This window comes from Verrucomicrobiia bacterium (assembly GCA_035629175.1).
Classification (GTDB): Bacteria; Verrucomicrobiota; Verrucomicrobiia; order Limisphaerales; family DASXHY01; genus DASXHY01.
On record DASPIL010000067.1, the window covers coordinates 57,672 to 246,233 of the forward strand.

Below are 188,562 nucleotides of genomic sequence, written 5' to 3' on the forward strand. Positions count from 1 at the left end.
TCAACTGCGAGCCCGCTGACATTAGTACCCGCGGGGCGCCTGCTGTTGCATTTAGCGCTCACTTCAACAAGGCGCACTCTTGGTTTAGTTGCCGCCAGACCTGACGTCGGTGCTCCAAAGATGGTCTCTTAGTTGTCGAGCGAACGGGAAAGGCATCGTAGGTCCGTCCGTCTAGTTCGCGTCCTGTTTCCGATTTTCTGACACCTCCCCATTGTTTGAAGAAAAAGGCAGTGCCGAACTCCTCGCACTGAGCGCGGATGCTTCGTACCCAGCCCGGTAACATTTGACGAGCGCCCGATCCACTCTCTCCGCCCACGATGACCCACTGAATCCCGCTTAGGTTAATCGATCCGAGGTCCTCCAGCAATGGTTCGACGGACAGAAACCGGACGGGGACCGGTGCTCGCTGGAGCGAGGATATTCTCGGAATCCCGTGCTTTCGGTTCTCAACGCTGACTCCCCACCAGATGTGGGGATAGCGAGACGCAAAATCGAGCTTTGTATTGAGAAGTGACCGGAGCCTGTCTGCTCGTTTCGTCAAGACCTGATACGTATGCCAGTCTGCCGCTACCATGACCCTTGCAACTTTGACGATATATTCGTCGGGCACGTCGTGATGAAAAAGGTCGCTCATGGAATTCACAAAGATCATCCGAGGAGACGCCCAATCTATAGGGTCACAAAGCTTTTCGGGAACTAGTCGGAGGTCGAAACCGAACTCAAAAGGATGGCCAGGAATTCCTCTCCACCGTTCTGCGAACGTCTCCGCGTAGCAGTGAGCACATCCGGGGCTAATCTTGGTGCAACCCCGCACCGGATTCCAAGTTGCGTCCGTCCATTCGATCTTCGATTTCTCGCTCATTTCAAGACAAACTGTGACATCGCCCCTGGGACATCCGCTGTCCTTGGGCGTCCAGACCTAGGTGCGTTTCCAGGGTAGTTGTAGCTGGAATTGAGTGCATGGACTGATGATATCGATCCCAGAAATCTTCTGCGAGCGTTTAAGTCCTCCAGAGGGCCCAGTGATCGTGATTTCGCCCTCCGCCGCGAGCGTGGAGAGTACGTCAGACATCAGCGATTCGTCTGCCATGGTTTGATTGCAGTAAAGTTTGGCAAAATCCCTGAAGGTGGTCCCTTCATGATGGCTGTCTCGGACTACCCGAGCAAAATCAGATGTCAGAGATTTACGAACGTTGCTACGGGTTACGTCATTGAACGTCATTCCGGCGAAGTATTCTGTCGAATTCATATCTGGCTTGTAGGCGAGCATGTTCAGGCCGGTGTTTCCGAAATGACGCACATTGTTCGCATGGCGCCAAAAAATATCCACCATAGCCGATCTTGCTCTCTCATGTGGGGCCAAATGCAACAGCCAATAGCCTCGATGACTGTCGGTTGGCTCAATATAAAAAGGCGAAAAGAAGGGCATCTGAGCCGCCCGGCGGAACGCTGGACCGATCAGGGACTCAATCGCGAACTTCCAGTGGATGCCTTGCGTGTCTTTCGCCCGAATTACTTCCTCCGCTGAGAGGTAATTCCCAAGGCCTAGATTTTGTAAACGTTTGCGGAAAAGCGCGGTATCGCTGACGAAATCCAGAAGCCATTCTATGGCAAAGTTGATAATGTACTCAGCGTGCCTCACTTCTCCCGAAATGCGGCGAATCAGCTGGGGCGTGACTTGGGAATATCCGCATTGATCAAGAAAGAAAATTGCGCGGCCGCCCTCCCTTGGATGCCTTTTCTTGAGTCGGGCAAGGATGTCGTCACATCTCGTTGCGAACGCTCCCGTGTGAAGAAAAATTGACTTCCCGATCTTGTGGCCAAAACCCAAGTTCTCCAAAGCATTCGCCAAGCAAATAATGTGCTCCTTCGCTTCATCAACGAAATGCCATTCGCAATCGATGTTTATTGATTTCGTTCTTCCGTCACAATTAAGTCGCGCTTCCGCCGCTGAGACGGCCCGGAGAAGGGAAAACGGGGAACCCTCTCGATTGTTAGCATAAATGCCGCCGCCACAGAAACCATCGATCAAGGTCACCCGGAACCTGTCGAGCCCGAAGGAGTTGCTGCAAAGGATTGCGATATAGTCCTCGACGTAGTCCTGCAGCACGCGGAGCTTGGCTTCGCTGTGTGGCTCCAGAAGCGGTAACAACCCGTCGTTCGATTCTCTCCAATTAAAAGCGGATGGATCGTCATTCATGGCTTGGTTATTTGGATGATGTTATCTCGGAGTCGCGACGGGTTGCGGGCGACCAGGCCTTTGCTGTTCGTCGGTGTCGTAATACATATATCATGGCCCATGGGCTTTCGGTGAACGGAGGTGAAGTCTCGTGGGCTGCCATGTTGCGGCGAGAGGAGAGAGTTCTGCGTCGGTTCCCGGGTGGGCCCGAAGAACCGTGCTGCTCTTCAGTTCTTCGAAAGTTCATCTGTTGCCCGAATATATCGGGAATCCTCTAGCAAAATCGCAGCTAAATCTGTCCACGTTTGCCCCACACCGTTCGGACATTGCCGCTTAACCTGATTGTATGCACCGTGAAGCGAATAGCCCATGCGGATAGAGATAAACGCTGCGCAGAGCCTAATCGCGAGTTCTTCGTTTGAATTGGGTTTTGTTTTCATAGGGATTAGAGTTCGGCTGGCGCGCGCTTTTCTAGCGTGACCCCGACAGATAGGAACGCTATCAGTCGGGCAGACCTCGCTCACTTCGATGTTCAATGTACCCGAGGACCGCCATCAACAACACACCGAGCAATACGACAGCCCCGAAGAGCGGTGCTGGTTTTCCAAGAGGATTCCCAAACAGGATCGAGCCAGCCGTTAAAATGTAAGCGACTGAAAAGACTAAGACTCCAATGGCAGAAAATTCATTACGACCGCCCTCTTGGTCTTTTTTAGCCAACCAGAGGATCGGACTCAACGCAACTCCGTACGACCAAAGAAGCAGCGGGAGTAAAGTTGACCCCGAGGAGATGCGCACAGCGCAAAGCATAACCGCCATGCACCACACGGAGAATAGTGCAAATGTGTAGGCGAAGCCAACGAAACCGAAGATCAACACGCCTACTTGATTTCCGGATCGTTCGCATTGCTCGGCCGGCCTCATCGCAAAAATCACGGAGGGGATGAGAGCCATTCCAAGCGCCGGCCCTGAGAAAAGAAAGGTAACTGATCCTAAAGCCACCGGCTTCCACTCCCCCAACACAAGCAACCAGATTGCAGAAATCAGGCCCCCGAGCATGTTCAGTATCATCAGGGGTAGCACCAAAATTGCGACAAGACTCCCAACGAACCCGGCGGCAATGGTGACTAACCGTTTCATATGGTGCAAGATGGTTCCAGCATGTTGCCCGAGACGGCGCCCTGGAAGGCAAGAACACCGGCCACTCGGGCCGCTCGCTCGAAGTCCTCCGTCGCGAACGGTGTCGGAATGAATACCACGCCGGTTCCCTCGAAGGCGTCCGAAAGGTTCTTCAATTGTGTAGTGATGAACGGCGTGTCTGGATATTGAGACTTCAGGTGGGATATGTAATCGGCGACCGTAGGTGTTCGAACGAACGAATGCTCAATAGGCTGCCTCGTAAGGAGCTCATCGATGTTGCCCCACCCAATGTCCCATTGCACATTACCAAGGTAGAAGAAGACCAAATCGAACAATTGCTCGTGGATGAACCGTGCCATCTCGCTGGCTTTCTTGAATCGAGTTGTGCGAACCAGCGCCGCCTTACCCAACTTGAACTGAATGAGCAGTTCAACCGAGTCTCCAATGGGGCCGTCGTTTCCGAGCAGCAGATGGAATTCAGGTTTTTCGACCTGCCCAGGCGGAGTTTTGGCGCCGCGAGCATTAGACGCCCACTTTCCATGGACGGGAGAGAAATCAAAGTAGAGTATGATTTCGCGCCCGTCAGAAAGTGTCAGCGCTTGAGATTGAATGGCCGGATGAAAATACAGCCGTTTGCCGGGTATCCAATCGGTTCCCCTGCAACCGAACCGTCTCTGGAGGTAGAGTTCCTTCACAGTCTCCGCCACCAACCCGGGCCGCACTTGTGAGACTTGGCAGCGGTTCGACATCTCTATGTACCGCCTCACCTCCTCGCCAAGGAACTTAGCCGCGCTCCGTTGGAAGGCGTCCAAATTCATGGGATGAATGCGGATGGCAGCCATCAGCGTCTCACCGGTACCTCCTGATATGTGGTCGCGCCCGATTGGGAAAATTGCAAGCTCGTGTGGATCAGCTTCTGACTTGGCCGGTTTAAATGAAACAGTTCTATGTCGAACTACCGATCCCAAAAACACTATCCCAACGGAGACGTCGATGAGGGCCCATGCAGCGCGGTCGAGATGCACCGGTGCCACTGGATTAAAAAGCACGGCAATTACGGAAAAAGCCCAGGTCCAACCCCGCGAGCCAGCCTTCCAGCGCTCGAAAGCGCAATATCCGGCGAGGCAAGCAACCACCCATCGCAATAAGGTGTAGTAACTGTACGGATTCTCGCCTAATGCGCCAAAAAGAAGAGCGGCAGTTGCGCCTTTTGCCGCGACCAATCTCCATGAGTCGATGGCCATAATCGTGGAAAACACCGCCCAGAGCCCGTTTTACTTCGCTTGAAGATCTTTGTAAAGGAGAAGCTATTCACGGCGGCGTCTTGGATCCCTTTTACCAGCAGTGTACAGAAGAGACGAATGTCATGTATACCCCGTTGCTGGCCGTTGGCGCTTAAACTTATTCCACGAGGTCTGTCAGCATCTTGCCCAAAAGACATGTCCGTGCATTCGCGAGGCTGTTTCGGAAAGCCGCGCACTCGGCTTTATACGTCGCCTCAGAGCGTCTGCGGTTCGCGACCAAATCCGCCTGTCGCCCTAAGTGAAAACCGCTCTGAGGGCCGTTCCTGGCGCAATGCTGGGGATCGTAGCGGGGTGGGTGGAATGTGTTTCAAACCGCGCCTACAGCCTTCCTTACTCCTGCCCTCTTGTGCTACCCTGTCTTTAGTGAAAAAACGCCGTAAACCGCTTCCTAGGGTGCCCTACAGGCGGGCGCTTGAGGGCACTGGGGAGAACCTGACCTGTAATGTCTCTGGCCTCGCCGCTCAACGTCTCTCCCGGCTTTGGAAACCGAGCGCGCAAGAGTTGGCTGAGATGCTCGTTAAGATCAAAACCGCCCGGAATCTCTCGACCAGAGGCCTCGGCAGCCTCCTTGGCGTTTCTGGAGACACCGCGCGAAAGTGGTGCAAGCTTCAAAGAACACCGTCGGGATGCGCAGTCCGGATGATTTGGCTCGCCTACTCCTCCCTTTTCCAACCGCAGGTCCTCACCTCGCCTGACGCCTGGCTCCGATACGAACGCCCCGGGATGAAGCCGAATGTCGCTGCATTGCTTCCACGCCGCCTGCGAAAGCGTTTTACGGCTTCTCGGGCAAACAAAGCATCTGTCGAATCCGGTTCGCCTGAAGGTGCGTGATTTCACCCGCTTGCAGCATGCCGAGGACTGCGGTTTCATAGGTGGCCTTCGGATAAAGACCAAGGTCCACAAAGGGAATAGGCACTTGAGGGGCGACATCTTCGTCGCTGTCAGGGATCGGCACGATGACAGTTCTGAGTGTTTTCATATTCGTTCACTGATGTTCAGGGTTTCCACAATAGGGCAGGGGGAATCTTTGAGCTTGGTCAACGCCGGGAATCCCCACCTCCTCATCTTCTTCTCGATTGGCTAATGTCACCTTGCAGGCGTGGATCAACGGCTCAAGGTAATTGGTGGGCACAAAGGGTAGGACCTTTTCGATGAATTCTCGGATGACAGGCTCTAGATCATCCGGGTCGTTGGAGAGCACCGCGGTAATATCCGCTGCGGGCAAGTGGACCGTCAGGGGGCCGTGCTGGTCGAAGAACTCAATCAGCGGCAGTGTTGGTTTTGGTTTCATTGGAAATATCGTGGTAGGTAACCAGAAAACGCCATTCAGAGTTTCGAACCGCCTGAACCCCAAGAACGCGGAATTCGCCGCTTCGGCTGCGCCGAATGACATCGAAGTATTCAGTGGAGCCTCTTGCATCGATCAGCGGAGGCCTTTCGCCCTGTACATTTTGAAAGGTCATTTAGGCGGCATCCTTCCATTGGATCCTGCTCTCTGAGGGAAGAAGCCATAGATATGTTCCGCCTTTTCCCGGAACGCCGCGTTGGCGCCGGATCCCCTTTTGTACGAGCTTAAGAATTTGGCAACCTTCCAATCCCACCATCAGCCGTTGCGCTTGCTGTGAGTGGACTGAAATGCGATCTCCTAGATGTCCAAACGCCATGAAGAACGTCATGGGCTGGCGGTCTTCTCCGGGTTCTACGGGTCTGAGAGCCAGATCACGGCAAATACGAAACGCAGCTTGCTCCGGCGGTTTCAAAGCCGCGTAAATGGCTCTTTCTGTCTCGCCTAGTTTCCCTGGGTACGCCTGAATCACGGAATTGAGCATGGACCGAGTCTCATTCATGTGTTGATCCTTTGAATCATTGAAAAGTGCGCGATTGCAGTCATAGAAATGCTCGACGAGGCGCACAACGAGGGTTTCCGCCACCACATTGAAGAGGAATGGCACTGCCTGCGTAATAAAATGGTTCCGTTTGCTGATTGCCGCCTGAAACCATGGTTCTACAAGGCTTTTATAGAGTGCGACTATGGCCCCGTGATCCCTCTGTAGGGAGTTCTCAGCTTCGTTTCGGGCAATTACATTCTGCAACACATTCTCTGCTCTGATCTGTGATGTAGTAATGTAGTCATGTAGTGATGTAGCATGTAGTAATGCAGACGAATAAGGGGAGCAAGAGGAGACCTCGATTTCACATGCGCTTGGATTCACGACCGCCTGCGGGTCATCAGTAACGAAGCAAAGCCTGCTTACGTCTTTGCATTGGACGTCAACTTTAGCAGCGGCTTCAGGGCCAGCGAGTTCGCCGATGTGGTTGCGAACGGCTTCGAAACTTGCGGCATGACCATCTGCTGATGCCGGAACACGAAAAATTGCCTTGAGCCCCGCTCCGGATGGTGAGGTTGCTACCAACCACAGGTGTTGGCTACGCTTGAGGGACTCTTTGACCGCATGTGGCTGCGCCAATTCATCCAAATCCGCGCACAGGAGCCCAGAGTGCAGCTCGATTCCCGAATTTGACCGCGTGTGGAATTTTCCGCTCCAAGTGACGGCAGGCAGCTGCTTCTTCATCGGTTTAATTGCGTTTTTCTTATCATCGCTGGTTCCGGGCGTGCGCTGATACGTTGCTCGGATGCGTTCAACCTGGGATTTCCACCGGCCTTGTAAAATTGAGGCAGCGACGTCGGCGGCTTCAAGGTGCTTGTCAGGGCTCGGTTGGTTTACGCTTCGGAATTGACTGATGAGCATGGTGCTGTTGTGTTTCTGCTTGCACCGGGAGGCTCGTTCGGGTAAGGTGAATAGGTCTAAGTATTTCACACCCCGCTAGCCCTCGCGCAAGCGGGGTTTTTAGTTTGACCGTTCTAATTCTCGATTTGATTCGTTCTTCTGCATAATACGTTTGGTTTACTGCGTAGCGGGAGGGTGTTAGGGAAGAGCAGGAGGCTCAAGCTGCCCACACACGGCCACGCCGCAACCCGGCTTTTTGTGTGAATGCTTTGAGGTCCCGACCAATGTCGCTGTGAAGCGATCCGATTCCACCATAGAGGAATTCCCGGTCTGTGGGAAGTCATTTCTGGTGAGACTCAGAAACTCAATGCACGCAGCTTCGGCCTCTGTGTGCTTGGACCTCTGAGTGCTGCCAAGCGGCGTTCCGCTGCTTCAAGGGCAGTCCGCCCACTGGAATCCAAAGCGCGAAGAACACGCTTCCTGTCCGTTCCAATAAGGCGCTTACCGAAAACCCGGTTGCTTGGAGCGCGAGCCGCCAGTTGTCGCCTGACTTCGCGCAATGCATCTGTTCGCGATGCTCCTGCGCTCACCTTGGCGGCGACAGCCTTGCCGAGTTCGCGCTGTGCTTCGCTCAGATTTCCAGCAGTTGCCAAAGTCATCGTGCTTCGCAGGTGGCGTGTGCCTGCTTTTGGTTTGGCGCCCGTTCCGGAGAACACCCTAGGTTCAACGCCTTGCGGTGCGGCAGCTCGCAGCGAACGCAACAGATTAGCCTCCTGGTTCATTTCCCGAAAACCCGGCAGGCGATTTCCGATGGCGTTGTAAATGCCTCCATATCGGCTCGTCATGTTGAACGCGGCCTTTGCAAAATCCCCCGTCTTGGCGGCGTTGCCCGCCTCCCGCCAAATGTTCTGAACCAGGTCAATGTGCGGGACGATCGCCGCGATATCTGTTGCAGACCGGGGCGAATTGGAGAATAGCCGGTCGGCGAAAAAGTTCGCGAATGGCATTATGTTTGCCATGGATGCGCCGAGGTACTCCCCTACGCGTCTCTCGTCAGGCTCCTGATTCGCGAGATTTGAAAGCGACGGAAGTCCGGTTGCTTTGTCCATGATCGCCTTATTGAGAAGCAGGCCGAATTCGTGCGACGCAATTCCTCCAGCAGCCAATAAAAGCAGGGCAATGAGCATGGCCGCGATTTCACGCTCACGACCCGATGAAAGGGTGCGCCAGTCCCGCGGGAACAGCTTCATCATCTGATCGGCTGCATTCGCAGCGTATTTTTTGAAGAATCCTAAAACGCTCCACTCGGCGCTAAGTGCAAACGTGGTGGGCGAATTCGTGCGTGCGAGTTTATTGGATCGCTGAGCAAACGAACGAACAACGGCCTCAAGCCTCACCTTTCCCTCCGGTGTAGAGTCATCGATTAACGGAACATCAGCCCGCTCATTCTCCGGCGAGACCGACACTCGCTTGGCATAGGAAAAAAGAATCGATTCCAAAGAACCTGCGGGGGCGAAGTATTCGCGAAGCCAACGCATTTGCTTCGGCGTGACATCGATTTCCTCAGCCGTGATCATTTGGAGAGGATTCGTGGCGTCCAGCTTATCAGCTCCACCTCTTGCCGCGGCAATTCGTTTACCGAAGGACGCAACCCAGCGCATGTAATCAATGGCGTAAGCGAGATTGAGCATGTTCGCGCCCAAGTCGGCGGCACGTGGAGACCAGGAGGAGCCGAGCCAACTCGTGATCCAGCCATTGAAAAACCGTAGCGGTCGCACAAGTGCGTGGTAACCGATATCGGTCGGCGCATTCTCACTGGCGAAGACTTGGCCGCCAAACCCTAAAGGAGCGGCTAGCTCAGCTTGGAATCTGTTTCCCGCGTCAAAACCATTATTGATTCCCATCTCGCGCAGCCGCTTGCCCAACGCAGCCTGCTCCTCCGCGAGTTTGGTAACGAATTCTGCACCTGCTCGGATTAATGGCAGGTTGCCAGTGAAACGCTTCAAGGCCGGAACTGATTGAAATGCCCGAGCGACATTTCCAACGACAGCCTTTGACATTAATACAGGCCAGTGCGCAGCCGTGAACAATGCGCGAACAGCGCCGCGGGTATGCGCGTCGAGCACGACCTGCGCGACGAAGCTGCCGCTAAATAAGTTCCCGAATGTCGTTTTGGGCGGCGAGAGCAGGAATGCCGAAAGCGGCTGGCCGATTTCCGCCAGAACTTGGCGGGCGGTGGACCTCAAGTCTTCCGCTCCGCGATCCGCAGCTCGCTCGGCCTTCCGAATTTCTGTCTCGAAAACCTCGATGCGAGAGTCGATCTCGGACATATCGTATCGAATGTTTCCGAGCTTTCGCATCGTTGACTGCCGCTTCAGTGCTTCCTGTTGGTTTTCGGGCGACCGTCCAGCTTGGTCCAATTCTGCTTGCAGTTCGCGGCGAAGTGCCTTCAACGCGTCGCGGGCGCTCATCATGGAATCGATGGACCGCACTGAGGCAGCGTTTGTCAGGTTCGCCCGAAGGGATTTGCGCTCCGTAGTATCGATACGGCTGAACTTGAAAAATGAAGACGGCGCGATCAGGTTGCCGCGGGCTTTGACGAAAGAGCCATCCACCTCAAGGCTTACAACCAGGAACTTTCGAATCGACTCAAGATTGGACTCGGCCAATTGCCCTACCACATGCTTCGAGAATCGGTTCATGAACGCCGCGATCTCTAGTTTCAGAACACGTAAAAGGTCCGCCTTTAGACGATCAAAATCGGTGTTGGTGGCGCCGTACAATGACTGAGCCAATTCGTCGAGCGACTGTATGACAACCTCGCCCCGCCGAACATGCTCCGCAGTTTCCAACAAACGGGGCTGAAGGTCCGCTGCGAAGTGGAAAGAGGGATCTGGCTCAAAGCATGCCGAGAGCACGATTCGTTTGAACAGCACCGGGTCGATGAAGAATTGATTAAGCAACGACTCTCGCTGCTCGTTCGTCGCAGCCGACCACTGATGCGCAAGGTCAATTGACCATCGCATCAATCCCCGTGGAACCGTTTTCGGCCCTGTGGGTACGGCCTTTCGAGCAATCTTCTTTCCCTGAATCGTCTCGTGGATAAGGATCGGCTCCGCACCTGCCTGGGGAGACTCGCCGATGTCGCGAAGGCTTTCATCATGTCTGAATTGCGCATCCATCACCGCAATATCTTCCGCCAAAACCCGTTCCCCGCTGTTAGGGATGATGTCGCCGACGCGGTATTGAGCGCCTGCGAAGTCTTGGTGCGAGGCAAGGACTGGGTTCGCTATGTTTTCGCGGTAGAACGATACATCTGATGGCTTTGTGGATAGCCCGTGCGCCTTCAATGCGGAAATGACAAGCGTGGTGAAGCGAAAGTCTCCGGCTTCTGGATCAAGTGACAGCTTCGTGACTTTGTCGGAGATTGCGTCGAGTGCCAGAGCATCGATTTGCGCTTTTCTTACGGGCCTTCCGCCCACGGATTCGAGCAATTGCTGCCGTGTGCGGAGCCAACCCAGAGCGTTTTTAGGGTCAAAGTTTTCGAATGATGTGTGTTTCGGCCCTAGCGCCGGGTCCATCCAGTGGGCGGCTATGAATTCGGCTGCGTATTCGAACGAGGCCCTATCCCCCGGCGGAGTCTCCGGATTCTGAATCGCGGAATGGAACTCCTGAAGCAGCGATGCTGCCTGCTGGAAGTTCTCCGCTTCCGTTTTCTGAGTGGGAGTGAGAAAGATCCTGTATTCGGTGCCCGTCACCGGGCCAACAACGCGGTAGAAGTGTCCCCCAGCGTCGTCAATCAGGAGTTGGTGAACGCCGGTTTCCGCCAGCGCGGACGCAAGTGCTCGTCGGTAGTGCTCTGAGTTGATCAGGGCTTCAGTCATCTGTATTGCTTTCACGGCACCAAGCAATCGCTGGTGTGCATTGTCGAGCTTGGAATCAATTTCCTGCGCAATGTCGCTGGCGCGTTTGGCCTCCGTCGTGAGCTTGTGATAGCGAACTGACCATTCGCGTACAGAGACCTTGCCGTTCTTCCCGAACCAGTCCTGAAATTTTCTCATTTGCGATTCGGCGGCGGCTTGGTCGGCGTGGATGCTTCGCAGCGATTCCACGGCGCGGGGAAGGTTTCGAAACCGATGCAACAATGGTGCGAGGCCGTCAATACCGAGCCCAGTCATAGGATCGCCCAGGAGAACCGCTAAATATCCCTGTTGCGCCGTTGGAAGTTCGATTCGCTCCGAGGTTCTGGCCTGATCGACGATCTCTTTGGCTGTTTTACCTTCAATGACAATGCTGTGGTCATTGGAGATTTGTTCAATGACGTTCCTCGTCACACCGGGTGGCACCAAGTGGCCATCGAGTTTGAGAGCGCCACTGTTTAGTATTTTGGCTGCAACCTCTCCAAGCGACGTCCCGCTCTTGGATAGATTGCGGATATAGCCGGTGAACTGCTTTGATCCAAACTCGGCAACAGCTGACAAGAGTTTAGAAGCCGCTTCGGCAGCAGTCATGGTCGGAAGTTCCTTGGCGATTTTGGAAACCTCGCCCTGCCGTTTTTCTACCTCTGCCCACATTGCTGCAAGGCGCTCCCCGATCTGACCGTCCTGGTAAATGAGCTGCATGGCCGCGGTCCGGCGGAGAGTTTGATCGGTGATCGTGCCCTGATGTATCGGCGCTTGAGAGACGTTCAACAAATGCGCGATGGGGCGCATCCAACGCTGTTGCACCGCCGTTGAGAGGTTTTCTGGAACAACGGCCATCAGTTGGCGCACCGGGGTAGCCGTTTCCGGAGCAAAAGCCCCGGCTTGAGCGGCTGCGAGATGGTCAATAGCTTTCGTTTGATCCTCACTTAAGCCTGGCCGCGATTTCCTTTGAGCAACAGAGTCGGAAGTCGGAAAATGTTTTAGCGCAAACCGCTCGCCCGAAGATGCGGTGGGAAGGTTCCTAAGGGCTGTCTTGGTGATCCAAAGCGCTGCTGATGATTCGCTTAGCGACATGCCAAAAAGACGGTTCAGGAACAGGCGAATGTGATTCAGCGCCCGACGAAAAAAGCCAGACTCGGAGTGCCTTTGATAGAGGTCTCGGACGAGCTCATTCGCAGCCTCCTCTGGGGCGATGTTTGGATTGTAACCTTCGTTGAGTTGCCGCTGCGTCCTCGCGTCAGACACTAGCGATTCAATCGTGGATCGAGCTTCCCGAATTTCCGACATGTCCCAAACGCCGTGAATCAATTCTTCGTGCAATGTGTCCGCAAGCTGCAAAGCAGAACTATGACGAGCGAGGTTCAACTGAATTGAAGGCAAGGAGCCAGCCACCATTGCGACGCGTCCTGCTGGAGCGGCGGGGTCGTTGATGAACGAGATATTTGGCGGCACGCTCCCAAGCACACCGGCAACTGCCTTATGTGCATCGGGAAGAGGCATCGAGGTTGCCAGAGGTTCACCAATCGAGAAGCGGGTTGGATTGGATGGCGGCATCGGTGGACGCACACCGCGAGATTCGGTGCGGTGAAATCTCGATACCCGCACTTCTGGCTGTTCACTGGACGGTAATCGAATGGATCGAAGCTTTAGCTGCCGCGGCTCTGGAAAGGGTTCATCCAAGTCGGTCCACGCTGCATCCCTCCACACCCGCGCCTGTTCGCGGCTGAGATTTGCCTGCGGAAAGAGCTGTTGAATCTGCGCGATGGTCTTCGCGCCAGCTCTGCGGATTTCTTCCACGCCAGATACGCGCTCGGCGTCTCCGCTTATCGGAACGCTTGGTCTGCCAGCTCGGCGCCTTTCGCGGTTCAACTGCATTTCGCGCAACCGCTCAACCCGCTGATTCTGTTCAGCTATTAAGGCGTCGATTGGCGTCGTCTCGCCTGTGGTGCCTGGTTCTTCGGCGATCTGCTGGTTGTTAATCGAGTCGTAGTAGGCACGCGCCTTTTGATTGGCAAAGAACTGGTCTATCGGCGTGACTCCCTCAGATTCAACCGGAGCCTCAATCGTTTCGCGGTTGACGCTGTCTACGAACTCGACGGAATCGCGAGGCTGTTGGCCGAACTGAATGGGGGCATCCGGGTCGATAAACGGTTGCCGCGTGGTGTAGTCAAAGAGCTGGCCGACGGCCCGCAGGTTGCGCTTCCTTGCCTTTGCGGGCGTGTCTTGCGTGAGCTTGCCCACGCCAAAGGCTGCTCCGCCAACAACTGGGCCCAGCACGGCTCCCGCGGCCATAGCCGTAGGCACACCTTCGAGAGTCTCGCGATCTGGGGCAAAGGTTTGTTGTGCGACCAAATTATTCAGAGTGGTTTCCACCCCCTCCTGCGCGCTTTCCCTTGCCGCTGCCCCACCAAGCACCTTCAACCACTCGCGACCAGCGGTCTTGGGATCAACTCCCGCGGCACGAACGCGGCGAACATAGCTCAACAACCTGGCGGGAACGCCTAACGCGAACTCGCTGACGCCACCGATCGCCATGTTCGCCAAGAACACTTTGTCTGCGTCTTCCACGTCACCCACTGCAATGGCCTCCTCTGCGCCAGAATCGCCCGCAGACAGGCCGTATTGAGCGGCGGCTAGTGCAGGGTTAGCCATGCCTGCCGCGATTGTGGGGAGCATTGCGCCAGCAGCAGAAGGGATTACGTCAGACCAGAACTCGCCAGCGAACTGGGGATTTGGAACATGGGCGTCTTTGGCGCCTTGAGAGATGGCTTCGCCAGCCTTGTAGAGCGGGGATTGTTCTAGGAATTCCTGGGCTTGCTCGGGCGTTCGGGATGCCTGCTCCCGACTGGCCTCTCGCAATCGCTTCCGCTCCTCTGGTGGCATGAACCGCATCTCTCCAACATCAGAGACGGGCGGCGTCATGGCCGCAAGTCGCGCAGCGCCCTTGATGGTTCCGCCAACTCCAGTGCCATACCCACGCATGGCGCTTTGGCCAGCACTCGCGAGGCGACCCTGCTCCGCGGCCTGCGGATTCTCCGAAATGCGAAAGGCTTCTTCTACTACATCGAGCGGCGGTTGCTGGTCTCCTTCAAAGCGTAGCTTCCGGCCATCAGGCGAGGTGACTATCCAGCCGCGAATAGGCGAAGTAGACCTAGGACCCAGGCGTTCTGGCAATGCTGTGGATGAGTTGGGCATATGGAATTGCTACGATTGAGTGGGGTTGATTGCGGCAGTGGACAGCAAAACAAATCTGATCTGAGATTGTCATCGAAACGCTCCATCTTTGTGCCACTTTGACTATTGTGCCGCTAGAGTGTCGATTTCGTCCTGCGTGAGCACGCGATTGTAAATGCGAATATCGTCAACCGATCCTCGGAAATACCTCAGGTCATTCGTATTAACATGCCCAATTCGAAACGGGATGCTCATCGAGGTTTTTAGATTTCCCGTCAGCACGCCTTTGACCGTTTGTTGCCCGCCGTCGACGTAGAGCAGCAAATTCGTTCCATTATAAGCCGCCGCGACGTGGTGCCATGCGTTATCGCTGATGGCTGCATTGCTCTCGGCTGGGCTAATGTTGGTGTTCGCGGTGTTCCAGCAGTAGAAGGCAAGCTTTGAGTTTGACGCTGTATGCTGAAGGAGAAAAACGCGGCTCCCTGTGGTTATTGAATCCCTGCTCGCCACAGCGTCCGAGAAGCCATCAGAGACAGCCCCGGGTGTTTTGATCCAAAGAGCCAGCGTGATAGCTGCCCCAGATAAATCGAACGCATCGGCCCTCGGAATGTTCACGTATTGGTTTGTGCCGCTCAGTTGAATGGCGGACGCACCGACTCTTCCCGCCGTCCAGGTCGGTGAGCCGAGAAGGGTTCCGGTATTAGTCGTTCCGGTTGAGTCGATAACTGATGTCCCCGATCCATCGTCAAGCTTCCACCAGCCCACAAGGCCATTAGTAACAAATGGGTCCGGCGTCGGCGCCTGCATCTGCATTTGGCGCTTTTTGGCTTGGACCCCTTGAAGCCAAAGCATTTGAGCGAGCGCATAAAACGGCACGAGAACGCACACGATCAAAACCAACACGTATTTGAATTTCATGCTTCTGATCTTCACAATAACCGGTTTATGATTGCCTCGAAAAAGGTGTTTTTATGATCCATGCGTCGGCTCGACGGAGCTCAAAATCAGGTTCCGGACACTCTCCATGTGGAACAGGCGAACCCCCGATTTTTGACCGCGAACACGCAAGAGAATGCCCTTTACTCGCCCGTCTTGCAGGAGGTTGTAAAGTGTCCCTCGCTTAATGCCGAAGTACCGCTGCACATCAGCGGCGCGGCCAAACTCGGGTAATACGTTGGAGAAATCCCCGGGTCGCGGGGTGGTTACGGTCAGGTCTTGGTTCATAATGTTGAACCATTATGTCAGATATGAAGATCTTGGGAAGACCCTGCCCGTCGAGTTATGTTAACAATTTAGCGTAAAACTCCGATGAGCATTGAGAAAAGCGGCCTAGACGATTGTTCCAGTTTTTTTGTTTGCGACACTCTTGTGCCGCTGTGAGCCTATTTTGATTCGACTTTGGTTACGTCCGGCAAGTTTTGAATCGCTGCAACAGTGTCTGCCGCGGATAGGTGGGTATAGCGATTGCTCACCGCGGCAGAGTCATGGCCTACGATCAACTGCGCCAAAGCGTTGCTGGCGCCTGATGCCTTTAGCATCGTCACAAGGCTATGGCGAAGGCTGTGGAAGGTAATTTCGTTCACCTGACGCTTCGCTTTTCGGCCTTTGCCGGAGGACGCGTGGTGCTTGGGTCGCGGCAACATCAGGCCAGCCGGGATGAGAATCTCCTCCGCGAAAGCTTTGCTTAATTTAGCTGTGTTCTCTTCCGCCATTTCAGCGAACCGCGGGAATACGTACGTGCGAGAATCGTCTGATGAGGGCAGGCGGCTTAGGTAATCGGCTAAGGGTTCTGCCAAATGCATCGAGAGGCGTTTACCAGTCTTCTTCGTGACAAACCAAATTGACTTTTCGGATAAATCAACCTGTTGCCAGGTGAGCCGGGCGCAATCGCCGAGCCGCTGCCCGGTATAAAGACCTGTCAGAACAAGGCCCCGCCAAAGTGAGTCTTCACAGGTCAACAGAACCTTGCGAATCTCCGGAAGGGTCATTTCCCGCCGGTTGGTGCCCGCTTCTTTCAGTGGTTTGATCGGAGCTGCGGGATTTCTGCTGATGTATCCATGTTGGACCGCGCCGTTTAAGCAGGCGCGAACGATTCGAAGGTTGGTATTCGCAGTGCCAACAGAGACCGATTCAGCACACGCGTCACGAAACCGCAAGATCGCGTCTGAGTTGAGGCTTTCGATGTTTTTTTCGGCTGCGGTTCCGATGTGATCCAGGAAGGCCTGAATGCCGTAACAGTACCGCGTGTGGCTCCCCGCTTCTGTCTCAAGCTCCTTTGTGGCCAGCCATCGTTTGCACCAGCCATTGATGGTCTCTTGGGGCAGCGTTTTGCCGGAAACCAACATAATTGAAGCGACACCGTCGGCGATAATTTCCCGAGCTCGATCGGAGTTGAGCTGATCCCCGTGGAGGGCTGCCTTTGCCCACGCACGACAAATCTGCTCGGCTTCCTTTTTGTTTTCCGTTCTAGTGGATTTGAAGTGTCTCACGCCGTCCGGGGTGATGAAGGCGCAAAACCAATTCGGCTTCCCGGGTTGTTTGTGAACGCTTGCCATACGAACCTCAGTTTTCTCTCCGCAACGCGATCCTCTCGTCGAAAGAGTTCTCGCATACCATGGCATAACGTAGGGGAGAGTCAAACCTGTTTATAAGGTCCTTGTTTATGCGTGTTTGGTCCGAATCTCAATGCGGAAGTGACGTACAGGTTCAAGTCCTGTCGCGGGCACCAACAACGACAGGCCTTTGCAAAATTCAGAGGCGATTCCCCTAACACAAAACCTGACGCGGGAGCTCCTGCAGGCGCTTGCCGAGGCCGGCCGAATTGCATCGATGATGCTCGGAACTTCGGCCCCACCGATTCAAACCCGTTCGGATTTTTCCCTGACCGTTGCCGAGGCCGTAAACGAATTTCTTCGCGCGAAGGCGCGGGCCGGCCGCTCCGATCGTTACCTGCGAACGCTTCGCGTGACTCTCAAAAGTTTCGCAAAAGGCCGATTCTCAAAACCGCTTAGCGAAGTCACCGTCAGCGACGTCGAGGCCTGGCTTGAATCACAGAACTGGTCTGCTCGGACACAGAAGGGATACCTGTCAGACGTTCGCACGCTCTTCAATTTTGCGATCAAGCGAGGCTTGGTGAATCAGAATCCGGCTGCCGCGGTGGAATTGCCCGACTGGGAGGAAGCGCCGAAGTCGTTGCATTTGCCTGGCCAGGTCAAAACGGTTTTGGAATTTTCCAGGTCGTACGATCCAAACATCTGCAGGTCGCTTGCAGTCCGCTACTTCTCAGGCCTGCGATCGGCCGAGATCGAGCGCATCGAGGAGGAAGACATCAAGGCGGAGTTCATCGAGGTTACGGCCGCGAAAAGCAAAACGCGGCGCCGTAGATTAGTTCCGATCCAGCCGAATCTGAAAGCGTGGCTGCAGCTCGGGGGCGAATTGCCGTTGCACGACGTGAACAATCGCATGCGATGGTTCACTGCGGCGTTGAAGAAAAGGCATGGCATCGACTGGCCGCACAACGTTACCCGCCATTCCTGGTGCAGCTATCACCTGGCGCATTTCCGGAACGCGGCCGAAACCGCTCTGCAGGCCGGCCACACGGAACAAATGCTCTTCCAGCATTACCGCGAGTTGGTGACGCCTGACCAGGCGAAGGAGTTCTGGGCGATCGCGCCAGGCTAACCGAAGAGAGTCTTGAGGCCGACGCGAACGCGATCGCGTTTGAACGCGGTGCATTTTTTCCGGCGAACGAAGCGGCCGGTTTTGCGGGATCTGCAGACGGTGCGTTTTGTTTTCCAGGTCTTCACTTGTTCACTGTGATTGTTCCATCGGGCGAAACCGTGACGCTGTTCGTCTGTCCACCTACTCGCGTAAATTTCACGGTGCCGTAAACGCTTGAGATTTGCGCTGAGACGATCGCGGGATCGTCCTTGAGGTGTTCAGCCAGGCTGACCAGGCCGGCGCTCCTGCAGCCCGTGGAAAGCGTCAGCATCGAAGCCAACGCGATCATTGAAAGGATCCTCCGGATCGGTACGTCGGCGGCAGATTGCTTGGTCTTGTTAACCCCGGCCCGAATGAATCCCAGGGCGAGAGCAAAGAGTGCTGCGTAGATTTCGTCCGGAACTTTCCACCAGCCCTGCCAGGATCCAAAGAGGAGACCGAACACGGCCGCGACCGTTCCATATGTCTTTTTACCGTTGAGCAATGTGATCAGGTTTTGCATAGAGGTTGGGGGATTTTTGTTCCGAAAGAATTTCTAGCTTGGTCTCGATGCGAGCCAGGCGCGTGTTGAATCCGGAAAGGATTGTGACCAGGCCAATGATCCCGGCCGCCGTCACTGTTGCGAGAACCGTCGTAATGAATTTCAACAAACGATCATGGCGAGCGTCCGGAATCGGCGATGGAAGAAAGTTCATCATGCTCGAGCAAGCCACCGCTGCAGGAATCGGATCCCGCCCAGATAGATGAACGCACCGACAACGATAACCACCCAGAGCTGCCATGGAATGAATTTCAGGATCCCGGAGATCATCGCGCCGATGCCGTTGCGCACGTTGTCGCGCCCTTCCGCAAGGCCTTCGACAAACCCGGAACGATAACCGGCTCCGACGCTTTCCAGCTTACCGCTGGCGGCCGCCATGTCTCGTGCGTAGCGGTCCTGGGAAATCGTGCCCTCCTGCAGACGGCGATTGGCCTGGTCATCAAGGGCTTCCTGCAGCCGCGCATGACTGTCGGTGGCTTCGTGCTCGGTCTGAACGTTTCCGGCAAGCCAGTCGTAAAGGCTCATAGCGGGTTTATTTTGAGGTTCCGGAACGCAAATGCCGAATTTGATGAGCCGCTTAAATTAACCGTTCCGACAAACCCCGCGGTATACAGCGCGTTCGACGCGGTGACTGTCGCACCATTGACAGTCCACGAAAGGTTTGACCCGGTGAGACTGAATGAAAAAGGATACCACTGCCCTGCTGTGAGATTTACCGGCTCACTGGAATTTAAAACGGTTGGAGACTCAGGCGGACCCGCCCATATTCGGCAGAGTTGGTTTGTGTGATCGTAGGCCGCAAAATAACTCTGCGAAGCGTTGGTGTTTGCCCTTGCGATGATTCCCCCCAACCGAGAGGAAATGCGCATCAGCTCACCTGTAATGACGGCATCTGATATTGCCTTGTTTGACAGCAAACTTCGCCAGGCAAACCCCGCACTTGGAACCGTCAGGACCCCTCCAGAAAGCGTTGGCGGGTTGGTGTGCATGAAGTCGCTGACGTCTGCCCAGTCGTCAGAATCCGCCAACACGTTTCCGGACGCGTCCGTCCAGCGCATTTCCCGAAACGCGGCAGACACGCCGTAAACATGAATCGTCGGGTGACCATCGGCAGGAACGCCTCCGTTTATTGTGTGCAAAATGTTCGTGATGAGAACGCCGGTTGTGTGATCCCAAAGGTAAACGTTGCCGCTTGCTCCATTCGTGTTTTCCACCCTCAAACGGTAAGGTTTCAGAAGGTCTATTCCCTGAGGAATGGGATACAGCCTAACGATTTCCACGCCGTTGCTTCTGTCAACGATTTGCAAGTCATCAGACTTCTCGCCGAGCATTGCCATCAGCGCGAAGTTGTTGCCCGCACGTCTATAACGCAGGCCTATCCCGCCATGCCACGATCCACCACCTGGAAAATCTGAAGCAGCTTCAAAAACGCCGTTCGTTTCCAAAGCCAAAAGTGTTATTACGGCTTCAAACGACGAGTTCGCCACGGTGTTGGTGCCAATCATCCCATAGACCGAACCCGTGTTGAAATTGCTTGTTCCGTGCAGTACAACGCCGTTTGTCGATTGATAGAGAAGTTGCGAAGAGTTCGTTTCCGTGACGTTGGAATGTGGAGCCACAAGAAAACTTCCCGTGTTGAAATTCAATTCCTCAGCACGAACTGCCGTGATGAGATCCCCAGGCGACATCCTATCCCCGACGACAAAGCGAGTGAACGTTGCCGCTTCTGCGGAAAGGCAAAGCAACAGAATAGAGAGGATGCGATTCACGGAGCGTTTGTGCTGAGTAGTAGGTAGTTGGTGGTTCCGCCGTGAACGAAAATCGGAATGCGTGCATGCACGACGTTGGTCCATAGCCCGGTTTGAATTCCGTTCGTGGAAAACGCCGACGAAAGAAGAAGGTTCGTCATCCCTGAGCCATTCCCCGAGATCGTCCCTTTAGCGGAGAAATTGCCGTTCGAAGACACCGTCACAGGATTTATTCCGTAACCGATCTGGACGCTCCCAGGCGTGGTGTTTGTCAGTCTATGCCCGAGCGTGACGGCTAACGGGGCATCGCGTATGACGTTTCCAATGCCGCCAGGGATGATTCCGGATTCCGAATTGGTAACCGTATTTGCGATGCCGCCGCCGATCGTGCCGGACGTCTGATTTTCGTAATCTGGGCCGTGGACGCGGTTGCCGGTGCCGCCGGCGATTGTCGAGTTCCCCGCGTTGGTGACGGTGTTGCCGGTGCCGCCGCCGATAGTCGCGCTCTCCGCGTCAACAATGGCGTTACCCGTGCCGCCTGAGATCGTGGAATCGACAGATTCAAAAATCGCGTCGATGTGGTTGAACGCTCCGCCGCCGATCGTGGATGAGGTGCTATCGCCGAGAATTGAGTTTCTCACCCCCCCGGAGATGGTGGTCCAGTCGGCGGCCGCACTATTCGACAATGAGCCACTACGGCCGCCCAGGACGACGACGCCCACCTTTCCGCTCGCTATGAATTGGTATCCGTTGGTTCCGCCGACGAAATTGTCCTCAGCGCGTACGATCGCGCTCAGATCAGCAGAACCGCCCTCACTGACTCCACCGCTCACGGACACGGGCATTGAATCGGGAATCGTGAACCCCCCAAGCGGCATTGTGTCCGAACCGTCTTCCGGATCCGCACTCTCGATTAAGTTTGTCCCACCGTGAAACCTGAAGATGATTCCAGACGAATAGGAAATATCGGCATACCACCGTCTGCCGATGATCGATGCCCCGAAATTGTCCTGCACCGTAAATGCCAGAACATCGCCACCTTTTAGGGGCGTGCCGTTTGTCGCTGCCATAAACAGCAAATCTGTGAACGCAGGAAAACTTACGGCGGAGGCATTGGGATCATCGAAAAGATTGGTGCCGTTGACCGTGATGATCAGCGAGTCGTCCAAATAGTTCGTGCTGTTATCCAGATCGATGCGAAGCCAAACCGCTTCAAGCGTGCCGAGGTTTGTTCCGGATCCGTCTGCGAGGATTCCTTCGAGGTCCTCCGGAGTCAGGTAGGCGTTAACGTCGGCTCGCGCCGCAACTTCCTCGTCCGTGGCGGCTCGGATTACTCGTTGCTGAGCGTGCGCCGCGATCACGCCCAGGATGCATGCCAGAATAAAGAGGAGCAGAATCTTTTTCATGCTGGGGTGTAGATGACGACAACGCCGTCGCCTGCGGTCTGGGGATCGAGGTACCAGTTAATGAAGTCCCACTTCTTCCCAAACGGAGCTTCAAGAACGATTTCGCCGCCTGGCTCAATCACGTAAGGCTGCTGGCCGGCTGAGGCGGAAGGTCCGATCTTAACGGGGTTTGCGTTGTTCGTTCCAGCCAAGGCCTTCTTCCCCAGGATCGTGGCCTTTTGAAATTTAGCGGTGGCTGCCGTGAGGGAAACCGGCGTTCCCGGGTTGTTGTTCGTTTTGACGAACAGGGCAGGGGTGGCAGCCTCCGGAACAATCACGGCGTTTGTCAGACCGTCATCGTTGACGGCGACCCCGAGATCGATGTCATCAGAGCCGGCGTAAAAGGTGATGGTGTTTGCGGATCCAGAAGTTTCAATAATTTTGATCCGCTTGAAACCCGCGGTGACAATCTTGCGCCCTGACGCCATGGTGCGCGTGCCTTCACGCTCAAGCTCAACGTCAAAGGGTGCCGTAGAGGAAAGCACCGCAAATACGCGTCCCTTTACCTTCTCCACGTAGGGTTGCCCTGCTGCCAATGTGATCGTGCGTTGCATGGTGGTTTAGCGAGAGTTGCCGCAACCGTCCCGGCCGCAGCTGCAGGACTTGTGTCCGATCGCCAATGCACGGCACTGCGCAGGCTCCGTTTTCTTTACTGCAGTAGCCGCAGTTGCGGTTTTCGGAGCGGGAGGGGGATTCTTTGATGATGTTTTCATTCAACGTTTTCGGAAGACTACGAACGCCAGTGCTGCCAGCGCCGCGACTGCGACCCAGGCGAGCGTTTTCGGATTGCCTGAAACGGTTTCGGTTTTCTGCGAGAGCAGCTCGGCGAGTTTGGAGAATTGTGAGGATTGCGCCTCGTTCGAAGCGCTGTTGGATCCGGCCAGCTGGGCAACTTGGGCGCTCGTCTGTTGGCCGATGGTGCCAACCAAATCGGAAAGCATGTCAGCGCCGATCCCAGTATTGACCGTGATGCTGGCGTTTTTCCCCAGCTTCGTTTTCTTCAGATCAATTCCGAAGTTGTTGCCCTTGCCGAAATCGACTGCGCCGGCTTCCTGGAACTTAGCGCCTTTGCCCTGGGCAGCCTTGCCCTGGCCTTGGACGACTTTCGAACTCTTGCCGATCAGCTGAGCCTGGTCGCTGACCGTCGTAGTGATTTTCTTGGACGATGAGGTTGAGGAGAACGGACCTACCGGACACCGCCTTTCAGATTGGTTGCGGGCCGTGGATTCGAACCACGCAAGCCGAGAGGGTAAATCTCAGCCGTTCCCAGAACTGCCCGCTTTAAAAAATGGTCCATGTTACTTCCGGAACAGAAGCCACATGACGAAAGAAGCTGCCGCCAGGGCGCCGATCAAAATCGGCGTGCTGATCGATAGCCCGCCGGGGATCGCGCCGAACACGACAGATCCGGCGCCGTAAGGCGTGCTGCCGTAAGCGCCTCCGCCTGAAATATCCTGTGCGCCGCTGTTGCTCGCAGCCGAGCTGGAGCTGCCTGAGAGACTCGCGCCGATGTCGTAGCCGCCCATTATGCCTTTCGCTTGATGATGAAGATCACCAGGACGATGGCCGCGATCGCGGCGATCCAAATCCCCGGTGAATTCTTCGTGATGTTTCCGCCGCCGGCGTTGTTGATGCCGGACGACGCTGACGAACTGGCTGAAGCTTGGCCCATGCTATTTTCGGATGGCGAAGATTGCGACGACCGCGAACACCCCCACGACGACGACGGCTAGAATCGGCCCCAGGCCGGCGAGTCCCGACGCGGATCCGAAGGAGTTGCCGGAGACGGCGGAGCTGGAAGGCCCGATGCCTGCAGCCCCGCCGCCACCACCACCGCCCATGAGGGATGAGAAGTTCACGGGTTATTTGCCCTTGAACATGAGGACCAGGACAACGAGCACTCCCACGACAGCCCCGCCGATGATCAGCAACCGCTGAGTGTTGCTGCTATTGGTTTGAGCTGTGGCCGCCGCTGCTTTGGCATTGGATCGTGCCGCCGCCGCCTCGGCCTTCGCAGTTTGAGACTGCAGGAGGCCGCCGAAGATCGGCCCGGTCGCGTTGAGGAAGGAGTCAAACAACGAACGGGTGGAACTTGTGTTATCGGCTGCCATAGCTCAGCTCGGGTTTTGCTCGAGGCGAACCAGCAGGATGTCGCACGTGCCCGACATGGCGGCCGCCGCGCCTACTTTGATCTTGATGCGTCCCCAGGACGCGATATCGATCCCACGCACGAGGGCGTCAGACTTCACGAACACAGCGTCAAAAATGTTTGCTGTGCGACCTGTTGGGGCCGGGGTCATTCCGAAGCGAGCAAGCGCCTCGTCATTCTGTGCGCTGGTGACATCGTCGATGGCGACGACGTCATCGGTTCCGAGGAACACTGACACCGGAGTGATTTCCCGGTTGTTGGTGCTGTCGGGATAGATGGACGCCTGGAGAAGGCGGCCCTTCACGTCGATTTCATCATCGACGACGAAGTTCGTTCCGCCGGCGATCGGGTTGATGACTTCCAGCGTCAGGATGCCAGCGCTCGGAGCGTCGAGATCATCGCTGATGCGTTCGAAGACGGTCGCGTTCATCGCGGCCGAACAGTCAACTTCGACTGTGATCGCGTCGCCGAGCCGGCGAGGATTCCAGGCGAGCGCATCGGCTACGTTGTCCAGGAACCATTCAGGCGCAAAGGGCAGCGTGATCTGGCAGCCGGTGCTCGGCGTGCCGTCAAAGTCGTAAGTGGTCCCACGCAACAGGCAAAAGTCGCGGAGTTTCGTTCCGGTTAATTTCCATTTTTCAGTGGTGCCCACCAGAACGCGGATTGTGAGAGCAGCGCAGAGCGCCGCCAGGGTGTCAGTGCCCAGGGTGACGATCAGCTGCAGCTGCATGCCATGCACCCGCTTGCCTTCGCTTGGGCGAATTTTCAGCGAGGTCGTGCCGTTGCCAGCGATGGCCTTAATTTTTCGCGTGTAGATTTCAGACAGCATAAAGAGGAAGTGAGAGAAGAAACGACCGGCCGGAGCTTAAGCGCCGACGTTGGTCAGTCTCTGAACAGCGGTGACTTTGTTCTCGATGTTGCGCATCACTACGAAGTAGAGAGCGAACAGGGCGAACCCGATGAGGTACTTTTTCATTCTTGGTTTTAACAGTTGGTTTATTTGCGTGGTTGCATTTCGCCGTGACTGTTGCCCAGAACGCTGGTTGCCGAATAGGCCTAGGAAATCAGAGCTTTCGAATGCTTTTCAGATGTCGATCGATGAAAAACTTTTGAGCACGCGGCACTCGACGCAATGGTCCGACAAGAACGTCCAGGAGCGATCGTCGATTCTGCAAAATGATTTCAACGCACGCTCGGCCGTGGTCGGGAAGCAAATGCGGAAAGAACTCCCGGGCGCAGTAGTCAATTGCTTCAGGGGTCATAACTTTCATCCACAGATTTCGCGGCTGCGGTTGTTCCTGCAGATGAACCGATGGGGTCCGAGCTTCCGGATTGCCGCCACGTCGAATCCGAAGGCGGCCGGGAATTCCAAGGCTCGATCGTCCGTCAGCTGAAAGCAGACGACCTCGGAGAGCTGCACGCGGATTGTGTTGTGAATCGTATTCGGCTGTTGCGCGATGAAGACGCCATCGACGCCGTAGCGCCGGCCGGTTTGGACCAACGTCTTTAGCGATCGCGGGATGGCGCTTCCAGTGACGTACTGACCGAGCTCGTCTACGACGAAGAATTTTCTTCCCGGCAGCCGGGAGGACGCTGCCAATGTCAGCGTCGCGTAATAATCGATCGCGCCTTCCAGGTCGCCCGGGAACATGATGTGAGGGTCGAAACAGACGAGCCCCTTCCGGATCGCTTCATCCAACTCGAACACAGTTCGCGCCGGCGGGATCTTCATGCGCTCGCTGAATTCTCCCTCTGCATCGAACAGGAACACGCAGCGAGACTTTGCGTTCGCGACAAAGCGAAGGCCGTATTCCGTTTTGCCGGTTCCGCTGCCACCGAAAATCCCGAGATGAAACCGAGGGTGATTCAGTTGCATCGGTGAAGGCTGGAAGCCGGCCGGCCGCACTTGGGGCACAGCGTTGATACGAGGCGCCTGGCATAAACGATGAGGCAGGCCCGTGAACAGACGTGCTTGCAGCCGGTCGGGCCGCCGACAAAAAACCAGGTGTCTTCCGTGACGATGTTCCGCTGAGCCCCGCAGACGGTGCAAATGGGGAGGAGGTGATCGCTCATGGGTTCCCGGATCCTTTTCCGGAATTTCCATCGGCTATTTCCCGCTTCTGCCGGTCCTCTGCGAGCTTTGCCAGCGTAAGGTAGGCGGTCAGCGCACCAAATCCCCAGGGCACCAAAAGCACCCCAATAGCGGCCGTGGGGCTCATCTCGGCATCGAGTCCCCACTCCTGCAGCGCCATCGGCATGAGCTTGGCCACGAGCTCCTTCCGGCTGGATCCAATTTCAGCCTGGCGCAGCTGGGGATTGATTTCGCCCTGGCTGAGGCCGGCGAGTTTCGCCACGCCTTCGATGCGCGATTGCGCAAAGGATTCCCCAAACGTCAGACCTTCCTGGATAACCTGGCTGAGCAGGTCCGGAGGAATAACAACGCGCAGTTCAGTCCCAGGCGCCACTTCAGACGTTGGTAACGGCTCGGCCCCAGGCACCGGGACAGGATTTTTCCCATCAGATCCGGCAGCCTTGCTATAGCGGCCGTGAACTGGAGGCCTGCCCGGCCGTCGCGGTCCGCCTGCAGGGCCGTCCGAACCTGGATCAGCTCCGATCTGCGCTCCGTGCTGAGCCGCGAGAGTAGCAGCGAGTCCGTCAGTCCTCGCACCAGGCTGGCTTTCCGCGCCTGGCTCCGAAGTTTCTGCCGACAGTGGCGTTTCCATTGCCAGTCCTGGAATTTCCGGAGGAGTTTCCGGAGCGGCTTCACCAGCCGAAGATGCTGAAGACATTCGCATCGGGATTTTCCGGTGGAGTTTCCGGACTGGTTTCCGGAGAGGTTTTTGCCGCGGCTGATTTATTTTCCAGACGGGTTTCCGGAGCGGCTTCGGCCATGGATGGTTTGGCTTTCGCCACCGTGGAGGTGGCCTTTTTCACCACGGCGGGGCTCTTTGGAGCCTCAGCGCCGCTTTCGGCGGTTTTGTCGTCGTTCATGCCCCAATGACATAGCAGGAGGAGCGGGATCTCCGGGAGGGGCTACGTTTTCCGAGTTTCCGGCAGCCGCCGCCAAGAGCTTTAAAACGTCGGCTGGGCGGCCGGCGCTGACCTCCAGGGTGTCGCACTGGTGTTTGAGCTGTGCACGCATGACGACAACGAATTTTTCCAGCACCGGGCCGCCGAGTTTGAGAGCCAGGCACATGGCTGCATTGCGCGAAATGCCCAGGGTCGAGGCGTGACGGTCAAAAAAGTCGCGCCAGGGCTCCGGAATGGACAGCGGAAGGTTGCAATACGGGGTTTTGAGGAGTGGCTTCATGGTGTGGCGCGTTTTCCGGAAATAATTTCCGGAAGTCCGGAAATGGGGGCAGGAACCGGGCCACGGCCGAAATGGGAAATTATTGTCCCGGCGAAGGACGCGCAGGCCTGCCCTGGCCGCGTTTATTTCGCCGCGGGACGTTCCAGAGCCGGGATCCGCACCAAGGACAACGGCGGGGAGCCCCAGCGTCGCCCCGGAACGAATGTCGGCCCATCCACAAGTAGTTGCAGCGCAAGCAGTGGTGATAGGTCCGCCGTCTGTTGGAGGTTTCCGGAAACCATTCCGGTGCTGCAAACGGAGCTATGTGCTTCAATGCTCGCCTCCGGTGGGATTCTGAAGCTGCTGCTTGAACCGTCGTCGGAAATCCGCTGCTTCGTAGCCGTTCATCGGGGCGAGTTGCAGGACTTTCATGAGCGCTGGCAGCAACAGGCAAAGAGCTTCGTGATCATCGCGATCGCGACAAAGCTTCGCCTGGTCATCCAGGAAGCGGATCGCTTCAGCCGGATCAATCCGATCGCCACCATCCTGGCAGCTGATGGCGATCGGGAATCCGTGGTCATAAGCGGGCTGCGACTTCATGCGACCGTGACGGGCATGTCTGGAACCGAGACCTTTACGTCGGTTCCGCCGGCTCCCGCGGAATAGGAGCTCATCAACTGCATCGTGAATATCGTCAGCTCCAAGGCGAAGAATTTAGTATCCGCACCGGGCGCGAAAACGATGCCATCTGGCAGGGTAATTGAAACGGTGAATTCAAGCTTGTTGGGGGTGCTCATTTTGCGTTGGGTTCTTTTCGCTGACACACAAATAAGATTACGGATTTCATCGTGACTCCTCCGCTACGACCACACGCGCCAATCTCACCTCACGGCGGCGTAGGTGTTTCTCCGCTGTTTTCGGATCAATCCAGACAGCCCTATATTTTCCCTTCGCTTCCGTCCTGGTGCGGCTCAGTGTTGTCCAGTTGATCCAAGTTGACCGCTTTTGCACCACAACCACAGCCCACATGTGGATGGGTTTCGGTAACCGTTTAGGCGCATCGGTCTTGCTCATCGGATTCGCTCCTTCAGGACAGGCTCACTCAGAAATTCGAATTTTTTCCAAACGAGGCTGAGTGCTGCTGTCATGCGTTCCTTGGCTTGGTCGGCTGTCTTTGCCGGTGATTCGATCGTGCGGCGCATGGATACGGTTCCCTGTCGCACTTCCACCCGTGCGCACCAGTACGGTTCGATGTCGATCGAGAGGTCGATTTCGTTGTTCATCGGATTCTCAAGAAGTGCTTCGCGTCTTTCTCCGATCGCAGGAAAAGCTCGCAATCGATCAGCCGGTAAGCGTTGTTGTTGAAGTGGAGAAAATAACCGTCTTCCTGGAGCGCCATCGATCGCCCTGGCGTGAAATAATCGAGCTTGAAAAACTGGGGCTTGGATTCCGGATCCGTGGGATCCGTCAGACCCTGATGATAGTATTTCGAGGATTTCTTAATCCGGACGAAAATTTGAATCTTCCGGATCGCTGGAATTTCCTCCAACTCTGGCTTTGCGATCAATTCGCTCATGCTGCTTCCTTTCCGTCGTTGAAGTCCGCCGGCTGGATCACTTTTCCGTCATCGATGAGGCCGGTCCAGATCGGCGGGTTCCATTCGATGTAGGCCGATCCGCAGCGATCGCACGTGGCCGGCTGGCCCTGGTCGCTTTCGATCCGCTCGCAGGTTCCTTCGTGCGCTCGGCAATACCAGAAACCATTGGTGAAAATTTCATGGAGCCTGGCTTTGACTTCCCGGAGTGCCTGTTCATCACGGCATCGTTTGCGCGTTGCTGCTGGCAGGACGCTTGTGTACGTTTTCATCAGTGTTCCGATCGTTCTGAGCCCCGGCCTGGCAGCCGGGGCGTTTTGTTTATGGTTCATGCGAGTTCACCGACACGACGCAACGCCTCTCGCTGGGCGTTGGTCAAATGGTTGGTTTTTCCGGAGCTGACGAGGTAGCGAGCTCCTTCCAGGATCTCTTCCTCCGTTGGCTGGCGTTCCTGGATGGCTCTGGCTGCCGATCGGGCTGGGCCTGCTTTGGGTTTGGCAGGCTGATCCTGGACTGGGCCGCCTACCAGGGCGTCTCGGACCGCCTGCAGGCGTCTTTTCCATTCGAAGCGGGCTTCCTCGCTCTGTGCGCGTTCCAGCTTGGCCTTCAGATCCTTCTCGGTGCGCAGGATTTTGCTGCGAAATTCCCCTTCCAGGCTTTTTACGAAGCTTTGAAACTGCAAATCCTGGGGGGAGGGCGCCCCCTTTACTCCTTCAGGGACTGAATCTCTTAACTGAGACTCTATATGTCGGACGCCTGCGTCCTCCCTCAGCGGACAATTTTGACCGCTGTCAGCGGACAATTTTGACCGCTGTGAGAGGACGTAGGCGTCCTCTGTGAGCGGACAATTTTGACCGCTGCCAGAGGACGCTAGTGTCCGGTGTGAGCGGTCAGATTTGTCCGCTGAGACCGGACTTTCCTGTCCTCTGGCAGGCGTATTTTCGAACAAATTGAAGGAAATCTGGTTTCCGAACTGGTCCAGGAGCCGGGACCCCATCCGGCGCTGGTGTCCGGTAGCCTCTTTTCCGGTCTTGGCAAATCCGTGATCGAATCTGCGCTTTCCATTCCCCCAAAGTCCTTCCCCAGGCATGTCTTGTTCGACCTGGCGTTTCGGTTGGAGCTTTGAAATGTGATAGCAGCGAATCGGCTTGGTGTTCTGTCGGCCGATTAGAGTCGTCCAAACGTAATTCGCCCGGATCAATTCATCCGTGCGTCTTCGAACTGATCGCTCGTCGCAATGGATCATCGATCCGAGCTTTTGCTGTGAGATGATGATCTGTCCTCGCTGGCCGTTGTTGAGAAACGGATTCAGTGCCAGGTCGAGCAGCCGGACAAACAAGCGCACAGCTCCATCGCTTATGGTTGGATCGTCGCAAACTTCCTCGCGTGCTCGGATCGCGAGCAACTGGTTTGGATCCTCTTTGCGTTCGAGTTTGAAAACGCCGGCATCGCTTGTTCCGTCACTCACCGTTTACCTCCTTTGCGCGAATCTCTCAGTTGCGTGACAGGCTGTCGCGTTTGAGCGCGGCGCCGCACGTCGCGCAGTTCGGCCATGGAAACAATTTTCAATCCGAGCTTTGCGAGAATGCGATCGGCTGCGTCATCTGGATATTGCTGCGGACGTTGACGCATTCCCACGGGCTGAATCTCACACGGTTTAAAGTACCGGCGGAGTTGTCGTTTGCTGACGGGCTTTCGCTCCGTCACCCTCTCGAAGATTTGTTGAAAGGTCATACAATGACACTTAGTGACATGACTAGCGATTGCAGTCAATGACAAATAGTGACACTCCGACTTAACCTCCGCGAATGACGAAAGACGGCACGAAGCCGAAGCAGGTCCGAGTTTATCTAAATGCGGAGAACGAAAGCTTGCTTCGCGAGCTCTCAGCGCACGTTTCCGAATTGTCCGAATCTCAAATCGTGACTGTTCTGATCACAGCCGCATTAAGGGCGTGCGTTGCTTCCGGAAATAGGATCCCGCTCCCGTTGAAGTTCACGGTGTCGGAAGGCCTAGAAGACTATCGAACACCCGAAAAGGGCGTTCCGAAAGCGAGGCGATGATGAACGAACCGGAGCAAACGGCGTCGATGCAACACCAGCCGGAACTTAATCTGAACCCAAGGTCATCGCCCGCCAAACGCGCTAGGCCACTGCTATGGATAATCGGATCTTTTATCATTGCGGTGGCTTTATTGCTGATCTGTTACCCCTCTTTTCCCTTAGCCCAGTCGCTTCTTGCTGTGATCATTGGCTATGTTGGAATCCACATGTCAGCTCATCCGATTTCGCCGGATGATCTGCCGTCCAAAGCCACCAACTACAAGCTGATGTTTGGTGTTCTAAGTGTGGGAGTCATTCTCCTCACTTGGTTTCAAGACAACAGCGCAAGGACGTCTGCAGCACGGGAAAAGAGTGAAGCGGATGAACGGTTCGAGCGACTGAACGGCAAGTTCCAAGAGGTTCAGCAGACGCAAATAGCAGCGCTTGCAGAGGCAAGGACGCTTACAGAAACCATCTCGACCAATACCGCAATCAAGCCCGAAGTTCGGGAACGTGTGATCGCAAATGCACGGCAATTCGAGCAGATAGATACTCAACTCGATTCCGCAGCATGGGAGGAGAGTTTAAACACCAGGATCCGGCGAAGGAGAGCATTGCAGGCGATCGAGAATGAGAAGCGCGCTCGCGAACTCGAAGCGAAGGACGTGGTTGAACAAACCGAATATGATGGAAATCATTTTTACTACGATTTCACGGTGCGACGCTTGATGGCTTTTTTAGAAAAGGAAGCCGCTTCTCGAAATGACCAAGCCGACTCGAACTTTCGAGAGGTGCCCCGTGAGCTTGGCCGACACATCGGCAGGACGAACATCGCTGTAATTCGGTTCCGTGCGAACACGAACTACGTTTTCAACGTGGAACTGGAAAGTCGAGAGGGGCAATTCGGGCGACGAGCAATGGTCGTAGAATGCAAAGGGGGAGACGTGACTTTATGGCCTTCGGTGGGACCGAACAATCGTCCCAACATGATCACCACCCGTGCCCGGTTGCGAATTTCTGGTGAGGAGTTCAACGACTCAATTCCATTGGAGAACTATAAAGACGCGATCGAGGGTGCTCTGGGATTGTTGATAGCGGAGCAACGGAAAGCATTTCGGCCCCACGAGTGACTTGGAAGAATATTATGGAAAGGTACAGCCCGAAAGCGATAGAAGCTCAGATTGCGATGCCCGAACTCCTTTCAGGAGCCGCCACGTTTCGAGCGATGAAAGATGCGCTGGAAAAGCTTGTGCAGTCGGCTCCCGAATCTCACGACGTTTTGATCGTCGCGTTCGGCGTCAGAGTCAACCAGGTCCGCTTCATCGAGCCGCACACCTTTGAGTTCATCGGATCCACTCTTGAGGAGGACAACCCGACCGCGGTTGTTTGTCACTACTCCCAAGTCATCGCCCGCGTCGTCTTTCTCCCAAAACGGACGGCCGCTCCCAGGATCATTACTGGCTTCGCCAGTGTCCGTTCTCCAGAGTGATCGGAGCGATTTTACGCCCCGATCTTACCCTAAAACCGTGTGTCGAACGACGGCAAAAAATGCCCCCCTTCAAGTCCTGTCGCGGGCACCATCCTCAACAATTTTCAAGCTCGCTCTTAAAGTTTCAGGCATTGAGTTGCTTGAATGGAGGGACACCGGGAATGTCCATGTATCAGACGCAGGTCCGACGGAGTGTGGTGAGTTTTGGGACGAAGAGACGACAACCGGTGGTGGATTGCCACGCGTTAAAGAAACGCCCGTTGCTTTATCAGCGTGCGAAACTCGCTTTGGCGGAAACGTGTTCCTGCTGGATGAATGGATTCTCCGCGGAAGGTCGATGGTTCTTGCATCCCTGGAAAAGCAAAGCGAGGCATAACGTGACCAGGGTTCCGACAACTGCATACACAGATACCTTCACTTTTTCCCGATTCGTGTTCGGAGAGGTTTGCGTTGATGCAGTCTGCTCAGTCGGTGCTGCGAAAGGATTGGTGCCCATAGGTTCTTTCATGTCGGTCGGCCGAAGCCCATCTCTCCTTTAGCAGTGAAAGTGCCATCCACGCTGCCGGTTCAAGGTGCGCTGGGGTGCGGCGCCGTCCCCGGGGTCGCAATCAAGCGAGAATATCGAAGGTGTGTGCAGCCGTTCTACGCTCGCGCGCCCGTTGAGGAATTAGCCACCGCGAGGCGGGAATACGAATCCGGCCGTGTGCCCGCTTCAGCTTTTCGCCGCGGTCGTTCCGGCTGTGCGATGCTGATCCAGAGCGTCGCGAACTGTCCGGGCAAGCCGCCGTGGACCATACGGTTTTTGGAGAAAATTGATGCCGTCGCGCAGTTCGAGTTCCTTGCCAATGATGTCGACACTGTAGCCGCTCGTGAACACAGCAGGCAGGGCGGGGAACTGCGCGTGCAGTTGCTTGATCAAGTCCAAACCTGTCATTCCGCCGGGCATGACAATGTCCGTCAGCACGAGATCGACCTTGCCGTAGGTTCCCCAGTTTTTCAGCGCCTCGACCGCTGAACTGGCTTCAATCACCGTGTAGCCTTTTCGTTCCAGCACATTTTTCGCGAGGGCACGCACAGCGTCTTCGTCTTCGACCAGAAGAATGGTTTCCTTTCCACCGGGAACCGCCTGTTCACGCGCGCTGTCGATTGGCCGGCGTTCGGCGACCTTGAGAACAGGAAAGTACACCCGGAACGTAGTGCCGCCGCCCACTTCACTTGAAACCTCCACCCAGCCACGATGCTGATGCACGATTCCATGTACGGTTGCGAGGCCGAGACCGGTTCCCTGTCCGACCGGCTTCGTGGTAAAGAAAGGTTCGAAGATCCGCGGCAAAACGTCGGGAGCGATGCCGCTCCCTGAGTCAGCGACTTGCAGCCGCACGAATTCTCCCGTGGAAGCCTCTGCGCACGTCTGCACGTATTCGGGTCCCACGGATTCGTGACTCGTGAAAATCCCGAGTTCCCCTCCCTGGGGCATGGCGTCCCGCGCATTCACGGCGAGGTTCATCAGGACCTGTTCGAGCATTCCCGCGTCGGCATGGATCAACGGCAGCTTGTTGCCATAGCTGACCTGAAGCGAAACGTCCTCGCGCAGAATTCGCTTCAACATCTTGATTACGTTGCTCACCACTTCATTCAAATCGAGCGCCCGCGGCTGCATCACTTGTTTGCGGCTGAAAGTCAGCAACTGGCGCGTCAGCGTCGCAGCGCGTTCACTGGCGAGGGAGATCTGTTGGGCCGACTCGAGCGTGGACTCACCCAGCGAACGATTCGACAGCAGCAACGATGCGTGGCCCTGGATGACGGTCAAAATGTTATTGAAATCATGAGCCACGCCACCCGCGAGCTGGCCTATGGATTCGAGCTTCTGGGCCTGGCGGAGCTGGGCTTCGAGTTGCTTGCGATCAGTGATGTCGGTCCAGACACCAACCACTTCAAAAGGTTGTCCGGCAGTTTCTCGAATGATCCGCTTCTCATCGGAAACCCAGCGGTATGTTCCGTCGCTGTGTTTGAGGCGGTATTCATGAATGCAATGGCCGGTGCTTTGAAATCGCGGGTCCTCCTTGGTCAGCATGTGGCGATCTTCTGGATGGAGGTGATCGCCCCACCAGTTCAGCAGCGAAGCGGAATCGGCATCGTAACCGAAGAGCTGCTGGACATTTTCGCTCACCCAGACGGGGGTGAGAACGCCCGCAACATTACGCAGCGAGTAAATCACCGCCGGGCTGTGCGCGAGCACCCGCTTCAGCATTTCCTGGGCGGATTGCAGTGCAATTTCGGCGTTCCGGTGCGGCGTTACATCCTGGCGGACAGCAATGAAATGCGTGATCGCTTCGCCTGTGGCGCGGACCGGAGTGATCGTGATTTCTTCGTAACAGAGTTGTCCTGTTGGACCGCGCCGCGTCATGCCTCCCTGCCACACGCGCCCTGCCAGCAGGCTTTGTCTCAGATAATCGAAGAATGCGGCTCCTTTTGCGTCGGGCCCGGATGCTGCCTGGTCCAATGCCTCCTCAAGGGTGCATCCGCTGCAACTATTGAACGCCGCGTTTGCCCAAAGCACCTGCCCGCCGCGGTCGGCAATCAGAATGCCGTTGGCAGCTGCTTCCAGGGCGAGGGTGCGGATTTGCACTTGTTGTTCGGCCTGCCTGCGCTCGGCCCGTTCCCGCGCTTCCCGCACTGCCCGCCGCACTACGAGCGAGAGACGGTCGAGGCGATCCTTGGAAACGTAATCGACTGCGCCTGATTTCAAGGTTTCAACCACCTGCTCCTCGCCGATGGTTCCGGAAACGATGATGCAGGGGAGTTCGAGCGCGCGCTCGCGAAGCAGCTGGAGGACACGGAACGCCGACAGGTGCGGCATCGAGAAGTCCGAAAAAACGAGGTCGAAGCTCTCTTGGAGAGCCGCCCGGACACCGGCTTCCGTTTCCACCCGCTGCCATTCGGGATCAAAACCCGCCGCCCGCAATGCGATGACCAGCAATTCTGCGTCGATGGCGGAATCCTCGACAATGAGAGTTTTAAGCGGAGCAGACATACAATGTATCCCGGTAGATTGACCTTGCGGCGAGAGGATAGGGAAAGATTGACTCCATAAGCGAGAGGTTCTGCGCTGTGCACTGCGGGACGTTTGTGCCTGGAAGAACCTTCTGAAGAAAAACACCTCCCCCAACCCGCAAAGGCGGGCGCAGCTCATCCGCGGCAGCGCGAAAATTCAGGCACCCACTGCCGGCCCCGGTTTCAACAACGCCCATTGAAGACACAACCCAGGAGTTACTTCACTCAACGTGCGGAAGTCCACAGGCTTCACAATGTACCCGTCGGCTCCCAGCCGTTCACTCGCTTCCACATCACGGTCAGATTTCGACGCGGTCAGAACAATCACCGCAATCGACCGCGTCCGCGCATCACTCCGAATCCGCCGCAGGACATCCAGCCCGGACACCTTGGGCAGATTCAGGTCCAACAACACCACCTGCGGGCCTTGGTCGAGCGAGCGCTCACTATACCGTCCGAGACAGAACAGAAAATCCAATGCCTCTGCGCCATCACGAACCAGGTGAATGCGGTTCGTGATTTTTGCATGCTTCAGCGCCGCCAGGGCCAGGTCCGCATCTGCTGGATTGTCCTCCACATATAGGATATCCACAAGTTCCGGCACGGGCTGATTTGAGGAAGCCGCTTCCAATTCGGGGACGGCAGCGAACGTGAACAACGTGGAAAGTGGAACCTCCAGAGCGGTCGCAAGCTTCTCGATGCTTTTTAATGATACATTCCGGGCGCCCCGCTCAATGTCACAAACGTAGGTGCGGTGCAGGCCGGCGCGTTCCGCCAATTCTTCCTGGCTGATGCCCAAACGGCCTCTCCAAACTCGCACCGAGCCGCCGAACTCTTTTTGAATATCAACTTTTACCACAAGGGCTTACGGGTTTACGGTCGAATCATACTAAGCACCACAACAGACGATGAGTGACGCTAAACTCACTCGTAATCTTCATCACTATTGATTAGGTGCAAACATTTAGCCGCTGGTTTTTTGATCCATTCGCAAGTCTCGCGCCACGCGTCGAAAAGCGGGGGTTTTTACTTGAGGGTGGCCAGATATTCGACCAAGTCGCGGAGGTCCTGCCCGCTCAGGACGGTGTCTAGACGTTCGGGCATGGGCGAAAGCCCGCGCTGGCGCAGTTGCACCGCCGCCTTCGGAATGACGAGTTTTCCATCTTCAGGGGTCAGGACGGTTAATGAAGAATCCGTTTCCTCCTTGAGGAACCCCGCGACTCCGGTGCTGTTTGTCAGGAGAAGGACGACGCTTTCGTACCCCGCTGCATATTCGGCATTCGGCTTGAGCAGCGATTTCAGCAACATATCCCGAGTCAGGCGCGACGCGACGCCCTCCAGCGAAGGTCCGTGGTCACCGCCTGGGCCGGTCACCTGATGGCATTTCGCGCAATTTGCCTCCGGTTTCTCAAAGAAGATCCTTTTTCCGTTCGCAGCGTTGCCGCCGCGCAACAGGGTTCCGTCCGATGCCGAGTTCGTCTGCATCGAACCCTCAAACAGGCGCCGCGTGCTTCGAATGCGCTCCACGGCTGCTGCCATCCAGATCACGGCAAGGATCACCGCTAGAACTGCCGCGGCGGCTGCGAACTTCGGCCAGCGAAGGACCAGCTTTTCACCATTGGAGGATTCATCCATTTCGATCATGATCATCGGGGATTTCGACCGAAGACAAATTATTTCGAGGGCCGAAAAATCCTCGCGCGCATTGCAGCTGCGCCTCATCTTTCAGGCCGTGCACGTGGCCAGCTTACGCCTTCGAGACTTTCGCAATTATGCAAAGTTGGACGTGAGCCTGTCGCCCGGGTTTCACCTGCTCCTGGGGAACAACGCGCAGGGCAAAACCAATATCCTGGAAGCCATTTATCTAATGGCGACTCTGCGCAGCTTCCGCGGGGTGGGCAGTTCGCAAATGGTGCGGCATGGGCAGAAGGGCTATTTTGCCGGATGCAAGGTGGTGGGCCAGGGTGAGCACGATATCAAAATGTACTGGTCCGCAGCAGAGCGCAGCCTCAGTGTCGACGGCCGGCCGGTTCGCAAAATTTCCGAGTATCTTGGCACGCTGCGGACTGTTGTGTTCTGCACGGAGGATCTCCAACTGGTGAAGGGACCGGGCCGGGCTCGGCGGCGTTTCCTCGACCTGCTGCTGTCGCAGACGCAGCCGGGCTATCTCCCGTTGCTGCAGCGCTACGCTCACGCGGTCCGATCGCGGAACGCCTTGCTGAAACGTGCGATTGTTGACGAGGCCGCGCTCGACAGCTTCACGCGCGAACTGATAGCCGCGGGCGACGAGATTATCCGGCTGCGGCGTGAACTGGTTCCAAGGTTTTCACCTGTGGCGCGGCTGGCTTATAGACGCATTTCGAACGACGCTGAGGAGCTGCGCATGGAGTACTTGCCGAGCATTAAAACCGATTTCGCAGTTGAACTCGCGAACTCCCGGCGCCGCGAACGCTCCACGCGCACCACGGTTGTCGGTCCGCATCGGGATGAGGTGCAGCTGTTGCTCAACGATCGTTCGGCGGCGCAATTCGGGAGCGAAGGACAGAAGCGCACATTGGTCATCGCCTTGAAAATGGCACAAGCCGAATACCTGACGGGGCGCCATGGGTCACCACCCGTCCTGTTGATTGACGATATCATGGGCGAGTTGGATGTGACGCGCCGCGCGGGTTTGATTCCACTGCTGGAGCGTTCGCAGCAGGCGCGAGGGCAGGTCTTCATGACGGCAACGGAGGAGAACTGGCCGAGCGAATTGAGCCGTGAGCTGAAGAAGTGGCGCGTCGTTTCGGGATCGATAATTCCCGACGCGTGAGGTATTTAAGAACACCACCTTGCGGGTTCTGTCCCATGGGCATCTTCGTAAATCACCTGTTCAGGTGATGGAAGCATCTGGCCGATGTTGTGTTATCTTTTTTACGTGAAAAACAGATGTAACAGAATGTCCAGGAGCCTGAACGCGTCATCTCGCGGCTTTACCTTGATTGAACTCCTTGTCGTCATCGCCATCATCGCGATCCTCGCCGCCATGCTGCTGCCGGCGCTTTCGAAGGCCAAGGAGAAAGCTATTCGAACACAGTGCCTCAACAATCTGAAGCAGTTCGGACTATCGACGATGATCTATGCGAATGATAATCGCGAACGGCTGCCGGTCATCAACGGCGCCTGGGCATGGGATCTTCCAAAAACTGCTGGCGAACACATGCTCAACAGCGGAATGGCCAAGAAAACCTTCTATTGTCCTGGCACAGCGGCTCGAGGTTTTAGCGATGCCGTGAATTTCGGGAATCCAGCGCCGCACAGCCAATGGAACTTCAACCCGAACTACCACGTGGTCGGTTACGTTATGGCGTTTACCGGACCCAACGGGAATGAGGAGCAATTGCAGCTGATCATGACGAATCAGAACAAGGTGATCACGGATGAGGCTCCCCGCATCACCAAAAATGGATCGTCGAAACTCCCCGTTCCGCCGATTTCAGATCGCCCGCTGCTGGCGGATGCAACCATCAGTGAAAGCGTGAATGGGAATCCTCGCAACGCAGGAAGCTTCATCAGGGTGGAAGGCGACTTCACGGAACGCCCTGGAGTGAAGAAGCCTCACGCAAGTCCGCACACTCGCGGGAACTTCCCAATCGGTGGCAATATTACATTCAAGGACGGTCACGTTGAATGGCGCAAGTTCGAGAGCATGTTTCAACGGGCCACAGGTGCCCGCGGCTTTTGGTGGTAGGCTTCCAATCTGGCTTCAATCCCGGCTTCTTTTCATGAAGCCGGGATTTTCATTCTTTTCCCGCGATTGCCGCCGCTGCTAGCTTCCGCGCATGCGAATTCTTTCAGGCATCCAGCCCTCGGGCGCCCTGCACATCGGGAACTATTTTGGAATGATGCGCCCCGCCATCGAGCTTCAGGAGAAGGGCGACGCCTATTATTTCATCGCGGACTACCATTCCATGACGTCGCTGTTCGATCCCGCGCAACGACGCCGGAACACGCTGGATGTCGCCCTGGATTTCCTTGCATGCGGACTGGATCCAAAAAGATCGGTCTTTTTCCGGCAATCCGATGTGCCCGAAGTTTGTGAGCTTTCCTGGATCCTGACGACGCTGACGCCGATGGGATTGCTGGAGCGGGCAACCAGCTACAAGGACAAGGTGGCCAAGGGTATTTCGGCGAATCATGGCCTGTTCGCGTATCCCGTTCTCATGGCGGCCGATATTCTCATCTACGATTCCAACGTTGTTCCAGTGGGCCGTGACCAGAAGCAGCATGTTGAAATGACGCGCGATATTGCGAGCAAGTTTAACGAACAGTATGGCGAAACATTCGTCCTTCCGCAGCCGCAAATCCGCGATGAAGTGGCCGTGGTTCCGGGAACAGACGGCCAGAAAATGAGCAAGAGCTATGGCAACACCATTGAAATATTTGGGGAGGAGAAGGCACTTCGAAAGAAGGTGATGTCGATCCTGATGGACAGTCGCGCGCCTGGGGATCCGAAGCCTGATGCTGACAAAAACAATGCGATCCAATTGCTCAGGCTGGTCGCTCCTCTTGAAGTTGCTCAAGAGCAGGAGGAACGTTTGCGTGCGGGAGGGTACGGTTACGGCGATTTAAAGAAGACGCTTTTCGACCAATATTGGAACTACTTCGCGAATGCCCGGGCCCGGCGGGCAGAATTGGCGGCCAATCTTGACTACGTGCAACAGGTGCTTGGAGAAGGTGCGGCGAAAGCACGGATCAAAGCGCGCGATGTGCTTAAGCGCGCGCGCCGGGCGAGCGGCTTGGAATAACTGCGACCGCGGTGTGCACGCCGCGGTCAACAAGCCCAGACTACTGCGGTTTGGTTCGTGGCCCCAGCAGGCGGAGCACTTCGTTGAGCGGCGAAACATTTGTCGCGGGTGCCGCGTTTGTTGTTAGAGACTGTGCTGCGGTGCTGCCTGCAGCCGGAGCCGAGATGGTCCCTGGCGGCGCGTTGGTGGGAGATGCGGCAGGACGGCCGCCGAGAATGCTCCCCAACCCCTGCAGAACATTTCCAACCGCCGAGTTGGTTGCCGTAGCGCCCGGAACCAGACTGCCCAATTGCTGCAGGAGAGATCCCGCCAGCACCTTCTTGTCGATTTGCGCCTTGGGATTGCCGATCGTTCCGCCTTCAGAAAAAAAGTCAGGCAGTTTCACGTAGGCTGCGTTGGTGGGGGTGTCTGATGAAACCATTTTGAGGCGCTCTGCAAGCGGGCGCGCAAGGGCGATTGAGACGGGAAAATGGATTTCGGAATTTGTGAGCACTGGCGCGAGCGTCACCGTTCCTCGAGCGTCGGCCCGGAATACAGTGCTTCGCACGGTTGCCTGCTCGAGCTCGATCTTGCCGTCTGCCGCAGATCCGCGAGCGGCGATGACGTCGATGGGCGAATTGGTGATGTCGCCACTAAAGCTTCCAGCCAGGCCGCGGGTCAACGTGCTGCCCAGTCCGCTGACAAGGCTGCCCAACGCGGCTTCGGGATTTTGGGCCAGTTGCGGCACCATTGCGATGACGCCGACCAGCAGCTTGAGCATGGGTTGTCGCACATTGGCGGCCGAGAGGTTCAGGTTCGTTGTTCCGACGTCAAAGCGACCCGCCAGGGTTTTCTGCAGGCTCGCACCCGTGGTCCCCGTTCCGCGAAGGTTCACGTCTGCGGTAAGCGTTCCGCCGAGCTCACCTTTGCGGTCAGGTTGAAATGTGTTGACGAGCGGAGCGAACGGAACCTGGCTCGCACTGAACGTGAGAGCGTATTGATAACCGGGAACGCTCAAATCCAAGCCCACTCCCGCCTTCATCGGCGCGCCGTTTAGATATACATCGAAAGGTCCGACCTCCACTTTTCCGCCATCCAGTTGTACCCGCGCGGTAAAATTGGATGCGACGATCTCGCGGAGGAAGAACTGTCCGATAGTAGCTTCAGCTGTGAAATCCTTGAAGGGCAGGGAGGAGGGCAATGAATCTGAAGGCGTGTCTGTCTCCACCGGCGGGGTCTCAGTCGTGCCTGTTGTTGTGGACCCGGGCCCGTTGGTGCCGCCCGCAAACAGGTCATAATACGTGGTGAGATCGAGCGCCTCTGCCGTGAGTTTCAAATCACCTCGGATCGCGTTCGTATCCGTGAGATCGACGCGTCCCTGCAACTGAAGCTCGTTCCGCGCGCGCTCTGTTGGCGTCAATGCGACCTGAAAGCGGCGCAACTCGATCACATCGCCCGCAATTGTGGTATCAAAGTCAAATCGTGCATCAAGAGGCTTGGCAGGGATGGCGCCACTCGGGTCGAGCACGACGACATTGCTGAGGCTCATGCTGCCTTGAAATGCTTTTTGCGCCTCAGCCATCTGGACGCCGACTTCCCCGAGCAACACCGCAGAACGCAACGTCATGCCACCATTGATCGGCCCAACGTTGGCGATCTGGCTCTGCGCCGCGATCTGGAAAAAATTGCCGCTGTTTCGTGAATTCACCGTCACCCGCGCGCTGATGTTGCCCGATGGAATGTCGCCTAAAAATGCCTTCCACTCTTGGAGGTTCAATCCGGTCAGGGCGAGGTTCAGCGTGGAATCGCCAAATGCTTCATTGCTGCCTCCAAGCGAAAGCGTCATGGGACTGCTCAGACCGCCCTGGAAGAGCGGCTGGCTGTTTTGCGTCCCCGTCAGCTCGAACGCGCGCAGTACCACATTGCCCGACGCAAGGTTCAAAGTCGCCGCATAACGGGATTCAATGTTGAGTGTCGGGGTGGATAGATTGGTGCGAATCAATTGCATGCGGTCCACCGCCAGGCGCCCTGCGATCGATATCATCGAACCACGCTGCGTCAATTCAACCTGGTTGGTGGAATTGATGGCGGTGGTTCCGAAGTCCAAACCCATTGAGGCTCCAATGAGATTCAAGACGCGGCGGTCGATGGCGAGCACCTCAACATTGAGCCGTCCTTCGCTTGTTTCTGCATTGAACGGGCCGCTTACCCGAACCTGTCCGAGCCTGTCCTGCGCCTTCGTGAATTGAAGCGCGACCTCGGTGATCTCCGTTGGTGCCACATCCGCAGCCATTACCGCGCTGAATCCTGAAAAGTCGGAGAAGGTTCCTTCGGCAGATGTGACATTGAAAGCTGCCTCGCCCTTTACCGAGAGCGGCTTGAAATCCGCCGACAGCGCAAACACATATTCACCGTTAAGGGCGGCGTGCAGGGCTCCGCGTGCATCAGGCGACGGCGGCTGGAGGTTCGCTGACAACGCGGCGCCGATGGTCACCTTGCCGCTGTCGCCGTTCTTCAAATTCGTCAGCAGGATGTTGGCATTCGTAATTTCCACGATGCTGCGCTGGTTCTCGCCGTGCTGCGTTTCGTGGCGGAGAAGCGCATTGGAAATCGAGAGTTTACGCAGGTCAACCCGCGGCGGCTCTGAATCGCCGGATTCCTTTTCATCATCGTTGTCATTGTCGGCGACGTCCACGTTCTCCAGCAAGGGATCCAGATTGCTCGTGCCATCAGCCCGCTGGACCAGGTGTATGACGGGGCCAGTCAGGGTGACGTTTTCCACGACAATGTTCCCGCGCAGGATACTCCACAAATCATAGCGAGCGTTCACCTCGGCCGCCGTGAGGAGCGTCTCACGTCCGCGCGGCGTCACCTTGAGATCGCGCAAAGAGACCGAGCTGAACGGGTGAATGGTTGCGTCGGAAACAGTGATATCGGCATTGATCTCATTCCCGACGCGCGGCAGTACGGTGCCCTTGAGAAATGCGGCACTGGTCAGATAGAAGAAGCCTGCGATGAGCAGGATGGCGAACACGCCCACCACCCACAGCAGGATTCGCAACACGCCGCGCTTCTTCCTGGGCATCGGCCTTGATGTCTCGTCATTCATAGTTCGCTATTCGCTTACGCAGACGGCAGGCGCGTCGCAAGCCGTTTTGCGTTGTGCGAAACTGTCGAACGCGTGTGGGTGGAAGCAAGTCGGGAAGATCCTGGTTAGTTCGCCGCCTTTACGCGCAAGAACGATTGCTGCTCATGCTTCCGAAAGGTTAACGCGTTGCAGGCGTTACAGCGCGGCGGGGTTCCCGGGTTTCGCGGGGCTTGGCTGTTTGCGCCCACAGGCGGCGGAGAACGTCGCGGCTGTATGACAGGTAGTGTTTGTCGGGCGTGAACACTTCGAGGGTGATCGTGCCATCGTACCCGGCCGCCTGCAGCGCCCGCACATAATATTCCGTGTCGATGGTTCCTGTTCCAAGAGGCAGGTGCAGGTCGGCGCTTCCGCCCTTGTTGTCATGCATGTGGACGTGCTTCAACCGTGATCCATATGCCTTCAGAATCTCGTCGGTCGTGTTGTATTCCGTCAGGAGGTTGGAATGGCCAATGTCCAGGTGCAGGCCCAGTTCAGGCATGGGATCGAGCAGTTCTGAAAGCTGCTGCACGGTGTTAAAGCTGCCGGGAAGATTTTCAATCATCAAGCCGACCCCCACTTGATCCGCAACGACTGACAGCTCCCGCAGACTTTGCAGGTTGCGATCGATGATGAATGCGCGGTCATGCATCGGTGCTTGCCGGTCGGGATGAATATTCATCCACTTCGCACCCACTTCACCAAATGCAGCGACGCATTCCTTCAGTTCCTCGACACACGCCTTGCGGATCGACTCAAACGGACTGCACATCGGCAGGTAATAGGCCGTGTGACCTATAACCTGAAGGTTCGCTTGACGCAGGAAATCGCGGACGGCCGCGATATCGACGCGTGATACGAGTGCCTGCGGAGGCTCAAATGTGAGGTCGACGAATTCGAAACCCATTTCCGCGATCCACTGAAGTTCCTTCAGCACGTCGCGGCCAGGATGGTTCATCGTTCCAATGATCATGGCTGTCCTTTACACCGCCAGGGGTTGATCGGGCGCCAGCAGCGCGGCAAACCAATCGCGACTATCCAGCAGTCGTATGCGGTCGAACCGCCGTTTCTGCTGAGGCGCGGGGCGGTCGACCTGCAATCGCTGGCGCAGCGACTCTGGAAGCAGCGCGGCCCGGCGCGGACACAGCCATCCATAGAGCGTCAGCAGTGCCTTCAGGAGCGGCCAATCCTCGTCCAGGCGATCCAGCAGGTGATCCCAGTTGATTCGGGGTCCCACTGCAAAGAGAACATTAAGGATATCGGTCCAATCACAGTGGTCCCGCTGAAGGATGTACAGTTTGCACCAGATGAATTCCTCAACGGGAACCACCTTCAGGCTTTCGCCGCGGATCTCGATCAACGGGGCGTTCTCGAACCATTGCCGGTCGACCTGCGCCCGTTGATTCGCCATTGCCCAGATGATATCCACAATCACACCATCCCGGGTGCTGCGATAAATCCATTTGCGGTCGTAGGCGAGCGTATCGAAGTAGTCGGTGAATCCTGCCTTGGACAGCGCTGCGACCGCACGCTCGCACTCGCTCTGCTCGATGTAAAAGTCAATGTCCTTGGTGTTTCGCCAGCGCCCCGTGTAACTCGCCATCGCAAACCCGCCGCCGAGCATGAACGTCACGCCTGCGGCTCGAAGGCTGTTTATGGCATCGAGATAGACAGTCCATTGTTCATCCGAGATGGCCTTCGTCCACTTGAACTGGAGCCGCGGCCTGCGTCCGAGCGTTTCCCGTACTGGCCGCCGCGTTCGCGCCATGCGGGTAGAACGCGGTAATTCAGAATGGTTATTTCTGCCGCGCGAGGAAGCTTTTAGTTTAGCCATTGATGACTTCGCCGCCGTTGGGGTGAAGGACCTGGCCCGTCATAAATGATGAATCGGCCGATGCGAGATACACGAACGCGGGCGCCACTTCCATTGGCTGCCCGGGACGTTTCAGTGGCACATCGGAACCGAACTTCTCCACTTTCTCGGCGGGAAAAGTCGACGGAATCAGGGGCGTCCAAATGGGACCTGGCGCGACGGCGTTCACGCGAATCCCTTTTTCCGCAAGCGCCTCCGACAGCGATCGCGTGAAACTCACAATAGCGCCCTTGGTGGATGAATAATCCAGCAGATGGCTGCTGCCGCGATACGCGGTGACCGACGTGGTGTTGATGATCGCGGAGCCTGGCTTGAGATGTTTGAGGGCCGCTTTCACCATGAAGAACATCGCGAAGATGTTCGTCCGGAATGTCCGCTCCAATTGTTCGCGGCTGATGTCCTCGATACTCTTCTGCGGATGCTGTTCAGCGGCGTTGTTTACCAGAATGTTCAGTCCCCCGAGGGTTGCGACAGTCTCATCGACCATCTTCTGGCACGTGGATTCCCACCCAATGTCCCCAGCGATCAAGTGACATTTCTTCCCTTCCGCTTCGACGAGGCGCTTGGTCTCGCGCGCGTCCTCGTGTTCGTTCAGGTACGTGACACAAACGTCAGCTCCCTCGCGCGCAAACAGTACGGAAACGGCGCGCCCGATGCCGCTGTCACCTCCTGTGATAAGAGCAACCTTGCCCTTGAGCTTGCCCGCTCCGCGATAGTCAGGAGGCGTCACCTTCGGCCGCGGGGACATTTCTGTCTCGCGCCCTGGCCTGCGAGATTGCGTCTGCGGTGGAAGCGTCTGTTCCTTCGGCCCTGTTTTTTTCGCCATAGGTTCTGGATCAAGCCCGATCGTGGATTGCCATCACTCCTTCATGATGGGCACAGCTGGCGCAGCAGAAGAAACTGCCCCCTGCCTCGGTCCCATGGCCAATGATACGGCACCCGCAATGGGAACACGCAGGCGCCAAGGCATGAATGGCGCACTCGAAGCAATCGAAATAATGGGAGATGCCATTGACGATAATTTCCAGCGGCTTGTCGTAATCGTTGCCACAAACTTCACAATGCATAAAACCGATCCTTTAATCCCCGCGCTGGTCACGCTTCAGGCTTTCGCGGGTTGCCTGAACTTGTTGGTCGTGCTCGGCATCAGCGACGCCCTCCTCGACCAATTTTTCTGCAAAGGTCTGTTCATCTGGGGCGGGCACGTTCTCAACCTTCTTGCCAGTGGATCCCCCAGCCAGCTGCCACCGGCTGCCTTCTGGCAGGGACTCGGCAGCGGTCGCCGGCGGGTTGAGGCGTTCTTCGCCCAACAACTCCCGCCGAGCTTCCGCGAGGTCGGAATCGAGAACGTTATTTTTTCCGCGGCCATTCACCACCGCGATTTCACTGGCGCGCTCGCGCACCATGTCTTCCGTAACCGTCCCCAGGCCGCGGCCGCTAATAGAGAAGCGGCCCTCTTCAATGCGTCTTTGTTTCATGGCGAGTGGTCCTTTGTTTTCAGGGAGGAGGAACAACAGGGCCCGGGCGGCGGTCCAGCCGCGCACCCCAACCGACGCCGACATCCGCATCCATGGCGCTGCGGTTGAGATTATCCTGCTCGGCGGACCATTCAGACTCGAAGTCTGCTTCAGAACCGCCCCGATAGGTTGTGCAACCGGCGAGCAACAGCGCGCCGACCAAAGTGCTGAGAAGGGTAAGTTTTTTCATGAAGCAACCTCGGACTTTCTCTGTGTCACACAACCGAGGTAATAACCCCAACCGACCGGTTAAAACTGCCCAACCGAGGCGAGCGTCTGAGCTCGCGGTCCGTCAGCTGTCCAGACCAGCGGCTCGATGAACATGCGCCGCGCCGTCATCCCGGAATCCCACGCGTGATAGACAAGAAAGTCAGTTTTTCCATCGGGTCCCGTGATCACGGAATTGTGCCCGGGGCCCAGCAGGCCGCCGGGAATAGTCCGCAGCACTCGCGGACGGGCCTCGCCACCCGCGTCGGAATACGGGCCGAGAACGTGGTCGGCGACCGCGTAATCAACACCGTAGCTTTCGTTTTCCCAACGACCGCCGCTGTAGAAGCAGTAATAGCGGCCGCCATGTTTGCGAAGGAACGGACCTTCAAGCGTGTGCCAGTCCCAGCGGCCGCCGTACATGGGTCGATCCCTCTCAAATCGCTGCCAGTCATGACGCGCACGAAGCACCACCTGGCCCTCGTTCTCAATCTCCGTCATTGATTTCATCCGCGCGGCCATCAGCGCAGTGCCAGGGCGCTGGTCGCCCGAACATTGCAGAAAGTCACGGGCATAGAACAGATACCATTGTCCGTCGTCATCACGGAAGGCGTGCGCATCGATTGCAAACGAGCAGGCATTCGGATCAACGAGCGCATGGCCCAAGTCATGAAACGGACCGTGTGCGTGATCGCTGGCGGCGACCCGCAATTGGTGGCCTTTGTCCCCGAAGCCTGCTGAGTAATACAGGTAAAACCGGTGCTCGTGCTCGACGACCTCTGGCGCCCAAAAATGTGTGCCGACGAGGCTCGCTGGTGGAACAAGTGCGTGGTCGATGAACTTCCAGTGTTGAAGATCGCTGGATTGCAGAAGCGGAAAAACCCGGGCGCCTATTCCGCCGCTTGCCTCGTGCTCGCCCGTGCCGATCGCAAAATAATTTTTGCCCGCGCGCCAGACATAGGGATCCGCAAAATATTCCGGATAGACTGGAGTATGCGTTGTTGAAGCCGATGCCATGCGGCAACGTCCGTCACGAGCCGCAAAGATCAAGGTTCAAAGTGCCGATCAACGAAAGAAGGCCCGGCTCAGCCAGCGTTTTGCTCGGCGTAGTAGCGATAGCGATTGACGCGGTAAACCCATGCGAGCACTTCAGCAACCGCCGCGTATAAGTCGGCAGGAACTTCGCCACCCACCTTTGCGTGTTTGAACAGCATGCGGGCGAGGGGCTTGTTCTCGATGATGGGAATTTGATGCTGCCGTGCGATGTCGCGGATTTCCTTCGCGTTGAGGCGGATTCCCTTGGCAATGACTTTGGGGGCGCGCATTGTTTTGCGATCGTAGCGGAGCGCCACCGCGATTCGGGTGGGGTTCGTCACGACCACATCCGCCTTGGCGACATCGGCCAGCATCTGCCGTTTGTTGATGGCTTTCCGCCGGCGGCGCGCAGCCTTGATCTGCGGATTCCCTTCCGAGTTCTTCATTTCGTCCTTCACCTCCTGCTTCGTCATCATCATATCGCGGTGATTGCGCCACCATTGATATCCGTAATCGGCGGCTGCGATCACGAGGAGCGCGAGGCTGACGCGCAGGAAGATGCGCAGGCTCGTCTCGGCAAGGAACTGGGCGATGCGCGCGACGTTGACTGAGGTTGAGAAGATCGGGTCGAGAAGGACGTTATGAATCTCGCGATATGTGAGGGCGACAATGATGCTGAACTTCACCACTGACAGCAGGGTGGGAACCGCCGATCGAACCGAGACCAGCCGTTGAATGCCTGCCACGGGATTAAGTCGCGCCCAGTTGGGTTGCAACGCTTCTGAGGCGGTGTTGAACCGATTTTGAATCGTGCCGGCGAGCAGGCCGCAGATCATTGTGGCAAGCAAGACGGGGCCAACACACTGGAGCAGCAGCAGGATTCCCGTGATGCCATAACCCTGGAGCGCATTGATGCTAAGCGGCGTGTCGTGGAGATGGCCGAGCGAGCTGACGGTCGCCCAAACAAGCTTTTTCCAGATGTCCTGTCCCGCAAAGGTCAGAGCCGCAAGGCCGCCCAGCAAAACGAACGCCGTCTGCACTTCTGGACTGCGGGCGATCTGGCCGCGCTTCAGTGCCTCCTCGAGCTTCTTCTGCGTCGGTTGCTCTGTCTTCTCCCCGCGATCTTCACTCATGGAGACCCCCCATCCTGCGGGCCCCACCCGAGCCTGGGCGGCGGGCCATGGAGAAATGTGCGTGCATCATCAGCCTCCGATCAAACGGCCCACATGTATGAGATCTTCTGGAAGGCGATGAAGGTAATTGAGGACGTGTTGCGCAGTCAGGTGCAGGGTGAAGCCGAAGACGGCGAGGCCACCTGCAATGCGGAATGGGAAACTAAGAATGAAGACGTTGATTTGCGGCACCGCGCGGCTGAGCACCGCGAACACGATTGTCACAACGAACGAGACCGCCATCACAGGCGCGGAAATTTGAAGAGCCACAACGAAGATCTTGCCGGTGTGCTTCACCACAGTCTCGAACAAGGCTCCATTCAAGTGCGCGCCGCCAATGGGTAGAACCTGATAGGTCTGCTGGAATCCAACCAAAATCCAATGATGCAGGTCCATGGTGAGCATCACAATTGCCGCCAGGAAGAAGAGAATGGAACTCGGAACGGGGGAGGACTGGCCCGTGGCGGGATTGACGACCGCACCCATGTTCAGACCCATTTCCGTCGCGATGATGTTGCCCGCCAGATCAGCGGCATAGAAGACCATGCGCGCGATGAATCCGAGCAGCAACCCGATCGCGATTTCTTGAACGAACAAACCGACGAGGTCGTAAATGGTCATGCCCGCGAGCGAAACTGGGGGCAGCATTGGAGCCATCAGCGCAGCGGTCAGGGCTCCGAGCGCCACGCGCATCATGCGGGGGAAGTTCGTCGCCGAAAAAAACGGCAGCAGCATCATGAACGCCGTCATCCGCACGAACACCATCATCCAATTGTAGTAATCCAGGTTCATGCGTGCCGCCCGTCACTGGGTCATCTGCGGAATCTTCTGGATGATCGCGGTCGTGAACTCGACCATCGAGCGCACCATCCACGGGAGCATGAGAAGCATGACTCCGACAACTGCCAGCGCTTTTGGCACGAAGGTCAGCGTCTGCTCGTGAATCGATGTGACTGCCTGGAAGAGGCTGACCGCGAGGCCGACCACCATGGCGGTGACCAGGAAGGGCGCCGAGAGGGTGAGCGCCTGAAACATCATTGCCTTCAGCAACTCAATCGCAAATTCAGAATTCATTTTGAATGATGGAGGTTCGGCGCGCGCTCACATTCCGAAACTTCGAACGAGCGAACGGATGACGAGTTCCCAGCCATCGACGAGGACGAACAGCAACAGCTTGAGCGGAAGTGAGAACGTCATGGGCGGCATCATCATCATGCCCATGCTCATGAGCACGGTCGCCACAACAAGGTCGATGAGGATGAACGGCACAAAGATGAGGAAGCCCATCTGAAATGCGGTGCGGAGTTCGCTGATAATGAAGCCGGGGATCACGACCCGCAGCGGCAAATCCTCGGGCGCAGTCGGCCCGATCTTCGCCATTGAGGCAAACAGTTCCACGTCCTTGGGACGCGCCTGCTTCAGCATGAAAGTGCGGATGTGTCCGCTCGCATGGCCAAGCGCTTCGGTGCTGCTGATCTGGTTCGCGCGATACGGCACAAGCGCGTCGCGGTTGATGTTCTCCCAGACGGGTGCCATGACGAAATAGGTCATGAACAGCGCAAGCCCGATGATGATCTGGTTGGCCGGCGTTCCCTGCAACTGCAGGGCGGTGCGAATGAAGGAGAGGACGATCACGATGCGCGTGAAGCAGGTCATCAACAGCAGAATCGCGGGCGCGAGCGACAGCATCGTGATGACGAAGAGCAGTTGCAGCGCGGTATCGACATTGCCAAGCCCCTGCTGGCCTCCGACCGAAATTTGAACCGGAACGAGTCCGCCCTGGTTGGTGGCCTGCCCAAAAGCCGAACCCGTGCTCATCGCGAGAAGAAGGACGAGCGGAAGCCAAACTCTCGTTGCACGAAGCTGAAACACGCGTTTGATGAATTGAAAAATCATGGCCGTGATTTTCCTTTCAGCATCTGCGCGAGTGTCTCGGCGAAGGCTGGCGTTTTGGGGAGCGCGGCTTCCTCTGGGCCCATCGGTTCCTCCTGGGCGGAGGGAAGATGAGTCAGGAGATTGACTCCTGCAGGGGACGACGCAACGAGGAAACGTTCCTGTTGATACCCGACAACGAGGATGGCGTGACGCCCGCCAAGTGAACGGCTCTCCAGGATGTTGAGTTTCGGCGATTGACCCCGCGGCATTGTAAAACGCTGCCAGTTGCGAAACAGCCAGACTCCGCCGAGGAAGAGGGCAAGCACCACCGCAAGCATGCCCATGACGCGCAGCAATGAGCCTGCAACATTTGGCATGGCGTTCCCCGGAGTCGCAGAGTCTGCAAGGCTGGCGATCTGGTTTGTGCCGGGAGAATTTGCCGGGGCAACGACCGTCGCCATTGGCTCGCCCGGCCCGGGACTCTCCGCTTGCGAAACAGAATTCGTAGTTTCAGAAACGGCGATTGCAGGGACTTGCTCCTCCGGGAGGACCACGGCCTCAGCCGCGATGCCCCGCATTGGAAAGGCCAGAAAGATAGCCCAGCAGAAAAACAGGGAGACCCTGGATGACAGGAATGCGCTCATGGGCGGACTCCTGATTACGCTGCGACGGAATTGCCGATCACCTCGGTAATTTTTACCCCAAAGCGATCTTCGATCACCACTACTTCGCCGCGGGCAATAAGCTTGCCGTTGACGCTGAGTTCCACGGGGGCGTCGGCGGGCTTGTCGAGTTGCACCACGGAGCCGACGTTGAGCTGCAGCACGTCCTTCATGGGCAGCTGGCAGCTTCCCAGTTCAATGGTGAGGCTTACCGGCACGTCGAGGACGAGGTTAAGATTGCTCGGGATTTCAGCGGTCGCGTTCATGTTCAGCTTAAGTCGTTATTGGCGCGGTCAATTGGACCGCCCATTTGCCTGCTGCTGTTCCCGGACGCCCGGTAAACTTTGGCAGGTGACTGAAGCGTAGCTGGACTTGTGCCGCGCATCCCGGATCGAGCATAAGAACGTCGCCCGGCTTGAGCTGGGTGATTTCCTTTGCGGAAAGTTTGAGCCCCTGCCATTCGGCAACCACCGCGACGGGAACCTCGTTCAACTCGGCATTCCACCGCGGTTTCACTGCCCGGTTTGCTGGGTTTTCCGCGGACGAGATCCCCGGGGGCGAGAGAAGCCTGACGAGCGGTTCAACCATCGCGTAAGGAAACGCGATGTGGATCGGCTCCACCTGGTCGCCAAACCCGGCGTTCAGGGTCAACAAGAGCATTGCGGTGTCGCCCGTGGCGGTTTGGAGAAATTTCGGGTTATTTTCGTGACCCAGCAGGGCAGGGCGCAGGTCGCGCATTTCAGGCCACTGGGCGCACCATTCCGTCAGGAGCAGCGTGGCGACCTGGTCAATCAGCGCAATTTCGATCTCGCTCAAATCGCGGTTCCCTTCGGCCATCTGCCCTGGGCCGCCCAGCAGGCGATCCACGAGCGAAAGTCCGATCCGCGGCGGAATGACAAGCAATCCCGTTCCTTTGAGAGGATCGGTTTTGAACAATGTGATGTGGTTCGGGCTCGGGAGGTTCTCGATGAATTTCTGGTAGCCGACGATCTGGAGCTTGCCGAGCTGAACCGTGTATTCCACGCGAAGGAAGATCGCCAGGCGGGAGGCCAGGCCGCGGACGAATTGTTCGTGTCGAACCCGGATTCGCCGCAGTTCGCTGGGCGCAAGGAAACCCGATTGCCGAAAGTCGTAGCTGCGAATGGCGTCGGACGACTTGGCTTCCCGCCCGCCTTTCGTGCTGAGCACCGAAACCATTGTGGCCGGCGCGGGTGCTGAACCTTCGGGTGGGGCAGGGGGAGCCATATCGGATTTGATGACAGGAAAGCTGGCGGCCGCCGGCTACTGAATGGCGAACTCGGTGAGGTAAATTTCCTGGACCATGGGTGCGCCCAGGATGGTGTTGAAGCCTGAGATCAGCTCGGAACGCACGAGATTGCGCGCACCTGGCTTTTCAAGGTCTGCAAGGGTTTTCGTGGCAAGCGTGCCGCACGCCATGTCGCGCAGTTGCGGATCCGATTCCTGCATTTTGGCGCGGAAAGCGGGATCCGCTCCCACCACGGAAAGGCTGACGAGCAGGTAGCGCTGCCCCATGGTACCCGCAACGTTGACGAGCAGCTTGTTTACAGTGACGGATTCCTTCTTCGCGTTCGCTGCGGCTTTTTTTGGGTCGCCGTCGTGAGCCGCGGCGGCTTCGGGCGTTATGCCCAGCCCGCTCTGAAGGCGCGGGAGCAGGACGAATGTCGTCATGCCCCACGCGAGCGCCGGCATTAGGACGATGGTGATGATCAGCGGCAGCCATGCTTTCATACCGCCGCCGGCGGACGGTTTGACCGCTTCCGGCGCGGCGGAAGCCGCTTCGGCGCCGGGCTCTATGCGATTGGCAGCCATGTTGGATTAGCGCTTGAGGTTGACCAGTTCCTGCAGGATCTCGTCGCTCGTCGTGATGATCCGGGCGCTGGCCTGGAACGCGCGCTGCGTCGTGATCAGGGAGGAGAACTCGTTGGCAAGGTCGACGTTCGACATTTCCAGGGAGCCGGATTTGACGGAGCCCAGCCCGTTTGTTCCAGGGGCTGAGATGTCAGCAAGCGGACCCGCACTCGTCATTCCGGAGAAGAGATTGCTGCCTTCTTTCGTCAACGCCTGAGGGTTCTGGAAATTCTGCAGCAGCACCTGGCCGCGCACATATTCCGTCCCGTCATTGAGCCGGACGTTGATCTTGCCTTCAGAGTTGATGCTGAAGGAAGCCATTTTCAAATTCTGCGCGGTGGTCAGTTCCGCCTCAGCTGTTGCAAGGCTCTCCTGCAGGGTGGTGTTCGTTGGATCGCCCGCCAGCGCTGCTGCAGCGGCATCGCGGGCCGTCGTGGCCGCAGCCACGCGGGTGGCCTGCATGTCGGTCGCGTCAATTACGATGTCGCCGCGCGTGGTCAGCTGTGAATCGGAATAGCCCTGCACGCGAAAACCATCGGCTGTGACGAGATGCCCGGAGTTATCCAGGTGAAAACTTCCGTCGCGGGTCACGTAATCCGCGTCCGTCAGGTTGTCGCGCACGGCGAAGAATCCGTTGCCGGAAACCGCGAGATCCGTTGTAACGCCTGTGCTGGTGACGGCGCCCTGCCGGAATTGGTTCGAGACGGCATTGGTGCCGACGCCTGTGCCGATCTGCATGGATCCGCTGGCCGAACCGCTGCCGACCGTCTGGCTGAATGCGTCAGCGAAATCGATGCGGGCGCCTTTGAAGCCTGTGGTGTTGACGTTGGCGATGTTGTTGCCGATGACGTCCATGCGTTGCTGGAACTGTTGCATGGCACTGACGCCGGAATTAAGGGAACGAAGCATATTGTTTGTTTGAGGTGAGGGTTGTTAAGCGAACGATGGTGGAAGAACCGTAAGGATCTGGTTCATGTCATATCGATGTCCATTCACTACGATCTTCGGCTTCCCTGCCTCAGTTGTGACGCCGGTGACAATGCCGTGCAGGACCTTTCGGGATCCTGTGAGCAGGTCGACGGCTTTTCCTATCATGTGTTGTGCGATTCCTGTGCGGACTGCTGTGAGTCCGCCATCGAGGATATTCTGACTGGGTTTTCTTTTGAGTGGTGTGGGCATGCGCATTGAGTGGTTATGCGAGCATTGTGGGAGAAATCGAGGTGACCTGGCTGAGATCGTAGGCGACCCCATCCACGAGCAGCTTCGGAACGCCTTCTGCAATCACGACGGCTTCGACTGTGCCTTCTAGCGTTGCGTCGCCGGATTGCAATGTGACGTCGCGGCCGATGAGCGTGTTGGCCTGCAGCACCTGCTGTTCGGTTCGGAGGAGCGCGATGTTCTGCTCCAGGGTGCGGGTTTGTTCCAGCGTGCTGAATTGCGCCATCTGGCCCATGAACTCGGCGTTCGAAACGGGATTCATGGGGTCCTGCGAAGTCATTTGAGCCATGAGCAGCTTGAAGAAATCCTGCTGGTTCAGCGTTTTCTCAGGGAGAACGGAGGCTTCGTAGCCGTTGCCGGACGTGTTGGTGACTGAAGGTACGGTGGACATGATTCAGGCCCAGGATTCCCATCCGCGGGCGATTGCGAGTTTCGCGGCTTTTCTCGGCACGAGGACGTTCTGCAGCGCGAACTCAGCGAAAGCACCTGTGCGGGTCGGTTCCTCGTCAGTATGGCGCTGCTTGGATTGCTGGGAGAAACCGCTGTTGTTTGCTGTGCCAGAGGATGAATTGGAGTCGCCCGGCGTAAGCGCTGCCAGGCGAACGCCACGGGATTCGAGCTGCTGTTGCAGTTCGCTCCAGTAACGGTTTAAAAGTTCATGATCGCCGCGTTGCAATTGCGCGGTGACTTCGATCGCCCCGTCGCGCATCTGCACATTCAACGCGAGATGGAGGTTGGGATCGGGCTTGATGACAACCTGGAGCGATTCGCGGCCGGAATCGCGTAAACGGAATCCGTGCAGTGCGATAAGGTCCTGAGTGCGATCCACCGTGCGAAGCGGGAGGGTTGCGGCTGAAGTGGAGAATTCTGATTCTGGCGCAGCTTTCACAAATTGTCCGTTGGCGTCGGTGGAGGTCATTGCCGCCACCTTTTCGTTGTCGACGCGCGCCGTGGCAACCACCGAGCTTCCGGCTCGAGCTGCAACCGCGGCCCTGGCAGGCAGCTGGCCCGGCAGGTTTTGCTCGGCAGACCCGGTAAGTTCTGTCGTTTGTTCAGGGTTTTGCATCGACAACGCCTGTTTAGCACTGGATGTGCCATGGCTTTCTGGCAGCGGAGCCGCTGTCGGGAGCGGGGTCATTGCCACGGTTTTTGCATGGATCGGCCCTCGCGCTGGCTGAGATGGTGTGAAAGGCCTTGATTCTTCCGGGGCGAGCGGCAGTTCCTGCCCGGCAGCCTTGGCCGGTAATGGCTTTGCCGGCGGGTTCGCAGCCGGAGTCGATGCCGAAGGTGCGGCGTCACCTGGAACGCTGGTGCTGACTGTGGGCTTCGGCTCCCCGCTGCTTTGCAGGGCGATCGTCGCCTGCGCGGGCGTGTGGGCTTCAAGGGGAGCGGCTTGCGCGTGAGTCGACGTTGGAAGCGACGTTGGAACCGGCGTTGGAACCGGCGTTGGGACAGCAGAGATATTCGAGTTCGAAACGCTGGATTGGGGTGCAGCTGGAACGGGCGCAGCTGACCTCGTGGGCGGCTGCTCGGCGGGGAGGGGCCGTTGCGATTGCACAATGTGAACTTCAGGCGGAAGACTGGGTGGCCGAAGGTTCTGCGACGAAGGCGTTTCCCTCGTTGATGATAGATTGTTGCCTGTTTCAACCGCCACTGCGGATGGAGCGGAAGCTTCAGGACGCGGTGAGTTCGGTTGCGAAACCATTGGCTCGCGGGCGTTGCCCACCGCTGTCGGAACCGATCCCTGATGTTGGATTTCGACCGTCGGCGTAACGATCGGCGCCGCCGGATCTTGTTTGATCGACACGCCACCGAGGGAGGGCGCGGCTTTGGAAGACTGCGGGCTTTCTTCAACGTTGGCACCCGCGCTGGGAAAGTGAATTGCTTTCGGCTCGGTTGCTGGCAGGGGCTGTTCCGTGTTCTCAGGGCTCGCGACTGGAGCAATCGATGGAAAACTCTTTGAAGCCGCGATGTTCGACTCAGCAGGAACTGCAGCCTGAACCGGCTTCGAAACGGCGGCAGGAATGGGAACCTCTGGCGAATTTAAAACTGGCTGCGGAACCGAGACCGAAGGAGGAGCGGGGACCGCCGCACCAGCCGGGATTGAAGCAGGAACAGGGCTTTCGGAGGCCGCTGCTGTCTCCACACGAGCGTCGCGTGCAGTCGTGATCTCTGGGGGCGTCGTTTGTTCCACGCGAGATGGAACGCAAAAAATCAGGGGCAGCACCCACGCGGCGGGTGACGGAAGGGCCGGATGATCCTGCGTTTCTGCGTCGCTAGTGGATTCTTGTGATGCAGGAGCTGTCGGCGCCTTTTCTTCATCGGCTTGTGCGGGCGGCTCACCTGGGGAGGGGGCAGACGCTTCGTCAAACAGCTGCGCGAACGCATTCGGCTGGCCGTCGAGAGGGAGGGATTCTGGCGTGCTGATTTCCGGCAGTGCGCTGACGGTGCTGGTGGCAGCGGGAAGGGAGACGGATTTCATTAAGAGGATCGGGACTTGGCTTTTGGTTCAGGCGGAAGCGCGCGGCGCAGCCGTTCAGTAATGCTCGCCGCTTTCTTTGCTTCGGCTTTGCCCATGCCGCCGAGCAGGTCCAGCAATGCGCTGACATCGTCGTTTTTCATGACGTGCAATATCTTGACGGCTTCGTCCTCCTGCATGCCGGCCAGCAGCGCGGCGACGGCGTCCTGGCTCATGTTGGCAAACACGCGAGCCTGCCGCTTGAGGTTGGTGATTTCCTGCTCATTGAAGCGGATAACGTTCCGATCAAACTCCGCTTGCAGTTGGTATACGGTCTGGGTGATGGCCGTGAGTTCGGAGCGTTCGGCTTCGAGCCGAAGGGCGAGCTCCTGAAGTTGCTGCTCGCGCAGCTGGAGTGCTTCGCGTTCACGCTTCAACTCCGCCAGCCATTGTTCCATCTCGGGGTTTTTGAATTTCCACGACGGATCATTTTCGGGTGTTTTGACCTGCTCCTCCTGTGCGTTCGCAGCGCGGGCACCCTTGAAGTGTGAGGGGCTCAACAACAGGAACGTCACTCCCAGATAGAGCACTCCGCCAACGACGGCGGTGAACCATGAGGATTGAACTATACGTGCCATAAAGGTCAGCGGCGCATCGCGGAAAGCGCGGAAGCCGGCGCGCGGCGGATTCCCAGCTCATCGAGAATCTTTTGTTCCTCCCGTTGCGCCGCCAGGTTGTAGGTGTCGCGGCATCTCTCGTGATACTGGTCGATTGCCTTGCGATCGCGCGTGGCCACGAGCATCTCGCGCATTGCGGCATCCATGGCGCGGCGTGCGCGCTGGGCGGCTTCGGCGCATTCTTTTTGCCGCAACTCCAGCGAGTTGCACCAAGTGCGGGTGCGGCTGAGTTGCGCGGCATTGACACCTGCCGAGGTTTCGCGGCACAGCGCATTCCAGGCGGCGAGCAATTCGTCGCTGGCGACTTTCAGTTGCAATGCCGCCTGCTCGTGAAGACGCATCGCGCGGCTGAAGGCCTGTTGCGATTTCTGTTCCTTTTGCTCGCGGAGAACACGGATCGGTTGCAGGGAAAAACGAAAGGCTTTCATGTCAGCGGGGCTGCGGGACGACAGCGTGTTTGGAGGGATGGGCCGGTTGCAGCAGCAGCGTCCAGCTTTGCGCAAAGAGTGTTTCTGAAGTCGAATCCGGCGCGCCTGCATGGGCGCGATGATGAGAACGGGATCGGGCAATGACCCGCCGCCACGCCGCGTCCACATTGAGCCGCGCCTTCTCAAGCAACGCCGTCCTTTCGCGCAGCCGCAATTCGAGAACATTGCACCACGCGCGGCGGCGCAGCAGGTCGGTGGGAGACGCCCCGTTGGAAATTTCGATCGTGAGCGCGCTCCAGCAGGCCGCGAGTTCATCCGCGGCTGCCTTCACCTGTGCGGCGGTAAACTCACAGTTGCGCAGGACTTCGTCGAGCGGCGTTCGCGTCATTTCCCGGCGCTTGCGGTCGGGACGTTCTGAGTGAGCGGACTTCATGGATTTATCGGTGCGGCTGCGGCTTGGGAGCAGGAGCGGCGGGTCGTGGGGTTGCGAGTGTTTGGGTCAGCATTTCCCAGCTGCGGCTTGCTGGAAATCCGTCGGTGACGCCCTGTCGCAGGAATTTATTAAGCGGATCGTGCAAAGCAATGGCGTGGTCGATCGGCGCGCTGCTGCCCGCGGGATAGGCCCCGATGTTGATCAGGTCCTGGTTCTTGCGATATGTCGCCATGTGCTCGCGGGCCGCTGCAGCCATGTTGAGCTGCGGCGTTGCCAGCAAATCGCGCGTGAGCCGGCTGACGCTCTCCAGCACATCGATTGCAGGATAATGATTCTGCGTCGCGAGTTCGCGGGTGAGGACGATGTGGCCATCCAGAATCGAGCGCACGGAATCCGCGATCGGATCGTTCATGTCGTCGGCCTCCACCAGAACCGTGAACAAGCCTGTGATGGCGCCTTGTTCGCCTGTGCCTGCGCGCTCGAGCAATTGCGGGAGCAGGGAAAAAACCGAGGGCGTGTAGCCGCGCGTGGCCGGCGGTTCGCCCACTGCAAGGCCGATCTCGCGTTGCGCCATGGCAAAGCGCGTGACCGAATCCATCATCAACAAAACGCTCTGGCCCCTGTCGCGGAAGTATTCGGCGATCGCCATGGCCAGGAATGCTCCTTTTACGCGGTGGAGGGCGGGTTCGTTGGACGTCGCGACGATCACGACAGACTTTTTCCGTCCGGCTTCGTCAAGGTCGCGCTCGAGGAATTCGCGCACCTCGCGTCCGCGTTCACCGATCAGGGCGATGACATTGACGTCGGCTTCGGCATGGGATGCCATCATTCCAAGCAATGTGGATTTGCCGACGCCGCTGCCCGCGAAGATTCCCATGCGTTGTCCGCGTCCGCACGGAGTAAAGGTGTCGATGGCCTTGATCCCGGTTTGGAAAACATCCTTGATGCGCTGGCGCTTCAAGGGATGCGGCGGGAGAAGATTGAGTCCGACCGTTTCGTCAGCGACCACAGGGCCAAGGCTGTCGAGAGGTTTTCCGAGGCCATCGAGAATCCGGCCTTTCAATGCATTTCCGACCGGCACGCGCATGGCGCTTCCGGTTGCGAAGACTTCGCTTCCAGGGTGGATGCCGTGCAATTCGCCCAACGGCATGAGCAGGAGATTGTGATTTCGAAAGCCGACGACTTCCGCAAGCGTGAAGCCGTCGTGCCGGGCGGATTCAATGCGCACGACTTCGCCGACGGCGGCGAGTGGTCCCTCGGATTCAATGACGAGCCCGATGACCTGGACGACACGTCCGCAGGTCTCGGTCACGCGAGCTTCCCGAACGCGGTGCAGCGCGGACGTGAGGCGGGAAGAGCAGGAAAGAGCGTTCATGCGAGAGACTTTCTGAGCTGCTCAATCTTGGTTTCACGCCGGGCATCGAGCACACCAAACCGGGTGAGGATGACACAGCCGCCACGGCTTACTTCCGGGACACTGACCAGCTTGAGCTTGTCCGCGCCAGGAAGCGAATCCAGGACGGGTGAGTTGTGTTTGTGCAGCAGCGCGAGGTCTTCGGGATTCAGTTGAACCGTGAGATCGCTTTTGTGTTCAAGCTGGCTGAGTGCGTCCTGGATCGTGGTTTCAATGGTTTCGGCCGAAATGGGAAGGCCCGCGACGATTTTCTGCGCGACTTCGAAGGCGAGTTCGATGACGGCTTTTTCCGTTTCGGCAATGACCTGGGGAATTGAGCGGCTCAATGAGCTAAACACACCCTGCTGCAGTTCAAGCAGTTCGGCTCGCTGCTGGATGAGTTGCGTGCTCAATGCCTTCTCGGCGTCGCGCGTTCCGCGCTCATAGGCAGCCTTCTCGGCTTCGCGCACGCGAGCCTCGATGTCCACCCGCGCATCGGCGGATGCGAGCCGCACATCCCTGATCGGGGCAGAGAGCGTGATGGTCTTATACAATTTCATACTCAGCCGAGGCGCGGGATTCATCGAGGTCAATTTCCCCTTCGCCTTCAAGCTTGCGGACGGCATCGATGATCCTGAATTGCGCAGCTTCGACATCGCGAAGTTTCACGTGTCCCAGCATGTCCATTTCCTCCTGCACGGCTTCGGCTGCGCGGCGTGAGATGTTTGCCAGCATGAGCTTCTTGAGCGGCTCGGTTGCTTTCTTGAGCGCCATCGAGAGATCGCGCATGTCGATTTCGCGCATGATGCGCTGGATGGTTTGCGCGTTGAGAAGCAGCAGGTCCTCGAACGTGAACATCTTCTTGCGGATGGACTGGCAAAGATCCGGATTGCGTTCCTCAATGCTCGTGAGAAGCGAGCGGCTGACGGTCTTGTCAATCGCGTTCAACAGGTCTGCCGCAGCTGTGACCCCGCCTGTCTGAGAAAATGCACGGGTCTGCTTGATTCCCAATTTCGCGTTCAGCACATCGACAACCTTCTCTGCAACTTCAATGGGAGTCGGGGCGAGTGTTGCCAGGCGCTCGACTATGAGGTCGCGTTGCTCCGGGCGGACGAGGGCGAAAACCTGCGACGCTTTTTCGGGCGGCAGGTAACTCATGATGAACGCCATGGTCTGCGGCTGCTCATCGCGAATCAGATTAAAAATGTGGCGCGGATCCATGTCGGCGATCGTCTGCATGCCGCCGACGGGGGTTTTCGTGGGCGTTACGCGGCCGAGAATGTCGCTCGCCTTGAAACTGCCGAGCGCCTTCTCGAGCGTGTTTCGCGTGACTTCCACCCCAGCCGAGAGAGAGGTGCTGGCGGCGATAGCCACGTCCGAAAATTCGGCGAGGATTTCCTCCTGTTGATCGAGCGTGATCAGGTTGAAGCGCGCCATTTCGCGGGAGATGGCCTCGATTTCCCGTGGCGTAAATTGTTTGAGAATCTGGCTCGCGCCATCGGGCCCGAGCATCACCAGCAGCGCCGCGAGCTTTTGAACTTTGGTCAACGGCCCGTTCTCGGCGGTGGAGTTTTCCGTCAGGGTATCAGCAGGAGCAGCCATGGGATTATGGGTTTTCCGCGGTGCGGCCCTTGTTCATCCATTCGCGGATGGCCTGGGTCATGTTCGCTGGGTTTTCCTTCACAAGCCGGTTCAAGACGTCAACAGTGACGATGCCGGGCTGCGGCTCCCCGTTTCCGTGGCCATGCCCGTTGCCGTTTCCGTTTCCATTTCCATTTGCGTGTCCATTAGACCGCTGGCCGACAATGCGGCCGACGGGAACACCGATGGGAATCTCCTGGATTGGCGTGCGCTTGAAGAGCATCAGGAGCACCGCGAGGGCGGCCAATCCAAGCGCGGGATACGCGGCGTTGCCAGCGAGCTGCCACCAGAACTGCCGCTTTTGCTGCTGATTCAGCTCCTGCGTCAGCGTGGCTGCGAACTGGTCGTTGAAGGGAAGTTCCTCGAGTGCGATCTGGTCGCCGCGTTCATTGTCGGTCCCAACTGCGTTTTGCACAACGCGGCGAAGCTTTTCCAATTCATCATTGGTTCGGGGCAACGCTTTGCGCTCAGCACCCTCGCCTTCAAAGCGGGAAGCGATGGTCACTGCGGTGGACAGGCGTTTGATCCCGCCTGCGCTTTGAATGACGCTGCTCGTGCTTTTGCCAATCTCGTATTCGATCGTGGACACCGTCTTGCGATTCTTGCTGTTGTTGACGGGACCCGACGCCACTGCGGGGGAATTGGTCTCCGTATTGGTGTTGGCGGAGATTCCAACGGAAGAAGAGGAACCGCTCGATGTGCTGGAATCGGTGTTCTCGTCATTCTTCGTCTGGCTGCGGACAACCTGGCCATCCGGATCAAACTTCTCTTCTGTCCGGGTGACGGTATCGAAATTGATTTCTGCTGAAACGCGCACGATCGCCTGGCCGGGGCCGAGGACCTTTTCGAGGACGTCCTGCGCTTTGCGGGCAAGATACTGTTCGAGGTTTCGACGGGCTGCGAGTTGTGTCGTGGTCATTCCCGTAAGCGAATCATTGTCACTGTTTTCGGAAAGGACGTTGCCGAGATTGTCGACAATGGACACGTTGTTCGGCTTGAGGCCTTCGACGGAATTGGCGACGAGGAAACGGATCGAATTGATGGCGGAGGTTTGCAGTTGAGTATTGCCACGCACCCGCACGAACACCGATGCCGTGGGTTGCTTGTCCTTGTCGAGCAGGAGGCGGTTTTCCGGCAGCACGATCATGACGCGTGCAGAATCAATTTCGTCCAGCTGGCTGATCGTGCGGCTGAGTTCCCCCTGCACAGCGCGGGTGTAATTGGCGCGCTGCACGAAATCAGAAATTCCAAAGTTCGGCTTGTCAAAGATTTCGAAACCGACGCCTTCACCCTGCGGAACGCCGCGGCTGGCAAGCTGCATGCGAATTTGGTGGACCTTGTCGGCAGGGATGAGAATCGAGCCGCCGCCCGAACCGATCTTGTAAGGGATCTTCGCCTCGTCGAGCGCCGCGATCACCTTTGCGGATTCGGTGTCAGAAAGCTTGCCGTAGAGCAGGCCGTAGTCGGTGCGCGAAGACCAGAAAGCGACGGAGATGAGGCCGCCAAGGACGACGATCGTCGCGGCAAGCACGCTAATCCGCTGGCTGGCGCCGAGCTGTTTCCAGATCTCGACGAGTTGGGTTCCGAGTTTAGAGAGGTTGTTCATTGCGGCGGAGCGTGACTGGCCCGATTACATCTGCATGCGCATGACTTCCTGGTAGGCTTCCAGGAGTTTGTTGCGGACTTCGACCATCAGTTGGAAAGAGACACTCGCTTCCTCCATGGCAATCACGGCCTGGTGCAGCGAAACGTTGCCACCCGATTGCAGTGACTGCACTGCTTCGGCGGAGGCATTTTGCTTTGCGTTGACGTCCTCGACCAACCGCCCGAACAGGCTGCCAAAGGAGTTGTCGCCATCGGCGGTTTGGATCGGGTCGGAAATCCGCCCGATCGAGCTCGCGGCATCGGCACCCGGAAGGCGTCCAGCTTCGGCGGCCTCCTGCATCTGGCGCAGCGCCTGAATGGGCAGCGCTGACGGGATGTTGGAGATTGGAAGCATGGCGGGAGCTTATGGGGGATTAGCGTTTTCCGATTGCGAGCGTTTGAAGCGCAATGGACTTCGCGTTCTTGGTCACGGCCAGGTTTGCTTCAAAGGCGCGGGAGGCGGCAATCAGATCAGCCATCTCCTCATGCACATTGATGTTGGGCATCGCGACCATGTCATTCGCGTCGGCATCGGGATGGCCTGGGTTGTAAAGCAGTTGCGCAGGACGATTGTCCTTTTCAACGCGGGCACCCGTGAGGGTCGGGACGGGGCTGGAATTGCCCATGGCCTGCTGCAGCGCGGTTTCGAACACGACGACTTTGCGCTGATAAGGTTTTCCATCGACGCCGCGGGTGGTGTGTGCGTTTGCGATGTTTTCGGAAATGACATCCATGCGGGTCCGCTCCGCATTGAGCGCGGCGGAGGTGCTTTGGATCGAGGGCAGAATGTTGATCATGATTCAGTTCAGGATTTGCCGGTGATTGCGAGTTTCAGGCGAAGAAGGCGGCCTGTGATCAATTGCGCCTGCAGCGCGTGCTCAACGGTGTTCTGGTTCATCTGGAGCAGTTCGTTTTCGAAATTGACGGTGTTGCCATCCTTGCTGTTGGGAACCGCAGTTTCGTCCGGGGCCAGCGATGGCTTCAATGCGGACATCTGCTCGGAACTGCCCGCCGCGCATGCCTTGGCCAGTTCGGCTTTGAACGACGGCGCGAGGTCAACGCGGCGGTATCCTGGGGTTTCCAGGTTGGCGATGTTGTTGGCGATCGCCTCCTGGCGCAGCGCCACTGCGTCGAGCGATTTCTTCGCTGCGACGTATCCGGAGCCATTGAATAAGGCGTCAATCATGCAAACTTTTCCGAGTGTGCTGAGCAACGGCAGTGCCATGCGGAAAAAAGGGCCCGAAACGCAGGGTTTCGAGCCGGTTTGAGGGAAAACACGGCAATTGTTTCCCGGCGGGGAGGAACCACTAGGCAGAATCCGCGCTGGAATGTGAACTCCCGGCGATGCTCCGGGGCAAACGAAGAGACTTACCCGCTGCCAAACGACAGCAGGGAACCGCGGTTAGAATCGGGGCAGCGGGGGGGGGATCCCGATACTTCAGCTTTCTTCGACGGAATCCTCTTCACCCGCGCCCGCACTCTTCCCCTGGTAGTCGTTGAGCTTGTTGCGAAGCGTTCGGATGCTGATATTGAGCAGCTTTGCGGCGTGTGTCCGGTTGCCGTTGCACTGTTCGAGAGCCTTGAGGATGTGCTGCTTTTCCATCTCCGCCATTTCAAGGAAGGTGCCGTTGGGAGCGGTGGCCGATCCCCCTGCCGGCGCGCTTGCCGCACTCGCTGAAGCGGCGCTGGAGATTCCGAGGCCAAGATGCTCGGCTTCCAGCATGCCGTTGTCGTTGGAGAGGATGACGGCGCGCTCGATGACGTTCTGAAGTTCCCGCACATTGCCGGGCCAATGGTGCGCCATGAGGACGCGGATGGCATTGTCGGCGAGTCCGTTGACCTTGATGCCGTGCTTGCGGCTGAAACGGCGCATGAACTCCTCGGCAAGGAACGTGACGTCCTCCTTGCGGTCGCGCAAAGGCGGAACCGGGATGGGAACGACGTTCAAACGGAAATAGAGATCCTCGCGAAACTCCTTCTTTTGCACGCTTTGCTCGAGGTGGCGGTTGGTGGTGGCGATGACGCGCACGTCGACCTTGATCGTGCGATTCCCGCCAACGCGCTCGAGTTCGCGCTCCTGCAGGACCCGCAGCAGCTTGGCTTGAACGCTGGGAGAGATTTCGCTGATTTCGTCGAGGAGAATGGTTCCGCCGTGGGCGAGTTCAAAGCGGCCTTCCCGCTTGTTAAGGGCTCCCGTGAATGCGCCTTTCTCGTGCCCGAAGAATTCGCTTTCGATCAGGTTCTCAGGAATGGCGGCGCAGTTCACGCGGATGAACGGAGCGCCTGAGCGCGGGCTTTCGCGGTAGAGAGCGCGGGCGACGAGCTCCTTGCCCGTGCCGCTTTCCCCCTGGATCAGCACTGTGGCGAGGGTGCGGGCGACCTTGCGAACGAGCTGGCGGAGATTCTCCATCGCGGGGCTCTGGCCGAGCAGCTCGACCCCGGTGTCTTCGTTCTCCTGGCTCAGGAAGCGGTTCACACGCAGCAACTGCGTGAACTCCTCCGCCTTTTTCAACACGACCTCGATTTGCTCGGGGGAGAACGGTTTGATCAGATAATCAAAGGCTCCGTTCTTCATGCATTCCACCGCGGACTCGATCGAGCCGAAACCCGTGGTCATCACCACCAGGGGTTTGACGGGACGCAACTGGATGGATTTGAGGAGGTCGGTGCCGTCGCCATCAGGAAGCCGGACGTCGAGGAAAACGAGGTCGAAGTTGTCGCGATTCAGGTAATCCTGCGCGTCGGCAATCGTGGAAACGGAGGCAACATCGTAGCGGCGCTGGCGGAGCTGGTGTTCGAGATTTTTTCTGACGATCAGGTCATCCTCGAGGACGACGATTTTCTCGATGGACATACGGGGCGATTATCCGGCGTGTCGCCGATAGAGCTGGGCAGCGTAGTGTGGGGATTGTCCGGCGAAATTCGAGACATGCTGGGGCGGCAACAATCCCCTGCGGAGCAGGGCTTGCTGGTTTTCGCGGTCAAGCTGAAGAATCCTGACCAAAGCGTCTTGCGCTGTCTGAAGCAGTGCTTTCACTTCGGAATATTGGGCGCGTTCCCGTGAATCAAGCCGCTGCCATGCCTGACGCCACGTGCGCAAAAGATTAAGCGACTGATCCAAGCGTGAAAGCAAGGCTTTTCTACCCTGGTAAAACTCGAACGGCTGATACTCCCCGCTGTCGGCGAGCGCCTGGCTTTCGCGTGTCACGAGCGTGAGAATTTCATCGCAAAGGAGCTGATGATCCCGCAGGTGATTGCTCAATTGAACGACGAACTCAGGCGTGGGGTTCATTGGATGGAAGGGAGTTCAGAGGGAAGGCTGGCCGTCACGGGAATGCTGTTGGACGGCTGCCGGAAACTGCGCGTGGCATCCTCGGCGCGGTTATGCCAGTCGAGAAAGTTGAGCCGCCAGCGGGACATTTCAAAAATCGATTTCAAACTTGGCGTGGCTTTGCCGGTGAGCTCCGACTCACGCTTGAGGATTTGCTGGTACATCTCGGCGGCTTTTGCAGGCTGCCAGAGCCGCTCGTAGGTCATGGCAATCTGGTAGGATACCGGCAGGCGCCATTCCACAGTGTCATCCAATTCCGCGAGGCTGAGATACACATCAAGGGCTTTCGAATATTCGCCTTCGCTGTAGAGGTGATTCCCGATGAGATTTCCCGCGCGCTGCTGCCAGTACGACCAGACCGCGGGACGATCCTCAGTCGCCTGCTTCTGCTCCCGAAGCAGCGTGAGCACCTGTTGGAGCGATTCATTGTTGCGACCGAGCTGCTTCAACGCGTGCGCGAGGTAAAAGCGGACTTCAGGTTGATCCGGGGAACTGGGATAGCGTTGCAGGTAATCCTGCGCGGAAGCCACGGTTTCCGCGTAGAGCTCGCTCGCGGAATAACAACGCGCGAGCTTGTAGAGTATCGCGGCTTTGTTTGCGACGTTCGTCTGCTTTAACAGTCGTGCGAAGAATTCAGCCGCGTCGGTGTACTTGCCGAGAATGTAGTGGGTGTCTGCGATCTCCATCTGCGCTTGCTGAACCAGCCGAACGTAGTATTCGAGCTGATCGTTCTTCAACACCAGCGCGCTGGTCATCACTCCGTAGAATTTCGTGAGCGCCAGGTTGTTGATGCCCATTTGCCGAAAGAGCAAACCCTGCCGGAGGAGCACCTCCGGAATGCGCATGTCGTTGGGCCACTTGTTCAGGAATTGCGAATAAATCTGCTGGGCTCGCGCGGGATTGTTAGAGTCCTGGGCCGCGGCCGCCAGCTCCAGCAACGCTGATTGCTGTACGTTTTCGGGCGATTCGTCACCGAGCAACTCGATAAGCATCGGCTCAGCCTGGGCAGCCTGGCGGATGTTCCGAAGGTAGCGCGCTGTTTCCAGCTTGTATTGCAGTTCCGTGAGCTTTGCCTGCGCCGCGACCTCTTTGGGGGTGCCATTAGTGACCTGCCGTGTGGATGGCGGAGCCGGGGCTGCCGCGTTGGTGAGAGGCTGCGTCACGGGCAGGGGGATCGCCTCAGGAAGACACTCGGAATCGGGAGCATCGCTCCCATTTGCCGTCGCATGTGCGGCCGTGGGACTTGCGAGGGGAGCAGGCAATTCCAAAGGCAGGGTGGCGTCTGGATACAGGCGCGGTGAACCGCCATTCCCCTGCAGGTTGGCAGCGAGGCACAACGTGCACAGGCCAATGCATGCCGACACCCAAGGGCGAAAGCGTGGCCCGGCGCAGCTCGATGACGAGTCGTTCATCACTCGGTCTTGTAAATGGCGCGAGAAACGGGGGCGGCCGAGGGCGTGGCCGGCGTGAACGTGACGGGCACGAGCGCGGATGCCGCCGCGTTGGTGCCGCCCGGATTCGGTTTTAGATATTCCATCAACATTTGAGGACTGATGATGAGCAATTCGTTTGCCGAACTTGAGGGCGTGGGCTCGTTCGGCGAGGGAAGAGGTTGCGGCAGGAGCGATTCGATCGCAGGCGCGGGGAGTTGCGATGTGGAAGGAACGTCGAAGGCCACGGGAGACGCATTGGTTGCCGAGTGTTCCGCCGCCGCGGCGGGTTGTGTCGACGAAAGCGCGTTTTCGGGCGGGAAAACGAAGTCTTTCCGCTCTGAGGCTGGCGGAAGAAAGCGGAAACCGGATGGCCCGATGCGCGGGAGGTATCCCTCTGCAGGCGCCGAGAAAACCATCGCTCCCATGATGAGTGCGGAGGCAGTCCAGCCCGTTTTGATCCGATCGGCGAAATTCATATGCATTGGAGCCGGGCGTATTTGTTGCCTCCGGCTGGTGCGGTTGAATCGGCAAAAGTTGCCGCTCCTTGAGATGTAAAACCGGGCGCGTTCCTGTTCAAGTTCCCCTGCTGGGCGTCGATAGCGGGGACGTTCACGAGTTGAACCAATTTGAATATGATTTCCGTTCTCAGTCCGACTGCCGTGCGACGGCTGGATCCGAAAGAGATCGCCGCGCGCCTTGAATTGTGCCCGTCCCTTCCTTCCCTCAGCAGCATCAACAAAGCGTTGCAGGGATTGATCTTCGCGGAACAACGCTTCTCCGCCCAGATTTCCGAGATCATCCGCCGCGATCCCAGCCTTACGGCGAGGTTGCTGCGCCTGGTGAATTCGGTTTACTACGGCCTGACCACCCCGGTGAACAGCATCGAGGAAGCGGTGTTCTACCTTGGCATTCGCCAGATTCGCCAGCTCACGACGGTGACGCCGATCATCGAGGACTTTCAGAAACTGTCGGGCAAGTGCAACTTTCCCTGGCGCGAGTTCTGGCAGCATTGCATCGGGACCGCGATCCTGAGCCGCGAGATCTGCAGTTCGGTCCAGGCGCCTGCGGATGAATCTGACTACGTCGGCGGCCTCGTGCATGACGTGGGTAAAATCGTGATGGCCTTCAGCTTCCCGGATCATTTTGCTGAGATCCATCGCCAGGCTGAATCCGGCGAGCATGAGTTGCTCGACCTGGAGAATCAAATTCTCGGCATCGACCACGCCGAACTCGGCGCCCAATACCTGGAACGCCACCACCTGCCTGAAGTGATGGTGAAATCCGCCCGCTATCATCATCAGCCTGAAAAGGCGGAGGAGTTCGCGCCGATCGTTGCGTCAGTTCAGATTGCTGACCTGCTGATGCGCAACGCGAACATTGGGTGCAGCGGCAATTACAAGCCCGTGACAACCGAGCAATGCATGTTGGCGTCGGGCTGGCAGGTGTTGTTCCCGAACCGCCATGAAGCGGATCAGGCGATCGCCCGGGCTTCCCTGCACCGCAGCGTCGAGCGTTTGCCGCACGTGCTCGAGGGCCTGGTCTAATTTGTCTGCGACTGCGGCTGCGAACCGCACCGCCGGTTGCTGGCCGGGTACTCCGCCAGCAACCGGCGTTTTTCTTACCAAAGGCCGGAAGGATGATAGCGATGATTGAATATCCACTTCGGATAAATCGCTTCCAGCTTGTAATGGTTGGAATGGCTGCGCAGGAGGCCAAACCAGTTCTTGTTGTAGACGAACAGGTCATCCCATCCACCCGTGCCCCGGAAGTCGGAGACATGGAACGAGTCCACTGAACCCAGATTCCACCCGCCTATCCAGTTGTCCTGCCACGTGCCCTGAAGGTTTCCGCTGCCTGTGGAACGCAGGATGCCGAGGTATTCGGTCGACCAGTTCACAGCATTGAATACGGAGAGATCGTCGCGTCCGTCACCGTTCACATCGGCCGTGCGAAACCGATCGTGGCGCCGCATCTGCCACCCGGGCACATCGTTGCCCGCATTGTCGTATCGCTTCTGTGGATTAATGTTTCCGTTTACAACACGCATCATGCCCAGATACACCGGGCCCCAATCGAAGCCATTGAAGATCGCCAGATCAGACATGCGGTCGTTGTCGTAATCCAACACATGCAGCACGTCCTTGCGGCGCATCTGCCAGAAGCCGGGGATTGTTCCATAGTAGCGATCTCGCAGAGCCAGCCCGCCGGGCACTGCCGCATAGGTGCGCAGATGCACCTGCGCCCAGCTTGCTGTGTCTATGACGGCGAGATCGTCGCGATCGTCTTCAGTGAAATCGCCAACGTGGAATTTCTCGTTTCGGCCCATCTCCCAGTTCGGAAGGAACTGGTCATAACGCCGCACGTATTGCAGCGCGCTTCCCGTCGATCGTGTCAGCAGGAAATAGGGCATGATCCAGTTCTTACCGTTGAAGACCATGAGGTCGCTGCGGCCGTCGTCGTCGAGGTCCCCAACGTAGAACTCATCGCCCGCAGTCATCTGCCATCCGGGAAGGTTGCTTGCATAAATGTGCACGGGTTCGAATCGATTGCCGAACGATCGCAACATGCATACGTAGGGCTGCGCCCAGTCATTGACGTTCGCTACATACAGGTCATCCATGCCGTCGTTGTTGAAATCGCCCACGCGGATGATGTCGTTCTTGCGGGTAATCCAAAGCCAGTTGCGCGCGGCGTTCCACAGCGGCCCCGTGTTAAACCATGTGGGTTGCAGCACGCCTGTGACAGAGCGGGGAGGGCTGCCCTTCACCGGATCGTTTGCTCCAACGTTGCGGTCTCGCGCGAGATAGAGGGAGAGTTGGCGGTCGTCCAGCATCACGACATCATCCAGGCCGTCGCCGTCGAAGTCGCCCACCACGGTTTTTCGGAAGTCGCCTTCCTGCCGCGGACGGAAGTTCTCGCGCACCTGGGTGTAGCCGACGGGATTATTCACGGGCGTGTTGTTGTTCATGCGGCCGCGCCACGACGGCCGGTAAATCCCGGTCCACCATTGACCCGAGCCCATGGTTGCACCAGGGAAGATGCCGACGTCCTGCTGGTTGTCGGCAATGTTTGCCTGTGCGGTTGGGAGCGGGCGCCACGATGGGATCCAGCTGGCCCACTTCACGTTGGAGCGCGACGTGGTGTTATCCAGGTTCGGCGCGCCGGGTTTGCTTCCCCCGTAACTGCCGCATCCGGCGGCTCCCTGGTTGCATTGATATTCATCACCCAGCGTTCCGGGATTGTGTCCGAATTCGTGCGCAAACGTTCCCCAGCCCGAACCCAGCGTGACTGCGAAGTGACTGCTTCTGGCGCAGCCGCCGCCGTTCGCTTCATTCAACACCACAGCGACCATGTCGGCTTCGGGAACGTGATGATTCAGGAAACCTGCAAGGCGGATTTCCGTTCCGAGCTCAAGCGGGAAAATCGACAGTGGGGTGGGCTCCATCCAGCAACGATTCCAATTGCCGCTGTAGCGGAACATCAGTGCGGTATTGCGCGCGAGGGTGACGTTCCCGTTCGCATCCACTTGCGTGACCCCTGAATCCTGCGAAGTCGTGTTGATGCGAAAGACATTCATCGCGTTCATGATTTCCGGGTGAATATCCTGGCCGAACAACTGGTTCATCACCACGTTGCTCACATAATTGTTGAACAGGGCCTGGTCGCCCGGGGTGTTGCGAAAGCCGTCGGCAATGATGACGAAATTAAATTTCTGAGAGCGCGGACCGCTCACGTGCAGTTGCGTGAGCGTTGAACCGTCATGGTTCGCCGCGTGAACTTCTCCCTCGCCTTCCCGCGTTTTCTCCAGCAGTTCAACGATGTTCGTTTCGTTCAGGACTGTAAGCGGTTTGAAGCTCTTTTCATTTCGAAGGAAAGCCTCAGGTGTGAGGAATTCAAGGTCGGCCAGCTCGAGATATTGATAGAGTTCAAGCCTGAGCCCGTCGAACACCGGTTTGCCCTCAACGACCGGAACGGGGACGGGCAGCCGGATGACACCCCCATGCGACTCATGCACGCCATGCGACCCGCGGAACGGTGGATCATATGAACGCTCGAAGAACGGATCAGGGCCGACGCCAATGTAGAAGATGTTGCCCGGAACATTCGGCGCGCCGGCCGGACTGCGAATCACCCAGATCGTGGAGCCAATCGTCGGCAACGGAAACGGTTCCGGGAGACGGGAATCGCCTTCCAATTCGTACGCCGTCAGCGGGTTCACCTCGCCGTCCTCGTGAACTTCGATCGTGAGGCGCAAGTGTGTTCCGGGCTCGCGGAAGTTCGGGATCGGATCCGGGGGCGTTCCGGGCGGCAGGTCAGGAATGTCGATGAGGAGCTTCATGTCTGCGTCTTCGCGCGGCGGCGGGTCCACCACGCCTTCCTTCGGCAGTTCGCGGATGTTGTCGCCGTTCCAGCCCTTGTCGATCTCCCCTTCGCCCGGCTCATTGTCCGGCAAGCCCCCTGTTTGCGGCCGAGGTTCGCTCGGGAAGAGATTCGCCAATGACGGATCGTCCTTTTGAAAAGCTGGCGTCCAGACGCGGACACCCCATTTGCCAATCAAACCTTCAAGGTCGGGCGCCCGATAGCGTCCGGGCGGAACAGGTGCGCTGCCGTCATTTCGTTCCGTCAGGAACAAGTCCGTATCCGTGCGGCGCGACAGAAATCCCAGAAGGTCGTTCAAGGTGATCGGACCCGTGATATCGAGTTGCAGGGTGCCTTCGTCCACAAGGAAGGAAACGGGTGCTGGCCACGTGACGACCCGAAAAAACCGTTCAGGAAAGTCGTCTTCCATCGGCACGTTCAGTTCCAATTCCGATCCCCACGTGAGAACCGGATCGCTCACCGGCGTCCAGGCCGCCATGTTCGTTGTGGATTCCATCCGGACGAGATGATTCGGCTCCAGCGCCAGCTTGAGGCCAAGCCAGCCGGCGGACCCGAATTCGTCTTCGACGATGAAACTCTCGACAATTTCCGATCCGGCAGCACGGGCGTTGGGAACCGATATCAGACCGCCTACGCACAGGGGGACCCAAGGGACAGCAAAGCACTGATCTTCATAACTTTAGACTGGCTTTCAGTTAGCGCGCGGAGAGACGGCGCGTTTCGGAGGGAGATGGAAAACGCCCGTGAGCGCATTCATCAGTCCGGAGTGGATGCTCCGGACTATTACGTAAGGGATTGTCTGATGCAATCGAAAAGATTCAAAGGATTTGGCATGGCGACACGCAGTGGGATTTACAAGTCTGATGTATCGCCGGGTTCCAAGTCGGCAGGGTGTGATCAACGCCAGGCAGCAGATTTGACAGCCTGTGGATGTGGGAAGCCGGACCTTCAATTCGCGCGGGGAACCCCCCCCTGCTCTTTAGCGAGTGGTTGAAAGGAAAACGACGTTTCCAAGCCGCGGGTGTTTCCCTATCTTCGTCCGACTATGTTGCTTTCGGTTCGGTCAGTTCACTTTGTGGGGATCTGCGGCACAGCCATGGCATCCGCCGCGGTCGCGATGAAGGAGAAGGGCTTCGAAGTCACGGGTTCGGATCAGAGTGTTTACCCGCCGATGTCAACCTTTCTCGCCGAACGCCAGATTCCCGTCATGAACGGCTATGCGGAGCGGAATCTCGCACATCAGCCCGACCTGATTGTCATTGGCAACGCCATTTCCCGCGGCAATCCGGAAGCCGAGTTTGCCCTCGATCACAAGCTCCGCTATTGCTCTCTGCCCGAGTTGCTCAAGGAATATTTCATCCGTGGCAAACGCTCGATCGTTGTCGCGGGGACACACGGCAAAACCACCACCACGTCGCTGCTCACGTGGGTGTTCGAGCATAACGGGCTGAATCCGAGTTATCTTATTGGGGGAATTCCGAACAACCTTTCACAGGGCGCCCGATTCACGGACAGCTCGTGGTTCATCATTGAGGGCGATGAATACGACACCGCATTTTTCGACAAGCGGAGCAAGTTCGTGCACTACCTGCCTGAGGTGGTTGTTGCCAACAACCTTGAGTTCGACCATGCAGACATCTTCGAGAATCTCGCGGCCATTCAGAAATCGTTCTCACATCTCTTTCGGCTGATTCCGCGCAATGGCCTGCTGCTGGGAAACGGCGACGATCACCATCTCGCGCCCTTGTTGAACGTGACCCATTGCCCGGTGAAGCGGTTTGGGCTCGGCGGCGATTACGCCGTGAACGCGTTTAACATCCGCTACGGACCGACGGCCACCGAGTTTGAAATTCCGAGTTTTAAGTTTCACCTGAATCTGGTCGGGGAACTGAACGTGCGAAACGCCCTCGCGGTCATTGGCTGCGCCAAACATTGCGGCCTCTCGAACAAGCAAATCCAGGGCGCCTTCGACACGTTCAAGGGAATCAAGCGGCGCATGGAGATCAAGGGAATCGCTGGCGGCGTCACAATCATCGACGACTTCGGGCATCACCCGACCGCCATTCGCGAAACCCTGCGCGCGCTGCGAATCCGGTATCCGCAACAGAAGCTTTGGGCGGTATTCGAACCGCGCAGCAACACCACGCGCCGCAATGTTTTCCAGGCGGAATTGGCGGATGCGTTCGCCGATGCCGATGCCGTCGTGGTTTCGGAAGTGGCGCGGCTCGAACAATTGCCACCCGGCGAACGTCTGAACCCCGCGCAGTTGATGCAGGATATTCAGGCGCTCGGAAAAGACGCAACGTACCTCGTTGACGCCGACGCGATTGTCGCTCACGTCGCAAGGCATGCCCAGGGCGGAGAGATCGTGTGTGTGTTCAGCAATGGCGGGTTCGGGGGCATCCATGCAAAACTGATCGAGCGGCTGGGACGGCGGTAACTTAGAATTTTTGAAGGCTTCACCCACCTGTCACGTCTGAAAACGCATGAAACGCAGAACAGCGGGTTTTACCCTGATCGAATTGCTGGTCGTGATCGCGATCATCGCCGTTTTGGCGTCCATGCTTCTGCCTGCGCTCTCCTCCGCAAAACAGAAGGCGTGGACGATTTTGTGTAATTCCAATCTCCGCCAGATAGGGGTGGGGATGACGCTGTACGCTGATGATTTTAACGGTCTGTATCCGCGGTCGGGAGGAATGATTCCCTGGAACACCGTGGATAGCAGCGCGCCGACGAATGCGTGGATGCAGCAAGTCGCGGCGTTTGTAATGAACACCAATCTTTATCGGTGCCCGTCAAACAAAGCACTGCCCCTCGAACAACAATCGCCGTTCAACTATTTCAATGGCGCTCGCGCTGCGTATGTGGCCGAAGGGAAGGCCGCATCGCTCAACATGCGGCGCATCCGGTTTCCATCGGCAATGGTGCTTTCCGGCGACACACTGGAGTTTCATCCCTTTGATGCCGACAAGGACGATTACAGCCAGAACTGTGTGGGTGGAATGCTGAATGGGTATCCATGGATCGAATGGCGTGCGCATTCCAGGGGGCAGAACATCCTGTTCACGGACGGCCATACGAAGTGGTATCAGCGATATCATCCGCAGGAGATGACATTTCGTTACGAGTCGCTTCACGGCTGGGAGTAGTTTCTCGCCACTGGCATGGGCGGGGCGGTGGTTGGAGGTGGTCCAATAAGGCTGGGGATTTATAACTTCCCTTCGCAGTTCGTTGTGTTAAACCAGCTTCCGGAATAATACACCTCCACGAATATGAAAACGATCACGCTTGTGCTGTCACTGATGCTCGCCGCCGGTCTTGCAGGACTAGCAGTTTACCAGCAGAAGAATGTTACCCGGCTGGAACAACAACTCGCAGCAGCGCAGGAGCAGCTCGACACCTTGAACGCGGAACTCGCAGCTGTGCGGGCTGCCGCCGAGCAGAGTGCCACCGCACAGCTTAAGGCAAAGGTATTGCAGGAGACACTCTCGCAGGCGTCGGCGATCTCTCTCGACCAGTCCAACCAGGTCGCGCAACTGGAACAATCGCTTGCCGCGGCCAAGACGAATTCGCCGGGGCTATCTCGTTTGTTCCAAGACCCCGAAATGAAGGAAATGATCAAGGCGCAGCAGAAAGCCTTCATGGGCCCGATGATTGACCGGAACTATGCCGCGTTGTTCCAGCAACTGGGGCTCAACAAGGAGCAGGCTGATCATGTCAAGGCGCTGATCGAGAAGAAGATGCTCGTGGCGGCGGACATGGGCATGTCGATGCTCGACGGCTCGTCCGATCCCGCGAAACGCAAGGAACTTGCCGACAAGGTGAAGGCTGATACGGACGCGGTGGACAGGGAAATCGCGGAATTTCTAGGCGCTGACAATCACAAGATTCTGAAGGACCACGAAGCCTCGATTCCTGACAGGATGAGCGTTTCGCAGTACAAGGATCAGGTAGCTGGCACGGGTGCCGCCCTCAATTCCGGACAGGAACAGCAGTTAATCGACACCATGAGCGACCTCCGCAAGAACTTCAAGTGGACCACCGACTACAACAACCAGACCCCGCCGGATGGAAATATGTCGGCAATGTTCAGTGAAGATCGCCTCACGCAACATGCCAGGGAGCAGGAGCGATACAATCAGGAGCTTCTCGCCAAGGCACAGACGTTCATGACCGCCGAGCAATTGAATTCCTTCAAAACCTACCTCGAGAATCAGCGAAAGATGCAGGAAGCCGCGATGAAGATGGCGGGCCGGATGATGTCTCCCTGATATCCGCGGCAGGGTGTCATTGTTTGGAAACAAGCTGGCCAAACAGTGGCTATTAATCCGGACTGGTCATCGAGGAACCCTTGTGGCAGTGTTTTCACGGCGATGGCTGGCTTCGTTGTAACACCCCAAACCCCTCAGCGCACTGCGCTCGCCGCTGTTTTCACAAGCGTCATGGGTTGCCTGCTGCTGTTGGGCATTATCAGTCCGGCGCGAGCCGGGGATGTGCCCGATGATCCCCGGTTTCTGGACGGGACATTGTGGGGCTTGAACAACTGGGGGCAGAACGATGGAATCCCGGGAGCGGACATCAAGGCGCTCGAAGGCTGGGCCCTTCAAACATCAGCAAGCAACGTCATCGTCGCCATCCTCGACACTGGCATTCGCTATTCACACGAGGACCTCGCGAGCAACGTGTGGCGCAGTCCGATTGACGGCAGCCATGGAATCAATGCCATTGCGGAATCGAATGACCCCTTCGATGACGAAGGGCACGGAACCCTCGTCGCGGGGATAATTGGCGCGGTTGGGAATAACGGACTTGGAGGCGTTGGGGTCGCATGGCAGGTGCAGTTGATGGCGTGCAAATGCCTGAACCACCTTAACGAAGGGTCGGATGCCTCCGTTGTCGCCTCCCTGGAGTTTGCGATGGCGAACGGCGCGCGCATTGTCAACGCAAGCCTCACAAGCACGGTCTTTTCCGAACCTGTTTCGAACGCGCTGGTCCGATTGCGCGATGCAGGAATTATCGTGGTGGCGCCGGCTGGCGACAACGCATCGGATATCGACGCCACGCCCGTATATCCCGCCTGCTACGATTTGGACAACATCGTCTCGGTAACTTCGTTTGCACCCGACGATTGCCTTGGATTCAATGCGAATTACGGGATGACGAATGTGGATTTGGCGGCGCCTGGCGACCGCATATTTTCCACCTACTTTGCCGCTGACGATTCCTACCATCCGATAACGTATCCGTGGAATGCAGGCTATGGCACATCCTTCGCGGCGGCTTACGTGTCAGGCTCGCTGGCGCTGATCGTCCAGCGTTATCCTGACGAAACACATCAACAGATCATCGAGCGCCTCCAACGCAGCACCGATCATGCAGCGGAGTTGAATGGCAAATGCGTCACTGGCGGACGGCTGAATCTTCGCAAAGCGTTGAGCCCGCCCATGCACCTCCTGCCGATCGGCGGCGGCGAATCATCGGTGCAGTTGCACGCGTCCGTGGGGTTCAATCGGGCAGTCGTGATTGAAGCATCAACGAACCTGTTCGAATGGTCGCCCGTGCTGACGAACCAGACGACCACAAACTGGAGTTTTGAATTTGTCGAAATCCGAAATCCGGACGCAGAGCAGCACTATTTTCGGGCGATCAGCGCACCCTGAGGCCTCCTGCAACATCCGAGTTTTTACTCGAGGTGAAATACCTCTTCCATTGCGGCCCACCATTCGTCCTTTGAGCGATCTTCCAACGGTTTCTGGCACGGAATGCATACCGACCACCAGCGCTGTGTTGCTGGATCGGCCGCCATGCTTGCCATGTCGGCCGCGAAGTCCGTTCCGGTGTATTCGAAATAACTGAAGAGGTAGTGCTCTCCGTCGGGAAGCCGGCGCAGGAAGATGGAATAGTTGCGGATGTTGCACTGCTTGATCATGCGCAGGACGTCCGGCCACACTGCTGCGTGGAGTTGTTTATATTCCTCGAGTTTCTCGGCGCGAACGCCAATAACTGATCCGTAGCGTTTCATAAAAAGTCGTTCCGCACCTGCCGATCGCGTTCGGTTGCGATGAATAATTTTGCTGCTGCCTGATCCCCGCCCGCTTTCGCAGCCTTGTCGCCGATGTGGTTGCCGTATGTGAGAAGCAACACCGACGCGGTCAAGACCAGCAGTGCTGCTAAAATCGTCGCGTGCGTCAGGCGCCGGCATTGCTTCCATTCGCGCAGAACCACCCCCACAAGATTGCTGAACAGCACAAGCATGATCATGTGCAGCGCCCAGCTCGTGAATTCATAGTTGCCCATCCGCACGTGACCCAGGTTGTAGAAGAAAAATTGGCCATACCAGAACAGGCCAGTGATTGCGGCCATCACGAAGTTGACGGGCAACGACGCCTTTTCAGTTCCCGCAGGCAGCTCAACCAATTCGCCAAGGGTCTTATGCTTGCGATGCAAATAGAGGCAATAAATCGCAGTCGTGATGAAGGCGCCGGTATTCGAAAAAATATAAACGACGTTCCCTTGCCAGACACCCGCGCCGTGATCCGCCGCTACTTGCGCGATCGGTTTGCCTGCGTCGAGAGCAAACCCATAAACCGCCGACAAAACGCCAGCCAGCAACGAGAGCGCCAGCCCCTTTCCGAGTGAGAAGTCGCCTTTGTTCTTCTGTCGCGTCAGATCGGTTTCCTTCAGCCGTCCTGCGAACCCTGTCATCGCGATTCCCACAATTCCAACGAGGATTCCGACAATCACCCACTGTGCGCCCGGTTTGCTAAGTGTTCCGCCCAGGGTGCCGTGAACCATCGGGGGAATCAGCGTGCCGAGGACCGCCGACAACCCGACCGCGATGGCATACGTGAGGGAAAATCCAATGTGCCGAATCGCCACGCCAAACGCAGTGCCGCCTATCCCGTAAGCCGCCCCGAGCAAGAACGATCGCACCATCGCATCGCGAGGTGCTGCCTGCAGGACATCCCACAGATGCGGGATCGTTGCCATCGCTCCGAGGATCGGCAGCAGAAACCAGCAGAACGCCGCCTGCGTCAGCCAGTATGTCTGCCACGACCAGCGGCGCACGCGTTTTTGCGGCGTGTAACACGTTGCGGCAAACAATGCGCCAATTGCATGCATCGCAATGCCCAGGAGCGGATTGGAGGCGACAGTATTCACGATTCTTCAACGACGGGGTTGGTCAGGGTGCCGATGGCTTCCACCTCAACACTGACCTGGTCTCCTGGCTGGAGCCAGCGCTGCGGGTTGCGGGCCATGCCGACGCCGTGAGGCGTTCCTGTCAAAATCACGGTTCCTGCGAGCAGCGTCGTGCTTCCACTGAGGAACTCGATCAGCGTCGGAACGTCAAAGATCATGTCGTTCGTGTTCCAATCCTGCAGCGTTTCACCGTTTACAACGGTCCGCAGCTGCAGGCTGTTGGGAATCGGAATTTCGTCCGCGGTAACAAGGGACGGACCGAGAGGGCAGAAGGTGTCGAATGTTTTTCCACGACACCATTGGCCGCCGCCGAATTGCTTCTGCCAGTCGCGCGCGCTCACGTCGTTTGCACAGGTGTAACCCAGGACGTGTTCCAGGGCGCGTGCGCGTGAAATATTTCTGCCGGGTTTTCCGATGACCACCGCGAGCTCACATTCGTAATCCACTTCGTTGCTGCGCAGATGCCGCGGAAGCCGAATCGGGTCGCCCGGATTCTGCAGCGCGCCCGGCGACTTCATGAACAACACGGGGAACTGCGGGATCTTTGCGCCCGTTTCATTCGCGTGGTGGCGATAGTTCAATCCGATGCACAGGATCGATGTCGGAACCAAAGGGGCGAGGAGTTTCGAGACGTCGGCTTTTGTTGACGTTGTCTTAAGGCTGCCAAACAGGTCGCCCTCGAGTTTCAGCGCGGAACCGTCCGGTTGTTGAGCGGCATGACCGATGTTTCCGTCACGATCCTGGTATCGAATAATTCTCATTTGGGATTCACCTTCTTCAATTCAATTCCGCCGTGTTGATTTGATTCGTAACACGCTTCTACAAGCCGCATGGTTTCCAGTGCGTCGCTCACGGGCGAAACCAGCGCGGCATCTTCGCCAGCCGCGAACCGCTGCACGTTCGACATTACGCCGATGAACGCGTCAGGAAACCAGCGCCCTTCGAGCGGGATGCCAGTCCATTGCGGGAACGAGCGTCCGATCACTTCGAGCCGATCCGCCACGCCGCGCGGGTAATCGAGCAGCAGCCCGAGCGTTGCAATGGCACAGCCTTCCGTGCCTTCCACGCGTATGCTCGCGGCCATGTGCTGCAAACCGAATCGATGACAATGGTTCACCGAAAGGCAGCAGCGTTTCCATTCGCCGTAATCCAGGATGATGCTGGAGCGGACGCTGGCCAGGTTTGGAAAGCGCGGATGCTTCACAGTCCGGGCAAACACCCGCCCGGGATCACCGAGGAACAGGCGGATCAAATCCAGGTGATGCACGGTATGCACAAGAATCTCAACCCGCGATTCCTTCGCAAGAAACGGGAACAGGTCCCAAGGGGTTTCCAGGTTCAAGTGAACTTCCACGTCGACCAGTTCTCCAAGTTCCTGGCGTTGAACCAGGTCTCGCATTGCGAGCATGTACGGCGCGAATCGAAGTTGAAAGTTCACGGCCGCCTTCAGCCGCTTCCGCTGGCAGAGATCCACGATACGCTGCGCTTCGGCAAGGTTTCGGCCCATCGGCTTTTGAATGACAACCACGGATTCGTCGGGAAGTTCGCTGAGCGCGGATTCATGCGCGCCGGGAGGGGTTGCCAAATCGAAAACTGCGTCCGGAATATTCGTCGCTTCCTTGAAGGAATCGAATACCCGCACCCCAGACTCCTGCGCGCGTTCCCGTGCCGCCGCGGCATTCACATCATAAATTCCCGCCACAGGAAAACCGGCTTTGCGATACGCAGGCAGATGCGCGTCGCGCACAATTCCGCCAGCCCCGATCAGCACAATCGGCCGCAGGCGAGCCGGCGCCGGCCATGCCTGCTGCAGATCGTGCGGAGCCAATGGTGTCATGGATTCAAACGATAAATGCGCTCCGCGTTGCGATGGAAGAACTGTTCGCATCGCGCGACGCTTTCCGCGCCGAGGATTTCCCGGATGATCTCAACCCAGCGGCAAAGGTTGGCAGTCAGGTTGCAAACGGGCCAGTCGCCGCCGAACAGCACGCGATCCCATCCAAAACAATCGATGCAATGCTCCACATACGGGCGGATTGCTTCGACAGTCACTTGCGCAGGATCGCAATACGCGGCTACACCCGAGACCTTGCACGCCAGGTTGGGAAATGCCGCAATCCTGCGGATGGATTCGCGCCATGCGTCCATTTCGTGTCCCTTGATGTTCGGAACGCCGCAATGGTCCAAAATGAATTGAACGTCCCCGGCATTTCCCAGCAAGCGGCTTGCGCGGGGAAGCTGGCGCGGCAGCAGGCAGAGATCGAAGGTCAGGTGGTAACGCGCAAGTGTTTCGATATTCGCGATGAACCGGGAATCTTCGCAGAGGCTGTCGGGTTGCGTATGCAGCACGCGCCGAAATCCTTTTAACCTCGGATGCATGACTCGATTCACCTGCGCTTCAAAGTCCCCGCGCTCCGGCCTGGCTGCGGCAATGACTCCGATGATGTTCGATGCAGAATCGTCGGCAAGGTCCAGGAAGAACCTCGCTTCTTCCTCCATCTGGGATTCGTCAACATCCACCTCCATGAACAGCGTCTGCTCAATTCCCGTGTTCTGCGCAGCAGCGCGGTATTCCTGCAATCCAAACCGAGCGCCGCTGAGAGGCGGGACATCCTTCAACCATGGATAACGGAATCGATCTGGATAAAGGAGGTGCTGGTGGGTGTCGATCACCTTCATAGCCCAAACTCTGCTTTGATCTGATCGTTGTGCTGGCCGATGCGCGGAGAGCCAAGTGACGAGTAAAAGCGTTCGCCATCGATGCGGATGGGACAACGCGACGTGCGCACTTCAGAGCCGCCTGGCAATGTGACTGTCTGTTCCCAGCCCAGCACGCGATACGCTTCCTCGGATCGCAGTCGCGACCACGTCAAGACTTCCGCGCACCAGTAATCCGCTGCGCGCAAACGCTCAAGGCACCAGGCAACAGGTTTGGCTGCAAGGTGTTCCCGCAGCTTGGCTTTGATTACATCGCGCTGGCTAAACCACGTTTTGGGATCCTGATACTCCTGCAATGCGGCGCATTCCAGGAGTTCACCGAGCCGTGTGACAGATCCCATCGCGAGCGCCATCCAACTGTCCGCAGTTTGGTAGATTCCATAAGGCGCCCCGAGATACGCGTGCCCGTTTCGAACAGCGCTGCGCCTGGGTTCATGACCGCCGTCATTCAGGTGCGTTGAGAACACTTCGAACTGCAGGTCGAGAATGGATTCAAGAAGGCTCACTTCCACGAGCCCGCCTTCGCCCGTGATCCCGCGGCGCACCAGGCACGCAAGCACGCCCTGAACGAGATGCGCGCTCGCCGCGAGATCCGCAACAGCAAGGCCCATCGGCACAGGGCCCTGTGCTGCGTCGCCGCTCAGCCACGCGAGTCCGGAAACGGATTGCGCAAGCAGATCCTGCCCCGGCAAATCCACCCAGGGACCTTCCGTTCCATAACCCGTCACGCGGCCGTATACGGCGCGGGGGTTGATCCTGCGCACGTCTTCATATTCCAATCCGATCCGTGCCATCACGCCGGGGCGGAAGTTTTGCAGGACGACATCCGCCTTCTTTAACAGCGATTTGATTTCGGCAAGGTGCGCCGGGTTTTTCAGGTCAGCCGCATAGCTCTGCTTGTTTCGATTGATGGAATGAAACAACGTGCTGTCACCTTCGATTCCAAGGTTTGAAATATACAACTGGCGGCAGAGATCTCCGCTTCCAGGCCGTTCAATTTTGATGACGCGCGCGCCGAGATCCGCCATGCGCAACGCGGCGGCGGGCCCTGCAAGGAACTGGCTGAAGTCGAGAACGAGAATTCCTTCCAGCGGCTTCATAAGGCTCCGCACGCTTCCACGAGCACGCGCAACTTGGCGCGCGTAATCTCCAAGGGCACATGCCCGAACCCGCATTCGCTCGTGAGAATCAGGCGCTCGCGCGGAAAATGCCGCAGGGCGGGTTCAACGCGTTTTCGAATGACATCCACTGTTTCAATGGCATCGCTGCGCTGGTCAATCACGCCGAGCGCGAGGTCGCCCTTGAAATGCCAGAGCTTCCACAAGTCCATCAGGTCGTAGCTGAGCGTGCAGTGTTCCAGAGAGACTTCATCAATGCGCGCGCGCGTGAACGCAGGCACAAGGTCGGTGTATTTGGTGAAGTACACGCGCTTGCGCCGCGGATTTCCGCCGCACACATGCAGGCCGGCGCGCACTTTCGGCAGCGATTCAATCAACTCATTCAGGATGCCTGCCGCCCATTCGCTTTGTTCCGGCGCTTCGGTCCACATCGGTTCGTCGAACTGAATGAACTGGCAGCCCGCCTCGATCACCGCCCGCAGTTCTTCCCCAAGCACCTTCGCATACGCGCGGCACAGCGCCTGTTCATCAGGATACAGGTCCGGCCGCTCGTTCACGCTGAACCGCGTGAGCACATGCGGGCCAGTGACGGTTTGCTTTACCTGCACGTGCTTCGGCGCCACTTCGCGGGCGATCTTCCAATTGCGTGCCAGGTTGAATTTCGGGTTTTTGATTTCGCCGACCACGCGGGCGCATTCGATCCCAAACCCCGCATTGCCAAATGTTTTCCTTGGCATGTTCTCCATGGAAATGCCGTCCAGCCGCTTCTGGTAAAAGTAATACATGTTCTCGCGGTACGCCTCGCCGTCCGTGATGACGTCAAGCCCGAGATCGGACTGATCCTTCGCCGCCCAGCGGATGAGGCCGGCGATCTCGGATTCACTGAGCGTCGGTTTCTTGAGCGTGTCTTCAACCTGGCTGGGACGCGGGTAACTGCCGACAACGGTGTTGCGGAATCGATTCATAAATTAAACGGGTGGCAGGCCATTCGCCGCGCGAGCTTCATTGATGTGCGCGCGAATGCCGTCGCGCAACGGGCGCGGTGAAAATCCAATTTCCTGTTCCAGCCTGCGGCCGCTCATGCGATCGATCAATGGCGTTGTGGGCTTGGATTCATCGAATTGAATCTCCGCACCCGGCAGCCATTCCCGAACGCGCTCTGCGAGCTCGGCGGCCGTGACAGATTCGCCGCCGTTGTTGTAGGCGAAGTGCAACAACTGCGGCTTCAGCGCCAGCCGAACCAATTGTTCAGCGCAATCGTCCACGTAAATCCAGCAATCGCGCGTGTGCGACGGAAAGGGAAGCTTCACGGGTTTGCCGAGTGCCGGCAGCGTGGCAAAATCCTCCGCCCAGAGAACCGACCCGCGCTTGCGGCCGTAACCGAAGACCACGGGCGGACGCGTGCACGCGATGCTGACGCCATGCTTCTGCACGTATTTCTGCGCCATGAATTCGTTAAGGGTTTTCATGACGCCATACGTAAAGAAGTGATCCGCTGGCCCGCAGAAATCCTCCTCCACGACATCGCGCCCGGCATAGGGCGCCTGCGACGCGCCATACACGGTTTCGCTGCTTGCGAAAACGAGGCGCGCCAGTTTTTGGCGGACGGCGGTTTCGAACAAATTGATCATTCCCAGGATGTTCACGCTCGCGCCGAGGTGTGGATTGGCCTCCACCTCCGCGCTCATCAGGTATGCCAGGTGAATGACGTGGGAGATGCCGGGATGCTGCTCAAAAACGGCGCGAACCGAGCTGGCGTCGGACACGTCGAGCGTGGCCAGTTCCGCGCCGGCAACCCGCGGGAGAACGTGCTGGTCCAGCTGGCAGTCTCCGATCACCACCGGGAGGTTGCGGTCGAGGAGGTTGCGCACGACGCGCCAGCCAATGAAACCAGTGCCGCCAGTAACCAGAAATTTCACGCCAAGTCCGGGAAACAGTTGATGGCGGCAGGCAAGAGCATTGGACGCACCGAGTCAAAACCAAACTGCGGGGGTGGCAGAACTCAAAAGTGAAATGGCAGAATTGGAAGTGAGAAAGAGCAGGGGACTTGCTGTGTCTTGGATCGGGCGACACTCAGATCCTCCTATTGCGCTCGGCTTCGTTTAAGGTTCCTTCCACCGGGCTGGAAGCCCGGTTCCACGGCAGGCAAGGATCCCTGCCGCCACGGGAGGCGCGCATCCGAGAAAAGTTGCCGCAGAAATTGCAAATTGACCCATTCCGGACGCATTGCTAGCTTGCGCGTCCCCGTACAACCGGGCTTTTATGCGACACACAATTTCAGTTCTGGTGGAAAACAAATTCGGCGTGCTCACGCGCGTCGCCGGATTGTTCAGCGGCCGCGGGTATAACATCGATTCGCTGAATGTCGCCCCCACACACGATGCCACCGCTTCGCGGATGACGATTGTCACGCATGGCGACGAAGCCACGCTCGAACAGATCGTGAAGCAACTGAATCGCCTTCCCGATGTCATCAAGATCCAGGATTTTCGCGAAGGCGAGTATGTGGATCGCGAACTTGTGCTGGTCAAAGTCTCTGTGGATTCCAAGAGCCGCGCTGAAGTCATGCAGGTCACGGATATTTTCCGCGCGAAGATCGTCGATGTTCAGCAGAAGACGTTGACCATTGAAATCACGGGTGACGAAAGCAAGATCGGCAAGTTCCTGGAACTGATGGCAACCTTCGGGATTGTCGATCTCACCCGGACTGGCAAGGCGGCGATGTCGCGGAAATAGCTGCCGCTGCCGGGCAAACCTTGCGGTTCATTCAACCCTAAATTCAACTTCCAATTCTTTTATGGCAAAAGTCTATACCGACAAAGACGCTGATCTGGGCGTCCTTAAAAACAAAACGCTCGCGGTCCTCGGCTTCGGCTCCCAGGGGCACGCCCACGCGCTCAACCTCAAGGAAAGCGGACTGAAGGTCATCATCGGCCTTTACGAAGGCAGCAAGTCGATTCCCGTCGCAAAAGACAAGGGCTTCGAAGTGTTCACCACCGCTGAAGCTGTGCGGCGCGCCGATGTCATCATGGTGGCGCTTCCTGACACGAAGCAGCCTGCTGCTTACAAGAAGGACATCGAGCCGAATCTGACGAAGGGCAAGACGCTGCTCTTCTCGCACGGGTTTTCCATTCATTTCAAGACGATCGTCCCCCCGAACAATGTCAATGTGATCATGGTTGCGCCCAAGGGCCCCGGCCACATTGTGCGGCGCCAATACACCGAAGGCAAAGGCGTGCCCAGCCTGATCGCGGTGTACCAGAATCCAGGCAAGGACGCGAAGAAGATCGCGCTCGCATGGGCCAAGGGTATCGGCGGCACCCGCGCGGGTGTCATCGAGACGAACTTCAAGGAGGAGACGGAAACGGATCTGTTCGGCGAGCAGACTGTGCTCTGCGGCGGCGCCAGCGCGCTGGTGCAGGCCGGGTTCGAGACATTGGTCGAGGCGGGTTACTCGCCCGAGATGGCCTATTTCGAATGCCTGCACGAGCTGAAGCTGATTGTCGATCTCATGAATGAGGCGGGCATCAGCGGCATGCGCTTTTCCATCTCCGAAACGGCCAAGTGGGGCGACATCTCCGTCGGGCCGAAGATCATTGACGCCAGCGTGAAGAAGCGGATGAAGGCGGCATTGAAGGACATCCAATCTGGCAAGTTCGCCAAGGATTGGGTGAAGGAATATGAGGGCGGCTACAAGAAATACAATGCGCTGCTGAAAAAGGGCGAGCAGCATCCGATCGAAAAGACCGGTTCCAAACTTCGGGCAATGATGCCTTGGATGCAGAAGCGATCCATCAAGGGAGCCCAGGCCGCATACTGATCGATCAACACGATTATCCAAGCCGCCGGCAACTGGCGGCTTTTTTTGTGCCTGCGCCGCATATCGCAGTGCCCAGTGCTACTGCGGAGGTTGGACAGGTTTCCTTCCCGCTCGACGTTGCTGAGCAGCCGTCCTGGAAGCTGTCGATAAGCAAGTCAGGCAACTTGCGCCACGAATCGTAACCAAAACTTCCCCGTGGTGTTTGAAAACCAGCTGCGATATTTTCGGGCACATGCACGGAGCGCCATCAGTTGCCTGCCTTCTGGGTTTCGGCCTCGCCATTTCAGGCGTTCAGGCGTGCATGGCCGCGACTGGAAGCGGTCCTTACCAGGCCATTGTTGAGAGAAACGTGTTCGGATTGAAGCCGCCGCCGGCTCCCGTCGCCGAGGCGCCGCCACCCGCGCCGCCGTTGAAGATAACGCTCACCGGCATCACAACGATTCTCGGCAACAAACGCGCACTGATGAGCGTTGCGGTGCCGAACAAGCCGCCGGAAACGTACATGCTCACGGAAGGACAACGGCAGGGCGAAATCGAAGTGCTCTCCATTGACGAACGTGGGGGAGCGGTCCTTGTTAAAAATCATGGCATTGAGCAGACGCTTGATTTTAAAACCGACGGCGCCAAGGCCCAGCCGCCGCCCGTAATTCCCGGGATGATTCCGCCGCCGAACCGTCCTGCCAATCCCATGCCATTGCCTCTTCCCGGAACGCCCCAGCAGCCGGGCGGGGTGCCTCAACTTCCGCAACCCAACGCCAATGCAAACCCCGGTTTGCCTTCGCGCCAGTTGCCAATGCCCATGCGTTCCCTGCGCGTTCCCGCAGGTTCGGAAGCAACACCGGCGATACCGCCAGCACCACCTCAGCCGGACCAATAAACAGGAGCGGGTTAGCCGATCGTCATCAGGATTTCAGTGCTCGGGTTCGCCTTCATTGCGAATCAATCCGCGTGTCTGACGCTCCACCAGCGTCGAATAATAGCCACCCACCCGCATCAGTTGTTCGTGGGTTCCTGATTCCGCAATCCGGCCTGCCTTCAGAACGATGATGCGATCGGCATGAACCACCGTGGCGAGTCGATGCGCGATCACAAACGTGGTGCGGCCTTTCATCAACCGATCCAGCGCCTCCTGAACCAATGCCTCAGATTCGGCATCGAGCGACGATGTGGCTTCGTCCAGAACCAGGATCGGCGGGTTCTTCAGCAGTGCGCGCGCGATCGCCACGCGCTGTCGTTCTCCCACGGACATCCGGCTGCCCCGCTCGCCCACCATTGTTTCGAATTTTTCCGGCATTTGTGAAATGAACCCGTAAGCGTTTGCGGCCCGGGCGGCCTCTTCGACGTCGGCGGGTGACGCCTCTGGCCGGCCGTACGCGATGTTGTTGCGAATGGTGTCGTTGAACAGCAGCGGATCCTGCAGCACCGTGCCGATATTCCGGCGAAGCGAACGCTGTTTTACTGAACGGATATCGTGTCCGTCGATGCGCACCACTCCTTCCTGTGGATCGTAGAAACGCATCAGCAAGGCCATCAGCGTCGTCTTCCCGGACCCGCTTGGTCCAACGATTGCCAGGGTTTGGCCGGGCGGCACCTCGAGGTCGACTCCATCCAGGATGGGCCGGTCGCGTTCTTCGTAATGGAACTTCAAACCCGAGAAATGAACGTGTCCCTTCACCTGTTTCAGTTCCACGGCGTTCGGCGCGTCCCCTAGCAGGTCCTGCACATCGAGAATGGAAAAAATTTCGTCGAGCGACACGTAAGCCTTCTGAATTGTTTGATAAATTCCCGTCAACCCCTGAACGGGTCCAAAGAGCCCGCCGACGTATCCGAGAAAGGCAATCAGGGTGCCTACGCTGATGCTGCCCTTGATGATAAAAAGGCCGCCGAGCGCGATCGCCGCGATGCGGGCAAAGGTGACGACGAGATTTGTCGCTGCACCAAGGCCGGTGTCGATGCCCACGCCGCGGATCACGATTTTGTTCGCTGCGTTTACGTCCTTCAGGAAGCGCCGTTTCTCGACGTCTTCCATTGCGAAGCTTCGCACCGTCACGATCCCCGAAAGCACTTCGTTGAACCGCGAATAAATTTTGGACCATTGATCGAGAAGCTCCCGCTCCCGCCGGGTTTGCTCAGGTCCGGCCAGCGCGGCAATGATGGCGGGCAACGGGACGAAGCAGATCACGATGACGGCGAGTTTCCAGTTCAGGCTGAACATCACGGTGATGGCGATGGCGAGATATAATACCGCGGGAAAAACGTTGAACAGGATCTGTGTGATCCCGTTGATGAAACCTTGGATGCCGCGATCCAACCGCGTCATGATCGCGCCCACACCTTCAGCTCGATGAAAGCTGAGGGGCATTCGATGCAGCCGCTCGACGGTGTTTTCCAGGAGTGTGTAATGAATCCCGAGGCGCGCGCGCCATGTGAGCCAGCTTGTGAACGCGCTGGCGATCTCGCGGAAGATTCCAATGCCAATCAGGAGAGCAATGCCATACAGCAGGACCTCCGTGGATGTCCCCGGCATGACGTTGTCGAAGATGAACTTGAGGACGAGGGGCTCGGCAGCGTTGATGCCTGCGAGCCCGAGCGTGATGCCGAAGATGATCGCGACCGAGCGGCGGAACGGCAGCGCGAACTTTAGCGCCCGCCGCAGCCTTTTCCGCGGGCGCGGGGGTAAACCAGTTGGCGAGGAATCGTCTCGTGACACACGATACAGCCTCGTCGCTTGGGAAGGGCGAGGCAGGGGGGCAGGATCCTAGCGGGAAGATGTCCGCGGACTGGCGGTCTTTTTTGCCGTGGGCGCGGCCTTGCGGCGAGTTGCGGGCTTGGGACGCCGGGTTGTTGCAGGCAGCGCGCTGCGGGAACGGCGTGGCGCTACGCTGCTGCGCGTGCGCGCATTCGATCGGGTTGCTGATCGGGGTTTCATACGGCGGAACGTCGCGAAACCGGATTACACAGGCAATAGGGTATACGCCGAAATCATCGAGACGCGGCTGCGTTCGTTTGTGCAGGGGAAAGGCTACTGCAATCGCGTGCGAAGAAAGGTGCGTTCGGCTGCGTTTTGGGAAAGGCTGAAGGACAGATGATCCGCGCTCGCAGCATTCGTTTGGATCGCCATCCACTCGAGCAGGTTGTCCGACCCTTCAAGCACGTAAGTCTCGCCTTCCTCTGCAGAAAATTGCAGGACCAGCATTCCGCCGATGGGCTTCGCCTCTCCAATCGAATCGTCCCGCAGCAAGGGCAACAGCGCTGACGGAAGAGCTTCCATCGCGGCATCGGACGGCGTGGCGGGCGGGAAGAATGGCGCCAGCCACGGTGATTGATCGCTGAGCGTCGGGATCGAGAGCAGATCCCCAGCCTTGCGAAAGTATCCACCCGGGAGGGATGCGCGTGCGGAGGCGATCGCATCCGCAACGGCCATTGCGGGTGCCTCGTTTGAGTGGACAACAATCAGTGCCTCAGGTTCGGAGTTGGTGATGACAACCAGCCCGTGCATCAAACCACGCCAGCGCTCAGGATTCGGTTCGTTGATGGAGAATCGATCGCGTGCGGAGTTGGTTCGCAGCATTGGCGCCAGGACGTTGACGAGGGTTCGATCTCGAACGGGAATCGTCTGCATGGCGTCGGACCAATCAACATTGCCAGTCCACAACATCCAGTACCATTTGGCGGCCGCGTCGAGCGAAATGCCCTCCTCGGATTTCAGGTAAATCGTTTGCCAGGGCGTGCCCCGATGGATTTGGCCGAGGTTCGCCAGGCTCAAAGGTTCGCCTTTCGGGAAGTTCCAATCGTTGGCCGACCAAACACGTGAATCCTGGAGTCTGTAATCCTGCGAATCGGGAACGGGTTTTTGCGGCTGGCCTCCCCACGGACTGTAACGCCCGCTGAGTTGATTCAAAAGATACGCGGAGGAAAAGGACCGTGTGGCAGGCTTGATGTCCAGGTTCGTGTAAGCCTCTGCCAGGTTTGTCAGGTCGTGAAAGGTATAATGCACGAGCGGATCATTGGCTTCCCAAACGATGACTCCCGCCAGTTGTCGCATCGGGGCGAATGGAGCTTCCATGACGAGGTTGGTGGGATTCTGGGCGATGGTGCCCTCAAACGAAGCGGAAGCGCCCAGCATGAATGCCTTGAATCGGGCTATCGCAGCGGCCCGGCTGCCACCGTGTGTTTGCCTGCCGTAAAAGCTCCATTCGGAGTCACTCGATTGCGGCAAGCCCTGTGAGATTCTTAATTGGTAGTTCACGCCCTGCAACCGTGGCGGGTTTGAGCTCCCCACGACATTCGTGTTCCATAAGCCATCAAAGTCCCGCCCATTCGTCCGCAGTTCCTCGCTGAGGTTTCGCTTTAGAGTTGGTCCTGAAAATTGCACGTAATCCAGGATACGCCCTGTTTGCACGTCGCGGATGAACACGCGGACATTCGCCGCGAGGTCGATCTGCAATGAAGGTGAAGTGAGTTCCAGCGGGTCGAAAGATCCACTCCAATCCTGGAACAGATTCGATCCAGTGTTGAACACCTGATTCTGCAACTGAACCATGTTGGTGAACCCCGGGATCACGAATGAATTAGTTCTGGGGGACGACCGGTTTGTGATCCCAGGCCAGCTTTCGAGGGCCTGTGCGAAATCGATTTCCCATTCGCGAGTCGCGGTGTACCCGGCGTTCCGGGAGAGAATCGCCCTTACCCTTCCTTCGGCCCGTGCCTGCACGGCATAGGGAAACGCATGGAGATACGGATTCCACAACTGCACTCCGAACTCGTGGTTGAGGCTGATGATCTCCTGCTGTCCAAAGGTGTAGGTGGAAAACATGGCCTCGCGGGACGGCCGGGACACCTGGACGCGCCGCGTCACCACGAAGATGCTGTTCAACAGGAGTTTGTTAAATCCAGGCAAACCCTTCTTCACGCCGATCACCCAGGGAACTTCATAGAAGTTTCCCGTTGCGGAAAATGGCGTTATTCCGTTCGCGACATCCGCGAGAAGGTTCGGCGTCGAGAGAAAGGCCGGATTTGTGGCGTCGACTTCCTCGTAGCCGCTGATGAAGAGATTCGTTCCTTCTGAAGAAAATGTGGGACGGAAAATCGTCGGATACCAATTGGTTGTCGTGGAATCGTAAAGATTGGCCGTGACCTGCAGCAGCCGATGCACTGACGGCGTGTAATGGTTTGTGGGATAGACCGGAATCCGCTGAAGGTCAATTCCAAGATCGGAGTGTAGCAATCGGCTTGCAACTTTCGTGAAGAAATGAACAGGCGAGTCGGTGGAGAGCGCGGCGGACGCGGGGACGACAAGCAAACTCAGGGTGAGTCCCGACAGGTACGCGATGTAGCGGAGTAGTGGTTGCATGGGGCTGGTCGGCTCCTTCAACGCGGAGAACTGTGGCAGATTCTTCATGGATGACCAGAGGAAAATCCGTGGCAACGGCCGTCTCGCAATCTGCGCGTGGCTGCTTAAAAAATGCGGGACTTCGAGTCTGTCGATTGTTATATCACCGCGCATGGCGAAATACAGAATCGGTGTGATCGGTGGGAGCGGGCTGTATCACATTGACGGGTTCACGAAACAGAAATGGGTGAAGGTGAAAACCCCGTTTGGCGCGACATCCGACGATTTTCTCACAGGCGAACTGTGCGGACGCGAAGTTGTCTTCCTTCCGAGACACGGGCGCGGGCATCGAATCCTGCCCAGTGAGTTGAATCATCGGGCCAATGTTTGGGCGATGAAGAAGCTCGGCGTGGCATGGATCATCAGCGCCAGCGCAGTGGGATCACTCCAGGCCAAGTACAAGCCGTGCGACGTGGTGCTGCCCGGCCAGTTTGTCGACCGGACCAAGCGTGATTTTGAGCACACGTTCTTCGGCCGCGGGATCGTTGCGCACGTGGCGTTCGCGGATCCCGTCTGCACGGAACTGCGACAGTTGCTTCACAAGAGCGCCAGGGCGCTCAAGGCTCGGGTGCACAACGGTGGTACATACGTCAACATGGAAGGCCCGGCTTTCAGCACGCGGGCAGAATCGATCGCCAATCACAAATCGGGTTTCGACGTTATCGGAATGACGAACCTGGGAGAGGCGAAGTGCTCACGCGAGGCGGAGATTGCCTACGCGACAATTGCGATGGTAACGGATTATGACTGCTGGAAGGTGGACGAGGAGCACGTCACGGTGGAGATGATCATTGAGAATCTCCGGAAAAACGCGACGCTTGCGAAGGAAATCATCGCTTCAACCATTCCGCAGATTCCGGCCGAGCCGGCTTGGCCGTGTCACAGCGCGCTGGCAAACGCCATCATGACGGATCGAAAGTGCTGGCCGAAGAAGACGCAGAAGGAATTGAGGCCGCTGCTGGCAAAGTATCTCTAGGGGGCAAACGGCGAACCACCCCGCAAATATCCCCGCAGACAGCCGCGGACGCGGCTGTCTGCGGGTGTGAGTTTTAGATCCGAGCCGATGTGGCGGTCTTCTGCGCCTTCCTCCCCTGCGTCTGGCGCGTGGCCGTCCGTGAATCGGGGGAGGTTCCGATGCTCGCCGTGGTCGCAGCCGGGGCTTGGGTTTGCATCTGGGTGCTGGCGTTGAGCTGGGCTTCAGCTTCGAGCCAGTGTTCCAGATCCCGCCCTTCGGGGCAGCCGCGTTCGACAAATATCTGGTAAGCGCGCGCGGAGATTTCTTCCTGGGTTGGTGTGTTCGGTTTCATTGCGTTCGGTTTGGGCAACTCTCTGGCCATACAATTCAATTAGTTTTTGTTTCGTTAGAAGGATGGGCTACAGCCCCTTCAAAATTCTGTTCAGGTCGCGGGCGTGACGCGATTCGTCTGCCGCCATTTCTTCAAGCTTCACCTTGAGTTCGGTGAGCCCCAGTTGTTCGGCGAGCTTGGCGTGCTTCGTGTAGTTTTCCACGTCTCCAAGCTCCAGCCGAAGGTCCATCTCAAGCATCGGCTTCAGGTCCGTCGTGCGGTCCCATTCCCGTGCCTTCATCTCGGGCTCGCCGCCGAGGTCCGTGATGATATCCGTCAAAAACCTCGCGTGCCCAAGTTCGTCGGGAATTTCCTTTTCCAGGAACTCCCGAAGTTCCATCCCGCGCAACCCGACCGCCTTCGCCGCCTGGTACGTATAACGCATGATCGTCCCCCACTCGGCGGCTAGATCATCGTTCAGGCCCCGGAGCAATTCATCATTGGCTTGCGCTGTTTGATTCATAATAAACACGGGGATTCTCCCCAAAATCGAGTTCGAGCAACCTTTCAAAGCCGGGGCAGCGCAACAATAGGGTAAAGACCTGAGAAATCGTGTTTCCGTGCTTTGCACGAACCGTGTGCCTTGGTACTGTGCCACCCTGTGAATAGTTTCTCGCCTTGGAGTCCCACGGCTGGTCTGGCCGGGCTGTGCTTTGTCGTAACCTTCATTACATCTGCCTTCGCTGCCGAACATCAGTTTCGGATGCCGGCGCCGATGCGGTTTCAAATCGATCATACGGATGCCCTTGCCAACTCGGCTGCGAAGTCCGCGGGACCCCAAACGCTGCGGGCGACGACGGCGGGGTCGACGAACGTGGTGGAACTCGGGGCGCGCGTGGTATTGCAGCTTCGCGAGCCGGCGCAGCTTCGACGATTTCTCGACGGGCGATCGCTCATAGTCAGTCGCACCATCACGACAAACACATTTGTCCTGCAGGCGCCGGACGCACGGACTGCTGTGCGCGAAGCCGAAGCGCTCTCGCGTGTGGAGGGGGTTCAGGCCTGTTACCCCGTATTTCGCCGCTCCTCGGCTTTGCACGGTCCTTACGCGCCGCCGCCGTCTGAAACGGATTACCTTTCGCACTGGCATTTGGAGCACCGCGTCAATGGCCAGCCGAGGGGCAACGACATCAATGTCCGCGCAGCCTGGCCTTTCACCCGCGGCGAAGGAGTCACAGTCGCTGTGGTCGACACCGGCGTTGAATTGGACCATCCCGAACTGCAGGCGGCCGTGTCGAATGGAAGTCATTGGAATTTCGTCATTAACAACCCCAATGGTTTCCCTGTGAATCGGAGTTCCGTGGGTGCGCATGGAACGTCTGTCGCGGGATTGATCGCAGCGAGTCAGAACGACCACCGCACGGTCGGCGTGGCGCCTTCGGCGAAACTCGCGAGTTGGGCCATTTTCGACACGTTCGGCACGCTGGCGAGCGACGAGCAACTGTTCGACATGTATCAGTTCTCATCGAACTCCGTGCATATTCAAAATCACAGCTGGGGTGCGGGAAATGGAAGCATCGGCCAGGACGGACCCGCATTGCTCGAATTGCTTGGAATGGAAAACGCCGCCACGGTCGGACGCAATGGGCTCGGAAGCGTGATTGTGCGATCTGCCGGAAACGATCGGCAGCTGCCGGCGCGGGCGGACGACGATGGTTACGTTTCAAACCCCTTCAGCATCGGAGTTGCCGCCGTCAACGTGGACGGCAAGGTCGCGAGTTATAGCGAACCCGGGGCGTCCGTGCTGGTCGGTGCGCCGAGCGGAGATTTCGAAACCGCTTCTGTTGGACTGTTCACAACTGACTTGCTGGGATCCGCCGGCTCGACACAGCTGAGCTTCTGCCATCCATTGTTTCCGGATTGCCCAACGAAGGACCTGTGGGACTACGCCTTTCAAACCGGGAACTCGGGCGGGTTTAACGGAACATCGGCTGCCGCGCCTCAGATCTCCGGAATTGCTGCATTGATGCTGTCGGCGAACCCTTCCCTCGGTTATCGCGACGTTCAGCAGATCCTTGCGTTATCATCCCGCCATTCGGATCGCACAGATCCAATGCTGCACACGAACGGCGCGGGATTCGTCGTAAGTCCAAACGTAGGATTCGGAATACCGGACGCAGGCATCGCCGTTCGAATCGCGCTGGACTGGACTCCGCGCGGGGAACTGATCACTGAAACCGTTCAGCACTCTGTTCCGGCGCCTGTCCTGGATGACTCTCTTCGGGTGGAGGTGGCAGGCGAGAATCTCGTGACTGGATTGAATTCCATTCGCTGCCTGCCGGGCCTGGGTTTGCATCCGGACGACCCAACCGAATTCCTGGAAATCGTCGACATAGGCCTGGCGGGAACGGTTCCGGCAATCGACCTGACGAATAAGGCCGCGCTGATCCTGCGGGGTGAATTCGATTTCGCCGACAAGATCGCCAACGCAGCCAAGGCGGGCGCGGCTTTCGCGGTGGTTTATAACTATTCAACGAACGTGAATCCCGACCTGGGTGGTGATCGCTTGAACGGTATGGCGGCGACAGATGATTCTCCAATCCCGGCGGTGTTTATTGGACACGGAGACGGGGAACGGTTGCGGGCGTATGCGGAAACGAACGCCACCGCGCGCATGCGGTTGCGGCTGCAAAGCACTGCCACAACCTTGAACGTTGATCGCACGCTGATTTGCGAATACGTCGGGCTGCGCGTTCAGACGGATCATGCCAGGCGCGGGGACTTGCGGATAACGCTGGTTTCGCCGCAGGGAACCCGCAGTGTGCTGCAGGCGTCGGGGTTCGATGCGAGTCCCGGGCCTGTGGATTGGACGTACTGGTCAACGCATCACTTCTTCGAGAGCAGCGCCGGAACCTGGACAGTGTTTGTCACCGATGAAGCCGCGGGCGTGACAGGTTCGGTCACCCACCTGAGCCTTATCATCCGAGGGACTGAGGTCGTGGACACCGATCGTGACGGCCTTGACGACACATTTGAGACAACGCAACTCGCGGGACTGCAGTCTGGACCGCGCGATGATCCCGACGGTGATGGATCGTGGAATGCGCTCGAGCAGGCACTGGGCACGCGGGCTGACATCAAGGCTGATGTCGTGCTGGATCTCTCGTGGTGGGAGCTTGCCGGAACCAAACGAACGCGCCTGACCTGGCCGGGTTCAACGAACCAGATGTTCGAAGTCCTGGGCGGGACGAACGTGTCGTTGATGAACGTCATTTCAAACGTGCCTGCCGCGTTCCTGGAGACGGAGTGGGTGGGGCCACATTACAATGGCGAACCAGCCCAGTTCTTCCGGGTGCGCGGAGTTCAATAACAGGCTGCGTTATTTTCATTGAAGCAAATCCTGAACTTCGGCGTATTATAGGTGTCAATTCACAGACACTATGAAATCGATGCGTATTATCTCCACGGCAATAGCCATGCTCGCCCTCGTTGGCGGGCCGCTTGACAGTGTTGCTGCGGATTCCAAACCGGCGGCCAAGCCTTACAAGCTCGAAACCTGTGCGGTCAGTGACGAGAAACTCGGCGGCATGGGCAAGCCGTTCGTGTTCGAACACAACGGGCAGGAAATCAAGCTCTGCTGCAAAAGCTGCAAGAAGGATTTCGATAAGAACCCCGACAAATTCCTGAAGAAGATGCAGGAAAATGAAAAGAAGGCCGCGGCGAAAGCCAAGGACGACCACGCGGGCCATAATCATTGATGCTTGCTGGCAGGACCAAGCGCAGGCAAATGGAGAACAAGATTGGTTTAGCGCGGGTCCTGGTTTGATGGCATTGTTTGCACCATGAAAACGGCGCTGGCAGTTGTTTGCAGCCTGTTGCTCCTCTGGACGCAGTTCGTTCAGGCGGGAGTGGCAGGAGCCAGCGTGGTTGGCTCGGCCGCGTCTTCTTGTTGTTGTGAGACGCAGTGCTGTGCGACCGATATCCCCCAACCGGAGCCGCAACCCGTTTCAGCGGCTCCGGGTCTCTCTTTTGGCAGTCATCTGCTGGCTCCGGTTCTGGCCGTTCTTGTTCGTGAACTGCCACAGCCCCAGCCGGCTTCTTCCGCTCCCCTCACACAGGCTCCGGCCACAGGCAGCCGCCTTTACGCCCGGAACTGCATCCTCCTGATCTGATTCGACGACTTCTCAAGCCCGTGGTGTGTACGCACAGGCGCACCGCGGAACGATGGCTCGTGTCGTGGAACTGTGCTTTCCCTGCAGATCAGTATGAAACGGTTCATTTATTTTCTTTTCGTAGCAACGGTTGTCTTCGATGCCGCCGTCCAGGCGCAGCTGGCAACCAACCACCTTGTCCTTGCTGCTGAATACCTGAGCGCGTTGAGCGAGGAAATGCGCACCAACAATCCTGCGCTGCGCGCCGCCCAATCGCGCACGGCCGCTGCCGAAGCGAACGTGGCCGCGGTTCGCACTTGGGAAGATCCGATGGCGCGAGTCGGGGGAACGGCGGCGGAACGCGAGATGCGCATGGACGATGGCGACGTGGCTTACGGCGTTGAACAAAAGCTTCCGTTGTTTGGACGGCCGAAGTGGACCCGACGCGTTGCCGCCGCGGAAGCCACCACTGAACTGGCGCGCTCAGAATTTCAGTTTCAACAAATGCGTGCGGAGTTCGCCCGCACTGCGTTCCGCACCGCCTTGGCGAGCGAAGTAGTCGCCATCGCCGAGGAAGATCTCGCCTGGCTCGAGTTGATGCGCCGCACCATGGATTCCAAATACGAAGCGGGGCAGGCGACGCTGGTCGAAGTCCTGCAGATCAGCAACGAACACGGCCGTCGAACGACGTCCCTGCAGACCGAGCGCGATCGACTGGGCGCGCAACGGGTAACGTTGAATCGCTTTCTTGGGAGAGGACACGATGCCGCGTGGCCGGATCTCCGGCTGCCGGAGGTTGCCGGCCCTGTGGTTTTCAACGAGAAACTGGTTGAGTTCGCTCTCCGATACGAGCCGAAGATTCTCGTGATTCGGGAGCAAATCCGGCAGGCCGCAGCCGCTGTTGAAGTAGCCCGGCGCGGGCGCTTTCCCGAAATCGGCGTCGGCCTTGAAGCGCGCCAATATTCCGGCGACGGAGATTTTCGGCAGGGCATGCTTGTTTTTAGCACGAGCCTTCCGTGGGTGAATGGACGCAAATATCGCGAGGACGTCAAACGTGAGCGCGCCAATCTCAGAGCGACGGAATTTGAACTCGAAGACTACCAGGCAGCGTTGCGTGAAGAGGTGCATCTGCTCACCGTCAAGATCGACGCAGCGCAGCGAGAGGCATTGTTGTATCGCGACGAAATCCTTCCGCGCACGCGCGCGACGATGGAAACTGTTCGCGCAGGATGGGAAGCGAATCGAGGGACGGTGCGGGAGATGATTGAGGCGCGCCGCATGTGGCTCGAAGCCCGCCTGATGTACGCCCGCGCGGTGGCGGAGCAGTATGAAATGATGTCCGATCTCGTCCTCTGCTGCGGGCTCGGAGATCTTGCCGCACTCCAGATGCTGGGGGCCATTCCCGAAGCCGCCAATCCTGCCGGGTCACCATCCCAATGATTTCCAACACCATCATCCCACCACCAACAACAAACAAATAATGAAATTCATTGCTGCCAAAATCCACTGGGTCGGAATCCTCATGCTCGCCGGCTTTACGACCGCCGCTGGGGTCCTGTATTTCGACACGCCTTCGAAACCGGCAAAGAAGCGTGTCGCTGACACCACCGCAACTGAGCATATTCATGCGGCTGCGAGCGCAGATCACGCCGGGTGCAACCATGGTGCTCCACAGGCGGCAGGTACTTCGAGCGGTTGCACTTCGCACAGCGGTTGTGGATCCAGCGAAACGAAGGAAAAATCTGAAGGTTGCTGTGGCGGAAAAGCGGCGCCCCAAAAGATGGCGCTGCCGCCGGGACATCCTCCCATTGAGGGTTATACAGTCGCCGCCGACCCGCATGCAGGTTGCTCCCACGGCGCGGCGAAGCCGGATTCAACTCCCGCCGCTCACCCATGAACCGCCTTCCTTTCAGCCTGATCGCACTATTGATTGCGCTTGCCGCTGTATCGGGTTGCGGTGAATCGTCCGCGCCAGTGGAGAATGTCGCCAAAGCCGCGGCCTTCCACTGCCCGATGCATCCCACTTACACAAGCGATCGTCCGGGGGATTGCCCGATTTGCGGGATGAGCCTTGTGCGAATCACTGGCGGCGGCGAGAGCAAATCTGCTGCGAACATCCCCGGCCGGGTCGCAATCGTTCTCGCACCCGAGAAGCGACAGCTGATCGGGCTGACGTTATCAACGGTCGAAAAGCGGCCGCTGATTGGTTCGATTCGCAGTCCTGGCGTTGTGACGCATGACGAAACGCGTTACGCACGGATCGCCCCGCGTTTCGGCGGCTGGGTGAAATCGTTGCAGGTGAACTTCACGGGCCAGGCGGTCCAGGCCGGCGAACCGTTGTTCACGGTTTACAGTCCGGAGTTATTCACGGCGGAAACCGATTACCTCCTGGCCTTGCGCAACCTGCAGCACTCGACAAACAGCGCGGCGGCGCAAAAGGAATCCGCGCGTCATCTGCAGAACACCGCGCGCCGCAAATTGACGCTGCTCGAAGTCGGCGATAACGAAATCAAGGAGCTTGAGGAACGCGGCAGGGCCGTTGATGAACTCCAGGTGCGCGCGCCGATGTCCGGGCACGTCATCACGAAAGCCGCGGTCCAGGGCCAGGCGTTCGAGCCAGGTGAGATGCTTTATGAGATCGCTGACCTATCGCATCTCTGGATCCAGGCGTCGGTCCACGAAGCGGACTTGCCGCTGATTACTCTGGGACAGAAGGCAACGGTCACGTTTCCAGCGTTGGGCGGGCGGGCGTTTGAGAGTTCCGTCTCTTTCATCAGCCCTCACCTGGATCCCCAGACGCGCCGTGGCCAAGTGAGACTTGAACTGGCTAATGCGAAACACGAATTGCGTCCGGAGATGTGGGCGACTGTCGAGTTTGAGCTTCGGACCGATGACGTGATCGTCATTCCCGCGAGCGCTGTGATCGACACCGGGACGCGGTGGGTGGCATTTGTCAACGGCGAGATGAATCACCTTGAACCGCGCGAGGTAAAGATTGGCCAGCGCACGGATGAATACTTCGAGGTGCTTGAGGGAATCCGCGAGGGCGAGAAGGTGGTCACCCGCGCCTTGTTCCTTGTGGATTCTGAGAGCCAGTTGAAAGCCGCTATTTCAGCGATGAGCACAACCCCGGAGCATCAGCATTAGGGATGCAACGGGTGCTGATAACGGCTAGCGCACAAACGCGCTTTTTCTCCCTCTCCGCCGCGGAGCGGAGGAGAGGGGGAGCGTTTAGGCATTGGCCCACCGACGGCGGTTTGGCTGGATCAGAGCACCCTCTCCCCCGGCCCCTCTCCCGCTCCTGCGTCGCAGGCGAGGGGAGAGAGAATAGGCAGCACGATGAATGGAAATTTCAGTTTGCCTTGCCGCCGGCATTCTTCTCCCCCTCCGCCGCGGAGCGGAGGAGAGGGTTGGGGAGAGGAGGAGCGTCTAGGCAATGGCCAACGGATGAGGGTTTGGCTGGATTCGAACACCCTCTCCCCCGGCCCCTCTCCCGCTCCTGCGTCGCAGGCGAGGGGAGAGAGAATAGGCAACACGGTGAATGGAAATTTCAGTTTGCCTTGCCGCCGGCATTCTTCTCCCCCTCCGCCGCGGAGCGGAGGAGAGGGCTGGGGAGAGGAGGAGCGTTTCTGTTTTTTGACGGCAGGAGCTCGTCACGCGCAAGGTTCTTGTGGATTTTGAATAATTGTTCGTGGGTCAGGCGGGAGGTAGCGATTGTTGTGGCGTGCACGATCAACCGAATAAACGCCGGTCCGGTTGTGAAGAGCATTCCATATTTCCAGCAACACGCCATCGCGGTTCGTCCGCCACTGTCGATTCCAGAATCGCAGCTCAAGAACTCCTTGTTCAGCCAAGCGTGCGGACCTTCGGGCGTCGTGCGCCATCTTCCCTGGAACTCCATGCTCGAACCCGTCGAGTTCGACGGACAAGCAAGCCGCCGGGCAATAGAAATCGAGGAAATATTGGAGCATGGGATGTTGTCGGCCGAACTTGAATCCTGCGAAGCGGCCCGCTCGAAGAGCCTTCCACAACTCTTTTTCCTCGCGAGTTGCATCGCGCCTCAGTCGCCGTGCTTGCCCCGTCCTCTCCATGGACGCCAATTTACAAACGGATCATCGAGGAGACGAGAAAACTTTAGTAGAGACATCATTTGGCGCCGTGGATCCGAGCACCCTCTCCCCCGGCCCCTCTCCCGCTCCTGCGTCGCGGGCGAGGGGAGAGGAAACAGCCGATACGACAATCGGAATAACCAGTTTGGTTTGCTGACGCCCTTATTCTCCCTCTCCTGCTCCTGCTCCTGCGTCGTACGGAACCTGAACCTTTTCCGGCAATGAACTCCATTTCCAAACCGTCCCCAATGTCACCAAAGCCGTCCGATTCGCTCATCGAGCGCATCATTGAATGGAGCGCGCGCAACAAGTTCATGGTGTTCATGCTGGTCGGAGCACTTTTCCTCGGCGGCCTCTACTCCATGCGCAGGACGCCGCTCGACGCCATTCCCGACCTGTCGGATGTCCAGGTTATCGTCTTCACAGAATGGGAAGGACGCAGTCCAAATCTCGTCGAGGACCAGGTCACCTACCCGATCGTCACCAAGCTTCTCAGTGCGCCGCGCGTTCGCGTCGTGCGTGGCTATTCGTTTTTTGGATACTCCTTCGTTTACGCCGTTTTTGAGGATGGCACCGACATTTATTGGGCGCGCTCCCGTGTGCTTGAATATATGCAAGGGCTCGCAGGCAGCCTCCCCGAAAATGTGACTCCAACGTTGGGACCTGATGCGAGTGGCGTCGGATGGGGATTTCAATACGCACTCGTAGATCGCAGCGGACAAAACGATCTCGCGCAACTGCGCTCGTTCCAGGACTGGCACCTCCGATACTGGCTGCAAAGCATCGAAGGAGTTGCCGAAGTCGCCACGTTCGGAGGCTTCGAAAAACAATACCAGGTGGAGATCGATCCCGACCGCCTTGCTTCATACAACATCGCGCTTCCCACCATCGTCGCCGCCATCCGAAACGCGAACAACGACGTTGGCGGCCGGGAACTCGAACGGTTTGGGACCACTTACCTCATTCGCGGCAAAGGATATATCCATTCGCTCGATGACCTGCGGCTTGTCGTCGTGGGCGCCGATTCCAGGGGAACGCCTGTGCTGCTCAGGGATGTGGCGAGGAACATCGCGGTTGGTCCCGAAATGCGACGCGGTGCCGGGGATTTCAACGGGGAAGGCGAGACGGTCGGCGGCATTGTCGTTGTTCGGTATGGGCAAAATGTTCTCGAGGTCATCGATCGCATCAAAGCCAAACTCGAGGAACTCAAGCCGTCGCTCCCCGCCGGGGTTGAAGTCGTTTATACCTACGACCGTTCCGAATTGATTCGTCATTCCATCGCCACCCTGAAGGACACGATCCTTGAGGAATCCATCATCGTTGCGATTGTGATTGTCATCTTCCTGCTGGATTTCGGCGGCGCCGTTCGTGCGATTGTCACGCTGCCCATTGCCGTCGTGATGGCGTTTATCCCGATGTATCTAATGGGCGTCACTGCCAACATCATGTCGCTCGCAGGCATCGCAATTTCGATTGGTGTCCTCACCGATGAAGCCGTGGCGATGGTAGAGAACGTGCACAAGCGATTGGAGCATGCGCCGCCAGGTCTTTCCCGGGCGCAACGGCAGGAGATCATCATTGCTGCATGCAAGCAGCTCGGGAAACCGCTGTTCTTTGCGCTGCTCGTGATCACGGTCAGCTTCATGCCGGTATTCACGCTCGAGGCCCAGGAAGGGCGGCTGTTCAAGCCGCTCGCCTACACCAAGACTTTCACGATGGCCTGCGCTGCGCTGCTGTCGATCACGCTCGGGCCCGCACTGATCGTGCTGATGACGGGCGCCAAAGTCATTCCCGAGCATCGCCACCCCATCAGCCGCGTGCTGCATCGACTGTATTATCCGTGGGTCAGCGCTTTGATGCGAAGGCGAATTCTTTCGATCGTCATTGCAATGGTGGCGATTGGATCGGCCATTCCGATCTACACGAAGCTGGGATCGGAGTTCATGCCACCCCTGAACGAAGGCACCATCCTTTACATGCCGACCACGTTACCCACGGTTTCGATCACGGAAGCCACGCGGTTGATGCAAATCCAGGACCGGATTTTGAAGCAATTCCCGGAGGTGCTCACGGTTCATGGCAAGGCGGGCCGGTCAGAGACCGCGACGGATCCCGCTCCGATGGAGATGTTCGAAACGGTCGTGCAACTCAAAGCGCCCGGGCAATGGAGAAAGATTTCGCAGGAGCGCTGGTATTCGAACTGGGCCCCTGAGTGGTTGAAGAGCGGGTTGCGCAGGATCTGGCCCGATGAACGGTCAATCACGTGGGACGAACTGATCGCGGAAATGGATGAAGCGATGACGATTCCCGGGCAGGTGAATGCCTGGACCATGCCGATCAAGGCACGCATCGACATGTTGAACACAGGCATCCGCACACCTGTGGGAGTCAAGATCTTTGGAACCGACCTGAAGGAAATCAGCGTTCTCGGGGAGCGCCTGGAAGCGGTGTTGGGCGCTGTTCCGGGAACCCGCAGTGCCTACGCGGAAAGAACCATTGGCGGCCTGTACCTGGATATCATTCCCAATCGAGCGCAAATCGCGCGATACGGGCTCAACGTCGAGGACGTGTTGATGATGGTGGAGACAGCCATCGGCGGAATGTCGGTGGATCGCACGTTTGAAGGCCGTGAGCGCTACTCAATCAATGTTCGCTACAGCCGCGAGTTGCGCGATGACCCGGAGAAGCTCAAGCGCGTTCTGGTGCCCGTGGCAATGGGTGGAACCGCAGTCGGGCGAAGCGATGAAGCGGCCGGGGGAACGACGAGCATTGGAACGGTGACACAGGTGCCTTTGGGCGAACTTGTGGATATTCATACGACGACAGGACCGCCGCTCATCAAGAACGAGGATGGAGCGCTGACGGGATGGGTGTACGTCGACGTGGCCGGACGCGACATTGGAACTTACGTGAAGGACGCGAAAGCGCGGGTGTTTGAACAAATCCAGCAGGCGGGCCTGTTGCCGCCTGGATATCGCATTGAATGGACTGGACAGTATGAATACATGCTGCGGGTTCGCGAACGGCTGCAGGTGGTCGTGCCTCTGACGCTCGTTCTGATCTTTATATTGCTGTATTTCAACTTCCGCAGCTTTGGGGCGACCGCGATAATCCTGCTGTCGATCCCCTTCGCCATGACGGGCAGCATTTGGCTGTTGTGGCTGCTTGATTACAACCTAAGCATCGCGGTGTGGGTGGGGATCATCGCGCTGGCCGGGCTTGCGGCGCAAACAGGCACGGTGATGATCATCTACCTCGATGACGCCTTTCACGCGTATCAGCGCGCCGGCCGCATGAACACGCAGCACGACCTGTTTGAAGCCATAACGTACGGAGCGGTGCAGCGCGTTCGGCCAAAGTTGATGACTGTTGGAACGACGATCCTGGGATTGATTCCCGCCATGTGGGCAGCAGGCGCGGGTGCTGAAACGATTCAACGGATTGCAGCGCCAATGATTGGAGGACTGCTGACATCGACGATCCTTACCCTCGAAATTGTTCCTGCGATTTACTCACTCTGGCGCGGACGGCAGGTTCAATGGGTGAAAGGACCGAAGCCTCCGCGCAAGACGTGGAAGGAGTTAAGCGTGGGCTTTGCCGAGTTGGAACGCGGTGAACACGGTTATCCATCACAACCTGCGCCAACGACCTCAGTGCCTGTTGTGAACGACGATGTGCGCCGCGGTTCAACCATCGGCAAATGGCTCTTGTGGATCAGCGTGGCGGTTGCCGCCGCACTCGCTTTGATATTGTGGCAGCGCAGGAATGCCGCGACGGAAAAAATCTCGCCTGTGTTTCCGACGAACTCCGTCGAAGCTGCGGCCGCCCCGGCGTTGCCGCCCATGGAACTCAGCGACATGCAGCGTGAAGCGTTTACGTCGCTGTTGCAGACGGTCGATGCGATCACTTCCAGCCTGGCGGCCGACGATCTGCAGCGATTCAACCGCGTCCAGGCTCAATGGTCCGAAGCCCTGCAACGGGCGCTCGCCGCTTTTCCCGCGGACCACGCCTGGCATCCGCTGTTGCAGCGCATCGCGGGCGCGCCATTGTCGGCAGCCGGCGACCTCGGGCAGGCGCGCGAGCAGTTTTTGCCATTCAGCAGCGCGGTAGTGGAATTCGTCGCAATCGTTCGGGAGCAGGACAATCGATCGGCTGGCCTGAAAATCTTTCGCTGTCCCATGGCGCCGAAGCCGGGGCGATGGATGCAATTGCAAGGTCCCCTGCGAAACCCCTTCTTTGGTGATGAAATGCTCGAGTGCGGAACCGAAGTGAGCGTCAAGTCAGCGCTGTGATGTATTGCGTCTCCGACAGGTAATGGGGGAGTGTGAAGGGAAGGACGTGGTAAGGTGCGGGGGATTTGCGGATTGTGGCGTCAGATTGTTCTCCCTCTCCGCCGCGGAGCGAAGGAGAGTGTTGGGGAGAGGAGGAGCGTTTAGGCATTGGTCGACGGAGGAGGGTTTGGCTGGATCAGAGCACCCTCTCCCCCCGGCCCCTCTCCCGCTCCTGCGTCGCAGGCGAGGGGAGAGAGAATAGGCAGCACGGTGAATGGAAATTTCAGTTTGCCTTGCTGCCGGCATTCTTCTCCCTCTCCGCCGCGGAGCGGAGGAGAGGGTTGGGGAGGACCTTCCGAAACTTGCCAGATACGAGTTCTTCGCCGACTATCCTCGCATTCCAGAACGATTGTTCGAGATGCGCGCCACTACGTCGATATCACAGAAGCCAGGCCAGGCTGCAAGCAACGGCACGGGCAAGAAGAACGCCTTCAGCGAAAGCGCGGCGTGGCGGGACGTGGGCGCGGGCTGGCAGCCGCTGTTTGGGAGTTTTCGCGGCGTTGGTTACAGCATCGAGTGGCATGATTTTCTCGCAAAAAGGGACTTCGACTGGGCGGCGAGTTTTCATCCGGGCTGCCTTGAACTTTGCCTGAACCTGGAAGGCACGGGCTTTGTGGAAGGCCGCGGCGGCCGCACGGACTTCGTTCCCGGAGTCGCGGGATTCTATTATCGGAACAACGACGCGCTGAAGGCTGAGCGCAAATCAGGCGAGCGCCACCAGTTCCTCACGGTGGAATATGCGCGACCCTTCCTCGCCAAGCATCTGGCCGGCACGGAAGCGACCTTGCATCCGGTCGTGCGGGCTGCGGTGGAGGGCAAGACGGCTGAATCAACGGCTGGACTAGTGACGAAGCTCACGGCCGCGCAGCAACAAATCATCGCCACGCTGCGCCAGCCGCCGGTGTATCAGACCGCGCAGGCGGTTTGGTATCAGTGCAAGGCGCTGGAACTTGCGGTGACCTTTTTCATGCAGCCCCCGCCCGAGGAGGAATTCTTCTGCACGCGGCAGCAGCGGCTCGCGCAGGAACGGGTCGAACAGGTGATCTTTCTCCTAAAGCAAGATTTGGCGGAGCCGCCGTCGCTTGAGGAACTTGGACGCCAGATTGGCTGCAGCCACTTTTATCTGAGCCGTATTTTTTCCAACCACACGGGCAAGACGATCACGCAGTATCTTCGGCAGATGCGCATGGAACGGGCGGCCGAGCTCCTGCGTTCTGGCGAATACAACGTGACCGAAGCGGCCATGGAAGTGGGATACTCAAGCCCGAGCCATTTCAGCCAGGCCTTCCACGAAACATTCGGCTGTTGTCCGGGCTTGTATCCGCTCAAAACGCCGACGCAGCAGCGATAACGAAATCGCGCAAGGCTCGGAAGCGGGTAACATCGCTTATTTCAGCTATCCAATCTTGCATTTCGACGTGCTGGGAAATGCCTGGTCGGGTGGCGTGGATCGGGCAATTGATTGGGTTGTTCGTTTCTTTGCCGAAGGAACGTTCTATGCATTGTTCTCCCGTGTTCCTCGGATTTGATCCGCAGTTAACTCGCTGCGAATTTTTTGGAACCTGCGGTCTTTTCATCACTCACATTCTGGAAGCCTGTGTTTTCGTTGAACGAAATCGGGCGCGCGTGACAAGCGAGTGTGTTCGCTTGCTGGATTCGCCTCCACCCACTCGGGCGGACACGCGATTTGAAAATCATCTCTATATCCTGGAGGCATTCATGCATTGCAAAAAGTGCGGGTGGTTGATTTCGTCAGTCCTGATCGCGGCCTTGCGAGCGCAAGGCGAGCCTTACTTGCCGGCCATTGAACGCGGCAACGTTGCAATTTATCTGTTGCCAGTGGCTACAGGCATGGCAGCGCCCGACTATGCCATCAGCCCGCCCGGCGACACCAACCGGCTCTTCGTTGTCGAGCAGAACGGGTTGCTGCGCATTCTGGAAAACGACGTTCTTTTGCCGGGTGCCGCGCTCGACCTGCAAAGCCGTGTGCAGCCGCCGTTGAACGCCGCGAGCGCCAATGACGAGCGAGGATTTTTGGGACTTGCATTTCACCCCGGCTACTTCGATTCACAGAGCGCCGGTTTTCGCACGCTCTACACCTATACGAGTGAACCGATTCCCGCAAATACGCCGCCCACATACGTCGCTCCTAATGGCGCAACGCAGGGATACAAACTGGTGATCAGTGAATGGAAGATCTCTGAAACAAACGCCAACGTGGTGGATCCCACGTCCCGCCGCGAACTCATTTCGTTCGGCAAGAACGCCAACAACCACAATGGGGGAACGATCACCTTTGGTCCCGATGGTTATCTGTACCTTGGACTGGGTGACGGAGGAAACGCCAATGACGTGGGCCCGAGCCATATCGAACCGGGCGGCAACGCTCAAAACCTGACGACGCCTCTTGGAAAGATGCTTCGAATCGATCCCATCGATCCTGCGCTTACGGGAAGCAGCACGAACCCGATCAGCGCAAACGGACAGTATCGGATTCCCGCCGACAACCCGTTTCAAGGCGCAGGGGAGGTTCCTGAGATTTACGCATATGGATTGCGCAACCCGTATCGATTCTCATTTGATCGCGGCTCGGGCGACTTGATTCTTGCGGATGTCGGCCAGCGCAATATCGAGGAGATTGATCGCATCGTGAAGGGCGGCAATTACGGGTGGGCGGTGAAGGAAGGTGAGTTCCTGTTCGACCGGGCAACGGGCACGATTGGAAACCCCCCGGGTAATCACAGCCCTGGTGTTCCAGCGGGAATGATCGACCCGATCTCGGGGCCGGGCGGAACACTGCAGTATGACCATGGCGATGGCATCTCCATCACAGGCGGGTTCGTTTATCGCGGCACTGCCATTCCGGAACTCATTGGGAAATATGTCTTTGGCGATCTCGCGTTGCGCAATTTGCCGCCCCGCGTCGACGGCCGCATCTTCTACGCCGATCTTGAAGAGGGCATCATTCGCGAATTCAGGCTGCCGCAATTCGTGGATGACCTCCTCCCCGGCGGCCTTACAGTCCACGGTTTTGGTGAGGCTGCTGATGGCGAATTGTACGCCCTTGTCACAAACACTGCACCCAATGGCAACGGTGGAATTGTTTACAAGTTGGTGGCGATTCGACTTCAGCTCCGGCAGTTGGAAGATAGCGTCGAGCTGTCGTGGCCGGTGTCGGGCGGCACATTGCAGGTGCAGACGAACGCCGTGGATGGGATCACCGCGGAATGGTCAACCGTCGCCGGTTCTGACCAGACGAATCGAGTGGTGGTTCCGCTCGATGCAGCCGGCTCCGGCAGTTTCTTTCGCTTGGTGCATCCGTAAACGCAACAAACCGCACCGGACGTTGCGCAGGTTTCTCCCGACGAGTCGCGACTGTATCGCAGGCTTCGAGCCTGCCGGGCGTGGATCGCGCCCTGCAGGTTCGGGGGCCCGCGCCGCGAGTTGCGAAGGCTTTCGCGGTCGGAATCGCCAGCTTTCAAGCCTGCTGCGGAACCGCTCAGGGCTTTCGCAAACGATAGAACATCTGGCTGCCTTCCAGCGCATTCGTGATGAATTTTTGATCATCGTGAATGATTGGAGACACCGGATGCGGAACCCAGTTTGCGCCGGGGAGATCGTCGGATTGTTCCAGGCTGAATCCTGCTGAAGCTGCGGGCCATGAAAGGATCAGGTTTCCATCGATGGCTTCAGCGCGGAGTGCCTCCGCTGCGATTTGAGCTTCGGGCTGGAAGACGATGTAATCCAGCTCAAGGACATGACCGATGCTGGCGACGTTTTTTCCAGTGATGGTGAACCGCAGCTCGTGCTGGCTGTTCGACGCGACTTCCACGATTCCGCAGTCGAACTGTTTGAGCATATTTGTGGAGAGGAAGTTTGCAGGCGGCGAATTCGTGGCAAGAAGATATACGACATTGGTTGCGGAATAGGTGTCGTGCTGGGCACCTGCGGCCCGCAATTCCCCGGCACCAGAACCAAAGGCAGGCTGGAATTGTGCCCCGTCGGGACGCGCGTTTGCGACAACCAGGAGGCGATAGCGCCCTGCAGTCAGGTTCGTAATTGCCCAGGAGACGCTTGCGCCGACGCCTGCTGCATTGAAGCGCGCCGCTTGCCCGCGGCTGAATGCGAGGTTGGCAGTCGATTGCAGGACGCTGCCGGGGCTCGGGGTGGCTGCACCTGATTCCGCCTCGAATGCATTTGCCGGAACAATCGTATAACTCTGCCCGGCGACCGTCGGAAATTCCCACAAACCCGGGCGGACCATCGGCGTGTTTACAAAATCGGATCCTGATTTAACACCAATCGGCCATTTCGAACGCACGCGGCAGGTGTTGCCGAGGGTCGACAAGATCGTTGCGGAAGCGAGACGATTGCTCTGCCATTCAATATCCACCTCGAATCCGCCTCGCGCGCGCAGGCCGGTGACGGCGCCATTGGTCCACTTTGATGGCAATGCAGGCAGGATAAAAACTTCACCGCGCTGACTTTGCAGGAACAACTCCGCCACGCCATTCATCATTCCAAAAATGGCGTCCACCTGCCGGTTGGGATTGTCGTGGAACACCAGGTTGGTTGAGCACTTGGGATCTGCAATCACATTGGTGGCGTAGTAATAAGCGCGCTCGGCATCGAGCAGCCGCGCACGCAGGTTCATTCGCCACGCCTTGCCCCATCCGATGTCCCCGTTTCCGCGAATGTCCGTTGAAACCTTCGCTGCCGCCGCGACACGGGCGTTATGGAACGGAGTGATTGTTTCCCCGGGCCACAGGCCAACCAAATGGGACATGTGCCGATGCGTGTCGCCAGGCTCGTCCACGTCTTCCAGCCATTCCTGTAATTGTCCCAGGCGACCGATCATCTGGGGCGGCAGGCGATCGCGCATCTGCAGCACGTTTGTCCGCAGTTCGGCGTCAATCCCGAGAATCTCAGTGGCGGTTGCGATGTTGTCGCACAGTTCGCGAATCAGTTCATTGTCCATGGTTGGGCCCGGGACATTTGGAACGTCGTGATCAGGATGATTGTGCTCTGATGAATAGGAAGGGTTGGTGACCAGCCAGTTGGTGTTCGCGGGATGCGGAATCAGGAAATCCAGGAAGAACTCGGCTGCACTCTTCATGAGCGGGTAGGCGGTGTTTGCGAGGTAGTTGGTGTCGCCATTGAATTCGTAATGCCACCAAAGATTTTGACAGAGCCACGCCTGGCCGGCAGGCCACATGCCATCGAAGTTGTTAATCGGCGCCGCGCCGCGCCAGAGATCGGTGTTGTGATGCACGACCCAGCCAGGCGCTTCATAGAGCTTCTGTGCCACTCGACTGCCGGTCACTGCGAGATCCTGCGCCATCGAAAACATCGGGATGTGCGATTCCGGCAGGTTGCAGACTTCGGCCCCGGCGTAGTTGAGTTCCTGGTTGATGTTCAACGTCATCTTGCTTTCCCAGGACGGGTTTGTCGTTTCGTTCCATTTGCCCTGCAAGGTGAGCGGCTGCGTTCCTGGCCGTGATCCGGAGATCATCAGATAGCGGCCAAGCTGAAAATACAGCGTCGAGAGATTGGGATCGTCGCCCTGAGGAATGCGGCGGATGCGATGGTTGATCGGCAGATTGGTTTTGGCACTGGTGCCGAGGTCGAGTGACACACGCCGAAAGAGCGGTTGATAATCGTCAAGCTGGCGCTGGCGCAGTTCGCCATACGTTTTCTCCGCTGCGGCCGCGATGTTGTTGGAACAGAGCAGGGAGTAGTCGGCGCTGAGGTCATCATATTTCACGAAGTTCGACGCAATGCTCAGCAGCAGAATCACGGCATCGGCATTGGTGACGGCCAGTGACGAACCTGCCGGAGTGACGGAACCGCCTTCTGCAATGACTCGGACGCGCGCCTCGTATCGAATGGCGTTGGTAAGGCCTGACGCGAAGTATTCCGGCCTGGGCATCAGGCTGACGCGGGCGTTCATCACGAGATCATTCCCGGCCGCCATTATGGAGTGTTCGGGCTGCGGATTGCTGAATGCGCAGGTAAAGCTGAGCTTTGCCGCGGCGCTGGCCGTAAGGCGGATCACGATCACCTTGTCCGGAGCGCTGGCGAAGACGTCGCGGTTATAGGTCGTTCCGCTGTGCCCGTAACTGACGCAGGCCGTGGCGGTATCGAGGTCAAGCGAGCGGCGATATTGCGTCGCGCCGCTGTGTGCGAAGTTCAGCAACAGGCTGCCTGCCGGTTGAAACATCGCCTGCCTGAGCGGCACGCTCATGAATTTGTTTTTTTCGGTCGTGGAGATGGATTGTCCGTTGAACACCTTGGCGCGAATGCTCGCGAGATTTGCGGGCGTGGCGTTTGGGTTTTCGTAGAAATGCGGCTGGCCCGTCCAGATCGTTTCCTCGTTGAATTGGATCTGCTCGCTGTTGACGCCCCCGAAGATCATCGCTGAAAGTTTTCCATTCCCCACGGGCAGCGCTTCCTGCGTCCAGCTCACCGCGGCATTCGTGTACCACAAGACCAGCGGGCCGGGATCGGCGCGGAGCGAAAGGGCGAAGGTGACGAAAAACAGTCCCGAAAAGATGCGTGCAACTCGGCTCATGACGATGGAGAACGCAATGTGCTGAAAAACCGGCGGCAAGGCCATCAGGCACCTGCCAGTTCGCTTGCGAAAATCGCCGGGAGCGGGGATGCGGGTGCAACATGCCGACAATAATTCGCAAGCGACGGGCGGCAGCGCGCGCAGCGCTTCTCTAGTTTTTGCCCCACGCATGAATCCTTCTTTGACCCGATCATTGTCTGCGCTCGTGATGGCCCAGGGTGCAGTGGCTGTCGCTCAGGACAACGCCGAAATCCCGGCCGCGACATCGTCCGGCACGAACGCACCGTCGCAACTTCCAGACGTGGTGGTGAGCGGCGAGGCTGATTCCTTCAAGCCTGAAAGCGTGGGCTCCCCGCGTTACACCGAACCTGTTCGGGACATCCCGCAAACCATCACCGTCATTCCGCAGGCCGTCATGCAGTCCCAGAATGCAACGACCTTGCGGGACGTCCTGCGAAACACGCCTGGAATCAGCATGCAGGCCGGCGAGGGCGGAGTGCCTGCCGGTGACAATCTTTCAATCCGCGGATTCAGTGCCCGAACCGATCTCTTCGTGGACGGCATGCGTGATCTGGGCGGTTACAGCCGCGACGTGTTCAACGTCGAGCAGGTCGACATCGTCAAGGGGCCCGCTTCAACCTACACGGGCCGCGGGTCGACGGGCGGCTCGGTGAACCTCGTGACCAAGACGCCGCGGATGAATGATTTCTACGGCGGATCCCTGGGCTTCGGAACTGACGAGTACCTGCGCGGGACGGTGGACATGAACCAGCCGTTGAACAGCCTCGGTTTGAGCAATTCCGCTGTTCGCTTGAATCTGTTGTATCATGAGAACGACACTCCTGGGCGCGACTTTGTGGAAAACCAACGGTGGGGCATTGCTCCGTCGCTTGCGTTCGGGCTCGGAACACCCACGCGGTTGATCTTCACCTACATGCATCTGGATCAGGACAATCGTCCCGATTACGGAATTCCGTGGGTTCCGAATACGCTATCTCCGGCCACTTTGGCGAACTATGGCCTTGATGCGGGCGACATCAATCACGCGCCGCCTGTCAGCTTCCGCAACTTTTACGGGTTGAAGAGTGATTATGAGACTACGCGCACCGACATTCTCAATGCGCGGGTGGAACACGATTTCAATGACGTGCTGACGCTGCGCGAGCAACTTCGATTCGGAATGGTGCGGCGGGATTCCGTGATCACAGCACCACGATTTAATACAGCCACCAATCTTCCCGCTGCCCAGGCGATCAACCGTCAGGCGCAGGGACGCGACCAATACGACACGATCTACGGCAGTCTGACAGATTTGCTGGCGAATTTTGAAACGGGGCCCGTGGAGCATTCGACCGTGACCGGTCTTGAGCTTACTCGCGAGGAGTTTAAGAACTACGGCCGCGCGTTCTTTTCATCTGTTCCTGGCCCCGCGACAGCTCCGTTCGCAGATTTATATAATCCGAATCCCAATGCCGATCGGTTTGGGAACCTGCGCCGCAACGGCAACAGGAACGAAGCCACTGCGGACACGCTCTCTCTTTACGCATTCGACACATTGAAGGTCGGTGAACATTGGGAGTTCACGGCTGGAGTACGGTGGGATCATTTTGATGTGGAGGCCGAAGCGTTTACGCCGTCCGGCAGCACGACTTTGCAGCGCACTGACGACATGGTGAATTGGAAGGCTGGCGTTGTTTACAAACCGGTTGAACAGGGCAGCGTTTACTTTGGTTTTGGAACGTCCGCAAATCCGTCCGCGGAAGGTTTAGTGCTCAGCACGAACCTGAACAATGCGGCCAACATCAACCTCCCGCCGGAGGAGACGCGTTCGTATGAACTTGGCACCAAGTGGGATCTCTTCGACGCGCGTTTGAGCGCGAGCTTCGCCTTGTTCCGCACTGAGAAGTTCAATGCACGGACGATCGATCCCGTCGATTCGACTGACGTCATCGCGTTGAATGGCGAGCAGGTGGTGCAGGGAATCGAGTTAGGGCTCGCAGGCAGGATCACGCGAAACTGGCAGGTGTTCGCAGGTTACGCCTACATGGACAGCGAGATCACGAAGTCTGACAACCCCCTGGAGGCCGGGGCCCGGGTCAACAACACGCCAGAGCACTCGTTCAACCTTTGGACCACATATCGACTTCCTTTCAATCTCGAAATCGGCGGCGGCGCCTTTTACACGGGAGAGCGCCTGAATCCCACGGCGCCGCCCAACACCCGAACCGCTCCCGATTACTGGACCTTCGACGCCATGGCCGCCTATCACATCAATCGCAATGTCTCGATTCAACTCAACGTGTATAACCTGGCGGACGAGGAGTACATTGACCGCGTGGGCGGCGGGCACTTCGTTCCTGGGCCCGGTCGATCAGCGACGTTGACGGCATCGTTTACTTTCTAAACGCCATGCTGATCAACATCCCGAATGTCCTGAACCCCGATCAGGTTGCCGAGGCGCGCAAGATCCTTGAAACGGCGGAATGGGTCGATGGCAAGGTCACGGCCGGATACCAGTCCGCCAGAACCAAGGACAACATGCAGATCCCGGAAGGGCACCCGGCTGCGCGGCAGGTGGGGGAAATGATATTGAAGGCGCTGAGCCAGAATCCGCTGTTCCTTTCCGCCGCGATTCCGGCGCATGTCTTTCCGCCGCTGTTCAACAGGTATTCCGGCGGGCAGTCGTTCGGAACACATGTGGATAATGCGGTTCGCCAAATTCCTGGAACACCGCACCGCATTCGCACGGATCTGTCTGCGACGCTTTTTTTCTCGGCGCCCGACGAATACGACGGCGGCGAATTATGCGTCGAAGACACATACGGGGTTCACGCGGCCAAGCTTGCGCCGGGCAGCATGGTTCTTTACCCCTCAACCAGCCTGCATCATGTGAAGCCCGTCACGCGTGGCACACGGCTCTGTTCGTTTTTCTGGCTGCAAAGCATGATCCGGGAAGACAGCCAGCGATCGATCCTGTTTGACCTCGACCTCGCCATTCAGCGCCTGGGACGTGATCATCCGAGCCACCCTTCGGGCGTCCAACTCACCGGTGTTTACCACAATCTGCTCCGCCAGTGGGCCGAGATCTGAGCATGCGATTTCGATCCATTATTTTCTGGCTGCACCTGTGTGCGGGTGTGATTGCGGGTGTCGTGATTGCCATCATGTCTTTCACGGGCGCGGCGCTTGCATTTGAAAAGCAGATCACTGCGTGGGCCGAACGTGATTCCCGAACCGTCGCCGTTCCAGCGGAAGCTTCCGCCGCGCGCCTGCCTATCGATGATCTCGTGGCTGCAGTACGAGAGAAGCAGGGTGGACACCGGCCGGCCACGATTGTCGTGGCGAACGATCCCGCGGCCGCGGTGATGATGGGATTCGGCCGCACCAATTCGGTTTATGTGAATCCGTATACAGGAACGCTTCAACCTGTGAGCGGACAGGGAACGCGAACGTTCATGCACGTCATGATCGAGTGGCATCGTTATCTCGGCCGGCACGATGGCCAGCGCGCCACGGGCAAAGCGATCACAGGCGCGTGCAACGCAGCCTTCGCGGTGCTCGCCATCACGGGTTTGTATCTGTGGTGGCCGCGGAAGTGGAACGCGGGGGTCTTTCGATCGGTGGCCGTCATGACATTCCGCCTGCGCGGCAAAGCGCGGGATTGGAACTGGCACAATGCGGTGGGATTCTGGACTGCGCCGATCCTGATTGTCCTCACCCTGACCGCGATGCCGATTTCCTATCAATGGGCGGGAAATTTGATTTATCGGATGACGGGCAGCCCGGTCCCGCAACCGGGACCGCCGGGTGCGGCAACGCCCGCCGTCGTTGTGCCCGCGCCTGCCGATGGCACGCGTCCGTTGCGCCTGAATGAGTTGCTTCTTGCGGCACAGCGCGAGGTTCCGGGCTGGAAGGAAATCACGCTCCGCTTGGGCACTGGTGGACGCGGCGGAGCAGGGCGGCGCAATCCAACGCCTTCGCCTGCCGCTACGACCAACGAAAGCACTTCTGTGACGGGCGGCATGGAATCGCAACGCCGCGCCGAGCCGCCACAGCCCGTGATGGTCGCGATCCGGGAACGCCAGGCGTGGCCATTATTTTCTTCGGTCCAGCTGACGTTCGATCCCTTCACGGGCTCTGTGCTGCGAAAGGAAACGTTCAGCAATTACAACCTCGGACGCCAGGTGCGCTCGTGGACGCGTTTCCTGCATACGGGCGAAGCGCTGGGTTATGCGGGCCAGTTCGTTGCGGGCCTGGCTTCATTGGTCTCGCTGCTGCTTGTCTGGACCGGATTCGCTCTGACATGGCGCCGGTTCTTCAGCAAAACCAAATCGTAAATGCCATGCGACGGCCGCTGGTGCGGCCCGGGAGATGAAGCGATGAATACGGAGGTTGAACAGAGCGCGAACGACTTGACCCTTCGCGGCATTGCCCTGTTGAACACGCAACAAACCGCAGCTCTGCGTGAAGCAATCTCGTTCTTTGATCAGGCGATCCACCTTCGCCAAACGCTTCCTCTCGATGCACTGCCGTGGTCACGGTACGGATTCATCGCGGGCTGGATGAATCGTGGTGATGCGCTCACACGCCTTGGCTCCCCTGCAGAACTCACGGACGCCGTGCGATCGTTTGACCGCGCCCTTGCAGAGTTGCGCTTGCTGCCACTCGACATGAGCCCGTTGTTCCGTCAGCGACTCGCAATCGCGTGGCTGAACCGTGGGATCGCCTCGCAGCAACAGGGGACTCATGCTGCGCTGCAGGAGGCATTGCGTTCGTTTGAGCAGTGCGCCATCGCCGCGGAACATGCAGCGGTCAGGCAATTGCCTGAGGGACGCGAATTGCTGGCCGCCGCTGCGACCAATCGAAGCAACACGTTGCTGCAGCTGCCGGTTCCACGTCCGTTGGAGGCGCGGGCGGGTGTGCGGGAAGTTCTGGCCGGGTTGCGCGATGGCGAGCAATCCAATGTCCGGCTCGCAGAGATCGGACTCCGCTCGCGCCATGTGCTGTGCCGGTCGCTCGCGCTGTTGCTGACCAAACCCGGGTCGGCTGGCGATTCGAATCAATGGCTGGATGAAGCCACTGAAGCGGTGGAGCAGGGGCTGGCGCTCGTGAGCCATTGGGAAAGCCGGGGTGTCAGCAGCTTCGCCCCGATGCGGCTGGATCTGTTCCGATTCGGAGCGCGCGTGTACCAAACATATCAACCGCAGTTCCTGACGGAGTTTCTGCTGGAGCAAGTGGATTCCCGCAGCAATGCAGCCGCGATGCACGCGGCTGCATTGGAAGCGTTATGGCGCGCGGCAGCGGACGTCCCCGCGCGCGGCGGGCTTGCGGTGAACTCGCAACGCTTTGACGAACTGTTGCGTGAGCTTGCCGACCTGCGCGTGACAGAGGAAAAGCTGGACAGCCTGCGCCGCCGATCAGCCTTTCATTGAGGCTTCAGGCGTATTCCTGGATGGCTTCCTCGCCGCCGCGAATCGGATGCGATGCCATTAAGGGCTCCTCGGGATTGCGAAAATCGATGTTTGCGAGATCTGTGTAATGACGGAAAACGTCGACGTTCTGTATAAAGCCGGAGAACCGTTCGCAGCCAGGGCCGAATGCCGTCACGGGCACGTAATCCGAAGTGTGCGCATTGCTGGTCCAGCCGACGGAGATGTGATTGGCGAGGAGCTGGCCAAGTTGCACGACGTCGGAGTTCATCGCGTCATAAACCGGCGCCCCCTTTTTCGCGAGATACGCCTGGAACAGCCCTGCCTTGCGATCCGGCACAGCATACCCCGTCAATTCAGCCACAACCTCCTGGATGTGTTTAATCTCAGGAACGAAGTCACCGGGCGGACGTTCGCCCGATGCGGAGGAGCGCTCAGGATCGTGAACTGAAACCGTGGGACGAGGACGGCGCAATTCGCGGAGAATGCCGCTGAACGAAGCCTTGATGCCTGCCAGCTGCTTGAACTTGCGGGAGCTGTCTCGATATCCGTCGCCTGAACCATTGACGCCCATGTTGCCGTTCCCGTGATCGGTCGTGATGACTACCAGCGTATTGGGATGGCGCTTTTGGAAAGCAAGCACGACATCAAGCGCTTCATCAAACGCAATCAAGTCTCGCAACGCCGCCGCGGCATCGCAGCTGTGCGCGCCGTGATCCACGCGTCCCCCCTCGACCTGCAGGATGAACTGGTCATTGCGGCCGAGCCACTCCAGCGCGCGGCCCGTCATCGCCGCAAGGACAGGCACGCGTTCCATCAATCGCGGATCGGAAATTTGATCGAGGGTGTATGGCAGGTGGCTGTCGGAGAACGTGCCGATCCAGCGCTTGCTGGTGGGCGCGGAAGCCAGATCGGAAGCCGTGCGCATCACGTGATAACCCGCAGCCGCGAAGTCCGCCCGCAAATCACGTTTGTCGCGTCGTCTTGCGGGATCGATGAATTTGGAGCCGCCCCCGAGCAGGACGTCCACGCCGCGCTCAAGGTATTGCTGCGCGATTTCATCGCCTTCACCGCGGCTGTCCGTGGCGGCGGCGAAACCGGCCGGAGTTGCGTGTGTGATCTCCGTTGTCGTGACGAGTCCGCGTTTCCAGCCGGCCTGGGAAAACAGTTCGTAAAGCGTGGTGAGCGGTTTGCCCGAGGGCAGTTGATTGACGACGCCGTTGCGCACGCGCGAACCCGAACCCCAGCTCGACGATGCTGCGGAGGAATCGGTCACCATTGAATCCAGCGATCGCATGTTCATTAGCCCCTGCTTCACCCCCGGCTGGTTGGCCAATGCGATCCAGGTGAGTCCGCGCTGGCGAAGTTGATGCGACAGGTAATCGGCGCACGTCAACGTTCCCAGGCTCATGCCGTCGGCAACCATGTGAATGATGCGTTCCGGTTTTTGACCCACTGTGGCGGGTGCATCCGCGGAGCGGGCGATAAAAGGAAATCCAGCTGCGGTTCCAGCGGCGAGCACTGAACGGGAAACAAACCGTCGACGACTAATCATGCCAGAGAGTTAAGCCAAATTTGAGAAGGTTCAAGCCTGAAGGACGTGTGGGGAAACCAGCGAGGTGCATCCTGGCGCTGCCCCACGCGACAACGGCGGAGGAGCGCGGCGTTTACGCCGCTTGAGCGTTGGGGCTGAGATGCGCGCGGCCAGGTTCCATCGCTCCCGCAGGTTTCACGCTGAAGCAGGCTGAAGCCCTGCGCTCCGGCGCGGTGTAAGATGCGCCGATCGCCGCATTCGCCCGGTCCGTGCCTGCAAAGGACCGGCAATTTATCGCAAACGAACGAAAGCGGTGAGACACGGGAAATGGTTTCGTAGGCACCGTGAATTGCGCCAATACGATTCAACACGGGGCGGTCCTGGCAGGATCGCCGTCTGTGAACCGCCCTTCCCGGGCCGTTCCTTCCGCGCAGCCAGAAGGAGATCCAGGATTGCAGGTGCTCACGTTGGTCCTCTGGGTTGGATTTCTAGCCGTCGGCGCGCTCGGTTTCCAGTTGTCCTATTCACGACCGCAAGCGCCGCTGCCCGAGCCCGCACCCCTTCAGGCCCAATTTCTTAATGTAGAACTGACGCAGGAGGAACTTCCCGACATCGCTCCTGCCGCGGCCACGTCCGTGCCGTTGCCGGCTGCGGCTGCTTCCATCCTTCAGCCCGTCATGGAACCCGCGCTGCAAGTCGCGGAATCTTCCGCCGCAATCGCGTTTGCAGTGCCCGTATCCGCGCCCGCCCGGGTCGTCCCCACGCATCAGGCAAGTTGGTCCGCGGATGCCAAACCGGATGCGCGTCCCGTGCCGCCCCCCGTTCAGACCCTCACCTTCGGGCGGGGCGAAGGACGCCAGCCTGCTCCCGAGTATCCCGCCGTCGCACGGCGCCAGGGGCAGCAAGGTCCTGTCACCGTCAGTTTCGTGGTGGGTGCCGATGGACGCGTGATCTCAACCGAACTGGCTGAACCGAATCGCTGGCCTGTCCTGAACGAAGCTGCGATGCGCGACATTGCCCGCAAATGGCGTTTTTCCCCTGGTCCGGTGCGCGCTTACAAGGTCGTCATCCGCTATGAGCTCGAAGGCTGACGCACCCGCGGCCGGATTGATTTCATGTTCGCTAACGTTGTTGTTGATTACTTCCTTAAAGGCGGCCCGATCATGTGGCCGATTCTCCTATGCTCCATCGCCGCGCTTGTAGTCGTCGTGGAACGTTCGCTCTGGTGGTGGTCGCTGACAAAGCAGACCCGCGCTCCGGAGCTGGAGAAAGCATTTGACGCGATTAGTCGCGGAACCTTCGACAACGCGCTCCAACTCACCCAGGAGACCCGGAATCCGTTTCTTGCAACCGTTCGCGAGGGGCTGCTTCACGCGCACACTTCCATGCTCGGTGCGATGCAGTTGCACGCGGAGAATGAAGTGGAAAAGGCTGAGAAACGCCTGTGGATTCTCAGCACGTTCATCACGCTCGCGCCGCTGCTCGGCCTGCTCGGAACGGTCACGGGCATCATGCACTCGTTCAACTTTGTGGGCGATGACCAGCTTGCCGCGACCAAAGTGAGTGGCGGCATCGCCGAGGCGCTGATTGCCACGGCGTGCGGGCTGGGCATCGCGATCCTTTGCCTGCTGCCGTACAATTATTTCAATCGCCGGCTCGCCCACCTTAGGTCGCGGCTGGAAAGAACCATCAATCACGTCGAACTACTGGTTGAGTCCGCAAAGCATCACGGCCACAACCTGGATGAATTCGCCAGGCAACACTCCGCCACGGCGCGCGCTTCCTTCCGCTAAGCCGCCGCAGTCTCGAACGTTCGTTCAAGCCCCACACGATCATGCCTGTCAAACTTGGATCCCGGCAACGCTCCGAGAATGAGGCGCGCATCGAGATCATCCCCCTGATCGACATCATGTTCTTCCTGCTCGCAGCGTTCATGCTCGTCAGCCTCAGCATGGTAAACATGAAAAGCGTCAAGGTGAACCTGCCCACTGCAACCACCGCGAATCAGGAATCCCGCAACGACTTCGTCAGCTTGTCCGTCGACAAGTCCGGGGCGGTCTACTTGAACCAGAATCTCATCGGGCCCAACGAACTCGTGCAACACCTGGGCGCCTGGCATCGAACCAACGAGAATGTCCGAGTGTTCATCAGCGGCGACCAGGAGGCGCGGCACGGCGACATTGTCCGCGTGCTCGACCTGGTGCGTTCCACGGGAATCCAAAAGGTTGGTTTCGAAATCCGCAAGGTTTCGAAATGAGCCGGCGCCTGCAGATCGCAAACCTGGCAGGCGTTGCCGCCCTTGCGTTTCTCTGTGTTCTGCAATGGCGTCGTGACCGCGCGATGAACCTTGAGGTGAACCGGCTCGAGAAGATTCGCATCGCAGGCGAGCAAACAATCGAAGACCAGGAGAAGGCGCTTAAAGGGTTGACGAGCGATCTTGCGCTGTTCAAGGAGCAGGTGACCACTGCCCGCGGAGAGCTGGCTGAATTGCGCGACAAGGAGCGGTCGCTTGAGAGCGACAACCATGAGCTGCTGCAGGTGCGCGCGCAGCTGCGCGAGAGCATTACGAACTGGATCGAAGCCGTGAAAATTCGGGATGAACGGCTGGTCGAGGCCAATACGCGCATTCAGGATCTTGCAGAGCGGCTGAACGATTCGATTCGCAAGTACAACGAGCTGGCGACCAACTACAACCAGGCTGTCACGAATCTGGCGAAGCTGCAGGGTGCTGCACGGCAGTGAACCTGGAGGAGGTCTCCGCCGCATGGCGCGCAGCCTTCAGGCTGTTTCAGCGTCAAGCGCGTTGCCAAGACTGTGGGACTTGGCTGCGCGCCCGTCAGTTCCAGCGTTGAATCGGCCTGAAGGCACGCGCTCCGACGCCCCGCGATTTACCCTTTTCCGTTTTGCGTGGTGCGCCTAGCTTAGCGCATCCATGAAGACCATCGCCTTGCTTTCCGTTCTCTGCCTGAGCCTGGAATTTTCCCGCGCCGATGAAGGCATGTGGCTGTTTAACCAGCCGCCGCGCGACATGTTGCGCGAGAAATATCAGTTCAATGCGAGCGAGGCCTGGCTGGAACATCTTCAAAAAGCATCGGTCCGATTCAACTCGGGCGGTTCCGCAAGTTTCATCAGCGAGGATGGATTGCTCATTTCCAATCATCACGTCGGGCGCGATGCCATTCAAAAACTCAGCACGGGCCAGCGCGACCTTCTTCGCGAAGGATTTCATGCACGCACGATCGGGGAGGAATTGAAGTGCGTGGACATGGAGTTGAATGTCTTGCAGTCGATTGAGGACGTCACCGCGCGCGTGAATGCAGCGGTTCCTCCCAGTGCTGATCCCGCTGCAGCATTCGCAGCCCGGCGCGGGATCATCGCTGAAATTGAGAAGCAATCGCTTGAACAGACAGGACTGCGTTCTGATGTGGTGACGCTGTGGCAGGGCGGGGCGTACCACCTTTATCGCTTCAAGCGCTACACCGATGTGCGGCTGGTGTTCGCGCCTGAAAATTCCATCGCGAGCTTCGGCGGGGACGTCGACAATTTTGAGTTTCCGCGTTTCGACCTGGATGTCGCATTCTTTCGCGCTTACGAAAACGGCGCGCCCGCCAAGGTGCAGCATTTCCTGAAGTTTTCAACGTGGGGCGCAGCGGAGGGCGAGTTGGTGTTTGTGACTGGCCATCCCGGACGCACCAGCCGGCTGCTCACTGTTGCTGAGCTGGTTGACGTCCGCGATCGCGCGTTGCCGATGCGGTTGACGCGCTTGAACCGCCTCGAGGTGCTGCTCTCGCGCTGGAGTGAGCGCAGCACGGAAAACGCGCGGCGCGCGCACAACTACCTGTTCGGGGTGCAGAACGGACGAAAGGCATTGAACGGCCGCCTCGCGGGCTTGCTTGATCCGGATCTCATGAAAGGCAAGGTGGATGCCGAGAACGCGTTGCGATCGCGGCTTCAGGGCGCGGAGCAGGGCACGGAAGCCCTCGGAGCTTACGATCGAATCGCCGAAGCCACCCGGAGCATTGCATCGCAATCCATCCGTCACGATCTGCTCGAAGGCGGCCAGGGATTCAATGCCGACAGTTTCGGAATTGCCCGCACGTTGCTCCGTGCAGGAGCTGAATTTCCGAAACCGAACGGTGAACGTTTGCGCGAGTATTCGGATTCATCCAAAACGTCCCTGGAGATCAGCCTCTTCTCGGCGCGACCCATTTACACCGACCTCGAAACTGTGTTGCTGACGGATTCGTTGACTGCGCTCGCAATGGAACTCAGCGCGGATGACCCGCTGGTTCAGGCCGTTCTTGCGGGCCAGTCTCCGCGGGACCGTGCGGCAACGTTGATTCAATCCACCCGGGTGCGTGACGTGGACTTTCGCCGTCAGCTCTATGCCGGGGGAGCTGAAGCGGTCGCCGCGGCGAAGGATCCGATGATTGAACTGGCGCGCTTGATCGATGACGAATCGCGCCGGCTGCGAACGGTGGCGGAGGAACAGGGCGAGGTCCGGCAGCAGGCCCACGCGGCAATTGCAAGGTCGCGAAATGCAATATTAGGTAAGAGCGGTTATCCAGATGCGACCTTCACCCTGCGGCTGGCATTTGGACGCGTGAAGGGCTACGAGGAAAACGGCCAAGAGGTTCCATCCATGACAACTGTTCGCGGATTGTACGAGCGCGCGCATGCCATGGAAAATCGGCCGCCCTTTGCGCTTCCGGAAAGCTGGGTGAAGCGCCGCTCCCGCCTCAACCAAACCACGCCGTTCAATTTCGTCAGCACGGTTGACATCATCGGCGGCAATTCCGGCAGTCCCGTGGTTAACCGCGCGGGCGAGTTTGTTGGAATCATTTTCGATGGCAATTTGCAAAGCCTGCCCTGGGACTATGCGTTCGACGACGAGGAAGGCCGCGCGACGTCCGTGCACTCGGCGGTGATCCTGGAATCGCTCAAGACGGTTTATCGCGCCGAATCGCTCGTGCGGGAAATTACGAGCGGCCGACGCGGGAAGTGACTCTTTGATTGCGGCGGCGCAACAGCAGCCAGGCGAAAAGTCCGATCGCGAAAACGGTGTAAACGGCAGGCTCAGGAACACTGGGGACCGTTCCTGCTTCGGCAGGACTTAATCCATGGCGGTCGTACTGTTCCTTTGTTTCGAGAACGACTGCACCGGTCAAGGGCGTCACCAGTTGATTTCGTGCAGCCAGGGTCCCGGCTTCCTGCTGCTGGTGGGCTGCGGACAGCCGCAGCGACTCATCACGTGCCCACAGACGTTTGACGTGAAGGCTGGCGACCCTGCCTTCAGCTGCGGCCTTGGTGCGCTCGCGCTTCAGTTCAAAACCTGAGTTCGACTGCGTCAGCGAATCCACCACCCGCTCGGCGTCATCGGAAAACGATGCCATCCTCGGTGTCCGCTCAATCGATGTATAACCGTCCAGCTTCTCGATGAGGCGGTCGGGGCCATGGCCGGCTTGCAACTCGATGATTCGCGTGCGCCAGGGATTCCTCTCCAGCCGCTGCCGCAAACCGTTTTCAGAACTCAAAAGAACAGGCTCCGGGCCATGAATCCATAGAACACACCCATCTTCCGTCTGAGACACGAGATCCCATGCAGCTTCGAGAGCAGGAACGTTGTCCTGTCCCCCTTGAAAACTGGTCCGGGAGATTCGCTCTTTGAAAACCCGTTGGCGCTCCGTTGATTCCGTCGAAAGCGTTTCGCTGAAGCTCTCGCCGTCGTGTCCCGCGATGAACAAGGCAGCCTCAAGCTCGGCTGGAACTTTATCCAAAGCCGCAGCAATTGCTTGAGCGTGCGGTTCCATGTTCGAGGATCCGTCAACCACGATTGCCACCCGCTTTACCTTCCTTGCAGCGCGCGGTTGCACGCGCTGGCGGAACGTTTCGCCCGTGTCATCATTGGCAAACACTTCTGTGACGAGTGGATCGCGGGCGACCGAAATGAGATGGCCTTTGCCGCTCAGTTCGGAATCCGGGATTGCGGCCCGCAACGCGAATGGCCGCGTTGCCGACTGCGGTTGAGCCGCCTTGGAAATCCCGTTGGCCAGCGCCGACGTGGATTCAATCCAAAGGTCGTGCTTCACCCCAGGCTGCAAGGCGAAGTTGCGCTCGATAAACTTGGGCCAAAGAAATTGGCCGCGTTCAGCAGTCGGAAGAATCAAAGGCACAGTCATGCCGAGCTTGACCTTCATCACACCTCCGTTCGGCGGCACTGGAAAACATTGCATCAACACACGGTCGGGCCCGCACGTGGTAACGAGGATCGGATCGCGGCGCTGAACCACGGCAACTTCTTCGTAGGCCTTGCGCGCCTGTGACCGCGTTCCGAATGCAGCCTCCCGTTCCTCCCCGTCGATCCACAGGGTCACACGCGAAACTACTGCGCCGGGAGGGAGCGCTACCTGGGCGCGGGCCTCGCGCTGCATGCGGGACACGTTCTTGAACTCCATGATCCATTCGCAATAAACCAGTGCTGCGTCGGGCTCCGCTACTGCATCCATGCGGGAACTCATCAGCGAAAGCCCCTTTACCCGTTGAGCCACTTCCTGGCCTCCCAATCCCTCATCCCAGGCGAACTCATCCTCCATCATGGTCCAGCGGCCCGCGCGCGTGTAAAGTTCGGGCGGAGGTTCGGAGTTGAACGGCCGGCCCGTTGCCCGATAAAATGCTTCGCGCGCCTGGTCCGCTGATACATCCCTGCCATCGCTCGCAAAGGCGCGGATCAAATCGATGTTCAACTCGCGGCGCAACGACCCGTAGCAGGCGCGGAGCATCACTTCGCGATCGCCGAACCAGCGGAGAACACGGATGCCGTGGGCGCGGGTGTCGGGGTCTTCTGAAGTCGATTTCGCGAGGCCGTAGTAAGTGGCGGCGGTGGGAAACTGGACCAACAGAAGCAACGCGATGGAACCAACGACCCCAATCCAGACGCGGGGAAATTTTCGCGGTGCGAAACTGCGGCGGTATCGGATTCCCAGAACTGCCGTTGCTCCCAGCGCGATGTAAGGTGCCAGCGGAAGCAGTCCCGAGCCGAAGAAAATCACGGCGAGAAACGCATACGGGATGAACCCGATGTACATCACGGAATAATAGATGCAGATGCCCAGTGCCGCTGCGTTGCTCCACGCCAGGAGGCTCGGATGCGCCGCCTTCTGCTCGCGAGCGGCTTTCCAGACGATCCAGTTGATGACGGGCACTGCAGCCACTGCGACCCAGTGCAGCCATGTTGGAAACGGATCAAACAACGCGCCCGCGGAGGGGGCGAACACGGCTTCCACAAGGAACGTAATGAGCGGGAGAAACACGCCGGGAAACAGCAGCCCTACGCCTGGGGTGGCCGATGCGCGCGCGGGCGGTGCGATGGACGATCGGAGACTCTCGGGTGGTTCTCCCATACGAACCAGAATGCGCCGCACATCCTCCTCGGTCACAAGACTGACCCCAGCGTGGCCCACTTCTTCTTCCACATGTCGCCGCAGATCTTCATTCACCTCCTCAACGTCCGCTCCCGCTCCCGCCAGGACGGGGCGGGAGCGCGCGCAATATTCGTTCAAGAGTCGTCGGGCGGGTTCCGTCCATTGAATCATAACTACGCTCCTGCTTTCTTTCGCAACCGGTTTACGTTGCGATTCAGTTCGGTCATGTACGTGTTCATCGCGTCCATCGTTTTGATCCCCTCCCGTGTTAGCGAATAATACTTCCTTGCCGGCCCTGTTGAAGATTCTTCCAGGCGGGACGCCACCAAACCCGCGACGCGGAGACGCGACAGCAGCGGGTAAACCGTTCCCTCCGTGACCCCCAGGCCATGGTCCTCCACGAGGGTCTTGACCAGGTCGTATCCGTAACGCTCTTCGTCCGCGAGGGCGTTCAGGATGCAAAGCTCAAGCAAGCCTTTGCGAACCTGCACCGTCCAGTTGTCGAAAAATTCGTCCATGGAATTCAATGCGCCATGTGGTGGAAAGTCTCGCCTTGTCGTGCGGGAAGATTGGCTAGTGGCTTAAGCATACTACCTTGTATGGCATAATACCTTGGCCGGAATGTGTCAAGTGTGGTTTGTGGGCTCCATGTGTGATGAGGCGTTATGGATCTGGCTGCGCGCCCGCATCGAACGACCGTTCCGCGCGGTTGACTTATCGGCGTCCGTCCGACAGGGTGCTTCCATTCCACTTGTCCGCTGTCAACGATTCGAACCAACCCATCACGTGAACTCTTTAAAACGTTGCATCACCCGGCTCGCGCCAATCGTTGGTTGGCGCGTGTGGATTCCGGTCATTGCTTTGTCCATGGCGCCTCGGGCTGCCCAGGCGCAATCCGGTTCCGGCCTATTCATGCGGAATGCCCAGTTCGTCTTCGCGGGCCTGAACACTAATAATAATCCACTCGCGCTGATCGACGTCGGATTCAAAAGCCGGCCCGCGTTCGTTGATATCGATGCCGACGGCGACCAGGACCTGTTCGTTGGCAGCATGAACGGAACGATTCATTTTTTCGAAAACGTTGGCACTTCCAACAACGCTGTTTTCGCGGACGAGGCGATCACTCCACAGCTGTTCTCCGGTGTCGATGTGGGATCCGACAGCGCGCCGGCGTTTGCTGATCTTGACAGCGATGGAGATTTTGATGCCGTCATCGGGCATTTGGGCACGGGCGTGTTTTACTATGAGAACACGGGGGTTTCCAACGCGGCGAATTTCATCCTGCGGACGGGAACGAATGATCCGTTCGACGCCGCGCAGGACGGCCTCGGCGGACGGACTTCTCCCACGTTGATTGACATTAACGGCGACGGGAGGGTTGACCTTGTTTCCGGAACCTCGGGCGGAACCTTGCAATACTGCCAGAATACCGGATCGCTGACCGACCCTGCGTTCACGTTCATGGAAGATGATGAAAATCCCTTCGACGGTATTGACGTAGGCATCGAATCGGCGCCGTTCGCTGTGGATCGAAATGGCAATGGGAGACCCGAGGGGTTTCTCGTCGGCCGCCAAAATGCGGAGCTGCGCGTGGTGGTTCGCAATGGCGTCAACGGTCCGTTTAGGATTCCCGGCGACATGGATAGTTTTCCGCTTGTTGACATCGAGGAAATCGACGGCCGATGCACCCCGGCGATGGTGGACCTTGACGGCGACGGTTTATGGGAGTTGGTGATAGGCGGGGACCTTGGCAAGGCTTACTACCTGAAGCCAACAGGCCTTTCGTTTTTTTCGTGGCAGGGCCAATACTTCACGCTGCCAGCACAAGCCACCAACGCTGCTCCAGCCGCCGACCCTGACGGGGATCGCATTGTGAATTTTCTGGAATATGCGATCGGCTCATCACCTTTGGTCGCCAGCAACGATTTCCATTTTTCTGCTTCCTTGAACGGCCTGGGTCAGTTCACCTTTTCACTTGCTGTCCGGGATGATGATCCGCAACTCGCCCTGGCAGCGCAGGTTTCCGGCAACATCACGTTCGAGGCTCCCACGCTTATCCAACCGGTGGTCAGCGATCCCGACGTTGACGATGGCCTCAAGACCCTGACTTTTACGGACGTTTCCGGAAATGGCGCAGGCCAGAGCTTCCTGCGTTTGCAGTTCAATGTACAGCCATAAGCGGCGAGGGCGTCCAGGAACAGCTGCCTCGTGAATGGTAGGGTGGCCGGTGAGTCTTGATTCCCGCGCAGACGAGGGGTGCATGGCAAACGACGGCCTCCTGCCCGCCAGTCGCCAGGAAAGTGCAGCCCTGATTTCAAACGCCATGGATCACGACCCTGCTTACAGGAATTGTCGTGGCGGTGTTCTCCGCAATCTTGTCCGTGCGCGAAGCAGGAAGCCTCTGCTCGATCGGCACCCTGCTCGCGCTTGTCATTGTCTCGATCAGCGTTCTTGTGCTGGTAGAACGCTCTTGTCGCTTCGTCAATCATCTCTATTGCAGCCAACCCCGATGTGTATCGATTCGCCCGACGTTCGGTGTCCCGCTCCAGAAGGGAGTCTCGAGGGTGAATACTCGCGACCAATCCTGCGGGAAGAATTCCATGATCTGCTGTAATCCCATCCACCGCCAATTGCAGCGCATTCCTGAATTGGCCGTTCAGCGTGGGTTCCTAAGCTGTCCGAAAATCGGAAAAGGAAAGCGTCACCACGCAAGGGATCGGGCGTGGTGCGCAGCCAAATCACGTGCTCTATCGCTTGCCCTTCGGATTCGCCTGAGTCTCTGCGATTCCGGTGAGCAGTTCGTCCGCAGCTTTTTCTTCGTTTAGTGTTTCATTCAAAGTTTCCGCGGCATCCGACTCGCCCAATTGCTCGGCCCAGGCGCAGAGGGTTCCGTAACTTGCAATCTCGTAGTGTTCGACCTTTTGCGCAGCAGCGATCAACGCGGCGTCCAGAGCCGAAGAATCCTTTTGCTCCTTCATGAGGTCCGTGGCCTCTTCCACCAGGCCTTCCATGGCGGCGCAGGTTTTCCGCTTGATGGTTTCGTCGAGAGATTCTGCAACCTCTTCGAGGCGCTTCGCATGGGTTTCGGTTTCAGCGAGGTGATTCTCAAACGCCTCGCGGAGCTCGTCGCTTTCGGCAGCCTTTGCCATTTTCGGGAGCGCTTTCAGAAGTTGTTTCTCCGCGCTGTAGACATCCGCGAGTTCGTCAAGAAACAGTTCTCGCAGATCGTTGTTTTCGGATTCGGTTTCCTTGGAAGGAACGTTACGCCCAGCCTTTTGAGTCTTATTTCGCTTTATCATAGAGAGCCACGTTGTTGGCGGACTGAAATGCCGGCAATCGGGTGGAAACCCCGGTTCCAGCACCCCGATTCACTTGCGGGCGTAGTGAGTTCATCGGCGGTCGTTCGATCCTGACACCGATGCAATTGGTTCTGTGACGTATAGCTTCTGCGTTCCGCTATTACCGCCAGAAAGAAGATGACGGTTGAGACCAGCACGGCGCGGGTGGCAGAGCGGCTTTGCAGCGGCCCCATGCGAACGGACAGGAAGGCGATAACCATCGAGGCACAGGACGTCAGGCCGGTCGGCAATAGCATCAGTCAACGAATCACTTGCGGGCCCGGGAGTCCGGGGAGATCACGTGCTTTCGACCCTCTTTGTTCATCAGGGTTACAGTCGTGTTGCCGTTCTTTGTCAGCGCATGTAATCCCGGGTTTGTCAGGTTATCGAGAAGGACGAGTCCTGATCCGTCTTGGGATGCGGCGATTTTAACGCGGATGGTTTCCCTGGCGTCGCGCAAACGAAAAACCGCTTCTCCATTCGTCTCCACGTTCAATGATGCCCGCACGCGGCCTTGATCGTCCACCAGTTCAATCGCGCGGGCTCGTACGATGGACTGCACGCCCTGGAGAGGATCCGGCTTTTGCTTCGCCGCCAGGCAAAAGAGCAGAACGACGTTGATGACCACAAGCACGGGCAGGGCTTTCGGGATTTTCATGGATTCATAATGACAGGTATCCGGCGGGAAGTTGTCATACCGATGTAAAAGTCCTCTCCTCGCGCCCATTGTTTCCAAACCATCCTTCGTTGTGGCTGGCGTCCGATCTAGAATTCAAATCGGTAGCCAAGTCCCACGCTGTTGACGCCTCCCTCGTCGAAGACATGCCCTCCCGACTTGTGATCATTAAATATCACGAGCTGGTGCTGCGGCCAGCGCGGCAATGCGAAAGTGAATTGGATGGGCCAATCGACCTTCAAATGCGATCGCTCTTCACCAGGATGCCGCTCTCTGTCGATCTCGTAGATGCGGCTCGAATACGACAAGCCCAAGCCCACGAAGAACGTCGTCCTCACCCAGCGGTTCCACGGGAAATCCACCCATCTAAAACCTGCGCCCCCTTTGTATTCGGGGAACAAAGAGCCGTCGTTCTCATGCGCGAGGGTGAGGGCTGCGTAGGGTTCAAACTGAGGCTTCAGGACACGCTCACGGAACGGGATCTCAAACCTTCGGGCCGTCCAATTCACCATGAACAGGTAAAGCTCGCCTCCCGCATCGCCTTCGGCCCGGTCGAATCCTCCAGCCAGAATTTCGTGAACGTCACTGTCCGAGATGACTGCAACTCCGAACAGGAAACTCCAATCCTTTTCCGGAGGCGTCGTCTCAAGCCTCAGCGAATCGACTGTCGCAGGAAGCGGGTTGGGGTCTGGTGATTCCGAGGTTGATCCACTGCAACTCAGCGCTGCGGCGGCAAACAGGAAGACAAAATAAAACCGCCGCATCAACGAAGACATGTTCGCCTCTTACTTCTATACCTGCTGCCACAAATCGTCTTTCCCAAATTCCGGGCAGCAGGAGCCGCTGCCTTCGTAGCAGTTCGGGCAGAGGCTTCGGTCGCCGATCTGAAAGGCGCCGAAAACTCCGCACGTGTCGCAAATTGCGTTCTCGTCAAGGCAGGAAGCGTTTTTTGAATCCACAGCCGCGTCTGGTTTTTCCTGTGTCATGCTCCGCTCAACATCGCCTGTAAGACGCCGACTTCCAACCGGATTATTTTGATCCAGCATCGGAACGATTTATTTCGATTCCACGCAGCCAATCAAATTCTTCTCCCGGGTTTGCCCAGGAATTCGAGGAATCGCCTCCTTTTCCAGCGTGGCACGGCAGCAGCTAAAAGGGATTCAAGCCGGCGCGCCTGTTTTGCGTGTTCGGCTTTGCTGCAATTACGAGTCATGTCAAATCTTCAGCTAATTCAGGATCTCGGATGGGTGATGCTGATCGCCGCCGTGGCCGCGTGGCTATGCGACAAGGCGCGCCTGCCGGCCATCGCCGGGTACCTGTCTGCTGGATTTCTGGCCGGCTCGATGATGGGGGGATTTGAAACTGCGACGGAGGTGTCGCGGATGGGAGCCTTGCTGCAGGTCGGCATTGTGTTCGTCGCATTCAACATTGGCCAGCGAGTGCGGTGGCAGCGTCTGCGGAAGGTGGAGTCATCGCTCGCGCTCGCGACGTTCCTGACCTTCGTCGCGTTGCTCGCGGCAGCGCGCACGTTCGGAATTATGCTTGGCTGGCCCGATGCCTACGTGCTCGTTTTCGGCGGGATGCTCATCGCCACCAGCGGAGCGTTGCTGGAGAAATGCCTTCGGGGGGCGAACCTGCGGCATCATCCGTTCAGCCACCTGGCTGTGTCGGTGAATGGCGTTGAAACTGTTTTCTCGATCCTGCTGCTGGTTGCGCTGGTTTCAATGACGCAGTTTGGGGCCGCGCCCGGGACTGCCGTGCTCGGCGCGGTGGCCCAGACGCTTGCAGTCGTTGTGACACTCACGATCGGCGCGCTGCTGGTCGTCTCTCACATCGTTCCGAAAAAAGCAGGGACGATCCCGGCAGAAGTTCGCACGCTCTTCGTTGCAGGCCTGCTGCTCGCCATGGTGGTGGTGCCGGACGAATTCGGATTTCAGTCCGTGCTCGGGGCCCTCACGCTCGGAGCGCTTCTCGGCACATTGCGCGGAAACGAGTCTGCGGACCGCACCATGAACGGACTGTGCGCCGCGATCGTGGCTGCTTTTTGCGTGGCCGTCGGAATGCGCGCGAACGTTGCGCACCTGGCTGAGATCTGGCCCTTGCTGCTCGGCTGCTCAACTGTGGCAGTCGCGGCGCGGCCGCTGATTGTCGCGGGCTCGCTTGTGATCGTCGGCGAGTCACTGCGCGATTCCGTTCGCGCGGGCCTGTCGGTCACCGCTTTCGGTGGATTGTCGCTGTTAATTGCCGTGACAGCGATCGAGGGCGGCCTGGTGCCGGATTCGTTTTACACCCTTGCAGCCGGTGTGAGTTTTGTAAGTTCGATCGCAGCCCCGATGCTGATCGGGAGGGGTGAAGTGGTGGCGAAGTGGATTGAATCGAAGCAGCCGCTGTTCGTGCGGCACTCGGCAGCTGTGTATCACGAACGAATGGCTGCCTTTAAACGCCGCCGCCACGCGAGCCGCTTGATCACGTTCGCCGCGCCCCGGCTGGTGCAGCTCGGGCTGCTCGTCCTGTTCAGCTCAGGCCTGCTGCTCTTTGCCCGTCCGCTTTATCGATTGACGGAAAAGTGGATAGGTCCGGACTGGCCGTCGCCGAACAGTTTGCCGGTTGTATTCTGGCTGGGATTCGGTGCCTTGTTGCTGCCCACATTGATCGCTCTATGGCGAAACTTCGAGGCGCTGGCAATGATGGTTGCCGACGCCGTGGTGACGGGCGTTCACAAGCGCACGCTCCGGCCGGTGATCGAAAGGATGATCAAGGCCGCGGGTGCCCTGGCCATAGGCGTGTGGTTGATGGCGCTGTTTCCGGCGGGGCGATTCGCTTGGTGGGGTTTATTGATACTTGCTGCGGGGTTCACTCTGTTTGGCCTCGCATTCTGGCGGCGCTTGATCCGCTGGCACAGCCGATTTGAGATCGCCTTGCGCACTCAAGTTTCACGGTTGCATCTGCCGCAACTTAAGCCGCCGCTCAATGGGCTGGCCAGGACGAATGGCGATTGGAACCTGCACCTGGCCGAGATTGATGTCGCCGATGGCACCAACGTGGCGCGCCGCCCTGTGGCGGAATTGCCGCTGCGGCAGTCATTCGCGTGCACCATTGTCGGCATCGAACGCCAGGGCGTGCTGATTCCAAATCCGGGAGCGGCGACAGTGTTGTATCCGAACGACAGGATTCTGTTGCTGGGACGCAGCGAAAACTTGCGCCAGGCGGAACGCTGGCTGGCCGCGCCTGTTTCCGCCGTTTCCTGAACAGGTCGACGAAATGACCTCATGGCTTTCCAGTTGAGCGGTTCCACCGCTCGTTTTTCCAAAAAGTAAAATTATGAAAACAACCATTGATAGTCGCGTTATCTACATAACGGAATCGGACATGAAGAAACTCAAGCCGCTGCTCGAGAATGCGAACTCGCGTGACGACCTGCGAAGCTTGCAAGCTGAACTCGGCATGGCCCGCGTGGTCGCGCCGGCCGAAGTTCCTCCAGACGTCATCACCATGAACTCGAAGGCCCGGCTGCGGGATTGCGAGACAGGTGAGGAAATGGTCTACACCCTCGCGTTTCCGGCGCAGGCCAGCATTGAACAGGATCGCATCTCCGTTCTCGCGCCGGTTGGAACCGCCATGCTCGGCCATCGGGTCGGCGATGAATTCCAGTGGAACGTGCCCGCTGGCGCTGTGCGGCTGCGCGTCGAGGAAGTCTTGTACCAACCGGAAGCGGCAGGAGATTATCACCTGTGAGAAAGAGGCGAGCGAAGCGGCAGCGGACGGCGCGGGCCAGCGGACGCCAGCAGGTGCAGATCGGTTCGCGCCTGCATTCCTCGACGCGGCGGCTTTCATCGCGGGCAGCGGTCCGCGTCAGCTTCGGCGCCGCTATTGCAGCCGTCGCGTCGCTCAGCACCGCAGCACTCCTCGCGCTCAAGGGGAGACCCGGAGTGCTGCTGCTGCTGGCGGCGGGTGCCGCGTTGTCGGTGATTGCACTCTTCGTGTCGGTCGTCTTTCCGACCGTTGAACGCGAGGGAGACCGTTACATCATTAGTGACCTGCTGCGGCGGGAAGTGATTCCCTGCGATCACGTCTGCATGGTGGTTGAGGCTCGTGGCGCGTTCACGAATTTGGTGCGGCTTCATTTCCGCCGTCGCACCTTGTTCGGCTGGACCGTTTCGTTTGTGCCGTGTCCGACCCACGGAGTTGCCGGCAGCCTTGTGGCGTCACTTCGTTCCAGCGTGGCGCAGGTTTGCGAACCGGCTGCACCGCAAGCTTCGCAGCCGCAGCGTTAAATCTGCGTGCCTGGTTGAAAGGCGGCCGCGACGGAACATTTCCAACCGGGCGCCGGAACGAATTCAACCGGTTTCCCTTCGTGTTTCTCTGCGCCTCGCCCGTGGCGCGAGCATTTCCGTTGGTCCTATGACTGGCACGAACCGAGCTTAAGGGAATGGGAACTTTCAAATCAAAGTAATGAAACACAACAATCAACAACACACGGGCAGCCGGGTTCTTCTCGGCATCGCAGATATCGAATTGCAAAAGACAATTCGCGAAACGCTGGAGATTCAGGATTATGAGGTGCTCGTCGCGGACAACGCGCGGGATGCCGTCCGCACATTGCGAACTCACGCTCCAAAGGTTGTCATCCTCGAGGTCGCGCTCCCGTTCCATCAGGGGAATTTCGAATATGACGGGATTGATCCGCTCGAGGTGATCACCGATGTGGATCCGTTTCTCCCTGTAATGCTGCTAGCCCCGGAGAATGTCACCATTGATCACGCTTCTGCCCTGATGGCCGACATGATCGTTCGGATTCCGGTGCCGAAGGATGAACTGCTGGAGAACCTCGAAACACTGCTCAGCGAAACATTGCGGCAGCGTTCCCTGAGAAAGTCAGCTCAACTCGCGATCCTGCAATGAACGACACACCTTTAAAACCCATAAGGCGCGTGCTCGTGGTCGATGACGATCATTCCGTTCGCGAATCACTGCGCCGGTTGCTGCAGTCGGAACACTTCGACGTGGCAACTGCCGCCAACGTTTGCGAGGCGCTGGAAGCCATGCATGCGGCGCGCATCGACCTCGTGGTGCTGGACGTGAACCTGGGCGGCGAGAGCGGCTGGGACTTGTTCCGTCACATCGCGGAACGTGAAGCGTTCGTGCCGGTCGTCGTTGTCACGGGGGAATGGGGGCAGCACGAGGAGGCCGTCAGGTTCGGGGCCGAGGCGTTGCTGGAAAAACCCATCGACGTTCCCGTGTTCCTGGAGACGCTGCGGGAGTTGCTGGGCAGGAGAGGAACACAGCCCCGGCAGCGGCTTCCCGGCCGTCTCGATTACTGCCGCTATATTCCGCGCCATTATGAACCTGTCTTGCGCCTCCTGCAGGAGCGCCAGGACGCGCCCTTCGAAATTGAAGCAACCACGGACATCTGCGCCGTGCCCGGCCATCGTTGAGGTGAACCCGGGCAGGAAGGAAAACCATGAACACGAAAAATCGTCTCACATCCACGGTCACGCACCCGGATCCTGCGCGGACTGAAACTCGACGCTGGGACACTGAACGGATGGCGCGTGACCGCGGGAAGGGCGCGCGGCGGCGAATTCTCGCAGCAATTGATTTTAGCCCCGCTTCATTGAAGGCGCTGGATCATGCGCTGGTGCTGGCGGAGTGCCTGGGAGCTGAGCTGATCCTCGTTCATGTGCTGGACCCGATCTACACGGGCACGCTGCTGAATGCGGTGATGCGCGACAGGGTTCGCGAGACAGCGCGCGAACGGGAAGGTGCAAAGCTGCGCGACCTTGTCGGCGCCCGCGCGTCCGCTGCCTCGGTGAAGTTCGTAATCCGGGAAGGAGTGCCGGAGTATGAAATCCTGGACCTGGCGGCCAACACCCGTCCCGACCTCATCGTGCTCGGCCGCCAGGTGCGAAACGGGCTGCGCCGTGCCCTTGTGGGGAGCGTGAGCGAAGACGTTGCAGACCTTGCGACGTGCCCTGTCCTTGTTGTGAACAATGAAGCCGCGCCAGCGTGCTGGTAATTCCTGACTGAACATGCCCACATCAATCGAAATCCAAAAACGGGCTACCCAATCCGCGGTGCTCGAACGCGCCGCGGCGACGTCGCCCAAACGAAACGTTTCGAACGTTTCTGCACTTCAGCCGCAGAACATGCTCGTGCCGTTCGATTTCACGGAAACGTCAATCGACCTGTTGCGGCATGCCGCCGCAATGGCTGCTTCATTGGGCGCCACGCTTCATGTCCTGCACGTCACCGACACCTCGGAGCCAGCGGATGAAAAGGCCGCCGCGTTCCATGCCGGCGCAGAACCACTGCTTCGCCATTGGACAAAAACCATCGCCGGCGATCGCGCCGAGGTCGTCCCGTGGGTTCGCAGCGGTTCATCGGCGCGCGAGATCGTGGCGATGGCGCGGAGCCTGGACATCGATCTGGTGCTGATGGCGAGCAGTTGTTATGGCGGGCTGAAGCATGTCCTGGAGAGAAGCACTGCCGACCGCGTGAGCCGTCTTTCACCCTGTCCCGTGCTCACGATTCCGGAACGCGTTCTCCCTCTTCAATGGAGCAACCATGCGCCGTTCACTTCGTGCGAGCGCGTCCTTCTGCCGATCGATACCGCAAGGCCCGGACGGCGAGCGCTCGCGCATGCAGCGGGAATCGCACAGGGCAGCGGAGCCACGATCACGCTGCTGAACGTTGGCGCCCATGGAAACGAAACGTTCGAATCCGAAGCCAGCAAAAGCGGATTGGATCTTGCGCGGAAAGTGAGTTCCCAGTTCTCGGTGGCAGTGGCGTTTCAAGCGGTTCGATGGCACGGGACGTCGCCCGTGTATCCGATCCTGCTCGAAGCCAAGCGCTCGCAAGCGGATCTCATCGTTCTGCCGGTACTGCGCGGCGATTCATTCCGGCGATTGCGGCTTGCGAGCGTTGCGGACAACATCCTGCGCCATGCACCGTGCCCGGTGCTGGGCGTCAACGACCATCCGGAAAGCGCCCGCAGCGGTCGGGACAATGTCAAGCAGGGGGGAACGTGAGGTCAGCGGCATCTCGACGACGTTGTCGGCTGCCCAGCTGGCAAAACAGATCGGGTCCAGGAAAAGGCTGCGACAGCAGTGTTATCCGTGGCCGGTGAAAGGGTCACCATTGCCGTCGCAACATTCGGAGATTGGGCGGGACGCCCCGAAACTCGCCGGCGGGACGGCTTCGATACCCGGACCGCTTCGAATTGTTCAGTTCGGCTCCGGCAAATTCAGCTCTCCCCGAATGGATGTCGCCGTCTCTCCCGGAAAATCAGTCGGCACGGGATAGGTCACAGGCCGGGCCGCCAGCCATTGCAGCGCGCGAACAAACAGGGTCTGGACGCCTGCGTCGCGCACCGTGACTGGCTGCACATCTCCTTTCCAAACATGACCAAAAGTCGACGTGTAGACGCGTCCCTTACCGTGACTGACTACCCACTCGATCGGCCAATTCAACTTCGTCTGCGACGAATCCTTTGCATACGACAGCACCTCTACTTCCGACGCCGCGCCACGAGGGAAATTGTAAACCTCGATGTTCGCGGCTCTCCACCTGCGCGGCAGTCCTTGATGAATGGGATGATCGCGCAGCCTCGTCACAAGCGCGTCGAACCGCGGGCCGTGACCGGTATCGCGCCCTTCCCCTGCAGGTATGCGAATGAGGTTCTCATTCTCATCCACCTGAATCGCGATTCCCTGGTTCTTTTTCCGCCAGCCGAGCCCGATCATGCGATCATACTCCGGCCAATCAGGAAACGCGTTGTTCCCGGCATGCCACACGAACAGCCCGCCGCCTTCCCGGACAAAACTTTCAAAATCGGATTTCACAGCCGCGGGCCACGGAGCGCCTCCCCCAAGATCATTGTAGGTCTGAACCACGACATCGTGGTTACGGAAGCGAGGACGCCATTCTTCCCAACCCGGCGCGGCCGCCGATGCGGGTGAAGTCGACACGGTCACATCGAACAGGCCTGTCGGCTCGAGAATCGCACGAATGCAGCGCGTGGTGAGTTTCCAGTCGTGATTGCTACAGCCATCGATGATGAGCACGCGAATCTTCGCTTCCGCAGGGCCAGCCGCAAATGTCTGCGGCGCGCTAAGTAATACCAACGCAGCGGCCAAGCCCATGTTGATGATTCCCAATAACTTCATGTGGACATGTCGCGCCCTCGGTGACAGCAGGTTGACGTCGGCGATGAAACGTTTCGAAAAGTCATGAGCGACTCACTTGAAATAGAGTTGCAGGGTTTCAATCAGGTAATGCCGGGCGTTCATCCACGTATGGCCGCCGCCGGTTACCAGGCTTTGGTGCGTGATCTTCTTCTCGTTCAGGAACTCGTCGAATGCAACCGCCTGCCGATAGAGGAAATCCTCCTTGCCGACGCCTAGCCACAGAAGCTTCAACTGTTGATTCAACGATTCGGGCTTGCCCGCGAATTCCCCGAAATGTTTCTGGAATACCTCGGGCGTCAGGTACGCGCTGTAAGAACCAATCCAGGCGAACTTGTCGATGTGTGTGAAGCCAGTGAAGAGCGACTGCCCGCCCCCGCGGGAGAATCCCGCGATCGCCCGCTTCTCCCGCTCCGCGATCGCGCGATAGCGGCTCTCCACGAACGGCATGACGCTGCCAACCAACTCATCCGCGAACGCCTTGTACATCTCCGCTGCCTGTGGCGTGGCGGGGTTCGGCGTGCCGCGCATCATGTTGCCATACGGCATCACTACGATCATGGGCACAGCGCGTTTCTGTGAGATGAGATTGTCGATGATGACGTTGGCGCGGCCGACCTTGAACCACGTTTCTTCCGTGTCGGTCGTGCCGCTGACCAGATAAAACACGGGATAACGTTGGTTGCCTTCGCGATAACCCGGCGGCGTATAAACCAGCACCGGCCGGATGCCTCCGACGGTCTTTGAATTGTACGTGCAATAGCTCACCTCGCCGCGAGGCACATCCTGGACGGCGTGGAGCGAAGGCTTCTCCCCGGGAACGTCCACAAGACTCGCCTTGAACCGCTCGTTGGGGAACAGATGCATGTTGCTCGGATCCGAAACCGCAACGCCATCGACCACGAAGTTGTAGGGATAGAGATCGGCTTCTATAGGGCCCACAGTCACGGTCCACACGCCGTTTGATCCGGCGTGAAGCGCCTGGTTGTCGCGAAGAAACTGCGCGCTCAATTCCACGCTGGTTGCGCCCGGCGCCCTCAAGGTGAAGGTTACTTTGCGGTCCGGGTGAACGACTGGCGATTCGATCTGCGGTCCGCGCTGGCCCTGAACGTTTCCGACACAAGCCGCGCCAATCAAGAGGGCCGCTCCCTTTAGGATGTTCTTCATGAATTGCGACCAGCGTAGATGCGGCAGCATGAAGATATCAATCGCAATGCCCGTCCCGCGTTGTCCTCAATTTGAACCGGTGGCGGCGTCAATCCTCATGCGCCGCAAGTGTAGCGCAGGCGTCCTTGCGTCTCCCTGCAAGGACAAACGGACGGACTGGGGCGGGACGCCTCCAACCCGCAGCCGGGACGGCCGCGATACGTTACGCGCGCGCTGCCGTCGTTCCCAACGGCGCATTGTCCGGCGCTTGCGTTTGCGAGGGCAGTGACGATTATTTTCAGCAAACGGGGGCGAACGTGGGCCGCACCATGCAAAGTGCAGATGAAAAAACTGTCGTCGTGCGGTCGAATGATGGGTGAGGAAAACTGGGGTTATTGCGGTTTCGCAAGCTTGACGCATGGGCGAGTGGTACCTACCTTTTTCGGCTCGCTGAACCGCGAACACTCCAATACAGGCGCTGCCTCTGGACTTTTCAGCGAGCTATCGAAAGGTTTGTCTGTGAATGTAACCGTAGAACATCTGGCCCCGTGCAAAAAATTGGTGCGCGTCGAAGTCGAACCACAACAGGTGGATTTGATCTTCGATACCGTCACCAAGGATTTTCAAAAGCAAGCTTCGCTGCCTGGCTTCCGTCCCGGCAAAGCGCCGCGGGACATGGTGCTGCGGAAGTTTGAGAAAGACATCGAAGAGGAGGTCAAACGCAAGCTGATCGGCGATTCCTATCGCAAGGCGATGGAGGAGCAGAAGCTCCAGGTGATCGGCTATCCCGAGGTTGAGGAGATTCAGTTTGGCCGCGGGCAGGCATTGCAATTCGCAGCCACCGTCGAAACCGCGCCGGAATTTGAATTGCCCGAATACAAGGGAATTCCTGTGAAGCGCGAGATCCGCAACGTGACGGATCAAGACATCGAACGCGCCATTGAAACGTTGCGGCTCCAGCAACAGGATTTCAAAACCGTGGAACGCCCCGCCCAAAATGGCGATGTGGTGGTTGTCAACTATACGGGAACGGTGGACGGCAAGCCTGTCACGGAGACAGCCCCAACCGCTCAGGGCCTGACGGAGCAGAAGAATTTTTGGGTGGAAATGCAGGATAATTCCTTCATCCCGGGATTTGCGACCCAGTTGAATGGCGCGAAGGCTGGCGACAAGAGGACTGTGAACGTTGATTTTCCGGCCGACTTTGTGACGCCTCAACTGCAGGGCAAGAAGGGCGTTTATGAGGTGGAGATTGTTGAGGTCAAGGAACAGGTTCTACCTGCCGTGGACGAGGCATTCGCCAAATCGTTTGGGGCAGACAGCGTCGAAAAATTGCGCGAAGGCGTGAAGCGCGATCTCGAGAACGAACTGAACTACTCGACCAGGAAGAGCGTGCGAACGCAACTGATCCGCGCGTTGCTGGACCGGGTTTCGTTTGAATTGCCGGAGACCACGGTGGCGGAGGAGACCCGAAATCTTGTTTACGATCTGGTGCGCGAAAACCAGCAGCGGGGCATCGCGCGAGAGGTGATCGAAGAACAGAAGGACACGATTTATTCTGCGGCCGCGAACAACGCCAAGGAGCGGGTGAAAGTGAATTTCCTGCTGCAAAAGATTGCAGAAAAGGAAGGCATCAAAATTTCGCGGGAAGAGGTGGCACAGCGGATTGGCCAGCTGGCCGCCTATTACAAGGTGCCTGCTGACAAGTTTGTGAAGGATTTGCAGAAGCGGAATGGCGTTTACGAGATCTACGACGAGCTCACCAAGGAGAAAGTCCTGGAACTCCTGCAGGAGAACGCGCAGATTGAAAACGTTACCCCGGCTCCCGCCCAGGCGTAACGCCGCATGATCTGCAACAGGGATGCGTTACGGGTTGCGGCCGCAACGGGATTTGCTGCCGTCGCGCTGGGGGCGTTCGGCGCGCATGGTTTCAAGTCTGTGCTCGAACAGAACCAGACGACCGCAATCTGGCAAACCGCGGTTTTGTATCATCTCGTACACGCCGTGATGCTGGTGGTGGTCGCATTGCGAAAGCCTCTGCTTGTCACGGCGTGGTGGGGGTTCCTGGCCGGCATCCTTCTCTTCTCCGGATCGCTCTATGTTCTCGCGATTACCAATGCCAAATGGCTAGGCGCGATCACGCCTATCGGCGGCGTGAGTTTCCTCGTGGGATGGGTTTGGATCGCAATAAAAGCGGCGAAGCTCAGTGAAACTGGTCGTGAGTGAAGCAGGCTGACGCCTGCGGTCCGGCGGCGTTTACGCCAGTTTCCACGGCGCGCGATAAGGGCGCGTCAATAACTTCGTGGCTTCAGCGTCATCGATGATCTTCTCGGACTTCACGTTCCAGCGAATTTTCCTGCCGACAAGCATTGAGATCAAACCGAGATGGCCGGGGACGGCGGAATGATGCGCAGTTTCAACAGGCGTGATCGGCGGCTTGCGAGACTTGACGCAATCCAGGAAATCGCGCTGGTGCCCGGGCGATTCGTAGAGCTTCACCTTGCGCAATTCTTCCGCGAGATTCTTCCCCTGCTTCCAGTCAGGGTTGGAGGTGTCGAACCCTCCGCGATTGACCCAGACCCAGCCTTCATCGCCAATCCATTTCGTGCCACCGCGAATATCCGAATGGCCGCCCGCAACGATCATGGTGATGTTGTCAGGATACTTCATCTCAACGCGGTATTTGGTGCAGGTGTTCCAAACCGCAGTTCTAGGCGGAAACTCGCCTTCGCCTTCGATCTCGGAAGGTCCTGAACGGTCGAAGTCGAGACCCCAATGCGCGATGTCACAATGATGTCCGATCCAGTCGAGCAACTGGCCGCCGCCGATGTTGTAGTTCCATCGCCAGTTCATGTGAACGCGGCCTCTGATGTATGGCTCCATCTGCGAAGGGCCAATCCAACGCTCGTAATCCAGTTCGGGCGGCGGTTCTGAAATTTCCATGAATTGCCTGGATCTTGCGAAATCATTGTGACCGCTCGGCAGGCCGACCTCAACGCGGTGAACGCGCCCGATCAATCCGCTGCGCACAATTTCCGCGGCCTTCCGAAACAGCGCCTGCGAACGCTGCCACGAGCCCGTTTGCCAGATGATGTTGTTTTTCTGGCATGCGCGGACGATTGCCTGTTGCTCGGCGATGGTTCGGGCCAGCGGCTTTTCACCGTAAATATCCTTTTTCGCGCGCGCTGCATCGATTGACATCAGTGCATGCCAGTTGTCCGGAACCGCGAGCATGACAGCATCAATGTCATCGCGCGCAAACATCTCGCGGTAGTCGTGATACGCCTTGCAGTCCTTGTTTTGATAATGCCCGTTGATGGTATCGACAGCACTCTGCAGGTGCAGCTTGTCGAGGTCGCACGCAGCAACCACCTGGCAATCGGTTTCGTGCAGGAACGACTGCGTGTTGCCGGGCCCCTGCATGCCCCAGCCGACGACGCCGAGCGTGATGCGATTGGATGGACGCGCGCGTTTGCCGTGTCCCACAGCGCAACCCGGAACAAACATGGGAATGGCGAGCGCGGCTGCGGCGGCTGCGGTGGATTTGATGAAGTGGCGGCGAGATGTCCCTGGGGCGCGATGGTCGTTCATGTTATGACGCGGCGTTCGTGTTCGGTAACCAGAGCGGGATTTCCCGCCGGAAGTTACGCGGGATTCATAGCGCGAGCAGAAATGCATTGCGAGACCCAAAATCGAGGAATAGAGTCTGGACGCAGGACGCCACGCATGGCAAACAGCGAAAAACCTTATGTATTTCGGCGTTGATTACTTTCCGGAGCAATGGGTCTTCCCGTACGGTGGAACTTCCGAAAATCCAGAAGCACAGTGGGAGTCTGATGCGGAGCTGATGGTAAAAGCCGGGGTAAACGTGGTTCGCATCGGGGAATACTGCTGGGGATTGTGCGAACGCGAGGAGGGCAAGTTCGATTTCAAATGGCTGCGACGCGTGATGGATGTGATGGGCCGCCATGGAATCCGTGTCGTGCTCGCAACACCCACCTCAGCGCCTCCGGTCTGGCTGGCGCAAAAGTATCCCGATATTCTCCCGCTCGATGCCAAGGGCAACGTAAAGCACGAAGGCACGCGGAGGGCAGTCTGCCTCAATAGCGACGCATTCTGGAACCACGCCAAGCGCATCGTTGAGGAAATGGCCAAGGCTCTCGGCCGGCATTCACAGCTGATCGCATGGCAGATCGACAGCGGCATAGGCGGCCATCAATCCGAATGGGCATTCAATGAAGGAACGCGACTGGAATGGCAGAACTGGCTCAAGCTGAAGTACGACACGGTGGAACGGTTGAACGAACAGCTCGGGTTGCGCTACCTCGGCCAGGTGGTGAGCTCATTCGACCAGGTGCCCATGCCAATGTACGCGCCGACAATGCACAATGCGGCGCTGTTGCTGGATTGGGCGCGCTTCAGCAGCGACACCATCGTCGCATTCATCCGCATGCAGGTGGATGTCTTGAGCGAGATTACCCCGAACATTGCGACCACCACCAACCTGCGCGCGCTGCAGCGGCGTTTCGATCATTTCGATGTCGCGAAAGTTGTGGATTTCGTCTCGGTGGAAAGCAACGCGGCGATCAAGAGCAAGGCGTCGGAACTGGCGTGCGATATTGATATCCTGCGATCGCTCAAGAAGGAGAGGATTCGCACGCCTGACGGTGACTGTGGCTTCTGGGTGATAGAGCAAAAGGCGGGGCAGGTGAACTGGCACGATGTCAACTCGCTGGTTCGGCCCGGGGTTGTGCGCCTCTTCACGTATCAGCTGTTGTCGCGCGGCGCATGCGGAGTGCTGTATTACCATTGGCGGCAATCGCGCATCGGCAATGAAAAGTTCTTTGGCGCGGTCCTGCCCCACCACGCGCATCCCGACAGCCGGACCTTCAAGGAAATCTGCCAGGTTGGCGAGGAGATCAAGCTGCTGGCCCCTGCATTGAAAGATACGAAGGTGGTGGCCGAGGCGTGCATTCTCTATTCGCATGAAAATGACTGGGTGTTGCAGCAGCCGATGCAACCCAATCGGCACTTCAACCTGCGCGAACACATCCAGCTCATCTACAACGGGCTGCACGATCGCAACATTTCGGTCGACTTCGCGCGGCCGGGTGAAGAGCTTGGAAAGTACCGCATTGTCTTCGCTCCGTCACTGCATCTGCTGTCGGGTGCCGAAGCGGACATGCTCAAGCTTTACGTCCAGAACGGCGGAACACTGGTGGCGACCTTCAACACGGGTCTTGTGGACGAACACAACATGGCGCCGGATTCGGGCATTCCGCATGACATGACCGATTTGTTCGGGCTTGAGGTGCTGGAGTTTGATCCCCTGCCGCCGGGCGAGGAAAATCACCTCACGTTCAAAGGCGCCTTTCCAACGAGCCACCTTCACCCGGCTCGTTTGTGGTGTGACATCATCGAGCCTGGCGAGTGCCAGGTGCTTGCGACTTACGCGAAGGATTTTTATGCGGGCCGTCCGGCGATGACGATGAACACGTTCGGCCTGGGCCGGGCGATCTATATCGGCACCCAGAGCCACCAGCATTTTTACCACGACCTTGTCCTGTGGCTGCGACAGATGGTGGGATTGCATCCGTTGTTGAAGGTTCCGGACACCGTCCAGGTGAGCATGCGCGAGAAAGAGGGAACGCGTATTTACTTCCTTTTGAATCATCAGAATTCGCCCGTGCGCGTGCAGTTCTACAAACCGATGCACGATTTCCTGACAGGGCACACCTTCTCGGGCAATTACGATCTGCCGCCGCATGGAGTGCTGGTTCTGGATGAACATCCCGAGATCAAGCCGGTGGCAGTTTGAGCGCAGCAAGGCTGTCGAACGTCTCCGCCGTCATGCCGCTGCCGCCCAAACGCTTTACGCCGCGCGGTCCCCGTAAAGCATCGCCACGGCAGAAAATCCTCGCAGCCTGGCGGGGAGTGGACCTCACCGCGCAGGAGGAAGTCCGGCGGAACCGCACCCGGCCCACCCGCGACATTCTGCCCGGCGTGCTCAAGGAGTTGCGGATCGATAACCGCCGCGCCGAGGCGGAAATCGTCAAGGTTTGGAACGAGTTGATCGACCCGAACATCGTTGCGCATGCGCAGCCCACTGGGATCAACAAGGGGACGTTATTTGTGACGGTGGACAGCAATGTCTGGCTTGCGGAGATTGTGCGGTATCGGCGGAAGGAAATCCTGGAGCGCCTGCAGCATAGTTTCGGACGTGATGTGATCACGCGGATCTCCTTCCGGGTCGGATGAATTTTCCCGCGCTGGCTGAGCACCTGAAGATTGAACTTTGGCTCTGCTGGCGGGCGTGGCTTATTGTTGGAACGATGAACATCCAGGTGGCAGTTTTGTGCGACGCGGCAACGGAGGACAACGGCAAGCTCAACCTGCTGGGCGCGTTCGACACGATTTACGGACAGGAACTCCCGGCGGTGCATCCCCAATGCGCGCTCGCGTTGCGCGTGACGTTTGGGCACGAGGACGAAGGCGAACACGACCTGAAGTTGAACTTCGTGGATGCGGACGGCCGGCCCATCATGCCGCAAATTCCAATTCCGCTGCGGGTGCATCTGCCGGGCGACACGCATTTCAGCACGCGTAACTTCATCGTGAACATCCAGCAGCTGAAATTCGAGCACGCAGGTTTGTATTCGATGGACGTGATGCTGGATGGAAGGGCGCAGGCGAGCATTCCATTGCTTGTGAAGCACACGCCCGTTCCAGCGTGACGGAGCGCTGACTTTGAGTCGGCTTACGATGAACGAAGAATCGATCGCGCCCCCAATGGCGGGGCTTGCCCCATGCCGCAATAGCCGCGACCGCTGCTCGAGTTCGGCCGTATCGACGAGAATCGAAGCACCAAGCCCGCTGCAAGCCGGCGCTTCAATGCCGCCGATCCGGAAGTCCGCGCTACGTGTGCGGTTGCGCAGAATTCGTTTCGCTCGGAACCGGGCAATCACTACACTGGCGGCCATGACGGCGACGACATTGCGGCAGGGGATAACCTCAGATGCGTCGCCTTTTTGTTCGGGACCGCAAGCTTTTCCTTTTTCCAGATGACTTCGAATCAACTGCAGGTTGCGCGTGAGGTTTATCGCCGCATAACGGACAATGTGGCGAAGGTGATGCATGGCCAGGCGGAAGCGACGCGCACTCTGCTCGCGGCATTGGCGAGCGGAGGCCATGTGTTGCTGGAGGATTTTCCTGGCACCGGAAAAACCACGCTGGCGAAAGCCCTGGCGCGATCCCTGGACGCCACCTTCAAGCGCATCCAGTTCACTCCCGATCTGCTTCCCTCGGACATCCTGGGCGTTTCGATTTACAGCCAGCGCGACCAGCAGTTCCATTTTCATCAGGGCCCGGTATTCACGAATGTGCTCCTGGCTGATGAGATCAACCGCGCCTCTCCCCGCACGCAGTCGGCGCTGCTGGAAGCGATGGGCGAAAGCCAGGTAAGCGTGGACGGCGAACGCCATTTCCTCTCTGAATTCTTTTTTGTCATCGCCACGGAAAATCCTGTGGAATTCCGCGGAACATATCCGTTGCCGGAGGCGCAGATGGATCGATTTGCGATGCAATTCACGCTGGGATATGTGCCCCCGCTGGACGAGGTTGCAATTCTTACCGCGCAGCAGCACAAGCATCCGCTCGATGAACTCCAGCCCTGCGCCACCGTGACGGACGTGCTGACCTTGAAGCATGCAGTCGAGTCCGTGCGGATCAGCGATGAATTAAAGCGTTACGTCGTGGATCTGGTTTCCGGAACGCGCTCGGCGGCGGGGGTTCAACTCGGTGCCAGCCCGCGGGCATCTCTCGCGCTGATGAAAGGCGCACAGGCGCTGGCGCTCTTCGACGGAATGGAATTTGTGACCCCCGAACAGATCCAGGAACTGGCCGTGGCCGTGATTGCACATCGCCTCGTGATGCAACCTCAGGCCCGGTTTTCAGGCCAGACGGCTCGCAGCGTCGTGGAAGATATTGTGAAGAAGGTGAAAGTTCCTGCGTGAACCTGGTCTTCAAAGTCCTGTACCGCTTCTACCGGCTCTTTTCCGGATTTCGATACCGGCTTCGACGGCGCCTCACCCCAGCGGGATGGATGGTCGTGATCGCTCTTGGGGCGGCGGCGACGATGGGGGTGGATACGGAAAACACGGTGGCCTACCAGGCGTTTGCGCCATTGCTTTGCCTCTTCCTGGCGGCGGCCGCGTTCTCCTTGATCTTTCGGGCGCGCTTTACGGCCACGCGGCAGCTTCCGCGTTTCGGCACGGCAGGTGTCCCGGTGCAATATCGGGTTCAGCTTCGGAATCTTGGACACAAAACTGAACGGGATCTCACTCTGCTGGAGAACCTGGTTGATCCGAGGCCAGCCTTCGCAGAATGGCGGGCGGTGCAAATGGCGAATGAACGGAGAATCCGGCCCTTTCGACTGAACCAGCCGCGGCACACGAAGCCCTTCCGGCGGACAATGATCCGCGACGCCGCCGTTCCGCCCGCGGGTCCATCCCAGGACGTGGAGGTCACGATGGAACTCACGCCCTTGCGGCGCGGGTTCGTCCGGTTTGAAGGAGTGACGCTGGCACGGCCGGATCCTTTCGGGTTATTCCGGGCGTTCGATTCCTGTTCCGCGCCCCAAGCCCTGCTGGTGCTGCCCAAGCGCTACCCGGTTCCCCAAATCCCGCTTCCGGGAATGATGAAATACCAGCAGGGCGGCGTCGCCTTGGCGAGCAACGTCGGGCTGAGCGACGAATTTGTATCCCTGCGGGAGTACCGGCGGGGCGACCCGTTGCGGCATATTCATTGGCGCAGCTGGGCGAAGGCGGGAAAGCCGATCGTGAAAGAATTCGAGGACGAATTCTTCGTGCGCCACGCCCTGGTGCTGGACACGTTTACAGACGACCCGCAGAGCGATGCGTTCGAAGAGGCGGTTTCCGTGGCGGCCTCCTTTGCGTGTTCGCTTTCAATGCAGGAGTCTTTGCTCGATCTGTTGTTTGTCGGCACCGAGGCGTTCTGCTTCACAGCGGGGCGCGGGCTTGCGCATTCGGATCACATGCTCGAGATTCTTGCCGGTGTTTCGGCCTGCTTTGACAAACACTTCGAACAATTGGAAAACCTCGTCATTGAACATTCCAGCGCCGTCAGCGGGTGCATCTGCGTGCTCCTGGCATGGGACCGGTCGCGTCGCGCGTTCGTGCGAAAACTGCAGAACCTGGGCTTGCCACTCCTCGTGTTTGTGATCACGGAGGCGGGAAAGGCGGAGCAGGTGCGAACCGCGCGTGAGGAGGACCGGCCCGATGCGTTTTACGTGCTCGAAGTCGGGCAGGTTGAACAGGACCTTGCGAAAATTGCATGAAAACTCCCCCGTTTTTAATCGGGGCAGCGGTGGTGTTCTGGGGCTGGCAAACGGACCTGCTGCCCGTGAGCATCATCATGGCGGCCGTGCTCGAGGCGGCCCGCTTCACGCAGTCGCGATGGGAATTTTCGAATGAGGATTTCAGCCGTATCTGGACGATTTGCACGCTGCTGTTCCTGGGCATTGCGGTCTATGCGTTCACCGACAACGGCGGCCCGGCACGATTCGGCAACCTCCTTCAGAATCCCGGCCCCGCAACGCAGTCCAGCGCGGGCGCGGCGACATCGCGCACCGCCTCGACCATGCTGCGGTGGCTTCCAATGGTGTTGTTTCTCTTCGTCGCGGCACAGTTCTACAGCACACGGGAAAAGGTCCCGCTTTCAACGATCTCGCTGATCTTGCGCCGGCGCTGGCAGAAGGCTGCGAAGCTCGGCAAGCCGCTGCCCCACGATCGCGGCCTGAATGTCTCGTATCCCTATTTCGCGGTCTGCCTGTTTGCTGCGAGCGTTCACGCTTCGGACGACAACAGTTACTTCTGGGGTTTTTGCCTGCTGATGGGCTGGGCGCTCTGGATTCAACGTGTTCGCCGTTTTGCCGTTCCGATCTGGGCGGTCGTTTTGTTGTTCGTGTTCGCAGGCGGGTTCATGGGCCAGAGCGGGGTTGGGCGGCTGCAGAATTACATCCAGAACATGGACCCGCAGTGGTTCGAACGGTTTGTCCGGAGACAGGGAACCGATCCGGCGCAAAGCAAAACGCAGATCGGACGCATTGGCAGCCTGAAAATGTCCGGCAGGATCGTGGTTCGCCTCGAACCCGAGGCCGGCAGTGTTGCACCCGATTATTTGCGGGAGGCGAGTTATCGCATTTATGGCGGGTCAGCGTGGCGGGCCGGCCAGTCACGGGAAAACTTCCAGGTCGTTCCGCAGGAAACCAACAATGGCGCGTATGTCCTCGTGGGCAAACCGACATTGAACAGTGTGAAGATCGCGTCCTATCTGGATGGTTTTTCCCGCGAGTCGGGTGTGCCGGTTGGACTATTGCCGCTGCCCACCGGTGTTGGCCAGCTCGAGCAGCTGCCCGCCTTTGTCATCAAAATGAACAACCTCGGCGCCGTCCTTGCGGAGGGTCCCGGCCTGATCACCTACCGCGCCCGTTATGGAGCAGGGCCGACCGCGGATTCGCCTTTCGATCCAACGGAAATGCAATCGTTGACGAACAGCCGTTCGCGAAATCGCTCGTCCAGCCGTGAGGATCGCCCGCGGCGCGAACGCGTGGGCAACCCTGACTTGTATGTGCCAGCAGGCGAGGTGAGCGCATTGCAGCAGGTCATCGATGAACACGCTCTGCCGCCGGGGAACAGGCAGGCGGCAATGCGCGCGATCCAGGAATTCTTCGACAAGAACTTCAAATACAGCACGTGGCTGGACACCCCGGCTTCGCGTTCGACGAACAACACGCCGTTGGGATTGTTCCTGATGGAGACGCGCAGCGGGCATTGCGAGTATTTTGCGACGGCCACGGTTTTGTTGCTGCGCCAGCTGGGAATTCCGGCGCGCTACGCAGTGGGCTATGCGGTCCACGAGCAATCGGGCAGCGAGTATGTCGTGCGGCTGCGCGACGCGCATGCGTGGTGCCTTGTCTGGAATGAGCGTTCCCGCACCTGGCAGGATTTCGACACCACGCCTGCCTCGTGGGTGGAGGAGGAGGCGAAGAACGCTTCCACGTTCCAGGGAGTGTCGGATCTGTGGAACTGGCTCGGCTTTCAATTCGCCAAGTTCCGTTGGGGGCAGAGCAACGCGCGACAATATATGCTGCTGGCGCTGGTTCCTGCGACGGGATTGCTGGCCTACCAGATTTTTCGCCGGCGACGCAAGGGAGCAGGGAGCCGCGAGACTGGGCGGGCTGTGATTTGGCCCGGAGTCGATTCTGAGTTTTACGTCGTCGAGAAAAAACTAACCGACCATGGGATGGGCCGGCGGCAAAATGAGCCGCTCGCTGCGTGGCTTGAACGGGTCATCGCGGCGAAACACCTCGAGACCGCCCGCGCGCCGTTGCGGGAGCTTCTGCGATTGCACTACCGCTACCGCTTTGACCCGAGCGGACTCCCCGCGGCCGAGCGGGCGCGATTGCGCGATGTCGTCGAAACCATTCTTCAACAGCTCGCGCAGGTGGAAGCGAGCTTCCAGCGCGGGGCGTGACACCACGTTAACCCGTTCTACACGGCGCGCTGAATTTCGGCCGCATAACTCGACGCCTCGGCGCTTAAACGCTTTGCCTGTCCCGCTTGCAGGGCACATGCGCGCTCAAAGATGTCGCGCCGGAAAATATTTCGGACAACCGGCGTTCGTCGCAGGGCTGGCGCGTGCAGAATGTTTTCGTCCATCAGTTCATAGAGCTTTGTGACCACCCACGACGCCTTCGTGTCGCTTGGCTCGTTGGCGTTGAACCCGTGAAAAAGCATTCCTGATCGCGCGCTTCCGGTCGGTGCCGGGCGGTCCGCCGTCAGGCAATCCAGGAGGCAATCCCGAGGAGCATTCACGTAACGGGCGCGGCTCAGGATCTCCGCCAGGACAGGCTGGTTTGCGGGTTCATCGCAGAACGCACACGCTTCCAGCAGTGCCGCGATTACGCGCTCGTGTTCATCAGCCCGATCGGTGGCAAAATCCCTGCGACTCATGAGCACCTTCTCGGGGTGCAACGGTGCCAGGGCAGAGCTCGAGGCCAGCTTGTAGCCAATCCCAGCGTCCACCGCGAGTGTTGTCCAGGGCTCGCCGCCGCAGAAGCCATCCAGATATCCGAGCTTCAGCATGGGGAATAATTGCGCTGGAGGCACAACAACCATGCGCACCTCAATCCCTGGCAAAATCCCGCCGGCTTTCAGCCAGTCGCGCAGGACAAAGAACGACGGTGAATGCGGAAACGTGACTCCGAGCGTGAAGGTTCGGCGGCCCCACTTTGCGTAAATCAATTCGCGAAGGGCGGTCGCGTCGCGAACGCCACCTTCCCACAACTCGCGCGATATCGTGATCGCGTTCCCCTGCAGGCTGAGCACCATGCCGCTGATGCACGCGCATTCGTCGGAGTCCAAACCAATGTTGGTGATGAACGGCAGCGTCGCTGGCGCATGCGCACAGTCGAGATCGCCGTGAATCACCTTGTCGCGAATGCTTGCCCACCGCGTCTCGCGATGCAACTCAACCTGCAGTTCGTATTTCTCAAACAGACCGCTTTCGTACGCGAAAACAATCGGCGCACAGTCGGCGTCCGCGATAAACCCGATTTGCAGCAGAGGCCCGCCGCCTTTGCCAGTTCCCATCGATCCACGAGTATTCATAGGCATTTGGAATCGGGCTCTTGTTTGCCGCAGCGCGGCCGAGCGGGAAAAGCCGAAGTGCCGCGCTGCTGAGACGAGCCCGATCCCGCTACGCTCCTGAGCAGCCGCAATGCCGGGCACGCCCGAGGTGCAGGATGAGCACGCTGAACATCACTGCGGCTGCTGAAATGGGAGCTTCCACCGCGGAAGCAGGCGAGGCAGATGTGACCAGCGTGCCGCGTTATGATTGAAGATTGGATATGGGAGAGGTGGCGTCTTCTGCGCAGACTGGAAAAACTTCACTTGGGCAATGGAAAACACACCTACTGGAATCCGTAGTGCATTGCGGCAATGTTGGAGCGTGAATTGCGGCTGACATTTTTTGAGCGTGGATGCCAGTTTCCGCTTGAGAAAGAATGCTCGTGGACGATACTGACTGGCAGCGCGGCGGAAACTGAAACAACGCGCTTTGATCTTTGTAAAACAATTTCGAATCCGGCCCCGGCCGGTTCAAATTTACCCTGCCTACGCTCGTGATAAGAAACTATGTCCTTGAACCGTAGTTAATAAATCGAGGGACTTTAACCGAGGTGGTTGCCGACAGGCCTTAACTGGAAGTCGAATGCCATCCGGCGGGTCCCCACCTGTTTCCGACAAGTTCAAAGGAACTGTTACACACGGCACTGGCGGGGTTTTTTTATTTTTGTTTTTAATATTTGAGCCGGATGTCCTGCGAATGCTCAGTAAACATCCCGCTGGTAACGCTTTTCAGATTTCAGTTTCGCCACGTATTCCTTCGCAGCCTCCGCTGTCTTTCCTCCCGCCGTCTGGATGATGTCGTGCAGCGCCGCATCCACGTCCTTCGCCATTCGGCTCGCATCCCCGCACACGTAAAAGTGAGCGCCTTCCTCAAGCCACGCGAACAAATCCCGTGCATTCTCCCGCATTCGATCCTGCACATAAATTTTCTCTGGCTGATCCCGTGAGAAGGCGGTGTTGAGGCGAGTGAGGACCCCGCGCGATCGCAGCGATTCAAGCTCATCGCGATACATGAAGTCAGTGGCCGCCCGCTGGTCGCCGAAGAACAGCCAGGTGCGGCCGTGCGCTCCAATGGCCGCGCGCTCGTGGAGGAATCCTCGGAAGGGCGCGATTCCTGTTCCGGGACCGATCATGATCATTGGAAGGGAAGGGTCTGATGGGAGACGGAAATTTTTGTTCGCGTGCACAAACACGGGAACGGCTTCTGATTCGGAGAGACGGTCGGCGAGGAACGTGGAGCAAACACCTTTCCTGCGGCGGGCGAACGATTCGTAGCGGACAACGTTGACGGTCAAGTGGACCCGCTGCCTGTGGGCCTTGGGGCTGGACGAAATGGAATAAAGGCGCGGATTCAGTTTCTTCAACAATCCGACGAACTCGATGGGATTAAACGAAACCTTGCGATGTTCCAGCAGCACATCGATGATTTCACGGCCCCAGAGAAACTTTGTCAGTTCACCGTTGACGCCGGGCGCGGCGAGCTTCCTGAGTTGTTCATCGCCGCTCCGTTCCGCCATCACGCGCAGCAGGGGCGGGGGAATCCGGGTGATCTCGTAATGATGCAGCAGTGCTTCGCGAACCGGCACGGTGCCCACCCTTCCGGGCACCGCTTCCCCGCCGGTAAAGCCAAGCGCTTTCAAAATCTCGTCCACCAAATCCGCACAGTTGGCCGGGAGAATCCCCAACGCATCCCCTGCATCGTAGGAAAGTTTTGAATCTTCGAGCGTGATTTCGAAATGACGGGTCTCCTTGGCGGAGCCGGATCCGTTCAACGTTCGATTCACAAGCAAACGCGCGGGAAAAGGATTCGCTCGAGAGTATTGTGCTTCCGGCGCCGTGACGGGCGCTGTCGCAGCCGCGGGCTCCGGTGCGGTTGCCGCGGGCCGGTTCGAATCCGCGGCGGCTGGCGGGCTGGCGTTGTCGGAGAGTTGAGTCAGCGCCTGGTTCAGCCATGCGGTGAAGGGCTCCTCGAAATCGAGGTCGCAATCCGCCCGCGAGGTGATGCGCGTGGCGCCCATTGTTTCGAGACGGGCATCGAGTTCCTTCCCAAACCCACAGAACTTCGGATAATTGGAATCGCCGAGTGCGCACACGGAAAATCGCAGTTGTGCCAGTAGGGGTTGATTCGGCGTTGCGAGCGATTGCCAGAATTCCCGTGCATTGTCAGGCGGTTCCCCGTCTCCATAGGTGCTCGTGACGACGAGGAGTCGCGATTCGGATCCGAGTTGCGCGAGCGGATAGCGGTTCATTTCGTGCACCGTGGGTGCGAAACCGCGGCGCCCGGCTTCCTTTGCAATTCGCCGCGCCAGGTTTTCTGCGCTGCCAGTCTGCGATCCGAACAAAATGGAAAGCGGCATTAGCGTGGGCGCTGGGGCGGCCGGGTTTGCTGAAGGCGCACGCGAAAACAGGCCGGCCATGAATCCGTTCAGGTAGGCGCGTTGCTCTGCGGTGAATGGCGCGCTCTCTGGCAAACACGGGATCCCTGATTCATTGCTCATTCGGAAAACATCTCCTGCAATTGCCGGAGTTCGTGCCGGCGCACAAATGCCACAAAGGATTCGTTTGGCTCCCGGCGCGCCTGATAGACCTTCAAGATGCGCTCAAGCAGCGCCGGAACTTCGCTGAACGCAATTCCCTTGAAGACGTCCTTTCCAATTGCCGCATCGATGCCGCAGCCGCCGCCCAGAACAATGTTGTATCCTTCGACCGAGCTGCCGCCCGAGTTCACCTTCACCCCCTGCAGCCCGATGTCGCCGATGTAATGCTGCGCGCACGAATTGGGGCAGCCTGTGAAGTGAATGTTGACGGGGTGATCGATCTGGACGCGCCGGCTGAGGAACTGGCCCGCTTCCAGTGCGTGGCCCTTGGTATCGCTCGCCGCAAACTTGCACCCGGAATTTCCCGTGCACGCAACCAGGCCGCCGACGATTGAGTTGGCTGCATGGTGCAACCCCGCGCGCACCAATTGTCGTTTCACGGTTTCAACAAATCCGTCCGCGACATCGGGAATCAGGAGGTTCTGCCACGGTGTGAGCCGCACCTGGCTCGAGCCATAGTTCGCGGCGAGTTCGGCAATGCGGCGGACCTGGCGCGATGTCACGACGCCAACCGGAATCACGGCCCCTATGTAGTTTCGACCCTTCTGCTTTTGACGATAGACGCCGATGTGCCCGTGCGGCAGCGGGGGCTTGCGCGGAACGCATTTCTCCAGGGGAAAGCGCACGAGAGGAAAGCTGAGCTTCTTCTGCGTCTCGCCGAGGAACCTTTCAACGCCCCAGCGATCAACGAGATACTTGAGCCGCGCCTTCTTTCGGTCGGTCCGATTTCCGTTCTCTATGAAGACGCGGATCATCGCTGCTGCAACTGCCACAGCCTCTGACGGTTTGACAAGGATGCCGCAATCGCGCGCCAGTTGCTTGTGTCCCGTGATGCCGCAGAGCTCAACGCGGAATTGGACGCCTCGCTCTGCGCCGTCGCCGACTGAAACGGCCATGAAGCCGATGTCATTTGTGTTCGCTGCCGTATCGACGGATCCGCCGCCTTCGAATGCCACGTTGAATTTTCGCGGCAGGTTATAAAACTCCCGGTGGTTGAGAATGTAATGGTGGAGCGCGTGCGCGAAGGGACGTGTATCGATGAGTTCCTGGGGATCGAATCCCGCCGTCGGCGACGCGGTGATGTTGCGGATGTTGTCGACGCCGCTGCCGCGGGCGGTAAGGCCAAGCGATTGCAGCCGCGTGAGGACATTGACCATATTGCGCGGAGCAATTTCCCGAATCTGGATATTTGCCCGCGTTGTGATGGCGATCTTCCAGTTCCCGAATTCATCCGCCATGTCGGCCAGTCCAATCAATTGCGCGGATGACAGTTCTCCTGCTGGGATGCGGCACCGAAGCATGAGGCTGTTCTGCGTCGGCCCGACAAAGAACAATCCGAAGTTCCGAAAACGAAATGTGTGCTCCTCGTCCGGCAGTTTGCTGGCTTCAGCATGTGCGAGGATTCGGTCCCATCCATCAAGCGGGTGCTCCTCGTGTTTCCAACGCTCCTGTTTCGTTGCATCGCCAACAGGTGTGCCGTGAATCATTTCCTCGCGAACTGCGGAATTCCCGGCTGGCGCGGGGGCCACGGCATCGATGGGAGAAACCGATGCGAGCCTGGCCGCACCTGCGAGAAAACCCGCGAGATACTCCTTCTGCTCGGGAGTAAAACCCACGGCTGCTTCAGCGACTGTTTCCGTCGAGGCCATTGCCCACCTTGAGCGCGGGCCATGCCAGTTTGGCTTCTGACGAGAATGATCGAGGCGAGGAATTCCAATCGAAAGCATGAAACGGGTTCATGACTGCGTTTCTGCCTCGCAGGGACGACAAACCTGCACTTCGCCAGTTTCGCTCAAACCGGCGTTCACACCGCTTCGGGAGCCGCATCAGCATCGAAACTGGAGACGCCAACGGCCCTGCAGCTGGTTCGTTTTGGTCACAGTGATCAGAACTTTACGCGGACGTTTGCGTGTCGAGATCTGTGGGTGTGTTGGCATTTAGGAATAGATGCTCCTCGTCGGGAATGATTGTTACAAACTCCATCAAGCCCTTCCCATGAAGGATCGTCGCGAGTTCTTGGAGGGAAAACCGTCCAGCGGCCAGGGAGTCTTGTGCGCAGGGAAAGGCGTCCCGATGGTAAATGGCGCACAAGGGTTCCACGTAATCCCCCCGCGTGGGAGCCACGCCGTGCCGTTCGCCGGCAATCGACAAGAGCTCCCGCAAATAGGCCGTTGTCATGTTCGGCAGGTCAATGGCGAGAGCGAGGAGATGGGATGTTTGCAGGCGTTCCAGCGCAGCAACGAGTCCGCTCAACGGTCCCTTTGACGGAGGAGTGTCCGCCGCAAAGGCGACATCGAGCGGGAGCCAGCGAGGCTTGGTCCGCGCAGACACCACGAGATGATCAGGTTGAAGCTCACGCAGGATTCTGATTTGGCGGCGCCACAGCGGTTCACCCTTCACCCGAACCAGGGCCTTGTCTGTACCCATGCGAGTCGAAAGACCTCCCGTCAGAAGCAGAGCGGTGAATGTCATCGCATCACGTGCAGGATGCCGTTCGTCAGGATCGTTGCACGCAGGCCTCCTTCGTTCCGCAGCAACTTCTCGGCGCCGGGTGCGAAAGCTCGATCCATCCAATAACATGGCGTGCACTCCTGGCGTCCCAAAAACCGGACGCCCTGGATCTCGAACTCCTGGCCAATCAACGCATTCAGGTCGATGCCTGAGGTGATCACGTTTCTGCGAAAAGCGGCTGGCGATTTGTCGTGAACGTTGAGCTCGCGACAAAGGCGATCGTAGTTTTCCTGCGTGAAAAAGGTGATCTGCCCCCAGTAATTGAGGCGATAATCGAGAAAACGATCTCCCGCCAGGCCGCGGCCAGCCAGGCATTCGACACAGTCGACTTCGGACATTGGATGAATGCCCGACGCGCTCCCATGCCTGCCGATGAACGCGTGCCCCGCAGAAATATAAATGTGCCGGATCTGCACAGGAGTCGATTCTCGCGCAAGCTTCACGTTGCCAACATAAGCGGCGGCACGTGTCGTGCAAACGTGAAAGGCAAACGAACGTGCATCACCGCGCAACGGCCGGCATGCGCTCGATCCTGACTGCGCAATATTTGTAACTCGGCTGGCGCGAATGCGGGTCAAAGGAGGGCATCGTCAAGCGATTCACCTCCGGATAATGCATCGGGATGAAGATCTGCCCTGGCTGAACCGATCCGGTCAGAAAAGCCTGCGCTTCGATGGTTGCGCGACGGGAGATAATGCGGATTTGATCGTTGGGTTGGATGCCCAGGCGCTGCCCGTCCCGTGGATGAATCTCCACATAACAATGCGCCGGCGCCAAAGAGCGCAGCACGTCGCTCTTGTTGGTTCGGCTGCCCGTGTGCCATTGCGCGGCTGTTCCGCGCCCGGTCAACAGCACGAACGGGAAGCTGTCGTCCGGCAATTCGGCAGGAGGGCGAGGGGCATCAAAGAGGAACCGGGCGCGGCCGTCGGGATGGTAAAACGAGCCATCCTCAAACAGGCGCCGATGGATCGGAGGCAGCGGCTTGTCGCCCCCGGCTTCAATGTGTTCGGGCCATGGCCACTGAATGCCGCCGCAGGCATCGAGCATTTCATAACTTTCGATTCCCGTGATATCGCAAGGCTGGCCACGCGAGATTTCCCGCAACAGCCCGAACGCAGCTTCAGGCGATTCCCAGCGTTCGAATAGTTCGCCGCATCCCCAGTAATCCGCAATCAGACGAAAGATGTTGAAATCAGCGAGCGCAACCCCGGGCGCGCGGCTGACCTTCTTAACCAGGCCGATCCGACGCTCGGAATTGATCAGGGTTCCTTCCTTTTCGCCCCAGCCCGCGGCCGGCAGATACAGGTCAGCCCGCTGCGCTGTTTCCGTGGTTGGATACATGTCCTGCACGACGAGGAACTCGAGTTTTCCAAGCAGTTCGTTGAACTCGTCCTGATGAATCCACGAATGGGAGCTGTTCGTGGCAACGACCCAAAGCCCCTTGATGCTGCCGCTGCGAATGCCGTCGATAATCTGGTCGTACGCCCACCCAGTTTCCGAGGGGATTCTGGATTCTGGAATTCCGAGAACAGAACTGACTTCGGTCCTGTCATCCGGGTCGCGAAAGTCGCGGCCTCCAACCAGCCCCGTGATGTTCGAAAATAATCTCGATCCCATCGCATTGCATTGGCCTGTGATGGAGTTCGCGCCAGTTCCAGGCCGCCCAATGTTTCCAGTCATTAACGCGAGATTGATGATCGCCTGCGCCGTGCGCGTCGCCTCATGGCTCTGATTCACACCCATCGTCCACCAAAAGGAAACGCGTTCTCCGTTCGCAATTGTTTTGACGAGGCGATCGAACGATCTGGCATGCAGCCCCGTAGCCGCAAACACGCGTTGCGGTGTGAACTGGCTCACGAACTCTGCGAACGCTCCAAAGCCGGTCGTGTGGCGTTCGATGAACTCGCGGTCAATCGCATCCCACTGCAGCAGTTGGTTCGCGATTCCGTAGAGCAGGGTCAGATCACTCTTCGGCTGCAACGCGTAATGCTGCGTAGCCGCCATGGCAGTCTCGGTTCGGCGCGGATCGATGACGATGATTTCAGGTTGGTGCGGGTTGCGCATTACACGCTGCCACATGATGGGATGCGCGATGCAGGGGTTGGCTCCGACAAAAACCAGCACATCGCTCTCTTCGAAGTCAGCATACGTGAACGGCGGCGCATCAAAGCCAAATGATTGTTTGTAGGCGACATGCGCCGTGGCCATGCATTGACGCGTGTTGCTGTCGCAATGAAGGCCGCCCATGCCAAACTTGAACAGGCAGCCGAGCAACGCCATTTCTTCAGTGCAGATTTGTCCGGTGCTGAGGAACGCAATGCTGTGTTCGCCGTGCTTGGACTGCACCGCGCGCATCCGGCGCGTGAACTCTGTGAGGGCAACGTGCCAGTCAACCGGGAGCGCCTGTCCGCCGGGATTGCGAAGGAGCGGAGTTGTTCCGCGATCTGGCGCGGCGAGCGGGGTCAGCGCCTCCCAACCCTTTGGACAGGCCATTCCGAGGTTCACTGGATAATCCGCGTCGCCGCTCAGGTTCACGGCGGTGCCCTCGCGCAAGTGAATTTTCAATCCGCAGCCGGTGGAGCAAAAGCCGCACACCATCGTGGTTGTGCCATTCGGAATCGACTTCTGCGGGACGTGCCCCAAACCAAACCCGCCAGGGCGTAACAGCAGTTCCCGTGTTAAAGGCCCCTCGTGGCGGCGGATTGCCGGAACCAGGTCATCGATCGAGAGTTTCATCGAATCGCGTCCTTCAACGGATTCCTCCTGGCATGCCGGACCCGGTGCATGTTGTGAAGAAGAGGTAGCGTTCGAGAAATTGGGAAGCAAGCGTCGTCCCGCACGCCGCGGCTCCCCACACAGTCGCGAACCCGCCGGCATTGCCGATCGCAAGCATCGAAAACATCGTGGATGCAACGAACAGGAGCGAACGCCCTTTCAGGACGGGGTGAAAAAGTTCGCGCGCTATCAATGCTGATCGATGCAAACCAGATTTGGGCGAACTCAACGCCCGCCGAGCTGTGAGCTTATCCCACCCAAATAGCATCGTGCGTATCCCAGTCGCTATGAGCGCGAGGGCGGCGGCCAGGTGCGGAACCATCCACGCCGCCCATACTGCGCCGATCGTAGTCCCCAGCAATAATGCGGCTCCGAAAAATTTGGGAAATACAAACGCGACAGGCCACGCCGGCCTTCGCGTATGAACATAAATCATCGCGGATGCAAACACCGCTGCGATGCCTGACAGCATGGTCAGTGCACTGATCTCGATCACGCTGGGAAATTGAGCAAGCGCAATAGCACACGGGGTATAAAATCCGAACGCAATGATCTCGCGGCTCATCCATGAATGTTTCCATCCAAGGAATGCGCGCCACGCCTTCAACGGCCGGCCAAGGTGCAGGGCGCTTGCGCCTAATCCCCCAAACAAAAGAGCGAGGGCTGCAACATTCAAGTCGCTCAAGCGAGACGTGTAGCCCAGCGCCAGCAGAACACCGTGCAGGAGATGCAATCCCAAGGCGGCTTGTGTGAGCACGAGCATCAATACCAGGGGCAAATGAGACGCGCCCTTCTCGAGCCGCCCGCCATCGGCTGATGCGATGTCGCTGGGAAATGGACGGGTTGATGTGTAGCGGGTTGTCGGGAGCGTATAATTGGACGGGAAGGCGCCCGGCAGCAATTGCGCCGCTGGCCGCGTGGTCTCCGTTCTTACCGTGGACTGGTCTACGATCTCGATGCGGATTGCCTCATGCGGGCACGCCTGGACACACGCGGGAGCCTCGCCAGCGTTGAGGCGGTTGTGGCACATGTCGCATTTGCGAACGATGCCCTTGGCCGCAGAGTATTTGGGGACATCGTACGGACATTTCAGCACGCAATACTGGCACCCAATGCATTGATCATCGAGATGACGGACAATCCCGGTCACCGGGTCTTTTTCATACGCGAGAACTGGACAGCCATTGAGACAGGCAGGATCGGCGCAATGATGACAGGCGGTGGTAACGTGCTGCTGGTAGGCGGCGGGAAAATCGGGAGTCTCTTCAACGGCTTTCGATCTTTCCTCGCCCACCAGCAATCCGACGCTGCGCCACGTCTCCCCTTCGTCGAGCCCGTTGAGAGAATGACATGCGCAGACGCACGCCTTGCACCCCGAGCATTTGTCGAGATCCACGACAAAGGCAAATTGCTCGCCTCGTTTTGGCGCGCTGAGCGGGATGAGCTGTCGATAACGCGGCGCGAGGGCGGCTTCCCGATGGTGTTTCTCATGCCAGCGCGAGAATCGCGCAGTGGCTGTCAAATCGCGCTGAGATGAGATGAATTCGTCGATGAGCGAATCGTTTTTGGGTTCCTTCTCGGAATGCCCGGACGCTGGCGGGACGCCCGGGCGTGATGTTCTACCTGCAGGATTTGAAACAGGAGCCGCCATATGTCTGCTTCATCTTTCTCATTCAGAAGCGAATCACAGTTTGCACATACACCCAATCGGCGTCTGCCGAGCCCCCGGCGCCCGCCCACGTGGAATCGATGTAATCACCCGTGAAGAAATGGCCGTACCCGGCTTCGAGCGATGCGAACCGTGTCAGGGCATAGCCTGCGACAATATCGATCTCGGATCCAATGAAGCTGCTGTATTCGGCATTGCGCCCGAACCCGCCCGAGTTCGGCCCGCCGCCGCGTGCGACTCCGCCCGCGTTGTAGAGGTTGTCGCGAGTGTCAGCCAGCCAGAACAAATGTCCTTCCACGGCGAGTGAAAGCCGCGGCAACGGCTTAATCGAAAGAATCGCGCGAACGTCGTGCAGGTTCTGCCACGAAAAGAAATCCATGTAACCGTAGAACTTGTGGTTCGTGGGAAACAGGTTGTCGAAGGTCTCGTGCCGGCCGTCATTGGGATCGCTGTCGCCCGATCCAAACGCGTATTCCAGCGCGAGCCGTGGAGTTGCAGCGCATTCCGCAAAGGTGTAACCAAGATTCGCCACCACGGCGAATGCCTCATGATCCAGGTTATCGCTGGTCAGCGTTTGCTGCCAGTTGCCGAACTGGTAAGCGCCCTCGACGGTGTAATCAAAGTTCCCGAACTCGCCTGGGTTGGACTTGAATCGCGCGCCCAACGTGTAGATATCGCGGCTGACCGGGGCTGCGGTCTGGAAGGGAAGCACAGCATCGGGATTGGCGAAGGAGCTTCCGATGTCATCGTTGCGGGCGAAGAAGTAGGCCTCAGCCGTGTTTTTGGGAATCAATTTTGAACTCAGATGCAGCCCCGAGAACAGGCTGTAGTCGTTCCACACGTTGAACTCATTGTCGTCGGGAAGAACCAGTTTGCTGGTGAACGCCTCCGCGGCAAACCACGGGGTTTGCGCGCGCACCTTGATTGCATCGAAGACGCGCCCAATGTTGTTCCACGCAAAAGCGCCGACGAGCCTTTCATCCCCGTAACTTAACTCCTGCCGTCCCACCTTCAGCGAGAGAGGGAACTCCTTGTGATTTCCAACCGTCACATAGGCTTGATGAAGGTCAATCGGGCCATCCGATTCAGGTCCTGTGCCGGGGCCTGGAACAGGAGGAGCGCCCGTATCTCCGCGCCGATCGCCAGTGGTTCCACTGCTCCGGCCTTCCACGAACGCGCTCCACCATTGATGCGTATAGCCAATGCGCATAAGAATCTTTTGACTGAAGTAGGAGTTGTCGTTCAGGCCGCCCGCGACGGTCTCATCGCGAAAGTCGTTGGCGGGCGGAAGGCCAAGGCCGTTCTCCTTCACTTCATAACGCATCCGGACCGTGGAGCTGAAGTCCCATGCCGCCATGTAGGGATCCTTCTGGCGAAGATATTCGTTGAGGAATCCGGGGAATGGAGCAGGCGGAGGGGGCGGTGTGTACTGGGCGTAAACGTCGTTGAGCGCGGCGAGCACCAGGGCGCCCGTTGCAATGCTGCTTTTCATCGTTTTCATCGTTCGCTTGTTTTATCTGCGTTCAGAATCGGGTCATTGATTTGAATCAAACACCGGGCTCATACACGCTTATGGGCATACAGGCGACTCTTCACTGTGGGAACGTGCTGATGCCCGGACCGCCGCGGCAGGACGTCCGCCAGCGTGCAGCGGTTGCGCCTCGCGGGACCCCGTGGCAGTGGGCGAATTCGACGGGCCGGTGCGTCGGCGGTGCGCCCGCTCTTCGAGAAACTGGATCAGGTGTCCGCGATAGCGATAGTAATCCGGATGCTCCATTACTGCCGTGCGATCGCGCGGGCGTTCGAATGGAATTTCAAGGACGTCGCCCACCTCGGCGGCAGGACCGTTGGTCATGCAGATCACGCGATCGGATAGAAAAAGCGCTTCGTCGACGTCATGGGTAACCATCAATGCGGTGATCTGGTTTTTGCGCCAAAGTTCGATGAGCACCTGTTGCAGTTCGTAGCGGGTGAGCGAATCGAGCATCCCGAAAGGCTCGTCCAGCAACAGCATCTTTGGCTTGAGTGCAAATGCCCTGGCAATGCCCACACGCTGCCGCATTCCCTGCGAAAGCTCCGCCGGCTTCTTGTGCATCGAGTCAGCAAGTCCAACCACCGACAGGTAATATTCGACGATCTCCATTCGTTCGCTGCGGCTGGCCGTATGAAATACCTGGTTCACGCCGAGCATGACATTCTCGCAGGCCGTCATCCATGGAAGGAGCGAGGGGGATTGAAATACAACGCCTCTGTCGGGTCCGGCGCCTGAAAGCTCGCGTCCAGCCAGGATGATTCCACCCCCACTGATATCATTCAGGCCGGCAAGCATCGAAAGCACGGTGCTTTTTCCGCAGCCGGAATGACCAATCAGCGTTACGAATTCGCCTTTGCGGATTCGCAGGTTGAAGTCTTTGACGATGACCGCCTCACCCGTTGGAGTCGGGTAAATCTTCGTCAGGTTGTAGAGTTCTACGTGGTCAGACATGGAAATAGTTTGGGACTGATGTTTATGGACTCACAAATGCACGCCGATTTTCTCCACTTTGATTTCACTCCTGCGAACGGGCCGCCGTCTCGTCCAGGTCCGTGCCGTAACCGTGAGATCCTCGGGCTCGATGTCGGGAAGGATCAGCTTTTTTGTCACGGTGGTGTGGTTCTGTTGTTTGGATCGAAGCAGGAAGCGGGTCACTTCCGACCGCAGTTCTTTGAATCGCGCTGAATGGTTGATCGCCTTGCGATCGCGCGGCCGCGGGAGGTCGACGGTGAACGAGGGACCGAGAGTCGCGTTGGGACCCGCCGTCAGCGGAATGATGCGATCGGCAAGGTAGATGCCTTCGTCGGGATCATTGGTAATGAGCACAACGGTTTTTCGATTTTCGAGCCAGATCCGGGAAATTTCATCCTGCAGCGTGGCGCGCGTGAGTGCGTCCAGCGCGCTGAGGGGTTCATCCAGCAGGAGGATTTGTGGATCCATGGCGAGCGCGCGTGCAACGCTGACGCGCTGGCGCATGCCGCCCGATAGCTCGTGCGGCCGTTTGTCGCGGGCCGGGGTGAGATTCACCATCTCAATGTATTTCTCGACGTGCTCCTTTTTCTTAGCAGCCGCCCAGTTAGGAAACACCTGGTCGACGGCGAGCTGGATGTTTTCGAATACATTGAGCCAGGGGAGGAGCGAGTAATTCTGGAAAACGATTCCGCGATCAGGCCCTGGTCCCGTGATCTCCAGATCATTCAGCGTCATGGTGCCTGAATCCGGCTTGAGGAGCCCCGCGATGAGCGAGATGAGGGTTGTCTTGCCCGCCCCGGAATAACCCACGATCGCCACGAATTCACCCTTCTCGATTGAGAGATTAATGTCTGTCAGGACATCCATCGATGGAGTAGCGCCGAAACCTTTGGAAACAGCGTTGAGGTTTAGATATGGCATAGGTCAATTGGCCTCACGCGAAGGACGCGAAGGACGCGACGGGCGCGGAGGATTTTCGGTTGTCGTTGAGCAGCCGTCGGGCATTCTTTTCGTCCATGGAGAACGAAGTGCAACGCACCATTGATGACAACCAGCTTTCCAGAATGATCCTCGATGCGGCCTTCAAGGTGCACACGCGAACAGGCCCGGGATTGTTGGAATCTGTATATGAAACGATTCTTGTCTATGAGTTGCGGAAGGCGGGCTTGCAAGTGGATCGTCAGGTCGCAATTCCCCTCAGGTACGACTGCCTTGTTTTTGATGAAGGATTTCGCGCCGACGTTCTCGTTGAAAAGCGCGTGATTGTAGAATTGAAGTCTGTTGGTCAGTTGACTGAGGTTCATAGCAAGCAAGTGCTTACGCAGTTGCGGCTTTCGGATCGGACGCTTGGGCTTTTGATCAACTTTGGTGAGGTTCATCTGAAGAATGGAATCCAACGAATCACCAATGGTGCGCCCAATCTGAAAACTCGAATCGCCAAGGGCTCTGTATTCTCTTCGCGTCCTTCGCGTCCTTCGCGTGAGGCTTTTATGCGCTTTTTCCTGGCATCAAGGCTTTGAACGCCACGCGCGCCACAGCCCTCCATCGTAAATCGTAAATCATAAATCATAAATCCAGATCAATGAGCTCACACGCTCTTGAATCGTGCCTCGATGGCGCTCATCATTCGGTCGAGGACAAAGCCCACGACGCCAATGGTCACGATGCAGAGGATGATATGCTCGTAAATCAGCGCGTTGTATTCCTGCCATAGAAATCCACCGACTCCCGGGCGCCCCGTCAGCATTTCAGCGGCGACGATCACAAGCCACGCAATGCCGAGGCTTAGGCGGAATCCCGTGAACATGTAGGGAAGAGTTGCGGGAATCAGCACCTTGCAAAGCGTCTTGGTGCGCGAGAGCTTCAGCACTTTCGCAACGTTCAGGTAATCCTGGGGAATGGCGCGCACGCCGACCGCCGTGTTCAACACGGTGGGCCACATCGCGCAAATGGCGATTGTGAAGAGCGCCCCAAGATCGGACGCGTTCTTGCCAGCCCCAAGGAACAGCACGAGCCCGAGCGGCAGCCACGCGAGCGGCGAGACTGGCCGCAGGATTTGAATGATGGGATCAAATATTTTCGTGAAGGTCTTGCTCAAGCCGAGAAAGAATCCGATCGGAGTGCCGATCAACAGCGCAAGCGCGTATCCCTTTGCGACCAGAGCCAGTGAATACCACGTGAACCGCAGAATGCCCTGATCCATTTCGCCACGTTTCTCGAAGGGTTTCAGAATGTATTCCTTGCTGTTCGCCCACGTGCGGGCAGGGGAGGGCAGTTCCTTTGCCCAGGTCACACTGGAGATGTGCCAGAGCACTATGACAACCCCGATGCCGATCAACGGGAGCAGCAGCCAATCAAGTTTCTTGAGCCAGTTGTTATTCATGCGCGCTTAACCCTTTACATTGTGAACCGGAAATCCCTTGGCATACGCCTCGAGGTCGCCCGCTGGATCGAATTCCTTTCCGTCAAACAGCGTCTCCTTGCCGTTGTCGAGCCCGCCATGCGCATAGCCAATCTCCTTCATCGCTTCTTCGTAAATATCCGTGCGCATCACCTGCTTCGCCACGCCTTCGTAATCGGGCGTGCCGCTTACCATCCCCCACCGGCGAAATTGTGTGAGAAACCATTTGGCAAACTTGGGCTGCGGATAATTGCAGTTGCGTTTGCTGAAGTGCATGTAGAACTCGTCTTCCAACTTGCGCCCATCGCCGTAATCGAGCTTCCCCTGCAGGCGTCCCAGAATCGTTTTGGAATCGCAGTTGATGTAGGTGGCTTTTGAAACAATGTCGCATTGCTCCGGCCGGTTGTTCATGTCATCCAGCCACACGCTCGCTTCGTGAAGCGCCTTTAACACAGCCTTTACGGTCCTCGGATTTTTATCTGCAAACTCCGCCAGGAACGCGCACACTTTTTCGGGGTGATCCTTCCAAAGGTCCTGAGTGGTAATGGACGTGAATCCAATTCCGTCCTGGATGGAACGTGCATTCCAGGGTTCTCCAACGCAGAAGCCATCCATCTTGCCGATCTTCATGTTCGACACCATTTGCGCCGGGGGAACAACGATGAGACTCACATCCTTGTCGGGGTGAATGCCTCCTTCAGCCAGGTAATAGCGCATCCACATAGCGTGCGTCCCGGGCGGAAAGGTCATGGCGAATGTGAGCGGCTCGCCGAGGTTCTTGGCTTTGTGAACGAATGGCTTGATGGCTTTCGGATCGGCTCCCACCTTGCCTTTCCAATCCATCTTGAGCGTGATGGCCTGGCCATTGCGGTTGAGAAGCCAGGGAATGATCATGGGTTTTTTGGGCGATCCCGCCAAACCCATGGTCGAGGCCAGGGGCATTCCGATCAGCATATGCGTGGCCTGTAACGTGCCGCTGCTGAGATTGTCGCGAATCGCAGCCCAGTTGGCTCCCTTGGTCACCGTTGACTTGATTCCGTATTTGCGGAACAGGCCCTTCTCGTGCGCGATGACAATCGGCGAGCAGTCGGTGAGCGCGATCATGCCGAAATTCATCGCGGCTGTTTCGGGCGCGTCGCTCGCATATGCGGTTCCCACCCATGCGCGTGGCAGTCCGGCGAAGAGGGCGCTCAACGTGAGACCTTTGGCTGTCCTGCCAAGGAACGCGCGGCGGCTGAGATCAGGCGACGATGATTTGATCGATAGATGAGATTTCTTTTGCATGGGATACTTGTATTGAACGGCGGAGGTGGACCGCCTCTTCGAACAGGTCGGTCCGAAAAACGGCGCGTCCCAGTGCGAAACTGAGCGCCGCGGGGTTTTTGATCATTCCGAGTGCGCGAATCAATTGAAACACCCACGCGGCTTTTGCGGAATCCGGTTCGTTTGCGTCGCCCCCTTGAAAGACGCTGAATCGCGGCACGTGGCGGATCTTGCCGTGGCCAAAATCAAATGGTCCCTCGAAACCGCGCCGCAATATCCTGGCCGGCACATTCACGTATTCGGCCCGCGCGAGAGTGCTGGCCACATGGTCGCGGTTCACAGCAGCTTCACAGAACTCGCAAGCTTCCATAAGCGCCGCGAGCATTCCCAGGTGCTCTGAAGGACGCTTCATAGCGAAGTCGCGGCGCACCATCAGCACCTTCTCGGGATGTCCGGGATTCAGCTCTGCGCTGACTGCGGCGCACCAGCCGACACCGGATTGCACGGCGACAGAATTCCAAGGCTCTCCAACGCAGAAGCCATCGAGGTGGCCCGCCTTCAGGTTGGAAACCATTTGCGGCGGCGGAACGACGACGATGCGGACATCGCGGTCAGGATTGATTCCGCCAGTCAGCAGCCAGGATCGCAGCAGAAAATGATGCGACGAAAATTGGGAGACGATTCCGAAGGTGAACGTTTTGCGATGGCGTTGAGCGATGATTTCCTCCCGCAGCCGGATTGCATCGTGAACCCCAGAGGCATGCAGAGCGTTCGACAATGTGATCGCATTGCCGTTCAGGTTCAGCACCAGGGCTGTGATGCAATCGACGGGAATGGAACCGAGGCCGAGAGTTGCGGCCACAGGCATGGCTGCGAGCGCGTGCGCGGCATCCAGTTCGCCGTGGAGGATCTTGTCGCGAATCGTTGCCCAGCCGAGTTCGCGGTGCAACGCAACGCGAAGCCCGTATTTGCTGAACAGTCCCAACTCATGCGCCATCACAATGGGCGCGCAATCAGCAAGCGGCACGAAGCCCACGCGCAGCGGGGCGCGATTGCGATTCGAAATCAAGTCTGGCGATTTATGATTCACGTTTGAGTTGATGAGACTGCTTTAGCGATGCGTGTGCCAGCTGTGTCGATGGCTTGATGATTGCTCGGAGCGTTCTCCATCGAAACCATGACACGGATTCATACATGAATGTTCCCCTCGATACGCGGCAGGTGCAGATGTTTTGCGTGCTGGCGCGCACTGGCAGTTTCACGCAAACCGCGCGCGAAGTGCATGTGACACAATCAGGAGTGAGCCACGCAATGAAGGCGCTGGAACGCGATGTCGGTTGTCGCCTTTTGGACAGGCTGGGCAAAAAGGTCGTGCTGACGCAGGCTGGCGAACAGCTGCTTCATCACGCCCTCAAAATTCTGCACGAGATGGAAAGTGCGCGTGAAGCGCTGACGCATCTTGGCAAGTGGGGGCGCGGCCGCCTTCGCCTGGGTGCCAGCACTACTGCATGCCAGCACATCATCCCGTCCGTCATGCGCGAGTTCAAAGAAAGTTTTCCGGAGCACGCCATCAGCATCGAACCTGGCGACACGCCCGAGATTGTAAACCTGCTGCTGCGTCAACGAATCGATCTCGCGTTGTCGCTGGAACCCGCGAACGAACCGCAGCTGGAGTTTCATCCGCTCTTCAACGACGAATTGCATTTCATCGTCGGATCGATGCATCCGTGGGCGCGCAGCGGAAAAGTGGAGCGGTCGGAGATACCCCGGCAGAGCTACATCCTTTACAGCAAGAACAGCGTGACGTTCCGGCTGATCGAGCAGTATTTCAGGCGGGAGGAAATGTCGCTGAACACGGTCATCGAACTGGGCAGCATGGAAGCAACGAAGGAACTCGTGAAGCTCGGCATCGGCATCAGCATTGTGGCGCCCTGGATTGCGCGGAAGGAAATCGACGACGGTTCGCTCGTCGCATTGCCGCTGGGCCGACGCAAACTGGAGCGTCGCTGGGGCATCCTGCATTGGAAAGGCCGGCGTCTCAGCCTGGCAGAGGAAACGTTTCTGGGGTTGTGTGAATCGGCCTGCATGCCTCTGTCGTCGAAGCAGATTGAGTAACCCAGCGGATGGCCTCGGCAGTTGAAAGAGCTGATACGTTCGCAGACACTTGAAAGCGTTACGCCTTGGGCGGTTCTTCCCCGCGTTCTGCAAACCAGTGGCGCAAAGAAAACGAGATCTCCCGCATCCTTTTCTTTATGCGTCCGGGCTTTCATCCGCCAAAGCAATCGCGGGGAAGCGAAGGGAATCGACACTCCATCGATATCCCGAAGGATCACGTCTTTGGCCGCTTCGGCATAATCAATTCCCGCGGCCATCCGCATGAGATCAACAACGATTTCATCTCCGATGCGGATGACGTTATACTTCTGCAAGTCTCCGGGCTGGAGTTCCCGAACCGCGTTGTCGGGAAGCGTGGAAAGCGCTGAATAAACTATGGCTTCGTTCTCCGCGTCAGCTGCCACGATCAAATCGACGGCTATCGTTCGCCGGTTATAATTCGCTGCGCGCATCGCAAAGCCTCCGATCACAACATATTTCGCCTCACGCGAATTCAATTCCTGGCACAGATCGCGGAGGTCCTCGACCGTCGGCCCACGAGGCTCTAGGCTTTCCGGCGGGCAATCATTCGCCATAACCATTCGTTCGCTTCTTCATGAGTTTCGAAGCGATGAACTCCGCGCGGAATATTCACTCCGCCCAACGCTTTTCTCCATGCGATGGCATCAGCCTTCTTGCTGAACCGTGTGTCCAATGCATCCGCCCTCTGCGTGCGACGGCCAACAAAGCGGTCGATGTTCTCCTCCACATTGATGAACGGCTCTTTCACGCGCAGCTAGAATAGGCTTTGGAACTGACGGTTGCAAGGCGCCCTGCACTGGGCAAACCCCGGGCTTGCTGCTACGTTTCAGCCATGGCGCGTGATGATTTGTTTGCGGCAGCGCCCGCTCCCGCACCTGAAATTCAGTCGGAGCCCGATGTCCGGCGGCATCGACCTCTCGCTGATCGCATGCGCCCGCGGATTCTGGGCGAGTACGTCGGACAAACGCACATTCTCGGTCCGGGACAATTGCTGCGCCGCGCCATTGAAGCCGATCGCATCCAATCTCTGATTTTTTACGGCCCGCCCGGCACGGGCAAAACGTCGCTCGCACAGATCATAGCGCTCCAGACGAGCAGCAAGTTCGAGAGGTTGAGCGGCGTGGAGTCCAACGTCGCCGATATGCGGCGCGTTCTTTCCGGCGCAGCGAATCGATTGGAGAATACAGGGCAATCTACGATTTTGTTCATCGACGAAATCCATCGCTTCAACAAGGCGCAACAGGATGTCCTGTTGCCGGATGTGGAAAGCGGGGTCATTCGATTGATCGGCGCGACGACGCACAATCCGTTCTTCTTTGTAAACTCGCCGCTCGTTTCCCGTTCACAAATTTTCGAACTGCGCCCATTGATGGAGGACGAGTTGTTCTCGTTGTTGCAGCGCGCGCTCGCTGACCAGGAGCGGGGACTCGGGTACATGCGGATCGAGGCCGATGAAACGGCGCTGCGCCACCTGGCGAAGCTTTCGGATGGCGATGCGCGAAAGGCGTTGAACTCGCTTGAGATCGCAGCGCTGACAACCGCTCCTTCCGCTGATGGAGTCGTGCGCATTGACCTCGTGGTGGCGGAGCAGAGCATTCAAAAGAAAGCGGTCGTTTATGATGACGAGGATGCGCACTATGACACGATTTCAGCGTTCATAAAAAGCATGCGCGGCAGCGATCCCGACGCGGCTTTGTACTGGCTGGCGAAGATGATTCACGCGGGGGAGGATCCGAGATTCATTGCGCGCCGGATCGTGATTTGCGCGGCCGAGGACGTTGGCCTTGCCGATCCGATGGCGCTCGTCCTTGCCAATGCGGCGATGCAGGCGGCGGAGTTTGTCGGCTGGCCCGAAGCGCGCATTCCCCTTGCAGAGGCCACCGTTTACATCGCAACCGCCAACAAGAGCAACAGCGCATACCTCGCCATCGATGCGGCCCTGGCGGATGTGAAAGCCGGTCGCACGCTCCCAGTTCCTGAGCACTTGCGCGACGCCAGTTATAAGGGCGCGAAGCGGCTGGGTCACGGCGCAGGTTACGAATACGCGCACAGCCATCCCGACCATTTTGTCGCCCAGGATTATCTTGGGGCGGAGAAGCGCTATTACGAGCCGACCGAACAAGGCGTGGAGAAGAAGATCAAGGAACGCGTGGATAGGTGGCGCGCGCAACTCGCTGCAGCAAAAAAGAAACCCTCGTAACGCCTTCTGTTGTTCTTCTTGAACGCGTCTGCCGTTCGCAGTCGATGCATTGCCAACCGCAATCGCGTGTGTTTATCTCCAACACATGTCGTCGAGTCAGGAATTGAAAAGCAGCCTCCGCGACCGGATGCGCACGGTCCTGAAAACCCTCGATGATGCGCAACGGCGGGAGGCATCGAGGCGCGTTCGGGGCCAGCTGGAACGCCAGATTTTTTGGCAGAACGCAGATTTCATTTTCTTCTACGCCCCGCTCCCGAACGAGATCGATATCTGGCCTTTGTTGCTCGACGCTCTTGGGCAGGGAAAAATCGCGTGTTTGCCGCGATTCGACCCGTCCACGGAGGCCTACACGGCGCATCGATTGGTCGATCCCGCCCGCGATGTTGTAATCGGCCGCTTCGGCGTGCGGGAGCCTGCGGAAACGTGTGCGATGTTGCCGCTGGCTGACCTGGACCTCGTGCTTGTCCCCGGCCTTGCGTTCGACTCACGGGGACATCGCCTTGGACGAGGCAAGGGCTTTTATGATCGGCTGCTGGCGGAAGCGCGTGGGATCCGGTGTGGAGTGGCGTTTGATGAACAGATGGTTCCGGAAGTTCCCGTCGAAACTCACGATGTCACGCTGGATTGCGTCGTGACGCCGAGTCGCTGGATTCATAAAGCGTAGCGCAGGTTTCGCAACCTGCTGTATTGCGGACGTCCCCGTCTGCTGTCCGATCCGCGACAAACGGGCGACGAAATCTGCGTGCAGCTGATTGGGAAGTCTGTGCTGCGCCTTTCGGAAACCAGCTGGACTTGGTTCTCGGGACTGCGGTAGGTTTTGTCACGCGTGCGGCAGGGGACTTGAGGTGAACATCGATCCGGGTTTGGCACGCATGCGGCATCTGACGTGCGGGTTAGCTTTCGCTGAACGGGCTTCAGCGAAATTCCCGTTGAGCCGCAACGCGCGATGAATTGCACTGTGACACCGGGCGCTGGACAAATTCGAAGCTGGCGCCGGTTCTGGAATGATTTTGGCGGCTAATATTTCTGAAGGCGCTGCTCTGTTCGCCGGCGGGGCAGCGCTTTCGTTTTTGGTCCTCTGGTGGCGAGATCGCGCCGCTCACAATGCGCGCACGCTTCAGGCCCAGGCACTCCTCGACAAGACACGTGCTGAAGCGGAAAGCCTGCGTCGCGAAGCATCTGTGGCTGCGAGCCAGGAAGCGCTGCGCTTGCGTTCGGAGACGGAAGCCTCTTTCGCAGCGCACCGGTCCGAACGCACGGAAACCGAACGCCGACTCGCCGAACGCGAAGCTCTGATCAACACGCAATTGCAGCGGGTGCTGGAAACCGAGAAGGCGTTGAAGGTGCAGCAGGAGGCGCTCGCGGCGCGCGAACGTGACATTGACACGAGGGAGAAACAGGTGGAGGAACTTCTCCGCCAGCGCCGGGCGCAACTCGAAGCCGTCGCGCAGCTTGCGGAATCCGATGCGCGCAAGCAGTTGCTCAGCGAGGTGGAACAGGAATCATTGCGCGATGCCGGCATGCTCTCGAGACGCATCCTGGATGAAGCGCGCCATCATGCGGAAGACAAGGCGCGCCACATTATCAGCACGGCAATCCAGCGTTACGCAAGCGATCACACGTTTCAGAACACCACGACTTCGCTGGCCTTGCCCAATGATGAAATCAAAGGCCGCATCATCGGCCGGGAAGGCAGGAACATTCGCGCATTCGAAGCGGCCACGGGCACCACGATTTTGGTGGATGACACGCCTGGGGCGGTGGTGATTTCCGGCTTTGACCCTGTGCGCCGGGAGATTGCGCGCGAGGCCATGGCCCGGCTGATCCAGGACGGGCGCATTCATCCCACGCGCATCGAGGAAGTGGTAACGGCAATCACCGAGGAAATGGACCAGGCCATCGTTCGGCTGGGCGATGAAGCGATCGCAAAGGCAGGGCTCTCGCCGATGCATCCTGAGATCGTCAAGCTGCTGGGGCGGCTCCATTTTCGTCACAGTTACTCCCAAAACGTTTTGGATCATTCCGTCGAGGTCGCGCATTTGATGGGGCTCATGGCCGCGGAACTTGGCATGGACGTGACGATCGCAAAACGAACAGGTTTGCTGCACGACATCGGCAAAGCGGTTAACCATGAGGTTGAAGGGCCGCATGCAGTCGTCGGCGCGGACCTGATCAAGCGCTTTGGCGAACCGGACGCCATCGTGAACGGCGTGGCTTCACACCACAATGATGTCCCGCCGATGGGACCACTGGGAATCCTGGTGAGCGCAGCCGACGCGATCAGCGCTTCGCGACCTGGCGCCCGTTCGGAGAACATGGCGACCTATTTGAAGCGAATCGAGAGCCTTGAAAAGATCGCGTCAGGAATTGCAGGCGTGGAAAAAAGCTTTGCCTTCCAGGCGGGCCGCGAACTGCGCGTGTTTGTTAATCCTGAGAAGCTGAATGATGAGGAGTCGTTCATGCTCGCGCGAACGATCGCATCGAAGATCGAAGCAGAACTGCAATATCCCGGACAGATCAAGGTCACGGTGATTCGGGAAACGCGCTGCGTGGAAGTGGCGAAGTAGATCCGCGGAACATGAACGGGGCGCAGGGCGAGTCGAAAACCGCAGGCCCACAGGGGATTTGGCAGTGAAGCGGGCCGACACCGCACGCTCCAACGCTAGCGGCCTTCGTTGAGCGAGCTCGGCAAGCCGCCGGTTTCCCAACCGCGCGGAGAGTTCCACGGACGGGAAGAAAGATTTTCCGACTCAGTCGAAGCGCAGCCCGTGCATGCGAGGGCGCCTGCGGCAATCAGCAGCAGGGCCATCCATCGGATTTCAATTACGTAGCGTTTCACGATGCGGGATGAGCGGGAATGACCTGGTCACCTTCCATGATTTCGCCGAGCTTCCAGCCGGGAACCACGTTTGCGACGCAGCGATCCTTTTGGACACTCGTCACTTTTACTTTCGCAACCAGCCGTCCGTTTCGATTCACCAGCAGTTCGCCCTTCGGAACGACCTGTTGATCCTCGCCAACATTCAACACGACGAAATCCCACTTTGGATCGCTCACAACGACCTGGCCCTTAAGATTGCCGGGAAGATAAACGATACGGCGGGGGTCACGATAGTCGGCCAATTCCTCCTCCAATTGGCGCGCCTTCTTGTTCAGCGTGCCAATGACAACCTGCGCTTCAGCCAGGCCTTCCTGCGTCTGGCGCAGGTTGCGGGCGAGGTTGGCAACAAATTCGGTGGTGCCTACCTGGCGATAGGCGGCGACCTCAGCCTGCGCTGTTGCGAGTTCGGCGCGCGTGCCGGTCAATTGTTCAGTGAGTTGGTTCGCACGTTGGGTGAGCTGGCTGGCTGATTCAACGGCGCGATCCCGCTCCGTTGTCGTGGTGGCCAGTGCTTCCTTGGTCTGGGTCAATTCCGTCGTGCGCTGTTCAAGATCCCGGCGGGTGCTGGACAGCTCAGTTTGCGCCTGCTCCTTCATGGTCCGCTCGTTGTCGCGGTCGGCGCGGGTCGTGACGATGTCCGTCCGTACCTTGGTAAAATTGAGACCAGCGACAGCCAAACCGGCAACAATGGCGACGATCAAACTGATGCGAATCAACATGGCTAGAAAAGATTCTGAGTTTTCAAACGAACCGGGCCAGACTATGCAGTTGATTTGGCGGTGTCAACGATCCAGTGGCATGTGAACGTGAACACGCATGTTCATCGTCCAGGCCGGTGGCTATGAATCCACGTCCCGCATTCCGAGTGAGCCATGCCCGCAGAGCAGGCTTGGAACTCGACAACCCCTCGTCCTATGCTGCGCGCCATGAAGTATCGTCGTTTCGGACGCACCAATTTGCAAATGCCGGTCCTCACGTGCGGGGGCATGCGTTTCCAATACAAATGGCAGGACGTGGAACTGAAGGATGTGCCGCGCGACAACCAGGAGAACCTTGAATCGGTGATTCATCGCGCGCTGGCCCTTGGAATCAATCACCTGGAGACCGCACGCGGTTACGGATCTTCAGAAATGCAGCTCGGACGCCTGTTGCCATCGCTCCCGCGCGAGAAAATGATCGTGCAAACCAAGGTCGCGCCGCATCGAACACCGCGCGAGTTCCTGGAGACGTTCGAGACGTCAATGCGTTATCTCGGCCTCGAATACGTCGACCTGCTTTCTTTTCATGGCATCAACAACCGTGAACTCCTCGACTGGAGCATCCTCAACAGCGGATGCCTTAAGGCGGCGCGGCAACTGCAACGCGAAGGCCGCTGCAGGTTCATCGGCTTTTCCACGCACGCAACGACGGACATCATCCTGGACGCGATCAAGACCGACGAATTCGATTACGTGAACCTCCATTGGTATTTCGTCAACGACCTGAACTGGCCTGCGGTTGAAGCGGCCGCGGCGCGCGACATGGGCGTGTTCATCATCAGCCCGAACGACAAGGGCGGGAAGTTGCAGGAACCCACGCCGAAGATCCGGGAATTATGCGCGCCGTTGACGCCGATGCAATTCAACGACCTGTATTGTCTCGCGCGTCCACAGGTTCACACGCTGAGCATCGGCGCCAGTCGTCCGAGCGACTTCGACGAGCACATCGCGGCGCTGGAGCATTATGAACGTGCTGCGGAAATCACCGAGCCGATCGAGAAACGGTTGCGGGAGGAAATGCGCAGGGTGCTCGGCGACGATTGGTGCGAACGCTGGTTTCAGGGATTGCCGAACTACGTGGATGTCCCGGGACAAATCAATGTCACGGAGATCCTGCGGCTTTGGACCTATGCGAAGCCGCTGGGGCTAATGCCATGGGCGAAGATGCGTTACAACCTGCTGGGGCAGGGGGACCATTGGTTTCCGGGCGAGAACGCGGCCAAGGCTGCAGAGGTGGATCTCGCAAACGCGCTCGCACGGAGTCCGTTTGCAAAGCGCATCGGTTCAATCCTCAAGGAAGCTCACGACAGCTACTTCGAAAAGCCCGTGGAAAGACTCAGCAAAAGCTGAGGGATTGTTCGGGCGAACGGCGGACCTGCGCCGGACCGCTGACTTGCAGTCGCCTTACGATGATCGAACAATCGATCGCCAACAAATTGAGCGTTATGTCCGAGACGACTAAGGGGCAGAGCGCTGCACGATTTTCGCCACCCCGCCACAAATTGAGCGCTAAGCCAACACATGCAAGCCGGCGCTCCGGTGCATGCTCGTTTGGAAACCTGTTGCGCTACGCTACTTCTTCGGCGCTGTGGGGGCGCCCGCATTCAACTGCGACAACACGGCGTCTGTGATGTCCTCGGCGGTTGAGTATATGACGATTGGAGTTTGATCAGCGGTCTTGCCTGCGCTGTCGAGGATCAGTGAGTAATTGCCCGCCTTTCCCTTGGATCGAACCACGGCGTAGATTTCAGTCAACAGGTTTTCCCGGACCCGGGTGCGCTGGTCGATCAGCCGGGTGCGAGCCTGGTTCTCATATTGTTCCATTGTCCGCCGGATTTCCGTGATCTCGCGCAGCTTGTCTTCGGCGGCTTTCTTTTTGCGGTCGCGTTCCTCCGACGAAAGCACCTGGTTATTGGCCTCGGAGAGCAGCGTTGTGTAGCTCTCCTTGCCCTTGTCCTCGCTTTTTTTCAAATCTTCAAAACCCGTCGCGAGTTCGGTGCGGAGACTTTGAAGCGAAAGGTCCGCCTCCTTGAACTTCCAGTAGTTCGTGAATACGCGGCTCAGGTCGACGGTGGCTGCCTTGAACTGCGCGTGCGCCACCCCCGGCAGCATGCCCAGGAGCAGGAACAGAGGAAGCCACTTGATCAGCAATCGTTTCATAACGTCAAAACAAACTAGAATTTGCCGCACCGGGCGAGCGTAAAAATTTTATGCCGCCGCGCGTGCAGTTCAATTCAGACATCACGCGCCGCGAATTGTTCATCCTCTTCGCGCCGGCTCAGGGGAATTGAATTTCCATGAGGAAGGCATCGGGGCTTTTCGTGTTCTTGCGGGAATTCCCCAGGTTCTCCTGGAACTCGAAGGGCGGGAATGTGTTCGTGACGGTGAGATTTTTGGAGGTGGTCTGGCCCCCGATCCAGGCTGTTGCATTCCCTCCAACCGACCCCACCGCGAGGGCGTTCGGAATGTCATTGCCTGTGCCGCCGAAAAGGACGGCGTTCGTGAAGGTGAGAGGGACTGTGCCCGCGGTTTCCTGCAGCGCGACGAGGAATCCATCCCGCGGCGTTCGGCCGGAGCGCCGGGCGATGGCTCCAGGAGCGCGCAGTTCCAGCGTGTTCACATTTGTGTTAAAGAGATTGTTCGCGGTGGTGAAACCCGCCACATACACCTGCTGCCGCGCTTCATCCACGGCGATGCCAGTTCCCTGGTCGTTGCCGCGGCTTCCAAATTGCGCGGAATAGACCAATGCCCCCGCCGGGTTCAGCTTGGTGACAAACGCGTGTGTGTTGAAGTCGGCACCAGGCGCGAGCGGCGTCACGATGGTGTTCGTTGGAAACACGCGGGAAAAAGTGTAGCCCGTGACGTAGGCGTTGCCCGTGGAGTCGGTCTTGATATCGGTTCCTGCGTCGTGGTCTGCCCCGCCAAGGAACGTGGAGTAAAGGATATCCGTTCCTGCAGCGTTCAGTGCGGTCACAAAAGCGTCGGTGCGAAATGACTTGCCGCGCTGCATGTTCAGGTTCGTGAACACCACAGGATTTGTCCAGGTGCTGTTGGCGACCACGAGGGCATTTTCGATGGGGAAATCACGCGATACCGTGAACCCGGTCACATAGGCCTGCCCCGACCGCACCGCAATCGCCTCGGCATTGTCCTGGTTCGTTCCGCCGAGGAACGTCGAATACGCAGCCACCGGATTAATGAGCTCCGTCAATCGCACGACGAATGCATCCCGGCGCCCGCCATACACGGTCTGAACACCGTTGGGCACGGGATTGAAGTTTGTGGATTCCGTGAAGCCCGTGACAAACACATCGCCCGTGCCGCCATCCAATGCGATGCCTGTTCCTGAATCCCGGCGGCGTCCACCCAGCAAGACCGAGAAGTCCAGGCCGGTTCCGTCCGCGTTCACGCGTGTGACAAATGCGTTGATCGGGAAAATCCGGAACGCATTGTTGGGCCGCCCACTCTCTTCAAGCGTCGCGAGCGACAGCGGATTACCCTCTGGGACGATCGGGAAGTTCCGGGAATCGGTAAAACCTGTGACATACGCGCGTCCTGTCGCATCGACCGCCACCGACCGGGCTCCGTCATCAGTTCTGCCGCCAAGGTATGTGCGATAAATCAGCTCCCGCGTGGTGCCGCTGTACTTGGCGACGAACGCGTCACCAAAGGCGCCAATTCCCCCGGCATAACCGGGTTGAAGCACATCTGCAGAACTGGCAAAGCGTTTCGATAAGGTTTCTCCAGCCACATAAATATTGTTTGCTGCGTCTACCGCAATTCCCCACCCGAACTCGGCCTTTGCTCCGCCGATGAAGGTCGAAAAGCTCATTACGGGATCGATCACCAGGGCGCGGGTTGCGTCGAACTTGCCTACAGCGAAACCGATGGTGTCCCTGGAAACCATGCGATATCCACCCGATACGGGGATTCGCTTTCCAAGCTGGTCCTGATAGATGACCGGGCGATGTTGACGGATCTGTTCTCCCGCCACTTTGATTACCAGTTCCCCGTTGCGATCAATCCGAACTGAATCGGCGCCTTCGATTCGAAACGCGATGTGTGTTGGATTCGCACCTGGTTGCAGGATGAAATCGTACTCGAGTCGCGCGTGTTGATCCGCGTAGTAAATCAGGTCGATGCCTGAATACAGTTCCGTCGCGCGCACGCGGGCGAACAGAGGCTGGCCTGTACGCCATTGCGACCGATCTGTGCCCACGAGGTAATTCACCTTGCCAGGAAGCGTTTCGATTCCCTGCAATACGCTCGTCACATCAGCGCCCACCCAACGCATCGATACCACTCGCGCAGCTTCGGCAGCGGATCTTCCAGGAAGCGTGAGTTCCGCTCCGGACGAATCGAGTGTCACCGCGCAATCCACCCCGCGGGCGATGAACCTCTGTGAATCCAGCGATTCAAAGTACAGCGGCGCGCCCGACAAAAACTCAGCGGCGGTCTGGGAAGTTGATGACGCGTGTGCTGAAGTCAACATCGTGCCGGCGCACGTGAGCGTCAGGAGGAACTTGCTTGCTGGCCAACTCATATTAAAAGGGTCGTTCAAACCCAACGCCAAACTGGAACCGCCCTGAGCCGCTGTTGTGGCGGTCGTGCTGGATTGGTATGCCATAATCCAGGCGCAGCGGGCCGATCGGCAGATTCAGGCGCAATCCAATGCCCCAGTTGTCGTTGTAGTCAGTGAAGTCGTACGAGTACGCGTCATACATCACATTGCCCATGTCGTAGAACAAAGCGAAGCGCAGACGATCAATGATGGGCAGGCTGTATTCTGCAGACGCAAAGTAATACGTATTGCCGCCGATGGGCTCGCGTGAACGCGGCGGTTCGCCGGTCTCGCGGGGACTGATGCTCCGATACCGATATCCGCGCAGTGAGTAGAGGCCGCCGAGATAATAACGATCGTAGAAGGGCACGCTGTCATCGCTGCCGTAAGCGTCGCCAACGCCCGTGCCGCCCAGGAGTTCGAGCACATGGCCGCTGAACAGGCCGCGGAAATACCAATGGGTCTTCAGTTCGGCCTTGTAATATTCCTTCTCGCCCGGGAATGGTCCCGCCAGTTCCACCAGGATCTCAGTGCGCTGTCCCTTGTCCGGCAAGGTCGTGCTGTTGCGTGTGTCGTACGCCAGCGAAAGCTCAACCTTGGAAAGCAGCGAGCTGCCGTCCTCTTCCCACAAATCGTCCGGAATTCGGGGCCGGGGCTCGCCAGGATAATGGCCCGGCTCAACGGGCAAGTGGCCGTTGAAGTCGATCCCGACATTCTCGATGCGGTAACCAATGCTGCCGATCAGGAAGTCGCTCCCCAGCGCGCGAGTCAAGTTGACGTGGCCGCCTGAGCGGGTCTCGTTGTAAAGATTCTCAAGGCTTTGGAAGTTCAGCTCGCGATGATAGAGGTCAACACCCAAAGCGAGTTTGCGTCCGAGAAACCAGGGCTCCACAAACGAGGCGAGATAATCCTGGCGGCGTGTGCCCAGCTGCATGCGCAAGCGAAGCTTCTGTCCCGCGCCTGTGAAGTTGGGTGGATTGAACAGGTCGAAGTTGCCCTGCGTGATTTCTGCAAAGCCTACGAGTGAGTCGACGGAGCTGAACCCCGCGCCCATGCTGAGGTTGCCCGTGTTCTTTTCCTCGACACTGATGACGAGGTTCTTGCGCGTGGGAACATCGGTGGGCTCCGGCCGCGCGTCGACCTTCTCAAAATACTGCAATCCCTCGAGACGCTGACGGCTCAGGCGCACTCGGACCATGTCGAAGGTTTCGCCAGGGGTGACAGCCAGTTCGCGGCGAATGACGCGATCCTTCGTTTTGTTGTTCCCGCGGATTTCGATCTTCTCGATGTAAGAGGGCTGTCCTTCCTCGATCTTGAACTCGAGGTCCATCGTGCCGGTGTCCGTGTTCGGGATGCGGCTGACGTTGAGGTTGCGCGAGACATCGAGGTAACCGCGCGCGCCGTAGAAATCTTCGATTTGCTGGACGTCATCCTGATAACCCTTGGGCGTGAAGACATCGCCGACGTCCATTCGAAGGCCGTTCGAGCCCAGAGGTGTCTTGTTCAGCAACACGCCGCGCGGCTGGAGGGCGCGCAAGCCTTCCGCAATCTGTTCATCCGTGAAGAGTTCGTTGCCCGTGATGTTCACCGAGCCAACGCGGTATTGCTGGCCTTCATACACGATGAAGTGAACGATCATTTTTCGCGCGGAAGGATATTCAAACTGAACGTCCTTCAACTCGAAATCGATGTAGCCCTTGCTGCGGTAGAACTCTGCCAGGCGCTCCTTGTCGTCTTCAAACTGGTCGTCCTTGAACACCCCGCTGCCTGTGATCCAGGAGAACATCCAGCGCTTGCGGGTCTTGATGGCTTTGCGAAGTTCGCGCTGGCTGAAGGCATTCGCGCCGTCAAACTGCACGGCCCGGATCTTCACCTTGACGCCTTCCTTGATTTCAAAGGTCGCTGTCGCGCGGCCCGTGTCGGCATCAATGTCAGTGATGTATTTGATCTCAGTGCCGGGATACCCGGCCTTTTGATACATCTTCTGCAGCTCCTGCGTGTCGGTGAAAAGCTTCCGTTCGTCCAGGGGCTCGCCCACCTTCGAAGTGATCCGCCGCTGCAGCTTGCTGTTGCTGTAACGGGTGTTCCCTTGAAAATTAATGTCGGTCAGGCGCGGCTTCGATTGAACGACGTAGGTGAGCACCACGCCTTCCTGCGTGGGTTCTTCGGTGACGCGAATGTTGTAGAACTGGCCGGTGCCGTAAAGATTCCGGATGTCATCATCGACCGCGAGCCGGCGATAGGGATCGTTCGGCTTGACGCGAATATTCGCGCGGATCAGTTGATCGCTGACTTCCTGCGGGCCGACGTGGCGGATTTCGATGCGGGCGACTTTGAGAGAGGAGGGCTGTGCCCATGCGACGGGCATACAGGAAAGACAGAAAGACAGCCCGCAAAGGCAAAGCAGTGATTTTCTCATCGTCAATTATGCACGTCGTCGTCGCTGATCTTGGCCGCATTCTCAAAACGGGTGAATGATCGCAGGAACGTGAGGTTCACGTCGCCGGTCGGGCCGTTGCGCTGCTTGGCGATCAACAGGTTCACCGCCACCGCGTCTTCCGTCTCGCCCGCGTTCGTCGGGTTGTCGTCGTCCTCGCCGCTGCTCGGCTTGTAGAGCAGCCCGATGAGGTCGGCGTCCTGTTCGATGGAGCCGGATTCGCGAAGGTCGGACATGCGCGGTTTGCGGCTCTTGTCCTTTTCCATCTCGCGGTTTAACTGGCTCAAAACAATGATCGGAACCTCGAGTTCCTTGGCCAGCGATTTGATGCCGCTCGAGATATCCGCAATCTCCTGCTGCCGGTTTTCTGCCCGGCGCGCAGTAGAATGGAGAAGCTGCAGATAATCAATCACGAAAAGCTTGATGCCATGCTGCTGGTGCATGCGCCGCGCCTTCGCGCGCAATTGCAAAATGGAGAGACCAGACGAGTCATCAATGAACAGCGGCGCAGTCGCCAGCTTGCCCGCCGAACCTGTCAGCTTCGGGAAGTCGCGCTCCGCAAGAAATCCGTCGCGAACGTTTCGCATGTTCACGCGCGAGCGCGAGCACAACATGCGCAACACCAGCGATTCGGCCGTCATTTCCAGGCTGAACACGCCGACGGGCAATTTGTGATCGATCGACACATGCTCGGCGATATTCATGGCGAGTGAGGTCTTGCCCATTGAAGGGCGAGCTGCGATGACAATCATTTCCCCCGCGTGCAGGCCGCTCGTCATTTTGTCGAGATCGCTGAATCCCGTCGGGACGCCCGTCAGCATTCCCTGACGCTGATGGTACTCCTCGATCGTGTTGATGGCCTTCTTGACGAGATCCTTGATCGTGTCGTTTTCGCCCGTTACGCGCGCTTCGCTGATCTTCAGGATGTCGCGCTCGACTTCATCCATGAGCGCGTCGATTTCGCCTTCATAGTCATACACACGGCCGACTACGTCGGTACAGGTATGGATCATTTTCCGCAGCAGGTACTTCTCGTACACGATATCCATGTAGTACGAGAGGTTGGCGGCAGATGGCACCGTGTCGGGAAGAGAAGCCAGATAGGACACCCCGCCGACCTGCTCGAGCAGCTGCCTGTCCTTGAGGTTTTGCTGCAGCGTGATGACATCGATCGCTTGGCGCTTGTCGAACATGTCCGAAAGCGTGTTGTAAATCGTCTGGTGGCGGAGGTCGTAGAAGATTTCACCGCCCTGCTTGAACTTTTGGATGCAATCGCCCAGGCATTCGTTGGGCGACAGCAGCACGCAACCGAGCACGCCCTGTTCGGCTTCCGGGGAATGGGGCGGCAGGCGATCCACGCTCGTTGCGGCGCTGCTGCTGCGTCGAACGCGTTTGCTGCGCTTCAAATCCGTCGAGCGGGCGCCATCATCGGAAACCGAATCAATCATGGCCGACTAGAAAAACAGAATTCCGCGGCGGGTTCAAACCGGACTTGCTGGATTTTATTGGCAGGTTCTTAACATACGGTAGTAGCCTTCGCCCATGCTCACGCTGGAATACCTGGCCGAATTGCTGGAGCAACATCGAGCCGCGGCTTCAATGCCGGTGAAATCGTTTGCAATCGGTGGACGCTTCTTCGACTTCACAATCGAGCCTTCGATCATGGGCGTGATCAATCTTTCGGCGGATTCGTGGTATCGCGAAAGTGTCTGCCTCAGCACGGAAAGCGCAGTGCGGCGAGCCCATGTGTTGCGAGCGCAGGGTGCGGACTTGGTCGACATTGGCGCCGAGTCGACGCTTGCGAATGCCGCGCGTGCGGATGACGCGGCGCAGAACAGCCGGCTGCTTCCCGTGATCCGCGAACTCCGCGCCGCAGGGATTCCATTGTCGGTTGAAACGTATGAACCCGCCGTGACGCGCGCCTGCCTTGAAGCGGGGGCGGCCGTCTTGAACCTCACGGGCAGTGATCGATCGGACGAATTATTCCGAATGGTGGCGGATCACGACGCTGCCGTGATCATTTGTTATGTGGAAGGCCGCAACGTGCGGGAGGTTGGCGATTTCGATTTCAGCGCGGATCCAGTTGAGCGCATGCGCGAGTACTTTGCGCGGCAGATTGACGCCGCCCAACGCAACGGTGTGGAAAGGATCTTCATCGATCCCGGCCTTGGATTTTATTATCGCAACCTGCAGGACAGCGCGGTGCGGGTGCGGCATCAGATGACAGTGTTTTTGAACACGTTTCGACTGCGCGAACTGGGATATCCCATCTGCCACGCGCTGCCGCACGCGTTCGAGTATTTTCGCGAGGAAGTGCGGATTGCCGAGCCGTTCTTCGCGGTTCTGGCGAGCCTTGGAAAAACGAATCTTTTCCGAACGCACGAAGTCCCGCGGGTGAAGGGAGTGCTCGACACGATGAAAGTATTCGGCAAGGCCTGAGCAAAGGCGAGCGTGTGTCCATTCCACGATTCTTTCCGGGCGGCAAGGATGCGCGCCCTCTACGTCAGGCAGGGATGCCTGACGCTACGAAAGGCGTGTGGCGGCAGGCATCCTGCCTGCCGTAAAGCCGGGCTTCCAGCCCGGCGGGAGGAACCTCAGGCACGGAGAAGCGCGATGAGCAAAGGCGAGCGTGTGTCGCGTTCCACGATTCTTTCCGGGCGGCAAGGATGCGCGCCCTCTACGTCAGGCAGAGATGCCTGACGCTACGAAGGGCGTGTAGCGGCAGGCATCCTGCCTGCCGTAGAGCCGGGCTTCCAGCCCGGCGGGAGGAACCTCACGCACGGAGAAACGCGATGAGCAAAGGCGAGCGTGTGTCGCATTCCACGATTCTCTCCGGGCGGCAAGGATGCACGCCCTCTACGTCAGGCAGGGATGCCTGACGCTACGATCTCTAAAATCGTCTTGCCGCGCACAATTCACGGACGCAGTTTGTTGCCGTGAGTGAGGAGAAGAATTGCCCCCAAAAGCAGTCGTCGTCATACCCCTTGGTTACCGGATTACATTTCCGAGGGAAGTTGCCGCATCTGAAAAAGGAGGGCGCGGCTTATTTCGTTACGTTTCGACTGGCAGATTCCCTGCCTGCACACGAGATCGCCCGTCTGAAGCACGAGCGCAAGGTGATCATCGAACACGCGCGAGCATCTCGCAACCCGCTGCCCTGGCATGATCAACAACAACTCCTTGCATGGTATTGCGACAAGGTCGAAACATTCCTCGATAGCGGACATGGAGCGTGTTGGCTGAGCAAGCCGGAAGTTGCCGATCTTGTGGCGAATGCCCTGAAATACTTCCACGGCGCACGTTACGATCTTCGCAGTTGGGTGATCATGCCGAATCATGTTCACGTCGTGCTGTGGCCAATGCCGGGGCATACGTTGAACGAGATCCTGCACAGTTGGAAATCGTTCACGAGCATCCGAGCCAATCGCATGTTGAACCGGGTCAATAGCTCGTTCTGGCAGGCTGAATCATTTGATCACTGGATTCGCGATGACGAGGAGCATTCGCGACTCGTGGCTTATGTGGAAAACAATCCGGTGAAGGCGCGTTTCTGCAAGGCGCGAGACGAATGGAAATGGAGCAGCGCAGCGAGCGTGCGCTCTTCAGCGTAGCGGCAGGCATCCTGCCTGCCGTAAAGCCGGGCTTCCAGCCCGGCGGGAGGAACCTCAGGCACGGAGAAACGCGATGAGCAAAGGCGAGCGTGCGTCGCATTCCACGATTCTCTCCGGGCGGCAAGGATGCGCGCCCTCTACGTCAGGCAGGGATGCCTGACGCTACGAAAGGCGTGTAGCGGCAGGCATCCTGCCTGCCGTAGAGCCGGGCTTCCAGCCCGGTGGGAGGAACCTCAGGCACGGAGAAACGCGATGAGCAAAGGCGAGCGTGTGTCGCATTCCACGATTCTCTCCGGGCGGCAAGGATGCACGCCCTCTACGTCAGGCAGGGATGCCTGACGCTAGTGCGCTTGGGATACAACGCACATCGCAGGGTGAGAGTCCCTGTCTGGCGGCGCTTCCCGCCAGAGACTGAAGGTAACTGCGGTTCAGAAATGAACCGTGGAGAGCAACTGGAAGTAAACGGATAG

The 188,562-nt window shown here is 58.2% G+C and carries 169 protein-coding genes and 1 other RNA gene; 58 read left to right on the plus strand and 112 right to left on the minus strand.

Annotation, left to right across the window (positions count from 1 at the left end):
* Positions 1-58: 58 nt before the first annotated feature.
* From VEH04_11285 to VEH04_11335, 11 genes are all read right to left on the minus strand, one after another.
* Positions 59-862, minus strand: coding sequence for a phage Gp37/Gp68 family protein (locus tag VEH04_11285; GenBank protein ID HYG23356.1), 804 nt, complete (start codon positions 860-862; stop codon positions 59-61).
* A gap of 57 nt (positions 863-919) precedes the next feature.
* Complete coding sequence (locus tag VEH04_11290) at positions 920-2,200, minus strand: three-Cys-motif partner protein TcmP (GenBank protein HYG23357.1); 1,281 nt, start codon at positions 2,198-2,200, stop codon at positions 920-922.
* Between the two features lie 206 nt (positions 2,201-2,406).
* Positions 2,407-2,619, minus strand: a complete 213-nt coding sequence (locus VEH04_11295) for a hypothetical protein (GenBank protein HYG23358.1) — start codon at positions 2,617-2,619, stop codon at positions 2,407-2,409.
* Between the two features lie 61 nt (positions 2,620-2,680).
* Entirely contained in the window at positions 2,681-3,319 is a 639-nt protein-coding gene (locus tag VEH04_11300) for a hypothetical protein (protein HYG23359.1), read from the minus strand.
* Entirely contained in the window at positions 3,316-4,563 is a 1,248-nt protein-coding gene (locus VEH04_11305; protein HYG23360.1) for a DUF6804 family protein, read from the minus strand. Before VEH04_11305 ends, VEH04_11300 begins: the two co-directional genes overlap by 4 nt.
* 832 nt (positions 4,564-5,395) lie before the next feature.
* Positions 5,396-5,602: a hypothetical protein gene (locus VEH04_11310; GenBank protein HYG23361.1), complete on the minus strand. Its 207-nt coding sequence runs from the start codon at positions 5,600-5,602 to the stop codon at positions 5,396-5,398.
* A gap of 6 nt (positions 5,603-5,608) precedes the next feature.
* Entirely contained in the window at positions 5,609-5,914 is a 306-nt protein-coding gene (locus tag VEH04_11315; GenBank protein ID HYG23362.1) for a hypothetical protein, read from the minus strand.
* Positions 5,915-6,086: 172 nt separating this feature from the next.
* On the minus strand, positions 6,087-7,373 hold the full coding sequence (locus VEH04_11320; protein ID HYG23363.1) for a BT4734/BF3469 family protein: 1,287 nt from the start codon (positions 7,371-7,373) through the stop codon (positions 6,087-6,089).
* Between the two features lie 335 nt (positions 7,374-7,708).
* A complete protein-coding gene (locus tag VEH04_11325) occupies positions 7,709-14,470 on the minus strand; it encodes a hypothetical protein (GenBank protein HYG23364.1) in 6,762 nt (2,253 codons plus the stop codon).
* A 102-nt stretch (positions 14,471-14,572) separates the two neighbouring features.
* Positions 14,573-15,367, minus strand: coding sequence for a LamG domain-containing protein (locus VEH04_11330; GenBank protein ID HYG23365.1), 795 nt, complete (start codon positions 15,365-15,367; stop codon positions 14,573-14,575).
* A gap of 464 nt (positions 15,368-15,831) precedes the next feature.
* On the minus strand, positions 15,832-16,938 hold the full coding sequence (locus tag VEH04_11335; protein ID HYG23366.1) for a tyrosine-type recombinase/integrase: 1,107 nt from the start codon (positions 16,936-16,938) through the stop codon (positions 15,832-15,834).
* A 253-nt stretch (positions 16,939-17,191) separates the two neighbouring features.
* On the opposite strand from VEH04_11335, the gene VEH04_11340 reads away from it, so the two are divergent.
* Positions 17,192-18,130 carry a phage integrase SAM-like domain-containing protein gene (locus VEH04_11340; protein ID HYG23367.1) on the plus strand — a complete coding sequence of 313 codons (939 nt, stop codon included), beginning with the start codon at positions 17,192-17,194 and terminating at the stop codon, positions 18,128-18,130.
* A 121-nt stretch (positions 18,131-18,251) separates the two neighbouring features.
* Here the strand turns inward: VEH04_11340 and VEH04_11345 are convergent, their stop codons facing one another.
* Genes VEH04_11345 through VEH04_11370 form a run of 6 tightly spaced genes read right to left on the minus strand, consistent with a single transcriptional unit; the run spans position 18,252 to position 22,457 of the window.
* Positions 18,252-18,671 carry a hypothetical protein gene (locus VEH04_11345; protein ID HYG23368.1) on the minus strand — a complete coding sequence of 140 codons (420 nt, stop codon included), beginning with the start codon at positions 18,669-18,671 and terminating at the stop codon, positions 18,252-18,254.
* Positions 18,640-18,867, minus strand: a complete 228-nt coding sequence (locus tag VEH04_11350) for a hypothetical protein (protein HYG23369.1) — start codon at positions 18,865-18,867, stop codon at positions 18,640-18,642. Before VEH04_11350 ends, VEH04_11345 begins: the two co-directional genes overlap by 32 nt.
* On the minus strand, positions 18,864-19,235 hold the full coding sequence (locus VEH04_11355) for a hypothetical protein (GenBank protein HYG23370.1): 372 nt from the start codon (positions 19,233-19,235) through the stop codon (positions 18,864-18,866). Before VEH04_11355 ends, VEH04_11350 begins: the two co-directional genes overlap by 4 nt.
* Positions 19,232-20,479 carry a hypothetical protein gene (locus tag VEH04_11360; protein HYG23371.1) on the minus strand — a complete coding sequence of 416 codons (1,248 nt, stop codon included), beginning with the start codon at positions 20,477-20,479 and terminating at the stop codon, positions 19,232-19,234. Before VEH04_11360 ends, VEH04_11355 begins: the two co-directional genes overlap by 4 nt.
* Positions 20,476-21,864, minus strand: a complete 1,389-nt coding sequence (locus VEH04_11365; GenBank protein ID HYG23372.1) for a hypothetical protein — start codon at positions 21,862-21,864, stop codon at positions 20,476-20,478. The genes VEH04_11360 and VEH04_11365 overlap by 4 nt, the downstream gene beginning before the upstream one ends.
* Positions 21,861-22,457 (minus strand): hypothetical protein, encoded by a 597-nt coding sequence (locus VEH04_11370; protein ID HYG23373.1) that lies wholly within the window; start codon positions 22,455-22,457, stop codon positions 21,861-21,863. The genes VEH04_11365 and VEH04_11370 overlap by 4 nt, the downstream gene beginning before the upstream one ends.
* Before the next feature lie 294 nt (positions 22,458-22,751).
* Between VEH04_11370 and VEH04_11375 the strand changes: the two genes are divergently transcribed.
* A complete protein-coding gene (locus VEH04_11375) occupies positions 22,752-23,072 on the plus strand; it encodes a hypothetical protein (protein ID HYG23374.1) in 321 nt (106 codons plus the stop codon).
* A 129-nt stretch (positions 23,073-23,201) separates the two neighbouring features.
* Here the strand turns inward: VEH04_11375 and VEH04_11380 are convergent, their stop codons facing one another.
* From VEH04_11380 to VEH04_11450, 15 genes are all read right to left on the minus strand, one after another.
* Positions 23,202-23,429, minus strand: coding sequence for a hypothetical protein (locus VEH04_11380; GenBank protein HYG23375.1), 228 nt, complete (start codon positions 23,427-23,429; stop codon positions 23,202-23,204).
* Entirely contained in the window at positions 23,429-23,575 is a 147-nt protein-coding gene (locus VEH04_11385) for a hypothetical protein (GenBank protein HYG23376.1), read from the minus strand. Before VEH04_11385 ends, VEH04_11380 begins: the two co-directional genes overlap by 1 nt.
* 1 nt (position 23,576) lies before the next feature.
* Entirely contained in the window at positions 23,577-23,762 is a 186-nt protein-coding gene (locus VEH04_11390) for a hypothetical protein (protein ID HYG23377.1), read from the minus strand.
* A gap of 3 nt (positions 23,763-23,765) precedes the next feature.
* Complete coding sequence (locus tag VEH04_11395) at positions 23,766-24,014, minus strand: hypothetical protein (protein HYG23378.1); 249 nt, start codon at positions 24,012-24,014, stop codon at positions 23,766-23,768.
* Between the two features lie 3 nt (positions 24,015-24,017).
* Entirely contained in the window at positions 24,018-24,881 is an 864-nt protein-coding gene (locus VEH04_11400) for a hypothetical protein (GenBank protein ID HYG23379.1), read from the minus strand.
* A gap of 438 nt (positions 24,882-25,319) precedes the next feature.
* Positions 25,320-25,928, minus strand: coding sequence for a hypothetical protein (locus VEH04_11405; protein HYG23380.1), 609 nt, complete (start codon positions 25,926-25,928; stop codon positions 25,320-25,322).
* Positions 25,929-26,121: 193 nt separating this feature from the next.
* Positions 26,122-26,775, minus strand: a complete 654-nt coding sequence (locus VEH04_11410; protein HYG23381.1) for a hypothetical protein — start codon at positions 26,773-26,775, stop codon at positions 26,122-26,124.
* 40 nt (positions 26,776-26,815) lie between these two features.
* Positions 26,816-27,043: a hypothetical protein gene (locus VEH04_11415; protein HYG23382.1), complete on the minus strand. Its 228-nt coding sequence runs from the start codon at positions 27,041-27,043 to the stop codon at positions 26,816-26,818.
* A 628-nt stretch (positions 27,044-27,671) separates the two neighbouring features.
* Positions 27,672-27,941 carry a hypothetical protein gene (locus VEH04_11420; protein HYG23383.1) on the minus strand — a complete coding sequence of 90 codons (270 nt, stop codon included), beginning with the start codon at positions 27,939-27,941 and terminating at the stop codon, positions 27,672-27,674.
* Positions 27,938-28,138 carry a hypothetical protein gene (locus tag VEH04_11425; protein ID HYG23384.1) on the minus strand — a complete coding sequence of 67 codons (201 nt, stop codon included), beginning with the start codon at positions 28,136-28,138 and terminating at the stop codon, positions 27,938-27,940. The genes VEH04_11420 and VEH04_11425 overlap by 4 nt, the downstream gene beginning before the upstream one ends.
* Positions 28,139-28,411: 273 nt before the next feature.
* Positions 28,412-28,624, minus strand: coding sequence for a hypothetical protein (locus VEH04_11430; protein HYG23385.1), 213 nt, complete (start codon positions 28,622-28,624; stop codon positions 28,412-28,414).
* The gene (locus VEH04_11435; protein HYG23386.1) at positions 28,621-28,917 is read right to left on the minus strand and encodes a hypothetical protein; all 297 of its coding nucleotides are present in this window, start codon (positions 28,915-28,917) and stop codon (positions 28,621-28,623) included. The genes VEH04_11430 and VEH04_11435 overlap by 4 nt, the downstream gene beginning before the upstream one ends.
* Positions 28,914-29,267: a hypothetical protein gene (locus VEH04_11440; GenBank protein ID HYG23387.1), complete on the minus strand. Its 354-nt coding sequence runs from the start codon at positions 29,265-29,267 to the stop codon at positions 28,914-28,916. The genes VEH04_11435 and VEH04_11440 overlap by 4 nt, the downstream gene beginning before the upstream one ends.
* A complete protein-coding gene (locus VEH04_11445) occupies positions 29,264-30,403 on the minus strand; it encodes a hypothetical protein (protein ID HYG23388.1) in 1,140 nt (379 codons plus the stop codon). The genes VEH04_11440 and VEH04_11445 overlap by 4 nt, the downstream gene beginning before the upstream one ends.
* A complete protein-coding gene (locus VEH04_11450; GenBank protein ID HYG23389.1) occupies positions 30,400-30,669 on the minus strand; it encodes a hypothetical protein in 270 nt (89 codons plus the stop codon). Before VEH04_11450 ends, VEH04_11445 begins: the two co-directional genes overlap by 4 nt.
* A gap of 325 nt (positions 30,670-30,994) precedes the next feature.
* On the opposite strand from VEH04_11450, the gene VEH04_11455 reads away from it, so the two are divergent.
* Both VEH04_11455 and VEH04_11460 read left to right on the plus strand, forming a co-directional pair.
* On the plus strand, positions 30,995-32,107 hold the full coding sequence (locus VEH04_11455) for a hypothetical protein (GenBank protein HYG23390.1): 1,113 nt from the start codon (positions 30,995-30,997) through the stop codon (positions 32,105-32,107).
* Positions 32,108-32,163: 56 nt separating this feature from the next.
* Positions 32,164-32,466, plus strand: coding sequence for a hypothetical protein (locus tag VEH04_11460; protein HYG23391.1), 303 nt, complete (start codon positions 32,164-32,166; stop codon positions 32,464-32,466).
* A 712-nt stretch (positions 32,467-33,178) separates the two neighbouring features.
* On the opposite strand, the gene VEH04_11465 is transcribed toward VEH04_11460, so the two are convergent.
* From VEH04_11465 to VEH04_11475, 3 genes are all read right to left on the minus strand, one after another.
* Complete coding sequence (locus tag VEH04_11465) at positions 33,179-35,500, minus strand: response regulator (GenBank protein ID HYG23392.1); 2,322 nt, start codon at positions 35,498-35,500, stop codon at positions 33,179-33,181.
* Positions 35,501-35,677: 177 nt separating this feature from the next.
* On the minus strand, positions 35,678-36,379 hold the full coding sequence (locus tag VEH04_11470) for a response regulator (protein ID HYG23393.1): 702 nt from the start codon (positions 36,377-36,379) through the stop codon (positions 35,678-35,680).
* A gap of 167 nt (positions 36,380-36,546) precedes the next feature.
* On the minus strand, positions 36,547-37,170 hold the full coding sequence (locus tag VEH04_11475) for a c-type cytochrome (protein HYG23394.1): 624 nt from the start codon (positions 37,168-37,170) through the stop codon (positions 36,547-36,549).
* Between the two features lie 88 nt (positions 37,171-37,258).
* On the opposite strand from VEH04_11475, the gene VEH04_11480 reads away from it, so the two are divergent.
* The 3 genes from VEH04_11480 (at position 37,259) to trpS (ending at position 40,307) form a co-directional block, all read left to right on the plus strand.
* Positions 37,259-38,332, plus strand: a complete 1,074-nt coding sequence (locus VEH04_11480; GenBank protein HYG23395.1) for a DNA replication/repair protein RecF — start codon at positions 37,259-37,261, stop codon at positions 38,330-38,332.
* A 126-nt stretch (positions 38,333-38,458) separates the two neighbouring features.
* The gene (locus VEH04_11485; GenBank protein HYG23396.1) at positions 38,459-39,250 is read left to right on the plus strand and encodes a prepilin-type N-terminal cleavage/methylation domain-containing protein; all 792 of its coding nucleotides are present in this window, start codon (positions 38,459-38,461) and stop codon (positions 39,248-39,250) included.
* A 91-nt stretch (positions 39,251-39,341) separates the two neighbouring features.
* Positions 39,342-40,307, plus strand: a complete 966-nt coding sequence (trpS, locus tag VEH04_11490) for a tryptophan--tRNA ligase (protein HYG23397.1) — start codon at positions 39,342-39,344, stop codon at positions 40,305-40,307.
* A gap of 40 nt (positions 40,308-40,347) precedes the next feature.
* Here trpS and VEH04_11495 read toward each other — a convergent pair whose 3' ends face one another.
* The 34 genes from VEH04_11495 to VEH04_11660 form a co-directional block, all read right to left on the minus strand.
* Positions 40,348-43,395 (minus strand): AsmA family protein, encoded by a 3,048-nt coding sequence (locus VEH04_11495; GenBank protein HYG23398.1) that lies wholly within the window; start codon positions 43,393-43,395, stop codon positions 40,348-40,350.
* Between the two features lie 157 nt (positions 43,396-43,552).
* Positions 43,553-44,383 (minus strand): sugar phosphate isomerase/epimerase family protein, encoded by an 831-nt coding sequence (locus VEH04_11500; GenBank protein HYG23399.1) that lies wholly within the window; start codon positions 44,381-44,383, stop codon positions 43,553-43,555.
* Positions 44,384-44,392: 9 nt separating this feature from the next.
* Positions 44,393-45,178, minus strand: coding sequence for a nucleotidyltransferase (locus VEH04_11505; protein ID HYG23400.1), 786 nt, complete (start codon positions 45,176-45,178; stop codon positions 44,393-44,395).
* Between the two features lie 58 nt (positions 45,179-45,236).
* Positions 45,237-46,109, minus strand: a complete 873-nt coding sequence (locus tag VEH04_11510) for an SDR family oxidoreductase (protein ID HYG23401.1) — start codon at positions 46,107-46,109, stop codon at positions 45,237-45,239.
* A 10-nt stretch (positions 46,110-46,119) separates the two neighbouring features.
* Positions 46,120-46,350, minus strand: a complete 231-nt coding sequence (locus VEH04_11515) for a hypothetical protein (GenBank protein HYG23402.1) — start codon at positions 46,348-46,350, stop codon at positions 46,120-46,122.
* A gap of 12 nt (positions 46,351-46,362) precedes the next feature.
* Positions 46,363-46,761, minus strand: a complete 399-nt coding sequence (locus VEH04_11520; protein HYG23403.1) for a hypothetical protein — start codon at positions 46,759-46,761, stop codon at positions 46,363-46,365.
* A gap of 19 nt (positions 46,762-46,780) precedes the next feature.
* Entirely contained in the window at positions 46,781-46,990 is a 210-nt protein-coding gene (locus VEH04_11525; GenBank protein ID HYG23404.1) for a hypothetical protein, read from the minus strand.
* A gap of 59 nt (positions 46,991-47,049) precedes the next feature.
* Positions 47,050-48,024: a glycoside hydrolase family 43 protein gene (locus tag VEH04_11530; GenBank protein ID HYG23405.1), complete on the minus strand. Its 975-nt coding sequence runs from the start codon at positions 48,022-48,024 to the stop codon at positions 47,050-47,052.
* A gap of 68 nt (positions 48,025-48,092) precedes the next feature.
* Complete coding sequence (locus VEH04_11535; protein HYG23406.1) at positions 48,093-49,175, minus strand: EscU/YscU/HrcU family type III secretion system export apparatus switch protein; 1,083 nt, start codon at positions 49,173-49,175, stop codon at positions 48,093-48,095.
* A gap of 69 nt (positions 49,176-49,244) precedes the next feature.
* Positions 49,245-50,006, minus strand: a complete 762-nt coding sequence (fliR, locus tag VEH04_11540; protein HYG23407.1) for a flagellar biosynthetic protein FliR — start codon at positions 50,004-50,006, stop codon at positions 49,245-49,247.
* Positions 50,007-50,018: 12 nt separating this feature from the next.
* A complete protein-coding gene (gene fliQ / locus VEH04_11545; GenBank protein ID HYG23408.1) occupies positions 50,019-50,288 on the minus strand; it encodes a flagellar biosynthesis protein FliQ in 270 nt (89 codons plus the stop codon).
* Between the two features lie 27 nt (positions 50,289-50,315).
* Positions 50,316-51,110, minus strand: coding sequence for a flagellar type III secretion system pore protein FliP (gene fliP / locus VEH04_11550; GenBank protein ID HYG23409.1), 795 nt, complete (start codon positions 51,108-51,110; stop codon positions 50,316-50,318).
* The gene (locus tag VEH04_11555) at positions 51,107-51,733 is read right to left on the minus strand and encodes a flagellar biosynthetic protein FliO (protein ID HYG23410.1); all 627 of its coding nucleotides are present in this window, start codon (positions 51,731-51,733) and stop codon (positions 51,107-51,109) included. Before VEH04_11555 ends, fliP begins: the two co-directional genes overlap by 4 nt.
* A 14-nt stretch (positions 51,734-51,747) precedes the next feature.
* Complete coding sequence (fliN, locus tag VEH04_11560) at positions 51,748-52,017, minus strand: flagellar motor switch protein FliN (protein HYG23411.1); 270 nt, start codon at positions 52,015-52,017, stop codon at positions 51,748-51,750.
* 7 nt (positions 52,018-52,024) lie between these two features.
* Positions 52,025-52,996: a FliM/FliN family flagellar motor switch protein gene (locus VEH04_11565; GenBank protein HYG23412.1), complete on the minus strand. Its 972-nt coding sequence runs from the start codon at positions 52,994-52,996 to the stop codon at positions 52,025-52,027.
* 36 nt (positions 52,997-53,032) lie between these two features.
* Complete coding sequence (locus VEH04_11570) at positions 53,033-53,581, minus strand: flagellar basal body-associated FliL family protein (GenBank protein HYG23413.1); 549 nt, start codon at positions 53,579-53,581, stop codon at positions 53,033-53,035.
* A 6-nt stretch (positions 53,582-53,587) separates the two neighbouring features.
* Positions 53,588-54,529: a flagellar hook-basal body complex protein gene (locus VEH04_11575; GenBank protein HYG23414.1), complete on the minus strand. Its 942-nt coding sequence runs from the start codon at positions 54,527-54,529 to the stop codon at positions 53,588-53,590.
* Positions 54,530-54,553: 24 nt separating this feature from the next.
* On the minus strand, positions 54,554-54,799 hold the full coding sequence (locus VEH04_11580; GenBank protein ID HYG23415.1) for a hypothetical protein: 246 nt from the start codon (positions 54,797-54,799) through the stop codon (positions 54,554-54,556).
* A gap of 13 nt (positions 54,800-54,812) precedes the next feature.
* The gene (locus VEH04_11585; GenBank protein HYG23416.1) at positions 54,813-55,229 is read right to left on the minus strand and encodes a flagellar hook capping FlgD N-terminal domain-containing protein; all 417 of its coding nucleotides are present in this window, start codon (positions 55,227-55,229) and stop codon (positions 54,813-54,815) included.
* Between the two features lie 3 nt (positions 55,230-55,232).
* Positions 55,233-57,320 (minus strand): hypothetical protein, encoded by a 2,088-nt coding sequence (locus VEH04_11590; protein ID HYG23417.1) that lies wholly within the window; start codon positions 57,318-57,320, stop codon positions 55,233-55,235.
* A complete protein-coding gene (locus tag VEH04_11595; protein HYG23418.1) occupies positions 57,320-57,934 on the minus strand; it encodes a hypothetical protein in 615 nt (204 codons plus the stop codon). The genes VEH04_11590 and VEH04_11595 overlap by 1 nt, the downstream gene beginning before the upstream one ends.
* A 5-nt stretch (positions 57,935-57,939) precedes the next feature.
* Positions 57,940-58,401, minus strand: coding sequence for a flagellar export protein FliJ (gene fliJ / locus VEH04_11600; GenBank protein HYG23419.1), 462 nt, complete (start codon positions 58,399-58,401; stop codon positions 57,940-57,942).
* A gap of 1 nt (position 58,402) precedes the next feature.
* Positions 58,403-58,834, minus strand: a complete 432-nt coding sequence (locus VEH04_11605) for a hypothetical protein (protein HYG23420.1) — start codon at positions 58,832-58,834, stop codon at positions 58,403-58,405.
* A gap of 4 nt (positions 58,835-58,838) precedes the next feature.
* Positions 58,839-60,209, minus strand: coding sequence for a FliI/YscN family ATPase (locus VEH04_11610; protein ID HYG23421.1), 1,371 nt, complete (start codon positions 60,207-60,209; stop codon positions 58,839-58,841).
* Positions 60,206-60,787 carry a FliH/SctL family protein gene (locus VEH04_11615; protein HYG23422.1) on the minus strand — a complete coding sequence of 194 codons (582 nt, stop codon included), beginning with the start codon at positions 60,785-60,787 and terminating at the stop codon, positions 60,206-60,208. The genes VEH04_11610 and VEH04_11615 overlap by 4 nt, the downstream gene beginning before the upstream one ends.
* Complete coding sequence (gene fliG / locus VEH04_11620; protein HYG23423.1) at positions 60,774-61,829, minus strand: flagellar motor switch protein FliG; 1,056 nt, start codon at positions 61,827-61,829, stop codon at positions 60,774-60,776. The genes VEH04_11615 and fliG overlap by 14 nt, the downstream gene beginning before the upstream one ends.
* A gap of 4 nt (positions 61,830-61,833) precedes the next feature.
* Entirely contained in the window at positions 61,834-63,474 is a 1,641-nt protein-coding gene (fliF, locus tag VEH04_11625) for a flagellar basal-body MS-ring/collar protein FliF (protein ID HYG23424.1), read from the minus strand.
* Positions 63,475-63,498: 24 nt separating this feature from the next.
* Positions 63,499-63,867, minus strand: a complete 369-nt coding sequence (gene fliE / locus VEH04_11630) for a flagellar hook-basal body complex protein FliE (GenBank protein HYG23425.1) — start codon at positions 63,865-63,867, stop codon at positions 63,499-63,501.
* 19 nt (positions 63,868-63,886) lie between these two features.
* Entirely contained in the window at positions 63,887-64,309 is a 423-nt protein-coding gene (gene flgC / locus VEH04_11635; GenBank protein HYG23426.1) for a flagellar basal body rod protein FlgC, read from the minus strand.
* 8 nt (positions 64,310-64,317) lie between these two features.
* Positions 64,318-64,698 carry a flagellar basal body rod protein FlgB gene (gene flgB / locus VEH04_11640; protein HYG23427.1) on the minus strand — a complete coding sequence of 127 codons (381 nt, stop codon included), beginning with the start codon at positions 64,696-64,698 and terminating at the stop codon, positions 64,318-64,320.
* 252 nt (positions 64,699-64,950) lie between these two features.
* Entirely contained in the window at positions 64,951-66,366 is a 1,416-nt protein-coding gene (locus VEH04_11645; protein ID HYG23428.1) for a sigma-54 dependent transcriptional regulator, read from the minus strand.
* A gap of 9 nt (positions 66,367-66,375) precedes the next feature.
* On the minus strand, positions 66,376-66,804 hold the full coding sequence (locus VEH04_11650; protein ID HYG23429.1) for a hypothetical protein: 429 nt from the start codon (positions 66,802-66,804) through the stop codon (positions 66,376-66,378).
* Positions 66,801-68,255, minus strand: coding sequence for a tetratricopeptide repeat protein (locus VEH04_11655; GenBank protein ID HYG23430.1), 1,455 nt, complete (start codon positions 68,253-68,255; stop codon positions 66,801-66,803). The genes VEH04_11650 and VEH04_11655 overlap by 4 nt, the downstream gene beginning before the upstream one ends.
* Complete coding sequence (locus tag VEH04_11660) at positions 68,255-68,752, minus strand: hypothetical protein (protein ID HYG23431.1); 498 nt, start codon at positions 68,750-68,752, stop codon at positions 68,255-68,257. Before VEH04_11660 ends, VEH04_11655 begins: the two co-directional genes overlap by 1 nt.
* A gap of 156 nt (positions 68,753-68,908) precedes the next feature.
* On the opposite strand from VEH04_11660, the gene VEH04_11665 reads away from it, so the two are divergent.
* Positions 68,909-69,820: an HDOD domain-containing protein gene (locus VEH04_11665; protein ID HYG23432.1), complete on the plus strand. Its 912-nt coding sequence runs from the start codon at positions 68,909-68,911 to the stop codon at positions 69,818-69,820.
* A gap of 74 nt (positions 69,821-69,894) precedes the next feature.
* On the opposite strand, the gene VEH04_11670 is transcribed toward VEH04_11665, so the two are convergent.
* A complete protein-coding gene (locus VEH04_11670) occupies positions 69,895-73,152 on the minus strand; it encodes a M64 family metallopeptidase (protein ID HYG23433.1) in 3,258 nt (1,085 codons plus the stop codon).
* A 549-nt stretch (positions 73,153-73,701) separates the two neighbouring features.
* Between VEH04_11670 and mpl the strand changes: the two genes are divergently transcribed.
* The 4 genes from mpl (at position 73,702) to VEH04_11690 (ending at position 78,316) form a co-directional block, all read left to right on the plus strand.
* A complete protein-coding gene (gene mpl, locus VEH04_11675; GenBank protein ID HYG23434.1) occupies positions 73,702-75,096 on the plus strand; it encodes a UDP-N-acetylmuramate:L-alanyl-gamma-D-glutamyl-meso-diaminopimelate ligase in 1,395 nt (464 codons plus the stop codon).
* Positions 75,097-75,142: 46 nt separating this feature from the next.
* Entirely contained in the window at positions 75,143-75,805 is a 663-nt protein-coding gene (locus tag VEH04_11680; GenBank protein HYG23435.1) for a prepilin-type N-terminal cleavage/methylation domain-containing protein, read from the plus strand.
* 123 nt (positions 75,806-75,928) lie between these two features.
* Positions 75,929-76,927, plus strand: coding sequence for a hypothetical protein (locus tag VEH04_11685; GenBank protein HYG23436.1), 999 nt, complete (start codon positions 75,929-75,931; stop codon positions 76,925-76,927).
* Between the two features lie 102 nt (positions 76,928-77,029).
* Positions 77,030-78,316, plus strand: a complete 1,287-nt coding sequence (locus VEH04_11690; GenBank protein HYG23437.1) for a S8 family serine peptidase — start codon at positions 77,030-77,032, stop codon at positions 78,314-78,316.
* Between the two features lie 23 nt (positions 78,317-78,339).
* Here VEH04_11690 and VEH04_11695 read toward each other — a convergent pair whose 3' ends face one another.
* From VEH04_11695 to VEH04_11730, 8 genes are read right to left on the minus strand one after another with little or no spacing between them, the layout of a single operon-like run.
* Entirely contained in the window at positions 78,340-78,678 is a 339-nt protein-coding gene (locus VEH04_11695) for an L-rhamnose mutarotase (GenBank protein HYG23438.1), read from the minus strand.
* On the minus strand, positions 78,675-79,817 hold the full coding sequence (locus VEH04_11700; GenBank protein ID HYG23439.1) for an L-rhamnose/proton symporter RhaT: 1,143 nt from the start codon (positions 79,815-79,817) through the stop codon (positions 78,675-78,677). Before VEH04_11700 ends, VEH04_11695 begins: the two co-directional genes overlap by 4 nt.
* On the minus strand, positions 79,814-80,617 hold the full coding sequence (locus VEH04_11705) for a fumarylacetoacetate hydrolase family protein (protein ID HYG23440.1): 804 nt from the start codon (positions 80,615-80,617) through the stop codon (positions 79,814-79,816). Before VEH04_11705 ends, VEH04_11700 begins: the two co-directional genes overlap by 4 nt.
* On the minus strand, positions 80,614-81,693 hold the full coding sequence (locus VEH04_11710) for a Gfo/Idh/MocA family oxidoreductase (protein HYG23441.1): 1,080 nt from the start codon (positions 81,691-81,693) through the stop codon (positions 80,614-80,616). The genes VEH04_11705 and VEH04_11710 overlap by 4 nt, the downstream gene beginning before the upstream one ends.
* Positions 81,690-82,535 carry an amidohydrolase gene (locus VEH04_11715; GenBank protein HYG23442.1) on the minus strand — a complete coding sequence of 282 codons (846 nt, stop codon included), beginning with the start codon at positions 82,533-82,535 and terminating at the stop codon, positions 81,690-81,692. The genes VEH04_11710 and VEH04_11715 overlap by 4 nt, the downstream gene beginning before the upstream one ends.
* Entirely contained in the window at positions 82,532-83,674 is a 1,143-nt protein-coding gene (locus tag VEH04_11720) for a CoA transferase (protein ID HYG23443.1), read from the minus strand. The genes VEH04_11715 and VEH04_11720 overlap by 4 nt, the downstream gene beginning before the upstream one ends.
* The gene (locus VEH04_11725; GenBank protein ID HYG23444.1) at positions 83,671-84,657 is read right to left on the minus strand and encodes a cobalamin-independent methionine synthase II family protein; all 987 of its coding nucleotides are present in this window, start codon (positions 84,655-84,657) and stop codon (positions 83,671-83,673) included. Before VEH04_11725 ends, VEH04_11720 begins: the two co-directional genes overlap by 4 nt.
* A 3-nt stretch (positions 84,658-84,660) precedes the next feature.
* The gene (locus VEH04_11730) at positions 84,661-85,611 is read right to left on the minus strand and encodes an NAD(P)-dependent oxidoreductase (protein ID HYG23445.1); all 951 of its coding nucleotides are present in this window, start codon (positions 85,609-85,611) and stop codon (positions 84,661-84,663) included.
* 343 nt (positions 85,612-85,954) lie between these two features.
* Here VEH04_11730 and ilvN point away from each other — a divergent pair, with 343 nt between their 5' ends.
* From ilvN to VEH04_11745, 3 genes are all read left to right on the plus strand, one after another.
* Positions 85,955-86,428 (plus strand): acetolactate synthase small subunit, encoded by a 474-nt coding sequence (gene ilvN, locus VEH04_11735; protein HYG23446.1) that lies wholly within the window; start codon positions 85,955-85,957, stop codon positions 86,426-86,428.
* On the plus strand, positions 86,382-87,512 hold the full coding sequence (ilvC, locus tag VEH04_11740) for a ketol-acid reductoisomerase (protein HYG23447.1): 1,131 nt from the start codon (positions 86,382-86,384) through the stop codon (positions 87,510-87,512). The genes ilvN and ilvC overlap by 47 nt, the downstream gene beginning before the upstream one ends.
* A 232-nt stretch (positions 87,513-87,744) precedes the next feature.
* Positions 87,745-88,389, plus strand: a complete 645-nt coding sequence (locus VEH04_11745) for a hypothetical protein (GenBank protein HYG23448.1) — start codon at positions 87,745-87,747, stop codon at positions 88,387-88,389.
* Between the two features lie 33 nt (positions 88,390-88,422).
* Here the strand turns inward: VEH04_11745 and VEH04_11750 are convergent, their stop codons facing one another.
* Complete coding sequence (locus VEH04_11750; GenBank protein ID HYG23449.1) at positions 88,423-90,222, minus strand: ABC transporter ATP-binding protein; 1,800 nt, start codon at positions 90,220-90,222, stop codon at positions 88,423-88,425.
* 312 nt (positions 90,223-90,534) lie between these two features.
* On the minus strand, positions 90,535-92,913 hold the full coding sequence (locus tag VEH04_11755) for a hypothetical protein (protein ID HYG23450.1): 2,379 nt from the start codon (positions 92,911-92,913) through the stop codon (positions 90,535-90,537).
* Between the two features lie 103 nt (positions 92,914-93,016).
* On the opposite strand from VEH04_11755, the gene mtnP reads away from it, so the two are divergent.
* Entirely contained in the window at positions 93,017-93,880 is an 864-nt protein-coding gene (gene mtnP / locus VEH04_11760) for an S-methyl-5'-thioadenosine phosphorylase (protein ID HYG23451.1), read from the plus strand.
* A 73-nt stretch (positions 93,881-93,953) separates the two neighbouring features.
* On the opposite strand, the gene VEH04_11765 is transcribed toward mtnP, so the two are convergent.
* Both VEH04_11765 and VEH04_11770 read right to left on the minus strand, forming a co-directional pair.
* Positions 93,954-94,241 carry a DUF2934 domain-containing protein gene (locus VEH04_11765; protein HYG23452.1) on the minus strand — a complete coding sequence of 96 codons (288 nt, stop codon included), beginning with the start codon at positions 94,239-94,241 and terminating at the stop codon, positions 93,954-93,956.
* A gap of 37 nt (positions 94,242-94,278) precedes the next feature.
* Complete coding sequence (locus tag VEH04_11770) at positions 94,279-94,713, minus strand: ferritin-like domain-containing protein (protein HYG23453.1); 435 nt, start codon at positions 94,711-94,713, stop codon at positions 94,279-94,281.
* Positions 94,714-94,851: 138 nt separating this feature from the next.
* Between VEH04_11770 and VEH04_11775 the strand changes: the two genes are divergently transcribed.
* From VEH04_11775 to VEH04_11810, 8 genes are all read left to right on the plus strand, one after another.
* Complete coding sequence (locus VEH04_11775; protein ID HYG23454.1) at positions 94,852-97,560, plus strand: S8 family serine peptidase; 2,709 nt, start codon at positions 94,852-94,854, stop codon at positions 97,558-97,560.
* 70 nt (positions 97,561-97,630) lie between these two features.
* Positions 97,631-97,948, plus strand: coding sequence for a hypothetical protein (locus VEH04_11780; protein HYG23455.1), 318 nt, complete (start codon positions 97,631-97,633; stop codon positions 97,946-97,948).
* A gap of 507 nt (positions 97,949-98,455) precedes the next feature.
* Complete coding sequence (locus VEH04_11785; GenBank protein ID HYG23456.1) at positions 98,456-99,781, plus strand: TolC family protein; 1,326 nt, start codon at positions 98,456-98,458, stop codon at positions 99,779-99,781.
* A 40-nt stretch (positions 99,782-99,821) separates the two neighbouring features.
* Positions 99,822-100,238 (plus strand): hypothetical protein, encoded by a 417-nt coding sequence (locus tag VEH04_11790; GenBank protein ID HYG23457.1) that lies wholly within the window; start codon positions 99,822-99,824, stop codon positions 100,236-100,238.
* Positions 100,235-101,488 carry an efflux RND transporter periplasmic adaptor subunit gene (locus VEH04_11795; protein HYG23458.1) on the plus strand — a complete coding sequence of 418 codons (1,254 nt, stop codon included), beginning with the start codon at positions 100,235-100,237 and terminating at the stop codon, positions 101,486-101,488. The genes VEH04_11790 and VEH04_11795 overlap by 4 nt, the downstream gene beginning before the upstream one ends.
* Before the next feature lie 1,183 nt (positions 101,489-102,671).
* Positions 102,672-106,742: an efflux RND transporter permease subunit gene (locus VEH04_11800; GenBank protein HYG23459.1), complete on the plus strand. Its 4,071-nt coding sequence runs from the start codon at positions 102,672-102,674 to the stop codon at positions 106,740-106,742.
* A 253-nt stretch (positions 106,743-106,995) separates the two neighbouring features.
* Entirely contained in the window at positions 106,996-108,132 is a 1,137-nt protein-coding gene (locus VEH04_11805; protein HYG23460.1) for an AraC family transcriptional regulator, read from the plus strand.
* 368 nt (positions 108,133-108,500) lie between these two features.
* Positions 108,501-110,105 carry a PQQ-dependent sugar dehydrogenase gene (locus tag VEH04_11810; protein HYG23461.1) on the plus strand — a complete coding sequence of 535 codons (1,605 nt, stop codon included), beginning with the start codon at positions 108,501-108,503 and terminating at the stop codon, positions 110,103-110,105.
* A gap of 175 nt (positions 110,106-110,280) precedes the next feature.
* Here VEH04_11810 and VEH04_11815 read toward each other — a convergent pair whose 3' ends face one another.
* The gene (locus VEH04_11815) at positions 110,281-113,352 is read right to left on the minus strand and encodes a glycoside hydrolase family 95 protein (GenBank protein ID HYG23462.1); all 3,072 of its coding nucleotides are present in this window, start codon (positions 113,350-113,352) and stop codon (positions 110,281-110,283) included.
* A 169-nt stretch (positions 113,353-113,521) separates the two neighbouring features.
* On the opposite strand from VEH04_11815, the gene VEH04_11820 reads away from it, so the two are divergent.
* The 4 genes from VEH04_11820 to VEH04_11835 are packed head-to-tail and all read left to right on the plus strand — an operon-like array spanning position 113,522 to position 118,784.
* A complete protein-coding gene (locus tag VEH04_11820) occupies positions 113,522-115,756 on the plus strand; it encodes a TonB-dependent siderophore receptor (GenBank protein ID HYG23463.1) in 2,235 nt (744 codons plus the stop codon).
* A 5-nt stretch (positions 115,757-115,761) separates the two neighbouring features.
* Positions 115,762-116,442, plus strand: a complete 681-nt coding sequence (locus VEH04_11825) for a Fe2+-dependent dioxygenase (GenBank protein HYG23464.1) — start codon at positions 115,762-115,764, stop codon at positions 116,440-116,442.
* A gap of 2 nt (positions 116,443-116,444) precedes the next feature.
* Positions 116,445-117,689, plus strand: coding sequence for a PepSY-associated TM helix domain-containing protein (locus VEH04_11830; protein ID HYG23465.1), 1,245 nt, complete (start codon positions 116,445-116,447; stop codon positions 117,687-117,689).
* A 42-nt stretch (positions 117,690-117,731) separates the two neighbouring features.
* Positions 117,732-118,784: a hypothetical protein gene (locus VEH04_11835; GenBank protein HYG23466.1), complete on the plus strand. Its 1,053-nt coding sequence runs from the start codon at positions 117,732-117,734 to the stop codon at positions 118,782-118,784.
* 4 nt (positions 118,785-118,788) lie between these two features.
* On the opposite strand, the gene VEH04_11840 is transcribed toward VEH04_11835, so the two are convergent.
* A complete protein-coding gene (locus VEH04_11840; protein ID HYG23467.1) occupies positions 118,789-120,336 on the minus strand; it encodes an alkaline phosphatase in 1,548 nt (515 codons plus the stop codon).
* Positions 120,337-120,713: 377 nt separating this feature from the next.
* Between VEH04_11840 and VEH04_11845 the strand changes: the two genes are divergently transcribed.
* The 5 genes from VEH04_11845 (at position 120,714) to VEH04_11865 (ending at position 125,320) form a co-directional block, all read left to right on the plus strand.
* Complete coding sequence (locus VEH04_11845; protein ID HYG23468.1) at positions 120,714-121,406, plus strand: TonB family protein; 693 nt, start codon at positions 120,714-120,716, stop codon at positions 121,404-121,406.
* Between the two features lie 24 nt (positions 121,407-121,430).
* Entirely contained in the window at positions 121,431-122,108 is a 678-nt protein-coding gene (locus tag VEH04_11850) for a MotA/TolQ/ExbB proton channel family protein (protein ID HYG23469.1), read from the plus strand.
* A 41-nt stretch (positions 122,109-122,149) separates the two neighbouring features.
* Positions 122,150-122,572 (plus strand): biopolymer transporter ExbD, encoded by a 423-nt coding sequence (locus VEH04_11855; protein HYG23470.1) that lies wholly within the window; start codon positions 122,150-122,152, stop codon positions 122,570-122,572.
* Complete coding sequence (locus VEH04_11860; GenBank protein HYG23471.1) at positions 122,569-123,057, plus strand: hypothetical protein; 489 nt, start codon at positions 122,569-122,571, stop codon at positions 123,055-123,057. Before VEH04_11855 ends, VEH04_11860 begins: the two co-directional genes overlap by 4 nt.
* Positions 123,058-123,247: 190 nt before the next feature.
* Positions 123,248-125,320, plus strand: a complete 2,073-nt coding sequence (locus VEH04_11865; GenBank protein HYG23472.1) for a S46 family peptidase — start codon at positions 123,248-123,250, stop codon at positions 125,318-125,320.
* On the opposite strand, the gene VEH04_11870 is transcribed toward VEH04_11865, so the two are convergent.
* Positions 125,295-127,907: a VIT domain-containing protein gene (locus VEH04_11870; protein HYG23473.1), complete on the minus strand. Its 2,613-nt coding sequence runs from the start codon at positions 127,905-127,907 to the stop codon at positions 125,295-125,297. The two genes, VEH04_11865 and VEH04_11870, sit on opposite strands and share 26 nt — an antisense overlap.
* 2 nt (positions 127,908-127,909) lie before the next feature.
* Positions 127,910-128,254, minus strand: coding sequence for a PadR family transcriptional regulator (locus VEH04_11875; protein HYG23474.1), 345 nt, complete (start codon positions 128,252-128,254; stop codon positions 127,910-127,912).
* A 268-nt stretch (positions 128,255-128,522) separates the two neighbouring features.
* Here VEH04_11875 and VEH04_11880 point away from each other — a divergent pair, with 268 nt between their 5' ends.
* Complete coding sequence (locus tag VEH04_11880) at positions 128,523-129,914, plus strand: VCBS repeat-containing protein (protein ID HYG23475.1); 1,392 nt, start codon at positions 128,523-128,525, stop codon at positions 129,912-129,914.
* Positions 129,915-130,483: 569 nt separating this feature from the next.
* On the opposite strand, the gene VEH04_11885 is transcribed toward VEH04_11880, so the two are convergent.
* The 3 genes from VEH04_11885 to VEH04_11895 all read right to left on the minus strand — a co-directional run bounded on the left by VEH04_11885 (position 130,484) and on the right by VEH04_11895 (position 132,526).
* On the minus strand, positions 130,484-131,035 hold the full coding sequence (locus VEH04_11885) for a ferritin-like domain-containing protein (GenBank protein HYG23476.1): 552 nt from the start codon (positions 131,033-131,035) through the stop codon (positions 130,484-130,486).
* A 307-nt stretch (positions 131,036-131,342) separates the two neighbouring features.
* Positions 131,343-131,732: a hypothetical protein gene (locus tag VEH04_11890; GenBank protein ID HYG23477.1), complete on the minus strand. Its 390-nt coding sequence runs from the start codon at positions 131,730-131,732 to the stop codon at positions 131,343-131,345.
* A gap of 107 nt (positions 131,733-131,839) precedes the next feature.
* Positions 131,840-132,526: a hypothetical protein gene (locus tag VEH04_11895; GenBank protein ID HYG23478.1), complete on the minus strand. Its 687-nt coding sequence runs from the start codon at positions 132,524-132,526 to the stop codon at positions 131,840-131,842.
* Between the two features lie 435 nt (positions 132,527-132,961).
* Here VEH04_11895 and VEH04_11900 point away from each other — a divergent pair, with 435 nt between their 5' ends.
* The 7 genes from VEH04_11900 (at position 132,962) to VEH04_11930 (ending at position 138,778) form a co-directional block, all read left to right on the plus strand.
* Entirely contained in the window at positions 132,962-134,998 is a 2,037-nt protein-coding gene (locus tag VEH04_11900) for a cation:proton antiporter (protein HYG23479.1), read from the plus strand.
* A 73-nt stretch (positions 134,999-135,071) separates the two neighbouring features.
* Positions 135,072-135,485 carry a nucleoside diphosphate kinase regulator gene (gene rnk, locus VEH04_11905; protein ID HYG23480.1) on the plus strand — a complete coding sequence of 138 codons (414 nt, stop codon included), beginning with the start codon at positions 135,072-135,074 and terminating at the stop codon, positions 135,483-135,485.
* The gene (locus VEH04_11910) at positions 135,482-136,024 is read left to right on the plus strand and encodes a hypothetical protein (GenBank protein HYG23481.1); all 543 of its coding nucleotides are present in this window, start codon (positions 135,482-135,484) and stop codon (positions 136,022-136,024) included. Before rnk ends, VEH04_11910 begins: the two co-directional genes overlap by 4 nt.
* 178 nt (positions 136,025-136,202) lie before the next feature.
* Positions 136,203-136,652: a response regulator gene (locus VEH04_11915; protein HYG23482.1), complete on the plus strand. Its 450-nt coding sequence runs from the start codon at positions 136,203-136,205 to the stop codon at positions 136,650-136,652.
* Positions 136,649-137,185, plus strand: coding sequence for a response regulator (locus tag VEH04_11920; GenBank protein HYG23483.1), 537 nt, complete (start codon positions 136,649-136,651; stop codon positions 137,183-137,185). The genes VEH04_11915 and VEH04_11920 overlap by 4 nt, the downstream gene beginning before the upstream one ends.
* 26 nt (positions 137,186-137,211) lie before the next feature.
* A complete protein-coding gene (locus VEH04_11925; GenBank protein HYG23484.1) occupies positions 137,212-137,766 on the plus strand; it encodes a universal stress protein in 555 nt (184 codons plus the stop codon).
* 13 nt (positions 137,767-137,779) lie between these two features.
* Positions 137,780-138,778, plus strand: a complete 999-nt coding sequence (locus VEH04_11930; GenBank protein ID HYG23485.1) for a universal stress protein — start codon at positions 137,780-137,782, stop codon at positions 138,776-138,778.
* A 195-nt stretch (positions 138,779-138,973) separates the two neighbouring features.
* Here VEH04_11930 and VEH04_11935 read toward each other — a convergent pair whose 3' ends face one another.
* Positions 138,974-139,915, minus strand: a complete 942-nt coding sequence (locus VEH04_11935; protein ID HYG23486.1) for a ThuA domain-containing protein — start codon at positions 139,913-139,915, stop codon at positions 138,974-138,976.
* A gap of 72 nt (positions 139,916-139,987) precedes the next feature.
* On the minus strand, positions 139,988-141,100 hold the full coding sequence (locus tag VEH04_11940; protein ID HYG23487.1) for an alpha/beta hydrolase-fold protein: 1,113 nt from the start codon (positions 141,098-141,100) through the stop codon (positions 139,988-139,990).
* A 498-nt stretch (positions 141,101-141,598) separates the two neighbouring features.
* Here VEH04_11940 and tig point away from each other — a divergent pair, with 498 nt between their 5' ends.
* The gene (tig, locus tag VEH04_11945; protein ID HYG23488.1) at positions 141,599-142,918 is read left to right on the plus strand and encodes a trigger factor; all 1,320 of its coding nucleotides are present in this window, start codon (positions 141,599-141,601) and stop codon (positions 142,916-142,918) included.
* Between the two features lie 6 nt (positions 142,919-142,924).
* A complete protein-coding gene (locus VEH04_11950; GenBank protein HYG23489.1) occupies positions 142,925-143,305 on the plus strand; it encodes a DUF423 domain-containing protein in 381 nt (126 codons plus the stop codon).
* A gap of 30 nt (positions 143,306-143,335) precedes the next feature.
* Here the strand turns inward: VEH04_11950 and VEH04_11955 are convergent, their stop codons facing one another.
* Complete coding sequence (locus VEH04_11955; GenBank protein HYG23490.1) at positions 143,336-144,670, minus strand: Gfo/Idh/MocA family oxidoreductase; 1,335 nt, start codon at positions 144,668-144,670, stop codon at positions 143,336-143,338.
* Between the two features lie 157 nt (positions 144,671-144,827).
* Here VEH04_11955 and VEH04_11960 point away from each other — a divergent pair, with 157 nt between their 5' ends.
* The 6 genes from VEH04_11960 to VEH04_11985 all read left to right on the plus strand — a co-directional run bounded on the left by VEH04_11960 (position 144,828) and on the right by VEH04_11985 (position 152,632).
* On the plus strand, positions 144,828-146,897 hold the full coding sequence (locus tag VEH04_11960; protein ID HYG23491.1) for a beta-galactosidase: 2,070 nt from the start codon (positions 144,828-144,830) through the stop codon (positions 146,895-146,897).
* A 32-nt stretch (positions 146,898-146,929) separates the two neighbouring features.
* Positions 146,930-147,337, plus strand: coding sequence for a DUF721 domain-containing protein (locus VEH04_11965; protein ID HYG23492.1), 408 nt, complete (start codon positions 146,930-146,932; stop codon positions 147,335-147,337).
* Positions 147,334-147,813: a hypothetical protein gene (locus VEH04_11970; protein ID HYG23493.1), complete on the plus strand. Its 480-nt coding sequence runs from the start codon at positions 147,334-147,336 to the stop codon at positions 147,811-147,813. Before VEH04_11965 ends, VEH04_11970 begins: the two co-directional genes overlap by 4 nt.
* 327 nt (positions 147,814-148,140) lie before the next feature.
* Positions 148,141-149,091, plus strand: coding sequence for a MoxR family ATPase (locus VEH04_11975; protein HYG23494.1), 951 nt, complete (start codon positions 148,141-148,143; stop codon positions 149,089-149,091).
* Positions 149,088-150,434 (plus strand): DUF58 domain-containing protein, encoded by a 1,347-nt coding sequence (locus VEH04_11980; protein HYG23495.1) that lies wholly within the window; start codon positions 149,088-149,090, stop codon positions 150,432-150,434. The genes VEH04_11975 and VEH04_11980 overlap by 4 nt, the downstream gene beginning before the upstream one ends.
* On the plus strand, positions 150,431-152,632 hold the full coding sequence (locus VEH04_11985; GenBank protein HYG23496.1) for a transglutaminase domain-containing protein: 2,202 nt from the start codon (positions 150,431-150,433) through the stop codon (positions 152,630-152,632). The genes VEH04_11980 and VEH04_11985 overlap by 4 nt, the downstream gene beginning before the upstream one ends.
* Before the next feature lie 17 nt (positions 152,633-152,649).
* Here the strand turns inward: VEH04_11985 and VEH04_11990 are convergent, their stop codons facing one another.
* Entirely contained in the window at positions 152,650-153,768 is a 1,119-nt protein-coding gene (locus tag VEH04_11990; protein ID HYG23497.1) for a CmpA/NrtA family ABC transporter substrate-binding protein, read from the minus strand.
* Between the two features lie 494 nt (positions 153,769-154,262).
* On the opposite strand from VEH04_11990, the gene ssrS reads away from it, so the two are divergent.
* Positions 154,263-154,444, plus strand: a non-coding RNA gene (ssrS, locus tag VEH04_11995) — 6S RNA.
* A gap of 43 nt (positions 154,445-154,487) precedes the next feature.
* Here the strand turns inward: ssrS and VEH04_12000 are convergent.
* The 9 genes from VEH04_12000 to VEH04_12040 all read right to left on the minus strand — a co-directional run bounded on the left by VEH04_12000 (position 154,488) and on the right by VEH04_12040 (position 166,765).
* Entirely contained in the window at positions 154,488-156,143 is a 1,656-nt protein-coding gene (locus VEH04_12000; GenBank protein HYG23498.1) for a sulfite reductase subunit alpha, read from the minus strand.
* A gap of 137 nt (positions 156,144-156,280) precedes the next feature.
* Complete coding sequence (locus tag VEH04_12005) at positions 156,281-158,032, minus strand: NirA family protein (protein ID HYG23499.1); 1,752 nt, start codon at positions 158,030-158,032, stop codon at positions 156,281-156,283.
* 244 nt (positions 158,033-158,276) lie between these two features.
* A complete protein-coding gene (locus VEH04_12010) occupies positions 158,277-158,855 on the minus strand; it encodes a molybdenum cofactor guanylyltransferase (protein HYG23500.1) in 579 nt (192 codons plus the stop codon).
* A complete protein-coding gene (locus VEH04_12015; GenBank protein ID HYG23501.1) occupies positions 158,852-159,337 on the minus strand; it encodes an MOSC domain-containing protein in 486 nt (161 codons plus the stop codon). The genes VEH04_12010 and VEH04_12015 overlap by 4 nt, the downstream gene beginning before the upstream one ends.
* A gap of 58 nt (positions 159,338-159,395) precedes the next feature.
* Entirely contained in the window at positions 159,396-161,630 is a 2,235-nt protein-coding gene (locus VEH04_12020) for a nitrate reductase (GenBank protein HYG23502.1), read from the minus strand.
* 13 nt (positions 161,631-161,643) lie between these two features.
* Positions 161,644-163,191, minus strand: a complete 1,548-nt coding sequence (locus VEH04_12025; GenBank protein HYG23503.1) for a DmsC/YnfH family molybdoenzyme membrane anchor subunit — start codon at positions 163,189-163,191, stop codon at positions 161,644-161,646.
* Positions 163,192-163,342: 151 nt separating this feature from the next.
* Entirely contained in the window at positions 163,343-164,839 is a 1,497-nt protein-coding gene (locus VEH04_12030; protein ID HYG23504.1) for an alginate export family protein, read from the minus strand.
* A 69-nt stretch (positions 164,840-164,908) separates the two neighbouring features.
* Entirely contained in the window at positions 164,909-165,823 is a 915-nt protein-coding gene (locus VEH04_12035) for a nitrate ABC transporter ATP-binding protein (protein HYG23505.1), read from the minus strand.
* Positions 165,824-165,853: 30 nt separating this feature from the next.
* The gene (locus VEH04_12040) at positions 165,854-166,765 is read right to left on the minus strand and encodes an ABC transporter ATP-binding protein (GenBank protein HYG23506.1); all 912 of its coding nucleotides are present in this window, start codon (positions 166,763-166,765) and stop codon (positions 165,854-165,856) included.
* Between the two features lie 95 nt (positions 166,766-166,860).
* Between VEH04_12040 and VEH04_12045 the strand changes: the two genes are divergently transcribed.
* Complete coding sequence (locus VEH04_12045; GenBank protein HYG23507.1) at positions 166,861-167,364, plus strand: GxxExxY protein; 504 nt, start codon at positions 166,861-166,863, stop codon at positions 167,362-167,364.
* Positions 167,365-167,432: 68 nt separating this feature from the next.
* Here the strand turns inward: VEH04_12045 and ntrB are convergent, their stop codons facing one another.
* Genes ntrB through VEH04_12060 form a run of 3 tightly spaced genes read right to left on the minus strand, consistent with a single transcriptional unit; the run spans position 167,433 to position 170,598 of the window.
* Positions 167,433-168,227, minus strand: a complete 795-nt coding sequence (ntrB, locus tag VEH04_12050) for a nitrate ABC transporter permease (GenBank protein ID HYG23508.1) — start codon at positions 168,225-168,227, stop codon at positions 167,433-167,435.
* Positions 168,228-168,233: 6 nt separating this feature from the next.
* Complete coding sequence (locus VEH04_12055; GenBank protein HYG23509.1) at positions 168,234-169,529, minus strand: CmpA/NrtA family ABC transporter substrate-binding protein; 1,296 nt, start codon at positions 169,527-169,529, stop codon at positions 168,234-168,236.
* Positions 169,486-170,598, minus strand: a complete 1,113-nt coding sequence (locus VEH04_12060; GenBank protein ID HYG23510.1) for a CmpA/NrtA family ABC transporter substrate-binding protein — start codon at positions 170,596-170,598, stop codon at positions 169,486-169,488. The genes VEH04_12055 and VEH04_12060 overlap by 44 nt, the downstream gene beginning before the upstream one ends.
* 104 nt (positions 170,599-170,702) lie before the next feature.
* Here VEH04_12060 and VEH04_12065 point away from each other — a divergent pair, with 104 nt between their 5' ends.
* The gene (locus VEH04_12065; protein HYG23511.1) at positions 170,703-171,623 is read left to right on the plus strand and encodes a LysR family transcriptional regulator; all 921 of its coding nucleotides are present in this window, start codon (positions 170,703-170,705) and stop codon (positions 171,621-171,623) included.
* 544 nt (positions 171,624-172,167) lie between these two features.
* Here VEH04_12065 and VEH04_12070 read toward each other — a convergent pair.
* Complete coding sequence (locus tag VEH04_12070) at positions 172,168-172,392, minus strand: hypothetical protein (GenBank protein ID HYG23512.1); 225 nt, start codon at positions 172,390-172,392, stop codon at positions 172,168-172,170.
* 84 nt (positions 172,393-172,476) lie between these two features.
* Between VEH04_12070 and VEH04_12075 the strand changes: the two genes are divergently transcribed.
* The 3 genes from VEH04_12075 (at position 172,477) to rny (ending at position 176,411) form a co-directional block, all read left to right on the plus strand.
* Entirely contained in the window at positions 172,477-173,844 is a 1,368-nt protein-coding gene (locus tag VEH04_12075; protein HYG23513.1) for a replication-associated recombination protein A, read from the plus strand.
* An 85-nt stretch (positions 173,845-173,929) separates the two neighbouring features.
* Complete coding sequence (locus VEH04_12080; protein HYG23514.1) at positions 173,930-174,508, plus strand: 5-formyltetrahydrofolate cyclo-ligase; 579 nt, start codon at positions 173,930-173,932, stop codon at positions 174,506-174,508.
* Between the two features lie 340 nt (positions 174,509-174,848).
* Positions 174,849-176,411, plus strand: a complete 1,563-nt coding sequence (rny, locus tag VEH04_12085) for a ribonuclease Y (protein ID HYG23515.1) — start codon at positions 174,849-174,851, stop codon at positions 176,409-176,411.
* A gap of 95 nt (positions 176,412-176,506) precedes the next feature.
* On the opposite strand, the gene VEH04_12090 is transcribed toward rny, so the two are convergent.
* Both VEH04_12090 and VEH04_12095 read right to left on the minus strand, forming a co-directional pair.
* Positions 176,507-176,683 (minus strand): hypothetical protein, encoded by a 177-nt coding sequence (locus VEH04_12090; protein HYG23516.1) that lies wholly within the window; start codon positions 176,681-176,683, stop codon positions 176,507-176,509.
* Complete coding sequence (locus VEH04_12095; protein ID HYG23517.1) at positions 176,680-177,444, minus strand: hypothetical protein; 765 nt, start codon at positions 177,442-177,444, stop codon at positions 176,680-176,682. Before VEH04_12095 ends, VEH04_12090 begins: the two co-directional genes overlap by 4 nt.
* Positions 177,445-177,651: 207 nt before the next feature.
* Here VEH04_12095 and VEH04_12100 point away from each other — a divergent pair, with 207 nt between their 5' ends.
* On the plus strand, positions 177,652-178,833 hold the full coding sequence (locus VEH04_12100; GenBank protein ID HYG23518.1) for an aldo/keto reductase: 1,182 nt from the start codon (positions 177,652-177,654) through the stop codon (positions 178,831-178,833).
* 222 nt (positions 178,834-179,055) lie between these two features.
* Here the strand turns inward: VEH04_12100 and VEH04_12105 are convergent, their stop codons facing one another.
* The 4 genes from VEH04_12105 to dnaB all read right to left on the minus strand — a co-directional run bounded on the left by VEH04_12105 (position 179,056) and on the right by dnaB (position 185,929).
* Complete coding sequence (locus tag VEH04_12105; protein HYG23519.1) at positions 179,056-179,643, minus strand: OmpH family outer membrane protein; 588 nt, start codon at positions 179,641-179,643, stop codon at positions 179,056-179,058.
* 118 nt (positions 179,644-179,761) lie between these two features.
* Positions 179,762-182,026, minus strand: a complete 2,265-nt coding sequence (locus tag VEH04_12110) for an SBBP repeat-containing protein (protein ID HYG23520.1) — start codon at positions 182,024-182,026, stop codon at positions 179,762-179,764.
* Position 182,027: 1 nt separating this feature from the next.
* A complete protein-coding gene (bamA, locus tag VEH04_12115) occupies positions 182,028-184,412 on the minus strand; it encodes an outer membrane protein assembly factor BamA (GenBank protein HYG23521.1) in 2,385 nt (794 codons plus the stop codon).
* A 53-nt stretch (positions 184,413-184,465) separates the two neighbouring features.
* Positions 184,466-185,929, minus strand: a complete 1,464-nt coding sequence (dnaB, locus tag VEH04_12120) for a replicative DNA helicase (protein HYG23522.1) — start codon at positions 185,927-185,929, stop codon at positions 184,466-184,468.
* Positions 185,930-186,023: 94 nt separating this feature from the next.
* Between dnaB and VEH04_12125 the strand changes: the two genes are divergently transcribed.
* Both VEH04_12125 and VEH04_12130 read left to right on the plus strand, forming a co-directional pair.
* Entirely contained in the window at positions 186,024-186,920 is an 897-nt protein-coding gene (locus VEH04_12125; GenBank protein ID HYG23523.1) for a dihydropteroate synthase, read from the plus strand.
* A gap of 575 nt (positions 186,921-187,495) precedes the next feature.
* On the plus strand, positions 187,496-188,092 hold the full coding sequence (locus VEH04_12130; protein HYG23524.1) for a transposase: 597 nt from the start codon (positions 187,496-187,498) through the stop codon (positions 188,090-188,092).
* The last annotated feature ends 470 nt before the right edge of the window (positions 188,093-188,562 follow it).

Excerpts from the sequence above, each read along its gene's own strand:
- VEH04_11285 (HYG23356.1), bottom strand. The coding sequence starts at position 862 with ATGAGCGAGAAATCGAAGATCGAATGGACGGACGCAACTTGGAATCCG.
- VEH04_11290 (HYG23357.1), bottom strand. The coding sequence starts at position 2,200 with ATGAATGACGATCCATCCGCTTTTAATTGGAGAGAATCGAACGACGGG.
- VEH04_11295 (HYG23358.1), bottom strand. The coding sequence starts at position 2,619 with ATGAAAACAAAACCCAATTCAAACGAAGAACTCGCGATTAGGCTCTGC.
- VEH04_11300 (HYG23359.1), bottom strand. The coding sequence starts at position 3,319 with ATGAAACGGTTAGTCACCATTGCCGCCGGGTTCGTTGGGAGTCTTGTC.
- VEH04_11305 (HYG23360.1), bottom strand. The coding sequence starts at position 4,563 with ATGGCCATCGACTCATGGAGATTGGTCGCGGCAAAAGGCGCAACTGCC.
- VEH04_11310 (HYG23361.1), bottom strand. The coding sequence starts at position 5,602 with ATGAAAACACTCAGAACTGTCATCGTGCCGATCCCTGACAGCGACGAA.
- VEH04_11315 (HYG23362.1), bottom strand. The coding sequence starts at position 5,914 with ATGAAACCAAAACCAACACTGCCGCTGATTGAGTTCTTCGACCAGCAC.
- VEH04_11320 (HYG23363.1), bottom strand. The coding sequence starts at position 7,373 with ATGCTCATCAGTCAATTCCGAAGCGTAAACCAACCGAGCCCTGACAAG.
- VEH04_11325 (HYG23364.1), bottom strand. The coding sequence starts at position 14,470 with ATGCCCAACTCATCCACAGCATTGCCAGAACGCCTGGGTCCTAGGTCT.
- VEH04_11330 (HYG23365.1), bottom strand. The coding sequence starts at position 15,367 with ATGAAATTCAAATACGTGTTGGTTTTGATCGTGTGCGTTCTCGTGCCG.
- VEH04_11345 (HYG23368.1), bottom strand. The coding sequence starts at position 18,671 with ATGCAAAACCTGATCACATTGCTCAACGGTAAAAAGACATATGGAACG.
- VEH04_11350 (HYG23369.1), bottom strand. The coding sequence starts at position 18,867 with ATGATGAACTTTCTTCCATCGCCGATTCCGGACGCTCGCCATGATCGT.
- VEH04_11355 (HYG23370.1), bottom strand. The coding sequence starts at position 19,235 with ATGAGCCTTTACGACTGGCTTGCCGGAAACGTTCAGACCGAGCACGAA.
- VEH04_11365 (HYG23372.1), bottom strand. The coding sequence starts at position 21,864 with ATGAAAAAGATTCTGCTCCTCTTTATTCTGGCATGCATCCTGGGCGTG.
- VEH04_11370 (HYG23373.1), bottom strand. The coding sequence starts at position 22,457 with ATGCAACGCACGATCACATTGGCAGCAGGGCAACCCTACGTGGAGAAG.
- VEH04_11380 (HYG23375.1), bottom strand. The coding sequence starts at position 23,429 with ATGGGCGGCTACGACATCGGCGCGAGTCTCTCAGGCAGCTCCAGCTCG.
- VEH04_11385 (HYG23376.1), bottom strand. The coding sequence starts at position 23,575 with ATGGGCCAAGCTTCAGCCAGTTCGTCAGCGTCGTCCGGCATCAACAAC.
- VEH04_11395 (HYG23378.1), bottom strand. The coding sequence starts at position 24,014 with ATGGCAGCCGATAACACAAGTTCCACCCGTTCGTTGTTTGACTCCTTC.
- VEH04_11400 (HYG23379.1), bottom strand. The coding sequence starts at position 24,881 with ATGCTGTCTGAAATCTACACGCGAAAAATTAAGGCCATCGCTGGCAAC.
- VEH04_11405 (HYG23380.1), bottom strand. The coding sequence starts at position 25,928 with ATGCAACTGAATCACCCTCGGTTTCATCTCGGGATTTTCGGTGGCAGC.
- VEH04_11410 (HYG23381.1), bottom strand. The coding sequence starts at position 26,775 with ATGGAAACGCCACTGTCGGCAGAAACTTCGGAGCCAGGCGCGGAAAGC.
- VEH04_11415 (HYG23382.1), bottom strand. The coding sequence starts at position 27,043 with ATGAACGACGACAAAACCGCCGAAAGCGGCGCTGAGGCTCCAAAGAGC.
- VEH04_11420 (HYG23383.1), bottom strand. The coding sequence starts at position 27,941 with ATGAAGTCGCAGCCCGCTTATGACCACGGATTCCCGATCGCCATCAGC.
- VEH04_11425 (HYG23384.1), bottom strand. The coding sequence starts at position 28,138 with ATGAGCACCCCCAACAAGCTTGAATTCACCGTTTCAATTACCCTGCCA.
- VEH04_11430 (HYG23385.1), bottom strand. The coding sequence starts at position 28,624 with ATGAACAACGAAATCGACCTCTCGATCGACATCGAACCGTACTGGTGC.
- VEH04_11435 (HYG23386.1), bottom strand. The coding sequence starts at position 28,917 with ATGAGCGAATTGATCGCAAAGCCAGAGTTGGAGGAAATTCCAGCGATC.
- VEH04_11440 (HYG23387.1), bottom strand. The coding sequence starts at position 29,267 with ATGAACCATAAACAAAACGCCCCGGCTGCCAGGCCGGGGCTCAGAACG.
- VEH04_11450 (HYG23389.1), bottom strand. The coding sequence starts at position 30,669 with ATGACCTTTCAACAAATCTTCGAGAGGGTGACGGAGCGAAAGCCCGTC.
- VEH04_11455 (HYG23390.1), top strand. The coding sequence starts at position 30,995 with ATGATGAACGAACCGGAGCAAACGGCGTCGATGCAACACCAGCCGGAA.
- VEH04_11460 (HYG23391.1), top strand. The coding sequence starts at position 32,164 with ATGCCCGAACTCCTTTCAGGAGCCGCCACGTTTCGAGCGATGAAAGAT.
- VEH04_11465 (HYG23392.1), bottom strand. The coding sequence starts at position 35,500 with ATGTCTGCTCCGCTTAAAACTCTCATTGTCGAGGATTCCGCCATCGAC.
- VEH04_11475 (HYG23394.1), bottom strand. The coding sequence starts at position 37,170 with ATGATCATGATCGAAATGGATGAATCCTCCAATGGTGAAAAGCTGGTC.
- VEH04_11485 (HYG23396.1), top strand. The coding sequence starts at position 38,459 with ATGTCCAGGAGCCTGAACGCGTCATCTCGCGGCTTTACCTTGATTGAA.
- trpS (HYG23397.1), top strand. The coding sequence starts at position 39,342 with ATGCGAATTCTTTCAGGCATCCAGCCCTCGGGCGCCCTGCACATCGGG.
- VEH04_11495 (HYG23398.1), bottom strand. The coding sequence starts at position 43,395 with ATGAATGACGAGACATCAAGGCCGATGCCCAGGAAGAAGCGCGGCGTG.
- VEH04_11500 (HYG23399.1), bottom strand. The coding sequence starts at position 44,383 with ATGATCATTGGAACGATGAACCATCCTGGCCGCGACGTGCTGAAGGAA.
- VEH04_11505 (HYG23400.1), bottom strand. The coding sequence starts at position 45,178 with ATGGCGCGAACGCGGCGGCCAGTACGGGAAACGCTCGGACGCAGGCCG.
- VEH04_11510 (HYG23401.1), bottom strand. The coding sequence starts at position 46,109 with ATGGCGAAAAAAACAGGGCCGAAGGAACAGACGCTTCCACCGCAGACG.
- VEH04_11515 (HYG23402.1), bottom strand. The coding sequence starts at position 46,350 with ATGCATTGTGAAGTTTGTGGCAACGATTACGACAAGCCGCTGGAAATT.
- VEH04_11520 (HYG23403.1), bottom strand. The coding sequence starts at position 46,761 with ATGAAACAAAGACGCATTGAAGAGGGCCGCTTCTCTATTAGCGGCCGC.
- VEH04_11525 (HYG23404.1), bottom strand. The coding sequence starts at position 46,990 with ATGAAAAAACTTACCCTTCTCAGCACTTTGGTCGGCGCGCTGTTGCTC.
- VEH04_11530 (HYG23405.1), bottom strand. The coding sequence starts at position 48,024 with ATGGCATCGGCTTCAACAACGCATACTCCAGTCTATCCGGAATATTTT.
- VEH04_11535 (HYG23406.1), bottom strand. The coding sequence starts at position 49,175 with ATGAGTGAAGATCGCGGGGAGAAGACAGAGCAACCGACGCAGAAGAAG.
- fliR (HYG23407.1), bottom strand. The coding sequence starts at position 50,006 with ATGAACCTGGATTACTACAATTGGATGATGGTGTTCGTGCGGATGACG.
- fliQ (HYG23408.1), bottom strand. The coding sequence starts at position 50,288 with ATGAATTCTGAATTTGCGATTGAGTTGCTGAAGGCAATGATGTTTCAG.
- fliP (HYG23409.1), bottom strand. The coding sequence starts at position 51,110 with ATGATTTTTCAATTCATCAAACGCGTGTTTCAGCTTCGTGCAACGAGA.
- VEH04_11555 (HYG23410.1), bottom strand. The coding sequence starts at position 51,733 with ATGAGCGCATTCCTGTCATCCAGGGTCTCCCTGTTTTTCTGCTGGGCT.
- fliN (HYG23411.1), bottom strand. The coding sequence starts at position 52,017 with ATGAACGCGACCGCTGAAATCCCGAGCAATCTTAACCTCGTCCTCGAC.
- VEH04_11565 (HYG23412.1), bottom strand. The coding sequence starts at position 52,996 with ATGGCTCCCCCTGCCCCACCCGAAGGTTCAGCACCCGCGCCGGCCACA.
- VEH04_11570 (HYG23413.1), bottom strand. The coding sequence starts at position 53,581 with ATGGCTGCCAATCGCATAGAGCCCGGCGCCGAAGCGGCTTCCGCCGCG.
- VEH04_11575 (HYG23414.1), bottom strand. The coding sequence starts at position 54,529 with ATGCTTCGTTCCCTTAATTCCGGCGTCAGTGCCATGCAACAGTTCCAG.
- VEH04_11580 (HYG23415.1), bottom strand. The coding sequence starts at position 54,799 with ATGCCCACACCACTCAAAAGAAAACCCAGTCAGAATATCCTCGATGGC.
- VEH04_11585 (HYG23416.1), bottom strand. The coding sequence starts at position 55,229 with ATGTCCACCGTACCTTCAGTCACCAACACGTCCGGCAACGGCTACGAA.
- VEH04_11590 (HYG23417.1), bottom strand. The coding sequence starts at position 57,320 with ATGAAATCCGTCTCCCTTCCCGCTGCCACCAGCACCGTCAGCGCACTG.
- VEH04_11595 (HYG23418.1), bottom strand. The coding sequence starts at position 57,934 with ATGGCACGTATAGTTCAATCCTCATGGTTCACCGCCGTCGTTGGCGGA.
- fliJ (HYG23419.1), bottom strand. The coding sequence starts at position 58,401 with ATGAAAGCCTTTCGTTTTTCCCTGCAACCGATCCGTGTTCTCCGCGAG.
- VEH04_11605 (HYG23420.1), bottom strand. The coding sequence starts at position 58,834 with ATGAAGTCCGCTCACTCAGAACGTCCCGACCGCAAGCGCCGGGAAATG.
- VEH04_11610 (HYG23421.1), bottom strand. The coding sequence starts at position 60,209 with ATGAACGCTCTTTCCTGCTCTTCCCGCCTCACGTCCGCGCTGCACCGC.
- VEH04_11615 (HYG23422.1), bottom strand. The coding sequence starts at position 60,787 with ATGAAATTGTATAAGACCATCACGCTCTCTGCCCCGATCAGGGATGTG.
- fliG (HYG23423.1), bottom strand. The coding sequence starts at position 61,829 with ATGGCTGCTCCTGCTGATACCCTGACGGAAAACTCCACCGCCGAGAAC.
- fliF (HYG23424.1), bottom strand. The coding sequence starts at position 63,474 with ATGAACAACCTCTCTAAACTCGGAACCCAACTCGTCGAGATCTGGAAA.
- fliE (HYG23425.1), bottom strand. The coding sequence starts at position 63,867 with ATGCTTCCAATCTCCAACATCCCGTCAGCGCTGCCCATTCAGGCGCTG.
- flgC (HYG23426.1), bottom strand. The coding sequence starts at position 64,309 with ATGATCAACATTCTGCCCTCGATCCAAAGCACCTCCGCCGCGCTCAAT.
- flgB (HYG23427.1), bottom strand. The coding sequence starts at position 64,698 with ATGATTGACGCCTTATTCAATGGCTCCGGATACGTCGCAGCGAAGAAA.
- VEH04_11645 (HYG23428.1), bottom strand. The coding sequence starts at position 66,366 with ATGTCCATCGAGAAAATCGTCGTCCTCGAGGATGACCTGATCGTCAGA.
- VEH04_11650 (HYG23429.1), bottom strand. The coding sequence starts at position 66,804 with ATGAACCCCACGCCTGAGTTCGTCGTTCAATTGAGCAATCACCTGCGG.
- VEH04_11655 (HYG23430.1), bottom strand. The coding sequence starts at position 68,255 with ATGAACGACTCGTCATCGAGCTGCGCCGGGCCACGCTTTCGCCCTTGG.
- VEH04_11660 (HYG23431.1), bottom strand. The coding sequence starts at position 68,752 with ATGAATTTCGCCGATCGGATCAAAACGGGCTGGACTGCCTCCGCACTC.
- VEH04_11665 (HYG23432.1), top strand. The coding sequence starts at position 68,909 with ATGATTTCCGTTCTCAGTCCGACTGCCGTGCGACGGCTGGATCCGAAA.
- VEH04_11670 (HYG23433.1), bottom strand. The coding sequence starts at position 73,152 with ATGGAATCCACAACGAACATGGCGGCCTGGACGCCGGTGAGCGATCCG.
- mpl (HYG23434.1), top strand. The coding sequence starts at position 73,702 with ATGTTGCTTTCGGTTCGGTCAGTTCACTTTGTGGGGATCTGCGGCACA.
- VEH04_11680 (HYG23435.1), top strand. The coding sequence starts at position 75,143 with ATGAAACGCAGAACAGCGGGTTTTACCCTGATCGAATTGCTGGTCGTG.
- VEH04_11685 (HYG23436.1), top strand. The coding sequence starts at position 75,929 with ATGAAAACGATCACGCTTGTGCTGTCACTGATGCTCGCCGCCGGTCTT.
- VEH04_11690 (HYG23437.1), top strand. The coding sequence starts at position 77,030 with ATGGCTGGCTTCGTTGTAACACCCCAAACCCCTCAGCGCACTGCGCTC.
- VEH04_11695 (HYG23438.1), bottom strand. The coding sequence starts at position 78,678 with ATGAAACGCTACGGATCAGTTATTGGCGTTCGCGCCGAGAAACTCGAG.
- VEH04_11705 (HYG23440.1), bottom strand. The coding sequence starts at position 80,617 with ATGAGAATTATTCGATACCAGGATCGTGACGGAAACATCGGTCATGCC.
- VEH04_11710 (HYG23441.1), bottom strand. The coding sequence starts at position 81,693 with ATGACACCATTGGCTCCGCACGATCTGCAGCAGGCATGGCCGGCGCCG.
- VEH04_11715 (HYG23442.1), bottom strand. The coding sequence starts at position 82,535 with ATGAAGGTGATCGACACCCACCAGCACCTCCTTTATCCAGATCGATTC.
- VEH04_11720 (HYG23443.1), bottom strand. The coding sequence starts at position 83,674 with ATGAAGCCGCTGGAAGGAATTCTCGTTCTCGACTTCAGCCAGTTCCTT.
- VEH04_11725 (HYG23444.1), bottom strand. The coding sequence starts at position 84,657 with ATGAATCGATTCCGCAACACCGTTGTCGGCAGTTACCCGCGTCCCAGC.
- ilvN (HYG23446.1), top strand. The coding sequence starts at position 85,955 with ATGCGACACACAATTTCAGTTCTGGTGGAAAACAAATTCGGCGTGCTC.
- VEH04_11745 (HYG23448.1), top strand. The coding sequence starts at position 87,745 with ATGCACGGAGCGCCATCAGTTGCCTGCCTTCTGGGTTTCGGCCTCGCC.
- VEH04_11755 (HYG23450.1), bottom strand. The coding sequence starts at position 92,913 with ATGAAGAATCTGCCACAGTTCTCCGCGTTGAAGGAGCCGACCAGCCCC.
- mtnP (HYG23451.1), top strand. The coding sequence starts at position 93,017 with ATGGCGAAATACAGAATCGGTGTGATCGGTGGGAGCGGGCTGTATCAC.
- VEH04_11765 (HYG23452.1), bottom strand. The coding sequence starts at position 94,241 with ATGGCCAGAGAGTTGCCCAAACCGAACGCAATGAAACCGAACACACCA.
- VEH04_11770 (HYG23453.1), bottom strand. The coding sequence starts at position 94,713 with ATGAATCAAACAGCGCAAGCCAATGATGAATTGCTCCGGGGCCTGAAC.
- VEH04_11780 (HYG23455.1), top strand. The coding sequence starts at position 97,631 with ATGAAATCGATGCGTATTATCTCCACGGCAATAGCCATGCTCGCCCTC.
- VEH04_11785 (HYG23456.1), top strand. The coding sequence starts at position 98,456 with ATGAAACGGTTCATTTATTTTCTTTTCGTAGCAACGGTTGTCTTCGAT.
- VEH04_11790 (HYG23457.1), top strand. The coding sequence starts at position 99,822 with ATGAAATTCATTGCTGCCAAAATCCACTGGGTCGGAATCCTCATGCTC.
- VEH04_11795 (HYG23458.1), top strand. The coding sequence starts at position 100,235 with ATGAACCGCCTTCCTTTCAGCCTGATCGCACTATTGATTGCGCTTGCC.
- VEH04_11800 (HYG23459.1), top strand. The coding sequence starts at position 102,672 with ATGAACTCCATTTCCAAACCGTCCCCAATGTCACCAAAGCCGTCCGAT.
- VEH04_11805 (HYG23460.1), top strand. The coding sequence starts at position 106,996 with ATGGAAATTTCAGTTTGCCTTGCTGCCGGCATTCTTCTCCCTCTCCGC.
- VEH04_11810 (HYG23461.1), top strand. The coding sequence starts at position 108,501 with ATGCATTGCAAAAAGTGCGGGTGGTTGATTTCGTCAGTCCTGATCGCG.
- VEH04_11815 (HYG23462.1), bottom strand. The coding sequence starts at position 113,352 with ATGAGCCGAGTTGCACGCATCTTTTCGGGACTGTTTTTCGTCACCTTC.
- VEH04_11820 (HYG23463.1), top strand. The coding sequence starts at position 113,522 with ATGAATCCTTCTTTGACCCGATCATTGTCTGCGCTCGTGATGGCCCAG.
- VEH04_11825 (HYG23464.1), top strand. The coding sequence starts at position 115,762 with ATGCTGATCAACATCCCGAATGTCCTGAACCCCGATCAGGTTGCCGAG.
- VEH04_11830 (HYG23465.1), top strand. The coding sequence starts at position 116,445 with ATGCGATTTCGATCCATTATTTTCTGGCTGCACCTGTGTGCGGGTGTG.
- VEH04_11835 (HYG23466.1), top strand. The coding sequence starts at position 117,732 with ATGAATACGGAGGTTGAACAGAGCGCGAACGACTTGACCCTTCGCGGC.
- VEH04_11840 (HYG23467.1), bottom strand. The coding sequence starts at position 120,336 with ATGATTAGTCGTCGACGGTTTGTTTCCCGTTCAGTGCTCGCCGCTGGA.
- VEH04_11850 (HYG23469.1), top strand. The coding sequence starts at position 121,431 with ATGTTCGCTAACGTTGTTGTTGATTACTTCCTTAAAGGCGGCCCGATC.
- VEH04_11855 (HYG23470.1), top strand. The coding sequence starts at position 122,150 with ATGCCTGTCAAACTTGGATCCCGGCAACGCTCCGAGAATGAGGCGCGC.
- VEH04_11860 (HYG23471.1), top strand. The coding sequence starts at position 122,569 with ATGAGCCGGCGCCTGCAGATCGCAAACCTGGCAGGCGTTGCCGCCCTT.
- VEH04_11865 (HYG23472.1), top strand. The coding sequence starts at position 123,248 with ATGAAGACCATCGCCTTGCTTTCCGTTCTCTGCCTGAGCCTGGAATTT.
- VEH04_11870 (HYG23473.1), bottom strand. The coding sequence starts at position 127,907 with ATGATTCAATGGACGGAACCCGCCCGACGACTCTTGAACGAATATTGC.
- VEH04_11875 (HYG23474.1), bottom strand. The coding sequence starts at position 128,254 with ATGGACGAATTTTTCGACAACTGGACGGTGCAGGTTCGCAAAGGCTTG.
- VEH04_11885 (HYG23476.1), bottom strand. The coding sequence starts at position 131,035 with ATGATAAAGCGAAATAAGACTCAAAAGGCTGGGCGTAACGTTCCTTCC.
- VEH04_11890 (HYG23477.1), bottom strand. The coding sequence starts at position 131,732 with ATGAAAATCCCGAAAGCCCTGCCCGTGCTTGTGGTCATCAACGTCGTT.
- VEH04_11895 (HYG23478.1), bottom strand. The coding sequence starts at position 132,526 with ATGTCTTCGTTGATGCGGCGGTTTTATTTTGTCTTCCTGTTTGCCGCC.
- VEH04_11900 (HYG23479.1), top strand. The coding sequence starts at position 132,962 with ATGTCAAATCTTCAGCTAATTCAGGATCTCGGATGGGTGATGCTGATC.
- rnk (HYG23480.1), top strand. The coding sequence starts at position 135,072 with ATGAAAACAACCATTGATAGTCGCGTTATCTACATAACGGAATCGGAC.
- VEH04_11915 (HYG23482.1), top strand. The coding sequence starts at position 136,203 with ATGAAACACAACAATCAACAACACACGGGCAGCCGGGTTCTTCTCGGC.
- VEH04_11920 (HYG23483.1), top strand. The coding sequence starts at position 136,649 with ATGAACGACACACCTTTAAAACCCATAAGGCGCGTGCTCGTGGTCGAT.
- VEH04_11925 (HYG23484.1), top strand. The coding sequence starts at position 137,212 with ATGAACACGAAAAATCGTCTCACATCCACGGTCACGCACCCGGATCCT.
- VEH04_11930 (HYG23485.1), top strand. The coding sequence starts at position 137,780 with ATGCCCACATCAATCGAAATCCAAAAACGGGCTACCCAATCCGCGGTG.
- VEH04_11935 (HYG23486.1), bottom strand. The coding sequence starts at position 139,915 with ATGAAGTTATTGGGAATCATCAACATGGGCTTGGCCGCTGCGTTGGTA.
- VEH04_11940 (HYG23487.1), bottom strand. The coding sequence starts at position 141,100 with ATGAAGAACATCCTAAAGGGAGCGGCCCTCTTGATTGGCGCGGCTTGT.
- VEH04_11950 (HYG23489.1), top strand. The coding sequence starts at position 142,925 with ATGATCTGCAACAGGGATGCGTTACGGGTTGCGGCCGCAACGGGATTT.
- VEH04_11955 (HYG23490.1), bottom strand. The coding sequence starts at position 144,670 with ATGAACGACCATCGCGCCCCAGGGACATCTCGCCGCCACTTCATCAAA.
- VEH04_11960 (HYG23491.1), top strand. The coding sequence starts at position 144,828 with ATGTATTTCGGCGTTGATTACTTTCCGGAGCAATGGGTCTTCCCGTAC.
- VEH04_11965 (HYG23492.1), top strand. The coding sequence starts at position 146,930 with ATGCCGCTGCCGCCCAAACGCTTTACGCCGCGCGGTCCCCGTAAAGCA.
- VEH04_11970 (HYG23493.1), top strand. The coding sequence starts at position 147,334 with ATGAATTTTCCCGCGCTGGCTGAGCACCTGAAGATTGAACTTTGGCTC.
- VEH04_11975 (HYG23494.1), top strand. The coding sequence starts at position 148,141 with ATGACTTCGAATCAACTGCAGGTTGCGCGTGAGGTTTATCGCCGCATA.
- VEH04_11985 (HYG23496.1), top strand. The coding sequence starts at position 150,431 with ATGAAAACTCCCCCGTTTTTAATCGGGGCAGCGGTGGTGTTCTGGGGC.
- VEH04_11990 (HYG23497.1), bottom strand. The coding sequence starts at position 153,768 with ATGAATACTCGTGGATCGATGGGAACTGGCAAAGGCGGCGGGCCTCTG.
- VEH04_12000 (HYG23498.1), bottom strand. The coding sequence starts at position 156,143 with ATGCCGCTTTCCATTTTGTTCGGATCGCAGACTGGCAGCGCAGAAAAC.
- VEH04_12005 (HYG23499.1), bottom strand. The coding sequence starts at position 158,032 with ATGGCCTCGACGGAAACAGTCGCTGAAGCAGCCGTGGGTTTTACTCCC.
- VEH04_12010 (HYG23500.1), bottom strand. The coding sequence starts at position 158,855 with ATGACATTCACCGCTCTGCTTCTGACGGGAGGTCTTTCGACTCGCATG.
- VEH04_12020 (HYG23502.1), bottom strand. The coding sequence starts at position 161,630 with ATGAAACTCTCGATCGATGACCTGGTTCCGGCAATCCGCCGCCACGAG.
- VEH04_12030 (HYG23504.1), bottom strand. The coding sequence starts at position 164,839 with ATGAAAACGATGAAAAGCAGCATTGCAACGGGCGCCCTGGTGCTCGCC.
- VEH04_12035 (HYG23505.1), bottom strand. The coding sequence starts at position 165,823 with ATGTCTGACCACGTAGAACTCTACAACCTGACGAAGATTTACCCGACT.
- VEH04_12040 (HYG23506.1), bottom strand. The coding sequence starts at position 166,765 with ATGCCATATCTAAACCTCAACGCTGTTTCCAAAGGTTTCGGCGCTACT.
- VEH04_12045 (HYG23507.1), top strand. The coding sequence starts at position 166,861 with ATGGAGAACGAAGTGCAACGCACCATTGATGACAACCAGCTTTCCAGA.
- ntrB (HYG23508.1), bottom strand. The coding sequence starts at position 168,227 with ATGAATAACAACTGGCTCAAGAAACTTGATTGGCTGCTGCTCCCGTTG.
- VEH04_12055 (HYG23509.1), bottom strand. The coding sequence starts at position 169,529 with ATGCAAAAGAAATCTCATCTATCGATCAAATCATCGTCGCCTGATCTC.
- VEH04_12065 (HYG23511.1), top strand. The coding sequence starts at position 170,703 with ATGAATGTTCCCCTCGATACGCGGCAGGTGCAGATGTTTTGCGTGCTG.
- VEH04_12075 (HYG23513.1), top strand. The coding sequence starts at position 172,477 with ATGGCGCGTGATGATTTGTTTGCGGCAGCGCCCGCTCCCGCACCTGAA.
- VEH04_12080 (HYG23514.1), top strand. The coding sequence starts at position 173,930 with ATGTCGTCGAGTCAGGAATTGAAAAGCAGCCTCCGCGACCGGATGCGC.
- rny (HYG23515.1), top strand. The coding sequence starts at position 174,849 with ATGATTTTGGCGGCTAATATTTCTGAAGGCGCTGCTCTGTTCGCCGGC.
- VEH04_12095 (HYG23517.1), bottom strand. The coding sequence starts at position 177,444 with ATGTTGATTCGCATCAGTTTGATCGTCGCCATTGTTGCCGGTTTGGCT.
- VEH04_12100 (HYG23518.1), top strand. The coding sequence starts at position 177,652 with ATGAAGTATCGTCGTTTCGGACGCACCAATTTGCAAATGCCGGTCCTC.
- VEH04_12105 (HYG23519.1), bottom strand. The coding sequence starts at position 179,643 with ATGAAACGATTGCTGATCAAGTGGCTTCCTCTGTTCCTGCTCCTGGGC.
- VEH04_12110 (HYG23520.1), bottom strand. The coding sequence starts at position 182,026 with ATGAGTTGGCCAGCAAGCAAGTTCCTCCTGACGCTCACGTGCGCCGGC.
- bamA (HYG23521.1), bottom strand. The coding sequence starts at position 184,412 with ATGCCCGTCGCATGGGCACAGCCCTCCTCTCTCAAAGTCGCCCGCATC.
- dnaB (HYG23522.1), bottom strand. The coding sequence starts at position 185,929 with ATGATTGATTCGGTTTCCGATGATGGCGCCCGCTCGACGGATTTGAAG.
- VEH04_12125 (HYG23523.1), top strand. The coding sequence starts at position 186,024 with ATGCTCACGCTGGAATACCTGGCCGAATTGCTGGAGCAACATCGAGCC.